Below are 230,686 nucleotides of genomic sequence, written 5' to 3'. Positions count from 1 at the left end.
GCACTAAGGGGACAGTGGCAGAGAGTACAGTATGCGCCTTCAATCTCAGTTAAGCTGTCTTTTATAAAAGCGAGCAGCTTACCCTGTTTGGCATTTGGGCAGGTGGCACATACGGCAGCCCTTTGTTTCGCTGTGTTTTCGGTTACTTCACTCTTGTCGAGATAGTTCTTCCATCCCGAGAGAATAGTTTTTGGGCTTAAGGGCATATAACAGCATCAAAGAAATATTTTTAAGAGTTTATGCTTTTAGTAATCTTTTTTCTATAAATTTGACACATTATAAACCATTCAAATTAATTATACGCCATGAAAAAAATCATTTCGTTACTGGCTCTGTTTTTGAGTCTGGGCGCATTAGCGCAAAATTTTCCAGGAGAAAAAGTTGAACTTCTTAATGGAAAAACCCTTAAGGTATTACCTAAAGCCGAAGATTCTCAAAAGTATGGCTTCGAGGACTTTTATACTGATGCCGATCTTAAGAATATTTACAAAAAGGAAGGATACGTTACACCTTACAATGAACTTGTAGGAAAAGAATTTAAATTGATTTCTTATGAACCATTATGGGTAGGTCCTGATAAAAAATATTTGCGTTATAAATTTCTTCTGGAAAATTCAGAAACCGGCCAGATATATTTTAAATATGATCCGGAAGTTAGCTTTAAGTTCCCTTTTGAAGTAGTAGGCGGTCTTGATTATCCCGAAGGTTTTTTTTGCGAGAAAATAAAAAAAGATGGTACAGCTACGTATTACACTACGCCATTTGAAGATGGAATCCAGATAGTAAAGAATCCAGGCTCACAAGTGCTGGTGGTTACGATAAATTTACCAACTACAGAAACTTCTATTCCAGTCGCCGGTTGGAAAGGATTAACAATCGTTTTTGATAGTGGAGCTACTATATCTTTGCCTAACGAAAAACTGAAAGCATCGCTTAATTCGTATGGAAAGGCTGTTTTAACAGCAAGCCCAATACTCCAAAAACCAACGGATTTAAAGCTTTTAACCCAGCACAAGATAAAATCTGTAAAACTAAATAAGTTTGAAAAGGTTGTAAACGAAGGAGGTATCCTGAAAGAATATTTTAAGTGTCTGCAAAAGATGTAGATTCAAAGAGTTTTCTATTATAAAGCTCCCCGCAATAGCGGGGAGCTTTGTTTTTAAAAATTAGCAGAATCCCTAACCCTTACATAACTGTTACCTTCAGTAACAATATCCTGAACTGCAACAACCGGAGAGGGGAGGTTCCTGTTGGCCTCGGCTATCTTAAGGGCAAGCTCATCGGTATTGAGGTTTTGCTGGGCAATTTCCCGTGATACGATTCCACCACCTGCAAAGTAATTGGGTGCCGAAGCACCACCGGCCGGGAACGCATTGTTAAATGCCATAAAGTGACGTGCTGCATTGCGATTCATAACGCCTATCAGTTCGCCTTGCTCGGCTTCAAACTGGGTACCGTCGGCACCGGTAAATAGGGTGCCACCTGCGCTATGGCGTTGTCCGCCTATACTAAACAACGCTCCCTTTTCGGCCTTTGGCGGTTTGGTGGATGTTATCTTCTTTACGTTGGCAACACCTGCTGCTACTGCTGCTGCGGCTGCAACCGCACCCAGTGCCGGACCCACAATAGGGATGCCACTCATGGCACTATAGGCCGCCGTTGCCGACTTATATGTATCAATAGTTGCCTGGGCTACTGCCATTGCTTTTCCTGCTGCACTTTCCTTACCCATAATGGCAGCAAGATTGCCAAAGGTTTGGTTGGCAAGGTTCAGTTTGGCGTCAGTAGCCGCTTTATTAATGTTGGCTTTGTTCTTTTCTGTTTTTTCTGTCTCGGCTTCCGAGAGCGCATTGTATTCCTGCTCGGATATAAGTTTATTATCCAGTAATGCCTTTAGTCTAAGCCCTTCATCAATATGGCGCTGGTCTTCTATTTTTAACTGTTCCTGATACCTTCCTTCGGCAGCAGCCATATCATTTTCATAGGCGGTGGCCTTTTCATCGGCTTCTTTGGCAATAGCTGTTCTTTGGGCATCCTGTTTTTGCTTGTCGGTTTCGGCAATGGCAGCGTCGTGCGTTTTCCTCAGGTTGTCAAGCTCTGACTGGTATTCTTGTTCGCTTAGCAACCCGTTGCTTTTTTTGGCGACAAGAAATTTGGTTTCTGCTTCAAGTGTAGCATCTATGCGTTCTTTTTCTTTAGCATACACCGCATCCGACATGAGTTCACCTTCTTTAATCAGCGTCTGGTTTTTTTGCCTGTAAGCTTCGATTTCTCTCTCTGCTGTTTTTACAGCCGTTTTAGCCTGAACTTCGGTAAGATCCCTTGTAATTTCTGCATTGGCAAGATCAAGCCTACGCTTGTCATTTGCCGTTTTTTCAGAGGCATTATATTCAGCAAGGGCAATTTTTCGTTTTCTTTTGGCAACCTCTTCGGCAAGTGCCAGTTCATCCATTGAGGCTTTTCCTTTTATGCCCTGATTGGTTATCAGTAGTTGCAGTTCGAGTCGTTGGCCTTCAATAGCATCCTGTATTTGTTTTGCTTTTTTCTTTTCGCGTTCGTCCCTCTGTCTCTCAGCATCCTGATGAATTTTTTCAAGTTCCTGTGTGTGCTTTTGGGTTATGCCCTTTTCTTCATCATATATTTTAGAGCGTTCCAGTTGTGCCTTTTTGAGTGTTTGAAGCTCTTCGTCACTTATGTTCTTTCGTTTTGCCAGTTCGGCGGCATAGGCTGCACCTTTTAATGTGAGGTTTTTAAGTTCTTCCTGTGTCAGGTTTTTACCGATGGCTATTTGTTGTACCGCCTGGTTATATAGTTCCTCTGCCTGTTTTTTACGTTGGTCATAGTTCTGTTTTTCAAGGGAAGTTGCTTTATCCAGAAGTGCAATCCTTTCCTCTTCCGATTTGGTTTGATCCTTCACTTTGTCCATCAGGTTTTCTATGCTGGCGACGGCTTCCTGGTTTTTTATTTCCTGCAGTTCTATTTCCTTATTCAGTTCCTGCTGCGCTTTTTTCAGTTCTATTGCAGCCCCGGCAGCCTCTGCAGCCCCTGTAGTAATACTGCTGAAGAAACTGCCCGCATCACCGGTAAACAGGCCAATAAAAGCATTGGCTACACTCTGTACCACGGCCCCAACGGCTGCCATAGCCTGTTCAACCGTTTCTACAATAGGAGTAAAGTCCTTAAAAACGCCTATTACAGCCTGAACCGCGGCCACTATAAGGCCTATGGGATTTGAGGTAAGGGCTTTGCCCATTCCTTTAATACCGTCGGTCATTCCTGCAAAGGAGTCTTTCATTAGCGAACCTACACCACCTGCTTCCTGCGCACGGCTTATGAATCCGCCTAATCCTCCGTTAAAAAGATTTATCTGCTGAAACGATTCGGCTACCTGTTGTTTGTAATCATTAAAAGTAGCCTCTGAAGCGGTAAGTGATTTAGATAACATTTGATGCGTACCGTTGAGGATGCTCAGCTCATTAGCATTTTCCCTGAACTTGTCTGAGCCTTCTTTACCTTTTTTTATAAGCTTATCCTGCTTTTCGGCGAGTTTGTCTATTTCTTTTTCGGTTTTCTGAATGCTTTCCTGAAGAGCCTGGGTGTCTATGTCCAGTTTCGCTATGGTTATGTTCTTTGGCATTAGGTAATGGTAAGGTTTAAAGTATTGCTTATAAGTCTTAATCCCGTAGCTTTATGGGTTACCGTAAGCTGTAGGGTGTATATACCCGGGGTGTTATGTGTTATGGTATATTCGTAATCTGAAACTTTGGTAATAGTGCCGGGGGCTGTAAGGGCAAAGCAGTAGGCCTCACGATTGTATAGGGTAGACAGCCATATGGTAACGGATGTTCCTGCCGGTACTTTTTTTACGGTATGCCCAAAACCAAAGTCAATTTGGGGCGTTAGGGTGTGTATTTGCTGTATCATGGCAGTAAAATGGTATTGTTGCCCGGAATAGTAACCTGAACTGCAGGAGTGGTATAGCCATCGGCAGTAAGTGAGATGGTATAAACCCCCGGTACATTAAAGGCATAGCGTACCCTGCTTACAGTAGGATCTACCGTACGGCCCGAAAGCGGTTCGCCACTGGCTTTGGCAGCATTAAGGGCTATAGCCTGCGGATTACCCTGGGTAGTGAAATATACATCGGCAAAAAAGTTACCCATAACCACCTTGGTCATGGTTATGTTTTTACGGGCATCGGCATCAGGGGAGTAAGACGCTATGCGAAGCAGCTCGCATCTTACGGGTTTCCCCGGTATATAATTGTTTATCTTGTTCATTAAAAAGTAACCGCCCAGCTGCTCGATATAATACAGTTTCCTGAAATCAAAGTTGGCAATATCGCTGTCGTTAAGGTACATTTCTGCAGTAACCAGTTGGGTTTTGTTCAGTAGTGTTCCTATTGCGCCGTAATAATCGGCAATGCTGTCGCTAAAAGACAGCTTCCAGTAATTTTCTGTCCAGTAACTGCTCACATTACTGGTTTCCTGCGTCGTGTTAAAGATGAGCAGCAGTGGTTTCTCGGTTTTTTCGGAACGCATAAAATAGTAACGCTTGTCGAGCGATTTGTAGGTAACAGGTTCCTCGGCATCAGGGTCGTCATCTATTTCCTTTTCCCACAGTTTGTAAATGTTACCATTGCGCCGCAGGTAACCCGACCTGTCTTTTTCGGGGCTGTATACCTTTGATTTTATCATCTCTTTACTATCGGGCAGGTTTACGTTTTGCAGCTTTATGCAGCCATCGTTATGGTCATTTTCTTTGGTGTTGTAGTTGTAGCGAAACCAGTTGTTTTGCGCATAGCTGCCATAGATATAATTTTCAGATACCTTTTTTACCAGCTTACGGCTCAGGTCGATCGGTTCGGGCGATTGGAGTATTTCCTGAAGCGTAAGGAACTCATAATTGCCGCTGTATCTGTCTTTAAAAAGCGTTAGCCCAAAGCGGTAAATCACTTCTGCCAGAAAATCCCTGACGGAAAAATCGGCAAAGGCTCCGGCAAAATCCATTGCGGCAAGGTTAAGGCGGTATATGGTTACCTCCATCTCCGGATTACCGTTAACCACCACATAGCCGTTAGCGTTCTCGTGGCGCATCATCAGGCTGAAGCTCTCGTTTTGTTCGAGCCAGACGGTTAACGATCCTTTATACTCGGTATTAGGAGCCAGATCGTGAATAAAATATTTGTATTCCGAAAGCGTGTTAAGGTAATTATTGTCGGTTCCGGTTACGTTCTTTACGATAAAAACACGGGTTTTTTCCCTGTTGTTGAGCTTGCATTTCAGGTTTATCCTATAGTAGCCTGATTCTTTTGCTGTTAGCCTGTAATGCTGCGGGTCTTCATAAAAATGATCCAGATAGGCAGTATCGTCGGTAGTATAGCGCAAAAGGCAGTTCTTCCATGCATTAAATATATTGGCGCTATTGGCATTCCCAAAAACATTAGCCTTGAAAATTTCCGTGCCGTCGTCCTGAGTGATAATGCCTTTAGGGTAGGTCATCCAAAGGTTTTTAAACTGCTGGGTAAGGAATACCGACCCCGAATAGTCTATCCCGTAGTTTTTAAAGATGCTGTCCCACAGCCAGGCCACATTTACCGAAGGCACCAGGTAATCGATGTCTATTTTGTCGATGGGAAACGGAAATCCCGCCTTCCTGTATCCTGTTTTGCCGTTGTAATCGGCGAGTATGTATCGGCATTTGCCAAACATCGGATGCGAAGGATTCCAGGTGTTCTTTATGGCGTCAAGGTTTTTTATGTGTTCTAGGGGCTCAAGGCCAATGGAAGCAATGTTTTGGTTTTCGATGGCCTTATAAAGGTCAATAATACCGTCGTATACTGCCACCTCAAAGCTGTCGCCACCATCGGTTACCACTGCCCAGCCATTATAAACAAAGCATTCGCCATTATCGCTAAACAGGCTGCATTCGTTTTTTTGGTACGGAATGTCTGAGTTGTTACCTGCCAGTGTGAGATAGCCCATAATACGGATGTTATTGGCGGTTTTAGGCAGTTTGAACTTATTGGTATAATTCGCCTGTCGGTTGTCAAGGCTGTTCAGGTCGTTTACCTGTTTGGTTTGTGCAATGGTCTGATTGCTGTCAAGGTCTACAAGCTGTTTGTTGATGTAGAGGAGCATTCATTTTAAGTTTTCCTGAAATATTGTTGTTAGGTTGCAAAGTCTCAAAGAAGCAGAGTTGCAAAGTTTGAGTAAGAAGGTTTGAGTAGGTTTTCCCTCTTTTAGAGGGGTGGCTGAAAGCCGGGGTGTTTTCTTATCATAAAGGTGAGTATAATTTAACCAATCCACCTACTCCCGATAGCTATCGGGATCCGCCCAGATCTGCGGCATCCGTGTTCAATTTGAGATCCTTCCTTCGTCAGGATGACAGAACGTTTCCAATACTGAAAATCATAAAGAAGGAGTAAGCAACCCGAAACCCAATAACCCCAAACTTAAAGCGTTATTGTATAACGCTGCGGCAACTCAATCTCAAAAGCAAAATTGATGAGCGGTTGCTTAGGGTTTTTCAGGCGTGCCGATGAAGTTTTAAGATTAACCTCTATCCAACTGCGGGAGCTGTTGCGTGCAAAAGGCTGCCCTGTAAACAGATAGATCTTTGGGCTCTCCAAAATACCCTCAACAATGCGGCGGTCGTCTTCGTTAAGCAGTTCGGCAATGATCTTCATGCTGTCCTGACTCTCTTTTCCAAGAGCGATGCTGCGCCCAAAACTGCTGTCCAGATTGTTATTGTCGCTATCCATTTCGCCCAACGATTTGGTACTGCGGTCCAGTGCATAGGTGTTTTCAAACAGCCAGTAGCTGTAACCGCCCAGTGCATTAAGCCACTTTAGGTATACACCACACTTATAAGGCACTTTTTCCACCAAAGCCCATTTAGGTTGTGTAAAACCAAACTTCAGCCTGTTCCTTCCTTCTGCCAAAGGGAGCAGGGTCTCGAGGGTTTCGTCGGTACGCCCGTCCGAGAAGACAAGCCGCGTTACGCTGCCATCCTGAGTAAAGGTCTGGCTAAGGCCGTTGGTTTCATTCATCAGGCTAAAGTTTCGGCGTAGCGAAAGCAGGCTAAAAGGCATGTAAAACGAAAAATCAAACGGATAGCCCTGCCAGTATTTTAAAGGCCATTCGTTGGCATTGTCCTTTCGCGAAGGCGAAAGCAGTAAAAAGCTGCCTTTGGCAAGGCGGGTATATTCGCCATGCTGCTGTGCTCCGGCAAGCCAGGTAATAGGATAGGTGCTTTTAGCCACTGCTCCACCTGTATGGGTAATGCTAATGGTAAGCGAGGCGGTAAGCACTATTCCCTCAGAAAAAGCATAGGTAAAACTATCGGGGCTGCCGGCTTCGGGCGAGGGCGAAAGATTATCTTCAAAATTGCGGGTGTTCAGGGTGGCTGCGGCATAAGGCTGCAGGTTAACATAAAATTTCCCTTCAGGGTTAGGGTAGAGGCGTATGCTGAAAAGCTGTTTGGCTTCCAGGGTTTCTAACAGAAACGGACTGTCTTCCCTCAATATCACATCGGCATAAAGGGCAGGGTTGGTGTCGTCGCTGTAAAAACGGATGATGTCGTTGTTATAGGCCATGCGCAGCCTGTCTTTGTCAATATCGGTTACAAATTTTATCATGCTTGCAGAGTGTTCAGGTAATCGGAAATCTTAGTTGTGAGTTCGTTTAGCTGGCTTTCGCCAATTTTATCGATGATGCTCTGAATGCGTTCGGGCGTTACCACACTGCTGATGAGGTTTACGCCTCCGTGCTGTTCGCGGTTCCAGCCTTCACGGCCTATCTTTCGTGCAATTAGGTAGGCAAGGCTGCTTATGGTTATGTCTTTTTCCAGTCGTGCCGCTATGCCTTTGGCTATAAGCCATTGTTCAATCGCTTCGCTTGGGGGTTGCTTGCCGGGCTTACGGCCAAATTCCAGCTGATCGCCATAGCTTTCCTGAAGGATCCCGGCACCATTCTCACCTGATTGTACTGATAAACGCTCTGCCCATTGACCCGATGCCCGCATGCCGAGTTCGTCATACTTTGCAATTAAATCGCTTTTAAGGGCTTCAAATTCGGCAGACAGTATTTGCATCGTGTTACTCATAGTTTGCCGGTATGCGAAGCTTATAGGTGCAAAGCAGCCCATCCATGTTGGCATCGAGTGCGTCGGTTACGTCAATGTTGTCCCATTGGTTCACTTCAATGCCCGAACAGGCAAGGCTGTTGCCAAGGTTTTTGAATAGGGCAAGCAGGGGTTCAATGTGTTTGGTATATTTTGAAGTTTCTACATCGCCGGCTTCGGCAAAGTAATTTTGGTCAAAATCGCTTTGTTTTACCAAAAAGAACTTGCCTTCATAATTGGCCGCGACTATAAGTGTGCCGCTGTCGTTGTATTCGCTTTTGCGGTTGGTAAATTCGTGCAGCAGGTAAGTAGTGTTTGCTTCTGTAGACCCATCTAATAGGTTCAGTGCAGCTTTTTTGCCGTAATGATACACGAGGTTATTGTCGAAGGCTATGCCTTCGAGGATGCGTACTATGTCTTTCATTTTTTCTTTGTTGTTGATTTGGTTATTTGTTGATGTGTTTATTTGGCTTCACCCAAGCCCTCTCCAAAGGAGAGGGAGGAGCATCACTCATACGGCTCATACTGATGAGAAAATCTGCCCAATCCGCGTTTAAATTCATATTGACTGGGTTTAGGAGAGATTACCATGCTCCGTTGCACTACGCTCGTAATGACAGCAGCGTTGAGAAAAATCCGTGTTCATCTGTACAATCTGTGTCATCTGTGTTCCATTTAAGGAGAGTGCCAGAAAAATTTGTAGCTTTACTTTCTAACCCAAATTCATGAAACAGCTGTTGTTTTTACTGTTTGCTATCGCCCTGTTTTCCTGTAACAGGCAATCTGCTTTGGAAGAAAAGCTTATCAAAAGCAAATGGGTGGTTTTAGAAGGCAAAACCCTAAAAAAGGAAACCGATAACTGGCCTAATGACTATTATGTGTTTGATGCTGATGGGGTACTTAAAAGCATCCTGATGTATTCTGATGAAGAAAATACCATTTTTAACGATGATGGCTCAGTAAGGAATACTCCCCTTTTATGGAACTATAATGCTGAAAAAAAGATACTCACTATAAACGGGCATAAATGTAAAGTGCTTAATGTTGATAGCGATACTGTTTTTATGGTAGAGGGTACTTCTCATCTTATGCTTTACAACATTGATAAGGTATACCCAAAGCTTAAGGGAAACTCTCACCTAAGCCGGTAAAAATCCGTATTCATCTGCCCAAATCCGTCCCGGTAGCTATCGGGATCCGTGTTCCATTGAGTATTGATTGGGATTATTTGAGATTCCTCAATTCAGCTTCGCTGCATTCGGAGTGACAGAGCGGTCAATTAGAAACGGTGACAGAAAACTAAAGACCCAGTGCCTTTTTGTTTGCATCGCTTATTTCCCAAAAGTCCATAATATCAAAGCTTAAAAGAAAAACCTTGATATTGGGGTTGTTCTTTTTTTTAACCGATGTGTACCATTTAAAAGCAGTTTCATTCATTTCTTTAGGAACCATTTTTGTCCATGCAATTATAATATAACCATCATAAGGTTTTACAAACCTGTTAGGGTCTTCTTCGGCGTAGGTCATATAGGTAAACCACCAGTCGGCATCTTCTTCCTTTTTATTAACCTTAGATTTTCCGATGTTTTCAATGTTGTTTATCGTCTGAGAACATAAATAGCCTCTTAGCTTTACGCTTTTACCTTCGGTATTAAAGAAAAATACATCCGGGAACTCGTTCTTTTTGTCTATTTTCATCGCTTTGACCCACGCATCAAAGATGCTGAAAACAGCAATGTCTTTTTTGTCATATTCAAGTCCGCTTTGGTCAAGATATTCGGTGATAGAAGCTATGTTTTCGTATTGGTGTTGCGCTTTGGCTTCCGAAAAGATAAACAGTAGCAAGAAGGTAAGCAGGGCAGGCGTTCTCATATATTTATTGTTAATGTGTAAATATAGAAATTTAGTTGATTAGGTTATTTGTTGATGTTGATTTGAAGCTAAACTCATACAGATGGGAAATCTATGCTAATCCGTGCAATCTGTCCCGATAGCTATCGGGATCCGTGTTCCATTGAGTATTGATTGGGATCAGAAGATAACTCTAAACCACAAACTCCAAACCCGAAACATTAAAAGTTATCTTTGCAAAAAAAATCTACCATGATCGTTATCAACGAAACCACGGCTTTTGCCTTTGACGATATACTCTTCACTTTTGCGCTGGCATCGGAAGCTGCCGAAGTCTTTAACGGACACGAAAAGCTCATTACCGGTATAGGAAAAGTCAATGCTGCTTATCAGCTAACCAAAGCCATTACTGCCAAAAAGCCTAAACTTATCGTCAATCTGGGTTCTGCCGGGAGTGCGCATTTTGCAAAAGGCGAGGTAGTGTGCTGTACAGGTTTCGTGCAACGCGACATGGATGTTCAGGCGCTGGGCTACCAAAAGTATGAAACGCCATTTTCGGGGCTGCCGTCGGTTATCAGTTACGGACTCGAATTACCCGGGCTTAAAACTGCTGTTTGCGGTACGGGCGATAACTTCGAGATGGGCCACACCGCCGCCGATTATACCGTGGTTGATATGGAGGCCTATGCTCTTGCCATGATTGCCATGACCGAGGAAATTCCTTTCCTGTGCCTTAAATACATCTCCGATGGTGCCGATGATAACGCTGCCGACGACTGGACAGAGCTGGTGCATAAAGCAGCAGTTGCCTATGGGGAGATACTTGGGGTTAGTTTGGGTTGATTTGTTGATTCGTGGATTTGGTTATTTGTTTGACCTCACCCCAACCCACTAGCACTGCTTACTCGTCTTGTTAGTCATTCCGCTCGCAATGACACACGTTTCTGAATTCAGCACGAGTAAGCAACTCTGAACCCGAAACCCGTTAACCCGAAACCAATTTCCTATACTCATTCTCCACTTCATTCTGGGCTTTGGTTTGTGCCAAAAGGCTGAATATTTCGCCGTAGGGCTTACGTCCCAGATCGAACGGATATTGCCCAAACTGTTTTCCCAATTGTAATAACGGAAGCGTGTCGCTGTACGGCTTGAGTTTATCGGCACCTGCCATGTCCCATAGGTGACTGTCGGTGCTCAGGGTGGCGAGCAGCTTGTTTTCGGTCGCGATAATGCGCGCAAACTCTTCTGTGACAAATTTACGTACTGCAAAGAAGTCGGTTATAGGGGCTTTCCAAAAGGTCTTTTCGTCAATATCAAAGCAAATCTCGAAAAGCTGAAGCACCCCATTCCAGTCGCTAATCTTTGGCAGCAGCCGTATGCAGTACTTTACATTGGCATAAGGCATGGTGTGGATGTTCATCTGCTTTCCGCCAAAGTTGTTCTTAGGTTTCAGGTGCTCCAGTATCAGGTCATATTCGAGAGTATCCCGCAAGCGGGTGTAGTGTTTTAGGGTGATGTTTTTCATGAGATGTTAGCCCCCTAACCCCCAAAGGGGGAATTACCACTCAGCCGTGATAATGAGGGGATATTAGAAATCTTAAGGGTTGCGTAAGAGTTCCCCCTTTGGGGGTTAGGGGGCTACTCTTACTCTTGCCGAATAATCCTTCCGCAGCGCAAACCAGTACCGCATCATTATGCTGTCCCATTCGTCGGGGGAGCGGCCTATGAGTTCCTTGATGCGGTCTTTGGCGATGATGCCCTTACGGCCGTCCTTGTCAATGTCCTTGAGCTTGACTTGTTCCATTTCTTCAGCGGTGGTCTGGCGCACGTGGTGGTCGTCGCAAATCTCTCCTACCAGCCTGTTGGTTATCATCTCCGCCATTTTTATAGAACACTGGCTCTTAAGGTTGTCAAAGTTGGGTTTTACAAAAACAGTACCCTCACGCATTTCGAGAGGTGATGAGTTATTCACGAAGCCCTTGCATTTCAGGAAGTCGACCACGCCACCGCCCACGCCATCTTCATCGGCAATGATGTTGGATAACGCAATGCCGTGTTTGGACTGTAATATTCGTGCACGGCCTACAACTTCATCAAGGCCCGACTTGGCAATAGCCTCGCGCTTAATGCACACCCACCCATGCCATATCCTGAAAACCGTTTTGTCCTTACCCTTACGGGCCACATCTATGGTCATGTATTTTACGCCATGCGGCGAAAGGTGGGTTGGCGAAAAGTAATCGGCAATGCTGTCGTGGTCTATCAGGGTCGCAGGATCGTCGTCATACTCCCAGTTGCCGAAGTACAGGCGTTCGCGGCTGTTTTTATCCAATCGTAAGAGCGATTGTAGATAACTCGGATGCAGGTGCGGATTGTCCGTAGGCAACGACTGAATGAAACGGCGATAGGGAGCAAGCCTGCCTTCGCGGGTGGTTTTGTAGAACTCCTTGTAGGTCCAGTTCTTTGCAGGGTTACAGCTTCCCAGCATCTTGGGGATGAGGTTGTACTCGTTGAGTTTGTAGCGTATACGGGACTTCACGATTTGCCATGCAGCATAAGCTACCTGGTTGCATTCGTCAATAAAAGCACCTGAGATTTCGAGTGACCCAAGACTGTCAAAATTTGGGTCGGAAGGATAGAGGAACAGGTCTTTGAGGATAATCTGACTGCCATTTTTCCAGTGGATGATATGCTCCGCCGACTTATAATTGAACTGTCCGCCCAGCTTTAGCATCGTTGCCAACTCAAAGAAGGTGTTGAGTGTGGTTTCTTTAAGGGTTTTCAGTTTGCTCCGTCCCATAAGCCAGCGTGTTCCGGGGTATTTCTGGCACATTTCCATGAGCCATAGGCATCCGAGAGCCGATTTTCCGCCACCGGCAGCACCGCCGTAAAGTACCTCTTCGGTAACGTTGTCCTTCAGGAAAAAAATGGCATGTTCCTGCTTAATCAGCAGTTTCATAAGGGTCAAGGCCGGAGCCCAGATTCAGGGAGACGGCTTTTGGGGTATCGTCGTCATCCTCTAAATATTTATCGCTCCACATTTTAGGGTTGCGGTTCTTGAGCCAGAACTGCTGGCTACGGAAGTCGGCCGGAATGTGCTTTTCCACTTCCACGATCTCCACGCGTTCCTTCTCTACGCGTTTGCCGTTATCGTCATAATAGATCTCCTTGCATTTAATGGCCTGTTTGGTCGTGATGATCCTGTCCAGCGTTGCCTGGTATAGCGAAGCCGCCACCTCCATATCCGCAGCCTTTTTGCCACGGGTAATGGCCTCGGCAAAGTCGGGGTAGGAGTTTTTCCAGTTCAGGATGGTCTTACGGCATACGCCAAAGTAAGCCGCCAAATCCCTGTCCTGTACACCGAGCAAACAGAGTTTGTGTGCCTCGGCAGGGTAGGTATCGCGGTATTGTGGCTTAACGCCCTTGCGGGTAGGTTTTTTTAAATGGGGAGAAGCAGGGAGTGCTTCGGGGTTCATTTTTTAGAGAGTGAAGGAAATATTAAAGAAAAAGCCTCATTAATTTGAGGCTTCTTTATTAAAATATGGTGTTACATCTTTTTTTTCAATATAATCAGCAATTTTTTCAATTTCATTTGAGTTGACATAATCGACTAACTTGCTGTCTTTTACGTTTTTCCAAGTTCTGTGGTTCTGAGGGAATTCTTTTTTATTAGGTTCTTCCCCAACTATAAAATACTTCCCCTTTTGTTGATTTTGTTTATAATCCGCTGCTTTTGTAAAAGAGATAAATTTTGTTAAATCATTTTCGAGATTATATAATCTCTTTGAAAAATCAACAGTTTGACCAGCAACAATTGTTCCATTTCGTCCAATAAAACCAACTTCGACAGGAGTGATTAATTCTTCAAAATCTCGTGGGCTAATTAGTGTGTCAATATTTACACGATTTTCAATTTTATCATATAAATCTAATTTTATTGTCTCTTCTAAATGAAATATTCTATGATGAACTTCTTCTTCATCGAATTCAAAAATATATTTTTCAAATATTTTTTTGAAACTAATTTTATCTAATTTGATATCAATTGATTTTATTTCTGAGAATAAGACAAGATTATTTGCATATCTATGCAAATATGACATGTATGATTCATTAATCCAATTAGAAGATTTTTTAGTTGTAATTAATTTAAAGTCATTATCGTCAAAATATTGATTGATGTCTTTACTTAGACTTTTGAAATATGTTTTTAAAATCGAAAAATTTTGATGGGGAATTAAATGTTTAATGACATTTAATTTCGAATTAGAAATCTTAAAATAATCTCTCTCACCATCGGACATAATCAATCCGACACTGACTTTTTCTTTTAAAGCAGGGTTAAGAGGAATATAGATTATGCTGAAAAATGTTTTCATTTGTTTGTTATATTTATCTGAATGAATGATCGGAAAGTTTGCTCGCACTCCTCCAACCATTCTTTAGTGAATAATTCTTTTCTGATATTTTTTTCTAATTCATCTAAATCGACTCCCCATTGTGTTGGGATAAGGTCTAAAACCCCAGTTAAATTTTGCTCACATTCAGAGGTGCAAAGATAAAAATTTTCAACTAAGTTATTAACAGTGTCTGTTAATTTTTGCCCCTTCTTAAACAGAATGTTGGCTAATTCAGTTTTTATAATCGATTCATCTTCAGTAATTATAAATGTTCCATGTTGAATTGAATTTGAATTGAAAATTTCTCCATGGTCAAAGACCCAAAAATAAATTTGATCAGATTTTTCAAAGTCTATAAAAAGGTTTGAATTGTTGAAATTTCTGTCTTCATTTGAAAGCCAAATATCGAATAATGCAATTTTTAAAAAATCCTCTCTGTTTTTAATTTTTTTTCTAAAACCAGACTCTTTAAATAGTAAAGTTGTTGAAGAATCGAGTTCTTTTGAATTTGCACGATATAATGATCCAAAACATAATTTTCTGAAATTAATGGGTTGAAGGACATTTAAATATTTTTTTGGTATATGGTCCTCTATGACATTTATTAGGCAAATCTCAGGAGTTTTGAGGTTCCATATTTCGGCAAATTTAGATCCAATAATTTCATTGCAAAGTTTAGATGGTTGATTGTGTTTGCAAACCCAGTCTTGTACATCATCGCAAGTAACTAATATTGGTCTAGCGCCAGTATCATATACTTTTTCAGCTTCATGTATGGTTTTGCGAATTTCAAGCATCTGACACCTATAAGTATTTCAAATATATAAAACATATCAATATGTTTTAATATTGTAAAAAATATCTTAAATATTAATTTACTTTCTTGTAAATAAAAAGTATTGTGTTAGATTGCCACGTCGTACCTCCTTGCAATGACAGCAGGCACAGGAAAATCAGTGTTCATCCGCTCAATCCGTGTCATCCGTGTTCTATTGATATTTATTGGGATTAATAGAGATTCCTCCTTCGTCGGAATGACAGATCATTAAATAGATTGCCACGCTCCTCCGCCGCGGCGGATCCGCTCGCAATGACAGCACGGTGAATGACAAAACGTATAAAAGCAACCGTGGCAACCCTAAACTCGCAACTCAATAACCCGAAACAGCGCAGCTTACTTCTTCTCCTGGAAGAAATCCATCAGCAAACCTATTGCTATTACCGAGCCGTCTTTAAAGTTGATGTCGCTTTTACCGTCTACGTACTTAAACATGGCCTTAAAGCCTGTTTTGGGTATCTCGGCACCCAGTGTTACCGAGTAGTTGCCCTGTATCTTGTTGTCGGGGTTGCGCACAGTACTCATGTCGTAAAAGGCGGTACCCTCGAAGATGATAGCGTAGTTGTTAAACACCGGAACATAGTAATACCCGTCTACGTGGGGCTGACCCGATGTAAAGGCTTCCACGTTGTTGGAATAGTCATAATAGCCTTTTATCCCTGCCGTGATTACGGGTTTCAGGCGCAAACGGTTGGACTGGGCTGTGGTAAGGTTTATGGCGTTTGGCGTAATCAGGGTTATCGATGCGTCGAGTGCGGCTCTTTTGCTGATGAAATCCTGACTCGACTCATGTCCTGCCTTTATGCTTAGTTGGAACGGAATCTTTTTGCTGTAGTTCTCCCACATCAGGTTAACGGGGTAGAACTTAATGTAGTTTAGCGAATCCTTAAACTCGGTGCTCAGGCGCGTATCCAGGCTCCAGTATATGGGAGTGCCTTTTTGGGAATCGTCGCACTTCAGGAAGTTCTTGCGATTGTAAGCGTTTTGCAGCTTCATCGTTAGGATATAGCTTGTTTTTACGGTGTCCTGCGAAGGCTGCACCCCAAAATCGACCTTGTTCTGGTAGTAGTAAAAGTTGTTCAGTGAGGTCAGGAAACCACTACGGTCGTCGGCGGTAATGGTAAGCTGGTCATTTATCATTTTGTTGAGCACATCGGCTTTAATGACCAGAAGATGCGACGTTGCCATAGTGTCGGGCATATGCAGCAGGTTTACCCGTACATCATTTTCTACCAGCAGTTTTATCTGGTTGTCGTGGTCACGGTTTAAAAAGCGTTCGAGGGTCGACTCGGTAAATCCGCTTACGATAAACCCTATCGAATTCTTTGCCGAGGCTTCGGGTCTTACGCGTAGCGGACAGTCTGATTTCTGATCGCCATACTGAAGCGAAACCTTAGGCTTGTCTTCGGGGTGGTTTATCCAGTGGTCAAAGTCGATGCTTTCGTTTTTATTGATGTCAAGCTGAATGTCGATAGACATTGATGCTTCGCCCACGGTGTTTTTAATCAGGGCAATTTTAGTGGGAGTAACAATATCGGTTTGTGCCAATGCCGGCAAGGGTATGCTTAAGGCAAGTAGCAGGTAAAAAAGGTATTTCATGTTGGATGGTATTAAAGGTAAACAACTCTCTGGTTTTCAATTATCCAGTCAATACAGTCGGCTACAGTAGGCCATTCGTCGGTAGAGTCGGGTGTAAGGTTAATGTTATAATAGGCGAGATAGCTGGTGCTGCCGTCGTTCATGTAGTAGGGCAGGGCGTTTATCTGACCTTTGAGTGTGGAGAGGAAAACGTGCTTCTGAAAATTGTCAAAAGCGGCAAAAGTAGCTGCCTCAGGGTCTTCGGGCAGGTCGGCAATGGTTTTAAGGCTCCTTAAAACCACCGTTTTTATTTGTGTTCTTGTTAGTAATGCCATGGTTAGTTGGATTTTAGATTTATGTCGAAATATTGGTTTGGTATCCTGATAATGAGTTGTAAAGCTATTTATTTTTTAGCAGATTAACCTATAGAATCAGATTACGGTAGTGTAAAATCGGATGAATGGCCGCAAAAGCGGTGTATGGAAAACCCGTGAGGGGTTTAGTTTTCCCATTCGGGAATAATTGGTTTTTTACAGTATGTCAAAGAACAGTTGATTTGTCGATGCGGTTATTTGGTTATTTGTAGCTTCACTCGGAATGGCTCAATCGTGCTGAAATCCGCGATTATCCGCCAAGATCTGCGGTATCTGCGTTCTGTCAGCAATCGTGGTAACCCGAAACCCGAAACCCGAAACTCAATAACCTTTTGAGTCTCCATTCCATATCCTGCGGAGGTTTTGCGAGTAATTAAATGTGTCCTGGCTCGAAAAATCGGCGTGCTGCCGTATCGATTGCTGTGCGGCATGGCGGCAGCGTTCGTCAAAATAATCCCTGAAGAACGTAAGCACTTTCGAAATCGTGAGGCTCTCATAAAACTCGCCATACTGCCCCGAAATAATACGCCTAAACAGGTAGGTCAGGTCGCTCATCTTAAGGGTGTAGAACGTATCGGTAATCTCGGTAGCGCACAGTTCTATCTGGTCTTCGCTCATGGGCTTTCGCAGGGCGAGCAGTTCGTTAAGGTATACCAGCCACCCCATAACGAGCCCTATGGTAAAGTCACGGCTTTTCTCGCGGTGCAGGGTGCCAAGGGTGGGCGCGGTACTGTTCATGGCATCTTCTATGGTTGCGAGCTTCCCGGCGTGGCGCATGCAGTTATTCGGACTGTAAACGGCCAACAATCTTTCGTTTGAAAGCGTCGCTATAGCTGCTTTCGCCTTTGCCGGAAGGTTGTTTTGTGCTTCCATGTGTGGTATTCTCTTCAAAGAAACCTTTCCAGCCGTTTGCCATACTCTGGTGCATTATCGCTATGGCAGTGGCTTCGTCATATTTGGAGAGGGTGCCGAGACTGCTAAGGGCGGCTTGTTCGCTAACAGCGGTTTTGTATTTAAACCCATGCTCGTTTGCCTTGTAGTCTTTCCATATTGCCCATTGCTCACTGAATGTTTTGGTATCGAACGGGTAAACGATTTTTTGTTTTTCTCCCTTACCCTCTTTTCGATTATCAATTACACTTTTATTTTCATATTCACTTTCATTTTCTAAAGGGTTTTTTTGGGTTTTAGTTGGGTTTTTACCAATTGTTTTTGAGGTTTTATTTGGTTTATAATCAGAAGGTTGGTTCTTTTTTGGTCTGCCACCTTTTTTACCGTTTTCAGCTTGTTTTAATTTAAAAGCCTTTCTTTTGTCGCGCTCTTCTTCTATACGTTTATTATAAAGAATACCGTCTTCTTCTATAAATTTATCCGAAATAGATGCCCAAACAGTTTCCCAACCTGAACCCAAAATAAACCCAAGCCTATTTTTAGGAATACCCAAATTAACCCACTGGTAAGCCAGTAGTTTTATAAATGCACCCATTTCTTCAAAGGTCATGTGCATAGTGCCTACAATAAAATCCTGTGCATAAAATGGGAAAGCCGGGTCTTTCATTACACTCTCACCAAATTGTCAATTATTACATTGTTATACGTTCCTTTTGAGCCTGAGATATGAAATTCAAGTTCGGCTACGTCACCGGGCAGCATATCCTTTAGCAAGTCTATTTTTGTGCCCAGGGCAGAGGGGTAAAACATTCTGCCGGTTTCCTGTTCAAAGTGCAGCTGCTGTACCGCAGTGCCCAGTTTTGTTGTTTTTATGTCGCCTATGGCGGTGATTATACCTTTTATTTTGTACATGCTAATTTTATTTAAGATTGAATGATTGAAATATTTAAAGATTCCTCACTCCACTCTTCTCCATGTGAGGCTGAAAGCCGAACGGACGAAGTAATCTCTTCTTATTTCTTCTTTTGTCTTGCCACAAAAGAAGCAAAAAGGCACGGCTGAACTCCTTAGGCTACAAATTGAATATCTCGGCTAAACCATCCGAACTCGGCTTCGCCTCAAACAGCGGATGCTTCTTAACGCCTCAATATCCAATTTGCTTCACGCCACAGAGTTTAATGCCGTAGCTTCAGTCGGGAATGCTTACTCAGCTGTTGCTGCCAACTGAGACTGAGACTGCGACTGCGACTCCGGGCTGTCCTGTTTTACAAAGCAATTCTGAAAACACAGCCTGTTGGCAATGTGGTTAAAGTCGAGCGTGCCTATTTCCTTTTGGGTCAGTTTGGTGTAGACTACAGTGGGTGCAAGGTTGGCAAGTGCGTGAAAGAAGTCGGATGCGTTGCTGTTGTCTTCCAGTTCGCTGATGTTGATGCGGTTTTCGTTCTCTTCGCTAAATAGCTGTTGTAACTGGCCTAAGATCTTTTCGGTATATTCCTGTTGTTTTGATTCCATGGTTTTTGAGTTTTAAGTCCGATGTCGGATGTCTGAAGTCTTGATGAGCTGTGTCATTTGCTACGCCAGTCGGCTAAAGCCTCGAGTCGAATGCATCCGCCGCGGCGGAGGAATTGAGGAATCTTATTACATTCAGTAAATATTCTGAGATTTCTCCACTCCATTGCATTCCGGTCGAAATGACAGAACGTTCCTAACTGAAAACTGCGACTGAATACTGCCTACTGGCCTACGGCCATTACCTCCGTAACTACTAAATTATTGTACTGTATGCCGCTGTTTTTGGAGGTTTTGCCTTCCAGCAGTACATTTACCTGTATCTCGTCGTTTTCTTTATAGCCGTGCAGGTCGTCCATTTTCCTGCCACGGAATTCTACAAAGGCACGCTGCCTGTGGTCGGGCATAATGGTTACTACTTTTTTCTCGTAGCCTGCCGTTGTGCGGTACTCAATGTGTTCGATGGTTCCTTTGATTGTCATTTTGTTTTAGTATTTTGATTGAAGTCTTGATGTTGTGTTCCGGGTTTAGGGTTCCGTGTTCCGAGTTGCTCACTCTGCTCCTATTACTCGTGCTGAGTACTGTTCGCTGCGACTGTTCACTGAATACTGCGCCTGCAAACTGTGTAGTTTCTTCTCTGCCTTGGCAATGTCTTTTTCCTGTTGGGTCCGTTGGTTAAAGACGGTGTAGAAGGGCAGGGTTTTGAGGTTCTCGATGAGGGCTTGCTGTTTGCGGATCTTCTTTAGTAGTTTTTGTTGTTGGTTGATGGTTGTCAGTTGTTGGATTTTAGTGTTGCTATTGGTCTGACAACCGACAACCGATAACTGACAACTATTCTGTAATAGTAAACCTTCTGTCGCGGTTAAAGTGTAATATTGCTTTTTTTTCTTCTTCACTGTGTGTTACTGTTGTAACTGTAACCCTGTTTGGGGTGTTTGAAGTCTTATTTTGTTCGTTTTTAGTGGTATATTCCACTTTTGTTGAACTTTTTTGTGAGGTGGAATGCCCTTGTTCTGCTGAGGTTATGGCATTTAGTTCCACTTTTTCTTTGGGTTGGATGTTGAAGTTGTGCATTTTTTAGTACCTTTGTTGAATATGATGCAAAGTTAAGTGTAATATTCCACATTGCAAAATGTTTAAAGGTTAAATTTTACACTTTAGGTATGCGATTTTATTAACAATGCCCCTAAAGATTTGAATATGGACGGATTAGCGATTAAACAAAAACGCGAAGCACTTGGACTGACCCAAAAAGAATTGGCCGACCTTATCGGTGCAAGCCGCGAAACCATCATTAATTATGAGAAGGGTAAGCCTATCCCGAAATCAAAAAGTGAAATATTAGACAAAGTACTTAATCAGGACAGGGCTAATTTTACTACCGTAAAACACCAGGAACTGGTAAAACTCGCTGACGATTTTGAGAACAAGAACGGCAACAAGTTTATTGAGTTGCCTAACGGACAGTATTATATGCTCATGCCATTGGCAGAGTTCAACGTTCAGGCGGGTTTTTTAAGTACCTATCAGGATGCCGATTTTTTAATGGACCTGAGTCAGCATGGTATTTTGGTCGATAAGCCGGTGCAGGGTCGCTATGTGGCTTTTCGCGTAAATGGCGACAGTATGGACGATGGTTCCAGCAATGCCGTTACCCGAAACAGCATCGTTTCTACCCGCGAGCTGCAACGCCACCACTGGTTGGGCAAGCTGCGCTACCGCGATTTTCCGTACTGGGTTATTTATACTACCCAAAGCAAGATGCCGCTCCTTAAAGAGATCATCGACCATAATGTGGAAGAGGGAACCATTACCTGCCACTCCCTTAACGATAGCCCCGAGTTTACCGACTTCACCCTGCACATGAATGATATTCAGGCGCTGTTCTACGTAATTGATGTAAACAGGACGGTGAGTAAGAAGAGTGTTTATTAGGGGTTGAAATGAACTATTGCAAAAAATGCACTAGTTCGTGTATTAATGTAAATCTGTAAAAAATGAATAACGAAATAATTGTTTTTAAGCCGTCATCTGAAAATAAAGAATTTGAAGTCATTTTAGATGCTGAACATGATACGATATGGGCTTCGGAGCATCAAATTATGGATTTGTTTGGAAAAGCAAGGAGAACTATTGGTGAGCATATTCAAAATATCTATGCAGAAGGAGAACTTAACAAAGAATCAACCTGGCGGGAAAACCGCCAAGTTCAGGTTGAAGGTAAGAGAAGCGTAGAAAGAAGACTTGATTTGTATAATCTAGATGTTATTATTTCAGTAGGGTACAGGGTTAAATCTCCTATAGCTACGGAATTTAGAAAATGGGCTACTCAAAAGTTAAAAGAATATCTGGTAAAAGGATATGTGGTAAATGAAGAGTTGCTAAAAAGTAATGCAGATAAAATAACTGAACTGGAAAGTAAAATAAGTATACTACACCAGAATTTATTTGAAGTTCAAAGTAGACTTACAGATGGATTTCTTTCGATAATTAATCAATATTCCAAATCTTTTGAGCTTTTAAATAAATATGATACAGAGAGCCTTGGTAAAGAAGGTTTGACAGAAGAACTTATATATGTTATTAACTATGACGATGTAAAAGGCGCAATAAAAAAACTAAAAGAAAATTTAGCTGCTAAGGGTGAGGCAGGAGAGTTGTTTGGTAATGAAAAAGATGATTCTTTTAAAGGGATTCTTGGAAGTATTTCCCAAACTGTGTTTGGTCAGCTTGCTTATCCTACGATTGAAGAACAGGCTGCTCAGCTTTTGTACTCAATAATAAAAGGTCATGCTTTTAGTGACGGTAATAAGAGGATAGGTTCTTTTATTTTTGTATGGTTTTTAGAACAAAATAATATTCATCTGACAAAAGAAGGTAAATTAAAGATAAATGATAATGCGCTTGTTGCGATTGCATTAGCTGTTGCTCAAAGTATTCCTGAACAGAGAGAATTAATAATATCACTAATTATAAACCTAGTAAAGAATTAATTGATCTTAAACGCTTTTATCTCCAATTGATGTAAACAGGACGGTGAGTAAGAAGACTGTGTATTAATTTCAGATTTTAGATTTTGTCCGAAGTCGGATGTCCGAAGCTATAATAGTTTTCGGGTAGAGACGTAGCACTGCTACGTCTGTAGGGTGTATTCAAATAATGTATATAAACGCAGCATTTTGCTGCGTTTTTTTATTGGGTGTGAGTGAAGCTTTCAATAACTGACAACCGACAACCATCAACCAATTATTTCCTACAATTGTATATATTTGCACCACAATCAATTAATTTAACTAATGAAAAAGCTATTTTTTGCCTTTTTGGCAATGACACTGTTTGCTTGTAGCAGTGACGACAGTGCTCCTGTTAATCCAGACAATCAAAATCCTGAGAATCCTATACCAACACCGTGTTCAAAAGTTTACAATGGTAATGTAGCGCTTTCTACACAGGCTGAAGTTGATGCTTTCGCAGCGAAGGGATACTGTACAATTAAAGGAAATATAATGATTGGCCCGCGTGTTGAAGCAGTTGGAGAAGGAGAAGATATGGAAATTATTGTTGTTGATAGTGATATTACAAGTATTGCAGGATTCAGTTCTTTCATTAAAATTGAGGGTTCATTAACTATTAGTGAGAATTTGTTGCTTACTTCGATAAATGGTTTAAATAATCTTGAGTCTATTTCAGGATCTCTGTCGATACAGCATAACTCGGCACTCGCCGAATTGACACCTCTAAGCTCACTTAAATATGTTGGTATAAACAATAGTTTTGGAGATTTAGTTATCAGGAATAATGATGCTCTTACTAATCTTCAGGGCTTACAATCTATCGAAGAAGTTGATGACTTTTTTATTGAAAATAATGATCACCTACAAAATTTGAATGGGCTCAATGGACTAAAAAATGTAAATGTAATGTTTGGGCTTGCTAACAATCCAGAATTATCTTCTTTCCAAGGACTTGATAATCTTCAATACGTTAAGTCATTTGTAATTTCAAGTTGCGGTTTCTATAACTTTGATGGTATGGGTAACATAGAAGCTATATCAAGTTTGACATTGAGTTATTTGCCTAATCTTGTGTCTATTGAAGGTCTTCAACCGATAACGGAAATGGATTCTTTTAAGATTACATCATGTGATGCTCTACAGTCGTGCAATGGTGTTCAGAATATAAAAACACTTGGAAATCTTATAATTTCTGGTAACGACTCACTGGCTACATTAAGCCATTTTTCCGGGTTAACCACTTTGAGTACCTCACCTTTTTATAGTGAAAATAAATTTGAAATAAGCAGTAATGATGCTCTTCAGTCATTAGAAGGGTTTCAAAATATAACAATGTTTAAGGCGGAATTGTATGTGTATGGGAATGATGAGCTTAAAGATTTTTGTTCATTAACTTCTTTGTTAAACGAAGGTATTTTTATTCAACCAGCTTATATAGCTGATAATCTTTATAATCCAACAGTAGCAGAAATCGTTGCCGGCAACTGCAGCCAATAAAAAGTTGATTCGTGGATTTGGTTATTTGTTGATTTGATTTTGTCTTAAGTCATAAGTCCGAAGCTATAATAGTTTTTTGGTAGAGACGTAGCACTGCTACGTCTGTAAAGTATATACAAATTGTATAGAAACGCAGCATTTTGCTGCGTTTTTTATTGGGTGAGAGTGAAGCTTCCGACAACCAACAACCAACAACAATCAACCAAATAAAGTAGGGAAAAATCTTATAAAGCTGTTATCGGTATAGATAGACAGTAATTATGATTTCTATTCGACGAACGGTTAAAAAACTCTGTTAAAATGCAGCTTTTTTCTTTCAAAATGTTAAAGTAGGAATAATTCTGTTTAAAAAAACTTAAAGAAGATATATTTGTCAAAAAAAAAAGAAAAAAACTGCTATGAAGAAGATAATGTTGCTGTTATGTTCTTTACTCTCTATTGTTACATTTGCTCAAAACTTTCCGGGTAAGGACGTTCATCTGTTAAAGGGTAAAGAATTGAAAGTGTTGCCGTTAAAAAAATCAGAGATAGGTGTTGGTTACAAAGGATTTTACAGTGATGCCGAAATACATTCGCTCTATAAAAAAGGTTTACGCTATACTGATGCCGCTTCAATTGAAGGTAAAATATTTAAAGTTGTAGACTATAAACCACGTTATACTAACTATGTACTAACGCTTCAAAATCCCGAGACAGGAACCGTATATTTCGATTATCACACCACGGCTAAATGCGATTTTGTTTTTGAAGTGGTTGGAGGTATCGATTTTCCGGATGGGCATTTTTGTAACGGACTCGAAAAAGGAAAAAAATGGATATCTGCCGGCGAAGGCTATGTAGAAGAAACCCGTACCCCTCTTTTAGATGATATCAGCCTGTTTAGGACAGCAGACGGACAGTTTAAACTAAGGGTAGCGGTTTGTACTGATAATTATAAAAATAAAGATGTAAAAGGTCTTATACTACAGTTGGAAAATGGGGTTAAACTTAATTTTCCGGAAGCGGTAATTGACGTGTTTAGAGTAGGGGCAAATACTAACCTTAGTACAAGGCCACGCATAAAAATAGACAATAGTGCACTCGAAATGCTTAAAAAGAGCAAAATAGTGCGTAAGACGATAGGTACTTATACTTCAGATGTAACCGATGGTTATATGATTATGGAATACATTAACTGCCTTGCCGATACAACAATAACGCTCCCGTAAAGGAGCGTTTTTTTTATTATAGTGTTTGTATGGGTATATGCTGTAACTGTTACTGAATGCTATTTTCCTCTGCAAATACTTTTTCCAGCGTTTCTAAAAAAGCTTCTACAGGCTGTGCTCCGCTAATGGCATACTTGCGGTTAAAAGCAAAGAAAGGTACGCCACGCACTCCAACATTTTGTGCCTGCATCAGGTCGGTAGTTACTTCCTGTACATAACCATTGCTGCCCATGGCGTGTGCCAGTTTATCGGTGTCCAGGCCAAGTTCGATGGCTATATCTACAAGGGTAGGGGCATCGTCTATGTTACGGCCTTCGGTAAAGTAAGCGGCAAACAGCTTTTCTTCGGCTTCGGCAGCCTTGCCATGATCTGCCGCAAAATGAATGAATCGGTGTGCGTTAAAGGTGTTTGCCGGTATGGCAGTATCAAAGTTGTATGTTAGTCCTGTCTGGGCGGCCATTTTAGTAACATAAGCGTTCATTTCGGCAGCCTCTTCTACCGGTATGCCTTTGTGCTCGGCAAGCATTTCGTTGATGTTTTTGGAAGGGTCGGTTTGCAGGTCGGGTGAAAGTATAAAGCTTCTCCATACCACCTCTACTTTGTCTTTGTGGACAAATTGCTCCATAGCGGTATCAAAACGTCTTTTGCCGATGTAGCAAAACGGACACATGATATCGCTCCATATTTCTATTTTCATGATACTCTTTTAAAATTATAAATTAATGGAACACAGATGACGCGGATTGGGCAGATTTTCACTGATTTATTTTAGGGCGATGCTTTTTTTTATCATTTGTAAATATCTTCCTTATGAATTCCGGTTCCTTGCCAAAGTTAAGAAGTAATCCCACTTCGCAGTCAGTTCCTTTTAAATAATTTAATAATTGGAATTCAAACTCATCATGGATATCCGCACAGGCTTTTAGTTCTAGTATAACAGTTTTGTTAACGATAATATCTGCAATATAATTGCCTACCTGAGTTCCTTTATAATATACGGTAATTGATTTCTGCGCTTCTACTTCAAAACCTCTTGATTTCAGTTCGATAAAAAAGAGCATTTTGATATACTCTTTCTAAAAAGCCCTAGCCCAGTTCATTGTAAACGTCATAGAATGCTTTTAATATATCTCCTGTAAGTTGTTTATGAAGTATTGAGCTCACTTGCGATTTGTAAGATTTAAGCTAAAATAATAAATTATTCGCAATTATAAAAAATCAGTGAAAATCTGCCCAATCCGTCCCGATAGCTATCGGGATCCGTGTCCAAATAATGAGTGCAGCTTCGAATAAACAAAAATGCCGCCCTGTAGAGGCGGCATTTTGCTTTCGTGTGTTTATATTTTTTCAGGACTGTGTGTGGGCTTATTCGGCTTTAGCTTCTTCAGCCGGGCCTTCGGCAACAACTTCTTCTTTTAAAAGAATTTCTTCCGTCTGGTTGTAAAGCATCTCCACTTCGTCTTCAGTAAGAAAACGAACGTCTTTGTGCGCTACTTCTACAAGGCTTCCTGTGTTAGCATCTTCAATCAGGGCATAGAATTTCTCATTTCCTTTTTTGTCGGCGTTAGCACCCCAAATGTGGAAATATCCTATTGCTTTTACTTTCTTAGAAGTTGATTTTTTACTTTTTTTAGATTTTACTTTTTGAGTTACTGAGTACTGCACCAGTCTTAAATCTGTCCTGTTCATGGTCTTGATAATTATAGTTTACATTTTGGTAACGCAAAATTAACACAGGAAAACTGAATAAACGGGTTTTCAATGTTAAGGATTGCGATAGGGATGAAAACTTAACATTGGATTAATGAGTTTATTCGAGTAACACACCCCTAGCCCCTCTCAAGAGGGGAACTCCTACTCTTGCCCGCCACTCATGCTTTAGGGTTTGAGTGAAGCTGTTCCCCTCTTGAGAGGGGCTAGGGGGGTGTGTTTTTCAATTTCTACAAACTGTAAACCGTTAAGCATAAACTTTTATATTTGCTTTATGGACAAACCTGCACTACGCCTTCATTACAAAAACCTGCGCCAGGCATTATCGCCTGAAGCGATAGAAGATAAAAGCCTTGCTATTGCTAACAGGGTACTTTCGCTTGATATTTGGGATAAAACTTATTTCCACCTGTTCCTGACCATGGAGGAGCAGCGCGAAGTGCATACTGATTTTATCCTGCACCTGCTTGCGGGAAAGGATAAGGAGATTATCGTATCAAGGTCGGATTTTGAGACGCACCGCATGATACACTTTCTGCTTACCGACAACACAAAGCTGGTTAAAAATAAGTTTGGTATTCCTGAACCCGTTGATGGTATAGAGGTGCCGTCTGATAAAATCGATGTGGTCTTTGTTCCGCTACTTGCGTTTGACGAAAAGGGGCAGCGCGTAGGCTACGGAAAAGGTTTTTATGACCGTTTCCTGAGTGAATGCAAAAAAGATGTGATAACAGTAGGCTTGTCTTTTTTTGAGGCAGAAAACGAGCCTATTGATGTTTTTGATACCGATGTACCGTTACATTATTGTGTAACGCCGGAGAAAGTTTATTCGTTTTAGTTTTCAGTCGCAGTCACAGTTTTCAGTAATGAGTGGTCTGCCGACAGAGACTGAATACTGCAAACTCTATTTAGCGAATGCCTTTTTGTTGAATACGATAAGTATACCCACACCTACAGAGATAGCGGCATCGGCAATGTTAAAGATGGCATTGAAGAAATTAAAGTACTCACCACCCCAAATTGGGAACCAATCAGGGAAGGTACCGCTGAACAATGGGAAGTACAGCATATCTACCACTTTACCATGAAACAAAGTGCCATACGGGTGGTCTGAGAACAGCGTAGCTACCTGTCCGTGGCTGTGGTCGAATATTACCCCATAAAATACAGAGTCGATAATGTTTCCGAATGCTCCTGCAAGAATCAGGGCTATCGAAACAATAAGATAGTTTGATTGTCTTTTCTTTACAGCATCATTCAGCCACCAACCTATACCGGCTACAGCCACAATCCTGAAAAGGGTAAGGAATAATTTACCATAAGATCCCGGAATCTTGGCACCCCAGGCCATGCCTTCATTTTCTATAAAGCGTATCCTGAACCACTCAAAAACGGTAACTTCACCCTCAAGCATGAAGTTGGTTTTGATGTAAATTTTTGACAATTGGTCTATTATCAGTACCAGTATGACAATAAGATAGGCTTTCTTTAAAGACATTATTAGAATTTTACCCGCAAAAATAATCGAATTATTGATATGGAAGGTATCTGAATGCGGATTTGGGAAAAGTTTATTTGTGGATTTATAGATTTGGTTGCTGGTTGTCAGTTGCTGGTTGTTGGAAGCTTCACTCAAATGTGTTACTGTTGCTCAATTCGAGTTAAGCTGGTTCCCCTCTTGAGAGTCCCGATAGCTATCGGGAAGAGATGTGTTTTACTATATGTTTTAAAAAAGATGTCAATCTGTTTTTTTGTTGCATACTGCAGTGGATTTGGTCTAAATGTGTTAAAAATCAATGTTTTAACATGTTAAAGGTCTTTTGTGGGAATTAAAGCGTACCTTTGTCCAAACAATTAATGCCAAAATTTACTTTTTATCAGTTTAACTTCTAGCATGGCTATTCTTTTAGAAACTATCTTTTAGTGTAACCTAAACAGAATAGTTATGAGAACTCTCCTTAAAAATATTTTTCTTGCCGAAGACGATACCGATGATGTGTTTTTCTTTAAACTCGCATTAGAGGATATATCTAACGATTGCAAGCTGACTGTTTTTCCAAATGGACAGGAGCTTATAAACAGACTTCAAGAAACCAATGATGCGCCTGATATACTTTTTTTAGATATTAACATGCCGGGACTTAACGGACTTGAAACGCTTGGGCTTGTCAGAGAGCTTTCGGTGTTTGAATCATTTCCTGTTGTAATTTGTTCTACAAGCTCTAATGAGGCTAGTATTCGTAAGGCAAAAGAAAACGGTGCAGGCCGTTATATGATAAAGCCGTCCGACTTTAATAAGCTTCATGATATGATAGAAAGGATGCTGACTTTTGACTGGAAGAGTCATTGTACTTTGAAAGAATCAGAAGAGTTTGTGATTGGTGGGTAATTTCTATATAAAATGAAAAAGACTCCGAAGAGTCTTTGATTTATTTTGTGCTGCCGCAGTTTTCTTCGTAGAGTTCTACAAGGTGCTTAAAGCCATGCTGTTTGAAGTCGTCTTTATCCATCTTTTCAGCCATAGCAGGACAGTCATTACCAAAAGTTATTTCTGTAGCATATTTTATCTGTTTAAAAGCCGCCGATCCGGTATTTATAGTTGGAGCTTTATTCATAAACAGATAGGTGCAGTAATCGTTTTCAGGCTTCCAATAGTAATAGATATAACTCTTTTCGGACATAGCGGATGGAACAACCGAATTGGCAGATGTGGCTTGCCTGCCCGCTGTATAATAATAAAGCCTCACTATGCTTACACTGTTGCCCTGTACCATCATTCTTGCCCACGATTTCTTGTCGGGAGTAGTGAATTCTTTTTTAAATGCTTTTATGTTTGAAGGTTTAAGTGCATAAAAGGTAAGTTCGCCATCATCAACCTTTACAGTAAACTTCTTTACATCGTCAATTGAAAGTTTTTCGGTTGTACCGTCTTTTTCGGTTCTGAATTTCAGTTCCTGATCATTCGCTTCGGGAGTCTCTATCCATCCGGTTCTTTCAGTTCCGCTGTTTAGGGTTACGGTTCCCGGATAAAAATCTGCGGCTATTGCCAAAACAGGGTACAGCAATAATAGAAGTAATAGTTTTTTCATATATAGTATTGGTTAGCAATACAATAGTAGTAAAATAAAATTAATCCTGTTAAATTTTTATCAGTGTTGGATTTTAGATTCTTCATTTCGCTGCGCTGCATTCAGAATGACAGTGAGCCGTAAGTATTCAACGTACCGTTTTGTCATTCTGACGAAGGAAGAATCTAAAAATTATTAGATTTACATATAAAACTAAAAAGATGCACAAAACATTAGGTACACATAATTACTATGTCTATATCCTAACAAATAAAAAGAAAACAGTTCTATATACCGGCTTTACAAATGAATTGAAAAACAGACTGTATTTTCATCAAAATCCCGAAGCTAATTCAAAAGCGTTCACAACTAAATACAGGTGTTATTATCTTGTTTATTTTGAACATTATCAGGATGCCGAAACAGGAATTGACAGGGAAAAGGAAATAAAAGGCTGGACAAGGGCTAAAAAAGATGCATTAATAAATGAATTTAATCCTGAATGGAGGTTTTTGAATGATGAAATCCAGGATTGAGATTTTTAGATTCTTCATTTCGCTGCGCTGCATTCAGAATGACACGTGCTGAAAGGTGTTTCATGTAATGTTTGTCATTCTGAGGTACGAAGGATCTTTATTTGTAGTGTGAGATTCTTCATTTCGCTGCGCTGCATTCAGAATGACACGTGCTGAAAGGTGTTTCATGTAATGTTTGTCATTCTGAGGTACGAAGGATCTTTATTTGTAGTGTGAGATTCTTCACTCCATTACATTCTGTTCAGAATGACACATAACGCTTTGTCATCCTGAGGTACGAAGGATCTCTATTTGTAGTATGAGATTCTTCACTCCATTACATTCCGTTCAGAATGACACATAACGCTTTGTCATCCTGAGGTACGAAGGATCTCTATTTGTAGTATGAGATTCTTCATTTCGCTGCGCTGCATTCAGAATGACACGTGCTGAAAGGTGTTTCACGTAATGTTTGTCATTCTGAGGTACGAAGGATCTCTATTGTAGTGTGAGATTCTTCACTCCATTACATTCATTCCGTTCAGAATGACAAAACGCATCAACTACGGACATCGGACTTCCGGCCTCCAATCCACTTAAAAATAAAAACCGCCCCTGTTGGGGCGGTCAGTATATTATCGTTGCATATTTTTTGCTTCGATGCTCATTGTAGCATGGGGAACCAGTTTCAGGCGTTCTTTGTTGATAAGCTTTCCTGTCACTTTGCAAATGCCGTAGGTTTTGTTCTCAATTCTTATTAGCGCGTTCTTAAGGTCGCGGATGAACTTTTCCTGGCGTATAGCAAGCTGTGAGTTTGCTTCTTTAGACATGGTCTCGCTGCCTTCTTCAAATGCTTTAAACGTAGGTGACGTATCGTCGGTACCGTTGTTAAGGTCATTCATATAGGCACTGCGGATCAGTTCTAAATCAGCTTTAGCTTTCTCAATTTTTTTGGTAATTAATTCCCTAAACTCTGCAAGGTCAGCATCAGAGTATCGTATTTGCTCATCTACCATTGTCAACTATTTTGAAATTAATAATAAGGTCTTTATTTCGTCAAATTCTATTTCCGTACCGTTCGTCACTTCATCTGCAAAAGTAATCGAGTCGGTAAGTGTTTCACTCTTAATGTAATCCTCATTCGCTTTAACGGCATCTTGTAGGATTTTATTGTCTTTCATGGTAACTTTAATCCTGTCGGTAACCTCAAGGCCGCTGTCTTTTCGGATGTTTTGTATCCTGTTTACCAGTTCTCTTGCGATACCTTCGCTCTTAAGTTCCTCAGTAAGTGTAATATCTAAGGCTACAGTAATTCCGCCTGCATTGGCAACCAGCCATCCCGGTATGTCCTGTGAGCTAATCTCAACATCCGCGGTTGTTAAAGTTACACTTTTTCCTGATACTTCAATTTCTATGCCACCCTTGCTATCTATCTCGTTGATCTGCTCCTGAGAGAAGTTTTGTATCTCTTTGGAAATCAACCCCATATCCTTGCCAAAGCGTGGTCCAAGTGCCTTGAAGTTAGGCTTAATCTGCTTCACAAGTACCCCTGATGCATCGTCCATCAGTTCTACTTCTTTCACGTTTACCTCGGCTTTAATAAGCTCTGCAACGGCTTCAATCTCGGCTTTCTGATTTGCGTCAAGTACCGGAATCATTACCCTTTGCAGTGGTTGGCGTACTTTTATCATCTCTTTCTTCCTTAACGAAAGTACAAGCGATGAGATAGTCTGCGCTTTCTGCATTCTGCTTTCTAACGATTTATCAACAAAGTTATCAGCATACTGCGGAAAATCGGCCAAATGTACGCTTTCGAACGCCCCTTCTTGTGAAGCTTGTGTTAAATCTTTGTATAATCTGTCCATGTAGAATGGCGCTATTGGCGCACTCAGTTTGGCAACTGCTACAAGACAGGTATATAGGGTTTGGTAAGCGGCAATTTTATCCTGAGCATATTCACCTTTCCAGAAACGGCGACGGCATAAACGCACATACCAGTTACTGAGGTTTTCCTGAACGAAGTCAGAGATAGCCCTTGCAGCTTTGGTAGGCTCATAATCGGCATAATAGCTGTCTACGTCTTTTATAAGCGTGTTTAGCTCAGATAGTATCCAACGGTCAATTTCAGGTCTTTCGTTAAGCGGAACTTCCGGCTCGCTGTATGAGAAACCATCAATGTTCGCATAAAGCGCAAAGAATGAATAGGTATTGTATAGCGTACCGAAGAATTTACGACGTACTTCGGCAACACCTTCAATGTCAAATTTAAGGTTGTCCCAAGGGTTAGCATTGCTAATCATGTACCAGCGTGTAGCATCCGGTCCGTACTCGGCAAGGGTAGTGAACGGATCAACCGCGTTACCAAGGCGTTTCGACATCTTCTGTCCGTTCTTGTCTAATACAAGTCCGTTAGAAACTACGTTTTTATAAGCTACCTGGTCGAATACTAATGTTCCTATCGCGTGAAGCGTATAGAACCATCCACGGGTCTGGTCAACCCCTTCCGCGATAAAATCGGCAGGGAAAGACTCGTTGTTATCGATAAGCTCTTTGTTTTCAAACGGATAGTGCCATTGTGCATAAGGCATCGCTCCACTGTCAAACCAAACGTCGATAAGGTCGCTTTCGCGTTTCATTGGTTTGCCAGACGGCGAAACAAGGGTAATGGCGTCTACCACATTTTTGTGCAGGTCGATAAGGTCGTAGTTCGCCTCGCTCATGTTGCCCGGCTCAAATCCTTTAAACGGATTCTCGCTCATCAGTCCGGCAGCAATGGCTTTCTCGATACCGTTGTACAGTTCTTCGGCAGAGCCAATGATCATCTCTTCGGTTTTATCCTCAGTCCTCCAGATAGGAAGTGGGATACCCCAGTAACGCGAACGTGAAAGGTTCCAGTCGTTAGCGTTTTTCAGCCAGTTGCCAAAACGGCCTTCACCGGTAGCTTTAGGCTTCCAGTTGATGGTGTCGTTAAGGTCAAACATACGCTCTTTTACATCCGTCATACGGATGAACCAGCTGTCTAGCGGGTAGTATAGTAACGGCTCGTCCGTTCTCCATGAGTGCGGATAGCTGTGCACATACTTCTCTACTTTAAAGGCTTTGTTGTTTTCTTTAAGGTAGATTGATATTTCAACGTCTGCCGAACGCTCAGGGGCAGTTCCGGCATCGTAATATTCGTTTTTAACGTATTTGCCTGCTAACTGTAGCGCATTCCCGTTAGGGTTTTCCAGCGTGTCTACATGGCTTGTAAATTTACCCTGAAGGTCTACAAGCGGAACAAGGTTTCCGTTAGCGTCTTCTACAAGCATTGGCGGAACTTCCGGCTTCGCTTCTTTAGCTACCTTGGCATCATCTGCACCAAAAGTAGGAGCAGTGTGTACGATACCTGTACCGTCTTCGGTAGTTACGAAGTCGCCCGAAATTACACGGAAGGCATTTTCAGGGTTATTTGCAGGCAGTACAAACGGCAACAACTGCTCGTAACGAATGCCTACAAGATCCTTACCTTTGGCTTCTGCCAAAATGGTGTAAGGGATAGTTTTATCACCTGCGTTGTAATTAGCAAAATCTTCTTCGCCTGTAGCCTGAACGTAGTTTTTGCCAAACTGCTTGCCTACAAGGTTTTTAGCCAATACTACATTGATAGGCTCAAATGTATACTGGTTAAAGGTTTTTACCAATACATAGTCGATGTTTGGTCCTACCGTAAGTGCAGTGTTAGATGGAAGCGTCCACGGAGTGGTTGTCCATGCCATGATGTCTACATCACCAAAGCCGGTAAATACTTGTGGAAGTGTATCTGCAATGGTTTTGAACTGTGCTACGATGGTGGTATCGGTTACATCGCGGTAAGCACCCGGTTGGTTAACCTCGTGTGAGCTAAGTCCTGTACCTGCTTTAGGCGAATAGGGCTGTATGGTGTAGCCTTTGTATAGAAGGTCTTTGTCGTAAATTTGTTTTAGTAACCACCATACCGATTCCATGTATTTTGGCTTGTAGGTAACATAAGGGTCTTCCATGTCTACCCAGTAGCCCATTTTTTCGGTAAGGTCATTCCATACGTCGGTGTAGCGCATTACCGTACGCTTACAAGCCTCGTTATATTCTTCAACGGTAATTTTAGTACCGATGTCTTCTTTAGTAATGCCCAGTTCTTTTTCGGTGCCCAGCTCTACCGGAAGGCCGTGGGTATCCCATCCGGCTTTACGTTTTACCTGGTATCCTTTTTGGGTTTGGTAACGGCAAAAAATATCCTTAATGGCACGTGCCATTACGTGGTGAATGCCCGGAAGCCCATTTGCGGAAGGCGGTCCTTCAAAAAATACATATTGCGGTTTTCCCTCGCGGGTGGTAACACTCTTATCAAAAATCTTCTCTTCTTTCCAGAAATTAAGTACCTCGTTCGCCACTGTAGGCAGGTCAAGTCCTTTATATTCAGTAAACTTCTTACTCATTATTGTGCATGCTAAAAAATCGATTTGCGAAAGTAACGATTTTTTCTATGCGACCGACAAAAGAGTTGATTATAGAGAGCAGAATAACGGTTTTGTAAATTTTGTAGGGGGATTATTGATAAATTTCGAAAATAGGGTGTTAGTTGTTTATATTTGTAATTATCAACTAATGAATATCAATAAATGGGAAAAACGGCAACCAATGTTGTAAATCAAATTCAAATTCTACGCGACAGAGGAATGGATTTAGATCTTCCCGAAGAGAAAATAAAAGAGATTTTATTGGATATAGGCTATTACCGACTTGGTTTTTACTGGAATCCATTCGAGAAAAATAAAAATCATGAATTTAGTGAAGGAACAAAATTCTCTGATGCAGTAAAATTATATTACCTTGATGTGGATTTAAGAAATATTCTGTTGAAATATATAAATAGAATTGAAATTAATTTTAGGACAAAGGTCGTTTATTATGTTTCCAATAAATATAAAAACGCTCCAACATGGTTTATAGACCCAAAAATAATGAATACAGATTTCATAAAATCTATAAACGAATATTACAATCCTAAATTCATTAAAAATAATCGAACAATACAATTACATCACCGTAATAATATCAATGATAAGTATGCTCCGGCATGGAAAACATTAGAGTTCTTTACTTTTGGTGCCATATTGAAAATTTTTAAGTCTTTAAATGAAGAGGATGTTAAAAAGAGAATAGCAGGAGAATATAAGGTGCTCAATTTAAATAAATTCATTAATCTCATGGATACTATTGTTTTTGTCAGAAATACGTGTGCTCATGGCGGAGTATTATTTGATTTTCAAATTCCTCAAGGAATTGCGATTTTACCGGGAATCGTATTTAATAATAATAACAGACATTCACTAGATTCTTCAATTAAAATAATTTCTTACATACTAAATTCTGTTTCTGAAAGTAGAAGGTTAGAAATGGAAGAGTTTATCAATGAATTATTTAAAAGTCACTGTGAGAATGAAGTAATAAAGAATATTATAGAAACTAAGATAGGGTACAGATTTGCATAGTTTGTAATAATAAAATTATTTGTATCTTTGCAAAGTAAAAGTGCCCCATTATTCTTTAAGCTTTAATGCTGCACTCTAAAAAAATATTTGTGAACCCGGACTTGCTCCGGGTTTTTATTTTTACAATAACCCTGAAATTAATGTTGAGGTGCTTCCTGCGGGAATTTACTTTTTAAATGTATCGGCGCAGGAAGGTGTACAGCATTTAAAATTTGTGAAGGAGTAACTGAAAGTCAGAGGTCGGAAGTCTGATGTTTGAAATCTGAAATCAAAAATCTACAATATAAACCTCGTTTGCAGTAGCAGGCGGGGTTTGTTTTTGTAAGATAAATTTTCGTAAGAATGTTGGTTGGTTAAGTTCCTTTTTTATATTTGTATAAACCAACAAATCAATTATTTATGAAAAAAACATTACTCTCACTTGTAGCACTTGCTGTTACACAATTTTCCGGCGCTCAAATATTGGAAGATCATTGCTGGGATAGCTTCTCTTCCCTGGGTTTTCATTCATTAGCTGTCAAGAGTGATCATACGTTGTGGGCATGGGGGCATAATGCTTATGGGCAGTTGGGAAATGGGGAAACAACCAATAGTAGTATACCTGTTCAGGTGTCGTCCGAAGGCCAATGGGCTGTTGTTGCAGGAGGTAGTGACCATAGTGTGGCTCTGAAAGCAGATCATACGTTATGGACATGGGGAAGGAACAATAATGGGCAGTTGGGTGATAACACCAATACCGATAATGGTGTGCCTACTCAAATAGGCACGGCAAATGATTGGGAACAAATAGCTGCAGGTGCTTTTCATACCCTTGCTATTAAGGCTAATGGAACACTTTGGGGATGGGGAAACAATTCATATCAGCAGTTAACCGGTACAGGCGCTAGACTGGTACCTACGCAGATAGGCTCGGCTACCGACTGGGTAGAGGTTGCGTGTGGATCTTACTTTACAATTGCCCGAAAAAGCAATGGTACTTTATGGGCTTGGGGCAAAAATGGCGATGGCGAACTGGGTATTGGCTCATCTGGAGGGTCTACTATAGGTGTCCCTACACAAATTGGTACAGATACCAATTGGAACCATGTAGACGCAGGATTTGCATTTGCTGTAGCAAGCAAAAATACTGAAGGAGCAAACTTGTGGGCTTGGGGAAGCAATACTAATGGGCAATTGGGTGATAATACTACGGTAAATAAAAATAGTCCCATACCTGTAGGGGGAGATGTTCATTACGATTCTTTTAGTGTGGGGCTTTTGCATGTAATTGCTGTTAAGAGCGATAACACTTTATGGTCGTGGGGAAGAAATATGTTTGGGGAATTGGGTATAGGTTCGACTACCGATAGCTATACTCCTGTTCAGGTGGGTACCAACGACCAATGGACTCATGTGAGTTGTGGTGCATCTCATACTTTTGCGCAAACTGCTAATGGAGATAGCTTTTTATGGGGCAGAAATCATTACGGGCAGGTAGGTAATACTACTGTTATAGATCAGACAACTCCGTTCTTTTTATCTACGTGTTCAACAATAACAGGCCTTAACGAAAACACCCTCTCTCAAATAACGCTTTACCCTAACCCAACATCATCAATGCTTACTTTGGCGAATACCGAAATGCTAAACATAGAAAACCTTTCGGTTACCGATATGACAGGTAAACTAGTCCTTTCACAAAAAGGAAATAGTCCTGAAATTAATGTTGAAGTTCTTCCTGCGGGAATTTATTTTTTAAATGTATCGTCGAAGGAAGGCGTGCAGCATTTAAAGTTTGTGAAGGAGTAACTGAAAGTCAGAGGTCGGAAGCCCGATGTTTGAAATCTGAAATCAAAAATCTACAATATAAACCCCGTTTGCAGTAGCAGGCGGGGTTTGTTTTGTTAAGGAATAATTTAAAAATATGTTTTTTATAAACTTTCGAAAAATTGTGATGCTGTTGCGCAACCTTTTCGTTTTTTTGAGCATCTTTTAATTAGTTTTGTAACTAAACCAACTTAATCATGAGAAAATTATTTATTTGCTTTTTTGCAGCAATTACGGCTTTAAGCTGTTCTGACGACGACTCTTTTACTATGCCTACCGATCCTAACGAAATAGTTAAGCTTCCGTGTGCTTCATCATCTGTACTTAAACTGGTAACACAGGCTGATGTTAACTATTATGCCGAAAAGGGATATTGCTCTGTGGCAGAGCTTATCATTGGCGGAGAGCTTACGGATGATAATATTACTGATCTTACACCGCTGGCAGGACTTTATAATGTTGAAGGTGATGTTACCATTGAGGCTCCTTATCTGGAAAGTCTTGAAGGGTTGCATAATATACTGAACATAAGGGGTGATTTGACTATTAGTCGTGGCGGAATGAAATCGCTTGATGGTCTTAGGGGTCTTAAAACTCTGGGAGGAGATCTTACAATTGATTATAGTAGCAGTCTTGAAAATATTGCTGCTCTAAACAGCATGGCAACACGTGAAGGTGTTAATATAACTTTGTATAATAATCAGGCTTTAAAAACACTGGGTTTTAACGGTGTAACCACAGCAGGGGCAGTATCAATAAAATATTGCGGAATACAGAATCTTAATAGTTTTCAAAATCTTGTTGCTGCCAATGAGATTACTATAGAGGGGAACGAATTGTTTACGTCTCTAAACGGCTTATCGTCTATAACAAGCCTGAAAAAATTGAGCATAACGCAATGTCCTGAGTTGACTTCTATAGAAGGACTTGAAAACGTTACCAGATTTGAGAACCTTACCATAAGCTATACAACCAAATTTAATTCATTACAGCCATTGCACAATGCTACAAGCATCCGTGTGTTAGATTTAACCGTTAATGAAGCATTAACATCATTGGAGGGACTTAATGGTTTAAAAGAGGCTTCAGAAATCAGATTAGCCACTAATGATATGCTGACATCTATAAGTGCACTTGCTAATCTGGAAACAATAAAATCTCAAGAAGGCGAAGGCAATGCCATGTTGTCTATAATTAATAACAATTCGTTAGTAACTTTAAACGGACTTGAGAATATTACTGATTTTGTTGCACAATTGTATATTGTAGAGAATGATGCTTTGAAAGACTTCTGCGCCGTTCAGGCTATTGTAGACAATGCGGTTTATCCGGAAAGTATAAGTATTAGCGACAATCAATACCAGCCTGATTTTACCCAGCCGGGCGGTTGCAGTATGGATTAGTGCTCTTTACTGTAAATACTACTTTAATATACAACCCCGTTTGCAGTTGCAGGCGGGGTTTGGTTTTGTAATCGAAACTTGCAGATAAATGGAGGTTTTGTATATTCCTTTTTTATATTTGTTATAACCAACAAATCAATTGCTTATGAAAAAGTTGCTTTTATTTTTTTATAGCGGGAATACTTGTGTCCTGTCATCACGATGATAATCCGTTCGATACGCCTCCGGCGTGTTATGGTTCTTCAGATTTTTACTTACATACCCAGGCTGAAGTTGAGGCTTTTGCCGCATTAGGGTATTGCGGTGTTCAAAATCTTGTAATAGGTGGTGGCGAGGGGCAAAATGATATTGTTAGCCTTGAAGCATTGTCAGGACTTTATTTCTCAAGGGGTAACATAGCTATCCAAAATTGTCCGTTACTTACAAGCCTTGAGGGACTTAACAATGTTACTAATACAACAAACCTGTATATAAATAATAATAATGCTCTTACCGATATTTCGGCACTCTCTTCACTTATAGATCTTCGTCGTGAATTATACATTACAGATAATCCTGAACTTACAAGTCTTAATGGGCTTCAGGGTGTAACAAGGGCAGCTGAAATTGGAATATATAATTGCAACAAACTTAAGAATATGTCCGGGCTCAATAACCTAACAAAGGTTGATGGAACTCTTGCAATAGATAACTGTGCTAATCTTGAATCTTTAGAGGGGCTTAACAACCTTAACAGTGTGCATGGCATACGCTTGTTTTTAAATCCTGCACTGGCATCACTTCAGCAGCTTAGTAATTTAAAAACTATTAGTAATATCGATGATAGTTCTGGCTATATAAGTATTTCAGGAAGTGCTCTTACTACACTTGCAGGGCTTGAAGGTATAACCGATGCTGAGGGTTCCCTGAATTTTGAAGATAATTTGGCTTTAAGAGATTTTTGTGCCATTTCAAATCTTATACGCTATAATGGGGTGGCGTTTTACAGCAAGGGGAATTATTATAATCCTTATGTTTCTGATTTTACCAATGGCAATTGCAGTATTCCGTAATATTATTGCCTGTAAGGTGTGAGGATATAATCGAAAAATATAAGACCGTTTGCTATAGCAAACGGTTTTTTTATGCCCTTTTGTTTTTCCGGGTTTAATTTTCGAATCATTCTTTTTTACGAATATTTCTTACTTTTAATAAATAATATTTTGATAATTATGTATATTTTTAATCAAAATAGTGTGTTATATTTTAATTATTAATTAAGCTTCTGTAACATTTGTAAGGTATTTTGTTATCGTTAGTCGATTTATTCCTACAATTACTTTTAAAGTTTCTATCTTGGCATCGCTATTTTAACTAAACCGATTAACTATGATTAAAAAATTATGCTTTGTTCGGTGGTTTTGTTGGCTGATGCTATTCATTACTACCGGCATAAACGCTCAAAATGCTTTGGATTTTGATGGCGTTAACGAATATGTTCAGACTACCTATCAGGGTATGTCGGGCTCTGCCGCCAGAACTATTGAAGCCTGGGTTAAAATCCCTACCGACAATCCCACGACGCAAACAGTGATTGCAGACTGGGGTAATATGGCTGTAAACGGACAAAGGTTTACCTTTAACGTGCTCAACAATAATTTACGTATTGAGATAGGCGGAGGGGGAATTACCTATACAAGCTCGCTTGCCGATAATACCTGGCACCATGTTGCGGTAACGTATGATCCTACACAGGCAACCAATAAGTATACATTGTATGTAGATGGTCTTCCCGGTGCAACAGGTAATATTACTACAGCAACGATAAGTACGGCTGCAGGTCCGGTAAGGATTGGCAGAAGAATTGATAATACAGGTTCTTTTAAAGGCACTATTGATGAGGTTCGTATATGGGATGTGGCAAGAACACAGGCCGAGATTGCGGGCGCCATGAATACTGAATTTTGTGCACTCCCTACAGGATTAAAGGCTTACTATAAGTTTAATAATGGTGTGGCAGGAGGAAATAATGCCGGAGTAAATTTGGTTTTAGACTCTGCTTCGGGAAAAAATGGCATGGCTAATGGTTTTGCCTTTACCGGTAGTACATCAAACTGGGTAACAGGTAAAACACTTACCACAAGTACCCCAACAGCAGTGGCAACCTTAAGTGGTCCTACACTTACGGCAACAGCAGTTGCAGGCGCAACCTACCAGTGGGTAGACTGTAACAATGCCAATACAGCCGTAACAGGTGCTACGGCGGCTACATATACGCCAAGCTACAGCAGTACTTTTGCTGTAAAAATAATGCATGGCGATTGTTTTGCTATTTCAAACTGCATTCCGGTAGTAGTTGCAGGCTGTAATGTTAATCCTTCGGTAACACTTAACGGCACAACGCTTGCAGCGGTACAAACGGGAGCAACCTACCAGTGGATAGACTGTAATAACAGCAATACTGCAATAACAGGCGCTACTGCGGCTGCTTATACTCCCACTGCAGGAGGTAATTATGCAGTTACTGTAACTACGCCCGACACCTGCGTTACAACTACAGCGTGTACTTATGTATGTGCCCTTAGCCCCGCAGTAACCATAAGCGGATCTACACTTACAGCAGTACCTGTGGGTGTTTCGCCATCCGCTACGCTAACGTATCAGTGGGTAGACTGTAATAATGCCAATGCTCCAATTACAGGGGCTACAGGTGCAAACTATACACCTACCATAGACGGTACTTTTGCAGTTATTATTACATCTTCAGACGGTTGTATGGCTATTTCGCCTTGTACAGAGATGATACTGCCGATACTGCCTAACGCACTTAATTTTGACGGAAGTGCGGATTATGTACAAACTACTTATACAGGCCCTCAGGGTGCTGCTGCAAGAACTGTTGAAGCATGGGTAAAAGTGCCTACAACAAATACGTCAACACTAAAATACATTGTAGACTGGGGTACATCTACAGCATCTACAACTGCAGCTAACAAATTTGCGTTAGGAATACTTAACCAAAAATTACAGTTTAGCTTAACTACAAGTACAACTGTAGTGGTTCAGGGTACTACAACCTTAAACGATAATAACTGGCATCATGTGGCAGTAACCTATGATCCTCTTGCAAGTACTAATAAGATACTTCTATATGTTGATGGTGTTCAGGATGGAGCAGGAACGCCTACTACTGCTGTGAATACAGACAGCGGAACAGCCGTAAGAATTGGGTATGGTGTTAATAGTTCAGGTTATTTTAACGGAACTATAGATGAGGTGCGTATTTGGGATGTAACCCGTACCGCAGCAGAGATTTTAGGAGCAAAGGATACAGAATTATGTACTATTCCGTCGTCGTTAAAAGCCTATTATAAGTTTAATAAAGGAGCTCCAAACGGTGTAAATACAGGACAGACTGTTGCTCCTGATTCGGCAGGAAACAATCCGGGTGCATTAAATATGGTAACCGGTGGTTTTGCACTATCAGGAACATCGTCAAACTGGGTGCCGGGTGCACCGTTAACAGGTGCTCCTACAGCTACAGTAACGCTTGCTAGTGGCACGCTTACTGCAAATACAGTTGCCGGTGCAAGCTACCATTGGGTAGATTGTGCTAACGCAAATGCAGTAGTTTCAGGCGCTACAACAGCGGTTTTTACACCTACAGTATCCGGAAACTATGCAGTAGTAATAACAGGATCTAACGGTTGTGCTACAACATCGGCCTGTACTCAGGTAACGGTTGTTCAGGCATGTGTTATAAATAATGCAGTAACCCTAAGCGGAACTACACTTACAGCTACACAAACAGGGGCGACTTACCAGTGGGTAGACTGTGCTACCGATACAAATATTAATGGTGCTACAAATGCTACTTATACCCCTACGGTGTCTGGTAACTATAAAGTAATTATTACCATGGGAGCAGGTTGTACATCAACATCAGCTTGTACTCAGGTTTGTATCGTAAACAATGCGGTAACCCTAAGCGGAACTACACTTACAGCTACGCAAACAGGAGCAACCTACCAGTGGGTAAATTGTACTACTGATACTAATATTAGCGGAGCTACCAATGCTGCTTATACTCCAACAGTATCGGGTAGCTATAAAGTTGTGGTAACTATGGGTGCATGTACCGTTACATCAGCTTGTACTGCGGTAACAGTTTGTAACCTAACGGCATCGGCTACACTTTCAGGAACTACGCTTACTGCCAATGCAGTAACTAATGCAACCTATCAGTGGGTAGATTGTGGTAATGCAAATGCTGCGGTGGCAGGTGCTACAGCACAAACATTTACACCGGCAGTAACGGGTAACTATGCTGTTGTTATTTCCACCCCTGATACCTGTACAGCAACATCTTCATGTACTACCGTTACTATTACGGTTTGTAATCTTGATAACACAGTTACTTTAAGCAACGGAACACTAACGGCTGTTCAGGGAGGTGCAACGTACCAGTGGGTAAATTGCGATACCAACACCAATATCTCTGGCGCTACCGCTGCGTCATATACGCCAACGGCATCGGGTAACTACAAGGTAATTATTACAGCCGGAAGCTGTACAGCAACATCGGCTTGTACTTCGGTAACGGTTTGTAGCGTAAACCCTGCGGTAACACTTACGGGCACTACACTTACGGCTACACAAACAGGCGCAACCTACCAGTGGGTAAATTGTGCTACTGATACTAATATTACAGGAGCTACTGCGGCATCATATACGCCAACGGCATCAGGTAGCTACAAAGTTATCATCACTATGCCAAATTCATGTACGGTGACATCGGCATGTACTCAGGTTTGTATAGTAAACAATGCAGTTACGCTTACGGGCACTACACTTACAGCTACACAAACAGGCGCTACATACCAATGGGTAAACTGTACAACAAATGCTAATATTACAGGCGCTACAGCACAAACATATACACCAACAGTAACAGGCGACTACAAAGTTATTGTTACTATGGGCACCTGTACAGCAACATCAGCTTGTACTCAGGTATGTGTAGTAAACCCAGCAGTAACACTTGCAGGCACAACACTTACAGCAACACAAACAGGGGCTACTTACCAGTGGGTAGATTGTACTACCAATACCAATATAACAGGTGCTACTGCACAAAGTTATACCCCGACGGCTTCGGGTAACTTTAAAGTAGTGGTAACTATGGGTACTTGTACTGTTACATCGGCGTGTACCCAGGTGTGCGTGGTAAACAGTACTGTAACATTAACAGGAGCTACGTTAAGCGTAGGGCAAACAGGAGCTACTTACCAGTGGGTAAACTGTACTACCAATACTAATATTACAGGTGCTACGGCTCAAACATATACAGCTACAGCATCGGGCAGTTATAAAGTTATCATTACAATGACAGGTGGTTGTACGGTTACATCGGCATGTACCTCTGTATGCGTTGTAAACAATGTTGTAACTCTTGGAGGCAACACACTTACTGCTGCTCAGGCAGGAGCTACTTATCAGTGGGTAAACTGTGCTACTAATACTAATATTACAGGTGCTACTGCACAATCGTATACGCCAACTGTAACGGGAGATTATAAAGTAATCATTACCATGGGTACTTGTACGGCAACATCGGCTTGTATGCAGGTATGTATCATTAACCCGGCAGTAACCCAAACAGGTATAACACTTACGGCTGCTCAAACAGGAGCTACCTATCAGTGGATAAACTGTGCTAATGGCAATGCGCCGGTTGCAGGCGCTACAGCAGCAACATTTGTGGCTACGGCAACAGGCAGTTATGCTGTTGTTATTACTATGCCTAACGGATGTACAGCGACATCGGCTTGTACCCCAATAACAATTTGTAATGTTAACCAGGCTGTAACCGTAAACGGAAACACCATTACCGCTACACAAACAGGTGCTACATATCAGTGGGTAAACTGTACTACTAATACTGCTATTACAGGAGAAACATCTCAGTCGTTTACCCCGGCAGTAAGCGGAAACTATAAAGTTGTGATTAGTATGGCTGGTGGTTGTAGTGCAACGTCGGTATGTACATCAATTTGTATCATAGATCCGGCAGTAACCCTTGCAGGAACTACACTAACAGCTACTCAGGCTGGTGCAACCTATCAGTGGGTAGACTGTACTAACAATGCTAATATAGCAGGTGCTACAGCACAAACATATACACCATTAGTGAGTGGTAACTATAAAGTTATAATTACTATGGGAGCAGGTTGTACAGCGACTTCAGCTTGTACTGCTGTAACGGTTTGTAACCTAAGTGGTGAGGTAACACTTAACGGAACCACATTTACGGCAACCCAGGCAGGGGCAACCTATCAGTGGGTAAACTGTGATACTGATATGCCGGTATTGGGCGAAAACGCGCAATCGTTCACGGCAACAATAAGCGGAAATTATAAGGTTATAATCAGCACGCCGGACAACTGTACCATTACATCGGCATGTCAGTTTGTAAATCCATGTAATGTAACTGCGGGAGTGAATAACAATGGTGGTGTACTAATGGCTGTTGCGGTTCCGGGTGCAAGCTATCAGTGGATAAACTGTGATAACGGCAATATGCCAATTGAAGGAGAAACAGCAATGAATTATCAGCCAACGATGAGTGGTAACTATGCCCTTATGGTAACGGTGGGTGAATGTTCAGATACTTCAGATTGCCAATATGTACTTGTATGTAACCTAAGCGGTGAGGTAACCCTTGCCGGAACTACGCTTACAGCTACTCAGGCAGATGCTTCTTACCAGTGGATGAACTGTGATACAGATCTTCCTGTTATTGGAGCCAATGAGCAATCGTTTACTCCGTTGACAAGCGGTAATTATAAAGTTGTTATCAGCACCCCGGACAACTGTACTATAACATCAGAATGCCAGCAGGTATGTATTATAGATGCTACTGTGATAAACAATGGCTGGACGCTTACAGCAGCACAGCAGGGTGCAACCTACCAGTGGATTAACTGTGCAGATAATTCAGTGATAGAAGGTGAAACATCGGCTACATATGTACCAACAGTTACAGGAAATTATGCAGTACAGATATCGTTTTCTAACGGATGTACGGTAACTTCAGCTTGTGAAGGAATTGAAGTAGAAGAGCTTTCTGCCGGATCATTTGATTTTGCACATGCTATTTCGGTATATCCTAATCCAACTAACGATAGGGTAACTATCGATATGGGTGAGCCTTACGATAATGTCGCTACGACAATTATAAATATTGCCGGCCAGGTGGTAGCAACACAGGGGGTAAACAACTCTCAAACCTTTACTGTCGACCTAAGTTCGGTGGCAAGAGGAGTTTACTTCCTTAATGTTCAAACAGCTTCAGGCCAGTCGGCTGTACTTAAGGTTATTAAGAATTAACGTTTTTTTTTAGAATGTTATTTTAGCTGGAAGACCCCGTCAGTAATGGCGGGGTTTTCGTTTTTAATGCGTAATCTGTGCAAAATATGGAGCATAAAGTGCAGCAACTCCCTAAAACTATTTTGTACTTTTGTTTTTAAGAGATTTTAATGGTGAGAAAGTGTTGAGTCTAATTACTTAATACTAACATCTAACATCTCAATACTAACATCTAACATCTCAATACTGATTATGCCTGTTATAGCAAAATTTATAGTAGCCAACGAAGAGAACGCTTATAAAGTATCTGAAATGGCTAATGCCTATTATACTACCTCAAAACAAAAGGACACCGCGAAGGAGAATACTGTTTCGGCTTTTTTGAACAAAGCCAATTCGTTTACTACCGAATGGCTGATGACCTTTGATGTAACGGGTGAAGATGAAGACAGGGTAGAAGAGCCACTGGCATTGCTGGTGCTTATATCAGCAAACCTGCCTAAAGAAGCAGATGGGGGCAAGCCGCTGTATATAGAACGCACCATTCCGTCCGGTAATGATGAAGGTAACCAAAAGCTGCTTAACCGCGCTTTTGAGATTGCTGCACAGCGTAAGCACGACGTTGTATGGGCCGAGGTAAAACCTGCCGATACTGCACTGGCAAACTTTTACAAAGATCTTGGCTTCAGAGAAAGCGGTAAACGTGATGAAGCACTACTGTTCAAGAAAGCATTATAACTAAAAGCTCCGTTTTACAACTGGGCTTTTTAATTACAATATCCCGGGACTTTGGGATAAAAATCGCTTTTTTACGTTTCGGTGAAGTTAAGTATTCTTATAGTTCGTAAATTGCATTTCATCGATAAAAAGTATGTTTTTGGCGATTTTTTTAACATTTACAATTGTTTGTTCTATATTTAGAAACCCCCGCAATAATTAATTGTAATCTTCAAACCCCCAAATTGTATGAGCACAGGCTCCTGCTTTCTTGTTGATGATGATGCGGACGACCGTGAAATTTTTGCCATGGCACTTAAAAAAGCGCATGCCAGTTATGTGTGCGATATGGCAAAAAATGGTGCAGATGCAATTAAAGCCATGCAGGAATCTGATATAGTGCCCGGTTACATTTTTGTAGACCTTAATATGCCAATGATATCAGGAAAGGAATGTGTGGAGGCATTTAAAAAAATTTACCGTTTGGCAGATGTACCTGTTATTGTTTATACCACGTCTTCGCATCCTAAAGATGTAGAGGATATTAAAAATGCCGGGGCAGACCATTACCTCGTTAAACCCAACAGTTTTTCAGCCCTCGTAGGTATTCTCGAAGAACTGCTTACCAAAAAAGAACTTCCGTTTTATATTGATGCAAATAACTGACCGCTAAATTTTCATTAGCATGTATTGGCTTTTAGCAATTTGATTATCTTTACCTTACCTAAAAATACCAAATACACAGCCAATGCAAAATCCTAATCTTTCAGATGCAGGCGCTTCTTTGCACAACAACTTTTGCCGGACAGATTTTGATACATCACTTCTTACCGATACACCTGTGCCCATTTATACCTGCGGGCTAGATGGTATAATAACCTATTTTAACAAGGCTGCAGCCGACCTGTGGGGGCGCGAACCCGAAACCGGGATCGAAAAATGGGGTGGTGCCTATAAAATTTATATGGCTAATGGCGATGCTTTTATCCGTGGATTTAATCCTATTGATAAAGCCATGCAAACCGGAGTGGTTGAGAAACCCATAGAGTTTGTACTCGAACGTGCTGAAGGCACTCTCTTTAATGTTTTGGTGCATATCACGCTTCTATATAATGAAAAGGGAATAGTTCAGGGCGCATCGGTAATGCTTATTGATGTCACAGAAAAAAGAAAAGCAGATTCGCCTAGTTATAATGCAATCATAGAAAATGTAGAACGAAATAGAAAACTGATACGCAGTACTGAAGACCGCTACCAAAAGATGATAGATGAGGTTGAGGATTATGCTATTCTCATGCTCGATAGGGAAGGGTATGTACTTAACTGGAACAGGGGAGCTAAAAAGATAAAGGGTTATGCTGCCGAAGAAATACTAGGAAAACATTTTAGTGTTTTTTACCTGCATGACGACAGGGAAAAACAACTACCGGAAACCCTGTTAAAGTATGCGCAAGCCAACGGTCGTGCCACCAATGAGGGATGGAGACTGCGAAAGGACGGAACAAAATTTTGGGCCTCGGTTGTAATCACAGTGCTTCATGACGATTATAATAATTTAATAGGCTTTTGTAAAGTAACCCGCGACCTTACCGAACGCAAGTTTGCCGAAGACCGCCTTCGCCATAATGCCCGCGATATAGAGTTTCGTAACAAACAGCTCGAAGAATATGCTTATATCGCCTCGCATGATCTTCAGGAACCGCTTCGCAAGATACAGGTGTTTAGCGAAATGCTTATGGAGAATATAGACGATAAAGCATCTGTTATACGCTACATGGATAAGATAAATTCCAGTGCAGGCAGAATGACCACGCTGATAAAAGACGTACTTAAATATTCTCAGCTTTCAAGTACCGATGGGCTTTTTGAAGTGGCAGATCTTAATGAGATACTTGAAAATGTAGTTCTTGATTTCGACCTGCTTATCGAACAGAAAAATGTGAAGCTAACCATAGGTAAACTTCCCGTGCTAAAAGGGATTCCTATTCAGTTGCACCAATTGTTCTCTAATTTACTAAGCAATGCCATAAAGTTTGGCGGCAGCAGTCCGGAAATTAGTATAACCGCCCATCCAATTACAATAGATGACAGGGTTGACTCAGCCTTTTTTAAAAATGGTGTTCCCTATATAAAAATTCTTTTTAATGATAAGGGACAAGGCTTTGAGCAGGAATATGCCGATATGATTTTTAAAATGTTTAAACGTCTCGACAATACACCGGGAACAGGTATAGGACTGGCGCTATGTAAAAAAATTGCAGAAAATCATAACGGAGACATCAGTGCCAAAAGTGAACCGGGTGCAGGTACTACATTTAGTGTTTTTCTTCCGCTCATTTAGGTTTGCAGGGTTATTGGGTTTTGGGTTCAGAGTTGCCACGATTACTCAAAACTTTGTGGCTTGGTAACTCTGAAACTTTGCCACTGTTTCCTAACTTTGTAAAAACACTATTCTTTCCCAATGAAAAAACATCTTTTATTATTTTTTGCGCTGATAACTTTCGCATTCGCAAAAGCGCAGAATTATAAAACAGTTACTTATTTTGCCAATGATACCCTGAAACTCGAAATGGATGTTTTTGTGCCAAAAGGCAAAAGCAAAGAAAAACTTCCGTTAGTAGTACATGTACATGGCGGTGGTTTTTCGGGAGGGGAAAGAAGTTCTGACCGTGACTTTACCAAAAAAGCCGCAGAGCAGGGATTTGTAGCGGCTAATATTACCTATACGCTGTACATGAAAGGCAAAAGCTTTAGCTGCGACGGCAAACTTCCGGAAAAGATAAAAGCGATTCAGATTGCTGCCAACCAACTGCAGCAGGCGGTAATTTACTTCCTGAAAAATGAAAGCACCTATAATATTGATCCTGCCAAAGTATTTATTTCGGGCAGTAGTGCCGGTGCCGAAACGGTGTTGCATGCTGCTTTTTTGGATAGTAAAATGATGAGTATGTATAGTGAAAGTCTTCCTGCCAATTTTAAATATGCCGGAGTAATATCGGGCGCAGGTGCTATTATGGATTTAAACCTGATTACGCCAAAGAATCTGGTTCCGGTACTGTTCTTTCACGGTAGTTGCGATACGATAGTACCTTATGCTACGGCAGCGCATCATTACTGTCCGCCTAACTCACCGGGATGGCTGATGCTGTTTGGATCATATTCTATTTACAACCATATCATCGGGCTGAAAGGCAATACCAAACTGGTTACCTATTGTGGTGGTGGCCACGAATACAGTGCAGAGCTTTTTCATAACGACCCGCTACAGATTATCGATTTTATGAAAGGTGCACTTAAAAACGAAAAACAGCAATCGCATACTATTGTAGCTACAGGCAAAGAATGCCAGAAGTATGCAGAGTATGAGTTTTGTAAGTAGGCGTCGCTGTTATTGGTTATTGATTTTAGGGTTCAGCGTTTCCATTCATAATTTATAGCCGTAGGGTTGTGTAATTACAAATGCATACGCCGCAGATTGGACGTAAGACAAAAGTTAAGCCCCGAGTTAAGCTTAAAATCAACAAATCACCGTATCACCAAATCAACTTAAAACTGATAACTCTGCGACAGGTGGAATATTGCATCGCCCTGGTATACTATGGCGCCGTCATTAGCATTGATTATGTAACCTCCGTTAGGTGCCTTTACTTTGTGCTCAAATTTGCCAAACGGGTCGGTTATTACCGCAATAACTTCGCCTTTATGAACAAAGTCTCCCGCTTTTATCTTGCTTTGAAAAAGTCCTGAATGGCGCGCCCTTACCCATGATGATTTGTCGATATAAACCGTGTCGTTGTTAGCTACGGGGCCTTTTTTGTGTGGATTCAGCATATCGAAATGCTGAAGGAAGCGTTTAATGCCCTGAATGCCCTCGTGGGTAATATCATGGTTAATGTCGAGCGATTTTCCACCTTCAAACAGCAGCATTTTTACACCCATCTTATCGCAGGCACTACGAAACGAGCCGGGGATGTGTTTAGAGTATAGCGTAAACGGTGCATTAAAAACATCGGACAACTCTTTTAGCTCGGCGTTGTTAGGTACAATGCGAATTTGCGGAGCGTTAAAACGGCTGGCGCCACCGGCATGAAAATCGATGCAGTAATCTACATTTGGGATTACTTCTTCGAGGATATAGTAAGCAAACCTGCTGGCAAGCGAACCTTTTTTGCTGCCCGGAAAAACACGGTTAAGATCGCGCCCATCGGGAAACTCGCGGCTTTGGTTTACAAAACCAAAAATATTGATGACAGGTATGCAAATGATGGTGCCCCGCTTGGGTTTGTTTAGTTTCCTTACAATGGTTTGGCGAACTATCTCTATGCCATTTATCTCGTCGCCATGAAGTCCGGCACTAAACAGTATCGTAGGCCCCGGGATTTTAGAACGCTCTACAATTATGGGAATCTTGAGTTTTGTCATGGTATGCAGGCGGGCAATTTCCATGGTTATGGTTTTGCTTTCGCCGGGTAAAACTTCTTCGCCAAGTATTGTAAGAGTGCTGTTTATTGCCATAGGTATTTTAGGAAAGTATAAAAATAGGTTTTTTTAGTTTACAGTTGGCGGTTTACAGTTTACAGTTTTGAAGTCGGAGACAGGGAAGTCCGAAGTTTTGTGAATAATGAGTTTGAGTGAAGCTTCTTCGGACCTCGGACTTTCCTGCCTCCGACAAACAACAATTAACACAATACTCACATTCTTCTTACGTTAAAAGTAACCCATTTGTTGTTAACTTTGCAGTATGCGCACGCCTCTCGAACTCCAGATACAAACCCTTCCCGACAATCCAGGTGTTTATCAGTATTTTGATAAAGACGATAAACTGTTGTATGTAGGTAAGGCTAAGAATCTTAAAAAGAGAGTGATGTCTTATTTTAATAAGATTCACGATAGCGGCAGGACCAATGTACTGGTTAAAAAGATAGTATCGGTTAAACACATTGTAGTACCTACCGAGAGTGAGGCATTATTGCTTGAAAATAACCTTATTAAAAAACTGCAGCCACGGTACAATATCCTGCTTAAGGATGATAAGACCTATCCGTGGATATGCATTAAGCGTGAGCCTTTTGCCCGTGTATTTTCTACCCGTAAAGTAATTAAGGACGGGTCGGAATATTTTGGTCCGTATACCAGTTTTAAAACGGTGCATACGCTTCTTGATCTTATTAAAGAACTGTATCCGCTGCGTACCTGCAACTACGACCTTAGCGAGGCTAATATCCGTTCGGGAAAATTTAAAGTGTGCCTGGAATATCATATAGGCAACTGTAAAGGCCCATGTGAAGGGCATGAACCATTAAGTGTATATCAGGAACATGTAGATGCCATCCGCCAGATCCTTAAAGGTAATTTTAAGGAATCGCTTAAGGATTTTAAAAAGCTTATGCAGGAACTGGCAATGGATATGCGCTTTGAGGAAGCTCAAAAGATCAAGGAAAAAATTGAAGTGCTTGAAAATTATCAGGCACGAAGTACGGTCTTCAATCCTAAAATATCCAATCTCGATGTGTTCAGTATTGTGTCTGACGAAAGCATGGCCTATGTGAACTTTATACAGGTGTCGCATGGGGCAATCATTCGCAGCCATACCATGGAAATAAAGAAAAAACTTGATGAGCCGGATGAAGAATTGCTGGAGCTTGCTGTGGTAGAGCTGCGTGAGCGTTTTCATTTAATGTCAAAAGAGATACTGGTTCCGTTTCCTATAAGCCTTGGCGAGAATATTACGGTTACCGTGCCTAAGCTTGGCGACAAAAAACAGATATTGGATTTGTCGGAAAGAAATGCACGTTTCTTCAGGATGGATCAGCTAAAGCAAATTAAGATCGTAGACCCTGACCGCCATACCAACCGTATTATGGCGCAAATGAAAAAAGACCTTCGCCTGCCTGTTGAGCCACGCCATATAGAATGTTTTGATAACTCTAATATTCAGGGAACCAATCCGGTTTCGGCCTGTGTGGTGTTTAAGGATGGCAAGCCAAGTAAAAAAGATTATCGTCATTTTAATATAAAAACCGTAGAAGGTCCTAACGACTTTGCCAGTATGGAAGAGGTGGTGTACCGCCGCTACCGCAGGTTGCTCGATGAAAACGAGCCATTGCCACAGCTTATCATCATTGATGGTGGTAAGGGGCAATTGTCGTCGGCATTAAAAAGCTTGGATGACTTGGGGTTACGCGGTAAAATTACTATCTTGGGCATTGCAAAAAGGCTTGAGGAAATTTTCTATCCAGGCGATTCGATACCGCTTTATCTCGATAAAAAATCGGAAACCCTGAAGATAATCCAGCAGTTGCGTAATGAAGCGCACCGTTTTGGAATCACTTTCCATCGTGATAAACGTAGCAAGAGTGCACTGCAAACATCGGTAGAAACCATACCGGGCATTGGTGAAAAGACTATGGTAACGCTTATAACGCATTTTAAGTCGGTGAAGCGAATGGTAGCTTCCTCCGAAGAAGAGATAGCTAAAGTTGTTGGTCCAGCCAAAGCAAAAAAAATTGTAGAATTTTATAAAGAAAAGAATAAGTAACCCATGAAAAAACTGATTCTCCTGTTATTATCGTTATCGATTTTCGGTACTGTATGGGCTCAGGAGAAAACAGCAAAGCCCAAAGTAGGTGTTGTACTAAGTGGGGGCGGAGCCAAAGGCCTTGCACATATTGGGGTACTAAAGGTTCTTGAAGAGGCAGGCGTAGAGATATCTTATATTGGTGGTACCAGCATGGGTGCCATTGTGGGCGGACTTTATGCTTCGGGATATTCGGCAAAACAGCTTGACTCTATTTTTACCACCCTTGATGCCGATGCCATGCTGGGCGACTTTACGCCAAGGGATTCCAAAAACTTTTTTGAGAAACGCAATGACGAAATATATGCGCTTACATTGCCGTTTGATAATTTCAGAATAGGCTTTCCGCGCGCTTTCTCTAAAGGGCTTTATAACTACAATACTATAGCCCGGCTGACCAATAATGTACGTCATCTCCGTGATTTTAATAAGCTCCCTATTCCGTTTGTGTGTATCGCGACCGATATTGAAACCGGTAAAGAGGTAGTATTGCGCGAAGGTGTGCTTCCTGATGCCATATTGGCCAGTGCCGCATTTCCGTCGTTATATACTCCTGTTGAAATAGGCGAAAGACTGCTGATAGATGGCGGTGTGACCAATAACTACCCCATTGAAGAGGTAAAGGCTATGGGTGCCGATGTTGTAATAGGCGTAGATGTACAAGATCCTTTAAAGACACGCGAGCAGATAAACGGGGCTACCGGTGTATTATTGCAGATAAACAACTACCAGATGATCCAGAAGATGGAAGCCAAACGGAAGGAAACGGATATTTATATTAAGCCGGATATTTTAGGCTTTACCGTTATCTCATTTGACGAAGGACGAACCATTATTGATAAGGGAGAAGAGGCAGCGCGAAAAATTATGGATACTTTAAAAGCGTTGGGTGTAGGGCATTCTATAGAAAGGCCAAAAGTTGAGATTAAAGATTCGCTTTGTGTCGATCAGGTAAGGATTAGCGGACTGCATAAGTTTACGCGTTCCTATGTTTTGGGTAAGCTTAATTTTAAGCCCGGCAGTAAAATAAGTTATAAGGATCTTGATCAGGGTATTACAAGCCTTAATGCTACGCAAAACTTTACATCTATAACGTATAATTTTCAGGAAGAAAATGGGGCAGATACTTTTAGGCTTGCTCTTACCGAAAGCCCTATCAGTAGCTTTATAAAATTCGGACTGCATTATGACGGGCTTTATAAAAGTGCTGTATTGGTAAATTATACCCACAAGAACCTGCTTTTACGAAATGATGTATTGTCAGTAGATGCTATTTTGGGAGATAATTTCCGGTACAATTTTGATTACTATATAGATAATGGTTTTCATATCAGTTACGGGCTTCATTCTTATTTGAGTACTTTTAATAAAAACGTAAGGCAGGTAAGTGACGGAGGTTTTAAATTGCTTGGAGTGGACGCTGTGAATATAGATTTTACTGACTGGACCAATCAGGTGTATTTGCAAACCATATTTGCACATCGCTTCCTAATAGGAGGTGGGCTTGAATATAAGCATATCAAAGTGCAGTCTGAAACGATAGACATAGAGCCTGTTTTTGATAACAGTGATTATCTTTCGGCTTACGGATATGTGAAATTTGATTCGTATGATGATAAATATTTCCCAAAAGAAGGATGGTTCTTTTCAGGAGAAGGTAAGTCGTACCTGGTATCGTCTGATTACACCGGAGGGTTTGATCAGTTCAGCATCATAAAAGGAGAACTCTCTACAGTAAAAAGAATTTATAAAGGACTTACTATAGAAGCGCAGTCAGAAATGGGCTTTGCTTTGGGTAATGAAAGTGTTCCTACATTTGATTTTATACTTGGGGGGTATGGTTACCAGATGACGAATAACTTCCGTCATTTTTATGGCTACGATTTTTTTAGCATGTCGGGCAATAGTTATATCAAAGGTGCCCTGACCCTTGATTGGGAATTTTACAAAAGATATCATCTTAATTTTGCGGGTAACTTTGCCAACGTAGGGACAAATCTTCTTGATGAAGGTGATATGTTCTCGCTGCCATCTTATACCGGTTATGCTTTTGGCGTAGGTATGGAAACAATCATAGGCCCCATAGAAATTAAACACAGCTGGAGCCCAGAAACTACAGACCATTATACGTGGGTGAGTGTTGGATTCTGGTTCTAGTGAGTTCGGTGTTTTGTGTTCTGGGTTCAGCGTGCAATAGCGCTGATGTTATCTTTTTCCTATTATTTTTCTGCTTTATTTGGGTGCAGGGCGGCAACGCTAAACTCTAAACCCATAACCCTAAACTGCGAAAAAGTTTCTTTTTCGACCTTTTTTCGTTAAAAAGTTCATAATTTTTATAAAAAGCCTATATTTGGCGTTGTAAAAAAATAAAACAAACATATGTCTATCTGGAGAGTTAAACCCGTTTCTGCTTTTGAGGCAGATATGAAAAAAAGTGAGCTAAAGCGAGTGCTTGGCAAATGGAGCTTAACAGCCATAGGTATCGGTGCTATTATTGGCGGAGGTATCTTTGTACTAACTGGTACAGGAGCTTATTATCATGCAGGTCCTGCATTGGCAATTTCGTTTATTATTGCGGGTATTGCCTGTGTATTTGCAGCACTTTGCTACTCAGAATTTTCATCAATCCTTCCTGTAGAGGGTTCTGCCTATGCTTATGCTTATGGTACTATTGGTGAAATTTTTGCATGGATAATAGGCTGGGGGTTAATACTCGAATATGCCATGGGCTCCATGACGGTAGCTGTATCGTGGTCGGGGTATTTTAACAAGCTCCTCAAGATGTTTCATATACATTTGCCGGACTATCTGACAACAGACCCTGCAAGTTATACAGGAGAAGGCTTTTCTATGAATCTTCCTGCTTTCCTGATTGTTCTTTTGGTAATTTCAATACTTGTGAGAGGAACTTCAGGGGCGGCTAAAGCCAATAACTTTATCGTGCTTTTAAAAGTATCTGCGGTTATTTTTGTAATCGTGGCAGGTTTATTCTTTATCAATACGGCTAACTGGTCTCCGTTTATTCCTGATGCAGTACAGATTATCGAAAAAGAAACTACTCACGAAGCTTATGGTTATGCGGGGATTGTTTCGGGAGCAGCGGCTATTTTCTTTGCCTATGTAGGTTTTGATGCTGTTTCTACACAGGCAGGAGAGGCAATCAATCCTAAAAAAGACGTTCCTTTTGCAATTATAGCATCTCTGTTAGTATGTACCGTGCTTTATATATTGGTATCGCTTGTGCTTACAGGTATGATGAATTATCAGGACTTTAATCCGCTTGGAAAATATCCTGAAGCTATTAAGGCTCCTGTTGCCTATGCATTTGATATAGCGGGGCAGGCATGGGCAGGTTATATTATTACTATTGCTGCTACGGTAGGTCTTATCTCTGTATTGATGGTAATGATCATGGGACAATCAAGGATCTTCCTTGGAATGTCTAAAGACGGACTTATTCCGGGAGTGTTTTCTAAGATTCACCCAATTTCCGGTACTCCTAAAAGAAACCTTATGATTCTTGGAGGGTTTATCTCTGTAGTTGCAGCCTTTACTCCAATTAGCAAACTGGCGGATATGACAAGTTTCGGAACCCTGTTTGCTTTTACAATGGTTTGTATCGCAGTATGGATACTTAGAATTAAACAACCTCACTTAGAGCGTACTTTTAAAGTGCCTGCACTTCCTGTAATTGCAATCTGTGGTATTGCGATTAACACCTACCTTATGATAAATCTTAGTGTTGATGCACAATTATTGTCATTGTCATGGTTAGTAGTAGGAGTGCTTGTTTATTTCTCATACGGTAAACGTAATAGTAAGCTTGGGAAAACACCTGTTGAAGGTGCCGATGAATAAAAGACACCAAACAAAAACCAAATACATTTTTGCTGAATCCCAACGGTTGCCGTTGGGATTTTTTTATCCTCACCCCAACCCTCTCCAAAGGAGAGGGAGCAACTTCACTCTTGGAGAAAGTTTTTTATGCAGAGTAAGCAGGTATGAGTGTTCCCCTATTTAGAGGGACTATGGGTATGTTAACTGTATACTGCGACTGAAAACTGAACACTTCTTCTCAATAATTCATTTTTTCGCAAAAACTCAACCATAAAATTAAATTTTTACGATATTTGTGGTATGAATGTACAATGGCAGGGATTGCTTAGTTATTTAAAGTTCCTCATCAAGAGAAATCCTGAATGAGGCATGCTCTATTTGGGTTAAATCATTCATAAATAAAACAATAACTATATTATGCCGATATATCATAAATTGGGGGATTTTCCTCAAAAGCGACATGTACAGTTCGAAAAACCGGATGGCGGGCTTTATTATGAGCAGCTGTTTGGTACTGAAGGTTTCCACGGACACTCTTCATTACTGTACCATGTGCACAGGCCTACACAGGTAAAAGAGATTGTTAAGTCATACTCTGTAGCGCCTAAAATTGCAATAGACAAAAACATAAAATCACTGTTGTTTAAAGGTTTTGAACTAAAACCTGAAGACGATTTTCTTGACAGCCGCAAGCCGATGCTGGTAAATAGTGACTGTGTTATAGGTCTTGCTGCACCACGCAAATCACTTCGTGAGTATTTCTATAAAAATGCCGATGCTGATGAAATGATCTTCATCCACAAAGGAACAGGAACGCTTCGTACTTTTATGGGTAACATCCCTTTTGAGTATGGCGATTACCTTATCATTCCGCGTGGTATGATCTATCAGATCGATTTTGATACCGAAGATAACCGTTTGTTTTATGTAGAGTCGCATGCTCCGTTCTATACGCCTAAGCGTTATAAAAATGAAAGCGGACAGCACTTAGAGCATTCGCCTTTCTGTGAAAGGGATTTTAAACTTCCTGAAACGCTTGAAACGTATGATGAGAAAGGTGATTTCCTTATCAAGATCAAAAAGGAAAACATGATTCATGAGGTAGTTTATGCTACACACCCGTTTGACGTAATTGGGTGGGATGGTTATAACTTCCCTTACGGATTTAGTATCCATAACTTTGAGCCTATTACCGGAAGGGTACACCTTCCGCCACCTATACACCAGACGTTTGAAACTTCTACATTTGTAGTATGCTCGTTCTGTCCTAGGTTGTATGACTATCACCCTAAATCTATCCCTGCACCTTACAATCACAGTAATATTGACAGTGATGAGGTATTGTACTATGTAGATGGCGACTTTATGAGTCGTAACAACATAGAGCAGGGACACATTACGCTGCACCCTAAAGGAATTCCTCACGGACCTGCACCGGGAGCAATGGAGCGTAGTATAGGCAAAACAGAAACTGAAGAGCTTGCGGTAATGGTAGATACCTTCCGTCCGCTAATGGTTACTGAAATTGCTATGGGCCTTGACGATGGCAAGTACTATAAATCGTGGGTTGAGTAGTGATTCTCACCCCAACCCCTCTCCAAAGGAGAGGGGAGCAAAGAATAAACAAAAACTAATTTTCTTTCGCTGAGGCGAAAAACAAATAAAAGAATATCATGAGTGAAATAAAAAACGTAGAATACGGACTGGAGAAAATATTTGAAGGTGCACAGGACTTCCTTCCGTTAATGGGTACTGATTATGTAGAATTTATCGTGGGTAACGCTAAACAGGCGGCTCATTACTATAAAACAGCTTTTGGATACCAGTCTTTGGCGTATGCCGGACTTGAAACAGGTCTTAAAGACAGAGCGTCTTACGTTCTTGTTCAGGATAAGATCCGTATTGTATTAACTACGCCGCTTACGGCTGATTCGCCACTTAACGATCATATTGTAAAACATGGCGATGGTGTAAAAGTGGTGGCGCTTTGGGTAGAGGATGCAAGAAAATCTTTTGAAGAGACTACCAAACGTGGTGCTAAAGTATTTATGGAGCCAACTGTTGAGAAAGACGAGTTTGGTGAAGTAGTGCGTGCAGGTATCTATACCTATGGTGAGACAGTTCACATGTTTGTAGAGCGTAAAAACTATAACGGTGTGTTCTTGCCTGGTTACAGAGAGTGGAAATCAGACTACAACCCTGCGCCAACAGGTCTTAAATATGTAGACCACATGGTGGGTAATGTGGGATGGAACGAGATGAACACATGGGTTAAGTGGTATGAAGATGTAATGGGGTTTGTAAACTTCCTTTCGTTTGACGACAAACAAATTACGACTGAGTACTCTGCACTTATGAGTAAAGTAATGAGTAACGGTAACGGCCGTATCAAATTCCCTATCAATGAGCCTGCTGAAGGAAAGAAAAAATCTCAGATTGAGGAATATCTTGATTTTTACGGAGGTCCTGGTGTTCAGCACATCGCTATCGCTACGGATGATATCTTGAAAACTGTAGCAGATCTTAAGTCGCGTGGAGTGGAATTCCTTTCTGCACCGCCTCAGGCTTATTATGATGCTGTACCGGCTCGTCTTGGTGCTCATAAGGATGCATTTAAAGAAGATATTAAAGAGATTCAGAAGCTGGGTATCATGGTTGATGCCGATGAAGAAGGTTATTTACTTCAGATATTCACTAAGCCGGTTGAAGACCGTCCGACACTTTTCTACGAAATAATCCAGAGAATGGGAGCAAGAGGTTTTGGTGCAGGTAACTTTAAGGCGCTGTTTGAATCAATTGAGCGTGAGCAGGAATTGAGAGGAACATTGTAAGAATATCAAAATTTTGCAGATAATATAATTTTGAACCGCCAAAGGACTGGTTTTTTGCTAAATATGTGTTAAAGTGAAATTTTAACAAATAAAAATGCAGGAAAAGTTAATACCTTTGCACTCGCAAAAAAGGAGGTATTCATAGGCTTCCTTTCAGCAAGGTAAATTTTTCATAATTTATAGTTTTTTGGTTGGTTAATAGCATAAAAACCCGGTCATTGTTTGACTGGGTTTTTTTGTTTTAGTATTTTTGGAACAGAAATTGCATTTATTGGTTCTAAACTCCAACAAAAAAATAAATATGAAGAAATTGATTGCATTTTTCTTGCTTTTTAGTGCTTCTAATGCGATTTCGCAAAGTTCCTTTGGTGTAGGTGAATACTTTAAGTTCAGGATACATTATGGTGTCGTGAATGCAGGGTATGCCACGCTGGAGGTAAAAGACGCTATACGCGAGAACAAAAAAGTGTACCATGTTGTAGGGAAAGGTTATACAACCGGAATGACGAAATTCTTCTTTAAGGTAGAAGACCTGTATGAAAGTTATTTTGACAAAGCTACAGGGAAGCCGTATCAGTATGTCAGAAAAATTGATGAAGGCGGATATACTAAAAATCAGGAAGGTTTTTTTAATCAGGACAACAACACGGTACTTGTAAAGGATTATAAGAACAAGAAACAGAAAACCATATCGGTTACCGAAAATGTTCAGGATATTGTTTCTACTTTTTATTACCTGAGGAACCATCCCAAGGTAGATAAGATGAAGGTGGGCGAATCGGTTATGGTAGATATGTTTTTTGACGATGAAGTAGTAAAATTTAAGCTCAAATTCATTGGCAGGGAGGATATAAAGACTAATTTTGGAACCATTTCTACAATGATATTCAGGCCACTGGTACAGTCTGGCCGTGTTTTTAAAGAAGAAGAAAGTTTAACAGTCTGGATTTCAGACGACGACAACAAGATTCCGCTACGTATAAAGGCAAGCCTTGCAGTAGGTTCGCTAAAGGCAGATCTTGATGAATATAAAGGATTAGCACACACGCTTAAAGTAAAAGCAAAATAATTACAATGGAGATTACGACCCCAATACAGGAAAAGATTGAACAGCTCAATGAGAAATTTGCAGCGATAAACCAAAAGACTGAAACTCATCTTGAAGGCCTTCTTTGGGCTAAGCCTATAACGTATTGGGACTATATACAAACGGATGCCCTGCTTAACCTGCAGATACAAAGAACCACATTGCCGGATGAAATGGTATTTATTATGTACCACCAGGTAAATGAGCTTTTGTTTAAAATGATACTTTGGGAAATAGAGCAGCTTTGCCACAACGAAGCGCCTGCAACCCCTTTCTTTACAGAAAGGTTAATGCGTATCAGCCGTTATTTTGATATGCTTACCACATCGTTTGACATTATGGGCGACGGTATGGAGGTAGAGCAGTATATGAAATTCCGTAACACGCTTACACCTGCGAGTGGTTTCCAGAGTGCGCAATACAGACTTATTGAGTTTGCATCTACCGATCTGATAAACCTTATCGACTACCGTTTCCGTGCAACGATAGACCGTAACACACCTTATGAGCATGCTTTTGAGCACCTGTATTGGCAGGCAGCCGGGAAAGACCATAAAACGGGTGAAAAGTCGTATCTTATCAATGCATTTGAGAAGAAGTATAAAGACGAATTCCTTCGCTGGATGGAAGAATACAATACCACGAATATCTGGCAGAAATTTAAGCAGTTACCTGCTGAAAGCCAGGCCGACCCTATGCTGGTTAAAGCAATGCGCCACTATGACTATACAGTAAATGTTACCTGGGTTATGGGGCACCTTAATGCAGCAAAAAAATACATTGAAAGCCAGGATGGTCCTCAGGAGGCTACCGGAGGCAGCGACTGGAAAAAATACATGCACCCTAAATACCAGAGAAGGATATTTTTCCCTGAGCTATGGTCTGAAGAAGAGCTTAGAACCTGGGGTGAAAATGTATAACCAAAAGAAAACACACTACACACATTGAAGTATTTAACCGTCATACTATTACTGTTTACCTTAATAGCCTGTAAAAAGGACGAGGAAACAGCTAAGCCTAAGCAGGCTGCCGTGAAAAAGGATCCTATTATAAAAGAATTTGGCTTTACGCTAAATGATTTTAAAGTGGTAAATGATACCATTGAAAATGGTGATACCTTTGGCAAGCTGTTAGGCGATGAAGGTTATGATGCTGCTCAGGTGCACAAGGTTACCGAGGCTATAAAAGATTCGTTTGATCTTAGGGATATCAGGGTAGGTAAGGCTTTTACCCTTCTTAAGGATAAAAAAGCGCCTAATGCGCTTCAGGTTTTTGTGTATCAGCCCGATGTTACAAGTTATTATGTTATAGACCTTCGGGATAGTATTGCTAAAGCCTACAAAAAGGTAAGGCCTATGACTATTAAGCGAAGGGTAATAGTAGCGGAGATTGAAGGCTCGCTTGCCGAAACACTTAAAAATGCAGGAGCTTCGCCGGCATTGTCACATGAACTTTCGGAGATTTATGCATGGTCTATCGACTTCTTTAAAATTCAGAAAGGCGATAAGTTTGCTGTTGCTGTAAACGAAAAATACATAGACGGCACGCAATATGCCGGACTCCAGAATATTGAATCATCTTATTTTGAATATAAAGGAAAACGTATTTATGCTTTTCCATTTAAAAGGGATCCTAACTCTAAGAAAGTTGATTTTTATGACGAGGAAGGAAAGGTGCTAAAAAGCATGTTCCTGAAAGCGCCACTTAAATTCAGCCGTATCAGTTCGAGGTTCTCGCCAAGGCGTTTCCACCCGGTACAGGGTCGCTGGAAAGCCCATAACGGAACCGACTATGCTGCACCTCACGGGACACCTATTATGACCACAGCAAATGGTGTTGTAGAACGTACGGGATATACTGCCGGTAACGGTAACTTTGTTAAAGTAAAACATAATGGAACGTATGCTACCCAATACCTGCACATGAGTAAGATATTGGTTAGGACGGGTCAAAGGGTATCGCAGGGCGATATCATTGGAAAAGTGGGTAGCACAGGACTGGCTACAGGTCCTCACGTATGTTACCGTTTCTGGAAGAACGGAGTGCAGGTAGATGCGCTTCGTATGAAACTGCCAAGCTCTGAGCCTATGAGTGCTAAAGATAAGCCGCGTTTTGAGGCTTATATGACGCCGCTTAAAAAAGAGCTGGATAGTCTGTCAGACATCAAATTCTCTAAATAAATTCACATTACAATGGCACTAGAAAACATCAATCCTTCCGGTACAGCCGCCTGGCAGGAGCTGATGCAACACTTTGCGGAGATGCAGCACGCATCGATGAAAGATATGTTTGCGTCAGATAAAGAAAGGACAGCGAAGTTCAACATTCAGTGGAACGATTTTATAGTTGACTATTCTAAGAATATCATAAACGAAAAAACATTACAGTTGCTTCAGGATTTGGCACAACAGGCAAATCTTAAAGGTGCTGTAGAAGCATATTTTGGCGGAGATGCCATAAACCGTACCGAGGGCAGGGCAGTGTTGCATACGGCACTTCGCGCTCCTTCATCTGCTGATATTAAAGTGGATGGTGTAAATGTTCTGCCGGAGGTATATGCGGTTAAAAACAAGATAAAACAGTTTTGCGATGTTATAATTAACGGAGGTAAAACCGGATATACAGGTAAAGCCTTTACCGATGTGGTAAACATAGGTATTGGAGGATCTGATCTTGGTCCTGCAATGGTGGTGGAATCACTTAAATTCTACAAGAACCAGCTTAACGTAAGGTTCATCTCTAACGTAGACGGTGACCACGTAATGGAAAGCCTTAAAGGGCTTAACCCGGAAACTACATTATTTGTAATTGCCTCTAAAACATTCACTACTCAGGAAACGCTTTCGAATGCTGAAACCGTAAGGGCTTGGTTCCTGCAATCAGCAAAGCAGGAAGATGTAGCGAAGCATTTTGTTGCTGTATCTACTAACATTCAGAAAGTAACTGAGTTTGGTATTGCTGAAGATAACATTTTCCCTATGTGGGATTGGGTTGGCGGACGCTTCTCATTGTGGAGTGCAGTAGGACTTACTATTGCCCTTGCAGTAGGTTTTGATAACTTTGACAAGTTGCTTAAAGGAGCTAACGAAATGGACGAGCACTTCCGTACCACTCCTCATGATAAAAACATTCCGGTGGTACTGGCGTTGCTAAGTATTTGGTACAACAATTTCTTTGGTGCCGAAAGCGAAGCGCTTATCCCTTACACGCAATACCTTCAAAAACTGGCTCCATACCTGCAACAGGGTATCATGGAGAGTAACGGTAAGAGCATAGGGCGTGATGGTAAAGCGGTAAACTACCAAACGGGAACTATAATTTGGGGTGAGCCGGGAACCAACTCTCAGCACGCTTTCTTCCAGCTGATACACCAGGGAACAAAACTTATCCCGACAGACTTTATCGGATTCATTCAGCCGCTTCACGGTAATAAAGATCACCATGATAAACTGATGTCTAACTTTTTTGCACAAACCGAAGCCTTACTTAACGGTAAAACTGAGGCGCAGGTTCAGGCAGAGTTTGACAAAGCAGGCGTAGCGGCAGATAAGGCAGATTACCTTCGTCCGTTTAAGGTATTTGCGGGCAACAAGCCTACAAACACGCTGCTTATTAAAAAACTTACTCCGGAAACACTGGGTTCGCTTATTGCGTTATATGAACACAAGATATTTGTTCAGGGTGTTATCTGGAATATTTTCAGTTATGATCAATGGGGTGTTGAGCTTGGAAAACAGCTTGCCAACTCTATTCTTGATGAAATAAACTCAGGAACTGTTAAAACACACGACAGCTCTACAACTTTATTATTAGAGAAGTTTTTAGGGAAATAGTTGTCTATTAACGGTTGTCAGTTGACAGATATAATAAGCCCCGGAGAATAATCTTCGGGGTTTTTTATTGCCTCGCCTCAATCTGTTAAAGAAAACAAAATCCCCAGTAATGGGTATGGTTGATTGTTGTATAGTGTATTAAATTTGCCATGTGTGTATTTAAAGCGGGTAGGGTTTTTATAAGCCCGCCTGTTTAAATCATACTTAAACCAACTTAAACCAAAAAGTATGAAAAAAATTATCTTATGCTCAGGGCTACTTGCAGCTTTAGTTTTTACGGGGTGTTCGAGTGATGATAGCAATTCCGGAAACACCAATGATGATTTTTACACTATTGTAAACAAAGGCACCGGTGGTGTTACCGCTGTAATCGATCTTAATGACACTACGCCACTTGAAGTGGCTCAGGCAGTGCCGTCGGTTTCAGGTCAGCAATATCCTGCAAATACTCCTGCAGTATTTTTTATGAACGACAAAGTTTTGCTTTCTACGGTTAATGAAAATACTTTTATCGTAAAAGAAAATGGCCGTAAAGTAGGGGGAACCATTTCAGTAAATGAGGCAGCTAATGGGTATGCGATCATAACATTTATGCCCTATAAGACTTTTGCTGATAATGCAAACGTTGAGATTAATCTTACTACAGGTATACAGGATGATGGCGGGCAGCCGCTATATCAGGAAATGAGCTATGAGTATACTACTTATTCTGTACCTTCAACATCATTAGGTGATGCTACAGGTTTTGAAAACGGGGCTGATGGTATGGTTTTCATTGGTGATGGAAACATAGTTTCTGCTTCTCTGGGCTGTCTTAGTCCGTTTGCAGGTTCTTCATTTGCTGCTATTACAAGCGGAGATGCTCTGGTGTCGGCTAACAACGCTATTGGAGGAACATCAAGTGCAATGATATTAGGTCCATTCGATTCTAATTCAGCTTCATCATTAAGTTTTAACTACAACTTCCTTTCTGCTGAATTCCTTGAGTATGTAGGCAGTGAGTTTGACGACTCGTTTATGGCAGTTGTTGTAGGGCAGAATGGTGCTCATGTAGAGTTTGTTACCAGTGTAAACACTATTGGCGAGAATGTTACCCAGTGCGAAGGTTTCCCGGGTATGCCGGATGATGGTGATGACTATGCCGGATTTACAGGCTGGACAAGTAAAACTATTAATTTTGGAAGTCTTACAGGTCCGGTATATGTAATATTCATGACTACCGACGTGTCGGATGATATCTACTCAACTGTTGTAGGTATTGATGCAGTATCGCTAAACTAAGAAATCCATTGTAAATAAATTTCATATTTATTAAACCCCAAAGAGTAAACTTTGGGGTTTTGTTTTTACTTGGCTGGTGTAATTGCTGCGGGCTTCTCTTTTTTCTTCCAGGTAAAGAGTACCAGCATAAACATTACAAAGCATACTATTGTGGCAATATTCATTTGTATTATAAAACCATGGATGGATGCCGAAGCTACTACAGAGTTTGTGCGTTGTATCGCAAAAGTCAGAATAAAGGAGAAGATGAGGCAGAATAATAAAAATATCCAAAACCCGCCATACTGATCGAAGTTTTGAAAAACCAACAGATGCCACACTGCCCAGAATATTCCGGAAATAAGGCTTTTTAAGATGAAGTTTAGTGAAGAAAGACTGTCAATAAGATAGCCTCTCCATGCATACTCCTCCATTATGTTGTAAATGAGTGCTAACGAACAGAAAATAATTGCCCATACATGTTTGTTTACTCCGTGGTTGTTTTCAATTCCGTATACCGAATAACACCCTAATAATATAACCGGAAAAAGGATGCTTTTTAGTTTATGGTTACCTAAGAGAGTAGCAGTCTGTTTTATATTTGTAAACCTGTAAAACAATAAAGCTGTAATAAGGGTTATCAGTCCGTGATTGTAGTTAAATGAAAAAGGAATTGAGGTTATCTTTTCCAGTATAAGGTTTAAAAGATTTGGCAGTTTGCGAATAAGGTAAGTCCCAATAAGGACTATGCTGTAAAAAAGAAAAATCTGTAACCAATTGATTTTTTTAATGTTGGTGTTTATTTTCATGCTTTATGAACTGAGTTTTGGTCTGTGTGAAAATTAAAAATATTAAAATCTGATGGTTTTTCTGCGCATGTAAGAAAATACATGGCTTAAAATAACATTTTTTTTCCGGTTATAATAATTTATATCACGGTGTAACCCCTTTAGTCTTGGTGTGTTAGCGGTGTTAATTGGTTCTTAGACAGGTTCTAAACAAACGTTAACACTAAATTAACAGGGTTTTTTAAGTCGGTTTTTATACGTAATTGGTTATATTTGCCTTTCCAAAACAAAAACTTAACTATGTATCAAGGTGTTTTAGACCTGCATTCGTATTGGGCTTATGCAGTATTAGTATTCTTGCTTTTAGCAATTATTAATGCATTTGTGGCTTTGTCGTCAAAAAGGGCATTCCTGCCAAAAGACAGACAAATATCGATGCTGGCTTTAATATTTACACACGTTCAGTTTGTAATTGGTTTGGTGCTGTTGTTTGTGTCTGCCAAAATGGATGTTGCCAAACAGTTGGGCATGGGAGAGGTAATGAAAAATGCCGAACTTAGAAAAGTGCTTGTAGAGCACCCTTTTATCAATTTGATAGCAATTGTTCTCATAACGATAGGGTGGTCTAAACACAAAAGGACAGAAGACAGCACTGCTAAATTTAGAAAAATTGCGATTTTTTATGCTATAGGATTGATACTGCTTTTAAGCAGGATTCCGTGGGATCAGTGGTTAAGTTAACCGCATAATGAAGCCTCGATGAGGCTTTTTGTGTCTTATGGCATGCTTATTGTTAAACATAAAACCGAAAAATTATAATTATTATGAAGAATAAAATTATCGTTTTTAGTGTGTCATTATTGTTGCTAATAATAACGGGCTTTACAACAGGAAGTACAGAGACAGCTTCCAAAACTAAAAAGATTGAAAAGATTACTGCAATTAAGGTTGCCGATACTACTGAAACAGTAGAAGCTAAACCTGCAGAACCTAAACTGACGCTCTACAAACAAAATGTTCTTGCTACTTATTATGCTGATAAGTTTAATGGCAGGAAAACAACCAGTGGTGAACGTTTCCATAACAAGAAATACACTGCTGCACACATGAAACTCCCATTCGGGACAATGGTGCGCGTTACCAATGAAGTCAACGGGAAATATGTTGATGTTAAGGTAAACGATCGTGGACCATACAGCAAAAAGCTTGAGATTGACCTTACCAAGACTGCTTTTATGGAAATCGCATCTAAAAAAGGATGTGGCAGCTTTAAAGTAAAAATGGAAATCATAGAGCCGGCTGAATAATGCGCAGATACATCATTTTATTATTTATTATAACACTTACAGCCCTTACGGGCTGTTCGTCGTCTAAAGGGGCTTTTACTTCTTATGATAAGAAGGCAAAAGCAAGTTACTATGCCGATAAGTTTAACGGAAAGAAAACAGCCAGCGGAGAACGTTTTAGCAACAGCAAAATGACTGCGGCGCACAGAAAGCTTCCGTTTGGCACGAAAGTAAAGGTTACGAACGTAGATAACGGTAAGTGGGTAATAGTCGTTGTAAACGATCGTGGACCCTTCTCAGGAGGGTTTGATATAGATCTTTCTAAAAAGGCTTATAACAAAATTGCAGGTAAAACCCGAAAGGGGCATATGTATGTATCGATAGAGGTTGCTAAGTAGCCGGATGTCCGAAGTTCGATGTTTAGATCTTTCGACTAATTCGAAACAAAATACCCACGCATTGCGTGGGTATTTTGTTTATAGAGATGAGTGAAGTGGACTAATAATCCGATAATCTAACTCTCTAATAATCTAAAAAGTATAGCTCAGTCCTACACCAAGCATTTGCTTTAGCTGAATTCTTGGCCCTTCAGTTACCTGAACACCATCTTTCTCTACCTTGTTCTTAATATCATCATCATAAATCATGTGCATGCCCACATTTGCCTTTACATATTGGTTTACAGTGAGGTCAAGCTGCATTTGCCAGTCAACATCTATATTACCAAAGTTGTTGATATAATCGGTATAAAAGGTAAAACGGTTATCGAGCATGATATTGGTAAATATCTGGTGCTTATACTGGTTGGTAATTAATATACCTACCTCGGTGCGTACATTCTTTCCGTGTGTCAATAAGTTTCCATCGGCATCATAGGTTGCAGCCGGTACTCCAAAAGCACCCTGATCGGCAAGCCTGTTGTCGGTTACAATCGTTGTTTTCGCAGTAAGCGGCGACATATACAGGTTAAAGCCTAAATCTTTACGGATATACTCCGAACCTATACCCAAAAAGATATATGCAGGAGAGAATGGCCCCGAGATTTCTTCGGTTGTGTTAGGGTAGTTATAACCGTTGGCAAACTGTGTCTTAAAGTTGTATTTAGCGCCATAATACCAATTAGAAACCGTATCGGTACGGTAACCAAAGGTAGAGTTAAGCTCTATCTGGTCATCAGTTTTACGGGTACCCTGGCCTTCCTGTCTGTTAAGCCCGTATTTCAGGATAAGCTCATTATTCCAGTTCAGGTATTTTTTTGAATATTTTCTAATGAAATGCCCTTTGGCAATACCCGCAACAGAGTTGTTACCTCCCACATTCCAGTTCACAAAGGCTACCTGATTAAGGTCGAGGCCTATGGTGTTGGTTCGCTCCCAGTTGGTTATCGTGTCAGGAAGGGTAGTAGTTACTAGTACTTGTGCTTTAGTAGTCGGGCTAAATAGGATGCATAATAGTGCAATTACGCAGGCTTTTAATCTCATTCTGAACAGTTTTATTGGAAAATTCGGTGCAAAAGTCGTCATTTTTTCAGTAAGCTGAAAAAATATCTTTAAGGCTTTTAACGTCAATTCCGCATAAATGTTGCAATTGGGCCACAGTTCCCTGTTCAATAAAGGTGTCAGGTACTCCTAAAACCCTTATTTTTAAGGAGTATCCCTGCTTTGCTGCAAAAGCACAAATACTACTTCCAAAACCTCCGCTAATGCATCCATCCTCAATGGTAATAACCTCTTCGTGCTGGTTAAAGATCTCATGCAGCAATTGGATGTCAAGAGGTTTTATAAAACCAAAGTCGTAATGCGAGAAAAGCGAGGCATTATCGCTTTGTTCAAGTGCTTTTGTTACATTATTGCCAATGGTTCCGGTAGAAAGTATGGCTACTTTAGTACCTCCTTTTAGCAGATTGGCTTTGCCTATCTCTATTTTCCCGAAGGGTTTTTGCCAGTCAGTGCTTTCTCCACGTCCGCGTGGGTAACGAATAGCAATAGGATGCTCAAGCCCCAGCTGCGCGGTATAAAGTATATTTCGCAACTCGCTTTCATTAAGCGGAGCGTAAACAGTCAAATTAGGAATACACCTCAGGTAGGCAATGTCAAAAACGCCATGATGAGTAGCTCCATCTTCGCCTACGAGTCCCGCTCTGTCAAGACAAAAAATAACCGGAAGGTTTTGCAGTGCAACATCGTGTATCAGCTGGTCGTAAGCCCTTTGCAGGAAGGTTGAGTAAATATTGCAATACACTATCATGCCCTGTGTTGCCATACCGGCAGCAAGGGTTACAGCGTGTTGTTCGGCAATGCCTACATCAAAAGCGCGGTCAGGGAAAGCTTCCATCATAAATTTCATGGAGCTGCCCGATGGCATGGCAGGCGTTATGCCTATTATCTTTTCGTTTTGTTGCGCCAGTTCTACCAGTGTTAGCCCAAATACATCCTGATATTTAGGAGGAAGGTTATCGTCGGCAATAGCCAGAAGTTCGCCTGTAAGGCGGTCAAACTTACCCGGAGCGTGGTATTTTACCTGATCTTCCTCGGCCTGTTTCAGTCCTTTGCCTTTGGTAGTGATGATATGCAGGAAACGAGGGCCTTTTTTATGTTTAAGACTTTCAAGTTCTTTTAGTAATACAGGCAGGTCGTGTCCATCTATGGGGCCGCTGTAGTCAAAGTTCAGCGACTTGATCATGTTATTATCACGCGGATTGGTACCCTCTTTTACCTGAGTAAGGTAGTTTTTGAGTGCCCCTACACTCGGATCAATACCAATAGCATTGTCGTTGAGTATCACCAGTAAGTTGGCGTCGGTCACACCTGCATGGTTCAGGCCTTCAAAAGCCATTCCCGATGCTATGGAAGCATCGCCTATTACTGCAATATGGTTTTTCTCGGTTTCGCCTTTTAGTTTAGAGGCAATAGCCATACCCAGTGCCGCCGATATAGAGGTACTGCTATGGCCTGTGCCAAAGGTATCATACTCGCTTTCGCTGCGTTTTGGGAAACCACTTATGCCATCCAGTTGGCGGTTGGTATCAAATTTATCCCTGCGGCCTGTAAGCAGTTTATGTCCGTAAGCCTGATGGCCTACATCCCATACCAAAAGATCATCAGGGGTGTTAAATACATAATGCAGTGCAATGGTAAGCTCGGTTACACCAAGGCTTGCACCGAGATGGCCCTCTTTGGCCGAAACGATATCAATAATAAACCTGCGCAGTTCTTCTGCGAGTTGCGGAAGCTGTTCCGGGCTGAGTTTTCTCAGGTCGGCCGGATCGTTAATGCTGTTTAAGAAAGTATCTGCCATTGCTTGTAATGAATAGCAAATTTACGATTATTGTTGATTTGGTTATTCGTTGATTTGTTTATTTGTCGGATACGGTATAAATAACCCAATAACCGTATGAACAAATGCTGTATTTTTGTGGCATGGAGAATATTTTTACTCACGAGTATTTTATGAAGAAGGCGCTTATTGAGGCGCAGGATGCATTTGATAAAGGCGAAATACCCGTAGGTGCCCTGGTTGTGGTAGATAACAGGGTTATTGCAAAATCGCATAACCTTACCGAACTGCTTGTAGATGTTACGGCCCATGCCGAGATGCAGGCCATTACAGCGGCAGCAAATTTTATTGGAGGTAAGTACCTTACAGGTTGTACGCTTTATGTAACACTTGAGCCCTGCCAGATGTGTGCCGGGGCTTTATACTGGAGCCAGATAAGCACAGTAGTTTTTGGTGCCGAAGATACACACAGGGGCTACAGAATAATGGGTGGAAAGCTGCACCCAAAGACTGAAGTTGTAACCGGTATTATGGCAGAAGAATGTGGACAGCTGGTGAAAGATTTTTTTAAGAAACGAAGAAAATAAAGGCGTATCAATTAAGATTCGCCTTTGCTTTTTCATAAAGTTGGGAATTGTTATTTTGGGAAAACAAATATTACCACGGCTCTCCATCCCCAGTCGGCTTTAGAACCATCAGGGGCAGCAAGATTAAAGCGCGGTCCTATTGCCAGCGATACTTTTTGCCCGCCAAGGCTTGTCATACCACTCACAATGGGGCTTAGCCATATCGTAGTATCGCTCGATTCCCAGTTTTGAGTAAGTTCCATATTGGCACCAAGGCCTGCGCCGCTTTTCCAGTTGTAGGTTACAAAAGGCTGTAAGAACATCTGGTTTACATCCGGCCTGTCATCATCGCCAGCCACACTCCATATCTGGTTAATCAGGGCACCATAAGTCCATCCGTTCGATTGCTTCAGGGCAACAGCCGTTGGCCCCACACCAAATTTCTTAGTAGTCAGAAAATCATCGGTTCCTGTCGGAATTAATAATGCAGGACCCACACCCCAGGTAAAGCTGCTTTGTTTGGGGCTAAAAAAACCACTTACCACGGCATCTCCCAGTCCGTTTTCTTTAGCTCCGGGGGCCGTAACGTTGTATTGCGTTACTATAGGCAGTACCATACGGGTTATCAGGTTGTATTTTTCGCTGATGCTTAGAGGCAGTACCGGCTGGAAATTCATGGTGTTTCGTGTTCCGTTATTAGGCCCGATACCATAATCGGTATTGTTCTGAAAAGGAACACTGATAAGGCTTGCTATTGGGTTAGAAAGTTTTTTAGCCAGTTCTTCTGCCTGTGCCTGATCTGAGGTTTGGGCATTGGCTACTGAAAATAAAGCAAGGCCTAATAATGCAACTAATGGTAGTTTTAATTTCATAAAAAGCTGATTAAGTGTTGGTTTATAACTTAAAGGCAATCATTGAATTGATATGGTTTTTTTATAAAGTATTGAAAATATGATGTTTAAATTGTTGTGTCAATATATCCATTGAAGGCGAACCATAAAACTGTTGGTATAACCGGTTAGGTTGTCTTTTTTAAGCTGGCCAAGACCATAGCCTGTAGCAATGCGCCAATGATGTGTTGCCCACCAGTTAAGACCCAGGTATAATTTATTAAGCGTGCCTCCTTCTATATTTTTATCATCCATATCCAGTTTTGAGATTCGTGCCACCAGTTCCCATGAACCGCCTTTATGGTCGGGCATGATTCGGCGGGCAGAGGCTACTTTTTTATCATAAATACGTTGAACTCCTTTAAATACATAGCTTGTAGTAAGGTAGTAACCGCTAAACTGAACGTTGGGTGCACTCAAAACGTCACACCAGGAGTTAACGTACTCTGCAAGGAACGACCATTTTTGTACGGAAAGTAACGATTCAAAACCTATATTCCATGTTTGTTTTGCGGCTATATTTCCGGTATCTACATAATAATCGCTAACGTTTGATTCGTCTTTTCCCTTATACCTGAAAACGTTTCCTTCGGTTTCGGTATTTCTAAATGATGCCCCAAGATGTAAAAAGTTAGTGTCATCTCTAAAATAGGGCAATCCGGTAATTCTGGCGGTATAGGTGTTGGCACTTTCGTTAAAAGATTGCCCGTCTACCCACCAGTTGTTGTACCATCCAGCGGCAAAGCTCATTCTCCTGTCAAAAGCATAGTTCATGTACATGATTCCGATATTCCTGGAGGCAAAAAACGGATTAAGTATTCTCTCTGTATGCGGAAGGTTGGCGGCATCGCCCACCATTTCGTACACAAAGGTTTCTTTAATTTTCCCAAAGCGTACTTTTCCTAATGCGTCACTTATGGGCACTTCAAGGTAGGCATCGGTAATGCCAAATGCATTTTCTTCAGGAGTTCGGTCAAAGCCCTTGTACTCCACACTAAAAAAATAACGGAAAGGGAGTTTTGTTTTAATAGTTCCACCAATATTCATACGTGCCGAACGGAGTTCGACTTCGTCATTTTGCTTTCCCACCTGGGTTTTACTGTCACTATCCTGTACAAAGCCGGTATAATCAAGAATTGGGGCGAACCCCAGTTTATACGAAAAGTATTTCCCGTCATAATTAGTCCAGTTCAGCCATCCTTTTGGTACATCGGGCATATCAAAAGTGCCTGTTTTTCCCCGGGTTCCTAAAACCTGGGTTTGCGTAGAGTCTACGGGTTCGTTAAACTGTGCAAAACAGCTAAAGCTTAAGAATAAAAGTAATAGGGGGTAGATTTTCCTGAGCATGAGGGGTTGTTTAAAATAAAGGAAATTGCCTTTTAATAGTAGAAAATTGTGTTTTTAGTACAGCTGTCTTTTTTTAAGTAAATCAGTATTACAATCTGATTTCCTTATTTAAATTTCCTGCTAACACCAATGCCTATGAGGTAGCTGTCGTAGGCATTCCACCTAAAATCGTAGCAGGCGGTAAGGCTAAGTTCCCAGCCTTTACTGATTTCGGTACCCCATTCGTAGCCAACGCGATTCAGGAAAAGGGTTTCTTCTTTGGCAATTTCGGCACCTGCTCCAAAAAGGAAACTACTATGTTTTGTAGCTTTATAGATCCCAACTGCTGCGGGAGCTATGGGTGAGCTACGCTCGAGGGTTTTATCTTCTCCCGAGAGGTTAGCTTCTACATAAAAATCTTCAACTATAAAATCGGTATGCAGCCCAATGGCCCATCTGTCTGATAGCCAGTAATCATCATCCAGAGACCATGCTGGCAGCGAAAGCCATTTTGGTTTGGCTCCGTCGCTTCTTGCTCCCTGTGAGATATTATTATGACTTAAGGATAATGAGATTCTGTGCGTTCCTTTTTCGCTTTCTTCGTGGGCTTCTTCCTGGGCAAAAGTTTGCCAGCCCACCATCAGAAATAGAATTATAGTTAATCTCTTCATTATAATTAATATAAAAATCCCGGAATACAAGTGCATTCCGGGATGTTATAAAACTAAATCTTAATTTGTTGATGCTTTGAGTGCAGCTTCTACCGCTTTGTTCATGTCAAGCGAGGCCGATCCCTGACGTACCGGGAACTCCTGGAAGGTTGCCATAAGATCCTGAATGTAACCAATAGCCGGTTGTATTACCCATGATTTTTTCATGATCTGGTGGAAACCTATTTCACCATCGTATACCTCAAATGGGTCTTTTCTTAGGTTGAATAGCATAGGCATACTGTGTTTTACAAGGTCGTCGTTGTATTTGCCTGTTGGTTTTGTAGCAAACAGCATTTTCCATGCACCTACCCGTACACCAGATAATGAGCTTTCGTACCAGTAGTAGTACACATTACGTGCCGGTGTTTTGGTTTTGCCAGACCAGTAGTCAAGACTGTTAAAACCATCAAGGTGAACTTTATAAGTCATGTCTCCGGCTTTGTATCCTTTTGCCAGTTTTTCTTTTACATCTTTTTCTCCTACAGCAGCCATAATAGTTGGCAATACATCTTCGAGCGAAGTGATTCCGTTACGGTATTCTCCGGCAGGAATAGTATTTGGCCAGCAAATTAGGAACGGTACGCGAACGCCACCTTCCCAGGTTGTCATTTTTTCTCCGCGGAACATTGTAGTACCCGCATCTGGCCACGTAGATTGCTCAGGACCGTTATCGCTGGTATAAATTACTATAGTGTTGTCTTCAATACCCAGTTCTTTAAGGTAATCTAATAATTGCCCTACCTGCATGTCGTGTTCTATAAGTCCTGAGCCAAATTTGTCCATGTCTTCACTTATAGGCGTTGCAAGGTTTTTATGCTCGTCTTTTAAATGCGTATATACGTGCATCCTGCTGCTGTTATGCCATAGCAGGAAAGGCTTATTAGCATCTTTAGCATCTTTCATGAATTTTTTAGAACGTTTAACGCAGGTGTCATCAAACGACTTCATTGCTTCAATACTTAGAGAGCCAAGGTCTTTAACGGTTTGTTTACCTACTTTCCCAAAGCGCGGATCTGTTGTGCCATCGTCTTTGGTACTGGCAAAAGATTCAATAATACCCCTTGGGCCATATTTGTTTTTAAATGCTTCACCTTTAGGATAATCTTCCTGCTGTGGTTCTTCCAGTACGTTAAGATGGTAAAGGATGCCGTAAAAACGGTCAAATCCGTGTACTGTTGGTAAATGCTCATTACGGTCGCCAAGGTGGTTTTTACCAATCTGGCAGGTCATGTATCCCATTGGTTTAAGCAGTTCTGCAAGTGTAGGGTCTTCTTTTTTAAGACCTACCGGGTTACCAGGCTGCCCTACAGTGGTTAGACCTGTCCTTATAGGTAATTGTCCCGTAATCAGGGCAGCCCTACCTGCTGTACAGCTCGGCTGAGCATAACTGTCGGTAAAAAGCAATCCCTTTTTAGCAATACGGTCAATGTTAGGCGTAGGGTATTGCATACCCAGTGAGTAGCAGCTTAATGAATTCTGGGCCACGTCATCTACCATAATGATAACGATGTTAGGCTTTTTAGGGTCTTTGCTTTGTGCATTGGTAAAGCCATAGCTCAAGAGGCACAAAGCAGACAGAAAGAGGTTTGTTTTTTTCATAATTGTGGTTTATTACCCTTATAATCTAAGGAGTGGTTTGTAATGTTTAAAAATTGTTGTTTTTTATTTATCTCCCGGATAGATTACTTTCCAGTCTTTTTTCATGTCTATGATAAGCCAGCCTTTTTGGGCAGCTTCATCCCAACCTTTGTCAAAACCTCCTATATGCGATTTACGGTCGTATGCCCATTCCCTTACCGAATCAGTATGGTGAATGTATACTTCAAGGTTCTTTAAAGGGTTTGAGGCGGCGTATTGAAGCATTTGCAGGTCGCCGTCAGAGTTACCTACGGCAATTACAGGCTTGCGGCCTATGAATTTATTTATGGCAACAGGCTTGCCTTCTTTGTCGTCGTTAAATTCAAGTTCGGGCAATCGGGTTATGGTAGGGTTTCCTTTAGTGTTTTCAAATTGTTCTTTAAAGGTGCTGCCAATAATCTGGTCTTTAGGAATGCCATAGGTATCTTCTGCCCAGGCACGCATAAACTCGATGCCTCCTCCTGATACTATAAATACCTTAAACTGGTTTGCCTTTAGGTAGTTGATAAGCTCCAGCATGGGCTGAAACACCAGTTGATTATACGGTTTGTTCTTGGTTGGGTGTTTGGCAGTTGCCATCCAGTCTTTAACAGTTTTTTCAAATACGTCGGTAGGCATTCCGGCATGCGTGGTCATTAGCAGCTCAAAAAGGCCTTTTTTGCCCTCTTTCATCAGTTCAGGCATATTGTTATCCAATACGGCTTTGTAGGGCTGCTTGTTTTTCCAGTCCGGATGTTCAGGCGCCATTGCCTTGATCCTGTCCATTACAAACAATAACTGAAAATAAGCGGGCTGTTCGCTCCATAGGGTACCGTCGTTATCAAAAGTCGCAATGCGATCGGCTACCGGAATAAAATTTGCACTGCCTTCGGTGGTAACATCCTTCACATAGTCAATAATGGCCTGTTTGTTCTTACCGTCATTCCATGAAGCTAATGGATTTTCGGCCACTGCTTCTGTTTTCGTGGTTTGGGTTTCTTTTACCGTTTCTTTTTTGCAGGATGGCGTAGCAACAAACAGCAATGAAAGCAATGCTGTTTTAGCCAGAAGGGTAGATTTGTTTTTCATACAGATTTAGTTGATTGCTGATTGAAATTCAATCTGTTGGTTCTACACAAAGTTATGCCCGAAGCGTTTTATAAGACCTGTCCTGAAGTGGTTTTGATGTTGCAAATTAGAAATGCAACAAAAAAAAGCCCTGAAAATGGCGTTTCAGGGCTTTAAAAAGCAAAATAAGTTGTTTGCTTTTTGATTGATGATGATTTCTTGTTTTTGTTTATAAGGGTTTGTATGTTGCTAAAATCACTCCGCTTTTAAAGGTTTTAGTGTCAGTTAATTCAAGGTTTAAAGGCTTTTTTATCCCGTTAAAAATAGGAGTGCCCGAGGCAATTACAACAGGATCTGTCATAATCCGGTAAGTGTCAATAAGCCCTGCATCAGCAAATTGTGACACTATAGAGCCGCTACCCAATACAGTCATGTCTTTGCCTGGCTGTGATTTTAGCTGATGTATTTTTTCTATAATATCTCCGCTTATCACTTTAGTGTTCATCCATTTCGGGTCTTCAATAGTGTTGGAGAATACAATCTTTTCGGCATTGTTCATTCCTTTGGCCACTTCCGGGTAGGCTTCTGCTGCCATTGGGGTAGGCCACCACGAGGCCATCATTTCATACGTTACACGTCCAAAAAGCAAAATAGTATCTTCTTTCATGGCATTTGCAGAGTATTGAGCCTCTTCTTCGCCATGGCGATGCCAACTGATGTCGTTATCCTCGCCTTTGTAAAATCCGTTAAGCGTAATGAAATTAAAAATGTTCAGCGTTCTCATAACCATTGATTTATAATCTCAAAGTTACAGAAAGAAATGTTTTGCAGGTGGTGTGCAATTGACATTAAAAGGGGGTAAACAGGACAAATAAAAAAACCGCCTAAAGGCGGTTATATTAGTTTAAAAATTGTTTTCTGAATTCTACAGGGGTAAGTCCTACTTCTTTCTTAAACAGTCGGGAGAAGTAAGGAGGGTTTTCAAAACCTAAAAAATAGGCTGTTTCAGATATTGTGTTTTCTGATGCCTGCAGCATATTCTTGGCTTCGCTTATTAAAAAGATATGAATTAACTCAATAGCCGTTTTTCCGGTTTCCTGACGTAATAGGTCACTAAGGTAGCGGGGAGAAGTATTCAGCAGGTCGGCCATGGCTTTTACGCTTGGGAGGCCTTTAGTTTTCAGCAAACCGTTTTCAGAATATGAATACAGTGCCTCGTTAAACTTAGAAACCGTAGTACCCGAAAGCTGCGCCCTGTTAATGAACTGCCTTTTGTAAAAACGTTGCGAGTATTTAAGGATAGAATCGAGATGCGTTAGCATAATATCACGGCTGTATTCATCCTCGTTGTTATTGTATTCTGTCACCATTTTAGAGAACAGGTCCCACATTATGGCTTCTTCACGAGCTGATAGGTGCAGTGCCTCATTAGCTTCATAATCAAAATAACCGTATTTTTTTATTTCCGAGTGAAGGCTGTGTCCGTTAAGGTAATCTTCGTGAATGAAGATGATAAAACCGTTTTCTTCAAGCTCTACATTATCCATTTTCATGATCTGACGCGGTTTTATAAATGACATCGAACCATTTTCATGGTCATATTTTGTCCTGCCATAAACAATAACTCCCGATTTCATTTTCTTGAACATTATCATATAAAAGTCGCCTGTAAATTCTTCATTGCTCATATTACAGGTGTCTACTTTTGCACATTCAACAAGGTGTATCAATGGGTTTTCGGGAGGTGCAAAACCATTAAAGCAGGTATAGTCACTAAGCGTTTTAAAATGTTGCATACTTTAAAGTTATTAAGCAAAGCACCTGCCATTTTTAGAGACAGATGCTTATGTAAAGGTAATGAAAATAAGGCTGTTATTTACCGTGTGCAGCGGTGGCAACATCGGCATATTGTTCCCATTCTGCAAAACGTTGAGCATATACCTGTTGAGTAGTTGGCAGTCCAACTTTACCAAGGAAATAACGAAGTGGCGGATTTTTTTCGTCAACAAGTTTCAGGATCGCCGGAGCGGTAGCTTCCGGGATTCCGAAGGCGTCATCGGTAAGACCATCATTAAATGCTTTTTTAACACCATCATAGGCCTCTATTGACTCACTATGGAATGATGATGATCCTGCCCAGTCGGTAGCAAAACCATTTGGTTCTACAAGAGTCACGTTTATACCAAAACCTTTTACTTCCTGAGCAAGTGTTTCGCTAAGCCCCTCAACAGCAAATTTAGATGCATTGTATATTCCAAGTACCGGCAGCGTAAATATGCCCAGAACGCTGGATAACTGTATAATGTGCCCGTGTCCCTGTTTTCTCATTATTGGCAATGCAGCCTGAGTTACCCATAATAGGCCGAACACATTGGTTTCAAATTGTTGACGCACTTCCTGTTCGCTGGCTTCTTCAACTGCGCCAAAAAGCCCATATCCGGCATTATTGATAACTACATCCAGACTGCCAAAGTGATTTGCCGCCTTATTAATGGCATCAAAAGCTTCACTTCTGTTATCTACGTTTAATTGAAGCGGTAGTATGGCATCGCCATATTTAGCTTTAAGATCATTAAGTGCTTCAATATTTCTTGCCGTTGCAGCAACTTTATCACCTCGTTCAAGAAAAGCTTCTGCCCAGATACGCCCAAATCCTCTTGATGCGCCTGTTATAAAAATTGTTTTAGACATTGTATTGTATCGTTTACTATTAATGATACAAAGTTATGCCTGCTGTAGCTGTCGGGTCTTATACAAAATGTTGTATTGATGATACAAAAAGACAGTAACATAATAATATATATTGTGATTGTAAGAATCTTTATGTTTAAGATTTATTTAATATTTGAATATTTGTAAAAAATTTTATCTTTACCGTTTTAACGGCAATTTTTCAAATTTAATATGCTGGAATAGTGTTTTTTACGATGCAAATTCTTACGAAAATGAATTGTGTTAAAATTAGAAAACTTAACATAGATAATGTAGGGTTTAAGCTTGTAAGATTGTTTCAGTTAAATAATGATTACCCCGAAAAAAACTGATAACCTGTACAAATGACGCAGATGAAAAAAATTACTTTACTTATGCTTTGCCTGTTCCTTGCAGGCCTGGCAACAACCCAGGGCAATGACCTTGGGGTAAAAACACCCTCTTTTGGCGGGGCGTGGCTTATTGTAGGATCAACCGAGGCAGTACGTACTACCGATCATGATGCTATTATCGTAAAAAAAGAAGCTGTTCTTAATTACAAGAAAATGAAAGTGACTGTTAGGAATACAGCACTTACTATTACTAAGATGAATGTAGTTTACAGTAATGGTGAAGAGGAAACTATCAACATACCTCTTGAGATTCCTAAGAACGGAGAAAGCCAGACCGTGGATGTAAACAGTGGTATAAGAACCATTAAACGTATCGATTTTTGGTATGATAAGGAAGATTTTACCACCAGTAAAGCTGAAGTGACCATATTTGGAAGAAAATAAGATTTATGAAAGCGCAGGAAACTGCGCTTTTTTTATGAACAGAATAAATTTGTAAAGTTCTGGTTTATAGTGCCGTTATTAATTGATTTGCATAGTTCAAACAATTCAATTATTAATGATTGTTAAAAAAAACATAAATATTTTTTATTTAATATTCAAATATTTATATCTTTATGAAAGGTCTTTGGGGGAAGACTTATTCAATTGGTTACTCTGTGGTAAGGATTTGGTTTGTTTAGGCAGATTAAATCCTTTCCAGGGAAATCATTAAAACTGAATTATACTTCTCTTCCAGGCTTTATATCCGCCAAAAAACCCCCTCATTGGCTTACGGTTAAATTTTATTTTCAAAAAGAAATTTGGTTAAGCCAAGAATGAGGAAAGGTGTTTTCATAGCAATTTGCTGTTTTATTTCTCTTATGCTGCATGCGCAGGATGGAGGCTACTGGCCCTCTACGGGTGTACGCCGTGCAGGCTGGCATGAGCTTGGTGCCGTATATGCAATCCATACTTCCGATCATAATACGATAAAGTTAAAACGGAAAGATGCCAACTTTAAGAAACTTAAGGTTGTTGTGAGGAACTATCCGCTTACCATTACTGAGATGAGGGTTTTTTACGATTCCGGTGAGATGGAAATACTCGATTGCCCTTTGCCAATAAGTAAGAATGGGGAAAGCAAAACCCTTGAAATACCAATAGGGAAGCGAAATATAAGCAGTATCAGCTTTTGGTATGATTCCAAAGAATTTAAAAGAGGAAAGGCAGAAGTTACTGTTTTTGCCATGCGATAAATGAAAGGCGCCGATTGGCGCTTTTTTTATGTTTTTTAGGGGTATTAATTTGTAACTTTAGAATGCAATAAACTCATTACTAAAACATTAAATCGTAAGTTATGAAAAAAAGTATCTTTGTTTTTATTTGTATCTTTTTCATTGGAACAGTAAGCGCACAAAGAGTAGCCAGACCCAGAGGAGGCTCTATGGGAAACTGGAGGGTGCTGGGGACAACCCACGCAAGGCATACCGCCGACCATGATGCGATCGTGGTGCAGGGACCGTATGATAATTTCAGGAAAATTAAATTTACGGTTCGTGATGCACCTCTAAATATTCGCAAAATGATAGTTACATTTGATGGAGGTGGTGTTCAAAATATCGAAGTCAGGTATGAGATTCCTAAGAACGGAGAAAGTAGGGAAATTGACCTGAGGGGAGGAACGAAGAGTATCCGGAGAATTGATTTTTGGTATGATACCCGGGGAATTTTAAACGGTACGGCAGATGTTACGGTTTACGGGAAGAAATAAAAACAGAAGAGCACCAATTGGTGTTCTTCTGTTTTTATTTCTTTGCCGGGACATTCCATTCGCCCTTTCGTATTATCTCAATGATCTTCTTCTTATCTACTTCCTTTTTTGTGTAAAAGGAAATTACGGCATCATACCCATCCGAAGCAGCTTTTTCGCTCTTATTGAAAAGGTATAGCTTTGTTGATGGTTTCTCTTTGTCGGAGGTTTTAAGAGCACCAAAGAACTGTTTTTTGCTAAAAGGCGTCGTGGCAGCCGAACCGGTTGCAATAGCTATCTTTTTACCGGTAAAGTCAAAATTACCTCTTGAATCTTTATAATAATTATTCAAAAAGGCAGCCTCATCGTTATTTAATAACGGGTTATCGTCAAGTCCGCAACGCTCCGGCTTCTGAGCAAATGTGAGTGATGTAAAAAGTAAAAGCAGTAAGGTAAAGTGTTTCATGGTTGTTTAGCTTAACGAACCCCAAAAGCCGGCGGCAAGCCTGCCTATGATGTTCCTTTTTTTCTCTTTGGTCATGGGTTCATCCACCCAGTGGGTAATCACGGCATCATACCCGCCGGATTGTATTTTTTCCATCTCGGTAAGCGGGATAGGGGTAGAGGCTACCGGCATTCCCGTTTGTTCAAGACGTTGTTTAATGTCTTTAAAGTAATCGGTCTTAGACTCAAATTTAAGCCCGTCGGCACCGTTTACGATCAATACTTTTTTTCCTTTAAAATCGAAGCCTTCATTTTCATCTTCCCCAAACCAGGCGTTAAGAAAAGCCGCTTCATCATCAGTAAGAGCCGGGTTGTTGTCCAGTCCGCAATTGTCCAGGTTATGGCCATAAAAGTTTGCAGAGGCTAACAACAGCAGCAATCGGATATAATTCTTCATGGGCGGTTGTGTTTTTGTATAGCTATATAACGGGGAAGATGGTGGTTTAGTATGTTTTCCTTTTGTCTTGCCACAAAAGGAACAAAAAGGCACGGCAGAACTCCTTAGGCTAAAAATTATTGCATTCAGCTAAACCAATGCGGAGCTTCACTCAGTCTCATAGGGGATTTGTTTTAGGGCTCTATGCGCGTTTCTAAAATTGCGGTATTGTCAGATATTTTTTGCCATTTCTGATTAAATCGCAGTTCAGATATATAACTATATAGCGATTTTAATCCGGATGTTCCTATCATTCCGTAGTCACTGATGAATTTAGTTTTGCCATTATCATAGGTAATTTTTAGATAGCCTGTTCTTGCACAGGTGTGGGATACACTGTAATGATCTTTTAAGTTTTTAAAGTCTATATAATTAAGGAAATAGGTGAGGTTTTTATATGTTAAAGAGTCAATATTTCCTTTAAAAGTGCCTTTTATCTCCTTGGTGTCGTTGTTGTTTATATTATACATTTCTGCTAATAATGTTGCAGATCTGTCTTTGTTTATGATAAGACGATAGATGGGACATTGTCCAAAACAAGGTCCAGATTCGAATTCAATTTTTTCTATGTGATTATCTTTAGGGTTAGCATTGTATTCTGTAAAGCCGTTGTATCGATACACAATTTTATTTTTTACAGTGCCATCATTTTCTATTTGTATTTCAAAAGGAAAATTTTTAATCATTGGATTTTTTGGGATATAGTAATAAACATTAATAACAGGTTCATTATTAATATTGGTAATTTCGGGTATAGAGGTTATATAATAGCTTAATTGTGCTTCGATTATTTTATCGGGTACTGATCCATTATTCATAACAACAATCCAGTGCGGATTATAACGTGTTCCTTTAAATGCTGTTGATGTCACTGGCCATCCTCCCATAATTAATAAATCAGTGTAGCCATTATTGTCAAAATCTTCTTTATAGAAAGTTTTGTTTATCCCTTTTTTTGTTGCTAGGACCTTTATACGATCTTCAGTATCATCTTCTCCAAGTCCTATTTCCTGAATGGGTACAATTTTGAAGTTGATATAATTACTGTCTATATCTGTTATGTATTCCTTTATCTCTGTATCGGTTCTGAGGCTGTCTATTTTTGAAGGGATTATTTTTGCTTTTACAAACCTTTCCTGTTTTATAATGGTTTCTTTTTTACAGGAAGTTAAGGCTATTAGTAGTATTAAGGCAAAATATCTCATAGTTTTAGGTAATTGGTTGTGTAAGTATAAACTTAAAATATGAGATTTTTAGTATAAATAACAATAAAAAAACCGCCCACGGTATTCCGGGGCGGTTTGTTGTTATTCTGATGCGATAGCGTCTCCTTTGCTATCAAAAAAGTGGTATTCTAAATACGTGTAAGCGTCACGTGGTATTATCTTAACCCATTTTTTATGCTCCAAAAACCATTTTGTGCGTATTGATGGGAAACCTTTAGTAAGGTAAGCGGCCACAAACGGGTGTGCGTTAAGCACGATCTTTTTGTGGGTCCTCATAATTCTTTCCAGGTCGGCCGTTATGCGGTCAATAACCAATATAGGGGCTTCAATTTCGCCGTTAACCTTGTTAGGGTCTGCTTCTTTGGTCTTAATATTAACTTCAGGCCTTACCCTTTGCCTTGTAATCTGGATCAGTCCAAATTTACTAGGTGGCAGGATCTTGTGTTTTGCTTTATCGTCGCTCATTTCTTCGCGAAGGAAATCATAGAGTTTCTTCCTGTTGTCAGGATTACCCATATCTATGAAATCGACTACTATAATCCCTCCCATATCCCTTAATCGTAGCTGTCTCGCAATCTCTGCGGCGGCTATAAGGTTTACTTCAAGGGCGGTATCTTCCTGGCTTAACGCCTTGTTAGAGCGGTTTCCGCTGTTCACGTCTATAACGTGCAGGGCTTCGGTGTGTTCTATAATAAGATAGGCACCTTTGCTCATGGATACCGTTTTACCGAAAGAGGTTTTAATCTGCCTTTCTATGTTGTATTTTTCAAACAGTGGCAGCTCTTTGCTTTGGTAGTGTTTTACGATATTCGCTTTTTGAGGAGCTATCTCCTGCAGATAGTCCTTTGTTTGGTAATACAGGTCCTCATCATCCACATAAATACCCGTAAAGGTATCATTAAATACGTCGCGAAGGATGGATGAAGCTTTGTTTACTTCTCCCAGTACTTTGCTTGGGTGATGGGCGCTAGGCAGTCGTTTGCACATTCCTGTCCATTTGTCCAGCAGGTTTTGCAGGTCTCTGTCCAGTTCGGCTACTTTTTTGCCTTCTGCTACCGTTCTCACTATTACGCCAAATCCTTTTGGACGGATAGACTGCACGAGTCTTTTTAGGCGGTCTTTTTCTTCTTTAGATTCTATTTTCTGTGAAATAGATATCCTGTCTGAAAAGGGAACCAAAACAACATATCTTCCTGCCAGTGAAAGCTCAGAGCTTATACGCGGTCCTTTGGTAGATATGGGTTCCTTAACCACCTGAACGAGTATTGACTGGTTGGCACTAAGCACGTCGCCTATGGCGCCATCTTTGTCAATCTCAGGTTCAAAAGGAAAGTTTTTCAGTGAGTAATCTTTTACTTTACCTGCGCTTACAAGTTTTATGAATTTCAGCATCGAGGCCAGGTTCGGACCCAAATCGTGGTAATGTAAAAAGGCATCTTTTTCAAAGCCTACATTTACAAAGGCGGCATTAAGGCCGGCCACGGGCTTGCGAATCTTGGCGATGAAGATGTCACCAACATTAAACTGGTTTTTGTCTTCGCGCTCGCTGTGTAATTCAATTAGTTTTCCATCTTTTAATAAGGCAAAATCTACTGCGTCAGAACCAGATCGAATAATTAATTCTTTGTTCACACTGTACATTTTTATCCGCTTTGCAGTTATGAGTTTTGTGTTCTGAGTTCAGCGTTAACCCTGAACCCGAAACCCTGAACCCGACAACCGTGTGCAGATGGATTAAACATTAATTTACAGGTATTTTTGTACCCATAGGATTAGAGTTATTAGTCTCAGTCTCAGTATTCAGTGCACTTTGCGGCTAAATCTAAAGTCCGAAATCTAAAGTCTAAAATCCTTTTTTTCAATGAACTTAAAAATTCTTTTAAAACAAGAAAAAGTAGTTTAGAACTACTTTTTCTTTTTGTGACGGTTAGCTCTCGCTCTCTTCTTACGTTTGTGCGTTGCTACCTTATGTCTTTTTCTTTTTTTACCACTTGGCATAATTGAAAAGGATTTGGTGGTTAATAATTAGTTTACTTTAGCCTCAGTATTTGTTTTTACTCCGTCAACAAAAATCTTTGCAGGTTTGAATGCCGGGATGTTGTGAGCAGGAATCTTAATGGTAGTGTTTTTTGAAATGTTTCTACCTGTTTTTTCAGCGCGCGTTTTGATGATGAAACTTCCAAAACCTCTTAGGTATACATTATCACCAGTCTCAAGAGAGTTTTTTACTTCTTCCATAAAAGACTCAACTGTTGCCTGTACATCACCTTTCTCAAGACCAAGTTTCTCTGAAATTTTCGCTACGATGTCTGCTTTCGTCATTTTCTTTCTAATTTATGATTGTGTATTTTTTTGAGAGTGCAAATATAACAATTAAAAAAACAATAATTCAAGGTTAATCTATTAAAATTTAATAACATAAACTTTTACATTTGTTGACCCGTTCATAATTATGGAATTTTCTAAGCCTTTAATTCATTGGTATTTACAAAACAAACGCGATTTGCCATGGCGAAAAATGCCTGGCGCATACCCCGTTTGGCTATCCGAAATAATGCTTCAGCAAACGCGTGTAGCACAGGGATTACCCTATTTTTTACGTTTTATGGAAGCTTTTCCAACCGTGCACGACATGGCTGCAGCACCCGAAGAACAGGTGTTAAAGCTATGGCAGGGACTGGGATATTATTCCCGTGCCCGTAATTTGCATGCTACGGCAAAGCTGGTAGCCTTCGAAATGAATGGTAATTTCCCTGACAGCTATGCCGGACTCTTAAAGTTAAAAGGGGTTGGAGACTATACGGCTGCTGCGATAGCCTCTATAAGTTATGGTGAGGCTGTCCCCGTGGTTGATGGTAATGTGTACAGGGTTTTGTCCAGAGTTTTTGGTATAGATACCGATATCTCATCGGGGGGTGCTAAAAAACAATTTACTGAATTGGCGGCTTCACTAATGCCTAAAGGGCAGGCTTCAGAATTCAATCAGGCGATGATGGAATTTGGGGCGTTGCAATGTGTGCCCAAGAGTCCTGATTGTGGAAAGTGCATATTTAATAAAGACTGCGTTGCCTTCACGACCGGACGTGTTGCCGAACTGCCGGTTAAACTCAAAAAGACAAAAGTAACCAACCGTTTCTTTAATTATTTAGTGCTAAAAGACAACCGTGGCTTTAGTATGTTGCAGAAACGCACGGCAAAAGGGATATGGCATAACCTGTATGAGTTCCCGCTTATAGAAACTGAAACTGCCGTTTCGGAGGATAAAGCCCTAAGTCTTATAAGGGATTATAAAGGTTTTGGCTTTGCGCCAAAAGATATTACACTTATTGCCGATACCGTTGTGCATAAGCTTTCGCACCAGCACCTGCATATTCGGTTTTGGAAAATATCAGTTGATTTTGAGGTTGTTGACGCAATTTCTGAGAATGCGTTAAAGGCATATCCGTTTCCTGTTGTTATCCATAATTTTATAGAGAAATATTGGAGTGAGCATTAAAAGTGGTATATTTGATTTAACTAATCAGTAGAAAACAATGAACGGTACGTTAAATAAAGTGATGCTGATAGGGCATTTGGGTGACGATGTAAAGCTTCATTATTTTGAAGGAGGAAACTGCATTGGGCGTTTTCCGCTTGCTACCAATGAGATTTACATCAACAAGCAAACCAATGAAAAAATTACTTCTACAGAGTGGCATAACCTCGTGGTGCGCAACAAGGCAGCCGAGATTTGCGAAAAGTATCTTACCAAAGGGGATAAGATATATGTAGAGGGACGCATTAAATCCCGCCAATGGCAGGGTGAAGATGGACAGACGAAATATACAACCGAAATACAGGTAACGGAGTTTACCTTCCTTACCACTAAAAAAGAGCTGGATCAGAAGCAGCAGCAAAGTTTTTCTTCGCAGACAGCAAACGAACCCGCAAAACCGAATTATGATGTAAATGTGCCGGCTCCTAATGACGACCTGCCATTTTAATGTTTAACGAATACCCATTGTTTTGGACCCCGACCCCTCGAGTTACACCTCATTAGACCTTAGCCTTATATATGGCGTGGCAGGAATCATCTTCCTCCTTATTTGTTCTGCGTTCATATCCGGCACCGAAGTCGCTGTCTTTTCGCTTTCACCGGAAGATGTTGAAAAGATGAACAAAGACAATCCTAAACGTGGCAGCCTTATTGTTTCGCTTCTCGAAAAGCCTAAAAAGCTGCTGGCCACAATTCTTATTACCAATACCTTTATCAATATTGCTGTCATTATACTTTTCTTCAGGATAAGCGGAGTCCTTTTTAGTGGTATCAGCATTGCGTGGCTAAGTTTTACAGTACAGGTACTTGTTATCATGTCTTTAGTACTCCTTTTTGCCGAAGTAGTGCCAAAGGTTTATGCCGGAAGGAACAATGTTAAATTTGCCAACAGGATATGTTATGTGCTGTTTGGACTTAATAAATTGCTTTCTCCGCTTAGCATACCCATGCGCGAACTGATGATTAAATTCCAGAAAAAGGTTGGTGCACAGGGCAACGGGCTTTCTGTTGACAGGCTTTCACAGGCGCTGGAACTTACCGATTATGGCGACGCAACAGTTGAGGAACAAAAGATACTGGAAGGTATTGTTACCTTTGGGAATACAGATGTTAAGCAGGTAATGAGTCCGCGTATTGATATTTTTGCCCTTAATATTGAGGCATCGTTTACCGAGGTGCTTCCAAAGATAGTGGATAAAGGATTTTCGCGTATTCCTGTTTATCGTGATAATGTAGACCAGATTGAAGGGGTGTTGTTTATTAAAGATCTTATTCCGCATATCGATAATGATAATTTCGAATGGCAGTCTATCATAAGAGAACCTTTCTTTGTACCCGAGAACAAAAAGCTCGATAACCTCCTTAAGGAATTCCAGAACATGAAAAATCACCTTGCCATAGTAGTTGATGAGTACGGAGGTACATCAGGACTAATTTCACTGGAGGATATCCTTGAAGAAATTGTAGGTGATATCAGCGATGAGTTTGATGATGAGGATATTATTTATACCCGCATCGATGATCATAATTATCTGTTTGACGGGAAAATATCACTGAAAGATTTTTACAGGATAACCGATATTGAAGAAGAAGAATTTGAAGAAGCCAAAGGCGAAGCAGAGACGTTAGCCGGCTTTCTTTTAGAGGTATGGGGTAATTTTCCGAAAAAAGGTCAAAAAATTAGCTTTAATGGCAATATCTTTACCGTCGAATCAGTTGATAAGAGAAGGATAAAACAAATTAAGGTTACACTTAAATGAATACAATACAAAGATTGACAGGCTTTTTAAGTATGATGGCTATTGCTGTTATGGCGGTTAGTTGCGGTGGAGAAACCCTTCCTAAACCGGAGGCATACCTAAGGCTTGATTACCCAATGGGCAAATATGTGGCGCTGGATCAGCCATGTCCTTATACTTTTGGATACAACTCAATGGCACAATTAAAGCCTGGTAAAGACTGTAGCAGCCTTGAAATTCATTACCCAAAAATGAAGGCTACCATTTATCTTAACTACAAACCGGTAAACGGTAATCTGGAAGAGCTTTTAAGAGATGCGCAAACACTTACCTACAAACAGGTTGTAAAGGCCGATGATATTCGTGAGCAGCCCTATATTAATCCGGAAAAAAAATCCTACGGAATGTTTTATGAAGTAGGAGGTAACGCAGCAACTAATGCACAGTTTTATGTAACCGACAGCTTGCATCATTTCCTTGCCGGATCAGTATATTTTTACGCAAAACCTAATTTCGATTCTATAATGCCGGCGGCAAGCTACCTTCGTGACGACATGAGGAATATTATGGAAACGGTTAAGTGGAAATAAAATAGTTTACAGTCGCAGTCACAGTTTGCAGTGTCAGTACTAGTATTGATTTTTCTTTACAGTTTTCAGGGATTTATTGTACATCCGAATTTTTCAGGATGATTCATCATATAATTTATGATTTTGCCGGTTTCAATTGTTTTGGCAGTGAGTTCCAGATATTTTTCTTCTGTGATGTATTCACATCGCAATGCGAATTCTAGCCAAACATTTGTTTCTGAATTTTCGGCATCACTATCTGTGAGTTTGCTTATAAAGTGATTTACATATCTCCTTTTTCTGTATGCTTCTGCGATGTTAGCACATACGCTTCTTGAAGAGCGTCTTATTTGATCTGTTAGAGAGTATTTTTCATCTTTTGGAAATGATTTGGAAAGCATATATATGTCCATTGATAGCTCGAATGCTTTTTTATAGGTGAGTAATTCTCTAAAGTCCATTATAACATTTTTATTTTTCGAATATACTGAAAACTGCGACTGTGACTGCGAACTTTTTAAAACTCAAACTTCAATTGTACTGCAACGGGTTTCTTAACGCCTGATTCCTCAGTATTCAGGTTATTGAGCGAAATACCCAGTAAACGCACCGAATCCTTTGGTTTTTCCTGATACAGTAATTCTTTAACCGTTTCGATTATAAGGCTCTTGTCAGATATAAAATAGGGAAGTGTTTTACTGCGTGTCTGTACGGTAAAATCGCTGTATTTTATTTTAAGAGTAACGGTTTTGCCTGCAATTTTCTTTTTCTTTAGCCTGCGTTCCAGCTCATCGGCAATAAGCGTCAGCTTTTCGAGCATGAATACTTCCGATACCAGGTTCTCAAAAAAAGTGTGTTCCGTTCCAACTGATTTTACAGTCCTGTCGGGCTTAACCTGTCCGTTGTGTATTCCGCGTACTACATAGTAATAATACGCCCCTGATTTTCCAAAATGCTCCGTAAGGTACTCAATAGATTTTTGCTTTAAATCGGCTCCGGTAAAAATGCCCAGTTGGTACATCTTTTCTTCGGTCACCTTGCCTACGCCATAAAACTTACCAATAGCAAGGTTTTCAAGAAATTCCAGTACCTCGTCAGGGTTTACGGTTTTTTGGCCGTTAGGCTTGTTGTAATCGCTCGCAACCTTAGCAATGAATTTATTAATTGATATCCCTGCCGATGCCGTAAGTCCTGTCTTTTCGAGTATCTTTTGGCGGATCTCCTTAGCGATCATTGTGGCGCTGGGATTACCTTTTTTGTTTACGGTAACGTCAAGATAGGCTTCATCGAGAGAAAGAGGTTCTACAAGGTCGGTATATTCATGAAAGATCTCACGTATTTGTTGTGATACCTGACGATAACGGTCAAATCGTGGCCTGACGAAAATAAGGTGCGGACATTTCTTTTTTGCCAAAAATCCACTCATGGCACTGCGAACGCCAAATTTTCTTGCCTCATAGCTTGCCGCCGATACAACACCGCGGCTTTCGCCTCCGCCTACAGCAATGGCTTTACCCCGCAGTTCCGGATTATCCAGTTGCTCTACCGAGGCATAAAAGGCATCCATGTCTACATGAATGATCTTTCGTTGAAGGATGGGTTCTTCGGGGGTTTCCATGTTGTAAAGTTACGATTTACTACTATATTTTTAAGTGCTGATTTGTAGTTGATGCCATAAAAATGGCTTTACATGCTGTTTAGAGCGTGTTTTTGTTATTTTTGGAAATATTTTTTGTAATTTCATATACCGGAAACAAGAAAACAAATCAACTATGCCAAAAACCGCTATACTTTTAGGTGGAAGCGGGGCTGTAGGTAGTGAACTCCTCCAATTACTGCTGGCAGATAGCCGCTACGAAAAAATAAAACTTTTTGCCCGTTCATCAGTAAAAAACAACAATCCAAAAATCGAAGAACATCTTATCAATCTTTTTGACCTTAGTGCCTATGCTGATGTTTTTAAGGGAGATGAGGTATATTGCTGTATTGGTACTACTAAAGCTAAAACTCCTGATAAGAAAACCTATCGCGATATCGATTTTGGAATTCCTGTTGCTGCTGCAAAGTTGGCTGCGGATAATCACATAGGTACTTATATTGTGGTTTCGGCAATTGGCGCCGATGCCGACAGTAGTATCTTTTATAACCGCACAAAAGGAGAAATGCAGGAAGCTGTTTTGTCGGAACATATTACCAAAGTACATTTGCTGCAGCCTTCGCTTATTCTTGCCGAAAGGAAAGAGAACCGCATTGCTGAAAAGATTGCCGAGGGTTTTATGTGGGTACTCAATCCGTTGCTCTTTGGCGGAGCGGCTAAGTACAGGAGTATTAAGGCAGCAACCATTGCCAGAGCCATGCTTTGGCTTGCCAATAACAATTATACACAAACGGTTATAACCTCGGATAAGATTGAGGACTTGGGAAGCAAATAGTTTTTACACGCTTAACGGTTCAGATAGATTTGGTGCTGATTCGGTTTACTGAAAACTATTTCAGAGGAGGAAAGAAAAACGTCCACGGTCTCTTTTTAAAATAGCTCCATACCGAAGCGGCTACCTGGCGCATCTCGGAGATAGGGATATTCCTTGAACGGAATGCGAGTCCCATAGAAAGGCCAAAGCTTACCAGGAAGTTTACTGCCCCAATAATACCGATGCCAAAAATACCCCAGAACAGCAATTCATCCGAGACTTCCCAATTAGCGCCATAAAGACCCAGTGCGAGATTTCCGCTGGCAAAAGTAATGTGTCTTATATCAATGTTAAGTCCCAGGAAAATACCAATAGCACCTGTACTTCCCATAAATATACCAAACCAGAAGTTAGAAACTATGCCAGCCCATTTCTTTTCGTACATTTTGGCCAGCTTTTCGGTACGCACACGCCCAAGACTCATTTTAAGTAAGGGATGTTCCTGTATACGGTAATAAATATGCTGGTACTTATCGCGATTAGCAACCGCTCCGGCAATGATTCCGGATAGGAAGAGGAAACCACCTGCAATGGCAGCATGAAATATTGATAGTGAATCAATAGGATTCAGGTCGTGTATAAGATGGTACCATTTAGTAAGTGCAAGGTTATAATCAAAAGCAATGTCTATAAGCCAGATGCCCAGCAAAGCTACCGGAAATGCTACAAATACGTTGCCGACAAAGGCAATGAACTGCGAACGGAATACACGTGCAAACAATTCGGCGAAGGCCTTGTGTTTTTCGGCATCAGGCATATGGTCGTTCTTTCTACCCGCTTCAAGGGCGCTAATCAATGCCGATGCTGTCATGGCCGGCTGTTTGGTAGCCAACGTAAAGCCTAACAGGTAAATGGTAATGAAGCCCAACGAATAGTTCATGCTGTAAAAAAAGGCCTGTCCGAAAGCACTGGTGTCCATTTTGGAAAGAAAAACCTTGATGATACAGAGAATGGCTACTATAAACCCACCTCCTGAAGCTGCCCAAAGCATCCTGAAATATTCTTTACGGCCTTTGGTAATGTAATGTTCGCCGGTGCGGGCTGTGTGTTGTGTAACTTCATACGAAAGCAATTGTGTACTTTCGTTAATCAGTTTCCTTATGTTGTTTTTGTCGCAGTTATAGCTGATAAGGTCTTTAGCAAGCTCAATGGTGTGTTTCTTAGCTTCTTCAGGAGCATCTATGGCTAATAATGGTAAAAGTGTCTGTAAGCGCTCAAGTTGCTGCCTGATACGAAGCAACGTTTGATTGACGTGTAGTGATATGCCAAATTTTTCACTATTTTTAAAAGCAGTCTTTACATAGTCGGAACATTGCTGTTGTAGTAGCACCAGTTGTTTGTAATCCAGATCGTCGGAGGTTACATAATCTCTTTTTTTGTCTAGCAGTTTTTCCCTTACATCGCCAAATTCCCTCTGAAAAGCAAGAAAAGGGCTCTCGAGATTCTCATATTCGGGAACCATTTTAATAACTTCATGTTCGAGTGCACGTCCTGCTATACGGTGAATGTTTACTTCTATGGCAAAAATCAGTTCGGTTAGCTGATCTTTGCTTTCGTCGTAAATTGGTTTGAATTGAAGCAGGTCAAAAAGTTGTTCAATCTGCTGAGGCGGAATCTTGTCGATCCATACAGGGTCTGTTTTTACAAAAAACACCTGGTTAAGAATGTATTCCAGTGTGTTTTTTTCCGGTTGCTCAGGGATAAGTTTTGCAAACAATCTCCTTTTTACTTCGAACAAAAAGTCGGCATTAGATATTATGCCTGCATCGGTAAGTATATTGCTGAATTTCTTGTCTTTTATAAGTCCTTTTATATACTGCGAAAGTTCTTCGCGGTATTTGGCATTTTCCTTAAGTTCATGTAAAAGTTCACCTAAATCAACCGAATGTACAAGTTTTGGTTTTTTAGGACGGATGATGTTTACAAGCTGTGCCAGCAGGTCGGTTTCTTCCGCCTTATATTCCCAAAGGTTATGCTCATCAAAATTCGTTTTGAAGAAATTGGCTAGATTATTCTTAGGTTTATCTTTAGTTTTTCTGAACTTCATAGGTTTTATGGGGACTGAAGCGTAAAAATACAAATCATAAACCGGAAAACCTTACACATAGAAAGGTTTTAGTATTTGGTTAAGAGGTTTGGCAAAGTTTCTTCAATTTTGAAGCAAAGATGAGCTTGTAAATTCCCTACCTTAGCTATTATTTCCAAAGAACATGATTGAGATTGAACGTAAATTTCTGGTGCTGTCCGACGCTTATAAAAATGAGGCTGTTAATCAGAAACGAATAGCACAGGGCTATCTGAATTCTAATCCCGAACGAACGGTGCGCGTGCGTACCAAAGGCGATCAGGGTTTTCTGACCGTTAAAGGCGCAAGTAATGAAAGCGGTACAAGCCGTTTTGAATGGGAGAAAGAAATTCCTGCCGATGAGGCTCAGCTCCTGCTTACCTTATGTGAAAGCGGCAGTATTGATAAGATACGCTACGAAGTAAAAGTGGGCAAGCATACTTTTGAAGTGGATGAATTCTTTGGGGCTAATGCCGGACTGGTAATCGCTGAAGTTGAACTGAATGATGAAAATGAAAGTTTTGAGAAACCACAATGGCTGGGAGAGGAAGTAACAGGAAATACACATTATTACAATGCTTTTCTGAGCAATAATCCGTATAGTACATGGAAGAAGTAATATACGACCTGATAATTATAGGTGGAGGACCCATTGGCATGGCCTGCGGTATTGAAGCACAGCGCAAGGGGCTCAATTATATTATTATTGAAAAAGGTGCACTGGTAAACAGCCTGTTCAATTACCCGTTGTATATGACTTTTTTCTCAACTGCCGAAAGGCTCGAGATAGGCGGTGTTCCCTTTAGCTGTATAGCTCCCAAACCGGGCAGGCAGGAGGCATTGGAGTATTATCGCAATATTCAGCGTCATTTTAACCTGAATATTAATCTTTTTGAGAAAGTTGATCGCGTAGATAAGTCCAATGGTGTTTTTTCGCTTAAGACTACTAAAGCAGATTATACTTCAAAAAATGTAGTTATAGCCACCGGCTTTTATGACATCCCGATGTATATGGAGGTTCCGGGAGAGAATCTTCCGCATGTGCGCCATTATTACAAAGAAGCCCACGAATATGCTTTTCGCAAAGTAGTAGTGGTGGGAGCCAATAACTCATCGGTAGATGCGGCACTGGAATGTTACCGCAAGGGGGCCGATGTTACCATGGTTATCCGTAAGGGTGAAATAAACGACAGGGTTAAATATTGGGTTAAGCCCGATGTCGAAAACCGTATTGCCGAAGGCAGCATCAAAGCTCATTTTTATTCGGAGATAATCGAGATTAACGAGAAGGAAGTAATTATCAATTCGCCGGATGGTGAAATACTGGTTGAAGCCGACTTTGTATTGGCGTTAACCGGCTATCGTCCTGATCTTGAATTTTTAAAAGCTGCGGGAGTTGAAATATCAGAAGGTATTAACCGTACGCCAAACTATAATCCTGAAACTATGGAGACTAATGTGAAGGGTTTGTATCTTGCAGGGGTTGTATGCGGTGGGCTTGAAACCCATAAGTGGTTTATAGAGAACAGCCGTGTGCATGCCAGAATGATTGTGGGGGATATTCTTTCTAAATAATACTCTTATTTGTCATTGCGAGGAGAGACGACGAAGCAATCTGAAAGAGATTGCCACGCTTCATTGCATTACGCTCGCAATGACAAAAAACACTATGAGTTAAAACAGACTCAGCTGTTCGCCTTTAGTACCATCAAAATGGTGCAATGCTAATGCGGGAAATTCTTTTTTGTCAAAATATTTCTTTCGGGCTATCTTAAAACTGGTATGTATCATTTCGGCAATATTCCCTTCGCCAACCTGACGTTTTAAAACCTGTTTTTCTCCTAATTTGCCACCATGCATTTCACTTATCTGGTGCAGTACTTTATCTTTCCTGTCGGGATAATGAGCCTCGAGCCAGTCAATAAAAACAGGTTCAACGGTGTCGTTAAGGCGAACCAGTGTGTAGCCAAAGCTTTGTGCGCCCAGTTCGGCTATGGTTTTTACAATTGGCAGTATTTCAGGAGTGTTGAGTCCCGGAATCATTGGGGCAACCATAACATGGGTAGGGATACCTTCTTTAGACAGTGTTTCGAGAGCTTTAAGTTTTGTGTTTACCGATGAGGTTCTTGGTTCCAGTACACGTCTTAAGTCTTCGTTTATGGTTGGGATGCTTAACGATACGGTTACAAGGTTTTTCTCGGCAAGCTTTGTTAGTATGTCTATATCGCGTGTTACCAGTGCGTTTTTAGTGAGTACATGTACCGGATGTCTGTAATCCAGACATACCTGAAGCAGTTTACGGGTAATCTCAAGCTTTCTCTCTATAGGCTGATAACAATCGGTATTGCCCGACATAAGTATGGGTTCCGGCTTATAACCTCTTTTTTTAAAGAATTGCTCCAGTAGCTGGGGTGCATTCTTTTTTACCATGATAACACGCTCAAAATCTACTCCGGCACTATAGCCCCAGTATTCATGAGTAGGGCGGGCAAAACAATAAGCGCAGCCATGTTCGCAACCCTGATAGGGATTCATGGAATAGGCCATGGGCAGGTCAGGGCTTTTTACGGCATTGACTATTGTTTTGGGAAACACTTCCAGAATTTTAGTTTTGGCTATCTGCTCTTCATAATCATCCTGATAGATGGATGTTTCGTAGCGGTTCTTAATAAAATGGTTATGAATATTAGTAACCGCGCCCTGTCCTTTAATTTTTTCCTTTTCCATCTTTCCCTGTTTTAGCCAGCAGAAAATTAGTGAAAGCACATTTCTTTTTGTGTTAAAAGAGGGTAGAGGTTATCAACAAAAACGGGAATGCCAGTAAACAAAGGGCTTTAAAAACAAAACCTCTTAACAGGAGTTAAAAGGTTTCGTTGTTTAGTTTAAGATGCCTTTGCTATATCAAGAGATTGCAATTTTTTCTTCTGGCAGGCTATATCAGCCTGTAGTGCTACTACCGCCTCTTCCTGATTTTTTACTTTTTCGATATAGTCCGATATCTGATGTCTTTCGAGCCTGGATTTAAGCTTTTCAAATTCGGCATCAGAATATTCTATGCTTGATTTTTCTTTTAGAAGATTAATGTACTCTGTATAAGTTACATCTGTTTGAGGGAATGCTTTATGTGACCAGGCTTCATATGCGTGTACAAGTGCCACAAATTCAGCCTGAAGTTCCATGTCTTTTTCCTTGTTTCTTTCCAGTCGCATAAGTATGCGTTTTCTGGCCAGTGCCGAGCCGGGGAAAAGATTTTTATCTATGAGAAAAAAGATTACAGTAATTAATAAGCCAAACATTATGAAAAGGGTATGCATGGGAATTTAGGGGTTAAATTATTCAAAAAATTTTCCTAACAAGATGTTAAAGCATTGCTAATCTAACGCATAAGTTTTGAACTAACATTGTGTTTATCAAACATTAACATGTTAAATTCGATGAAATGCATCATAATTCCGATTTAACAAATAAATCCCTGTAAAATAATTTACCCTTTCTCTGATTGCTATCGCATAAGCGAAAAATGTCCCTTATATTCCTTTCCGTCTTTTTTGGTTATAATAAACCAATAGTCACTTGCAGGTAGTTGGTAGCCATTAAAAGTACCATCCCAACCGGGGCTGTTGCCTCTAAATGAACTTACGATCTTTCCGTAGCGATCCATTATCGTTATGCTGGTTTCCGAAGTAAACCATGCATACTTTACCTGCCAATTATCATGAATGCCATCGCCGTTAGGAGAAAAGAACTTTGGGTACATCAATAGTACAGCTTCTGCCTTATCCTGTCCGCAACCACTTTTGTCTCTTACCATAACGGTGTACTCTCCCGGTTTAAGATTTTCAAACACAGGTTCATCCTGATAAGTATTACTATCAATAGAATATTCGTAATTACCTGTTGTAGCCATTATCACGGTAATAGAGTTGGTGCTGTCAGTCCATTCTGTTGTTTCCAGTTTTAATATCTGTGGCTTTTGCGATTCGGTAACCGTAAAGCTGTGAGTTGTTTCACATATCGTAGCACCTGTAGTTTTAGAAACGGTAAGTATATATATTCCGGCTTTGTTTATGCTTTTCTGATATGTTCCGCTTTCCGTTTTTCCATTGTAGGTCCATGTATAGCTGTCAAAACCTTTTGGAGCACTGATTACAACATAACTGTTTTCGCAGAAGCTATAATTGTCATCCATGTCGAGAACCGGAGCGGGAGTAACATTTAGAGTAAAAGATGTTATGTCATAACAAGCACCGCTATTTCTGCTTATACGTGCATAAATTGTTTGCGGGTTTAAAGTGTTGGTATAAGTTGCTGGCAGAATATTGCTGGCAGACATTGCATCTTCCTGCGAAGTGTAATACGTTACCGTAAACTGATCGGCAGGCTGGTTGCCCAGTATGGTTGAATCTTGCTCGGCAAGGTTAAAAGCAGCATAGCCTTCGGCACTACCGCATGAATGCATGTCGGGTGCTTCTCCGGCTACGGGTGTCCCGAACACACTAATTTGCTTTGAGTAATATCGGGACAGGCTTTTTCTTTTTGCCTTAAGTTTCACAGTATAAGTGCCGGGAATACTATAGGTATGGGTTGTGTTGGCATTGGTCGAGTAGTTGCCATCTCCAAAATCCCATTCTATCTCTTCAGGATCTAAAGTGCTAACAGCCTGAAAAGCTACAGATGTATCTGTACAGTCGTTTTCAGTATTTATATCTAAAAGATAGTACGGTGAAGTAAGAAAGTTGGGTAGCCCTACAAATGTTTCCTTTCCGCCCAGGTCAATTGTATTAAGTAAAAAAGTACACCCTGTGCCAATTACATTAGGTTTTTTAATGACTGATAAGGTTCCGGACAGGTATTTGTCTACCAGATAAATCTTAGAATCCGGAGCAAGTTTAATTGAACTTGCAACATCTATTGTCCCTACCTGAATTTGTGAAGCAGACACATCGGCTGCATTTACCTGGTATTGTAAAATAAGGCCATCGGTTGTAGCATACAGTAATTTGCTGTTAGGGGAGAACTCCACGCCATAGCATTTAGCAGGTGTTTTTAGTGTTACAGGGTTTGATACAATACCTGTTGTGTTGTCAAAATCAAATAGTTCGATAGCAAAAAGGCTGCTGGCAGATGCCAGTTTTTTTCCATTGGGAGAAATGCTCATCCAGCCGGCATAGTGGCCGGAATTTTCTGCTCCGTCAATTACAAGTCCGGTATTACTTATTACCGGAGTAGTGTTTACACCTGCACTGGTAACTTTAAAGCTGTAAAAAGCATTGCCACCCCACTGGTGAGTGGTTATCCAGATGTCATTTCCGTTTGCGTGATATGAAGCCGTGATCTTTTCGGTTACGGGGGTAACCAGGAGTACATTAGCGTTAACTACATCTCCTTTGCCATTGTCAGCTTGCATATCTACTTCAGAATAGCGTAGCCCATCGGGTCCACCGGCATCATCGGCAGTAAAAATGTAATATCTTGTTTGTGATCCGGGTTTGGGAACAATTACAGCAGCCTGAGTAGTAGACTTATCGCCTAAAAGACCATTTCCGTTTGGCATTTTAAAATTATACCTGTTCCATACGCTAATACCATCTGTGTAGAAAAGTATGTTGCCATTATTGTCAGATATCGAAGCGCTTCCCTCCATAGTACTCATTGTACTGCTGGTTATTGCTTCAGGGGTTCCTGTGCTGAAATTAAGGCCTGCATTTCGGCCAAAGTACCAATTGTTGTCCTGCTGTGCGTTAGCGTTTAAAAATAATAGAACGAAAACGCATAGCCATAAGTGTGCTTGTCTCATTATTTAATTATCATACAGCTAAGCCTATTGCTTAGCCATCGGGTTTCCTTAACATTCTCTTACTGTTATGGAACATAGTACCTAACTTAACATTGACGTCTAAATAGAAATACTACAACTCCTTTTGGATAATTGGTTGAAATGACTCTTGTTGTAAAACTCTTGTTTAACAACTAAAAGCAGGGTTTATAGGGCTCACTTACGAACCATTTCATCTTTTGGATTGGAAGATATTATGCGGCCGTAGCTTGTTAAAGCCTTAAAAAACGGTTAATGGATGGTGGGAAATGTTAAATTTTAGTATGTAAGGTGTTGGAAGCCATACTAATAATTAAGCGAGGCAAAAATATCTAAAAAACAAATACCGACCGTAAACTTTAACATTGAATTTTGAATTTTTTTTGCATTTCGTCGATTTAAGCGATGTTTTTATCGGTTTTTTTTAATAAAAATGCGATTCTTACGAAAACGGTGTAGTTGTTGCTTCTTAAAATATTTAAAAAATAGCTATTTGTAAGCTAATGGTTACGGTTTAGGATGAAAATGTACCTTTTGTAGGGGTCATGTAAAGGAGAATAGTATTGTTAAATAAAAAAACCGGTCTTAGTAATTTACTAAAACCGGCTGTATGAGATATTACACAAAACTAAAACTTAAACACAATATCCCATGAATGCTAAATCCTAAAAATTAATTAAAATCACTTTTAGATAAGACGTGAAAAAGATAAAAGGTTGCGTACTGTTAGTCTAAAATGCTTTTTGAATTAGAATTTACATATTATGACTGAGTATTTAAAAGAAAAAACCACCGTTGTTATGTAGCCCGGCGGTTTTTTTACAGAAAGAAACTTCACACAGATAGTAAACATTTTAAAGTGTGAATACCCTACCTTAAAAAGAAACTCCCCGTTATTTAGTGGAATAACGGGGAGCAAACATAAAACAAACAATTAATCTAAAAATAATCCGGAAGCCCGGACTATACTATTAACGCCATCCTCCTCCAAGGGCTTTATATAAGTTTATCAGGGCAAGTTGCTGGCGGTATTTTGTATCTACAAGGCTTAGTTCGCTGTTAAGGGCATTGCTTTTAGCTACAAGAACTTCAAGATAGTTTACCATTCCGTACTCTAATAGCTCATCTGAATAATCGGCTGCTTTGCCAAGCGCATCTACCTGTTTTGTTCGAATGGTAATTTTTTTGGTTTCATTGTCATAGTTGGCAAGCGCATCGCTCACCTCTTTACTTGCGGTTATAAGCGCTTTTTCAAAATTTATAAGCGCCTGTTCGTTTTGTGCTTTTGCAATTTCATAACGGGTACGTATTTGTCTTCCGTTCCATAAAGGCTGTGTTAAGCCGGTAACGATATTGGCGAAAAGCGAATTGGTATTAATCCAGTCTTTAAGCTCAATACTTTGTAAACCACCTGTAGCAGTAATTTTAAACTGAGGGTAAAAATTGCTTCGTGCCACATTAGTAAGCTCAAACGCATTGATAAAACCATACTCGGCTGCCACAACATCAGGGCGGTTTCGTAACAGTTGGGTAGAAACGCCTACCTGTAATGCAGGGCTAAGTGTTTGGGCTTCAAGCTGACCGCGCTCAATGTTTTTAGCAGGTTCGCCAAGCAATATGCTCAGTGAATTCTCTGTAAGGACAATATTGTTTTTAAGATCCTGAATGATAAGTTCAGTATCATATTGTTGCGCTTCGGTTTGCTTCACGCCAACTTCATTAACGGTACCACCATCTTTAAGGGCTTTCACCGCCTCAACACTCTGAATTCTGTTCTTTAAAGTTTCTTCCGCTATCTTCAATTGCTCATCCAGAGCCATAAGCTGATAGTAGTATGATGCAATAGAGGTAATAACCTGTGTTTTTACAACCTGATTAGCTGCAATGGTTTGCATGTATGAAGCACTGAAGGCACGCTTGTTGCTGCGAATTTTGCCCCATACATCAGCTTCCCAGGCAAAGGTTCCGGTAAGCTGGTACTGGTCTAGATTGGTCGATCCCCCGGTTTGGCTCACAATACGGCCTATCTGGCTGTTTTTACTCTGTTCAATATGCGTCCAGTCGGCACCAAGGCTTAGCGTGGGAAAATAACCGGCTTTACCCTGTTTCATGTTGGCTTCTGCTGCCACTACGTTCTGGATTGCAAACCTGATATCATAGTTGTTTTGTAAACCTTTTTTAATATGTCCCTGTAGGATTGGGTCGGTAAACATCTTGTCCCATGAAATATCGGCCATGCTAATTGTGTCCTGAGATACTATTTCTGACCTGTACAGGTTTTCGGCCTTCATTTCCGGCCTCTTGTATTCTTTGGCGGCAAAACACCCCTGAAGGAGAATGCCGCTAAGAACCAGTGCTGCTATTTTATATGTTGATCTTATGAATTTCATAACTAATGCTATTAATTAAGCTTCTGTATTTTCAGCAAGCTGATTATCTTCCGGAAGTGGTTTTGATGATATTTTTTCCTGTAGTGACTGGAATATTACGAACAGAATTGGAATTACAAATACTCCAAACACTGTACCTATAAGCATACCACCTACAGCACCCATACCTATCGACCTGTTTCCTACGGCTCCTACACCATTGGCAAGAGCAAGAGGCATCAAACCAAGGATAAATGCAAACGATGTCATCAGGATAGGTCGTAAACGTGCTTTGGCACCATCGATGGCTGCATCAACCAGACTTAGTCCGTGGTGGCGTCGCTGGACGGCAAACTCAACGATAAGAATGGCATTTTTGGCGAGGAGTCCTATAAGCATGATAAGTGCTACCTGGAAGTAAATGTTGTTCTCTAATCCGGCAAGCTTAACAAAACCAATGGCTCCGGCAATACCCACAGGAAGCGATAATAATACGGCTAATGGAAGTATATAGCTTTCATACTGGGCACTTAACAGGAAGTATACGAATATCAAACTCAATAAGAACACGCCAGCTGCCTGGTTACCGGCAATGATTTCTTCGCGTGTCATACCCGAGAATTCGTAGGTATATGTTTTTGGTAAATGTTGTGCAGCAACTTCCTGAACGGCTTTAATTGCGTCTCCCGAACTGTAACCCGGTTTCGACTTACCGTTTACGTTTACTGCCTTAAGCATGTTGAAACGTGCTACCGCCTCAGGGCCATAAATCTTTTTAAAGTCTACAAACTGGCTTATTGCTACCATTTGGTTATTGGCATTGCGAACATAGATCTTATCGATAGATTTTTCATCGGCTCTTTGTTCCGGCTCTGCCTGTATCATTACACGGTATTGTTTACCAAATTTGTTGAAGTCGGTAGTATATAAACCTCCATAATAACCTTGCATGGTATTAAAGATATCGCTTACAGACACTCCTGCATCTTTAGCTCTTTCCACATTAATATCCATTTGGTATTGAGGGAAGCCCGGGTTAAAGTTGGTTATGGCATACTGTATCTCCGGACGCTTCATTAATTCGCCCAGGAATTCATTACTTACCTTACTTACTGTAGCCCAGTCATCATCACCGGTATCCTGAATCTTAAGCTCAAAACCATCGGCAGTACCAAAGCCCTGTACACTCGGAGGTGTAAAGAATAGTACTTTGGCATCTTTAAAGCCTGCTGTTCGTCCGAATAATTCACCTACTATAGCATCAACTGTTTGGTTAGGTTCGGTACGTTCTTTCCAGTCTTTCAGTTTGATGATACAGAATGCATACGAACCTCCGTTTACCCTGTTTAACAGGGAGAAACCAACAACGCTCATCCTTGCTTCAACAAGTGGCATAGAGGTAAGTATCGAGTCAAGCTGGTTTACGGCAAGCTGTGTTTTTTCAAGCGTTGTTCCCGGTGGAAGTGTTATATCTGCCATGATGATACCACGGTCTTCATTAGGAATAAATCCCGAAGGCGTAGTAGTAAACAGGAAGTAAGTGATACCACAGAACACAACCAGTATAATTGCAGTAACCCATTTTCTTTTTGCAAGTCGTCGCAACGAACCTACATATTTGTTGTTCATGGCGTCAAAACCTGAGTTGAAGGCATCAAAGAAACGCTGTTTCAGGTTCTTTTTGTGTCCATGATGGTCGTCATGTGGTTTCAGGAAAAGGGCACAAAGTGCAGGGCTCAGTGTTAATGCATTTACCGCCGAAATAAGGATGGATACGGCAAGTGTTATGGCAAACTGCTTATAGAATACCCCCGATGGTCCGTTAAGGAATGATACAGGGATAAATACTGCCGCCATTACAAGGGTAATCGAGATGATCGCACCCTGAATTTCGCTCATGGCAGAAAGGGTTGCTTTTTTAGCATCTTTTTCGCCTTCATCCAGTTTGGCGTGCACTGCCTCGACGACGACAATGGCGTCATCGACCACAATACCAATAGCAAGGATCATCGCGAATAGCGTAAGCATGTTTATCGAGAACCCAAATAAACTCAGGAAGAAGAACGTACCAATAATAGCCACCGGTACAGCAATTGCAGGAATTAAGGTAGACCTGAAATCCTGAAGGAACAGGAATACCACAATAAATACCAGTATAAAAGCTTCTATAAGGGTAGAGATTACCTTATGGATAGAAGCATCAAGGAATATTTTAGTATCAAAAGGCACTACGTAATCAAGGCCTTCGGGGAAGTTTTTCTTAGAGCTTTCCAGGATCAGGTTTACCTCGTCAATAATATCATTTGCGTTAGAACCTGATGTCTGGAATACACCAATTGCCACACCATTCTGGCCCATCGCAAAGTTTTTCTGCCCGTAGTTAAAGGCGCCAAGCTCAATTTTGGCTACGTCACCAAGGCGTACAAAGTTTCCGTTTCCGGTCGCTTTTACTACGATATTCTCATAGTCCTGCTCTTTGCTTAAACGTCCTTTGTACTTGATTACATATTCGTAAACGCCATCTGCATTCTCACCGAATTTACCGGGTGCAGCCTCAACGTTTTGCTCCTGTAATGCAGCCTGAATGTCTTTTGGTGCAAGGTTGAATGATGCCATTTTTTCAGGATCGATCCAGATACGCATTGAATAATCTTTTGCACCAAATACGTTTACCTGTCCTACACCTTTTACACGCTGTAATTTTGGTACAAGGTTAATCTTGGCGTAGTTCTGAACAAATGTTCCGTCATATTCCGGGTTTTTAGAGTATAAAGCAAGGAACATAAGGGCGCTCGTCTGGCTCTTAAGAGTGGTAACTCCGGTTTGAATAACGGCTTGGGGTAATTTACTGGTAGCTCTCGATACCCTGTTTTGTACGTTTACCGCAGCAATATCCGGGTTAACACCCAGTTCAAAGAATACACTGATGTTTGCCGAACCGTCGTTTGCAGCACTCGAAGTCATATAGGTCATACCTTCAACACCGTTGATTTCTTCCTCAAGAGGAATCACAACACTGTTAAGTACCGTTTCAGCATTCGCACCGGTATAGGTGGCTGTTACCTGAACGGTAGGAGGGGCAATTTCCGGGTACTGCTCCACAGGCAATGAAAGCAGCCCCAGAACCCCTAAAATGGTTATCAGGATCGAAATTACGGTACTCAGTACCGGCCTTTCTATAAAAGTTTTTAGCATTAGATATTATTTTTTGGTAGTGTTTTGTGTAGATGCTTCTTTTGCTACGTCAGCGTTTTCCTGAGTGGTTGCCGCTGCAGCTTCGTCTTTTACCGGTTGAGGAATAATAGCCATACCGTCTTTAAGTTTAGATGTGCCTTCTACAACAATAACTTCTCCCGGTTCTACACCGCTTTCTATAATAAAGTTCAGGCCAGATGTTGTTTTTACCTGTACAATTTTAGATTTTACCGTATTGTCTTTGTTTACAACATATATCATTTGTTTACCCTGCATGTCAAATACTGCATTTTGAGGGACTTCAATTGCATTTTTAATGTTTAGGGGAAGTAATACAGTTCCTTTGCCACCACTTCTTAAAACGGCTTGAGGGTTGTTGAATTCAGCTCTGAACTGGCTTGTACCTGTTGCAGCATTGGCAAGGCCCGAAGCAGCTGTAAGCTTTCCTTTTTCCTCATAAGTGCTGTCATCAACAAGGCGAAGGCTAACCGCAGGAGCATTTTTAATTTTTTCCTGAAGCGTAGCCCCTTTAAACTCGCGGCTGAAGTTGATCATTTGTTTTTCATTCATCGCAAAGTAAGCACGCATTACTCTCGTGTCAGACACCGTAGTCAGCGGAAGCTCACTGGTTGCACTTGCAAGCGTACCTTCTTTGTATGGAAGCGTACCAATTACACCATCTACCGGAGAAGTAATTGTTCCGTAATTGATATTTGCAGTTACAGCGCTGTAAGAAGCTTTTGCCTGGGCAAGTTTGGCTTTAGCTGTTTCAAGCTGAACATTAGAGATGATTTTTCGGTCTACAAGCGGTTTCAGCCTGTCTACCTCTACCTGTGCAGCAGCAACATTAGCTTTTGCAGCAGCAGCATCTTCGTTAAGGGTTTGTGTTTCCAGTTTAAAAAGCAACTGGCCTTTGCGAACCTGCTGGCCTTCGTCAACATATATTTTTTGGATGAAACCGCTTACTTTCGGGCGTATTTCAACATTTTGCTGACCTTCAAGGTTTGCTGTATATTCTTCAAAAACTGTAGCGTCCTGTTGGGTTACTGTCTGAACCGGAAAAGGCATTGGTCCTGCTGCGGGAGCCTGTTCCTGTTTCTTGCCGCATGATGCAATTATCACTAGGGCGGAAACTGCGCCTAATAAAGATCTCTTTTTCATTTTGTGTACTTGGATTATTGTTCGTTTTTTGGATTGAGTTTATTTTTCTGATTCTTTTTCTATCTTTTTAAAATCATCGATACTTTTTAAAATGAGCCTTTCCATTTCCGTAAGGTGCTCATTGTAAATCTTCACCATTTCTATTTCAGCTCTCGATTTTGGGCACGAAGATTTATCCCGGTAATTAGCCATTTTTTCAATGATCTCTTTTTCTAAAGCTATCATTTTCAGGTAATTGTTAAATCGGTCGCTAAATGGGGTTGGCTTATAGTATTTCTTTCTGTCACCGGGCTGTGTAAAGTAGGTTATCTTGCCCAGTTTGAGAAGAAGATTCAGGTTTGTAGATACCGAGCTCTTACTTGCTCCCATGCGTTCTACCAGCTGGTCGAAAGTAACGTTGCTGCTTTTGGAATCGAGAATTAAATTCCCAAGAATTCTGGCTCCAAGGGGTGGTAAATGATGAGTGGTCTCAAAGAACACACCAAACAACTCCACCAATTCCTCGCGTTCTTTTGTTAAATCTGACATCTAATTTAAATTTTTTTTTGCAAATGTACTAATTAGTTCGTTTAGTTCGGTAATTACCGAACTAAATAATTTTTAAAGAAAAGTTAAATTATTGATATTCAGTTTTAGGGAATTACAACTTTAACATTTTTGTCAAATGAAAAAGCCGCTCTTGTCAGGAGCGGCTTTTTGGCTATGAAAAATTAAAAACTATTCTATTTCAGATACCCTTAGGGTGTTTACCATACCTTTGTCTACAACCGGCATAGCAGCAAGGTTGATTAGGAAATCACCTTTTTCTACAAATCCTTTTTCTTTAGCGATTTGGTTAACATCTTCTACGGTTTCATCAGTGCTTGAGAATTTGTCGTAGTAAAATGCGTTAACACCCCAAAGAAGGTTAAGTTGCGTTAGTATGGTTTTGTTTGAAGTGAACACTAAAATATGCGCGCTTGGTCTCCATGCAGAGATCTGGAATGCAGTATATCCACTGTTTGTAAGCGTACAGATACCTTTAGCTTTAATAACGTTAGCCATTGAAGCAGCGTGGTAACATATTGTTTTAGTGATAAAACGTTTTGTTCTTACCTGTGGAGAGTTTTGCGGTACAGTGATAAGTGGAGAATCTTCAACAGCTTCAATAATCTGTGTCATTTTCTCAATTACCTGAACCGGGTAGTTACCTACCGATGTTTCTCCTGATAGCATCACTGCATCAGCACCATCCATTACCGAGTTAGCAACGTCGTTAACTTCAGCACGGGTAGGAGTAAGGCTGGTAATCATGGTTTCCATCATCTGTGTAGCCACAATTACAGGTATACGTGCAGTTTTAGCGCGGTTGATAAGTTTCTTCTGGATAAGCGGAACTTCCTGAGCCGGAATTTCAACACCCAGGTCACCACGGGCAACCATAAGTCCGTCACAGAATGCAACGATCTTGTCGATATTCTCAACACCTTCAGGTTTCTCGATCTTAGCAATGATCGGAATTTTATGTGCAGAATGCTCTGCGATAAGATCCTGAAGCTCTTCAAGGTCTTTTGGTGTACGCACAAATGAAAGTGCAATCCAGTCTACCTGCTCTTTGATAGCGAAGATAGCATCACGGATATCTTTTTGAGTAAGCGCCGGAAGCGATACTTTTGTATTAGGAAGGTTTACACCTTTTTTAGATTTTAAAGGGCCACCTTGTATAACGATTGTTTTAACCTCGTCGCGACGGTTTGTTTCAAGAACCTCAAACATAAGCTTACCATCATCAAGAAGGATACGCTCACCCGGATTTACATCGTTAGGGAATTCTTTGTAGTTCATATATACCCTGTCAGCAGTACCCGGTACATCTTCTGCAGTCTGGAAAGTAATGATGTCACCCCTGTTTACGATTACATCTTCTTTCATTACCCCAACACGTAGTTTAGGGCCTTGTAAATCGGCTAATATAGATGTATTGTAGCCAAACTCGTCATTCAGGCTTCTAATCATGTCTATACGCTCTTTAACATCGGTATAGTCAGCATGTGAGAAGTTAATTCGGAATACGTTTACACCTGCATCGATCATATCTTTCAGTACTTCCCTTGTACTGCATGCAGGTCCTAATGTGGCTACAATTTTAGTTTTTTTTCTTGTCGGCATTCTTTTTAAAAAATTAAATTGTTCTTAGATTTCAGTTTTTTGTGGTCAATAACATAGGCTGTGGCAATTTGTTTAATGCCGAGCAGTTTTTCGGCCACCTCGTCTGCTTCAAAAGAAGAAGGCATATTTTCAATTTTGAGCACATAATCTACTGTTTTGAGTTCGGGCATCAAAAAGACGCTGGTCTCAACCTGCAGTTCTGTGTCTTCAAATAAAGAAGTGGTGGTGTTGCTCTGTGTTCCGGTAATCCTGTTCCTGTTCTGGATCAGGTTCCAGGCACTGTCATTGCCGGGGTCTTCAAAGATAAATCTCGAAAAACAGCTTTCCCCTTCGTTAATGGTCACCCATATATCGTTTGGGCTCTTTTCAAGTAGTATAGATAATTCCCTGTTTATAAAATAAGCCAGCCTGTGGTCTTCAAGGGAAGAATGTATGGCAATCAATCCATAATCGACCGTAACAAAATCGTCAATCAATAATTTGTGAATAGCCATAGTGATACTCAAAAATAAGCCAGTAAATATACAATTTAATGTTAAGAAAAAGCAGGCTGTTGGATTAACTTTCTGTCATTTTCTTCACGAAAACGTTTTAGTTTCCTAATAACTTGGCTTATTTTTTGTTAATTTTTTCCTGAAATGCAAAATATGCACGTTGCGATGCTTTCTCTTCTGCTTTCTTTTTAGAGGTGGCTCTGGCGCGGGCTATAATCTTTCCGTCAATCTTTAGTTTAACGGCAAAATGCTTTTGTCCTTCGGTGCCGTTATCTTCATAAATCTCATACTGAAAGGTCTTTTTCTCCTTTTGGCACCACTCAATAACAAGGCTTTTATAGCTTATTACCTTGCCTTCAAGTTTAGGGATGTCTACATAAGGAGCAATTACTTTCTTATGGATGAATTTTTCGCAGTAATTAAATCCGCGATCCAGATAAATAGCGCCAATAAAGGCTTCAAAAAGGTTTCCGTGAATATTTTCACCAAAATGCTGTGCCGATACTTTGCTTTCTACCCATTTTATAAGGTTAAGGTCGCGGCCAAGTTCATTAAGATGTTCGCGGCTCACAATTTTAGATCGCATTTTGGTAAGGTAGCCCTCATCTCCAGTTGGAACCTCGTTAAAAAGATGGGCAGCAATAACCGATCCCAGCATGGCATCGCCTAAAAACTCTAGTCTTTCGTAGTTTATCGGGTGGCCGTTTTCGTCCTGTTTATTGGAAGAACGATGGGTAAAAGCCCTGCGGTAGTGGGTAAGGTCTACCGGCTGAAAGCCTAATATTTTATTGAGTTCATCAAAAAAAATCCCGTCTTCCGGAGAAAGACGGGTATTTTTATTGAATATTTTTTTAATGATACCCATAGTATAGTATTACAGGTCTAATTTTTTAACCAATACACAAGCATTGTGTCCGCCAAACCCGAAAGTGTTGCTCATAACCACTTTCATGTCTCTTTTTTGAGCTTTGTTGAAAGTGAAGTTAAGCTTAGGGTCTATGTTCTCATCATCCGTAAAGTGGTTGATGGTTGGAGGAACAATTCCGTGTTTGATAGAAAGTATCGAAGCTATTGTCTCTATAGCACCTGCAGCACCCAAAAGGTGGCCTGTCATAGATTTAGTAGAGTTCAGGTTAAGTGTATAAGCGTGTTCGCCAAACACTTCCATAATAGCTTTAGATTCTGCGATATCACCAAGAGGGGTAGATGTTCCGTGCATGTTAACACCGTCTACATCTTCAGGCTTAAGGCCTGCATCCCTAAGGCAGTTAAGCATTACATTACGTGCGCCAAGCCCTTCAGGGTGCGGAGCAGTAATGTGGTGAGCATCGGCGCTCATTCCGCCTCCGCCTACTTCGCAGTATATTTTAGCACCCCTTGCCACAGCGTGTTCATATTCTTCAAGAATAAGAGCTCCGGCGCCTTCACCAAGTACAAAACCTTCACGGTCTTTATCCATTGGTCTTGAAGCGGTTTTAGGGTCGTCATTTCTGGTTGAAAGAGCATGCATTGCGTTAAAACCGCCCATTCCGGCGATTGTTACAGCAGCTTCACTACCTCCTGTAACCATAACGTCGGCATGGCCAAGGCGGATGTAGTTAAAAGCATCGATCAATGCATTTGTAGATGATGCACAGGCAGAAACCGTAGTAAAGTTAGGTCCTCTAAGGCCGTATTTAATAGAGATGTGGCCACCTGCAATATCAGCAATCATTTTAGGGATAAAGAAAGGATTGAATTTAGGTACTCCCGGTCCTTTGGCCCAGTTGATCACTTCCTCCTGGAAAGTTTCAAGGCCACCAATACCTGAACCCCAAATTACACCTGCTCTGTCTTTATCTAAAGTGTCAAAGTCAAAGTTAGCGTCTTTAACAGCTTCATCCGTAGCAACAAGGGCATACTGGGCATATTTGTCCATTTTCCTTGCTTCTTTACGGTCTATAAAATCTTCAACGTTGAAATTTTTTACCTCACAGGCAAATTTAGTCTTGAAGTTAGTCGTGTCAAAATAAGTAATAGGGGCTGCTCCGCTAACACCGTTTATTAGGCCGTTCCAGTATTCTTCAACGTTATTTCCTATTGGTGTAAGTGCACCCAGTCCTGTTACTACAACTCTTCTTAATTTCATAAGGTCAATTTTATAGTTTCAAATTTAAAGAACAATACCCATGTACTCTATATCATAAGGTTAGAAAACATGGGCATTGATGATATTTTTTTATGAAAACACCCTGTCTTTAAGAGGTTCTCATGTTTTCGTGTGTGTTTGGCCTTAAATAGTTCAATAAATAATAACATCCATGTAATCAATCACTACATGGATGTTTAATATTTATTATTTTTTTGCCTCTTCGATGTAAGAAATAGCCTGACCAACAGTAGAAATGTTTTCAGCCTGATCGTCTGGAATCTGGATGTCAAATTCTTTTTCAAACTCCATGATAAGCTCAACAGTGTCTAGAGAATCCGCTCCCAGATCATTTGTGAAGCTAGCTTCTGTTACAACTTCGTTTTCGTCAACACCTAATTTGTCTACGATAATCGCCTTTACTCTTGATGCAATGTCTGACATAATCTTTAATTTTAGAATTTAAATTGAATGGCAAAAATAAAAAACTTTATTTTAAAACCGCATCTTCGCTAAAAAATGTCGCACTAAATTAGAAAATTAATTTTAGAAATAGGTCAAAACGCCGTTATTTTGCAGGATATTAATGTGGTTATCACGTTGTAAAAATCTTTCCAGAAAATGAAAAAAATCATCCTTTTTGCTTCAGGTGGAGGCTCTAACGCAGAGCAGATAATGCAGTATTTCGACGAAAAAAAGCAATTTGAGGTGTCGGCGGTGCTCACAAACAATCAAAATGCCGGTGTAATTGACAGGGCAAAAAGCTATAATGTTCCGGTTCATGTCTTTGCTAAAGAGGAGCTGAACAATGGTAAAGTGCTTGAGATTGTAAATGAAATTAAGCCCGATCTTATCGTTTTGGCCGGATTTTTACTTAAGTTTCCTTCAGATATTATTGCTGCTTACCCTGATAAAGTGATAAATATCCACCCGGCACTATTGCCAAAATATGGTGGAAAAGGAATGTATGGTATTAACGTGCATCGTGCTGTTCTCGAAAATAAGGAGAAAGAAAGCGGTATAACCATACATTATGTAAACGATAATTATGATGAGGGTAATATTATTTATCAGCATACAGTAGTTGTAGAACATTGTACTACTCCGGAAGAAGTAGGCGAGCATGTACTCGCACTTGAGCATGAGTATTTTCCGAGGGTAATTGAAGGGATTTTAAATAAGCAATAATGAGGTGCTTATTAGTTCTTGCAGCGATGCTGCTTTTTAGCTGTAAAAAGGAAAAAATAAGCATGCGCATGCCTGAATCTCATAAGGTGGAAAAATGCGATACTGATTTTAATGTTTTCTTTGAAAAATTTTCAGCAGATAGTGTCTTTCAAAAACAGCACACCAAATTTCCCTTAAAAGATGTTAGTTGGAGTGAAAGCTATCCTGATCCTGAAACCGATGTTAGATATCTTGAGTCGAAAGATTGTTATTATTATGATTTCAGAAAAGATAAAGAGGCTTACAAGAAAGAGACTGATGCATATAATGTTGTAACTGAAAAGCGTAATGATACTATTTGTTATAAATGGGATGGTGTAGATAATGGAATATCTATGGAATTTAAGTTTGTAATGATTGATAATTGCTGGTATATGGTAGAGATGGTAGATATGTCAAATTAACTGAGTGTTTCTGTTGTCTAACTATCCAATAATCTAACTAATCTAAAATGAGTCACACCGTACATATATATACAGATGGCGCTGCCAAAGGAAATCCGGGTCCGGGAGGCTATGGCGTGGTCATGGAGCAGGTGGGGACCAGCTACCGCAAGGAATTTTATGAAGGCTTCCGCCTGACGACCAATAACCGTATGGAGTTACTTGCTGTAATAGTAGGTCTTGAAAAACTCTCAAAGCCCAATACTGCCGTGCTTGTAGTTTCTGATTCTAAATATGTGGTAGACTCGGTAACTAAAGGCTGGGTTTTTGGCTGGGAGAAAAAAGGCTATAAGGATAAAAAGAATCCCGACCTGTGGAAGCGCTTCCTTAAAATATACCGCCAGCATAAGGTAGACTTCAAATGGATAAAAGGGCACAACAACCATCCGCAAAACGAACGCTGCGATCAGTTGGCCGTTATGGCATCCACGCAGCCACAACTAAATGTGGACGCGTATTATGAGGATGAAGGACAGAAGCTATTATGATTTCTTAGTGTAATACGTTTTTTGTTTTTCTGCTGATAACTCAATTTTTCCTGTACTGTTCAGTTTTCCTTGTTTGTAGGTAAGGATATTGGTTACAGTGTCACTTACTTTATTGATGCAATCATCATAACGTGCAGAATCGCAGGAATATATTCTGTAATCTTTACCTATCCTAAAATATTCATTGCATTCGTAGCAGGGGTCTGACCCACAAAGCCCGATTACAACAGATTTAGAATCTATTATTTTTCCGCTAAGCGTATGTGTGGTAATTCTGGGTAACAGGCAGTCGGCAATATCAAAGCTGATTGTGGTTATGTATTTTCCGTTTGACGGTATTTTGCCATATATAAGTGTACTGTCATTAAGCATCTTCATGTTTGAATCGTCGATGCTGCATGGCTCGATATCAAGAGGTAGTCTGACTTCGGGGAATTTATCCAAGAACATTTGAAACTCGTCATTTGCCTGTTGTATTTCGATATTATTTTCTGAAGCGATTTCCGCTTCATTTGATTTTTCTTTTTGGCAGCTTATGAATAAAATGAGTAATAACAACAGCTTTATGTTTTTCATTTTAATTATTGAAGAGTTATGGCGCAAATATATTTAAGTTATAACGGCCTGACAAATGTTGTTGTAGTTTATTTCTTTTTCTAACCCATTGATTTCCTATATGTAACCATAATTTAATTTGATAATCAAAATCTTGTATGTATTGAAGATATAAATTATCTTTGCATCCTCAATTTCATTATCTTTTATGAACAAATTACTGATTGTAGGCTCGGTAGCTTTTGATGCTATAGAATCGCCTTTTGGCAAAACCGGAAAAATACTTGGTGGAGCCGGTATGTATATAGGTTTTTCAGCATCATTTTTTAAAGTTAAATCGGCCGTAGTGTCAGTAGTTGGTGAGGACTTCCCACAGGAATACCTTGATCTTTTTACGGAAAGGAATATTGATATTTCTGCACTTGAAGTGGTTAAAGGTGGTAAAACCTTCTTTTGGAGCGGTCGCTACCACAACGATCTTAACTCACGCGATACCCTTGTTACAGAACTAAACACCCTTGCTGATTTTAAACCGGTAGTTCCTGAAAACTTTAAGGATGCCGAAGTGGTTATGCTGGGTAACCTGCACCCTTTGGTACAGATAAGTGTTCTTGACCAGATGACGGTTAAGCCTAAACTGGTTGTTCTTGATACAATGAACTTCTGGATGGACTGTGCACTGCCTGAACTTAAGGAAGTTATTAAGCGTGTAGATGTAATTACAGTAAATGATGAAGAGGCAAGACAGCTTACTGGTGAATATTCACTTGTGAAGGCTGCGGCTAAGATACAAGAGATGGGGCCTAAGTTTGTTGTGATCAAAAAAGGGGAGCATGGTGCTTTACTTTTCAATGATAAGCAAATATTCTTTGCGCCGGCACTTCCGTTAGAAGAGGTGTTTGATCCAACAGGAGCCGGTGATACATTTGCCGGAGGTTTTGCGGGGTACATTGCGCAAAGCGAGAACATTTCGTTTGAGAATATGAAAAATGCAATTATATATGGTTCTAACATGGCTTCTTTCTGTGTAGAGAAGTTCGGGCCGGAGCGAATGATAAACCTCACTAAAGAGGAGGTGCTGGATCGCCTGCAACAATTCAGGGCGCTGACGCAGTTTGATATCGCGCTTGAAAACGAATAAAGAAAACTTAAGCCCAATTGCGGGCTTTTTTTAATAGGAAATACAACAACAACACACAACACACTATTATGAGTGACGCTTTAAAACATGAATGCGGTATTGCGCTGTTAAGATTATTAAAGCCATTAGAATACTACAAAGAGAAGTACGGAACTGCTTTTTACGGGATACAGAAAATGTACCTGCTTATGGAAAAGCAGCATAACCGCGGACAGGACGGTGCGGGTTTTGCGAGTATTAAACTTGATGTTGAGCCGGGTCAGCGTTACATTAGCCGCGTAAGATCTAACCAACAGCAGCCTATACAGGATGTGTTTAAGCAAATCAATGAGCGTATCAACGAAGAGCTTACGGCACACCCTGAATATAATGATAGCGTAGCGGCACAAAAAGAGAACCTGCCATATATAGGAGAAGTTTTCTTAGGTCACGTTCGTTACGGAACTTTCGGAAAAAACAGTATTGAGAGTGTTCACCCGTTTCTTCGCCAGAATAACTGGATGCACCGTAACCTTATTGTTGCCGGTAACTTTAACATGACTAATGTTAAGCAGCTTTTTGACAGCCTTGTAGAACTTGGTCAGCACCCTAAAGAGCTTGCCGATACGGTGACGGTAATGGAAAAGATAGGTCATTTTCTTGATGGTGAGGTTGCCGATCTTTATCAGGATTGTAAAAACGAAGGTTATACAAAACAAGAGGCTTCGGCTATTATATCTGAAAGATTAAACATTGCTAAGATACTTAAACGTGCTTCTAAGCAGTGGGATGGTGGTTATGCAATGGCAGGCCTTATAGGTCACGGTGATAGTTTTGTGTTCCGTGATCCTGCAGGTATCCGTCCGGCTTACTACTATCAGGATGATGAGATTGCTGTTGTAGCTTCTGAAAGACCTGTTATCCAGACGGTATTCAACGTTCCGTTTGATGCAGTTAAAGAGCTTGAACCGGGTCATGCTATCATCGTTAAGAAAAGCGGTAAGGTATCTGTAGAGGAAATTATCCCTGCATTACCTAAAAAAGCTTGTTCATTTGAAAGGATCTACTTCTCAAGAGGTAGTGATGCTGAGATCTATCAGGAGCGTAAAGACCTTGGTAAACTTGTATTGCCACAGGTGCTTGAAGCTATTGAAGATGATACCGACAATACCGTGTTCTCATTTATTCCTAATACTGCTGAAACATCGTTCTATGGAATGGTAGAGGCAGCTCAGGATTTCCTTAACCAACGTAAGAATAAACATATCCTGGAGCACAGGAATACACTTACTGAAGCGACACTTGAAGAGCTTCTTAAGGTTAAGATCCGTACTGAAAAGATTGCTATTAAAGACGCTAAGCTGCGTACCTTTATTACTGAAGATAGCAGCCGTGACGACTTAGTGGCTCACGTATATGATGTTACCTATGGTGTTATTAAACCACAGGATAACCTTGTTATTATTGATGACTCTATTGTTAGGGGAACTACTCTTAAAAAGAGTATCCTGAAAATGATGGACAGGCTTTCGCCAAAACGTATCGTTGTGGTGTCGTCTGCGCCACAAATCAGGTATCCTGACTGCTATGGTATCGATATGGCTAAGCTTGAAGGTCTTGTTGCTTTCCAGGCGGCACATGAGCTGTTGAAAGAAAGAGGCATGGCTCATATTGTTGATGAAGTTTACCAAAAATGTAAAGCACAGGAGAATCTTCCGGATACACAAGTGGTTAACTATGTAACGGAGTTCTATGCGCCATTTACAGATCAGGAAATCTCTGATAAGATTGCTGAAATGCTAAGTTCTGAAGGTATTAATGCTGAAGTGAAAATTATCTTCCAGAGTGTCGAGAACCTGCATAAAGCGTGCCCTAAAAACCTTGGTGACTGGTACTTTACGGGAGACTATCCTACACCGGGTGGTAACCGTGTTGTAAACAGGGCTTTCATCAATTTCTACGAAGGAAACGACGCAAGAGCATATTAAAAAATACGCGTTAACGAGTTTTAATGCCGTTAATCGTAAAATATTGTGAGGAATAATTCTACAGTATACATTTGCGCCTGAAAATAGTATTAGTAAATTAATTTTTACGGTATTTTTGGGGGCAAAGAAAGGGAAAGCAATATTGCTTTCCCTTTCTTATTTTATAGACGTAGTGTTTTTGATGCTTCCAACTGCTTAATATTCTATTAGTTAAAAAGTAAATGTTAAAAAATGCAGTTTGTCGGGAATGATGGTATTTTGTCGATTTTGTGTGCAGTTGGTCTAAAACAGTTGTGTGAGTTTTAATTATATTCTATGTTTACAATAGAAAATAGCATTAGTAAATTAATTTTTACGGTATTTTTGGGGGCAAAAAAAGGGAAAACAGCAATGTTTTCCCTTTTTTATTTCACGTGTGTTATTATTTAAATAGTAAATAATTTTAAGCATAAAAAAAAACGGATGCAAACTGCATCCGTTCCTTATAGACTATATTGAAGTCTTATTTTTCAAGAGCGTAACGTCTTGCAACTTCTTCCCAGTTTACTACATTAAAGAAAGCCTCGATATAATCAGGTCTTCTGTTTTGGTAGTTTAGGTAGTATGCGTGTTCCCATACATCAAGACCAAGGATTGGAGTGCCTCCGCATCCTACTTCCGGCATAAGTGGGTTGTCCTGGTTAGGAGTAGCGCAAATATCAAGTTTACCACCTTTTTGTACACAAAGCCAAGCCCATCCTGAACCAAACTGTGTAGTTGCAGCTTTAGCAAATTTAGCTTTGAACTCAGCGAAAGAACCAAAAGCAGCATCGATAGCAGTTTCTAGTTCTCCTGTTGGCTCTCCACCTCCCTTAGGAGAAAGGATAGTCCAGAAAAGGTTGTGGTTGTAATAACCTCCACCATTATTTCTTACCGCTGCGTTAGAAGCGTCAAGGTTTATTAATATGTTTTCTATGGTTTTGCCTTCTAGATCTGTTCCGGCAATAGCAGCATTCAGGTTTGTTGTATATGCATTGTGATGTTTAGTATGGTGTATTTCCATAGTTCTGGCATCAATATGTGGCTCCAGGGCATCATATGCATAAGGAAGTTTAGGTAATTCAAAAGCCATAATTTCCGTATTTTAAAAGATTAGTATTAATTTTAAATCCAAATTTACAGTATTTAAGGTTTACAATAAATAAGATTTTGTTATAATTTAAAACTTTAAACCATAAACAACTCATTATAAGTGCATAAAACTGCTTTTTCCATATATAATGCCTCAGCCGGTTCGGGTAAGACCTATACCCTTGTAAAAGAGTATTTGCGTATACTTTTACAAAGCCCTACCGATGATGCCTACCGAAAGATTTTGGCTATAACCTTTACGAATAAGGCGGTTGCCGAGATGAAAGGCCGTATCATTATGAATCTTTCCGATTTCTCTAAAGATGAACCTGGGTTGAGGGCAGAAGCATTAATGAAGGATTTGTCGGCAGAAACTGGTTTATCTGTTGCGACGATTAAAGATAAGTCAAGGTCTATAATTAAGAATATTATCCATAATTATGCTTCTTTCGATATTTCCACAATTGACAGATTTACCCATAAAGTGATACGTGCATTTGCGCATGATCTTAACCTTTCTGTGTCATTCGATGTCTCCCTGGAAACGGATATTCTTTTGCAGGAAGCTGTTGATGCCATTATTGCCAAAGCAGGAGAGAATGATGTACTTACATCTTTATTGGTAGATTTCTCTCTTGATAAAACCGATAATGATAAAAGCTGGGATGTTACCCATGAGCTTTTTGAGACCGGTAAGCTGTTAATAGATGAAAATAATCGCAATGAACTCAATCAGTTTAAGGATAAAACTATCGAGGAGTTTATATATATTAAGGAGAAGCTCAGGCAGTCAGTTGAGAAATATGATGAGGAAAATGTAGCTATAGCTAACGAGATGTTTGCCCTGCTTGAAAGCCGGGGGGTAGATTTAAAATCATTTTCAAGGGGTACTTTTCCTAACCATATTGGATATATAAGGGATGGCGTGCTGCAAAGCACCCATAAAAAATTTTATGAGTTTGACGATATACAGATAAACAAAACAGCCAAAGACCGTGAAATTATTGAAAGTATAATTCCGGAACTGCTTGGGCTGTTACAAAAGGCCTATAAGAATTATGAGAAACGTAATTTTTATCAGGCTTTCTTAAAGAATATTACACCGCTTTCACTACTTAATTCTATTGGGCAGGAACTGGAACGTATACAGAAGGAGCAGAATGTGCTTTCGATATCGGAGTTCAATGCTATTATTCACAATGAAATTCAAAACCAGCCTGCTCCTTTTATATATGAGCGACTGGGTGAGCGTTACCGCCACTTTTTTATTGATGAGTTTCAGGACACCTCACAAATGCAATGGAACAACCTTGTTCCGCTGATTGATAATGCGCTCTCGTCAGAAGACCTGATGGGCGATCGTGGCTCGCTAATGGTAGTGGGTGATCCTAAACAATCTATTTATCGTTGGCGCGGAGGTAAGGCAGAGCAGTTTATTGAACTGAATAAAGAGCACAATCCTTTCTCAAATCCGGATAAGGAGATACTGAATCTTGGAACCAATTTCAGGAGTTACTCACAGGTTATCGACTTTAATAATGAGTTTTTTAAAGTACTCTCGGGCGAATTTGAAAATGAAGATTATAAAGCTATGTATGTTGCCAGCGGGCAGGAAACCAATGCAAAAGAGGGTGGCTATGTAAATATTTCTTTTATACCCGAAATTCAGCAGGATGCCAATGAGGAAACTGATAAAGATACACTGTATCTTGAAGCTACTTTAAGTGCTATCAGAAAAGCTTTAGCTAATGGCTTTAACTACAGGGATATTGTATTGCTTACGCGAAAGCGAACTCCAGGGGTGCTTTTGGCAAATTATCTTACAGAACAAAATATACCTATACTATCATCTGAAACATTGCTTATAGAGAATGCAACAGAGGTTAAACTTATCGTTAACCTGCTTCGTTATCTTAAAAGCAATGAGAATATTGAGGCTAAAGCACACTTTTTATATTTTGCGGCAAGCAATCAGGGTGATATTGCCATTCACGATTTTATTGCCGAAGGTATGGCACAGCCTACCGAAGAACATCTGGAGAGCTGGCTTGGACTTCATGCTATAAATATATCGTTTAGGGACTGTCGCAAGCGTTCGTTGTATGAAGCAGTGGAAACGATAATAGGTGCTTTCCTGAAAAAGAAAAGCAATCAGAGTTATGTACAGTACTTTCTGGACCTGGTGCTGGAAAGGGATATGCGTACCCAGTCGGGGATTGCTGATTTTCTGGATTATTGGGATAAGAATGGTTCTAAGTTTAGCATACCATCGCCGGAAGGCAACGATGCGGTACGGATTATGACTATCCACAAGTCTAAAGGGCTTGAGTTTCCTGTTGTTATTTTTCCGTTTGCTGAAGAAGATTACAGCCGATCTCCACGAAGTAAAGTGTGGCTGGAACTGGATGATACTACATTTGAGTTTCAAAAAGCACTTGTAGACAGCAATAAGAGTGTGGCTGAATATGGTGAAAAAGCATCGGAACTATATTTTGTCAAATCGCAGGAAGAGTTACTGGATAATATCAATATATTATATGTGGCGCTTACCCGTGCTGAGGAACAGTTGTATATAATATCTGCCAGGAATTTTACTAGCAAAGGAGAACTGACTAATAATATGTCGTCGTACTTTATTAAATACCTGATGCAGAAACAAAAGTTTGATGCTAATGTTACGGAATATGAATTTGGTAATGCAGTAAGGCTTTCTCCTGAAGAAAAAGAAGAATCGCAGCAGCAGAATATTAAGGTGGTTGGTGAAAGATTCAGTCCCCGGGGCGTAAAGATCGCCCAGCGCGAATCGCTTATGTGGGGGTCAGACCGGCTTAAGGCAATTGAATTTGGTAATGTAATGCATGAAATTTTCTCTTTTATAAGAACGGAACATGATATACCGATAGCTTTGGTAAAGGCGGTTGAGGATGGGTTAATCGTAAAAAGTCAGCAGGAGGAGGTGGAGAAAACACTCAGGGCTGTAATATTCCATCCTGAGTTGAGGGAATTTTTCGCGGAAGATAACATTATATATAATGAGCAGAGTATTATCCGTCAGGATGTGCAAACCATAAAGCCTGATAGGGTAGCGATAAAAGGAACTTCTGCTTTGCTTCTGGATTATAAGACAGGAGCGCATCAGTCTAAATACGAAATGCAGCTCGCTTCTTACCAACTGGCATTGGAAGAAATGGGGCTCGCAGTAATTAAAAAAGCACTCGTATATATAGGTGATGATATAAATGTGGTAAATTTGACGTGATTTTTTGAGAAAACAATAATCTATAAACTTAAACGACATAAAAATGTACGGAAAGATCAAAGAGCATTTAACAGCTGAACTGGAAACCATAAAAGAAAATGGTCTTTATAAGAAGGAGAGAATTATTGCTTCACCACAGGGAGCAGAGATAACTTTAGATTCAGGACAGAAGGTGCTGAACTTTTGTGCAAATAACTACCTGGGGCTTTCGTCGCATCCTGAGGTAATACAGGCGGCTAAAGATGCGCTTGATACCCATGGTTTCGGAATGTCATCAGTTCGTTTTATCTGCGGTACTCAGGATATTCACAAAGAACTTGAAAAAGCAGTAGCCGATTTTTACGGTACAGAAGATACTATATTATATGCAGCCGCTTTTGATGCTAATGGGGGTGTTTTCGAACCATTATTAGGAGAAGAGGATTGTATTATTTCTGATAGCTTAAACCATGCTTCTATTATTGATGGAGTTCGCTTATGTAAAGCGGCACGTTACCGATATGAAAACAATAATATGGAAGAACTGGAACAGCAGCTTATTAAGGCTACTGAGGCAGGGCACCGTTTTAAACTTATCGTGACTGATGGTGTGTTTTCTATGGACGGCCTTGTAGCGCCTCTTGATAAGATATGTGATCTTGCTGATAAATATGATGCCATGGTAATGGTAGACGAGTGTCATGCTGCAGGCTTTATAGGAGCGACTGGTAAAGGTACACTTGAAGCTAAAGGCGTAATGGGCAGGGTTGATATTATTACCGGTACTTTTGGTAAAGCCCTTGGCGGTGCCATGGGTGGGTATACTACAGCTAAAAAAGAGATAATTGAAATACTAAGACAACGTTCAAGACCGTATTTATTCTCGAATTCTCTGGCTCCATCAATCGTTGGTGCTTCGCTAAAGGTTTTTGAACTGCTTAAAAAAGACACTACGCTTAGGGATAAGCTGGAATGGAATACAAATTATTTTAAAGAAGGAATGAAAAATGCAGGTTTTGACATCATCGATGGTGACTCTGCAATCGTTCCTGTAATGCTTTATGATGCAAAATTGTCGCAAATCATGGCGGATGAACTGCTGAAAAAGGGTATTTATGTAACAGGATTCTTCTTTCCGGTGGTTCCAAAGGGCAAAGCGAGGATAAGAGTTCAGCTTTCTGCGGCTCATTCTAAGGAGCATTTGGATCATGCAATAGCTTCATTTTCAGAGGTTGGGAAATCGTTAACTATAATTTAACGACTTTTTAGCCCTTAACGTAGGATAAATTTTAATAAAACGTTTTGCTGTTCAATTTTAACAGAGTAAATTTGTCTACATATAACCTTTGTAATTAAATAAAGTATGAAACATCTTAACAAACTGTTCGTTGCTGCACTTATGGCACTGAGCTTGAATGCACAGGCGCAGGACGAAGACAACCCATGGTCAATTGGCTTTGGTGTTAATGCGGTTACTACCCGTTTTGGCGCGAGCGCTGATTTCACAGACAATTTTAATAAGTATTTTAAAGTTTCAGAGTGGAATATTCTTCCGTCTGTTTCTTACATCAATGTGTCAAGACACATCGGAAACAATTTCTCAGTTGGTTTAACGGGATCAGTTAATAAAATTGATAAATTATATCTTGATGAGGCAGCTACAACACACATCATTACAGCTGTGCCTGTTGATGATCTTACTTACTACGGAGCTGATGCTATCGTTAAGTATAGCATCTTACCAAAAAGTTGGTTTAACCCATTCGTTCACATTGGTGGAGGTTATACTTGGTTAGATGAGCAAGGTAATGGTACTGTTAATGGAGGTGTTGGTATCAACTTCTGGTTTACTGAAAATGTAGGTCTTACTGTACAGTCTACTTACAAACATTCATTTGAAAACCAAGCTGAGGCTAACGTTCCTAGACACATCCAACACTTTGCAGGTCTTACTTTCAAATTTGGTGGTAAAGACACTGATAAAGACGGTATCTATGATAAAGATGATGCTTGTCCTGAAGTTGCTGGTCTAAAAGAATTCCAAGGATGTCCTGATACTGACGGTGACGGTATTCCTGATAAAGATGATTCTTGTCCAGATGTTGCTGGTCTTAAAGAATTCAACGGATGTCCTGATACAGATGGTGACGGTATCGCTGATAGAGAGGATGCTTGTCCTGAAGTTGCTGGTCCTGCTAGCTTAAAAGGATGTCCTGATACAGACGGTGACGGTATCGCTGATAAAGACGATAAATGTCCGGATGTTAAAGGTCCAAGAGAAAACGGTGGTTGTCCATGGCCAGATACTGATGGTGATGGTGTACTAGATAAAGATGATCTTTGTCCTAACGTAAAAGGTACAGCTGCTAACAAAGGATGTCCTGAAGTAACAGAAGAAGTTGTTAAAAAACTGAACGATTACGGTAAAACTATCCTATTCAACAGTGGTAAATCTTCATTCAAAGATGAGACTATTCCGGTACTAGAGGCTATGAACGCTATCTTCAAAGAATACCCTCATGCTAAATTTATCCTTGAAGGTCACACTGACAGCGACGGTAGCAACGCACTTAACCAGACTCTATCTGAAAACAGAGCTGCTGCAGTTAAAACTTGGTTAGTAGAGCACGGTATCGCTGCAGACAGATTGAAATCAGTTGGTTTCGGTGAAACTAAACCAATCGCTTCTAACAAAACTGCTAAAGGTAAAGCGCAAAACAGAAGGGTAGAAGTTAAACTTATCAAAGAATAAGGATAACCTCCCAAAATAAATACAGGAAACGCTCCCATATCGGGAGCGTTTTTTTATTTTTATACCATGGCAGATGTAACTTTTCTCGATAAGCTAAGTACCCAATTAATACAGGATTATGATAATAACCTTCCCGATGTGGTCGTTGTATTGCCTAATAAAAGAGCAAGGATCTTTTTGTTGGAAGCTTTAAAAAAGCAGCTTTCGCAAACTGTGTTTGCACCAAAAATCATCAGTATTGAAGATTTTGTGCAGGACGTTGCCGGAATACGCTCTATTGATACTATCGGGCTGCTTTTTGAATTCCATACCGTTTATCTCGGGCTTACACCTAAAGAAAAGCAACAGCCATTTGAAACCTTTGCTAACTGGGCAAAGACATTATTACAGGATTTTAATGAGATAGACCGCTATCTTCTGGATCCCAAACATGTGCTTAGTTATCTTGAAAATATTCAGGAAATTGAGCATTGGGCGGTAGATGTGGACAAGCGCACGACCATGATCGAGAATTATCTTGAATTCTGGAAGTTGTTGCCGTCTTATTATAATGCTCTTTATGCGCATCTTTTAGAAAAAGGTTCGGGATATCAGGGTCTCATCTATCGTGAAGCGGTAAAGAATATCCACCATTTTTCGAATTCGTTTACCAAAGGGCAGATGGTTTTTGCGGGCTTTAACGCACTTAATGCTGCCGAGGAAAAAATAATTCAGCACTTAATGTCACTTGGTCAGGCTAAGGTGTATTGGGATATTGATTATGTTTTTCTGAATGATCCCTACCATGATGCGGGTTTGTTTATCAGGCGCTTTAAGAAAGAATGGAAACAATATGCACTACAGCCGTTTGAATGGATTACAAACGAATTTAGTGAGCCAAAGAACATTCATATCATTGGTACGCCAAAAACCGTTGGCCAGGCCAAAATTGCCGGTGAACTTGTTGAGCAGTTCCAGAAAGAAGGCTACAGCCTTGATAAGACGGCATTGGTCTTGGGTGAGGAGAGTATGCTTATTCCGCTATTATACAGCTTACCAAAAAGTGTAGGTGCGCTGAATATTACTATGGGCTACAGCAGCAAGAACAATCCTGCGCAGCTGCTTTTGCAGAAGTTATTTAAGCTGCATACCAATGCTATTAACCGTAGCGAAAAAAGCTATACACTGTATTACCGTGAGGTGATGGATGTGCTTACACATCCGTTGGTTGAGCCTTATTCCGGAGCTAAAGAGCTTATTGAGCTTATCAACAGTAATAACTTTACCTTCTTTTCGCATTCCAAACTATATGAATTGCATGCCAGTGCATCGCCTTTCTTCAGGTTATTGTTTGACCGTTGGGATGGCAATGTGGGAGATATATTAAAGAGGTTGTCGGATATATTGGTGACTCTTAAAGGTTTTATGAGTAATGATGAAGAAGAGGATAAGATTACCAAGGCTTTTTTGTACTCTATTTTTAAGGTAATCAATAAGCTTATAAATTACTACGAGGAACACCCTCAGATGGATAGTATAGCGGTGCTTTATACCATATACAAACAGGTTATTGACCTTGCTGAAGTGTCTTTTGAAGGAGAGCCACTTTCCGGTCTTCAGATAATGGGGGTGCTTGAAAGCCGTGTGCTTGATTTTGAGAATGTGGTTATTACCTCTATGAATGAGGGAAAATTCCCGGCAGGTAAAACCCAAAACTCATTTATACCGTATGACGTAAAGCGTGAATTGGGACTACCTACCTACAAAGAGAAAGATGCTATTTACAGCTTTCACTTTTACCACCTGCTTATGCGGGCTAAAAACATTTACCTGCTTTACAATACCGAAAGTGAAGGGCTGGATGCCGGAGAACGAAGCCGTTTCCTGACCCAGCTTGAAATAGAGAAACAGCCCAAACATAATCTTGTTTCGCAAATCTATAATGCTGTTTTGCCGCCTAAGGCTTATGAACCGATGGTAATTCCTAAAACCCAGAAGGTAATGGATCGTCTGAGGGAAATTGCAACAGGGAAAGGTTTTTCGCCATCGGCGCTTACCGGATATATCCGTAACCCGATGCAGTTCTATTACCAGAGAGTGTTGAGTATAAGAGAAGTTGAGGAAGTAGAAGAAAGCGTTGCGCTAAACACATTAGGAACCATTATTCATGGTTCTTTGGAAGTGTTGTATACACCTTATATTGGTAAATTTTTGGAGGTTCAGGATATAGATGCTATGACTACGCTGGCTGATGGTGTCGTATTAGACAATTTCAAAAAAGAATATAAAGAGGGGGAAATTAAAAAAGGACGTAACCTCTTGGCGTTTGAAGTTGCCAAACGTAATGTTCACAACTTTCTGAAATTAGAAAAGAAACTACTTTTAGATGGAGATGCAGTAAAAATATTGGCTCTCGAAAAAGAAGAAAAACGTCTTTTAGAAGATGAACGTCTGCCTTATCCGGTAATGATCTCGGGTAATATTGACCGTATTGAAGAACGTAACGGACGCATTCGTATTACGGATTACAAAACCGGAAAAGTTGAAAAGAACAATCTGGTGCTTAAAACCTGGGAAGGCCTTACGGAAGATATCAAGAACGAAAAGATCATACAGTTGCTTACTTATGCGTTTATGTATGAACCTCATGGCGAGGACAAGGAAACCGAAGCCGGTATCATTTCATTCAAGAACATGAAAAGCGGCTTTATGAATTTTGCTTTTAAAGATGGTTTCGATAAATCGGCACCGGTGCAGGATATAATAGATAGCGATGTTTTGGCTGAGTTCAAAACGCAGTTGGTAACCCTTATCAATGAGATACTGAATGCGGATATTCCGTTTGAAGAGAAGATAGTTTAAGGTCTGAGGTGGGATGTCCGATCTTCATTGTGGGAGCAGAAGTTATACCACAGAGCTTCACTAAGTCGGCACAGAGTATCACTGAGTTTTAGATTTGAAAGCGCTCTGAGAATTCTGCCGTTGGTAGAAAAGACTCTGTGTGCTTTCAAATCTAAAAGTCTTTGTGTATCTCTCGGTTTTCTCCGGGAGTCTCTGTGTAATTGCTTTTTAGCAACGCTTAAAAAACTCCAGTGTTTCTTTCAGTAGCTCTTTTCGGTTTTCTATGTGGCTCATGTGGCCATAAGGATACGTTACCAGTTTTACATCAGTTCCCTCTACCTGATCGGCGTGTTCGGTGTAAATAAGGCTTTGGTCGTGTTTGCCAAGCACCAGCAGGATGGGATAAGGTGCAAAGTGTAGTATTACCTCGCGGTCTTTGCGTATTTTCATGCCCTCTAAGGCAGCAACTATTCCCTGCAAAGGTGTTTTTACGGCCTGTTCGCGCAAATGCTCAATATCGTCAGCTAAACGCTCGCGTAGCTCTTCGTCAAAAAGATTGGCAATGCTCATGCGCACAAAGGCTGTAGCGTTTTGCTTAACGGCTTTGATAGCACGGTCACGATTCACTTTACGTTCGTCGCTATCGGCACGGGAAGTAGAGTTTTGCAATACTATACCTTTCATCATGTCGGGATACAGTTCGGCAAATGCCAATGCCACATAGCCTCCCATCGAGTGTCCCATAAAAATCGCCTTGCGGATGCGCAGCTCATGCAGTATGGCATAAACCGCATCGGCCATGTCCTCCATGGTGTGTACATAGCCCAGGCATTCTGTGTCGCCATGACCCAAAAGGTCGATAGTAATAACCCTGTACTTCTTAGAATACTCAGCTACAAAAAAATCCCACATGCTACTATTCTCCAGAAAACCATGAAGCAGTACTATAGCAGTGCCTTTTCCGGTTTCGGAATAGGCAAGGTTGATGTTTTTGTAAGTTAGAAGTTTCAAGTTTAATGTTTAAAGTTGCTCACTCAATCGGCATAAGTGTTCCCTGTCATTGCGAGGAGGTACGACGAAGCAATCTGTTTTTTAGATTGCCGCACTCCTCCGTGGCGGCGGATGCGTTCGCAATGACGGACACAAGAATAATGTGAGGTGCAAAAATACAGCTTACATATTAATTATTATACTAACAAAAACAAAAAAAACGGCTCACAATCGTAAGCCGTTTTTGTATTTATATGTTGTTTGAATTTAGATTGCCACACTCCGCTGCGCTACGTTCGCAATGACAGTGCGATATGTAGAGAATGGGTAAGCAACCCGAAACCCGAAACTCAATAACCCGAAACTACTGGTTCATTAATGTTTCAATCTCCTCTGCTTCAATAGGGATATTGCGCATCAGGTTGAAAGGCTCGCCAGATTCCTGGATCACTACGTTGTCCTCAAGACGTATACCAAAACCTTCTGCAGGGATATAGATACCCGGCTCTACGGTAAATACCATATTGGCTTTCATTGCCTCAACAAGCAGTCCGTAATCGTGGGTGTCAAGGCCAAGGTGGTGCGATGTACCGTGCATAAAATATTTTTTGTATGCCGGCCATGCAGGATCTTCGTTCTGAACATCGGCTTTGTCGATAAGGCCAAGGCCAAGAAGCTCAGAAGTCATTACTTTACCAACTTCTATATGGTATTGCTTCCAAAGCGTACCCGGAACAAGCATTTTTGTAGCCTCATTCTTTACACGAAGTACAGCATCGTATACTTCGCGCTGCCTTTTGGTATAACGTCCGTTAACCGGAATCGTACGGCTAAGGTCGCTTGAGTAGTTAGCATATTCGGCAGCCACGTCAAGAAGGATAAGGTCGCCGTCTTTACATTGCTGGTTGTTCTCGATATAGTGAAGTACGTTTGCGTTGTTACCTGAAGCTATAATAGGCGTATAGGCAAACCCTTTAGAGCGGTTGCGCACGAACTCATGGATAAGCTCTGCTTCGATCTCATACTCCATAACACCCGGCTTAACGAAACCAAGCAGTCGGCGGAAGCCTTTCTCGGTAATGTTGCATGCATTCTGCATAAGGTCAAGCTCTTGGCTTTCTTTTACAGAGCGAAGCCTTTGCAGTATTGGGTTGCTTTTGGCAACCTGGTGTGCAGGGTATTTCTCTTTCCACCATTTGATGAAACGGTCTTCGCGTGTCTGTGTCTGCACCGATGAACGGTAATGCTCATTTGTATTGATATACATCGTATCACAGTAGGTCATTACTTCGAAAAGCGTTTTTTCGAAATCCTGAACCCACATTATGTTTTTGATGCCCGAAACTTCGGTAGCACGCTCTTTAGTCAGTTTTTCACCTTCCCAGATAGCGATATGCTCGTTAGTCTCACGAAGGAAAAGTATCTCGCGCAGGTGCTCATACGGAGCATCCGGACAAAGCAAAAGAATGCTTTCTTCCTGGTCAGCCCCTGTAAGATATAATATATCGCGGTGCTGCTGGAAAGGCATGGTGCTATCAGCACTTATAGGGTAAATGTCGTTAGAGTTGAATACCGCAACGCTTTTAGGTTTCATCTCGGCCATAAATTTTTTACGGTTCTTGATGTACAGGTTACGGTCTATCTGATGGTATTTCATGATAGTGCAGTTTTATTATTTGATTTTCAAAAATACTAAGTTTATACCGAAATATTGTTAATTTCGGCTCGTTGATTTCTTTAAAATAATAGGTATGATTAAAGTGTTCAGATTTGTCGTTGTGATGTTTGTTTTTTCAGGATGTTTTAGCTGTAAAAAACAGGTGTCTGATAAACCGGGGATGAGCGATAATGAAGCAAATCAAATAATAAAGGAATTCGATGATAGTCTTCCGGATCCTCCAAGAAAACCTGTTGAAGAAGTAGGGGAAGTTATTTTTGGAGCAGATACATTCAAAGTTATCGAAGAAGAAACGGATAAGATTTCTATGGTCTCGCAATTTATCTATGATGATAACGGGAAAGATATGGTGACAACTAAGTACAGAGAAAAAATTTTCCATTTGATTAATAAGAATACGCAGGATACCATCACTATAAATAAAGAAATATTCAGAGAGTACAACACTAATGGCGACTTTGCTCAGCTTCTTTTACAATCGGCAGTGATGGACGCGTCATCCAAACAGGGAAATATTCCTTTAATGATCAGTCTTTGCAAGCCTGATACGGATGTCTGTGATAATTATGGAATTACAATAGTAAATGGTAAAGCTGTAATTGAAGAAGTTGATTTAGGAGAAATGGCGGAGTAGCTTACTCCACCCATTTATAATACCTCGCTCCAATCAAATTCGGGATATCTTTTTCTATCCTGTCCAGTACCCATTCGCCGGATGGTGCTAAAAGGCTTGCTTTCTGCTCTTTTTTATGGAGTTTCAGGTAAGTGTCAAAACCTATTTCCTGACTTTCGGCAAGGGTTTCAAAAAGCTGTGCGTTTTGTGCTGCAGTTTTCCAGCCTTGCTGAAGCGTTCCTTCAAAAACCTTCGATTTCGATCCGCTGCCGTACGCAAGGAAACCGAATTTCTTTCCGGTGATATCTGTATCAGCTTTGGAGAAATGACTTAAAGCGGATAATAACCCCATGAATACGGAACCCGTATATAGGTTGCCAATGGCGGATGATGCCGGTTCGGCAGGTTGCAGTTTCCGGTTTACAAAAGTTTTGTATTCTTCTGATTTTGCTATTTCTTTCAGTCGATTCTGGTAATCGGCAGCGTCTTCATTACCGTTTAGCAAGGGAATATTGGCATCAAGCGCAAAGATCTCGGCAAACATCCTGCGGCCCTGAAAGGCATAGGGCAGGTGCATAATGATGCTTTCCCAGGTATCGTATAGCGAACCTCTAGTATTGGTTGCATCTTTAAAGCGGTAATATGCTTCGCGGGTACGGTCGGTATAGCACTGGTTGGAATACTGTCCGTCAAAAACCGGCTGGTCTTTGTGAATTTCTATTTCAGCTTCCAGATTGCCAAACCACGGTTCGTTTTCCTCATGGTTGGTAATATTCCTCTTTGATAAAGTTCTGTACGGCTTAAAGAAGTCGAAAACCCCTTTGGTGCTCACGGCCCATTCGTTGCCTATAGCGATGATGCGTGGATTTGCAGTCACCAGCATAGCCAGTGCTCCCGCACCCTGAGTATACTCTCCGGTAGATTCAAGGTCATATCTGGCAATGTCGGTGGTGATTACTATGGCTTTTTTAGTCGGATTCAGCCTGATGTAATCCAGGCAGTTATGAAGGGCATCTATTCCGCCAATGCAGGCAAATGTAAAATCGACCGTATCGCAATTGCTGAAAGTATTCTCGCCAAACTTTTGTTCCATAAGCGTTGTCAGGAACGACCCTATAGGCTTGCTACTGTCAATGCCGCTTTCGGTTCCTACATAAATTCGGGCTATCTCCGCCGGATTGATACTGTTCTGCGTGATAAGCTTTGTGAGTGCGTTTGCTGCAAATACCACTGCATCCTGATGTGCATCGGGCAGTGTCATTTTTAGCAGGCCAAGGCCCTTTTCAAGTTTATCGGGGTCAATATTTCTTGCGTTAGCAAGGGTTTTTATAGGCAGGTGCAGTTTTGCGACATCAAAAGCTATCGCATCAATTCCAGTATTCATGTTTGTGTTTTTTGGAAACGTAAAGTTAAGCAGGTATCGTTGTATGAATATCCTAAAAATAGTTTTGAACGCCATTTTTATCAAATTATGAGAAAAAAGGGTGTAAATTTCTTAATTAGACAATTTCTAAATAAAGGAGTAATGCCTATTTTTGCGAAGCATTACATACAAATCAATACGCAATGAAATTTTATTCGCTTTTGGCTGCTTTTTTCCTTTTCGCTTTTACTGCTGCTCAGGATAAGCAAGGCTACCAGATATTCAATAAAGAAGGTAAATCCGTGACCTATAAAAAGATGCTGAATGCAACAGGAGATGCCGAAGTGGTATTCTTTGGAGAACTTCACGATAATTCGCTGATACATTGGCTGCAGCTGGAACTGACGAAAGATCTTGGTGAAAAACACAACCTTTTGCTTGGTGCCGAAATGATAGAGGCTGATAACCAAAAGCAACTGGATCAGTACCTGAAAGGAGAGATTGATCAAAAGGTTTTTGACAGTACGGCACGCCTTTGGCCTAACCATAAAACCGATTATAAACCATTGGTAGATTATGCAAAGGAGAAGCACTTCCCATTTATCGCTACCAATGTGCCACGCCGTTATGCAAGACAGGTAAATAAACAAGGTCTGGAGTCTTTAAACAGCCTTCCGGCAGAAGAAAAAAAATGGATAGCGCCACTGCCTATTGAATATGATGCTAATCTTCCTGGCTATATTGGTATGATGAAGATGATGGGTGACCATGCTACGCCAAATATGCCTAAGGCTCAGGCAATAAAAGATGCTACTATGGGATATTTTATTGCTGAAAACCTGAAGCCGGACACTGTATTCATTCACTATAACGGAACGTATCACAGTAATAATTTTGAGGGAATTAACTGGTACCTTAAAAAAACAAAACCTCAGGTGAAAATCATAACAATAGCCGCTGTGTCGCAAAAGGATGTCTCAAAACTGGATAAAGAAAGCCTTAATCTGGCTGATTTTATTATTGTTGTTGATGAAGACATGACGAAAACGCAATAGTTATAATTGTTTTAGAAATATAGTATTCTGATTTATATTGCAGATTTATAGCGGTTTTAGGAATTTAAAATTCCTAAAACCGCTTTTTTATTGCAAATACTTTATGAAAACTACCACTTTATACTGATTATAAATAAGCAATAAGGGTTGTGATGAATAGTATTTATGCCTTATTTTTGTTTGATTTTTTAAAAACCTTATCTTTTTAAACATACACTATGGCAAAATCTGCATTTTTGAAGTCTTCCATCGCCAAGAAATACTGGATGGCTTTAACAGGTTTATTTCTCTGCCTGTTCCTTACAGGACATTTACTGGGTAACCTTCAATTATTGTCTACTAGTAAAGATGCTGCACTGCACTTTAATCAGTACGCATTATTCATGACAACCAACCCGGCAGTAAAAATTTTATCTTACTTAACTTACATCTCTATCATTTTCCATGCTATCGATGGTATTGTGCTTACAGTGCAGAACCGCAAAGCAAGACCTGTTAGATATGTAATGAACAAACCAGGTAAAAACACTATCTGGGCGTCAAGAAACATGGCGGTTCTGGGGACTATTATCCTTGTGTTTATTGTTACGCACATGGTTAGTTTCTGGGCAAGAATGCACTTTGATAAAGCAATGCCGCTTCAGACTATCAGCATCAATGCAGGTGGTATGCCTCAGGAATTCTATGTAACTACTGATGGTGGTTATATTCCTAAAATGCAGGTAGATCAGGGTCAGATTAAAATTGAGAACAGAACTGAATTTTATGATGCAGGTGCTAATGTGAAAATTAAAGAGGGTTATAAAGATCTTTACAAGATTACTGTTGCTTTCTTCAAGCAGCCTCAGTACGGATTGCTTTATACAATTCTATATGTAATCTCTATGGTAGTTTTAGGATTCCACCTTTACCACGGTTTTGGTAGTGCATTCCAGTCTTTGGGTGCTAACAATCCTAAATACAACGGATTCATTAAATCATTTGGGTATGCATTTGCAATAATAGTTCCGCTATTGTTTGCTGTTATCCCTGTATATATTCACTTTTTTATAAAATAATCAACATCAGTAACTATGTTAGATTCTAAGATACCCGAAGGGCATATATCCAAAAAATGGACAGATTATAAAGACCATTTAAAACTGGTTGCCCCAAACAACAGACCAAAGATTGATGTAATTGTTGTAGGTACAGGCCTTGCAGGAGCTTCTGCTGCTGCTTCCCTTGGTGAGATGGGATACAATGTTAAAGCATTTGCTTTCCAGGATTCTCCACGCCGTGCGCACTCTATTGCTGCTCAGGGAGGTATTAATGCCGCAAAAAACTATCAGAATGATGGTGATAGTGTTTACAGATTATTTTATGATACTATAAAAGGTGGTGACTACAGAGCGCGTGAAGCAAACGTTCACCGTCTTGCTGAAGTTTCAGGTAACATTATTGACCAGTGTGTGGCTCAGGGTGTTCCTTTTGCACGTGACTACGGCGGAATGCTAGACAACCGTTCGTTTGGTGGTACTCAGGTACAGCGTACTTTCTATGCTGCAGGACAAACAGGTCAGCAGTTATTGTTAGGTGCTTACTCTGCACTTTCAAGACAAATAGGTCTTGGCCGTGTTGAAATGTACAACCGTCACGAAATGCTTGATATCGTTAAGATTGATGGCAAAGCACGTGGTATTATTGCACGTAACCTTATTACAGGAGAAATTGAAAGACATTCAGCGCACGCTGTAATCATCGCTTCGGGTGGTTATGGTAATGTATACTTCCTTTCTACAAATGCAATGGGAAGTAACGTAACTGCTGCATGGAAAATACATAAAAAAGGAGCGTACTTTGCAAACCCTTGCTACGTACAGATTCACCCAACATGTATCCCAGTTCACGGAACAAACCAGTCTAAGCTTACGCTTATGTCTGAGTCGCTTCGTAACTCAGGACGTATCTGGGTTCCTAAGAAAATTGAAGATGCTCAGGCTATCCGTGCCGGTAAACTAAAACCGACTCAGATTGCTGAAGAGGATAGAGATTACTTCCTTGAAAGAAGATATCCTGCGTTTGGTAACCTTGTGCCTCGTGACGTTGCGTCTAGGGCTGCAAAAGAGCGTTGTGATGCAGGTTTTGGTATCGAGGCTAATGATACTAACGAAGGTGTTTACCTTGATTTCTCTTCTGAGATCATCAGTAAAGGTAAACAGGCTGCTTATGCTGCCGGTAACCACCATCCTTCTGACGAAGAAGTTATCAAACTTGGTAAAGCTTGGTTAGAAGAGAAATACGGTAACCTTTTCCAGATGTACCAACAGATTACTGATGAGAATCCGTATGAAACCCCAATGAAGATCTATCCTGCGGTACATTATACCATGGGTGGTGTTTGGGTTGATTATAACCTTCAGAGTACAATTCCTGGCTGTTTCGTAGCGGGTGAGGCTAACTTCTCTGATCACGGTGCTAACCGTCTTGGAGCTTCTGCTTTGATGCAGGGTCTTGCTGATGGGTATTTTGTACTTCCTTATACAGTATCAGATTACCTTGCAAATGATATCCGTACAGGTAAGATCTCTACAGATCTTCCTGAGTTCGTTGAGGCTGAGAATGCTGTTAAAGCACAAATTGATGGTTTCCTTAACAACAACGGTACTAAATCGGTAGATCATTTCCACAAACGCCTTGGTAACATCATGTGGAACAAAGTAGGTATGGGTCGTAACGAACAGGGTCTTAAAGAAGCTGTTGCTGAGATCGATGCACTAAGAGCCGAGTTCTACAAAGATGTGTATGTTCCGGGTTCTGCAAATGAACTTAACCCTGAGTTAGAGAAAGCTATCCGTGTAGCTGACTTTATGGAACTTGGTCAGCTTATGGCTATGGACGCACTTCAGCGTAACGAGTCATGTGGTGGTCACTTCAGGGAAGAATATCAGGACAGCGAGGGTGAAACCCTTCGTGATGACGTTAACTTTAATTTCGTAGGTGCCTGGGAATATGGCGGCAGCGATATTAATAACGAAAAGCTTCATAAAGAAGTTCTTAACTACGAGTATATTAAAATTGCCGCAAGGAACTACAAATAAAATTCAACAGAGATGGGTTCTAATAAAAATATAAATATAAACCTTAAAATCTGGCGTCAGAAAGATGCTAAATCTAAAGGACAAATAGAAACTTACAAACTTGATAATGTTTCTACTGCGAGTTCATTCCTTGAAATGCTTGATCAGCTTAACGAGCAGCTTATTAACGAAAGGAAAGAGCCTGTGGCGTTTGACCACGATTGCCGTGAAGGTATTTGTGGTATGTGTTCGCTTTACATTAACGGACAAGCTCACGGACCTGCAAGTAAAGTAACTACTTGTCAGCTTCACATGAGATCTTTTAAAGATGGTGATACTATTTATGTTGAGCCATGGAGATCTAAAGCTTTCCCGGTAATAAAAGACCTTATTGTTGATCGTTCTGCTTTTGACAGAATTCAGCAGGCAGGTGGTTTCGTTTCTGTGAACACTTCAGGACGTACTATCGATGCTAATGCTACTCCGGTGCCTAAACATGATGCTGACAGATCTTTCGAGGCTGCTGCATGTATCGGTTGTGGTGCTTGTGTTGCAAGCTGTAAAAATGGTTCTGCTATGTTGTTTGTTGGAGCAAAAGTATCTCAGTATGCATTGCTTCCGCAAGGTAAAGTTGAGGCAACTCAGCGTGTACTTAACATGGTAAGACAAATGGACGAAGAAGGATTCGGTAACTGTACTAATACAGGTGCTTGTGAAGTTGAGTGTCCTAAAGGAATCTCTCTTGAGAACATTGCACGTATGAACAGGGAATACCTTTTCGCAAGCGTTAAATAATCTACAAGATTAGTTATATAGAAAATGCCTCGCTGAAAAGCGGGGCATTTTTATTATGATACGTGCTAAATGTTATTAATCTATGCTGATGTTTCCGCTTGTTTGGCGACATTTTCAAGGAAAGCTACAAAATTGTCTTCGTGGGCTACTTCAAGTTTTTTACGGATACGGTAGCGGGCATTTTCAACACCTCTCAGCGAAATATTTAGTAAAGGTGATATCTCCTTATTGGTAAGATTCATTTTTACGAACGCACAAAGCCTTAATTCCCTTTTGGTAAGTGTAGGATTCAGCTTCTTCAGTTCTTCGAAAAAGTTATGATGCACCTTCTCAAAATTCACGTCAAATACTTCCAGATATTCTTCGCCTATTTTATGGGTATTCAGCTTTTGGAATATCTGTAATAGTTTTTTGCGTGAATCGTCATTTTTAACGTAATCCTTAAGTTCTTTAAGGTCGGTGGTTATCTCGTTGAAAATATCTTTCTTTTTAATGAGAAGCATAGTGTAATTAGCCAGTTCCTTACTGTTGTTAAGTACTTCTTCCTGCAGGTGAATACGGTCTTTATTGATCTGCTCTTTATCACGCTGTAATTTCAATTGTTCAAGTTCCAGCTCAAGCATTTTTTTAGCTTTTAAAGCCTCTGTTTTTGTTTTTTCGTGGTCACGTTCGATTTTTCGTTTAACATACCGCACAATGGCTATAATTAGCAATGCGGCTATGATAACATACAATGCATAGGCCAGATTTGTTTGATACCATTTAGGAAGGATAGTGAAATAGTAGGTGGTTTCCTTACCTAAAAGACCTGCTGTGTTTCGGCTGCGGACTTTAAAAGTGTAATTGCCCGGCCTAAGGTGTGTGTATTCTTTGTAAGCAATGTTTTGCCATGCCGACCAGTTGTTGTCTACATTTTCAAGCTTATAGCTGTACTGTATCTCCGTTCCGTGCGTCATTTTTGGAGAAGCAAACTCAAAACGCAGGATGTCCGTTTGGTTGGGTAGTATTTCGGGATTGTCTTTATTGTTGTCAAGAGGAAGCAGGTTTAACTGCTGGTCTCTGGAAAATGATACCTGGGTAATGCTTGTGTTTATGCCCGGGCTGAGTCCAGGATTAGAAACTGTGTACATAAACAAGCCATTGGTTGTGCCAAACAGAATGTTGTTTCCTGCAAGAGGGGCTATGCTCTCCATTCCACGATTAAAGCTGCCTTTGAGGTTAAGGAAAAGATCTTTATGAAGCTCCGGTTTCTTTTCAGCTGTATAAAAGTAGCCGGCTTCATCATCCTGTACAAACCAGGTTTTATTGCCGGACTGCATAAGCTTTCTGGTGTTCTTAGCAGGGTCAAGTATAGCGTTTAATCTTGCGTGAGGAGTGAAGCGATTGTGCTTATTATCAAATCGGTAGATGCCGGTATTGGTAGTAAAAACGACCTCGTTGTTCCAACGTGTAACATTTACATTGAATGCTGACTCGAGTCCGTTTTTGTTTGTGTAATGGTCTACAGAGCTTATACGGGTATAGGATGGATTAATCCTAATTCTAAAGACACCCTTGTAACCGTGACATACCCAATAGGTATAAGGTTCGTCGGCGGGAAGTATATCTCTTGCCGATTCGTCAAATCCACTCAGTTTTTCGTGCAACAACCATTCTCCGTCACTTTTTTCAAGCAGATAGAGACCATTGTAATGAGAAGCAAGGTAAAAGTGGGGTTTACTTTTAATTGGGGTTACTTTCCAGAAGCCTGAAACCGTACCGATTTTTATGGCATTATCGCCTTCAATCCTGAAAAGGCCATTGTCGTGGCTCACTATGATGTCGCCTTCCAATTGTTGCAGCGACCATGCCTGGCCGTGTAGATTATTGATTTTTTTAAAGTCATGGGTGGTTGAAGGTGTCTTGCTGTTGAAGTAAGAATAATACACGCCCTGGTTGGTAGCAAGGTACAGACTGTTACTATATGTAAGAGCATCATAAACAGAGGCTTTGTTGAATAGGTAGGTGTATGGCGAAGTAAAGTCGATGTACGCAAGGCCATTGTTTTCAAGCACCCAAATATTGCCATCTGCTGCTGTATACATTTTATGAATAACAGCATCCTGAAGATCCTGTAAAACAGCAGGGCTGGGGATGGTAAATCCTTTGCTGTCGGTCATTATGATTTTGTTGCTCAGGGTTCCTATAAAAAGATCGCCATTAGCATATTTTATAGCAGAAGATACAATGTCGCGCCTGTTGGTGTCAAATACATTATTCAAAAGCTGTAAAACACCTGTTGATGGATTTCCTTCATAGATGTTTCCCTGCTTGGTTATGGCTAAAACATTTCCGGGAGTATTTCCCGGTAATAGGGATACAATTTCCTCATTGTTGTATTGTTTTGCCTCGAAAGCCATTTTAGGCTCAATTCCTCCCGATTCAAGTTTTAGGATGCCGTAATTGGAGTCCTGCATATAATAATCTTTACCAATAAGGTTTGAATAAATGAAAGAAGTATTTGCCGGGATATGGGTTGCGATTTTATTGGTAATAATGATCAGCTCGTTAAACGAACGGCATATTGCTCGGTCGTCTACAGCTTTAATGTCCCAAATATTCTCAATGTTTTTGCCTTCAAGCTGAAGTTCTTCAATGAGTGATTTGTAAACAAATTTTCCATTCCTGTTTTTTTGTAAAGTACCAATCTCATTGTAACCCCCGGCATAAATGACGGCTTTTTTGTCTATTTCAAGGCTACGGACAGATGAGTTGTTTGGCAGGTTGAGCTTTTGCCAGTGTTCACCATCAAAAATTACAACCCCGTCATTATTGCCGAAAAATATGGTTCCTGACTTGTCTTCGGTCATACACCAGAATTGGGGATCGGCATTAAAATCGGTTCTGCTATACTGGGTTATTTTTCCGGAGAGTTTTTGGTGGTCAGACGAGTTGTTTTGTGCTGATAAGCAATAATGCAATAAAAGAAGTGAGAAAATATAGATAAAGTTTTTTTTCATGCTGTTTGTTAAATCTTTTTTAAGCCGGTGTTAATACGAAAAATACCGCAAACGATGTAATTAACATTCGGTTTGTCAAAATTGAGGGGCTATTATAGTACAAAACTACTCATTTTTTTTAATGTATAAATTTTTGTTATACAAATAATTATAAAAAAAAGGTAGGTGTTTGAGAGTACGTTTTTGGCTAATGGTGTACGCAAAGTGTATAGCCTTTTTTAAATGTTAAAAGGCATAATTATAATTTGGCTTCACTAAAATTTGAGTCGAAAACGATTTCGGCTATGCTAAATTTGCTGTTTTCTTAATTTGGTTCATTAAGAATTGCTAAATAGGCATAACCTGATGGTTTTCATTGCTTTAAAATTAACCCTAACCCAAACAAAATCTTATGCGATTTAAAAACTACTTAATCTTATTGTTCCTGTGTTTTTCGGCAGCGACTTTTGCTCAGGTAAAAGGAACTGTTGTTGATGCAGGTACAGGTATGACCCTGCCGGGAGTAAATATTCTGGTAAAAGGATCTACCACTAATGCTTCTACCGACATGGATGGTAATTTTGCCATTAATGCCCAGGTAGGAGATGTTTTAGTGTTCACTTACATTGGATATGCAAGCCAGGAAGTTACTGCATCATCATCAATGAAAGTACAACTTAAAGAAGATGCCCAACTATTACAGGAAGTCGTGGTAGTAGGTTATGGTGCGCAACAGAAAAAAGACATTACCGGTGCAGTAGGTGTTGTTGACGGTAAAAAATTTGAAAACCGTGTAAACAATCAGGTGTCAAGTTTATTACAGGGACAAACTGCAGGTGTACAGGTAACATCTAACACAGGTAAGCCAGGAGGTGGTTTTAGTGTAAGGGTACGTGGTACTTCATCAATCACTGCGGGTAGTGACCCTATTTATGTAATTGATGGTGTAATCACTTCGGATACACGTGCTATGAATCCTGCTGATATTGAAACGATATCAATCCTTAAAGATGCTTCTTCGGCGGCTATCTATGGTTCTCAGGGTAGTAATGGTGTTGTTATTATTACCACTAAACAGGGTAAGAGTGAGAAGCCAACACTTACTTATGAAACGTATACAGGTTTCCAGACAGTATGGAAAAAACTTAATGTGCTTAATGCTGAGCAATATAAAGAATTACAAGCTGAAAGAGGCTTAGGGACTTCTCCAGGTTTCTGGGATGATCCAAGATATCAGTACAATACGAATTGGCAGGATGAAATTTTCAGAACCGGAGTTTCAAACAGCCATCAGGTATCATTTTCAGGAAAAAGCAACAAGACTTCATACTATGTGTCTGGTGGTGTTGTAAACCAGGAAGGTGCTGTAAGAAGTGCCGAAATGAACAGAAAAACGTTTAAAGTAAACCTAACTCAGGAAGTTACAGACTGGTTAAAAATAGGTACTAGTATTAACTACGTAGATTATACTGATGTTGATGTGAATGACAGTAATGGAGTTGGAAGCGGAGGAGTTCTTCTTGGAGTGCTTAATACGCCACAAAACATTGGTATCTACAATGAAGACGGTTCATTTACAAGTAACCCTTTCCAAAACTGGGAAAACCCATATTCAAATACTGATGGAGCACAAAGACAATACAGACTTCAGCGTGTATTTGGTAACGTATATGGTGAGTTTAAAATTCTTAAAGGACTTACATTCAGGTCTGCTCTTAACGTAGATCATAATAATACGGCTTATGATTATTTCCTTGACCCGTACAGAACCAGTTACGGTAGGGCTATGAAAGGTATCAGCCGCTACAATACAAGCCGTTATAACTATTACATGTATGAGAATACATTAAACTACAAGCTTAATGTAAAAAAACATGCTATAGAGGCTGTTGCAGGTACTGTTTACCAAAAATCATTATGGGAAAGCGCTGATATTGAAAGAAGAGGATTTGCAGGTGATGGTGTTCCTACTCCAAATGCGGGGGCAACAATTAATACTGCTACAGCAAGTAAAGCAGAAAAGTACAATTCGTCTTTTATTTCAAGAATCAATTACTCTTTTGATGATAAATACCTGTTCACTGCTAACTTCAGGGCAGATGCTTCAAGTGGATTTGGACCAAACCATAAATGGGGTTATTTTCCATCGTTTTCTGCGGGATGGAGAATTTCTAATGAGGAATTCCTTAAAAATGTTACAGCGATCAATGACCTTAAGCTAAGAGCAGGTTGGGGTAAAGTTGGTAATGACAACATTGGTAATTATACATGGTATCAAAGAATTACACCGGGATCAAACTATCCAATTGGAGGTGCTGCACAGCCTGGTAATTACCCGGCATCAATACAAAATAGCGATCTTAGATGGGAAGCCTCAGAGCAGATAAATTTTGGTATTGACTTAGCACTTTTCAATAATAGGATAAAATTTAGCGTTGATGCCTATAAAAAAACAAGTGACGACTTACTTTTGGGTGTACTTCTACCAAGAACAACAGGTGTTAATGATGTTACAATGAATGCCGGTGCTCTTGAGAATAAAGGGATGGAGTTTCAGTTAAGTACTGTAAACTTTGATGGCGAAGACTTTAAATGGTCTACCGATTTCAATATTTCTTTCAACAGAAATGAGGTGACTAATTTGCTTGGTCAAAAATATAACTATGGAAGTATAGCTTCCAGAGGTGATGCAATACTAGTGCAGGAAGGACATGCGCTTGGTGAGTTCTTCGGTTACCAATGGGGAGGAGTAGATCCTGCTACAGGTAATGTATACTACATAGGTGCCGACGGTGAGCCAACTTTTGATCCGACTGAAGAGGATAAAAAAATAATTGGTAATGCAAATCCTGATTTTATTTATGGTTTCACAAATAACTTCAGCTACAAAAACTTTAGCCTGAATATTTTCTTCCAGGGATCTCAGGGTAACGACATGCTGAATGCTTCACGTTTTGATACTGAAAGTATGATGGATTCAAGAAATCAAAGTACTGCAGTGCTTAACAGATGGCAAAACGTGGGAGATATAACTAATGTGCCAAGAGTTGAGACAAATGGGTTAACAAAGAATTCTGAAATTTCTACTCATTATGTTGAAGATGGTTCTTATCTGAGACTTAAAGCACTTACATTGGGTTATGATTTCTCGAAGAGCGTTCTTGACAAGATTGGTATCAGTTCATTAAGATTGTATGCAACAGGAGAAAACCTTTTAACTTTTACTAATTACTCAGGTTTTGACCCGGAAGTTAACTTTGGAGGAAACAGTAACACGACAATTGGAATTGACTACGGTACATATCCGCAAACAAGAAACATTATATTCGGTATCAGGGCTTCACTATAAATAAATGATTATGAAAATTCTAAATAAAAAATCAATTTCAGTTTTATTGCTTGCAGGTTTGATGCTTGCATCATGTGATGAAAATCTGGATACGGTGCCAATCTCTGAAGGAGTGGCACAAAACTCTTACCAGACAGGTGATCAGCTTGAAGCGGCACTTACTGGCGTGTATGAGTCTTTTCAGGGTAACGACTATTATGTATGGGATCATGTTTTGTTCTCAGACGTTCGTTCTGATAATAACTATGCAGGAGGGGATAATGCACAAATATTCCAGCTTGATGCCATAAACGTAGAACCTACAAATGACAGGATCTATAATGCATGGTCTGCGATTTACAATGCAATTTTAAAAGCTAATATTGTTATCGAACAGGCACCTAACGTGCAACGTTTGCTAACTGAGGAAAGAAGAGAGCAAATTATTGGTGAGGCTTATTTTTTAAGATCATACCACTATTTTACACTTGCAAGATTATTTGGAGGTGTGCCATTGATTCTTGAAAGCACCAAATCGGGAGATCCTTCTGTAGTTCGTGTTTTCAGGGCTACAGAGGAAGAAACCTATGCTCAGATTATTGCTGACCTTAAACTTGCAGCCGAAAAACTTCCGAATGATTACGGAACTGATTCTTCTGTAAATAAAGCACGTGCTACTAAAGGTGCTGCTTATGCATTACTTGCAAAGGCTTATGCACAACAACCTATGCCGGAATGGGGTCAGGTGGTAAACTATGCTGACCTTGTAATAAACAGCCCTGCAGGATACCAGCTTTTAGGTAGCTATGCTGATCTTTTTGATGGTGCTCATTACAATAATTCGGAGTCAATCATTGAGATACAATATTTAGGAGGTAACGAAGGTTCATGGGCTCCGCAAATGCACCTTCCTCCATCTAAGAGTGGTGATACATGGAGAAAATTCGTAACACCTTCGCATGACCTTGTTGATGCGTATGATGCTGAAGGCGATGTAGTACGTAAAGATGCAAATATCCTTTTTGAAGATGCACCTTGGGCAGATGAGTACTGGGGTAACGCAGTAGGAAGTTCAATTCCTTTTAACTACAAATGGAAAAATGCTATGGGATGGGCAAGTTCAGACCATGTTTATCTTTTACGTTTAGCGGATATTATCCTTCTAAAAGCTGAAGCGCTTAACAATCAGGGACAGTCAGGAGCTGCTGCTGATCTTGTTGACCAGATCAGGTTAAGAGCAAATATCGGGGTTCTTGCTGCAAACGTGAGAGCTTCTCAGGATTTGATGAAAACAGCAATCCTTAACGAAAGAAGACTTGAGCTTGCTCAGGAAGCACACCGTTGGGATGACCTTGTAAGAAACAATGTTGCTGTACAAACCATGAACGCTGTTGATGATGTAGATCTAAGAACTGGTAACTCTGTAAACTACAACATGCAGGATTATGAGATTTTCCTTCCTATTCCTCAAAGAGAGCTAAACAGAAATCCTAACCTTGTTCAAACTACAGGTTATAATTAATATATCGCAATAGACTGCTATGAAGAAATCGTTTGTTTATATAGGTTTGGCTGCTTTGTTTTTTTCCTGTTCAGGAAGTGAAGACAGTTCGGGCAATCCCGGGCCTCCGGTAACACCTGTTGAGTCAGGGAATGTTGTTGGAACGGCCAATGTGTGGGTTACCAATGGCGAACAGACCAAGCTTTTGAGCAAACAATCTTCAGGAGCATCTATTTATGATACTAATGCCACCACAGATCCTTCAATCTCTGTTGATTTCTCTCAGCAGTATCAGGAGATTGAAGGCTTTGGTGCTGCATTAACAGGTTCTTCGGCCATTGTTATCAATGGGATGAATGCAACTCAAAAAGACGCCCTGCTAAAAGACCTTTTCAGTACAACCGAAGGTATAGGACTTAGTTATCTGCGTCTCACTATTGGAGCTTCAGATTTTTCGTCTGCAAACTTTAGTTATGATGATATGCCGGCAGGCAGTACTGATGCCAGCCTTGCTAACTTTTCGATAGCTCCGGATGAAACTGATGTTGTTCCGGTAATGCAATCAATACTGGCTTATGCGTCAAACATTAAAATTATGGGTAGCCCGTGGAGTGCTCCGGCATGGATGAAAACCAGCCAAAGCATGAACGGTGGTAGCCTTAAACCGGAATGGTATGATGCTTACGGCAATTATTTTGTGAAATACATTAATGCCTATGCTGCACACGGTATTACCATTGATGCGATTACGCCGCAAAATGAGCCATTGCACGAAATAAATACCTATCCAACAATGAAAATGACTGCCGTAGAGCAGGCCGATTTCATAAAAAGCAGTCTTGGCCCTAAACTTCAGGCAGCCGGACTTACAACCAAAATTATAGCCTACGATCATAATTTCGACAGGACAGATTATCCATTAAGTATTTTAGGTGATGCTCAGGCGGCACAATATGTAGATGGTTCTGCTTTTCATGCTTATGCAGGTGAAGCCGGTGCCATGAATGTGGTACATGCTGCCTTTCCTAATAAGAACCTCTATTTTACCGAGGTATCGGGAGGAGGATGGAGCACCAATTTTGCTGAAAACCTGAAATGGAGTATTGGTAATATATTTATAGGTACTACACGTAACTGGTCAAAGAATGTATTGCTTTGGAACCTTGCACTTAACAGCAATTCAGGTCCTACTAACGGAGGATGTATAGATTGTCGTGGTGTTGTTACTGTTACTGCTAACGGATCAGTAACCAAAAATGTTGAATATTATGCGCTTGCGCATTTTTCAAAATTTGTAAAGCCGGGAGCAAAAAGGGTAAACTCTACCAATTTTGATAATTCACTTGGTTTACAAAATGTAGCCTTTGTTAATGCTGACGAATCAAAAGTGCTGGTGGTACTTAACACGTCGCAAACGGCACGAAAATTTGCAGTAAAGATTGATGATAAAAAAATCGTTTACTCGCTGGAGCCACAAGCTGTGGCAACTATCGTCTGGCAATAGCCCGGCACTAAAAAATTGAAACATAATTAAAATTTTGGTATAGTCTACACTGTATCATAGGATTATCATGCATATAAAAAAGAAAAATTTACTATCAGGATTTGTGATTGTTATGGCTGTTGCAGCTATGGTAACAGGCTGTGGTTCTGCAAAGAACGGAAAGTCTGAAACCTCAGGATTATGGATAACCATGCCTGATAAATCGGCCCTGCTGCAAAAAGAGGCAGTAACGGTAACGAGCCAGCCAAAAAATGAAAACATACAGCTAACCATAAATACTGGTAAAACTTTCCAGGAAATGGACGGCTTCGGATATACCCTTAGTGGAGGAAGCGTACTGCACATCAGTAAAATGAGTGCGCCGGCAAGAGCAAAACTATTACAGCATATATATGGTACAGGACCTGATGATCTGGGTGTAAGCTACATCAGGATAAGCATCGGAGCATCAGATCTTGATGAGCTGCTTTTCTCTTATAACGATCTTCCTGCAGGACAGACCGATGTGAATATGGAGAAATTCGATTTGGGTTACGATAAAAAATACCTTATACCTGTATTGCAGGATATACTTAAAATAAATCCTTCAATCAAAATATTAGGTTCGCCATGGTCGCCTCCGGTTTGGATGAAAACTAACGGAGACACACGCGGGGGAAGCCTTAAGCCTGAATACTACACGGCTTATGCTAAATACTTTGTAAAGTATGTTCAGGAGATGAAGAAAAACGGAATCATCATCGATGCTATTACAGTACAGAATGAGCCACTTCATCCGGGTAATAACCCAAGCCTTTTAATGTTGGCTGAAGACCAGAAGGTTTTTGTGCGCGACCACTTAGGTCCTGAATTTAAAAAGAACGGTATTACAACCAAGATCATAATTTACGATCATAATGCCGACAGGCCGGATTATCCTATTACAATATTAAATGATAAAGAGGCTGCAAAATATATTGATGGGTCTGCGTTTCACCTTTATGGGGGTAAGATAGAAGCTGTATCATCGGTACACGAAGCACACCCAGACAAGAATCTGTATTTTACAGAGCAATGGGTAGGAGCGCCGGGTAATTTTGCAAATGAGCTAAACTGGCATATCGAAAACCTTATTATCGGTGCGCCTAACAACTGGTGTAAAACCGTGTTGGAATGGAATCTTGCGGCAGACGAAAAACAGGAACCTCACACTGACAGGGGTGGATGCGTTGGATGCCTTGGTGCGGTAACCATCACAGGTGATACAGTAACTCCCGAGCCGGCTTATTACATAATTGCACATGCGTCTAAGTTTGTGCGTCCGGGTTCGGTAAGAGTGCTGTCGAATGTTATTGAAGGTCTGCCAAATGTGGCTTACAAAACACCGTCAGGAAATACGGTTGCCATTATTCAAAATACATCAAAAGAAGTAAAGACTATTGATGTGAATGCCGGCAAAAAGAATACTACTATTACGCTTAAGGCCGGTGCTGTTGCGACACTGGTAATGTAAAAGCATATAAATACCATAATCCGGGATTAAATTGACAGTTACTTTCCAAAAAACATCTGTTCTGAATTTTAGTAAAATCCCGGTTATGGTTTTCAAAAGTTATTGATTTTACTTCAATAAATTGTTTAGAGTTGTGGTTAGTTAAAGCCGTGTTGCAAGCACGGCTTTCTCTTTTTTTTGTATTTTTATGACTTAATAATCTGTCATGAAAATCTCTCTGATACAAACTTCTCTTACCTGGGAAGACGCCAATGCCAATCGTTCTAATTTTGAAAAACTGATAAGCAGCATTAATGAACCGACGGATATTATCCTGCTGCCCGAGATGTTCTCAACGGGGTTTACCATGAAGCCTGAAACGGTTGCTGAAACTATGGACGGCGAAACGGTAGGATGGATGAAAACCATAGCGACGTGTAAAGACTGTGCCATAGCAGGGAGTGTGGTTATAGAAGAAAATGGAAACTATTATAACCGCTTTTTGTTTGTAATGCCTGATGGCAAAATAAAGCAGTATGATAAGCGTCACCTGTTTTCGCTGGCAGGTGAGGATAAAGCGTACACGAAAGGGATTGACAGGCTTGTTATAGATTACCGTGGCTGGAAGATTTGTCCGTTGGTGTGCTACGACCTCCGTTTTCCTGTTTTCTCCCGTAATACCGAAGATTTTGACCTCTTGTTGTATGTTGCTAATTGGCCTTCGCCACGTGTGCTTGCATGGGACACGCTTTTACGTGCCCGATCAATAGAGAATATGTGCTATGTTGCCGGAGTAAACAGGATAGGGCAGGATAATAACGGACACAATTATCCCGGGCACTCACAGGTATTTGACTGTTTAGGAGCAAGTCTTACTGTTTCCTCTGAATCAGAGGGAGTAATAACTATTGAGCTTGATAAACAAACAATGCTCGAAACCCGAAACAAGTTTGGCTTCTTAAACGACAGGGATAGCTTTATCCTCCAAGATTAAAGGTTTCCTCAGGATCCCAGTTGGCCCGTACGTCAATTTCTTTGGGCATATAGATCATCTCCTCAGGCTGAAGTTTTAACAGGTAGTTCCCTGTGTCCCATTCTTTATTCTTATTGTCGTCATAATATACCCTTAGCGTATATTTGTCAGGCAATACATTATCGAAACTTATCTTGGTTTCTCCTTCAGAATAATAAAAGGCCTCTATATCTCCTTTTGCGTTAAGTACTTCCAGCATAAGTGGGAAACGTTTGGCATTGGCTAACGTTATGCGCAGGTTTCCATAATCGGCATATGTTCTGGTAGGTAGTGTATAGGATAAGGTGTCATTCTCCTTTTCGTAAAAATCCTTTAAAGCACCCGGCATCAGGGTTATGTTGTATTTCTGGCTTTCTTCTTTAGGGAAGTCAAATGAGAGTTCCTGTTTCATTTCGTCATAAGCCATAGTGTATTTCATGGCAACAGAGTCCTTGTTGATGAGCTTTATTTTTGTACTGTCTATCGTAACGATAGGGGTTACAGATGAAAGTGTAAACTTCTCTCTGAAATGCAGGCCTCCTTTTTGTACGGCATCTATTTTCAATGAGTCAGCGGCTTTGAGTTCCTTGAACTTTACATTAAATTTTTTGATAGAATCTTTATAAGTAACCGAAACTTTTAATGAGTCGGCAGTTAGCTTTCGTGGTAACCATACCTGTAGTGAATCCTTGTCCTTTACTTTGGTTGCTATAGAAGGTATGTCTTCAGTATCAGTACCATTACGCACTTTTATTTTGATGTTTTTATAATCTTTTCCTTCATAACCGGCATATAATTTATGCGAAGTGGCCTGTACAGGTTTCAGAGCTTTAAATGGCCTTATTTCCTGAAAGAGTTCCAGTTCATAAATAGTGTCGTTAGGTACATCGATGGTCTGGTTAAGGAAACCAATCTTATCCGACTTAGGGTCAAACTTGTAATTGTTGTTAGCGTCTTTTAACGCAACAATATGGTATCTGCCCTGTTTCAGGTTTTGGAGTGAGAACTGAACCGTACTATCAAGGGTGTTGGTAACATATCTTGGTCGTTGCTTGTAGATGGTTGAATCATTAAAAGTTGAATCAGCCTCATAAAGCATTATGTTTACAAAGTTGTCGGTTTTGTTGGAGTAAGCATCTTTTATCCTGCCGTTTAGGGTAAGCGAATCTATGTAAGTACCTGTAGAAAATATAAATTTGAACTGTGAATATGGATTGCCCTCATTATTGTCGGTGATACTCTGCCCGAAGTTAAAGCTGTAGGTCGTATTCTCCTTAAGGGTATCTTTTATCTTTATGTTTATGAATTTGCTTGCACTCCCTGCCGGAGTAATAACAGGGGTGTACTCCATAGGAGGAGAAATTATAAGCTGCTTGTTTACATCTTTTATTTTGATGTATTCGTTAAAGTCTATGCGTATCTCAGTACCTTTAAACTGGGTGCTCATGTTTTTTGGCGAACTGCCAATAATGTATGGAGGGATGGTGTCTTTTGCTCCGCCGGTAATGCTGCCTCTTTTGGCGCAAGACGTGAATATCAGCGAAGTAAAAAGTATATAGAGAAAAATCCTGTATTTCAGCATATCGTTTTCTTTGACTGCACAAAATAACGATTATATTCCCTGTAAACGAAATGTTTTTAAAAAATGTTATAGCCCCTCTCCGAAGAGAGGAGCCGGGTTTGGGTTTAGCTATGTGCGTAGGCCATGGTTATGATGCTTACTTTGGCTCCGGGTATCCTGAGCAGGGCTTTGCCACAGGCTTCAAGGGTAGCTCCGGTAGTAATAACATCGTCTACAAGTAAAAAGTGCTTGCCGTTATCGGAATCAGTAGGTGTGACATCAAACGATTCGTTGATGATCTCGGCGCGGGCAGCAAGGTTTTTCTTAGTTTGGGTTTTGGTATAGTGCGTTCGCAACAATATGTCTTCATTGTAATTTTTTCCCAGTCCTTCAGCAAGGGCTTTGCCAAAACCTTCCACCTGGTTGTAACCTCTTTCACGAAGCCTTTTTTTATGCAGCGGTACAGGTACAACCTCGGTAACGTCTTTAAGGGCTTCAATTTCCTTAAGGTCGTGTACGTACCATTGGCCCATCATTGAGCCGATTTCTTCTTTTCCGCGGTATTTCAGGTTATGGATAAGTCCCTGAACAATACCCTCTTTGTGAAAGTAAACTACGGACGAAGCATGTTCCACAGGAGTCTGCCACGGAATTTTTTGGCAGTTTCGTTGTTGTCGTCAAGATGATGCTGGGTAAACGGCATATCGTGCCGGCAGTGGGTGCACACAAGGTGCTCGCTTTCAAGAAGCGTGGTTCCGCAGCCTGAACAGGGTTTTGGAAAGAGTAGATTAAGTAAAGTTTTTATCATAGGTGGGTGTGATTTAGGTAGGGTAAATATATATAATCAGCAACTTATTTCCTATATGTTGTGTGGATTTATAATTTAATTTGTTAAAACCCTTATGATGTAAGAATATTAATTCAAAATTTTAACAAATTGTAAAAGAGTCTTTTTTATATTTATAAGCTTCTGTATATACAATCCCTTTTTATATTTTTGCAACACTATGGCAAAACAAGAAGATCTATTTAAAAATGTTATTTCGCACGCAAAGGAGTACGGATTTATTTTTCCGTCAAGCGAAATATACGACGGCCTTAGCGCAGTGTATGATTATGCGCAGAATGGTGCCGAACTGAAAAAGAATATCAGGGAATACTGGTGGAAATCGATGGTGCAGATGCATGAGAACATTGTGGGTATTGATGCCGCAATCTTCATGCACCCAACTACATGGAAAGCATCGGGGCACGTTGATGCCTTCAACGACCCGCTGATCGATAACAAAGATTCCAAAAAAAGATACAGGGCCGATGTGCTTATCGAGGATTATGCCGAGAAGATAAACCAGAAAGCCCAAAAAGAAATCGAAAAAGCAAGAGTTCGTTTTGGCGATGCCTTTAACGAGCAGGAATTCATCACTACTAATGCGCGTGTGGTAGAATACCTTGCTAAAAAGAAAGAGATACTTGAGCGTATGGCGCGTTCGCTGGAAACTGAGAACCTTGCCGACGTAAAAGCGCTTATCGAAGAGCTTGAGATCGCTGATCCTGAAACCGGTTCTAAAAACTGGACAGAGGTACGTCAGTTCAACCTTATGTTTGGTACCAAACTTGGTGCTGAAGCATCTAACGCTATGGACCTTTACCTTCGTCCGGAAACGGCACAGGGTATATTCGTAAACTTCCTGAACGTACAGAAAACAGGTCGTATGAAAGTGCCTTTCGGTATCGCACAAACAGGTAAGGCGTTCCGTAATGAGATTGTTGCAAGGCAGTTTATCTTCCGTATGCGTGAGTTCGAACAAATGGAAATGCAGTTCTTCGTTCGCCCGGGTGAAGAGATGAAATACTACGAGTACTGGAAAGAAACAAGACTGAAATGGCACCTGTCGTTAGGGCTTGGTAAAGAAAATTACCGTTTCCATGACCATGAGAAGCTGGCACACTATGCTAATGCTGCTGCCGATATCGAGTTCAACTTCCCATTCGGCTTTAAAGAGCTTGAAGGTATTCACTCAAGAACGGATTTTGACCTTAAAGCACACGAGCAGTTCTCTGGTAAAAAACTACAGTACTTTGATCCTGAGCTTAACGAAAACTACACGCCATACGTAGTAGAAACGTCTGTAGGTCTTGACAGGATGTTCCTTGCGGTATTCTCTAATTCACTAAAAGAAGAAACTCTTGAAGACGGTTCTACACGTACTGTACTTGCGCTTCCGGCTGTATTAGCGCCTACTAAGGCTGCAGTACTTCCGTTGGTTAAGAAAGATGGGCTTCCAGATGTTGCAAGAGAGATCATTGAAGACCTTAAGTGGGACTTCAATGTGTCTTATGACGAGAAAGATGCAGTAGGCCGCCGTTACAGAAGACAGGATGCCCTGGGTACTCCGTTCTGTATCACAGTAGATCACCAGACTTTAGAAGACCAAACTGTAACTATCCGTCACCGCGACAGCATGCAGCAGGACAGGGTTAAGATATCTGAATTGAGAGGTATAATCAACGAAGCGGTTTCAGTAAGAAACTGGCTGATGAAAATGAAATAAGAATTGAAAGCTGTCTGAAAGGGCAGCTTTTTTTATGGTGTTAGGTCATTGCGAGGAACGAAGCAATCTAAGATTGCCACGCTTCATTGCATTACGCTCGCAATGACACAATATTCGATATAATATTTAGATATGACGCAACATATAGTTCCAAGAGATAAATGGGATGACAAAGCAATTGAGAATCTTCAAAATTGCTCTTTTGATGAAGTAAGAGATAAAGTACCGGCCTTGCTAGAATGGTTGCAAGATATGAATTGGCCGGTTGCAGGAGGTATCTTCGATTTTTTACTGCCTCATGTCAATGAAATTGAGGATGAGATTATAAAAATATTCAGGACTGATGATGGAATGTGGAAATACTGGATACTTGGTTTAATAGATAATTATCAGGGGAAGGTTAATGAAAGAATAGTAAATGAAATTGTAAGGGTCTATAATGAGCCCACTCCTGATGAAATTGATTGCGGCGTTCATGAAGATGTTCAAGAAATGATTGAAAAGTTCAGACAGAAAGGGATTCTTTAAATTAAATATCATTTTTAGTTTTAACTCATTGCTATACTGTAATAAAATATGTTTTTCGTGTCTTTGTTTTTTGTAATTTAGAGGTAAGTTGCTGCAAGTAAATTAATTACAACCAACCATAAAAATTATAATCATGAAAAACACCTTTACACTATTGACGTTTTTTTTATTCCTGGGATTCTCTTCTCAGGTGAGTGCGCAAAACTGGGTTACTATTGCCGAGAAAACCGTAAGCTTTAAAGCTGAAAAGGATGTTGTCACGCCAAGGGGAGATGCCAAAAGCGTAGACAAGATCAGGATTAAATGTGTGCAGGGTACTGTTAAGCTCAAAAAGGTATATGTGGAAATGAGCGATGGTACTAAAAAAGAATATGATGCCAAAGCGGTAGGTGTGCTTACTAAAGGCATGACATCATTGGCATGGGATTTACCCGGTAAAAGCGGCAGTGCTAAAGTGAAAAAAATAGAACTTCAATACGATTCCGTTGGGAATATGCTGTTGACCGATAAAGCGAAGGTTGAAGTGCAGGGGCGAACCTCGAAGTAAGACTAAAGAGCCGTTATAAAAAAGCTCCCTGCGATAGCAGGGAGCTTTTGTGTTTTATTAAAGGTCTGCAAGTTGCGACTGAGAAATTACTCTCCTTCTGAAAGTGCATTCCATCCCCTTGCTTTAAGCGGGATCTGCGTGTTGGCACGGGTAACAAGGTTAATGCCGGCACTTTCTTCCGTCATGTGGCCGATAACCGTAAAGTTAGGGTTGCCTTTTATCTTGTCGTAGTCGGCTTGTTTGATTGTGAATAACAATTCGTAATCTTCACCGCCATTAAGCGCGACTGTAGTGATGTCAATGTTGAATTCTTCACATACATTGATAAGTTGTGGATCAACAGGAATCTTCTCTTCGTATAAGCTTGCGCCAAGTCCTGAATTCTTGCAAAGGTGAATAATCTCTGAGGATAGTCCGTCAGAAACATCGATCATGCTCGTAGGCTGCAATTCAAGCGCTTTTAAGATCGCTTTAATATCCTTACGGGCTTCCGGCTTCAGCTGGCGTTCGATAAGGTAATTATAAGGATCTAAATCGGGTTGGTTGTTCGGGTTTACCTGGAACACCTGTTTTTCGCGTTCCAATACCTGAAGACCCATATAGGCAGCACCCACATCACCTGTTACAATAAGCAGGTCAGTACTGGTAGCACCGGCGCGATATGTAATATCTTCCGCTTCTGCTTCACCAATGGCAGTAATGCTTAATATCATCCCTTTTTGTGATGAGGTTGTGTCACCGCCTACAATATCCACACCATACACTTTTGCAGCGTGTTTGATACCGTCGTACAATTCGTCAAGCGCTTCCACCGGGAAACGGTTGGAAACCGCGATTGATACGGTGATCTGGGTAGGGGTAGCGTTCATGGCACAGATATCCGAAACATTAACCACAACAGCTTTATAACCCAAATGCTTTAATGGCATATAGGCAAGGTCGAAGTGTACGCCTTCAATCAGCAGGTCGGTAGAGACCACCACTTTTTTATCTTTAAAATCAAGCACAGCGCCATCATCGCCTATGCCTTTAAGGGTAGAGGGTAGAGATGTTTCGATATCGCGTGTAAGGTGTCCTATAAGGCCGAATTCGCCCAGTGCCGAAAGACTGGTGCGCTGCTGGTTTTTATCTTCTATCATTTCTTTTGAGTTGCAAAGTTGAAAGTTGCAAAGTTACAATATAGTCGTAAAGTTTTAAAGTCGAAAGTTGTAAAGTCAGCAGCACCCCTCCCGATAGCTATCGGGACTCTCCAAAGGAGAGGAGAGTAGAAAGCGTTAATCTATCTCAGGGATAACCGAATCACTCCAGTAATCAACGATCTCCTGTAGGGTTTCTTTGAGTTGTTTCATGTCGCTTGTTTTGTGAAAGTAGCCTTGTATGGCACGCTTAAAGGCTTCTTCAACCGTATAACCATTGCCTACCGTAGTGAAGAATATAAAAGGCACGGTCTTTTCGGTAAGTTCGGGGTCTTTAAGTATTTCGTCGCGGAGTTCAAAGCCATTCATTCGTGGCATATTGATGTCGGAAATCACCATAAAAGGTTTGATGTGTTCCTGTTGCAGAAAGGGGATAACCTGAGTACTGTCTCCCAAGAGGATTATTTCGTTGGGAATTTGTAGCGACTTAAGTATATCTTCAAATATAAGCCTGTCATCCTCATCATCGTCAATGATTATTATAGGTCCGTCTTTTTTCATGATAATTGTAATTGAATGGCAAAAGTATTGCGTTCAAATACACTATGCACTGAGATTAATCTTTCTATAACAAACATTAGCCTTTCTGTAACAAAAAACCTCCGTAAAAGGAGGTTTTTTGTTATGATGGGTCTTTATCAGGAACTTTTGCAGCTTTCCAGTATTCAATAATTTTCTTAATGACATCTTTATAGTCGTCGTAATTACTGAGTTTTGTGAAAAATCCCTGTGCTGCTTTCTTATATGCTGTTTTTATGGTGTCAGGGTCGCTGGCAGTACTAAAAAAAATATAAGGTACTGTTTTGTCGCTTAGGTTTGGGTCGGCCAATACCTCGTCCCTAAGTTCGTAACCGCTCATTTTAGGCATATTAATGTCAGAGAAAATAAGGAATGGGGCAATCTCGGGTCTTTGTAAAAATTCCATTACCAATGTACTGTCAGGAAGTATTATTACCTCATTTTCATATCCCAGATCCTCAATTACTTCTTTCAGGATATCGCCATCATCTCTGTCATCTTCAATAATAATAATCTGTCCGTCTTTCTTCATTTAAAATGTTTTTTATCGGGCTAATATATAGATTTAAACCTTAAAATTTTGTTAGAATAATTCTATAAAACGATTCTGTTGGTTCTTAAAGGCTAATTGGGAGGGTTAATAATAAATAAAAACCCGGTACAAACGCACTGGGTTTCTAATATCTCAATTCTCAATACTGAGTTCTAATCATTTAGTTTCAATACCGCCATGAAAGCTTCCTGCGGAATCTCTACGTTACCTACCTGACGCATACGTTTTTTACCTTTCTTCTGTTTTTCAAGAAGTTTACGTTTACGGGAGATATCACCACCATAACATTTTGCTGTAACGTCTTTACGTAGTGCCTTAACGGTTTCACGCGAAATTACTTTTACCCCAATTGCAGCCTGGATAGGGATGTCAAACTGCTGGCGCGGAATAAGTTCTTTCAGTTTCTCACACATCTTTTTACCGATGTTGTAAGCGTTATCCTCGTGGATAAGTGCCGAAAGTGCATCTACCGGCTGACCGTTCAACAATACGTCAAGGCGTACAAGTTTTGACGTACGCATCCCGATAGGAGAGTAGTCAAACGATGCATAACCTTTAGATACTGTTTTAAGCCTGTCGTAGAAATCGAATACGATCTCTGCAAGTGGCATATCAAAGTTAAGCTCAACACGTTCTGTAGTAAGGTAAGTCTGATTCGTGATCAATCCGCGTTTCTCAATACAAAGGCTCATTACGTTACCTACGAAGTCAGCTTTGGTAATGATGGTTGCTTTAATATAGGGCTCTTCTACGTGGCTCAGTTTAGATGGCTCCGGAAGGTCGCTCGGGTTGTTAACGATAATTGGTTTTTCAGGGTCTTTTTTAGTGTACGCAAGGTACGATACGTTGGGAACCGTAGTAATTACCGTCATATCAAACTCACGCTCTAAACGCTCCTGAATGATCTCCATGTGCAGCATTCCTAAGAATCCGCATCGGAAACCAAAACCAAGTGCTGCCGAGCTTTCTGCTGCAAATACAAGAGAAGCATCATTCAGCTGCAGTTTCTCCATAGAGTTACGAAGCTCTTCATAATCTTCAGTATCTACCGGATAGATACCAGCAAATACCATTGGTTTTACATCTTCAAAACCACTTACCATGTTTGAGGTAGGGTTTTTGGCATCGGTAAGCGTGTCACCTACTTTTACCTCTTTGGCTTCTTTAATTCCCGAGATGAGGTAACCTACGTCACCTGCACTTACAACCTGTTTCGGAACCTGGTTCAGTTTTAGCGTACCGATCTCATCGGCAAAATATTCGTTGCCGGTAGCCATAAATTTAATTTTCTGGCCTTTGTTGATGGTTCCGTTAATAACCCTGAATATAACCTCAATTCCACGAAATGGGTTGTATACCGAGTCAAATATCAATGCCTGAAGTGGTTCGTTTGGATCGCCTTTAGGAGCCGGGATACGCTCAATGATAGCAGCAAGTATATCTTCTACCCCAAGGCCGGTCTTACCCGAAGCAGGGATAATGTCTTCCAGTTTACATCCTAAAAGGTCTACGATATCATCGCTTACCTCTTCAGGATTAGCACTTGGAAGGTCAATTTTATTTAGTACCGGAATAATTTCCAGGTCGTTTTCTAAAGCAAGGTAAAGGTTAGAGATTGTTTGCGCCTGAATACTTTGTGCAGCATCAACAATTAGAAGGGCGCCTTCACAGGCAGCAATAGAACGCGATACCTCATACGAGAAATCCACGTGGCCCGGAGTATCAATAAGGTTAAGGATATATTCCTCTCCCTTGTAGGTATATTCCATCTGTATGGCGTGGCTCTTGATCGTGATACCTCTTTCTCTTTCAAGATCCATGTTGTCAAGCAGCTGTGCCTGCTGTTCACGTTTGGTTACTGTTTGCGTAGCATCAAGAAGCCTGTCTGCCAGGGTACTCTTACCGTGGTCGATATGGGCAATAATGCAAAAATTCCTAATATGCTTCATCTTCGTCTGTTATCAGTTTTTGTTAGGGCGTGTCCCTTCGGGCTGCTATAGTTTAGCCTGCTCCTATCCCTCACGCATATTACCTGTAAAGGTAGCAAATTTAATCGGCAAATATAGTTTAAACTTAGCGAGTTGCAAACGGATAGTGGTAAATAAAAAAACAGCATTCGGTTGGGGGCTTCCGTATGCTGTTTTATACTTTTTAGTAATGGTAATTTACCGAATAAGTTATGTCGAAATTCAGGTTTCTGATTGGGGGGATTCAGAATCTGATCGTTTAAATAATTCTTTAAAACTACGGTGCAAAGCAACGATAAAAAATAATACAAAAACAGGTTTCAATGTTATTTTTTTTAAAATCTGAAAAAACGTAATTACAACGTTGTAGTTGTGTGTTTTTGTGTAGTAGTTTACTGAAAATGTGTTGTTTGTAGATCATTTCTGAATCGGAAAAAGATTACATCGGATTCGATAAAATGCGTATTTCTCCGTTTAACGGTAAATTTTATGAAAATTTTGAGATGTCAAATTTTTAATTTTAAAATGAATATAAATGAAAAGTGCATGAAGAAAACTCCATGCACTAATCATAACCAATCAACCAATCTAAAAATTATTATTACCATTTGCTTCCCACCTTGTTCATTGGTGGTGAAATGATATAACCAATCTTAACACTACAAAGGTACAATGGTTAATGTGTTGATAATGAGTTTTATTATATTTTTATTCTATGCGCGCATATAAAAATATTATAGCCTTTTATTTCTTACAAAAAAGGCACATGACCAACGGAACATGTGCCCAAATAAGCAGTAAGTAGTGGTCAAATATCGTTGTTGTATGCCAATCGGGGGCTTTGGTCTATAGTTATAGGCTTTTATAAATACTGCTCTTTTTAAATCGGAATGAGCAAGTGGTTAATGCTTATGTTCTTATATACGTATGCAGGAGTATATTGGTTTTGAAAGAAGTCATATAAATATTGTAATTTTGCACAAAATGAAGAAGATGGTAAAGATTGGCAATATAGAACTGCCCGAATTTCCGCTATTGCTGGCTCCTATGGAGGACGTGAGTGATCCGCCTTTCCGCAGGTTGTGTAAAACGCATGGTGCTGACCTTATGTATAGTGAGTTTATTTCCTCTGAGGGATTGATACGTGATGCTATGAAGAGCCGCCAGAAGCTGGATATTTTTGATTACGAACGCCCTGTGGGAATACAGATATTTGGTGGAGATGAGGAGGCAATGGCGCTTTCGGCAAAAATTGTTGAGACCGTAAACCCGGATATTGTTGATATAAATTTTGGCTGCCCTGTAAAAAAGGTGGTGTGCAAAGGTGCCGGTGCTGGTGTACTGAAAGATATCGACCTGATGGTGCGTCTTACCAAAGCCGTTGTAAACAGTACATCACTGCCGGTAACGGTAAAAACCCGTTTGGGCTGGGATGAGGATTCTATAAATATTGATGAGGTTGCTGAGCGACTTCAGGATGTGGGTATCAAGGCGCTTACCATTCATGGGCGTACCCGTGCGCAGATGTATAAAGGGGAAGCCGACTGGTCGCATATTGCACGCGTAAAGAACAATCAGCGCATCAATATCCCAATCTTTGGTAATGGTGATATCGATAGTCCTGAAAAAGCGCTGAAATATAAAAATGAATATGGTATCGATGGTATCATGATTGGCCGTGCGGCTATCGGGTATCCGTGGATATTTAACGAGATAAAACATTTCTTCAATACTGGTGAGCACTTGCCTATGCCAACGCTCGAAGACCGTGTTGAAGCTGCACGTAACCACTTAATGTGGGCTATTGAATGGAAAGGTGAAAGAGTAGGGGTGTTTGAAACACGTCGTCATTATACCAATTACTTTAAAGGTATTCCAAACTTTAAGGAATACCGACAAAAAATGGTTACCTATGATGCCGCAGCCGATGTATATGCAGTGCTTGATGAAGTGTTGGATGTATTTGGGTCGGTAGTTTAGTTGATGGTTGACAGTTGTCTGATAAAATAATAAAGGTAAAAAGGGGTTTGTAGTCAACGATTACGAACCCCTTTTTTATGGATGGTGTGCAGCTTCCGGCAACTATCAACCGACAACCAACAATCAATTATTCCTCGTCGAGCTGATCCAGTACAGATTTTACCTGCTTCAGGTGTTTGCCGTAATACCAACGAGGTATAAATTCGGCCATGAAAAGCGAAAACAGGATTAATCCGGCTAATAATGCAATACCTGTAATTCCAGCTGCTTTTTTGTCAAGAAAATTACTGATGGTATTCTGGTTTTTTGTTACTGTGCCTGCCAGTACACCAAACGAAAATCCCAGAAAGAACATAATGTAGGTAAGTGCTTTGTAAAGCTCTATATTTAGTTTCAGCTCATAAAAAAACCAAAGCAGGTTTTTACGACTATCAAATGTCATGTCATACGATTTTTTATAGAACACAAAGAACTTATAAAAATAGTAGGTCATAAATCCTATCATTATTGCATAGAAAGGAATAAATAGTGCAATAAGCTTATCTGAAAAATCGAATATCATAGGAGCGAAACCTACAAGCACGAGCATGAAAGCCTGCATGAAAAAGTCTGCTTTCATTTTTTTGCGTACTCTGTCAATAGGTGTTTGTGCTTCTTTAAGTGTCTCTATGGTGTTTGGGACACGAACGTTGTCTGTAGGTTCGTTATTCCATTGTTGTTGTAATTCGTTAAAATTCATAACCCTGTTTTTTAATGATTTCCTGTAACTTGTCTTTTGTTCGGTTTAGTTTTACGCGGGCATTTACTTCAGTAATACCCAAATTCTGGCTAATTTCCTTGTGCGACTGTCCTTCGAGAAAAAGAAATATCAATGCCTTCTCTACCGGATTGAGCAGCTGTACAGCTTTGTAAAAATAGTCCAGTTGTGTTTCGCGGTGCATTTCATCGTTGTCGTCTTTAAGATCCATTTTGTCATGCATCCGGGTATTGTCGGGCTTTCTCTTTTCTTTTTTGAAGAACGTTAGCGCGCTGTTTACGGCCACCCGGTACATCCAGGTTGATATCTGACTTTCGCCCCTAAAGGTGCCGTATGATTTCCAGAGTTGCAATACGATTTCCTGAAACAGGTCTTCCCTGTCTTCGGGTTCGTCCATGTACATTCTCGAAACCTTATGGATAAGACCCTTGTGCTTTTCGATCAGCGCTAAGAATTCCTTTTCGTTGGTTTTCAAATCTGTTGGTTTTGGTTGGTTTGCTTTTATTTTACGGGAGTTACTTTATAACCCTGTTGTTTCAGTAATTCAATTACTCCATTTTTGCCGTATAAATGTCCTGCGCCTACCGCAAAGAAAGTACTTTCTTTTTTTGCAATTGCAGGTATTTTTTTAACCCATGCCTGGTTTCTTTCCGTTAACATCAGGTTTTCGGCTGTAGTGTTCATAAAACGCCTGTCTGTTATGGTTCTGTAGAGTTCCGGCAGGTTCTCTTCTTTGTGAAAACGCGCCAGGTTATCCATTATCTGTGCGTAGTCCGATTTTAGTTTAATCTGGTTTAGTATTTCGGCAAGGGTGTATGATTTTTCCATGACAACAATCTGGCTGTCTATGGTTTCGAGTCCGCCTATGGTTTTGTGCTGCGCCTGTGCCATCGTAACAAATTCGCCTTCAAAAAACTTTATTTTGGTGGGAGGGCATTTCATTGCATTTGCTATGGCAATGCTCATCAGTCCTGAGGGAGAAACATAATTGGCCTGCTCGAGTGTTATGCCCATTTGTGAAGTAAGGATTTCGTTTGCTTCTTTTCTTTCAGCTTCATTAAGTCTGCTTGAGAGAGTAATTTCGCTTCTCATCATTTTTTGCATGGACTCCATTTCTTTGGGATCGGTAGAGTTTACCTCAAGTACAAGGTTAGAAGTACTGTTAAAAGCATTGCTTACTTTTTCCTTGATCTGAAAGTCTTCTTCGCAAAGTACGTGAATGGTACCAAACAGGTACGAAGGTTTTTCAATTCCTTTGCCTTCAATTTTCCATAGCATGGAGTTGTTGTCATTAGCTTGTTGAGCATTACCAAATAATGTTGATGCTACTGCTGCGATTAAAAAGATTGCTTTTTTCATGTTTTTCGTTTTTTGATTGTGATTTATAACAAGTATGTAAAGCAATCGTTCATTCGTTACAAAAAAAAGAGGAAAATAATTTCAGTAAAATAAAAAGCCCTGTAAATACAGGGCTTTCGGGGTATAGTATTTTATAGTTACACTTCGACTTTTTTCCATTTTCCGCGTCTGAAAAGTATAAAGCTGATTATCGTCATAAAGGTTTCGGCTATCGGGATGGCCCAGAATACACCTGTTGGCCCCCAGTTGAAATGCTTTGCGAGTATGTAGGCTAATGGTATCTGGATGATCCAGAAACCGAAAAAGTTTACCCATGTAGGGGTTTTGGTATCTCCGGCTCCGTTAAAGGCATTCAATAATACCATGCCTATGCCGTAAAAGATATATCCGGCACTTAATATCCTTATTGCTTCTACAGCGATATCGTGTACCTGTGCGTTGTTGGTAAAGAACCACATCATCGGGTCGGCAGCCAACAGGCATATCACCATAATGATTGCCATGTAGGTTACGCTGAATTTTGCGGTGACAAATACCGAACGTTCTGCCCTGTCTACCAGTTTGGCACCAAGATTCTGACCTACCAGCGTGGCAGCCGCACCACTCATTCCCCATGCGGGAAGCATAAAGAACATCATGATACGTATAGCACTCTGGTATCCGGCAGAGCCTTCGTCACCACCTGATGTGGCTACCAGCTCTGCAAGAAATATCCAGCTGCATGATGCTATTACAAATTGTAATACTCCCGGTGCTGCAATTTTTACCAGTGATTTTATCTGTTCCCAATCCGGCAGGAAATAAGAAGCAGCAACTTTAAGGATGCCTTTGCCATTAAACAGGTTGTATAGCTGGTATAGTACACCAATGCTTCGTCCTATGGTTGTGGCTATTGCTGCCCCGGTCAGCCCCATAGCAGGAACCAAAATGGCACAAAGTATAATGTTACATAAGTTGGCAATCCAAAGGCTTCTCATCGCGATGGCTGCATTACCGGCACCACGAAAAATACCATTGAAAAGGAAAAGCAGCATGATTATGAAACTTCCACCCATCATGATACGCATAAAAGGCGTTCCAAAGATGGCTGATTCTTCAGATGATCCCATCAGGATTAAAATATCGGTAGCATAAATCAGCCCAAAAATGGCTAAAACAACGTTTACGGCTACGGCTATGATTATGGCCTGCATACCGGCCTTTGAGGCAGAAACAGGGTCTTTTTCGCCTATTCGTCGGGCAACAACTGCAGTGGCAGCCATACTCATACCTATAGCGATAGAATAAACTACAGAAAGTACCGATTCGGTTAAGCCTACCGTTTGTACAGCAAAACTGCTGTTTTCTAAATGACCTACGAAATAAAGATCTACCAGTGCGAAGACCGATTCCATAGCCATTTCCAGCATCATCGGAATAGCAAGCAGGATAACCGCGCGGCGGATGCTACCTTGTGTAAAGTCTATATTTTCTCCCTTAAGGGATTGTTTGAGCAGTGCAAAAAAGCGTGATAATGCACTGGTGTGTTGAATGTCCTGTGTCATTGGTTTGATTTGATAAGATTGATGAAATAGCGAACGTGGGCATTACGTAATGCCGTAAAAAATTTATGTGCGGAGGTGGCAATCCCTAGCGGATAGGGATAACAAAATTTTCATAGTTCGTAAAGAATTGACGGCAAAGAAAATGAATTTCTGCAAAAAGAAAAAGTTATTGTGTTATTTTTTAGATAATTAATAACTATTTAAATAATTAAGCTGATTCCATAAGCTTTTTGCTTACACGGGCTGCGGCTATGCGGGAAGCAAAAACACCAAGGATAAAAATCGTAAGTAATACGATTACAATATTCATAACACTGAATTCAACCGGATATGCCATGGTATTGGTAATCATAAGAAGGCTGAATTGCTTTTGGACAAATATTACACCTGCGCCAAGCAGTATTCCAAAAGTTGCACCCAGTGTAGTGATAAAGATCCCTTGATAAAAAAAAATATTGCGAAGTGCTTTTACTTCGGCACCAAGGCTGTAAAGTGTTCTGATGTTTTCTTTTTTATCGAGTATCAGCATGATAAGTGCTCCTGCAAGACAGAACAAGGTAAGTACCACTACTAACGAGCAGAAAAGGTAGGTCACCAGATTCTCGGCATTCAGCATCTTGTAAAGCGAGTCGTTTAGCTGTTCCCTGTTCTTTAATATCACCTTATTACCAAATAGCTTTTCAATGTCTTTACGCATATCGGCTTCATTGGTTCCGGGCATCAGTTTAAATTCTATCGAAGTATACTGATTGCGTTTAAACTGAAGCATTTCTTGTGCAAGAGCGACGTCTACAAAAACATATTTGCTGTCCTGTTCGTCGTTGATGTTGTAAACGCCTGTAGGGATGAGTACGGTCTTATTAAAAGCATCTTCCGGATTCTGAATGGCACCTTTGCCCGCTTTGGGTACAAATACCTCGAAATCCCTGTTGAATTCGCCAATGAACATTGAAAATTTGTTCATGATGTTTGCTCCAACCACTGCCTGTCCGGTATAAGGCTTAAGCCATTGTCCGTAAGGAACGCTCTTTTTAATAGGGGTTACGGTTGTAAAAAGGCTGTCTACGCCCTTCATGTAAGCCACCTGTTCTTTCCCGTCAAAATAAAAGAGTACTCTTTCTTCGGCTATTTTGCTGTATGCAGCAATGTTTTTAAACTGGTGAAGTGTTGCTTCCTGCTCAGGAGTCATTAAGAATGATTTTCCTGTTGCAGGAGTAAGCTTCAGGTCGGGATCGGTAGTGTTTGTAAAAGAAAGACTGAAATCCTTTAGTCCGCTAAAAACTGAAAGGATAATAAAAAGAGCTGCCGTACTTACTACAATACCCGTTGCTGCAATACCCGTAATAATGTTAATGGCAGTGCTCTTGCTTCGGCTTATGGTGTACCTACGGGCTATGTAAAACGGAAAGCTCAAATTATGATTCCGGAATTATGATTTTTTACGTCTGTCTAAAAGCTCAGGATTTGTAATAGGATTGTTTTCTCCTTTAAGCTCATTGTCAATTTTTTCTATCTGATCCAGAGAGTCGTCTATGTAAAATACCAGGTTAGGTACTTTGCGCAACTGAAGCCTTACACGTTGTGCAAGATCGTGTTTAATAAGCGGTGCATTAGAGCGTACTGCTGCAAGTATTTCGCCACCACGCTCCGAAGGGAATACGCTAAGGTATACTTTAGCTATAGAAAGGTCGGTAGTAACCGCAACTTTAGATATAGAGATGATAAGATTAGTGATGCCGTTTTTACGTATCTCACCCTGTAATATATCTACAAGGTCATTCTGTAAGAGGGCGCCTATCTTTTTTTGTCTGTTTGTTTCCATCTTGCAAAAGTACTTAATTTTCTTAGAAGTTGCAGAGTCTCAAAGATACAGAGTTGTAAAGTTTAAATGATTACCCAAAGTTTTATATTTGCTCCCACAAACAACAAACGAAATAGTATGAGAAAAATTGAACATATAGGTATCGCCGTAAACAGCCTTGAGGTTTCGAATCAGCTTTTTGAGAAACTTTTCGGCGCGCCGGCATACAAAATGGAAGAAGTGGCAAGCGAAGGGGTAAAAACCTCTTTCTTTATGAACGGACCTAACAAAATAGAGCTTTTAGAAGCGACAACTCCGGATAGCCCAATTGCTAAATTCCTTGAGAAAAAAGGGGAGGGTATCCACCATATCGCTTTTGATGTGGAAGATATCGTTGCTGAAATCGCCCGATTAAAAGCAGAGGGTTTTACCGTGCTTAACGAAATACCTAAAAAAGGGGCAGATAATAAACTGGTAGCATTCCTGCATCCAAAAGGTACGAACGGCGTGCTGATTGAGCTTTGCCAGGAAATAATTTAAGGTTGCAAAAACTTCATTATCAGTCAGTATTTGTGGTTGAGGTGTTGGTGATGTAATAATCCTTTAAAATTATTTGCATTGCATGAAAATTAATAGTAATATTGCAACCTCAAAACCGGTCCTATAGCTCAGTTGGTTAGAGCACCTGACTCATAATCAGGTGGTCCCTGGTTCGAGCCCAGGTGGGACCACTGGTTTTACAAAACCCTTCACAGCAATGTGGAGGGTTTTTTGTTTGTATTATCCTGTTATATTCTCGGTTTTAGGCTTCCGATATTACTAAATGAACAAATTTCACATCTTTTCAGAAAAATAATTAAAGAAAAATATTGTATAATCAATTAATTATTACATTTTTGCGGCATTAATTTATTTTTATGAAATCAGGAGTTGTAAAATTCTTCAACGAAGAAAAAGGATTTGGATTTATTGTACCGGAAGATGGTTCAGCTGATGTGTTTGTTCACATTTCAGGTGTAGTAGGACAAATCAGTGAAAAAGATGCTGTTGAATACGAAGTAGAAGATGGCAGAAAAGGCCCTACGGCCGTTAATGTTAAAGTAGTAGGCTAATTCAGCCCGGAGGATTTTTACTCCGGCTTCCCTATAACTTACCAGCACAGAGTCCCTTGCCACGGCAAGGGACTTTTTTTATTTTTACACCATGCAAAACCGTATTCTCCAAAAAGTTGATGTATCCCGGGTTAAAATGCTAAGGGAATTAAGTATTGAAACTTTTGTGCATACTTATGCCCAATTCAATACCGAAGAAGATATGCAGCATTATATCGCAACCGAATTTTCTGAGGAAAAACTATTACAGAGTATCACAAGCGCTTCTTCTGCGTTTTATTTTGCCATGGAGGAGAATGAGGCTATTGGCTATATAAAAGTGAATTATGCGCCCTCACAAACGGATATTAACGATCCTCAAAGTCTTGAACTGGAGCGGATTTATGTTAGTGCTCAACATCAGGGTAAAAGAGCAGGGCAGTTTCTGCTTGATGCAGCCCGTGATATTGCTTTAAAGAACAGTTTCGAATATTTATGGCTGGGTGTATGGGATAAGAATACAAATGCACAAAAGTTCTATGCTAAAAATGGTTTTGTGGCCTTTGGTACCCATGGTTTTATGTTGGGCAATGATGTACAGCGTGATATTCTATTGAAATTAAAACTATAGATGTAAAAAAATAGGCTTTTTAAGCCTATTTTGATGAATCTGAGTTAAGCGTTTTTGATACAAGTTCAAAATTCGCTTTCATATAATTTCTTGATTTTGATCCTATTTTGTATTCCTGAGTGGTTTCAGTTGTGATGAGTTTTATTTTTGAAATACCTACTGTCTGTAGTTTTTTAAAGTTCTTTTCGTTTTCTTCAAAGTGGCTGTTTTTTTTACTAAGTGCAAAAGCTGCTTTGTATTCTTCCTGATTGCAATCAGTGTCTGATATCTGGAAACATTCTATCTCGCTATTGTCTTCAAGTACAAGTATAAGGTTGTTGGCTGATTGCCTAATGCATCCGATAGTATTATTGTGATGGTAAATGTTCAGGTCTATAAAGTAGGTTTTAATGTCGTTATTCCCTACATGATGGCTTTGATAACCAGCAGAGAAAAACACCAGTCCTCTGTTAGCAACGCTATCTTCAACTTCAGCTTTTTTACCCTTATAGCTTTTTGTTAGAATCACCCGTGAACCTGTTTTAGTATCGTTTGTGTTTACGGCAAGAGTTTGTGCTGTTGCAGTAACTGAAGAAAGCAGCAGCAAAAAGATAATTTGTCTAAGTTTCATTGGTTTCAGTTGGTTTAATTATGACAAATATAATTGTTTGTCGCAACTGAATTTAATTTAGAGGGAAATAAATATTAAAAGTGGCTCCCTCTCCGGGTTTTGATGACGCATTTAAAATAGCCTTATGGTTTTCTGCAATTTTCATGCATATAGCCAGTCCGATCCCTGTGCCTTCATATTCTGTTTTGCCGTGCAGGCGCTGGAAAACTTCAAATATACGTGATGCATACTGTGGGTTAAAGCCAATGCCGTTATCGGTTACTGAAATGTGCAGATAATTAATGTTACTGTTAGCGTTAACATTGTCAATAGTGGTTCCGGCTACGGTTTCGGATAATATGGTTATCTCGGGCGGAATGCCATCACGGGAGAATTTAAGCGCATTAGATACCAGATTGTTGAATAGCTGCCTGATCTGGAACGGAATAGCGGTAATTGTAGGCATTAGGCCAATGGATATTACTCCGTCCTTTTCATTTATGGCATCAGCAAAGTCTGAAGCAATTTCCCTTAGCATGGTATTGAGGTCAACGTCTTCAAAAGTTTTTTCCGTAGCATTAGAACGCGAATAGGTAAGCAGATCCTGGATTAGTTTTGTCATCCTTCCTGCTGCGAGCTGCATACGGGTAAAGTTTCGTTTGCCTGATTCTGATAGGTTTTCAAACTCATTAGCCATAATAATACCTCCAAAAGTATGGATTTTTCGTAATGGCTCCTGTAAGTCATGACTTGATATATAGGCGAATGAGGACAGTTCTTTATTAGTGCTTCGCAGTTCCTGATTGGCAATCTTAAGTTCGTTAGTGCGTTCAGAAACAAGTGTTTCCAGAGATTCTGATAAAAGTCTGAACTTCTCTTCGCTTTTTCGTAATGCTTCTTCAGCTTCTTTTCGCTCTGTAATATCTATCATTACCTTAGTGGCGCCTATGGTTTTGCCATTTTCGTCAAATAGGGGCTGAGGGTGCACAATAACATGGCGGCGGTCGCCATTGCTGCGGTACATGTATATTTCAGTTTCTATAGAGCGACTTTCCTTGAAAGCCATTGCCATAGGGCTGTTATCGTGGGAAATAGGTGTGCCATCAAGGGCAGAGAGCTTATATGATCCACACCAACGGTCGATGCCGGGTTCGGGCTTACGTGCCCAAAGGGTTTCGGCAGCTTTATTGTATAGGTCGATATAACCATTTTCGTCAATGGTGTACATGGCAATTGGCAGCGTTTCAATGAGTTGTGCATAACGTCTATTAGCTGCCTTTTCCACTTCACGGGCTTTGACACGCGGAGTGACGTCATTAACCGTACACATAATACCGTTTATCGATCCGTCTGTTTCATACAGAGGAGCGTATTCATAATCAAGGTAGTACAGGTTTCTGCCATCATGCGAATCTACATAGGCGGGTGACTCTGAAGCGCGGTGTGGAATACCGGTTTTCATAACCTCTCTGAGTAACTCGGGATAGTCCTGTTCCAGCAATTCAGGGAAAACTTCCAGGATACTACGGCCTACAACTTCGTGGAACTCCTTGCGCCACAGTTTTTTAAGCATTACCTGATTTGCTATATCAATAATTAGATTTTCGCCTTTAAGGATAGTGATCGCTATGGGCGACTGCATTACTATGTTTCTGAATTCCTGCTTTTTAACCGTTAATTCTTTCTTTGTGTTCACGATGTCCGTCACTTCAGTGCAGATAACAATAATGCCTGATACGTTGTTATCTTCCTCGTAAAGAGGCTGGTAAACAAAGTTGAAATAACACATTACCTTATGTCCGTTGCGCATTAGGTAAACGCCGAGTTCATCGCCCACATAAGGAACACCGGAGGCATAAACTTCCTTCATTATCTCTTCGATAGCCTGTCCCTGTATTTCCGGAAGAGCTTCAAATAATGGCCTGTCGATGAAGTCTTTTGCCTCACGATCAACGAGTTGCAGGTAAAGAGGATTGGCCATTTCTACCATCAATTGAGGGCCTTTCAGGATGAGTATACCTATGGGAGCCTGTTTAAAGTAGTTGCCCATTTTGGCTTTAGCTGACTCATTTTCAGTGCTTTTGTCGGAATACAACTGATTAATCCCTTCGATGCCACGGGTAAGTTCGCTATGGTGGGTTAAAACAGGGTTATCTTTTTGATTGTCAGTATTTTGAGTAGTATTGGCTTTAAGTTCATAAAGCTCGAGTTGCAGCAGATAGTTTTCCGTCTTAAGGTCCAGTATTTCAATGGTTTTTAGTGCTTCGGGAGTATTGCCTTCGTCGTATAACTTTATCGCTTTGGCTGCTGTGTCTATAATGCTAAGCCTTATGTTTTCAAGACTTTCGGGGACTTCTGTTTGTGAAAATGTATAATCCGTAAGGATGACTTTTGCGCCATTTCCGGACACATAATCCTTAACAGATTGTACTAATCTGCCGGTTAAATTACGGGGTGTAGCAAAGTTCATTTCGTTGCGGGTATTCATATAGTAAGAATTCTTTTGGGTAAAAGAGGTGCATCCGCTAAGGTAGCTTATTTGGTTGTTAAGTATTGATTAAAAATGTTATTTTGTAACGAAATATGCAAAATCTCATAACCAGTACACAGTTGTTAATTTTACGCTTTTTGTTGTCAAAACGCCATTTTCGTGCGTAAAATTAAAGGTAGTCAAAATATTGAAAAACAGTCAAATAAAATTTAATATTACTTTTGCCGACTCTAAAAAGAAAAACGGTTTTACAAAACCTCCAAAACACATTTTTTGACCAAAAAATAACCCCGGAAAGTGATTTCCGGGGTCATTCGATATTCAAAAATTAAAGACGTCTTTTTATGCTGTTTTCAGCTGTGCCGCTTTTCTGTTTCGGCTAATCAAAACCAAAGTGGTAACCGAACCCGTTAATGCCATAGCAACACCTACCAAGTTTGGCGAAGCATAGCTATAACCCATAACCAACGGTAATCCGCCCAGGAAGGCTCCAAGTGCGTTCCCTGTATTAAAACTGGCTTGTAATGATGCCGAAGCAATCATCTCTGAACCTTTAGCAGCCTGAATGATAAGCATCTGTACGGGTGCGACTACCGCAAACGACAAGGCTCCTGTAACAAATACCAGTATTAGCGATATAATCTGGTTGCCGGAGAACAGGTATACGGCCAACAGGTTTGTTGCCATGATAAGCAATACCGAAAGTACCGTAGTGGCAGGTGAGAAGCGGTCGGCGAGGCGGCCCCCGACGAAATTACCTACTACCATTCCCAGTCCGGCGAGGATAAGGATGTAAGGGACATTCTCGGCAGAGAAGCCTGATATTTCGGTAAGTAGCGGGGCAATATAACTGATCCAGCAGAACAATCCGCCCGTACCTATGGCAACGATAAATATGATGAGCCATGCATCGACCTTTGTGAAGAACTGCAGCTGTGTTTTAATGCTGTCTATTCTTTTGGATTCGAGCTTTGGCATGAGCAGCAGCAGGGTAATTACGGTAATGAGCCCTATAATGGTAACCACTACAAAGGTATAACGCCAGCTGTAGTTGTGGCCTATATACGTTCCCAACGGCACCCCAACCACGTTAGCGATGGTAAGCCCCGAGAACATAATAGCGATAGAACGTGCTTCTTTACCGGCATCGGCGAGGCGAGAGGCCACTACAGCACCTACACCAAAGAAGGCCCCATGCGGCAACCCCGAAAGGAAACGTGACGCAAACAGCAGGTTGTAACCCGGTGCAATTATCGATAACGCGTTGAACACTGTTAGCATAATGGCCATAGCCAGCAGCATTTTTTTAGGAGGAAAGTTGCGCCCGGCAATAACCAGTAGCGGTGCGCCAATAACCACACCCAGGGCATAGGCAGAGATAAGGTGGCCCGCCTGCGGTATGCTGATATTAAGGTCGTGTGCGATATCGGGCAGCAGGCCCATCATAACGAACTCTGTGATGCCTATGGTAAGGCCGCCCAGAGCGAGCGGTAGCAAACTTAGTTTCATGGCACAAAGGTACTACATCTTTTTAGTGTAATAACAAAAATTACAGTTAGAATTGTATTACGAAAAGGTTATTGTTGATAAGTTGGGAGTATTTAGTTGTTAATAGAAAACTCAATAATATTATTTATAAGTCCTGTAAGGAGTGTTGATTTATCTCCTGATTCCCATGCTAATTCCAATGTCTTTGCAATAGCTAAAGGATTCTTTTCAAGGTCAGGAGCATTTCCGTATATAGCTGCTGCTTTATCTCTGTGTTTTATCCAATTAGCACCTAGCTCTTCCTTGATTGTATCTGTTAAGTTTGTTTTCCAGCAGAATAGATTATTTTTAGATATAATGGATTCCGGAAGCTCATTTTCATCGGAATATCCTTGTATGCTTAAGATTGATTTGTTCTCTTTTTTATGTTGTGGTACTTCGTGATCTTTTGTTTTGTTTGTGTCAGCATCAAAAATAACATAAGTCGGAATTTTTAAGAGATTTGCTATTGCAAGAGGCTTTATTAGATTATTTTTCCCATTTACTGGTACTATATGGCAACCGTTTTTCCTAAAGTCAAAGATTTTTCCTGTAAGCAATAAATATGAAGTAAGATAGGCTACGTCTTCTATGCCTTCGACTAAGATTAATTTTCTACAGAAGAACATTTCATTTACAATAGGATTTAGAGATGGATAAAGTTTTGCAATCATCCCTGATTCTTTAATGTGTTTCTCTCCAATTGATTCTAAAGTTTCTGTTAGTGAAGTGTAGGATAAAGAATTGATTAATGTATGGCTAGGGTTTCCATTGTCTCTAACAATTCTTATTTTGTCAAAACTATCACCAGGAATGAATAAAGGACTGTGAGTACATATTAAAATTTGCGAATTCTTTTCGGCTAAATCTATAAGTGTTTCTGCTAAATATCTTGCTTGAGGGGGATGTTGATACAATTCAGGTTCTTCGATTCCCATTATTAATGTTGGACTATTTTCATCCTCAATCTGTGATAGTTCTTGTAATAATGCTAACATATATGAACGCTGTAATCCATGTCCGAATCTTGATAAATCTCCTTCAAATCCTCTTTCTCCTAACTTAAGATATGCGAAAGGCTCCTCAATTTTTACTGATTTTTCAGGGTCTTGTTTCCATAATATCTGTGCAGTTAAATTCGGATGAGCCCAAGAAGATAATCTGTTTTGTAAAGAATCAGATATATCTTTCAATACAACTTGTTCTTGATCGAGTAAATTTTGATATTGCTGTTTTGCCATAATACGTAAATGGGTTACTTGATCATTGAAATTTACTTTTGAACGCACAGTTCTTGCAAGTAACTGTCCAAGTGCAGATGTTTTTGATTCTTCACTTTCTTCTGTAACATCTTTAACTGCTGGTACAAAAACCCATTGTATATGAGGTGATAGTCTATTAGTTCCTTTTGTGGCTCCATAGAATTGATCCTCGCTTGGAATCAGGCTACATAAATCAGGTCGATTGGCTTCATATTCTTGAAGTTTGTTTATCATATCAGCTTTAGTTGTAGCAACGTCTAAGTCGGGATACTTTGCTTGAAATTTGTTATAAATTTCCTTTAAATCAGAAACTTTAGCACCACTTTTATCCGCTTCAAAAAACTCTGCGAACTCGATAACACCTAATCTATTGCCATATTGTTTTACTTCAGCTCTTTGAGTTTCGGCGTCGTATTTTCCTATAGTAGTGATAATTAGTTTTTCTTGTCTTACATAATTTGCTAAATCCTGTTGGGCTTGTTCTGATAAATCAATAAATGTTACTGTGATTTTAATGTCTACAGATGTGTCTTTGTGATGAAAATCGCTTTCTGTTAGCTTACTTAAATCAGTTTTACTGTCTTTATATTGTCTGAAGAAAATATTTAAGGCATTAAAAACTGTAGATTTCCCAGCTCCATTTGGCCCTACAAAGCAAGAATAATCATCTAAATTTATAGTTTGATCTTTAAAGGATCTGAAGTTTTCTATTTTTATACTTTCAATTTTCATATCTTTCTGATTTACAGTAAAAATATGATTTTCTGATTATATGATAGTAAGTAAAAACACCTATTTTTAAGAAAATACCTACCCCAACTTCACTTCCTTCACCGGGCTAAAAATTCCGGTACTTCCGTCAAGGCGGCGTAAAATGGTAATGCGGTCGCACAGCCATTCGGCCTGGTAGTCAAAAGGCGTCAGGTCTTCAAGGCGGTCAAAGTCGGCCGTAGCAATGTTGCGCGCAATGGTAACGTGTGGGTGTATCACCTTTTTGGCGCGTGGCCTTTTGTCCAGTATGCTGGTCTGGCGGTAGCTGCGCTTTGCCTCGGGCTTGGGGTCAAGCAGCGCTACAATATTGTTTATAGGTTCGGGGTCTTCTATCTTCAGGCACAGCGTACGCGAAACACCTCCGTGTTTCAGCACTTCGTGGCCGTCCAGCTTTATGGTAAAAGGCTGCTGTGCGGCAGCAGCTTTTTTTACAAGCTTCAGCACCTGTGTATCGGTAGTGGCTTTGGTCTTAAACAACGACACATGCGCAATACTCTTGCGGTTATAATCTTCCAGGCCTATCATGCCGTGCAATTGTTCCTTTAGCCCGTCTACCGCCTCCTTAATGGCTTCGTCGGGAGAGAGCAGCACGAAGTACTCGTACACATTCTCGTTAAAAAGGGTTAATTGCGCGTTGTTCTTTTTGGCCATGTTTGATTGTTGTGTTGCAAAAATAGAGAATTTGTTTAAGGTTTAATGTTTTAATGTTGAAAGTTACCACTGTTGAGAGTTAACCACAAGGAACACTAAGTAAACATACACAAGGTTCACAAAGCTTTGTGCGCTTAGTGTTACCTTAGTGACCTTTGTGGTTAATCCCATAGACGTATGAGTAAGCAACTTTAAACCTTAAACTTTGAACAAATCAACCTAAAGCGTATGTTCCGCGATTACATTCCATTGTTCGCCGTTGTGCTGTAGCAGGTAGAACTTATCGGCACGGAAGGTAGCACTGTATTTTTTGTGCTGGTACACGTCCATGGCGCGGGCATACTGCTCGGGCGTAAGGTCGCGAAAGGCAATGGTCATGTGCGGGTGAAAGTTGCGTTCGGTATACGGTATGCTAATGTCGGGGTAGGAGTGCTCAAAGGCATTCAGTATTGATTTTTGCAGGCGTTCCAAACCGGGTGTCATTATGGGTTTTACATAAATAACAGGGTTGTCCTTATTGGGGAAACTGCCGAAGTCTTCCAGTTCTACTATAAAGGATTCTGCCATTGGGCGTATGCCGTCAAACCATTTAAGGAGGTTGTTGTGTTCGCGCGTCTCAAGCTTAAAAGGTGCCTTCAGCGTGATGTGAGGCATGGTGCGCAGGGCACGGCTGCTGTTGTAATTGGCGGCAAAATCATTTTTAAAATCCGTTACCTCTCCGGCTACGGTTTCATGCGGTATAAGGGCTATAAAGTATAAATTCTGATCAGGCATATTCGTGTGTGTTGTATTACAAATATAAGCCTTATGGATGGGCAATTTTGGTGGTATTATGTTATTTGTTTTGGTTTTATGTGCTTTTTAACGATTTTTTTAACAAAGTTCTCAATCGTATATTTTTTTGTTATATATTTCCTAGAGAATTGGTAGAGATATAAATTTCACTAAAAATATTGAAATTGTGGAATATCGAATTTTTCTGTCTTTTTGTAGTTTGTAAATTGATTTATGTCTTACATTTGCAGTAAATATTTGATTTTTACAAAAAAAACGGTGTTTTTGAAAGAAAAATAAAACAAATTTGATAATTCAGGCGATATGCCTTTAAGATAAAAAAGTGATAGGCAAGATTTAGTAGTTTATGTTTTTATTACTTTTAAATGCGGCTTCGGCCGCATTTTTATTTACAGCAAAAAAAAGGAGGCCCTGTTAAGGGCCTCCTCCGGTTTAGGTATTGAAGGTTTTATTGAACTATGATCGCTTTCTGATCTATTAGTTCGCCGTCTTCTTTCATGACAACAATATATTGTCCTGCAGCGTAACGGCCTAAATTAATATTCCATACACCATTTTGGGTTTCAGGAGTGTATTTCTCAAGAAGTACACCCATCAGGCTGTAAATTTCAAGAGATCTTACCTGTGCTTTTTCGTTAGCAAAAGTATAGGTTAGTCCTGTTGCATCCCTTGTAGGGTTAGGAGATACCGTCAGTCTGTTTTCAAGGATTGTTTCGTCAGATATCTCACGAGATTTCAGCCTGCAGTCAGGGAAATCGAATTTCTGTGTTGTTTTACACAGATCACCTTTTTCATTTACTGCTGAAAGGGTAATTTCAAGCGAACCTCCTACGAACCAACCAGGAATGAACTGTACTGTAAATCCTGCTCCTCCCGGTGGTACTGAAACTGCACCCGGAACAAATGTTCCGCTTCCGGCAGGGCCACTCAGGTTCACTGTTATTGGTGTTCCGTAAGGGTTGTCGATATAGATATCTATAACATAGAAACAGAATTCTTTGTATTCAGCTTTGATAGATTTGATGTCATACCTTACATCACATTTACAGTGGTTCATGGTTACGTTCATCTCGTCTGTCGTTTTCTTACATGTACCATTGTCAAGAGACATCTGGTATGTGCCTGATTGCGAAACAGTGTAGTTAGGAACAGAGCCACTTCCGGCAACATCAACGCTGTAGTCTCTTATCCATTCCCATCCAGCAAATATAGCTCCCGGTGCAGGACCAAGGATTTCAAACGGACTGTTTTCTTCTTTTTCGCTACAGAATTCATAACAGCCTGTAGGGAATATCCAGAAGTAAACTTCAGGATCTTTAGGTACGTCAAACTGATATGTTGCAGTACATCCTCCAGGGTTTGTAAATGTAAGCAGGTAAGGACCTCCTTCTGTTACCACAACGCTTTGTCCGCTCATACCATTGCTCCAGTTGTAAGTACCAGCTCCTGAGGCAACACCGTCAAGCTGTACCTGGTAAGGATTGCAGCTGATGATATGCCAGTTAGCATATATACCTGTTGGAGCAGCATAGGTTGTAACCTGGTAGTTGGCAGAACCAACACAGTAACCTGAACTACCGTCAGATACTCTTACTTCAACAGTAAAGGTTGCCGTAGCAGGGCTTGTTATGTATGAAGTGTAGTTAAGGATTGGCGATGAGCTCCATGTTGTAAGTGCAGTACCGTTTCTTAACCATCTGTACTGAAGAGTTCCTGCTCCGGCATAACCAGATAGCTGGAATGATTCTCCTGCACAAACTGAATCTGGGCCTGTAATAATAGGATCCGGACTCATAATGTATGCTGCATTAGTACCCTGAAGCTGCTTAGTACAACCGTTAGTGTTGTTAAGCATTACCCAGTAATTTCCGGAAGTTGGTGGAGAATATGTTGGTATTGTGGTTGTTGCCATAACAACATTTTCTTTCATCCATGTATACGAAGAAACCGGAGTTCCTGTATTGTTAAATGTAATTGTTATTGGACTTCCCTCACAATTAGGAGAGTCTGATGACAATGTACCGGCTAGTCCGTTAGGAGCTACGGTAACGGTATGAGTGTCAGTTAATGTACAAAGTCCTAAAACTGAAACCGAAACTGATACTGTATAAGTACCCGGTGTTGAATATACCTTGTATGGTGATGGCATACCGCTGAAAGTTCCGTCGCCAAAGTTCCAGCTGTAAGATATGCCCGATGCAGCGGCAATATTAGTAGTAAAGTTAAATGCTGAGTCGCTACATGCACTTGTTGGTCCTGAAATAACAACAGGAGCAATTACAGGAAGTGACTTAGGTGTGAAGGCAGAACATGTTTGGAATCCTGCTCTTGATAACTCTATACCAAAGTTATAGTTGCCACCCGGTATTGTAACGGTGTACTGTGTTGCACTGGCAGGTACAGAGTATGGCGTTCCGTTTACATAGAACGTTTTGCCTGTTGCCGGTGTAGGAGGATAGTACTGAGACTGGTCGTATAGCGTAACATCATACATTCCCGGTGTTGAACTACATTGTACCTGATACAGTACTTTAGGAATAAATGGTATGATCATGCTTTTGTAAGTAGGTATTACACATGTACCTCCACCAACAGCATTGTATGTTGAGTAGTAAATAATAGTGTGGTTACCTGCTTTTAGATAATCTATATTCGCCGTTGTAGAAGTTGAACTTAACAAGTTAGCTTCTGGCCCTACTGACCATGAAGTTGCCAGCGGTGCCGGGCTCGCACTTGCAGTTGCCGATACCTGAGTACATGAAGTTTGTGTAGCATTTACAGTTATCGATGGTGTAGGTGATACAGTACAGTTAGCACATCCGTTAAGGACTTTTACTGTATTAGTATACGATCCACATCCATTACTGTTAGCAACATACACTGTATATACACCAAAAGCTGATACCGTATAGCTGCTTGATGTTTGTCCGGACTGTGCTACGCCGTCTTTATACCACTGGAAAGTTGTTGTTCCAAAGCTTCCGTAATTTACAGTAGCTGTAAGTGTAAATGGTGTTACCGTGTTACAGAATATTACATCCGGAGCCGGAGAAATAAAAGCTACCGGTGTAGGCATAACTGTAATGGTTCTTGTAACAATAATAGGTGTAGAACATCCATTTGCACCTGTAACAGTTGCAGTAATAGTGTAATTAGTATTTGAAGTCTGCAGTGGGAAATAATGTGTTTGCGGAGCACCGTTATAAGGGAAAACGTCATCCGGAGTACCGTCGCCGTAGTTAAGGCTGATGGTTCCTGATGTTAATCCCGGAGTTGAAGAAATTGTAGGTATTAACGGGCTGTTGGCACATATGCTGTTCGGTGCAGTTAGAGTTATTGTAGGCAGGCTGATAAATCCTACGTTTAGCGATGCAGTATAATATGTGTCACATTTTCTAACCCTTACTTTGATTTGTGTACCGGCTGAAGGACTTTGATTCCATTGAATCATTGCCGAAGCGGTATTTTGTCCTGAAATCACACTTCCTGAAGAAGCAGGTGATATTGACCATTCATAAGTGTCTCCTTCTAAATAGCTTGCGTTATAAGGGCCAGATATTGAGTTTGGACAAATGTTTGAAACCTGTGATCCTGAGATGGTAAGAGGAGTAGCAGTGTGAGGTACTACCGTTTTGCTTACAGTACCGGATGGACAATGAGGATCAGTTGCGTTTTCTCTTCTTACAGAAACAGTATAGCTGCTAAAACCAGGGTTGAAAGTAACGGTTACTGCATTGCCATAGTTAGATCCGCTAAAAGTACCATTAGTAACCGACCATACAAGAACAGTACCCGGCTCAGTATTAACCATGCTGTATTCTACTGGAGTAGAAGGACATATTTTTGCAGGTCCTACAATAGCTGCCGCATTTGGAGTTACAGGTATTTTGTCTACTCGTATAATAAACGGTTGATCAGGAGGACAGAAGTTAGTTCCTGTTACGTCAAGGCTGTAGTTTCCAACCATGGTAAATACATGGCTAAAGCTATTTCCTGTTCCGCTTACCGTTGTGTTGTTAGGACGTTTTAGAGTCCATGTACCGCTAAATCCTGCGTTTAAGGTATAAGTATTGTTACTGTTTTGGCATACTGCCTGAGGTCCTGTAATAACACCCATTGGTCTTACATAGATGTTATATTCTGCAGTTCCACCGCAGCCTAACATTGTGTTCGTATAAGTGCATCTCAGGGTAATGTTTCCGGTGCTGCCTGTTGTTAAGATCACTTCATTACGTTGGTCGGTATCCATAACCCAGGCACCTGTACCATTATTATCTACTGACCAAACAAAGTCTGTTGTAGGCCATTGCGGTAATTTATACCTGTACTGACTGCCTTCACATACCACAGCGTCGCCCACAATTGTGCCTACACTTTTTACAACAGGAACTTTTATTGTTACTGATGAACATGGTGAATGACAAGCGCTGGCATCAAACATTACATAACCAAAACCGCTATCGTCAACATTATCCCAAACAACATCTATAGATTGTCCGTAAGGCATTGGGCTTAATATTGTTCCGCCAAATACTTTCCAGTCAAACTGGCTACAATCTTGTGCTACACTGTCCGGGATGCTGTAGGTGTCTGTTGCATTTTCGCAAACCACAGAATTACAGCTTATTTCGAATGCTTTAACGTCATGTACGTGAATTATTTTTGTAATAGTTGCTGTACAGTTACAAGAGTTGGTAATCGTTAAGGTTACTTTGTAATCCCCACCCTGATTATAGGTGTGTGAGGGTTCAAAAGCAGAAGAGTATGTGTTATCCCCAAAGTCCCAATAATATGAAACTATTTCTGATCCGCCTCCGTCATTTGAAAGATTTGTAAAATAAATTTCTTCAAGTGCACAGGCATAATAATCGTAGTCTTGTTCGCTATATGGGAATACAGTGAACTGTGCATAAGGTCCTTCAATAATTTCAATACAGACCTGCTCTGTTTTTGGACCGTTAGGTGTGGTAATGGTTGCTGAAACCGATCCCGATCCTGCATTACCCCAGGCGACTACACATGAAGTGTTGTTTGATCCCTGAATTGTACCTCCCGGTGCCGACCAAGCTACTGGCCAGGAAGGGTTAGATCCTGTAAGGGTGTAAACTACTGTGCTTAGTTCGCACACTTTTACACAACCGCCAGTGCCAATGTCTTCCTGAAAACCTTTACGGTCATCTGGTTTGTAGGTTTGACATCCCGATTCGCTGTTCCAGGTGAGACTGATGTTCTGTGCCTGGAGGGGAACGGTAAATAAAAGAAATAGAAAACATGCTAGAATTGGCAATTGCCGAATTCTACTACGCGAAAGGTAATTTTTCATTGATAGTAGGTTTTTTTAGTTGTTAAACAGTGTTAAAGCTAACTAAATGTTTACCTATAAAAATGTTAAAAAAATGATAATATTAACGTTTTAAAATACTTATTGTTCGGAATCGGTTAATTTTAAAGGTGTTTTCTATGTTTAACATTTTAATAAAAAAATGTTATTTATTTAACAATGTAGTTGAATTCTGAGTTTTTTTAAAACATTTTGTTTTATTTTAATTAGATGCCCATGATTGTTTTGTAGTGTTAATGTTTTGCAGTTGTTTAGCATTTTACCGGGTAAATATTTTTAATTTTAAGACAAGTTTTTTGGTTTTATAAATAAACAAATGATTAGAAATTACCCATTTAACATCATTAAAAATAAATTTCCACTTTGGATAAAGCGAGTATTGCTTTTTCTGACAGGAATGTTTTTGCTGGTCATAATGCTCTATGTAGCGTTGGGTGTATATATAAATAACAATAAAACCGAACTTCAGGCCAGACTTCTTAAGGAGTTGAATGGGGGAATTTCCGGAACACTTAAGGTGAAAAGCATGGATCCTACTTTTTTTACCGGATTTCCTCATGTCTCATTAAAATTAAAACAGGTAATTCTTCGTGACAGTCTTTATGCGGTACATCAAAGGACATTTCTTAAGGCGGGAGAGCTGGATGTAAAGGTTAATCTTATGGCGCTGTTGCGAGGTGCTATAGATATCCGGAAAATGAGTATCCGCAATGCAGCGATTGACTTGTATATTGATGCTTCGGGCTATAGTAATAGTGCTGTGTTTAAGAAGAAAAAGAATGCCGATTCAAAAGATAGATCTGAAGGGAGTTTTCCTGAACTGCGCAGCCTTATTCTTGATAATGTTACCTTAGGTATTGAGGATATCAAAAACGGCAAAAGCTATAGCTTTACCGTACATGAACTTGATGCTGAAATTGATTATACTTTTTCCGGTTGGGAAGCTGAAGCCAATCTCGATGCCCGTGCCCATAGTATGGCATTTAATACAGTGCATGGGAGTTTTATAAAAGAGAAAACCTTAGAAGGTAAGTTTGACCTGATATATGATGAGGATGAGGGTTTTATAACTGCACTTCCTAACACGCTGGAAATAGGAGGTGATACTTTTGTGATAGGGGCTAAAATAAGGGTGGGCAGTGAAAAGGCTGATTTTACTTTTAATATCAGTAATGAAAGTATACTTTGGAGCAGAGCATCTCATTTGCTGTCTCCTAACATATCAAGTAAGCTGGATATGTTTGCAATCGATGAGCCTATTGCTGTAACATGTGATCTTATAGGAGACTTTAATGCTGAGGGAGATCCCTCTATACTTGTAAAAGCAGAAGTAAGAGATAATGTATTGCATACTCCCGGGGGGAATGTAACTGATTGTAATTTCAGCGGTGTATTTACCAATCATCATGTAAGAGGAAAAGGGCTTAGTGATGCCAATTCGGCTATAAAGCTTTATAATTTTAAGGGTTATTACAACGGATTGCCTGTAAATATGAAGAAGACATTCATCCTTAATCTTGAAAAACCTATTGTCGTTGGTGATTTCTCGTCGCAGTTCGAAATGACGAAGCTCAAAGGGGTTGTAGATGAAGATTTACTGGCTTTTGCATCGGGTACTGCAGAAATGAATGTTGATTTTAAGGCCGATATCGTGAATTTTATGATAGCGCGTCCCTACATAAAAGGTAAGATAAATGTGAAAGATGCAGATATTACCTACGTGCCCCGAAAGATGAAATTTAAAGATGTTTCAGTACTGCTCGATTTCACCAGTGAAGATCTTACTATAAGTACCATTTCGCTTACAACAGCAAAAAGCACCATAAATATGGATGGGTATATTAAAAACTTTATGAATTTGTATTATACCGATCCGCAAAAGATAATCCTTCATTGGAATGTGAAAAGCCCCAGCCTGAACGTGGCTGAATTTATGCACTTTTTAGGGAGCAGGGGTAAGGCTAAAGCTGCTATCCGGAAGACCGATAAAGGTAATTTTACGAAAGAGATGAACGAGTTTTTTGAGAAAACAAATGTAGATATTCACCTGAATGTAGATAAATTGTATTACAATAAGTTTTTGGCAACTGCTGTAAAAGCGAATGTGTTTTTAACAGACAACGGTATCTTGCTAAAAGATTCAGGACTCAATCATGCGGGAGGTACATTACAGCTAAGCGGTAGTATGGTGCAACAGGGCAATCGTAATAAATATAAGGTTCAGGCGAATGTGAATAATGTTGATGTGAACAGGTTTTTTCATGCCTTTAATAATTTTGGATTGGAAACGCTTAAGGCAGATAATCTGAGGGGCAGATTTTCTTCTGATGTAAATATAACCGGTAGCGTTACCAATGCCGGAGAACTGGTGCCCAAAACAATATTCGGAACGGTTTCTTTTGGGTTAAAAAATGGTAAGCTGCTTAATTTTGATCCCGTACGGAAAGTAGGCAAGTTTGCCTTTCCGCTGCGCGACATGAATACGATTGAATTCGCAAACCTGAAGGGCAGTTTTGATGTTGCCGGAGAAAAGATAACCGTTAAGCCTATGCAAATTAATTCAAGTGTGCTTAATATGGATGTGCAGGGAGTTTATTCTTTGGGTAAAGGTACTGAGTTGTATGTTGATGTTCCTTTGCGAAATCCTAAAAATGATGAAGGTATTACCGATAAAAAAGAGCTGGCCAAACGACGTAACCGTGGTATTGTAGTGCATCTTAAAGCGGAAGATGGTGATGATGGCAAAGTAGGAATTAAGCTTGTTGGGAAAAATGCCGATGGTAAAAAGTAAATGCCTGCTGGTGGCAGGCATTGTGTGTTTTTATCCGTGTATCGTTTCCGATTTTCCGTAGCTTTGTATTAGTTCGCCTTCAAATTCCAGCCATTCGGCCCAGCGTTTTTCTACGTCAACATCTTCGGCGTATTTTCGGGCGAAGCCCAAAAACGTAGTGTAGTGTGTTGCTTCCGATACCATCAGGTCATAATAGAATTTCGCCAGCTCTTTGTCGGTAATGTTTTGTGAAAGCACTTTAAAGCGCTCACAGCTTCTCGCTTCGATCATGGCTGCAAACAAAAGGCGGTCTATAAAGGATGTGTTTCGGCTGGCATTTTTCTTCATGAATTTTGCAAGCTGATTTACATAGTCGTCACGCTTTTCTCTCCCCAGTGTATAGCCACGTTGTTTGATGATATCAATAACCTGATTAAAATGATCCATTTCTTCCATGGCAATTTCCGCCATTTTTTGAATCAGTTCGATATGTTCAGGGTTATTGGTAATGATGTATAATGCATTAGCTGCCGCTTTCTGTTCGCACCAGGCATGATCAGTAAGGATGTCTTCCAGGTTCGATTCGGCTATATTCGCCCAACGGGGATCGGTCAAAAGTTTAAGTCCAAGCATGATATTGATTTGAAATGCAAAAATAGGAAATTAGATATTTGGATTGTTAGATTATTCGATCCTTCAAAAAATCCAAGAATCAATTCTTCTCATTCAGGTACTTCCAATACCTCCTTGGCACATGCTGAATGTGCAGTTTCATATTCTTTCGGGCAGGGATGTTGGTGCTGTTAAAGTAGTCTTTCCATAATATAGAAGCCAGCTCTTCTTTATCATCAGTCAGTTCAGCGGGGAGTGCTACTTTCCTGGTGTCGATTTCAGATACGAACTCATACGTTATCTCCTGAACCGTGTGCAGGTCGTAAAATAAACCGTATTTGCGTTTAATATCATATATTATCCATTGCTGGTCGGCATAGCGGTTCCTGAAAAAAGAAGCGATGAGGGGCAATACATTAAAATCAGGTTCAACGGGGCAATAATAAATGCCATCGGCAATTTTCTGGAAACGGATAAAAGCCTTCATGCGGTGTTTTTCGCGGTTTACTTTTTTATCCATTTTTGAAACTGCCATCACATAAGGATTGCCAAAGTTGGTTTCGGCACCTTCTGGATTATCAAAGATATAACGGGCAAAATCAAAGAGATCCTGAAACGTCTGGGGGTCTTCAGATAAATATGCTTTGTAAAAGCGCGTGCGCCATTCCGGCGAAAGCTTTTTTTTCAGGCCTTCCCATACGCGTTTGGCTTTGGCTTCATCATTAATTATTTCTAAAGCCTCATCCAGCATTGAGGGTTGGTAATATTTATCCCATACCAACTGAACGGCTTTTTCTTTCCGGTCGTAAGACTCGAAAATTGCGGTAAGAAGCCCTTCAAAAGAGCCGTCGAAGGTGTAGGTGATCATAATTTTTCTTTTTTATTCTTTTCTTTTGCCTTGACGCAAAAGAAACAAAAAGTCAAGCCTCATTATTTGTATTTGAAAATCTACGTCAGGATTTTCCCTCCCGACCCCAGCCGCTCGCACTATCGTGCTCGTCTCGGGGGTCAGTCCCCTTCTCCCAACGCTAAATCCTTCCTTGATTTTTTGCATTACAAATAATAGGGCGTGTGGTGCATTTAGAATTTAAAATACATCATTTAAAATAATGAAAGCTGATTCTGCGCTACTTTCAAATATTTACTGTTGCTGTCTGCAAGTATAATACTCTTTAGATGAGGTGCGTCGGGCTCGTTTAGTATGATTGGGCTGTCGGCACAACGTATAAAATGTTTTGCCCTGTTGTAGGCAATGCCTATTTTCTGTAGTTGGTCGCTGCGCAACTTTCCAAACTTGCGTGCCTGTACAATCTTGTTGGCTGATTGAACACCTATTCCGGGTACCCGCAATATCATGCGATAGTCGGCAGTATTAATGTCTATGGGGAACTGGTCGAGATTGCGCAAAGCCCAACTCAGTTTAGGGTCAATATCGGTATCCAGATGCGGATTGTTACTGTTAAGGAGCTCCTTTACATTAAAACCATAAAAGCGCATCAGCCAGTCGGTCTGGTACAACCTGTTTTCACGCAATAGCGGTGGCTGGCTGCCAATCATTGGCATGCGTTCGTCATAGCTAATCGGGATATATCCGGAATAATATACTCTTTTAAGGGAGAAATTTTTGTAGTACTCATCGGCGCTATACATAATTTCCATATCGGTTTCAGGTGTGGCGCCTATCACCATTTGGGTACTTTGGCCGGCAGGAACAAACTTTGGGGTGCTTTTTATTAACCCTGTTTGTTTCTCGTCTTTAAATTGGGTAATCGTATTTTGTATAAAGCCTAAAGGCTTCTTTACATCTTCGTGTGATTTATCAGGAGCAAGAAGCTTCAGTCCGCTCTCGGTAGGCATCTCAAGATTGATGCTCATACGGTCGGCATACAATCCGGCTTCGGTAAGCAGTTCCTGACTGGCTCCCGGAATGGTTTTTAAATGGATATAACCATTAAAACGTTCTTCGGTGCGTAGTTTTTTTACAATACGAACCAAACGTTCCATGGTAAAGTCAGCATTTTTGAAAATACCGGAACTTAGGAACAATCCCTCGATATAATTTCGGCGGTAAAAACTCATGGTAAGCTCTACCACTTCGTCAACGGTAAAGGCAGCACGTTTTACGTCGTTACTTTTTCGCGAAACGCAAAAAGCACAGTCGTAAATGCAATGATTGGTGAGTAGTATCTTTAGTAATGATACACAACGCCCGTCTTCGGTGTAGGTATGGCATATACCGCTACTGCTGCTGTCGCCAATGCCTTTGTTGTCATTCTTACGGGAGCCACCGCTCGAAGAACAGGACACATCATATTTAGCGGCATCAGCAAGTATGTTGAGCTTTTCTCTAATCCTGTCGTACATATTGGGGGTGTTTTGTACAAAAATAAGCAATAACCGTTCCCTCCTAAATCGCAGAAATGTTAAATGTGAGGGGTGTTGAAAAGTTGTTTCAGAGTCTGATGTCCGATGTTTTTGCGTAATAGCTCCCCTCTCCTTTGGAGAGGGGCTGGGGATGAGGATGAAAAAAGCCCCACTTTCGTGAGGCTTGGTATTAGTTTCTTAAAGCGTGCAGCCTGGCTACATATTTGCCTACTACGTCAAACTCAAGGTTAATGATGGTTCCGGGTTTGATAGCGTTAAAGTTGGTATGCTCAAAAGTATAAGGAATGATAGCAACGCTAAACTCGTTCTCTTTTGAATTTACTACCGTAAGGCTAACACCATTTACAGTTATTGAGCCTTTTTCGATGGTAATATTGTTGGCGGCTTTGTCGTATTCAAACGTAAAGTACCAGCTTCCGTTGGCATTCTCAACCGATTTGCATACTCCTGTCTGGTCTACGTGGCCCTGAACAATGTGCCCGTCAAGGCGGTCGCCTAATTTCATGGCGCGTTCAAGATTTACTATTCCGCCTACAGTCCAACCTTTTAGGTTAGTCTTTTCGAGTGTCTCTTTTATGGCTGTAACAGTATAAGTGTCATTGTTTATGGCAACCACGGTAAGGCATACTCCGTCATGGCTTACGCTTTGGTCTATCTTAAGCTCATGGGTAATAGGAGATGTAATGCTTATGTGAATATTGTCGTTGTCTTTTACTATTTCTTTTATTGTTCCCTGGGTTTCTATAATTCCTGTAAACATGCTGTTTATTTTACTAAATTTGTGGCTTCAAAAGTACAACAAAACAGCATCATGACAAAAAAGGCAGAAAATGTAATTGTAGGTATATCAATAGGAGATCTTAACGGGATAGGGCCAGAGGTAATCCTGAAAACCTTTGAAGATAACCGTATGCTTGAGTTTTGCACACCAATTATTTTTGGCAATGTAAAAGTGCTGTCTTTTATTAAAAAAACATTTGAGCTTACGTGTAACCTGCATGGTATCGATAATCTTGATCAAATGGTGATCGGGAAGATAAACGTATTGAATATCTGGAAAGAGAGCGTAAATATCGATTTTGGTAAAAACGATGAAAATGTCGGTAAATATGCTGTTAAGTCGTTTACAGAAGCAGTTGCCGCTTTAAAAAATAAAAAGATCGATGTGCTGGTAACGGCACCTATCAATAAGTACAATATACAGTCGGAAGATTTTAAGTTTCCGGGCCATACGGATTATCTTGATCAGGAACTGGATGGAGATGCGCTTATGCTGATGGTTCAGGATAAGCTTCGTGTAGGTTTGCTGACAGATCATATTCCGGTAAATGAAGTTTCGGCTCATCTTACAGAAGAGCTTATCCGCAAAAAACTACTAACGGTTAATCATTCACTTAAGCAGGATTTTGCGGTTAATAAACCTAAAATTGCTGTGCTTGGCGTAAATCCGCACAGTGGCGATAATGGTGTTATTGGTAAAGAGGATGATCAGGTAGTAAAGCCGGCGCTTAAAAAACTCTTTGAAGAAGGGGTGCTGGTTTTTGGGCCATTCTCTGCAGATAGCTTTTTTGGTAGTGGGCAATATGAAAAGTATGATGCCGTAGTTGCGTCATACCACGATCAGGGGCTGATTCCTTTTAAAACACTTGCGTTTGGTGGCGGTGTAAATTACACGGCAGGCCTTGAAGCTGTTAGAACATCGCCGGATCACGGTACGGCTTATGATATTGCCGGAAAGGGTATTGCCGATTTTAATTCGTTTAAAGAAGCCTTATATATGGCATTGGATATTTTTCATTCAAGGCAGCAGTATGAGGAAATGACAAAAAATCCTTTAAAAATCAAGGAAAAGCAGTTGTAAACAAAAAAATGTTGATAACCGTTTTGGAATTGCGATAATTTTATATCTTTGCACGCTCAAAACTGTTGTAACGAAATGAGTTGCGGTGTTTTAGACCGTAAATATTGAGTTTAACGAAATAAAAAACCAACTGGAATGAAAGTGAATAAAGAATTTTTGATTCCGTTTGTGGGATTGAAACAGGGAAAGCACCAGTTTGAGTTTGAGATAAATAAAGAGTTCTTTGATGACTTTGGTTTTGATGAGTATAACGACGTCAATGTCAAAGTGAATTTAGTTTTGGAGAAAAAAATCACAATGCTGGAGCTTAGCTTTAAGCATAAAGGAACGGTAAACGTGCCTTGTGATATCACTAATGAGGATTTTGATTTGCCAATAAAAGGTAAGTTAAAGCTTGTGGTGAAGTTTGGAGATGAGTATAACAACGATCACGATGAGATACTAATTCTTCCGCACGGTGAGTATCAGGTAGATGTATCACAGTACATTTATGAGATGATCGTGCTGTCGGTTCCTTCAAAGCGCATACATCCAGGAGTAAAGGACGGTACCGTCGCCGCCGATATATTAGACAAACTGAACGAGCTTGCCCCGAAAGTGGAAGCGAAGAAAGAAGAAACAAAAGAAAATACAGATCCCCGTTGGGACGAATTAAAAAAACTATTAACGGATAAATAATATAGTAAAATGGCACATCCTAAAAGAAAGACCTCGAAAACAAGAAGAGACAAGAGAAGAACGCACTATAAAGCGTCTGTACCTCAAATCGCTACATGTCCTGTGACAGGAGAAGCACATTTATACCACAGAGCTTACTGGCATGAAGGTAAAATGTACTACAGAGGCCAGGTTGTAATAGACAAAGCAGAAGCTGTAGCTTAATTGCAGTAAAAAATAGGGTAAAAACTCTCACGCCGTGAGAGTTTTTTTATTACATGCCAATTTTTTTAATTTAAAGGAGGCTGATTACAAGTCAATTTGCAATTTTTTTGTAATTTCCACCGCTTTTTCAAATTCCTCAACCTGAGTTGAAATAATTGACCTATGAGTAAACTAACAGCCGCCATTACAGCAGTAGGGGGATATGTTCCGGATTTTGTGTTATCAAACAAAGTTTTGGAAACAATGGTAGATACCAACGATGAGTGGATTACTACCCGTACTGGTATTAAAGAAAGGCGCATTCTTAAAGATAAAGATAAAGGAACATCTTTTTTAGCTATCAAAGCTGCCGAAGACCTGATACAAAAATCAGGTGTTAATCCAGCAGAGATTGACATGGTGCTTTTAGCAACCACAACACCGGATATGCCGGTAGCTGCAACAGCAGTTTATGTTGCAACACAAATTGGAGCAGTTAATGCTTTTGCCTACGATCTTCAGGCAGCATGCTCCAGCTTCTTATACGGTATGAGTACCGCTGCAGCCTACGTACAATCAGGCAGATACAAAAAAGTATTGCTTATAGGTGCAGATAAAATGTCTTCAATTATAGATTATACTGACAGAGCAACTTGTATTATCTTTGGTGATGGTGCAGGTGCTGCATTGTTTGAGCCTAACGAAGAAGGCCTTGGTCTTCAGGATGAGGTTTTAAGGAGTGACGGTATTGGTCGTGAATTCCTTAAGATAGAAGCAGGTGGTTCGCTACTTCCTCCGTCGCATGAAACTATCGATAACGGTCAGCACTATGTGCACCAGGATGGTAAGACAGTATTTAAGTATGCTGTTTCTAACATGGCTGATGTGAGCGAAAGAATCATGCAGAGAAATGACCTTGGGCATGATGATGTAAACTGGCTTATAGCGCACCAGGCTAACAGAAGAATTATTGATGCTACTGCTTCAAGAATGAATCTGGATGAGTCTAAAGTGCTTATAAATATCGAAAAATACGGAAATACAACCTCGGCTACACTACCTTTGTTGTTAAATGATTTCGAACACCTTTTTAAAAAGGGAGATAATCTTATCTTTGCTTCCTTTGGAGGAGGCTTTACATGGGGTTCGATTTACCTTAAATGGGCTTACGACAAAAAATAGAAACAAAACAAACTATACAAAATAACGGAAATTATGGACATTAGAGAGATTCAAAACCTAATCAAGTTTGTAGCAAAATCCGGAGCTACAGAAGTTAAGTTGGAGATGGATGATTTTAAAATCACCATAAAAACAACTGAAGCCGGCGCTGCTGAAGCTACAACTTATGTTCAGCACGTACCAATGGCACAGCCAGTACAACAGGCTATTGCTCCTGTGGCTGCTCCTGCTGCTGCACCGCAAGCTCCTGCTGCCGCTGCTCCTGCTGCTGATGATAACTCAAAATATATTACTATCAAATCGCCAATTATTGGTACCCTTTACAGAAAACCTTCACCGGACAAACCTGTGTTTGTTGAAGTAGGAACTACAATCTCTAAAGGTGATGTTGTGTGTGTTATCGAGGCTATGAAACTATTCAACGAAATCGAGTCTGAGGTATCTGGTAAAATCGTTAAGGTTTTAGTTGATGATGCTTCTCCGGTAGAGTTCGATCAGCCATTATTCTTAGTAGATCCGTCTTAATATTATTTTGAATGATGAATTTATAATGTCTTTATCAGGCATTAATGAATTTGTAATTTAAAATTTAACATTTAAAGTAATCAAACAGGATGTTTAAAAAAGTATTAATTGCAAACAGGGGAGAGATTGCACTTCGTGTAATCAGAACCTGCAGGGAGATGGGGATTAAAACCGTTGCGGTTTACTCAACTGCTGATGCGGAAAGCCTTCACGTAAAATTTGCTGATGAAGCAGTTTGTATCGGGCCACCGCCAAGCAACCTGTCTTACCTTAAGATATCTAATATCATAGCTGCTGCAGAAATTACTAATGCAGATGCTATTCACCCGGGTTACGGGTTCCTTTCTGAAAATGCTAAGTTTTCAAAAATATGTGGTGAGCACGGGATCAAATTTATTGGTGCTTCGCCCGACATGATTGATAAAATGGGAGACAAAGCTACGGCTAAAGCTACCATGAAAGCTGCAGGTGTACCTTGTGTACCGGGTTCAGACGGTCTTCTGGAATCGTATGAGCATGCTGAAAAACTTGCAAAAGAATTTGGTTACCCTGTAATGCTTAAAGCTACTGCTGGTGGTGGTGGTAAAGGTATGAGGGCAGTATGGAAACAGGACGAGCTTTTAAAAGCTTGGGAAAGCGCTAAACAGGAAGCAGCAGCTTCGTTTGGTAATGATGGTATGTATATGGAGAAACTTATCGAAGAACCTCGTCACATCGAGATTCAGGTTGTAGGTGATTCATTCGGTAAAGCATGTCACCTTTCTGAAAGAGACTGTTCTGTACAAAGACGTCACCAAAAACTAACTGAAGAAACACCTTCTCCGTTCATGACTGACGAACTTCGTGATGCTATGGGTAAAGCTGCTGTTAAAGCTGCTGAATTCATTAAATACGAAGGTGCAGGTACAGTTGAGTTCCTTGTTGATAAGCACAGGAATTTCTACTTCATGGAGATGAATACACGTATTCAGGTAGAGCACCCAATTACTGAGCAGGTAATTGATTACGATCTTATCCGTGAGCAAATACTTGTTGCAGCAGGTGTGCCTATCTCTGGTAAAAACTACCTTCCGCAACTTCACTCTATCGAGTGTCGTATCAATGCTGAAGACCCGTATAATGATTTCCGTCCGTCTCCGGGCAAGATCACTACCCTTCACATGCCGGGTGGTCACGGTGTAAGACTTGATACTCACGTATACTCAGGTTATACAATTCCGCCAAACTATGATTCAATGATCGCTAAACTGATAACTACTGCCCAAACAAGGGAAGAGGCTATCAACAAAATGAAGCGTGCCCTTGATGAGTTTGTAATTGAAGGCATTAAAACTACGATTCCTTTCCACAGACAATTGATGGATGAGCCGGATTATGTAGCTGGTAATTATACTACAAAATTCATGGAATCTTTTAAAATGAAAGATCCTGCATAAATAAAAAAGAAGCCCTGTTTTATAAGCAGGGCTTTTTTATTTTATATTAGTGCCTGAAAAAAATGGCACAAAACTTGTCATGCCAATAAAAACCTATTTAAAAAATTATAATTATGTTCAAGACTCTTATTTCAGCAGCTAAAGCTATGCTTAGCGTAGTTGCTTTATTACTTGCATTTACATTAAATGCATCTGCACAGGACCGTTCAGCAAATGCGGCCCAAAGAATGACTGACAACATGAAGGCAGAGCTGTCTCTAACGGATGCTCAGTATGCTAAAGTGTTAGACATTAATAAAGATTTCACTGCAAAATCTGCTGAAGCAAGAAAAGCTTCTACTGATAAAGCAGCAGTTGGTAAATCAGTAGTAAGCCTTAATGAAGAAAGAGAAAAGCAGCTTAAAGCAGTACTTACTGAAGAGCAGTACAAAAATTATCTTTTAAAGAAAGATGAGAAAAAGAAAATGGCAAGACAGCGTTTTGACGGACAGGCAAAACCTATGAGAACAGCTCAACCGGTGGAATTGAGAAAAGAATAATAAGAGCCTCGTTTAACGAGGCTTTTTTGCATACTATTCCTTTCGTTTTTCTGTTATATTTGTAACCTCGGCTTTGCCGTTTTTCATTAACCAAATAATAAAACCAATGATTAAAAAACTTACTTCAGCTGTGAGGAATATTTTAACAGCAGCTGCTTTATTGCTTGCGGTAACAACAACAGTAATGGCTCAGGAAAAAGATGTTATTACTGAGGCCGCTAAAACATCGGCAAACCAAATGAAATCGCAACTTACCTTAAATGATAATCAGTATACACAGGTTGTAGAGGTAAATAAGTATTACCTGAAAAGAGTGAAAGACTGTAAAGCTTCGGCCGAATCTACACAGGCAAAAGCAAAAAAGATGCAGGCGATTAATGAAGAAAGAGATACGAAACTTAAATCAGTGCTTACAGTAACTCAGTATAAAAAATATGCTGCTGTAAGGGCAGAGAATGTTAAGAAGCTTAAAGAAGCTGCAAATATTTAAAAAGCATAGCCCCGGTAAGGGGCTTTTTTTATGGATTTTTCCCTTTGCGTGTAGGGTTTTTGCTTTTACAGCTGTTATATATTACCACGACAACCTTTTTACAGCTATGGAAACCATATCGCTACTGCAGAAAAGCAGTAAAACACAACATCAAACTTTCGTTATACCAGCTAAAGTTTCGGGGCAAAGTATTACGGTAGATTTTGACGAAGTGAAATCGCTGAAATTTTCAACCGTTATTAGTCTTAAATCGCTGTTATGGGCGCTGATATTCTTTTTATTTTTTCTTGATCTATGCCTGAGAAGAAATCCGGATAACTGGTTTTTTTCGAGTATGGCCGCTATGGCTGTAGGTTTTGTAGTATTATCATTTATTTTTTTAGACAAGCAATATTATATTTCATTATGCATGACCGATGGTACTAAGTTTAAAATAAAGGTGCCTAAAGATAATAAGGGGTTTGCCGAAACATTTGTGATTGAGGCTAATGATAAGATCACAAAAAAATAAATCCCCGTATATTCGGGGATTTATTTTTTAAAATCGTTCTGAAGAAGCTTTCTTCCAAAAATAAATAAGTTTTTTTGGTACGGTGTCCTCTTTTAGGAGGCAACCGCTATCAAATTCAGGATAGGTTTCCATAAACGTTTCAATTTTGGTCCTGTCTACTCTCATGCTCACTAGGCTTCTGTCTACCTGGTCAGGATGTTTTAATCCTGCCGATGCCATTAGTTCCATAGCGCTTTTCACCGTTTCATGCTGAAAGCGGGCTACACGTATGCTTTTTTCTTCAGGAACAAGGCCTTTCACAAGTTTTGGATCCTGAGTGGCAACTCCTGTTGGGCAAGTGTTTTTATGGCATTCCAGCGCCTGTATGCAGCCCAGAGCAAACATCATCCCGCGAGCTGAATTACAAAGATCGGCACCTGTAGCCAGTGTTTTTATAATGTCAAAACCTGTAACTATTTTTCCGCTGCAGATAATCTTAATTTGCTTACGAATACCAAAGCCTACCAATGCATCATGTACAAAAGCCAAAGCGTCTCGTAAAGGCATACCTACGTGGTCGGTATATTCCTGAGGGGCTGCACCTGTTCCACCTTCTGCCCCATCAACGGTAATAAAATCAAGATAGGTTTTGGTTTCTACCATTGCCTTACATATTGAAAGAAACTCCGATTTGTTACCAATGCATATTTTCATGCCTATGGGTTTTCCTCCCGATCCTTTTCGTAATGTCTGTATAAAATCCATTAGCTCAAGAGGTGTGGTAAATGCGGAGTGATAAGGAGGTGAAACAATATCATGTCCTTTGCTCACAATACGGATAGCGGCAATTTCATCGGTTACTTTTTCCTTTGGAAGAATTCCTCCATGTCCCGGTTTTGCACCTTGTGAGAATTTGATCTCAATCATTTTTACTTTATCCAGAACAGCACGTTTGGCATATTCATCATACGAAAATTTACCTTCTCCATCACGGCAGCTAAAATATCCCGTACCGATGTTCCATACAATATCACCTCCGGGCTCAAGATGGTATGGTGAAAGTCCTCCCTCGCCTGTATTGTGGTAGAAGTCTCCCATTTTTGCACCGGTATTAAGTGCTAGTATGGCATTTTTACTTAGTGAACCATAACTCATGGCACTGATGTTGAAAAGACTTGCTTCATAAGGTTGCGTGCATTGTTCTGATCCAATTTTAATTCTTGGATTGTGGTCTATTTCATTAAGAGGTAAGGCTCTTATACTATGATTTATCCATTGGTAGCCTATTTGGTACATGTCCAGCTGGGTGCCAAAAGGGATAGTGTCAGTTTCTTTTTTGCTTCGTTGGTAGATAAGGCTTCTCTCAATCCGGTTAAAAGGTTTACCTTCCAGATCGGTTTCTATGAAATACTGACGCATTTCCGGGCCGATGGATTCTAAAAGGTATCTAAGCCTCCCTACGAGCGGAAAATTTCTTCTGATCGATTTTTTTGACTGATACATGTCGTATAGTCCCATGATGTAAAGGGGTAGGAATATCAGTAAAAGAAAAATGGATTTCCAGTTAATAAAAGTCAGAAGGGTGATAATGGCTATAGATGTGGTACAGAAAACTACAAATACTTTTCTCATACTTGCATGGATTTGTGCTTTCGGATTTAATCAAAAGCGGTTAGTTTGTTGTTTTATTTGAGTAGTGATTCCAACAAAGATAACGAGTATTTTTGCTGGTTTAACTTTTGAAATCGTATAAATAAGGCTATAAAAAATCCCGAAGTATTGCTTCGGGATCTTTCATCAATAGTATAGCTGGATTATTTGATATCAAGCTTTTTAGCTATCGAAGATGGGATTCCGCCTTTGTGAAGCAGGATGGCTGTAGACTTATATTTTACAAAGTTTTTAGTCATGTACATGTATCCTTTGTAATCGTTAGAAGCGCCCCATGAGTTTTTGATGATGTAGTATTCTTTACCACCCTGATCTTTAGCGATGCCAACAATGTGCATACCATGGTCATCTTGAGTTTGGTAGTTGTCAAATGCTTTCTGGCGAAGCTCAGGAGTAATTTCAAGCTCGTCTTTTGGTCCAAGGAACATGCCTTCTTTTTCTTCAGGAGTCATGTCGGCAACGTTTTTAGCCGGGATGTAAGCAACACCATTTTTCCAGCTAAAGCCTTTTTCGCTAACGTCTCCTGCCCATCCTACTGTATAACCGTTTTTAAGAGCGTTGTCAATAACGTCTGTAAGTTCGTTTAGTTTTACGTTGTATACCTGATCAAGCGACCAGTTGTCCGGTACCATAAGAACAAATTTAGAATAGTATGGGTGGTCTGAGAATGAAGATAATTCAACATAGTCATCCGGATTGATTCCGATAACTTCTTTTGCGAATGTTTGCGGAGTATATTTTTTACCTTTCCATTCAAAGTTTTGAGGAACTTCACCAAGATAAGAGTCGATAACGCTTGTGTAAGCTTTAATCCAGTTTGGAGAAAGCTCACCGTTAGGGTTTTTAACTACAGCTTCAAGAACACCCTGGCCCATGGCCTGCATCTCAGCAAATTTGTTTGTAGTGGTTCCGTAGTTTAATCCTGTATAAAGGCTTTGCGGAAGTGCTCCGTACTGACGGTACATGTTGATTACGTCGTGAAGTGCACCACCATCACCAAGAGTGATAGCACCATGCATACGAACGTAGTTCTTCCCTTTTTCAATATACGCATTACGAGCTGTATATATCTGAGATATTTCGATAGGCTGTTTACCCATGCGGATCATTTCTGACTCAAGGAATGAGTTAGCAGAATAACTCCAGCAGGTTCCTGAAGAACCCTGACTTTTTACAGGGGTATTCTCTATATTGATAACATCTGTAAATTTAAAGGCAGCGGCACTGTTAGCGCTCTGGTTGTTTTTTAATGAATTTACAAGGTAGTCCTGTGCTTGTATTGTTTGTAGTCCTGCAAATAGCAATGCAGTAGCAACAAGCGGTTTAACTGAAAAATTGTACATTATTCAAGCAGTTTTTGTTAGGGTTTTTATTATTCGCGCTAAAATACGGAAAATTTATAAAAAAGGTCTTTTTTTTGAAGTTTCTATAAAGTTTCCTTTAGCCATTTAAAGAACTCACGTTGCCAAACCAGCGCATTCTGTGGTTTTAGCACCCAGTGGTTTTCTTCCGGGAAAAGCATAAAACGACTCTTGATGCCTCTTAGTTGTGCTGCCTGAAAAGCCTCCTGTCCTTGTCCTATCGGTACACGGAAATCAATGCCCCCCTGAATTACAAGGATCGGTGTATTCCATTTGTCAACATTGTTGATAGGGTTAAATTGGTTATATGTTTTTTGTGCAGCTGCATTGTTTTTCTCCCAGTACGGTCCGCCACTATCCCAGTTAGTAAAAAATACTTCTTCGGTAGTGCCATACATGCTCTGAAGGTTAAATACACCACAGTGCGATATAAATGTCTTGAATCGGTTGTTGTGGATGCCGGCAAGATAGAATACCGAATATCCACCATAGCTTGCGCCTACGGCTCCAAGTCTCGCTTTGTCTACATAAGGTTCTTTAGCAACATCATCGATAGCTGAAAGGTAATCATCCATAACCTGACCGCCCCAATCTTTACTAATCTGCTCGTTCCATTCCACACCATGCCCCGGCATACCGCGACGGTTAGGTGCTACAACAATGTACCCCTGTGCTGCCATAACCTGGAAGTTCCAGCGGAACGAGTAGAATTGTGTCAGTGCACTTTGAGGCCCTCCCTGGCAATATAAAAGGGTAGGGTATTTCTTTTTAGCATCAAAGTTTGGTGGAAGTACTACCCATACCAGCATCTTTTTGCCGTCGGTGGTAGTAACATAACGCTTTTCGGTTTTGCTAAGGGCAATTCCGGCGTATGCCGCTTCGTTTACTTTAGACAGTTGCGCCCATTTTTTCTTTTTAAGGTCGTAGCTAAATATTTCATTAGCGTGATTCATATCGGCGCGCTCAACAATTATTTTATCACCGCTAAAACCAGTAATGCTGTTGATGTCAAAAACGCCATCGGTAAGTTGTCTTACGGTAATAGCAATTTTTGTCATTCCCGGAAAGTTTACCTCAAACAGCTGTTTTGTACCATCGGTAGCAGCAAGGAAATATATCTTTTTTCCATCCGGACTCCAAGTAAAGCTGTCTACCGTACCATCCCAGTTTGCGGTAAGATTCATGTCAATGCCTTTAAAGCGAACAATGATGTCGTTTTTATCAGCCTCATACCCATCGCGTTTCATTTGTAACCATGTAAGGTCGCCTTGCGGAGAGTAAGCAGGTGCAGTATCATATCCCGGGTTGCCTGGGGTAAGGTTTAAAGTTTTTTTAGTTTCAATATTATATTCATACAAGTCAGTGTTGGTACTTGTAGCATATTCTGTACCCGCTTTTTTCTTGCATACATAAACAATGCTTTTGCCGTCAGGAGACCATGTATAATCTTCTTCGCCACCATGAGGTTTTTGCGGAGAATCGTATGGTTCATTTGGCATAATATCTACAAAAGACGTTTTGTCTTTATCGCCGGGCTTGGTGTAGCCAACATGGTTGTGAGTGCCGTCATTCCATGTGTCCCAGTGGCGGTAATCAAGTCCGTTATATACCTGGGCATTGCTTTTATCCAGTTCAGGGTAAAGGTCTTTTCCAAGAACTTTTTCAACTTTTACTTCTTTAGAGGTAAGCGTCCATTTTCCGTCTGCAGAAAGGTATTTGTCGTTCAATAGTGCAGCATAATCGGTTACTTCGGTCGCAGTACCTCCGATTACAGGAATACTGTAGAATTTTGAAGCCGATTTGTTCTCTTCCATATTGGGAGTTGAAACTTTGTATACTATGCTTTTTCCGTCTTTGGTAATACCCAGTGCGCTCACACGTCCCAGTTTCCAAAGCATTTCCGGAGTCATGACCTGTTGTGCCGAAGCGGTTAATCCCATGATGCTTACTGTTAGTAGAAGTAGTTTTTTCATTGAAAACATTTTTAATAGGGGCTAAAAGTACTCATTTTCTTTGATTATTTTATTTAATGAAAGATGGGTATTTTTTAGGAAGCTTCTGCGATAAGTTTAGTTATTGGTGTTAAATGTTTGTGAAAAATATAAAAGAATGTCCTAAAAATAATAAGGAAAGTCTTTTTTGAAAAAATATGAGTATTTTCACGCACTTAAAACGAATATTTAGTGAAAAGCAACTCTAAACTATTTATAGCTATCCTGGCCGGACTTTTTTTTGGTGTGGCACTGGGCTTGGTTGTATATTATCAATATCCGAAAGAAACAGCAGCCGATTTTGCGAAGAATGTTAAGCTGTTAGGTACTATATTCATCCGTTTGGTACAGATGATTATTGCGCCATTGGTGTTGTCTACCCTTGTGGTGGGTGTTGCCAAGATGGGCGATATGAAGATGGTAGGCCGTGTAGGGGGTAAAGCCATGGCGTGGTTTATTTCCGCTTCTCTTATGTCGCTTTTGCTCGGTATGGTATTGGTAAACTGGCTAAGGCCAGGTGAAAATACTGCTGTAACAATGGCCGATGTTAAGCCTGCTGATGATTTAGTTAGCAATGTACACGCTTTCTCACTAGAGCAGTTTGTTACTCATGTAGTCCCTAAAAGTATTTTTGAGGCCATGGCAACTAATGAGATATTACAGATTGTTATTTTCTCAATATTATTCGGGATTGCTTTGGCATCAATGGGTAAAGTTGCAGAGCCAATTATAAAGTTATTTGACATCATTGCACATGCAATACTAAAAATGGTAAGTTACGTTATGTGGGTAGCTCCATTGGGAGTATTTGGTGCTGTATCGGCAGCGGTAGCAGTTTATGGTGGCGGAATATGGAAATTGTATGCTAACTATCTTGTGGCATTTGCCTTTGGTATACTTTGCCTTTGGGTAATACTGTTGGGTGTAGGATACCTTATATTAGGCAACAGGCTATGGCCTCTTCTTAAAAGACTGGCCGGTCCGTTGCTGGTTGCATTCTCTACTACGAGCAGTGAAGCAGTATTCCCGAAACTTACAGAAGAGCTGGAACGTTTTGGGTGTGACCCTAAGATTGTTTCGTTTACCCTGCCGCTTGGTTATTCTTTTAACCTTGACGGAAGTATGATGTACATGACTTTTGCAAGTTTGTTTATTGCGCAGATCTATGGTATAGATATGCCTCTCGAAAAACAAATACTAATGTTGCTGGTGCTAATGCTTACCAGTAAAGGTATTGCCGGTGTGCCCAGGGCTTCTCTGATAGTAGTAGTAGCTACTTGTGCGATGTTTGGCATTCCTCCCGAAGGTATCGCGCTTATATTGCCTATTGACCATTTTTGCGATATGGGCCGCAGCATGACAAATGTATTGGGCAATGCCCTTGCAACCACGGCAGTAGACAAGTGGGAAGCTAAAAAAGATTAAAGATTATTCATTACCAAAAGACACGAATTATTATGGACAGTTTCCACTGGACACAGCTACTGAACCCTGAGTTTTATATCAACCTGCAAATAGCAGGGGTACCCGTTGGTATCTATGTTGTATTGTTTATTGTTTTTGCCGAAACCGGCCTTTTTGCCGGATTCTTCCTGCCCGGAGACAGTCTTTTGTTTCTTGCAGGTATTTACAGCGGTGAGCTTATGGCTACGCTTTTTTCTATAGAAGGAGATTTTCTTAATGTATTGTTGTTGTCAGTGCTTGTTGCCTGTGCCGGAATCGTAGGAAATACCTTTGGATACTGGTTTGGTGCTAAAAGCGGAACTTACCTTTATCAAAAAGAAGATTCATTTTGGTTCAAGAAAAAATACCTGGTACAATCGCATGAATTTTTTGAAAAACATGGTGGACGTGCTATTATCTTCGCGCGTTTTCTGCCTGTTATCCGTACGTTTGCCCCTATTATCGCGGGTGTTGTTAAGATGGATAAAAAGAAATTCATGTTTTACAACATCATCAGTTCTTTCCTTTGGGCTGTAACGTTGATATTTGCAGGTCACTATCTGTATGGTTTCTGCCGTGACCAGTTTGGTATCGATCTTAAATCGTACATAGAATACATTATTCTTATCATTGTTGCTGTAACTACAGTGCCACTTTTAATCAATGCACTTAAAGGTAAAAAGATTACCGAAGAAGAAGCAAAGGCAGAAGCGACTGATGATGACGATTCTAACATAATACCGCCGGCATAATGTTTAGCTACTGGGAAATCAAGAACTGGTTTACCGATGTAGATTATACCATCGTTGGCAGCGGTATAGTGGGGCTTCATGCCGCACTGCGACTGCGCGAACGTTTCCCTGATGCTAAAATACTTATTATAGAGCGTGGGCCGCTTCCTCAGGGAGCGAGTACCAAAAATGCCGGTTTTGCCTGTTTTGGGAGTCTTTCCGAAATCAATGACGATTTAAAAATACACACAGAGGAAGAAGTACTGGCGCTCATCCAAAAGCGTTGGGCAGGACTTCAGTTGTTACGTAAAAGACTCGGTGATGCGGTTATCGATTTTAAGCCATTTGGCGGATATGAGCTTTTTCTGAAGGACGATACCGCAGGTTATGAAGAATGTCTGCGCCGTATGCCTTTTGTAAACGAAGTACTGAAGCCACTCTTTAAAACCGATGTGTTTGCCAGAGAGGTAGACCGTTTCGATTTTAAAGGCATACATGAATACTTAATCTTCAATCCGTTTGAAGGGCAGATCGATACCGGTAACATGATGCAGGCGTTGCTGAGAGAAGCGGTAGCTAATAATATCCTTATCCTGAACAGCCAGACCGTAACGTCATACCATGAAAAAGCTGATGGGATAGAAGTAGCCCTTGGCGATTTTAGTTTCTTTACTAAAAAGCTACTTTTTGCTACAAACGGTTTTGCCGAAAAGCTAACCAACGGTATGGTAAAACCTGCCCGTACACAGGTACTTATTACCAAGCCTATACCGAACCTTGACATAAAAGGGACTTTCCATATTGACCGTGGGTATTACTACTTTCGTAATATCAACGACAGGATATTGTTTGGAGGGGCACGAAACCTCGACTTTGAAGGTGAGACCACTACTGAATTCGGTAATACTGAACTTATCCAAAACCAACTCGAAAAAGTATTGCGTGAGGTGATCCTTCCCAATACCGACTTTACCATTGCCCACCGCTGGAGCGGAATCATGGGTATGGGTAATCATAAAAAGCCTATTATCGAGCAGTTATCACAGCATACTTATTGCGGCGTTCGCCTTGGTGGTATGGGTGTGGCTATAGGTAGTATGGTGGGTGCTGAGCTAGGGGATTTGGTTTAAAATAATTTATGAATTATATTTGTTTTATGGAAATAGATAAAATTATAGAATTAATAGCATCTCTCTTGGGAGCTATTGCTATTTTAAAAAATGATTTGCTGCCGTCATCATTTTTAAAAAAATCTATTTAGTTCCGACATATTACCCGATGCTAATTTTAATTCACTTCTTAATTGTTTGATAATTAAAGCTTTGTGTCGCTTAGTTGGTGTCAAATTTTTCCCGACTTCTATTCATTTTTCTTTTCTTTGTTTTTTATTTGCTTATTAATCAATAGTTTGTGTTATTGGTTCGAATCTAAAAATCTAAATAATAAATTCTTATATTTTGTTATTCTTTGATTTTGAGATTTTTAATAAAGAGTTCGAATCCTAAAGGGGTCTGGTTCGAATCTTAAATCATAAATTATGTGATTTTTAAAAAGCTTTGTGAAGTGATATAAAAAGTATTTTTTAGCTTTTCTCAATCCTGTAAACCACTCCTTCATCACCATGAAAATCCATAGGCTTCCAATAGGTCATTCCAATCTTTTCTAAAACTTTTACAGAGGCGGTATTGGCTTTCATAGCACGGCCAATGATGGTTTTCATTCCCAAATCGTTTAAGCCATAATCCAGACAGGCCTGTGCGGCTTCAGTGGCATAACCCTGATTCCAGTATTTCCGGAAGAACCTAAAGCCTATATCATATTCATCGGTTTCGGGAGTATATTTTAGTCCGCACCAGCCTAAGAACTCGTTATCTTCTTTCCGGATTACAGCCCAGCGTCCAAAACCATATTTCTCATAATGATCATAACCTTCAAGAAATTTTCTGGCAGCTTCAATATCTGCAAAGGCACCATCGCCCGTATAGCGGATAACTTCGGGGTCGGCATTGAGCAGATAGAAGTTTTCGGCGTCTGCCTGAGTGAGTTGGCGAAAGTTGAGGCGTTGGGTGGCGATAATCATATCCAAATTTACTCTTTTTTCAATTTGTTAATTAATATCACCATTTAGGTTTTCAAACTAATTCGTAATTTCGCTTCCTGTTAACCAATTGTTCTATGTTCAAAAAAATAGCCCGTTTTATTTTTAAGGTACTTTTATGGTTTGTTGCCCTTTCGGTCATTTCGGTTGTTATCTTCCGTTTTGTTCCGGTACCATTCACGCCATTGATGATTACCCGTGCTTTTGAAATGAAAGAAAACGGCAGGGAAATGACTTCAAGCCACGACTGGGTGCCTATTGAGGAGATTTCCAAAAACATGCAAAGGGCGGTTATTGCCAGCGAAGACGACCTGTTTTTAGAACATAATGGCTTTAACTTCGATGCCATGTATAAGGCATACAAAAGCAATAGTAAAGGTAAAAAGCTTAAAGGGGGTAGTACCATCTCACAGCAAACGGCTAAAAACGTTTTCTTATGGCAGGGCAGAAGCTATCTTCGAAAAGGGCTTGAAGCTTATTTTACCATGCTTATCGAACTCCTTTGGAGCAAAGAACGCATTATGGAGGTGTACCTTAACAGTATTGAAATGGGCGATGGTGTTTATGGCGTTCAGGCTGCTGCTAAACATTGGTACCATAAAGACGCTAAAGACCTTACTAAATATGAGGCTGCTGGTATAGCGGCCATTCTTCCTAATCCAAGAAAATTCAGGGCTACACGTTCATCGGCTTATACCGAAAGGCGTAAAGGAAGAATTGTGAAATTAATGCGTTACGTTAAGCTTGATTACGAAAAGTGAGACAAAGCTTAACCATATTCATTGCCTTATTGTGCTTTGCCTCGTCATGGGGACAAAAGCCGGCAGAAATTGGCCTTATTACCGATAACGACCTCTATACTTCACCTATAAACGATCAGTACTATACTGCGGGAATGGAATTCTTTTACCGCTATCTTAGTGACACAGCAAACGATAAGCTGGCTAAAAAGATCTACGATTTCAGGGTAGGACAATATATTTACAATCCACAATCGGTACGTGCCGAAGATATCAATGTAAACGACAGGCCATTTGCGGGCTATCTTTTCGGAGAATTCGGTATTAACTATTACTATACAAACGAAAGCATACTCAAACTGAATGTTCAGGGTGGGGTAGTAGGCCCGGAGTCGGGAGCCGAAGAAGTGCAGCGCGGCCTCCATACAATAGTAGGTTATCCTACAGTTCGCGGATGGCAGCACCAGATAACCACAACCATTGGCGCACAGTTGGGGGCTTATTATTCTCATAAGGTTTTAAAAAACCGCTTTCACGAAAAAGTCGATTTTCATCTCTTAGGTGAACTGAACCTTGGTACTATATGGAATAGTGCCAGTGTAGGCGGAATGATGCGTATAAGCCTTAAAAACAATCTGCATGCCATGTATGATTCGAGCCTGCACAATGCAGTATTGAATAAAAACAAAGAATCATACAAACAGCACCGTGAATTGTTCCTGTACCTGAATCCCAATTTGCAATATATGCAGTATGATGCCACGATTGAAGGCAGCCATTTTAACGATACCAGCCCCGTAACTTTTCCGCTGATACCTTTCCGCTTTAATGCCGAAGTGGGTGTAAAATACCGCTACAACAACTGGAATTATTCCTATTCTTTTAATTACCGTGGTAAAGAGCTTTCCAATAATGTAATTACCGGTTTTTATTACGGATCGATACAGGTTTCGTATTTTCTATGAGAAAGTCTTTGTGTTTTTAACCACCCAGAACACAACGAAGCACTAAGGACACAAAGCTTTGTGTCCCGATAGCTATCGGGATTGTTTAAAAATCTTTGTGAGCTTTGTGGTTAAATTAGAGAAAAACAAAAAAATCTATTACCACATTGCTGCAATAATAGATTTTCAATTTTATACTAAACTATTTAGTTCAAAGTTGTCTTATTGACCACTACTTCTTCACATTAGGGGTAACGCCCATGTTGTAAAGCGTAAATGCCTGAATGTCGCTATACTCGTCTATCATCTGTGCGATAGATTTTCCTGCACCATGCCCTGCCTTAACGCCAATGCGAATCAATACCGGATTGTTACCTGTTTGCTTGTCCTGAAGCTCGGCGGCAAACTTAAAGCTGTGCGCCGGAACCACACGGTCATCATGGTCACCTGTAGTAACAAGTGTTGCAGGATACTGAACTCCTTTTTTAACATTATGTACCGGTGAATAGCCTTTCAGGTAGTTATACATTTCTGGGTTGTCTTCGGCAGTACCGTAATCGTAAGCCCATCCTGCTCCTGCGGTAAACGTATGGTAACGCAGCATATCAAGAACGCCAACTGCCGGTAATGCTACTTTCATAAGGTCCGGGCGTTGTGTCATTGTAGCACCTACAAGCAGTCCACCGTTTGAACCGCCGCTAATCGCAAGGTAGCCTGACGAAGTATACTTGTTTGCGATAAGGTATTCGCCTGCGGCTATAAAATCGTCAAATACATTTTGTTTTTGCTGTTTGGTTCCGGCATCGTGCCATTTTTTACCATATTCTCCGCCTCCACGAAGGTTGGCTACGGCATAAATTCCGCCGTTTTCCATCCATACCGCATTAGAGATGCTGAAACTTGGCGTAAGGCTGATATTGAATCCACCATAGCCGTACAGTATGGTTGGGTTTTTGCCATCAAGCTTAATACCTTTTTTGTGGGTAATGATCATTGGTATCTTAGTGCCGTCTTTAGAAGTATAGAATACCTGTTTCGATTCGTATTCATCACTGTTAAAATCTACTTTTGGTCGTTGGTACAATTCCGATTTTCCTGATTTGGCATCGTATGAATAAATTGTTCCCGGTGTAGTGTAATTGGTGAACGAATAGTACAATGTCTTTTCTTCCTTCTTTCCGCCAAAGCCTCCAGCCGTACCTAATCCCGGCAACGTGATATCGCGAACAAGCTTACCGTTATAGTCATATTGTTTTACTACCGATACGGCATCTTTCATATAAGTTGCAAAAATAAATCCTGAGCCGGTAGATGGCGAAAGTACATTCTCTGTTTCAGGGATAAGGTCTTTCCAGTTCTTCTGTTGCGGATTGGCAGCATCAACAGTTACTACTTTAATGTTTGGCGCATTATAATTGGTAGCAATATACAATGTACTTCCGTTATTGTCTATAATATGGCTGTCAGTGTCAAAGTTGCTTGTAAGGGCTATGAATTTACTGTTAGGTTTGGTCAGGTCTTTAATGTAAAGTTCATTGCCTGAAGTGGCTTCCGATGCCGATACGATAAGGTAATGCATATCCTCGGTTACACCACCGCCTACATAACGTCTTTTAATATCGTGCCCAAAGATTACTTTATCTTCTTTTTGCGGAGTGCCCAGTTTGTGGTAGTACAATTTGTGCTGGTCGGTTTTAGCAGATAGTTCACTACCTGTAGGTTTGTCATAACTTGAGTAGTAAAAACCTTCGCTGCCGTACCATGAGATGCCACTGAATTTTACATCTACTAATGGTTCGCCAATGAGCTTTTTGGTTTTGGTATCCATAACAAATACCTTGCGCCAGTCGCTTCCACCTTCAGAGATGGAATACGCCATCAGGTCACCTTTTTTGGTGAAATTAGTTCCGCCTAACGATGTAGTACCGTCTTTTGACAGGGTATTCGGATCAAGGAAAATTTCTTCCTTGCCATCTTTGCCTTTACGGTATAAAACCGATTGGTTCTGCAATCCGTTATTTCTGTAGTAATAGGTAAAATCGCCTTCTTTAAAAGGGGCGCTTATCCTTTCATAATTCCATAGTTTTTCCAGTCGTGCGCGTATGGCAGCACGAAACGGAATCTGGGCTAAGTAATTAAAGGTAACTTCGTTCTCGGCTTTTACCCAGGCAGCGGTCTCTTCAGAGCGGTCGTCTTCAAGCCAGCGGTAAGGGTCAGGAACTTTGTTTCCAAAATAAGTATCAACAACATCTCCCTTTTTAGTTACGGGATATTTGATAGTGGTTTTGCTATTTTCGTGCATCTGTGCATTTAAAGTCAGGCTGCAGGCTGCGGCCATAATTGTTACTGCTTTTTTCATTTAATTGTGATTGATACACAAAAATAGCAAAATCAGTTTCTTAAGTAGTAAACAAAGGCTTGTATTTTACCCTGTGTTTATACAATAAAATAGCATTTAACACTACTACCAGTAATGCAGTGCCTATGCCCGGAATGTCCAAGAACAGGTGGAATAACAGGATGTTGAGCGATAACGGAATCAGCAACAGCATGGCAAAAGGCACCCATATTTTACAAATAAGAAGGAAACCGATAATGATTTCAAAGATGGCGACCAATGTTAATACATAACCTGTATCTGCAAGAGATGCCATAAAGGCGCCCGCTTCGGGAGAGGGCTGTGGCAACGGAATAAAAGTGTAGATTTTGTTTGCTCCAAAAACAATCAGGATAAGCCCAAGCAATATCCTTACAATTTGAGTAAATTTTGAATTCATAGGCTAAAAGAATTTTAATTTAAAAATAAATTAGAGGCTTCTTTAAAGTTAATGAATTTATTATTAGTAATTTAACAAAAATTGAAGGGTAGAGAAAAACACACCCCCTACCCCCTCTCAAGAGGGGAACTAGCTTCACTCAGACTTTAACAGCAATCGTGGCAGAGCATGAGTGTTCCCCTCTTGAGAGGGGGTAGGGGGTGTGTTAAAGAATTACTGAACTACTACAGGGAATGTAACCTCAGCATCAGTGCTTCCGCCTGCATTAGTGATAATTCCATTGGCAACGCCTTCTGCATCTTTGTTAGGTTCGTGTCTAAGAGTTACCGTCAGGTTACCCGTTGCAGCATTAGCATTCGCAGTGTATTTAAACTTCAGCCCAATCGGTTTACCATTAACGTCAGTATCGTTATAGGTAAAAGTACCAAGACCGGTTTGAGAATAGAATATCTGGTGTTCGTGGCCTTCTTCAAATATCTCTTCGGTAATGTTACCTGCCGGAGTTTCCAGTTCGTTAAGGAAAGTTACGGTTCCGTTATAGGCAGTACCTGTTGCAAAGTTACCAGAAACAGTCACTACCGGGGCATCCGGTCCGTCGCCATCAAGATCACGTGAAGTAAGTACTATTGGTGTTCCTCCTGCTTCAGGTGTAAAGGTTGCTGTAACGGTAGTAATCACTTCTTCTTCATTTACAATTTTAGCTGTATCGTCGCTGCTGCATGAAGAGAAAGAGATAATTGTAATTAGTGCCAAAGCCGAAATTTTCAGATTTTTCATTTTGATAGAATTTATTGATTAATAATTGAATTTTAACTGTAATTGAAAGTTGCGCCCGATATCATCGGTATATAGTCGCTGGCGATTCAGGTAATCACGGTAAGCATGATTGAAAATATTCAGGACTGAAAAGTTGATTGCCAAACCGGTATTGGCTGATGTTTTAAATACCATACCTGTGCTAAAATGAAACAGGCTGTAGCCTTTAGGAGGAGTACTTATGTCAACCAGTGTATCCACAAATTCCCCATTAACAGGAAGCTGAACGGTAAAATTATTGTCGGGATAACGCTTTTGGGAGAAAACCAATTCGTTACGTATTTCTGCAAAAAAGTTATGCCAGTTATCCTGACTGAAGCGGATGCTGTTTACCAGGTTCAAAGGCGGCATTTCTATAAGCGGCATTTCGTTGCTTATGTCCTGTCCGTAAATGTAGGCTCCGTTAAAGGTATGCTGCCAGTGTTTGCTTATTTTCCAGGTGGTATGCAGGTCAAGACCTGCCATCAGCGCATCCGTTTGCTTGTATTGGTACACAGGAAATGCTCCCCTGATGGTATATTCGATTCCGGTAGGTGACTGATAGATAAAGTTGTTTATCATATTCAGGTACGGGGTGGCTTCAAACGTAAAGGTGCCATGTGTTTTAAGCAGGGTAGCCGATAGTTTGTACGATTCCTCTTTCTGGATGCCAAGATTACCCAGTTCGATAGTTCCGGTAGAGTGGTGCAGCCCATCACTAAATAGTTCCGAAGGATTAGGGTTACGCATGGCCAGTCCGGCATTCGCCAAAAGCTGATAGTGGCTGTTTAGCTGCTTGCGGATACCAAGGCTTGCAGAGATGTTATGAAAGGTAAATTCGGGAGCGGTAAGCCATTGTGTTCCTGCATCGGCTACAATAAAATGGTCGTAAACCCCATCATACCTCAGACTTGTCCAACGTGACTTCTGGTAGTATTTTGAAGCTAACATATGAGAGTAATCATAGCGCAATCCGGCCTCTCCTGTAAAGCTGTCGGAGAAGGCATAACTGGCAATCCCATACGCACCTGCATCGGTCTTTTTGTAATTAGGAATAAGCGGACGTATATCCGTATCCGGATCGGCGGTATTGTCCTGATATGAAAAGCTAGCTCCTGCTTTTACGGTAAGCGCATCAATTTCTTTTTTCCAGTCAGCCTGTCCTGATTGCGTAACCAAAGTAAGGTCAAGGGCCGGTTTATCGGTATATTGACCGCGCCTGATATCGTATTCCTTACGGCTGTTATGCTGAAATGCATACTGTACCGAAAGACTCGAATTATCGCTAAATCGCTTGTTGAAATTCAGTTTTGCCAAATGGTGTACCACATCCTGTTTAGGAGCATCAATGTCATACGTAAATGGTTCGATTACGGCGGGCTGCTTACTGTTAATGGCACGCACCAGGTCGGAAATACTACCAATATGCATCGCTTTTGCAATACCTATCTCAGCATCATAAAGACTATAGTAGGCTGAAATATCATAGCTGTCGCCAATGTACTTTATATCACCTGCAAAGTTGTTCTCGCGGTTGCCGGTGTTTGATAGAACATAATCAGGACTCTGCCTGTCGCCAAAGTATTTAAAAGTTCCGGCAGCGTTCCATGCCCAACCCTGTTCAGCACCCTTATGCAGGCTTGAAGATATGCTTCCGCCACGCCCATTGGATGCCGCATTAATAATGGTCTTACCAAGCAAGGTGTCCTTCAATATCGAAACGGGTTCTACCAGTACAAGTCCTCCAATGGCATCACCGCCATATTGCAGAGCATTGGCTCCTTTTATGACCGATATCTTTCCTGCTGCGTTAATATCCAGGTTAGGAGCATGCTCCGTACCCCATTGCTGATCTTCCAGTCGAACGTTGTTAGAGATTACCGGAACCCTGCTGCTGTGCAGACCATTAATTACCGGTTTCACGATAGTATTCCCTGTTTTCAGGCTGTATACCCCGGCTACCTCTTTAAGTGCATCACCTAACGAAGCGTTGCTGTATTTCTCGATGGTTTCCGTTTTAAGACGCTCTTCACGAATCGTGTTTTTAGGAACGGCATTGTTTTCCGTAAGTACGACCTCCTGAAGCTGGGCTGCCTCAGGTTTGAGTTTCACATCTAAGCGCAGATGCTCCTGTACGGTTACAAGGGTATCAATAGTTTTAAATCCGATATAGGAAACTACAATGCGGTGCTGCCCTGACGGAACGTTATGTATCTCATAACTGCCGTCGGTACTGCTTATGGCATGAAGCTGTTCGATATGGATATGTGCCCCATCAAGAGGGGTATTCTTGTTTGTGAATACGTTTCCGCTAATGGTATTTTGGGAATACGCACACAGTGTTCCTGCCATAAATACGGTCAGGAGGATATAGTAAAATCGCATGGTAATGTTATTCAGAAATGAATAATTGAGTATTTGGCTGAATTATACCACAAAGTTCACAAAGTTGAAAATGCACAATCCCGATAGCTATCGGGACACAAAGCTTTGTGAACTTTGTGGAAACCCTTAGTGGTCCTAGTGGTTAAATGCAATACAATTAAATCTTTGAGGGATAATATAACTATACCAGGGGTAGGCGGCCCCCTGTGCGAAAACAAACTTCCGGCAAATGCCGAAGCAGTATTTTCGATGCTGTTAAAGCGATATGGTATTTCCCTGAAAGGAAAATCGAGCCTTAAGCAGAATTGCTGCGGCTGTATAAAGTAGTCAAAATGGAAATCACATACAGAACAATCCTCATCTTCGTGCTCGTGGTGCGCACTGAATTGCTTGCCTTCTTTCTTTAGCTCACTATGCTCATAGGCAGTATGGGTATGGCTAAAGGCATGAAAAGACTGGTAGGCAATAGTGAGCTGCACTAATGCCATCAGGGCCAGGTTAAATATGGCGAACTTTCTTTTCATTACTGCAAATGTATAAAAAGAATTTCATTAATTGCAATAAAGTTGCAATTAGGGTGATTTTAACTGTTGCCTGTCATTTCGACGAAGGAGAAATCTCAATGTTTATGTAGCTTCCGTAAAGTATTGATGGCGTAAATAAGACCAATGGAAGCTTTTCCTGTTTCAAATTGAAAAGTAATTGAGTTATTATTTATTGTTATTATCTTGAAATCGGATAAATCGGGTTTATTAATGTCACCTTTAAAAAGGCCATAGTCAGTACTTTGTATTTCTGTAATAAGAGTCTGTTTACTGTTTCCAATTGATGTTTCAATTATCCTTCGTGTAGTAACAAGTGTTTTAGCAACTTCGCTTTCGATAAGAAAAACAGGCAATTCTTCATTATCTAAATCAAAGCCTTCAGCTTCAGGTGTTGAAATGATTTTTGAATACAGCCATGTTTCCGGATGCATAGCATGTCGTTTAATAGCAGCGATGGTTATGTTGTAGAGAGATTTGTCGGTTTTCATGACAACAAATTTACATGTTAACAGTCATTGCGAGGAGGTACGACGAAGCAATCTAAAAAAGATTGCCACACTTCACAGCGTTCCGCTCGCAATAACATAGAAAACAAAAACCCCCACAATTCTCATTGCAGGGGTTCTATATCAATTTATCTTCTAAGATTATACTAATCCGTTTGCTACAAGATACTCCGCGATTTGAACCGCGTTTGTAGCAGCACCTTTTCTAAGGTTATCGGCAACGATCCACATGTTAAGGGTGTTGTCCTGGCTTTCATCACGACGGATACGGCCTACGAATACATCGTCTTTACCTTCAGCATAAAGCGGCATTGGGTAAGAGAAAGCATCAAGGTCATCCTGAACGGTAATACCTGCTGTGTTCTCAAGGATGTTGCGAACCTCTTTTACATCAAAGTCGTTAGAGAACTCAATATTAACCGACTCGCTGTGTCCGCCCACGGTTGGGATACGTACCGTAGTAGCCGTCACCTTAACTGAATCGTCACCAAGGATCTTCTTGGTTTCTTTTGTCATTTTCATTTCCTCTTTAGTGTAACCGTTTGCTTCAAAAACGTCTATCTGAGGGATTGCATTACGGTGAATAGGGTATTTGTATGCCATTTCACCCTGAATGCCTGCGTATTCGTTCTCTAATTGTTTTACAGCTTTAACGCCTGTTCCTGTTACCGACTGGTATGTAGAAACAACAACGCGCTCAATGTTGTATTTTTTGTGCAGCGGAGCCAGTGCCAGTACCATCTGTATGGTAGAGCAGTTAGGGTTCGCAATGATTTTATCGTCTTTAGTAAGTTCGCTAGCATTGATCTCAGGAACAACCAGTTTTTTGGTTGGGTCCATTCTCCATGCGCTTGAGTTATCAATAACAGTAGTTCCTGCTTCGGCAAATTTTGGAGCCCACTCTTTAGAAGTGTCGCCACCGGCAGAGAAAAGCGCGATTTGCGGCTTCATGCTCACTGCAGTGTCAAGGCTCACCACCTTATACTTATTTCCCTTAAATTCGATTTCCTTACCCACGGACTTCTCAGAAGCCACCGGTATCAGTTCGGTTATTGGAAAATTTCTTTCTGCCAGTACTTTCAGCATTACTTCGCCTACCATTCCGGTAGCGCCTACAACTGCAACTTTCATAATTTTTGAGTGTTATTAATTATAATATTTTCGGCAAAATTAGTTATAAAAGTGTTTCGAAACACAAAAATATAACAAAGAAAAACCGCCCTTTTGAGGCGGTTTTGTTAAACAATAGAATATATAGCGTAGCGGAAACGTCTTTTATAATGAGAATGTTATATTCTCAACTTATTGTTTTGCCTTTAGGGCATCACGTATTTCCATAAGCAGTTTTTCCTCATTGGTAGGTGCCGGTGGTGCAGCCGGAGCTTCAACCTCTTTTTTGCGCATTGCATTCACTCCTTTAATAACAAGGAACAGTACGAAAGCCACAATCAGGAAAGAAAGTACATTCGATATAAAGTTACCGTATTTTACACCGGCTCCCCAGGTAAGGTCTTTAATGTCTTCCAGATTGGCAGCCTTAAGTACCGGAGTCAGTATCAGCGGTGTTATGATATCTTCTACCATTGATTTTACGATGGCGCCAAACGCAGCACCGATAACAACACCGACTGCAAGGTCAAGTACGTTACCTTTTAGGGCAAACTCTTTAAATTCTTTTGCGAATCCCATAAGCTTAGGTTTTTTTGAGGTTTGAAAATTATTTTGGTAGACCTAAGATACAATATTTTTTTATTCTTTATAAAAAACCCTCTTAACGCGTTGTGAAATGCTTGTTAAGATCTCATACGGAATGGTGCTTAAAATAGCTGCCATTTCAACCACCGATGGGCTTTTTCCAAAGATCACAGCCCTGTCGCCTTCTTTGCAGTCTATGCCGGTTACATTTACCATCATCATATCCATCGATATGGTTCCGGTTATCACAGCCTTCTTACCATTAATGGTTACATAGCCTTTCTGGTTGCCCCATGCTCTGGGGATGCCATCAGCATAACCTATAGGAAGTGTAGCGATACGTATAGGTTCACTGGTAATGAACCTTCGGCTGTAGCCAATGCTTTCGCCCGGTTCTATATCTTTTATCTGGAGGATAACGGTTTTAAGCGTGCCTACGGTTTCAAGCTGTTCACGTTCTTTCTCGTCATTACCTACACCATAAAGTCCAATGCCCAAACGTACCATATTATACTGTGCCTGCGGAAAATTGTAAATTCCCGAAGTATTAAGGATATGACGTATGGGTTGTATCTCTAATTCGGTGATAAGCTTAGACGACCAGCGCTCAAAATTATCAATCTGTCCCAAAGTAAAATCACGATACTCCGGTACATCGCTTGACGACAGGTGCGAGAAAATGCTTTTAACCGATACAAGGTTATTGTTCTTCAGTAGGTCAATGAGTTCGTCTAATTGATTTTCCATAAAGCCAAGACGGTGCATACCGGTGTCGAGCTTAATATGAATAGGGTAGTTGGAAAGGTTCTTCTGTTGAGCAACGGCAATAAAAGCCCTTAGCTCTTTGGCAGAATATACTTCAGGTTCCAGGTTGTAGGCGGCCATTGCGGCAAAGGCTGTCCGCTCAGGATTCATAACTATAATCGGAGTGCTGATGCCCGCATTGCGCAATGCGATACCTTCATCGGCAAATGCCACACCCAGGTAATCTACCTTTTGATGGGATAGCGCTTTAGCGATCTCATAGCTGCCACTACCATAACCAAAGGCCTTAACCATAACCATGATTTTGGTTTCGGGTTTCAGGCGGCTTTTGTAAAAGTTGAGGTTGTGAACAATGGCGTTGAGGTTAATTTCCAGTACAGTTTCGTGGGTTTTCTCTTCAAGGAAGACTACAATCTCATCAAAACGGAAGCTACGCGCACCTTTTATTAACACGGTTTCGTTCTCGAATGTATTAGCTTTATAATGCGCAAGGAATTCCTGAGTGGTATTGTATGGAAAAAAGTTAGGGAAATCGGCCAACTCGCGGCTAATGGTTTCGCCTATACCTATTACCTGACTGATGTTATGTCCCGAAAGCAGTTGGGCAACCTTTGCATAAAGCTCTTCGGTTTCGAATCCGCTCTGGAAAACATCCGAAAGGATTATTGTTTTTTTCGTATGCGTTTTATGTTGTTCTAAAAAGTCGAGCGCAATTTTAAGCGACTGGTAGTCGGAACTGAAACTATCGTCAATAATAGTACAGCCGTTAATACCATTCTTTACCTGCAGGCGAAGCTCAACAGGGTATAATCCCGCAAGGCGCTCCCTTATTACGTCATGGCTGTAACCAAGATGCAATAACACCATCATACTGTTGATAGCGTTCTCTACGGATGGCGCATCGGTAAACGGAATTTCAACGTCAAAACTATTGATGCCTTGCGCTACGGTAAGTATTGTTTTGTCAAAGCTTTGGCTGCTGACAATAGTTACATCGGCGCCTTCGGCAAAATCCCAGGTAAAGGTTTTTATGTTTGAATCTAATGTTTTTAGTACATCCTCATTTTTTTGGCAGATGAGAATCTTTACATTACCAAATAGCTTTAATTTTTCCTTTATTTTTTCTTCGCGACTGGCAAAACCTTCATCATGGGCAGTGCCAATGTTTGTTAGTACCCCAATCTCCGGACGGATGATGGGTTCCAGTTTCTCCATCTCTCCCGCAAGGGAAATTCCGGCTTCAAAAATACCAAGGTTATGTTTTTGGTTGATGCCGATAACTGATAGTGGTACTCCTACCTGAGAGTTATAACTCTTGGGGCTACGGATGATATTATAATCAGGACTCAACAGGTAGTTAAGCCATTCTTTTACGATGGTTTTTCCACTGCTTCCTGTAATTGCAATAACAGGAAAATGAAACAACTGCCTGTAGTAAATAGCAAAATCCTGAAGCGCTTTCAGCGTGTTGTCAACAATAAAAAAGTTGGCTTTGCCTTCTGTTCCTTCGGGTATATGCGTTACCACAAAATTGATAACGCCTTTTTTTATCAGTTCGCTGATGTACTGGTGACCATCGCGATTTTGTCCGCCAAGGGCAAAAAAAAGTGTTCCGCTGTTGTTTTGCAACGAACGGCTGTCTATGGAAACATTATCGATTTCCATGTTTTGCTCAATCCCGTTAAATTCGGAATGCAGTGCAGGGATGATATCCTGAATTTTTATGCTCAAGGTATATTATTTTAAATCGTCTTTAGAAGCAGACCTTTCATTGTCGTGAAATTTTGGTTTTGCGGCTTCCTTCATCGCCTCATAATAGGCAGCCCTGCTTAGGGGTTCATATTCTTCGGTTTCACCAAGTAGTACAAGATTGTCGTTGTTTGCCTTACGGAAGCTGTAATGTGCCAGGTTTCCGGTGCGGGTGCATACTGCGTGAACTTTGGTTACATATTCGGCAGTTGCCATAAGAGCGGGCATGGGTCCGAAAGGATTTCCTTTAAAGTCCATATCAAGTCCGGCAACAATAACGCGGATGCCGCTGTTGGCAAGCTCGTTGCAGACTGTTACAATCTCATCATCAAAGAACTGGGCTTCGTCAATACCTACCACTTCGCAGCCCTGCGCCAATAATTTAAGCATGGCCGATGAGGTTACGGGTGTAGACCGGATTTCGTTGGCATCATGCGATACCACCATCTCATCGTGATAGCGGGTTTCTATGGCCGGTTTAAAGATTTCTACCTTTTGTTTAGCGAACTGCGCACGTTTTAGCCTGCGTATCAGTTCCTCGGTCTTACCCGAAAACATCGACCCGCAGATGACTTCTATCCAACCGAATTGTTCTTTATGATTTACTGTATTTTCAAGAAACATTTTGTAATTTTCAGGGTGTAAAACTTAAATGTTTTGTTTTACTTTGTATAAAACAAATTTATTAAAAAACTATTGCGCCACTTCCTATAATTCTAAAAGTTATGAAGAAAAAATTAGAAGCCGAACTGATCAGCATTGCTCACAGGATACTTAAACTGAAGAACAGGGCAGAGCTTGACCAACTGCAGCAGGAGACGCTGAAGCTGTATGAAAAAATCTCCGTACTGCGTTTTGTGGAAGATAATTTTAGCGATGTAAAACCTACTATCGGACATGCATCGGCAGAAGAAGCGCTTGAAGAAATTTACGGACTTGAAGAAGAGCCGAAGGTGCATGCCAATGAAGTAGAAGCTGCAGAAGCCAAGGCTAAAGAAGAAAAAGCTAAAGTAGCAGAAGCTGAGGTAAAAGAAGAACCAAAGACTGAAGAGCCTAAGCCTAAAGAGGTGGAAAAAGAGGCAGAAGGCAAAAAAGAAGAGATAAAAGTTGAAGAATCTGTTGCTGAAGAAACTAAGGCTGAAGAGCCTGTTGCTATTCCTGAACTGGAAACGCCGGCAGAGGTGCTTGAAGAAAGGGAGGAAGCTGTAGTTTCTGTTTTTGAAAAAGAAGAAGACAGTACTCCTGAAGAGGAAGAAAAAGCAGCGGATGCAGAGGTTGAAACCATAGCACCGGATGCCGATACCAAAATAGAGGATTCAGGGCTTAGTTTTAAACTGGCTTTTGAAGAGGAAGAACCTGCAAAACAAAAGGAAATTACTTTTGAAGATTATAAAGACTATGTTGAGCCGGAGTTTGTAAAGAAAGAAGATACTTCAGCTAAAAAGGTAGAAGGCAAAAGTGAAGAGGAGAAAGTTGAAGAGCCTGTAAAAGAAGAAACTAAAGAACCTGAATACAGGGACTGGCGTGATTGGGAGCCTACAAAATCGGAAGAGCCTAAAAAGGAAGAAGTGAAAGAAGCAGAAGGCAAAAGTGAAGAAGTAAAAGTTGAGGAATCGGTAAAAGAAGAGCCAAAAGCTGAACCTGTTGCTGAAGAACCCAAAACCCAAAACGCTGAACTCAAAGCCGAAAGCACCGTTCGTGGTAACATAGCAACACGTTCTGATTTTGAAAGGCCAAAATCGCTTAATGATGCTTTAGGCAAAATGATCTCTTTGGGGCTTAACGATCGCATCGCTTTTGAGAAGAACCTGTTTAGCGGTAGTGCCGACGACCTTAACCGTGTGCTGTCGCAGTTAAATACCATCAACAATTATGATGAGGCCAAAGACTTTATTGATAATCTTGTAAAACCTGACTACAATAACTGGGAAGGGAAAGAAGAGTATGAAGAGCGCTTTATGGCCATTGTTGAGAAAAAATTCGCATAAATGTCTAAATTATATATTGTTCCCACGCCTATAGGCAATCTGGAGGATATGACCTTTCGTGCTATTAAAGTACTAAAAGAAGCCGACCTGATTCTTGCCGAGGATACCCGTACCAGTGCCAAGCTGCTCAAGCATTTTGATATTGGTACGCACATGCACAGCCACCATATGCATAATGAGCATAAAACTGTGGAGGGCATCATTCAGCGTATTCAGGGGGGTGAGGTAATTGCCCTGATATCTGATGCGGGAACGCCTGCTATTTCCGACCCCGGATTTTTGCTGACCCGTGCCTGTGTAGAGAATAATATACCTGTGGAGTGTCTTCCTGGGGCTACCGCTTTTGTGCCGGCACTGGTAAACAGCGGACTGCCCAACGATAAATTTGTTTTTGAAGGTTTCCTGCCCGACAAAAAAGGGAGACAAACCCGTTTCTTAGCACTCGCTGAAGAAACCCGTACCATGATATTTTACGTATCACCACACAAATTGGTAAAAACACTTGCTGAATTCATCCAGTACTTTGGCGAAAGCCGCCCTGTATCTGTTTCGCGTGAATTATCAAAACTGCATGAGGAAACGGTACGCGGTACTGCAAAAGAAGTCCATGCGCATTTTGAAAAAAAAGAGCCTAAAGGCGAGATCGTGGTGATAGTGGGAGGATTTGTGCCGGAGCCTAAAGCGAAGAAGAAGTATAGTGATAGTGAGAGGTAGTTAATATGAAAAAGATATTAATTGCCTTAATCCTATTGCTCAGTGCTTATTATGCTACTGCTCAAGATAGCCTTACCGCAGAACATAAAAAAGTAATTACTGACTTTATAAATTATTTTAAAAATAATGATAGAGAAGAAATTGCATTGTTGGTTTCATATCCTTTAAAGAGAGAGTATCCAATCCCAGAGGTTAAAGACAGAGAAAAATTTCTAAGAAGATTTGATGAAATATTTGACTGCAAACTAATTGCTATGATTGTGAATTCAAATCCTTCAAAAGATTGGTCTGCTGTAGGCTGGAGAGGGATTATGCTTGGTAATGGTAGCGTTTGGATTGATTATGACGGTACGCTGATTGCGGTAAATTATCAGTCAGATGCTGAAGTTAACAAGAAAGCCGAACTGATTGAGTTTGAAAAAGCAAACTTACATTCATCGGTTAAACAAATTCAGTAACCCCATATGCATTCTGCTAACCAAAAAATACAAGATCAGGATTGACGAGATGTCTAATGGTAAATACCGTTATGCGTCATGGAAAATAACTGCCCCAATGATCGATAAGCCGGATATTATAATACAAAATGGTGAATATGTGTCGGAAGGTAGTGGAGGAAACCATCATTACACATTTAAGAACGGTAAATATATTTATGAATGTGGTATTGTACTTATAAGTGAGGATGATAGTGCTCCTGCATATCTGACGATTTATAAAGATGATAAAGAAATTTTAAATGAACCTGCTACGGTATTATAGCCTTAAAATTTATAACAGCTAGTATGGGGTTAAGCCCCAGCGGGGCAATATATTTATAGTAAATTGTCCTGCTGTAATATTAAGCTCCGGAGGAGCGACATATAATATGACGCTCCTCCGGAGCTTAAGGATTAAACTAATTATTATAAATATACCGCTTCTCCGAAGCTAATCGATAATTATTAATGCGCTGGAACCTAAGACCAAAACCCGATTCCCATAAAGTTAAACACCTTGCTGAGGTGCTCAGTATAGATGCTGTTACGGCAGGACTACTGGTGCAGCGTGGTATTGAAACCTATGAGGAAGCTAAAACGTTTTTCCGTCCCATGCTTTCCGATCTGCATGATCCTTTCCTGATGAAGGATATGGATAAGGCTGTAGCGCGTATTGAGCAGGCGATTGAAGCAGGGGAAAACATACTGGTTTTTGGTGATTATGATGTGGATGGTACAACAGCAGTTTCGCTGATGTCGTCGTACCTGCGTTCGTATTATCCTAATGTGGCGACCTATATTCCTGATCGTTATAATGAAGGTTACGGAGTATCGTTTGCAGGTATTGATTTTGCCGATGATAATGGATTCACCCTTATCATTGCACTCGACTGCGGTATCAAATCCATTGATAAGGTGGCTTATGCTAATGAAAAAGGTATTGATTTTATCATTTGCGACCACCACCGTCCCGGCGATGAATTGCCGGATGCTGTTGCGGTGCTCGACCCTAAGCGTGAAGATTGTGAGTATCCGTATGATGAGCTTTGCGGGTGCGGTGTAGGATTTAAACTGATTCAGGCATTATCAGGTAGGAGAGGATTAACGATTCAAAATTTGGTTCCTTACCTTGATCTTGTGGCTACCGCAATCGCTGCGGATATTGTTCCCATAACCGGAGAAAACAGGGTGCTGGCAAAGTTTGGTCTTGATGTTATCAATACGTTTCCAAGACCCGGTATCAAGGCACTTATTCAGAATGTAAAAAAGAAAACGCTTACCATAAGCGATGTGGTGTTTATTATCGCACCGCGCATTAACGCTGCCGGGCGTATTAAACATGGTAACCATGCGGTGGAACTGCTTACGGAATTCAGCCTTGAACAGGCAGAGGAATTTGCTTCGCAGATCGAAGGGCTGAATGCTGACCGTAAAGATCTGGATAAACAAATTACTGCCGAAGCACTTCGTCAGATCGATACAAATAACGACCATGATAAATTTACTACCGTTGTCTATCAGGAAGATTGGCACAAAGGGGTAATTGGTATTGTGGCGTCCCGTCTTATAGAAACGTATTACAGGCCAACACTGGTTTTTACCAAAAGCGGCGACAAACTTGCGGCTTCGGCACGATCGGTTAAGGATTTTGATGTGTACAATGCACTCGAAGCCTGTGCGGAGCATATCGAGCAGTTCGGGGGGCATATGTATGCGGCAGGACTGACGTTGAAAGAAGAACAATATCCTTTATTCAGGCAGAAGTTTGAAGAGGTAGTGCAGCAAACCATCCATCCGGATCTGCTTATTCCTGAAGTTACTATTGATGCTGAAATAGATTTTGCCGATATTACGCCTAAATTCAATAGGCTGTTAAAACAGTTTGAGCCTTTTGGTCCCGGTAATATGTCACCCGTGTTTATGACGCGTAATGTAAAGGATACCGGATATGGTAAAGCGATAGGGGCAGATGAAACACATTTGCGATTGTTTGTAAGGCAGGGGGAAGAAGGTGGCTATGCTGCTATCGGCTTCGGACTTGCTAAAAAAATGGATGTTGCCTGTAAAGGACAGCCTTTTGATGCCGCTTATTCTATTGATGAGAATGAATGGAATGGGGAAGTTAGCATACAGTTGAGGTTAAGGGATATTCGCTGTAAATAAGTCTTTACGGTCATTGCGAACGTATCCGCCGCGGCGGAGAAGGGCGGCAATCTAAATTCAGATTGCTTCGTCATTCTTCCTCGCAATGGACAAAGTAAATTGTTGAAAAAACTTTCTAAAATTCTTTTAATTTATTTAGAACGGTTTTAAATAATCTTTATTTTTGTTTGAAATCAATCGGGTTATGAAAGAAGTAGAACAAATATATTTTAATGAATTTGGTGTTGCCTTCCATTGGAAAAAGAACAATACCGTTTTAAAAGAGAAAGTTCAGATAGTGTTTAAAGAAACGGGTTTTTATCTCTCGTATGAAGAGATAAAGGCTTTTGCAGAATTGATAGAAAATACCTGTGAAGAAGTAGGTTGTGATGCCTGCTCTCATCGTGGGGGATGTCATAAATTTTTATTGAAGACGCCTTTAAAGCAGGTTGATCTTGCAGTATCTAAAAGCGAACTTTTCCAGATAAAAGACCTTGTTGAAGGAACCCTTTTCAATATGGATTTATACGATTACCTAAATACAATATGCAGGAACTAACGCCTGCATATTTTATTTGTATTCTTTAAGTTCTACTTTTTCCCCGTCAAAAACGGCATAGGTAAAATAGCCTATCCAGTCACCTAAATTAATATATTCTGAGTTTTCGCCTACTTTAATTGTCATTGGCAAATGGCGGTGGCCAAAAATAAAATAGTCATAATGTTTGGTTTCCAGTTTTCGTTTGGAGTACAATACCAGCCATTCGTTTTCTTCTCCTAAGAACTTTACATCAGCATCGCCTGATATCAGTTTGTTCTTTACAGAAAGGTATTGCGCCAGCTTTACACCTAAGTCCGGGTGCAACCATCTAAACAGCCATTTAGAGAAAGGGTTGGTAAACACTTTCTTCATGCGTTTATAGCCTTTGTCTCCTGGGCCTAATCCGTCGCCATGTCCTATCAGGAATTTTTTATCGTTAAAAACAAACTCCTGAGGGCGATGTAATACGGGTATGCTTAATTCTTTTTCGAAATAGTCGCTCATCCACAAGTCGTGGTTTCCGGTAAAAAAGTAAATGGTTATACCACTGTCGCGTAGTTCGGCGAGTTTGCCAAGAACTCTGATAAAGCCACGTGGCACTACGGTTTTATATTCAAACCAAAAATCAAAAAGGTCACCCAGAAGAAATAACACATTTGCATCTTTTTTGATTTCATCAAGCCAGGCTACAAATTTTTGTTCTCTGGGGAAACTCTGTTCCGGGGTAGGAGCTCCAAAATGTTGATCTGAAGCAAAGTATATGCGTAGTGTGTTTTCCATGCTAAAAAAAGTCCTGCAAAGATAATATTATTTTGAGAATGAATTAGTTTCATAATAGTAACAGAAAAAAAACTGAAATAATTTTAAATTCGTAACAAAACGGCTGTTTTTTGTTTATTTTAAGAAAAAGTCAAATAATCTTTAATAAAAGATTTAAGTCTTTGCAATATTTTTTTTACTTTTCGGGGCATTAAGCATAAACTACTAATTAATTTATTTTGTCTATGAAAAAAATTACCTTAATTTTTTTCCTGACACTCATTTCTTTTTGCAGCTATGGACAGCTTGCATTAGAAGGTTTTGAGGATACCTGGTCACCAGCTGACGGAGGTACTGCTACTACTGGTTGGTTCCAGTTTCAAAACAGTGTCGGATTAATCGAGAAATGGGCTCAGGGCCCTGCAGGCAATTCCTTATTGCCGCCTTATGATGGTTTAAGAGCAGCTTACCTTCAAAGGGAGAATGTCGCACCGGGTATATTACCCGAGGATTACCTTGTAACACCACAGTTTAACGTGCCTTTGGAGCCTGAATTGCGCTTCTATTCGCGTTTAACAATAGCTGGTGATCAGGGAAGTATTTATAAGGTTTTTATTGTAGACCTTACTACAAACCCGACTGCTAACTTAAATGTTGCGTCGTCTTACACGGAGCTTGAGTCATGGACAGAGCTCGAAATCAATCCGGTTCAGACTGAATACGCTGAAATCGTTGTGCCTTTGCCTGCTGAGTATATTGGCAAGAACGTAAGGATTGCATTTATGATGACAGGGGACAATTTTGACCGATGGTTGGTTGACAATGTTAAGGTTGTGAAAAAGTGTTTAGCGCCAGAAACGCTTGATGTTTTGTCTACTACTTTAACTTCAGCTGAGCTTACATGGGCAAATCCTTCGGGTTCTACTCAATGGGAAATTGAAGTTGTTACTGATGCAGGGATACCTACAGGTACGGGTGTTGCCTACTCAGGCACGCTTCCTTATCATGCAACCACAACGGCTCTTGGTGAGCCATTAGTTGAGGGAGGCTGTTACAAATTCTATGTTCGCTCGGTTTGTGACGGTGGTGGAGTAAGCGGATGGGCAGGAGCATTTTATTTCTGTACAAAAGTTACAGGTTCTAACTGTAGTTTCCCAATCGTAATCAATTCACTTCCTTTTTCTGATCTTGATGATACAGCATCATTTGGAGATGATTATAATGGGAATGCAGGTACTGGTTGTGGTACAAGCAACTGGGAGGATTATCTAAGTGGAAATGATGTTGTATACCAGTATACGGCAACTTTTACAGGAGCTATTAATATAGATCTTTCTGAAAACGGACAGTATTCAGGGATATTTGTTTATAATAATTGCGCTAGTATCGGTGTTTCCTGTCTTGATGGTGGAACAGGAGGGTATGAAGGTAATCCTGTTTCGCTCGATGATTTTCCGGTTGTAGCAGGTGAAGATTATTACTTTGTAATATCGACATCAAGTCAGCCAACAACTCCGTATCAATTAATAATTCAGGCGGTAGCTTGTGATGAGCCTACTAATTTATCAGTTGGTACAACAGGTCTTACGACAGCTTTGCTTTCTTGGGATAACCCATCAGGGGCTACTTCATGGGAAGTTGTTGTGCAGCCTTCAGGCTCAAGCATACCTTCAGGCTCGGGTACAACTGTAACAGATAATAGTGATTATCTTTGGCCAAATTTAACTGCATCTACAGCTTACCAATATTGGGTAAGGGCAGATTGTGGTAATGGTAGTTTCAGTGCATGGGCAGGACCTTATCAGTTCCATACTCAGGTTTGTGATGCAATCTTCCAATGTGAGTTTACTTTCACAATGTGGGATTTGTTTAGCTGGGATACCTGGAATGGAGATAAGATTCTGGTTAAGCAAAATGGTCTTACTATAGCTACTCTTACAGGTCCTGCGGGAGATGGAAATAATTCTGTAGTTACTGTTCCGGTTTGTAATAATTTGCCGGTTCAGCTAGTTTGGCAGGGCGGCGGTAGTAGCTGGGCGGCTTCAGAGATAGGTTTGAGTGTTAAGAACTCATTTAATCAGACAATTTTCACTAAAAACCCAGATACTGCAATAAATAATCCTCAGCTATATGAGGTTGTGGTAGATTGTGATCAGCCATACTGTCTTCCTCCGGAAGATCTTACGGCTACAAATGCTACATTAACAACGGTTGACTTAGGTTGGGCAGGAGATGCAACGGGTAACTGGGATTATTATATAGTTCCTGCAGGTTCTCCGGCGCCAACAGATGCTACACCGGGTACACCTACAACTACCAATCCTACTATTGGAGCAGGTCCGTTAGTAGCTTCTACCGATTACGAATACTATGTAAGAATGCATTGTACTAATTCTTCAACTCCTGTTAGTGGTTGGGCGGGTCCTTATGCTTTCAGTTCTTCGGTATGTGATCCGGTAGAAAAATGTTCATACAATTTTATTCTTAACGCTCCTTGGGACGGATGGGATGATGTTGTGTTAACTGTAAGACAAAATGGTACAAACGTTGCTGTTTTAGGTTCTGATTTTACATCAGGAGACGGAAATACAATGACGGTTCCGGTTGCACTTTGTAACGGAGTGCCTTTTGAGGTGATAATGACAAATGATGGTAACTGGGCCGGACAGGTAGGTCTTGAAATCGTTAATAATTTCGATCAAAGTATATTCTTTAGGGATTTATATGAGGATGGTTCTTCGGGAATGGTCTTATTTACCGATGCGGTAGATTGTTTGCATCCAAAATGTCTTCCTCCAACCGGTCTTGCATCGGCTAATGGAACTATGACAAGTATCGATCTTAGCTGGGATGGTCCTGCTATAGGTAGTTGGGAGTATGTAGTGCTTCCTGCAGGTTCTCCTGCTCCTACAGCAGCAACTCCGGGAACACCTACTACTGCAAATCCAACAGTGGCTGTTCCGCTTGATGCGCCTGCTACTAATTATGACTTCTATGTGAGACTGGTTTGTACAGATGCTACTGACCCTGCAAGTATATGGGCTGGTCCGTTAGCAATACACTCAGAGGTGTGTGATCCTGCTGATAAGTGTGTGTTCCATTTTGAACTGTTAAGTGATGGTGGATATGGTTTTGGAAGTCAGACAATGACTGTTTATCAGGCAGGAGTTCCTGTTGCTGTTCTTGGTCCTGGATTTGACTGGAATGCGCCGAGTCAGGATTCGATGATGGTTGATGTGCCTCTTTGTCCTAACGAAGAAATTCAAATTGTATGGGATAATACAGGTTCATGGGACGATTATGATAAAGGTTTACATGTTTATTCTCCATATATGGAAGATATATATATCAAGCCTTTTGGAGAGGGTGCTCAGGGAGATACTTTGTATACAGGAATGATATCTTGTGATCCTCCTGCATGTTTAAAACCACTTAATCTTAGTGTCTCTGATGTTGCTCTTAACTCTGTAACGCTTGAGTGGGATGAAATGGGAAGTGCCACAAGCTGGGAGGTTTGGGTATTGCCTTATGGCTCTCCTGCGCCAACAGAGCCGGGTACTGTTGTTACAGAAAATCCGGTATCTTGGCCTAACCTTACACCGGGTACTCCATATCAGTTCTATGTAAGAGCAAATTGTGAAGGAGATGGTTACAGTACATGGACAGGTCCATTTGCATTTGTTACTGCAATTGTGAATGACGAATGTGCAGGAGCTATAAATGTACCTGTGAATACAGGAGCTGTATGTTCAACTGTTGTGGCAGGGACTATGAGCGGATCTACTTCGTCGGGTCTTACTCCTAGCTGTTACTGGCAGGAGCCGGAAAATGACGTATGGTACAGTTTTACTGCGACAGGTCCTAACCATGTTGTTACCGTTCAAAATTTAGTAGGAGTAGAGGTTGGTTATGCGCTTTATGAAGGTGGATGTGAAGGTCTTGCTGAAGTGTCTTGTACTGAATATTCATATCAGGATGGAGCTGCGATAGGTGTTCTTAGTGGTTTGACTGCTGGTGAAACATACTATGTTCAGGTGTATGCATCTTACTTCCCTGAGCCGACTGAACCGACTAGTTTTGATATATGTGTTACTTCACCGGCAAGTATTGTTGTAGATACTACAATGGCTGTTGAAGATGTTGTGATGACTTCGCTTGTTGTTGAGAGTTGTGCTACTTTTGAAAATATTACGTGGAGTACTGGTTCTGATTTTGGATCGGCTAATGGTATTGGTCGTTTTGAAAAGGGGCTTTCTACTTTTGGTATTGAAGAAGGTGTTGTTTTAATGACAGGACGTGCTTCGCAGGCGCCTGGACCTAATGTGGGTGATAAATTAGGAGGTTATCCTGATGATCAATGGCCTGGGGATACGCAGTTGTTTGACTATATGACAGATCTTGGTATTGATGTAGGTACTTACAACGATGCTACTTTGTTAGAGTTTGACTTTACACCATTAGCGAATAAATTAAGATTCCCGTTCATTTTTGCTTCAGAAGAATATGGGCAGTATCAATGTTCTTTCTCTGATGCATTTGCGTTCTTCTTAACTCCTCTGGATGAAAATGGTGATCCTGCAGGACCTACTACTAACCTTGCAGTTGTTCCCGGAACAAATGCACCGGTGTCGGTAGTAACAATTAGAGATGGTGCATTTAATGATGGATGTGATTCGGTAAATCCTAATTATTTTGATAATTATTATGGTACTGATTTTGGGGCAGACCTTTCACAGGCTATCGATCCTATGTTTGCACCTATTAACTTCCAGGGGATGACCGTAAGAATGAATGCTGAATCTGATGTTGTTGCCGGACAGAAATACCATATCAAATTGGTTATTGCTGACAGGGGTGACTCAGGTATGGATTCTGCAGTATTCATTGGTGCATTCGATATTGGTAAGCCGGATCTTGGTGTTGACCTTACTATCGAAAATGGTAATGGGGTGTGTAACGGAGATTCTTACACTATAGTAAGTGATCTTGATGCTACGGATTATACCTTTACATGGTATGAGAAACCAATTGGTGCTCCTGATACAAATTATACAGTTATAGAAGGAGAGACTTCGAATGAGCTTACTGTTACCGCTAACGGAGAATACAAACTTGTTGCGTCTTTTGGCGGTCTGTGTGAAGCTAATGATACTGTAGTTATCGAGTTCTATCCTGATGTTGAAGAGGGTACAGGTAATCCTACTCAGTTAGTGGTTTGTGATGCAGATGGATTTGCGACATTTAATCTTTCTGATAACACAGCAAACATACTTGCTGGTCCAAATGGTCCGCTTAACCCTGATGATTATACAATTTCGTATCACCTTACGGCTGAAGATGCTGAGGGAGACCTGAATCCACTTCCGCTTACGGATTATGAAAATGAAGTTCAGGGCTTGCAGGAGATTTATGTGAGAATCGTAACTAAAGACGGTTGTGTTGGTATCAAATCATTCAGCCTGATTGTAGAAGATCGTACTCCTAACTTTACTGTGAATAATGATTTTACAATTTGCGCAGGTACTGCAGGAACAATTACTGTAACACCTGCCGAGCCTGCTAATTATGATCCGGCAACTGTTACTTATGTATGGACTAAAGATGGATTTGCTTATCCGGGTACAACAGCCTCTATTGTTGTTACTGAAGCAGGTTTGTATGAGGTGACTATTGATAATCAGGGATGTCCTGGAGTTGATAGCGTTATTGTTTCTGTAACGCCAAGTCCTGTGGCTGATGATCCTGCCGATGTTGATGTTTGTGGAAAATATGTTCTTCCTGAACTTAGCGCTAACAATAATTACTATACTGGTCCTGGTGGAACAGGTACTATGTTAAGTGCTAATGATGAAATTACATCTACTCAGACAATATATGTGTTTGCATACAGTGAACTTACTCCATCTTGTACATCAGAAAACTCGTTTGTTGTAAATGTAGTTCCTGAGGTATTTGTTAACATTGCTGAAAAATGTGAGGGTAACAATTATATACTTGAGGCTATGTTTGATGATGATAGTATTTATAACGCCGACAATGTAACCTTTGAGTGGACAAACGAAAGTGGTGCTTCTCTTGGAAACGGTGCTACGCTCACTATCGTTGAACAAGGTAAATACTTCCTTACTGCAACTCCGGCCGGACAGGAAATAGCTTGTCCTAAAACGGTAGAAGTACAGGTTGATAGTACTACGTGTGATATTCCGCGAGGTGTTTCTCCTAATGGTGATGGTTACAACGATTCATTCGATCTTTCAACTCTGGATGTTGAAGAACTGAAAATCTTTAACCGTTACGGTCAGGAAGTGTACAGCAAGCGTAATTACACTAACGAATGGATGGGTCAAACCAGCAAAGGCGATGAGTTGCCAACGGGTACCTATTTCTATATGATTAAGCGCTCAAACGGTGAGTCAAAAACCGGATGGGTATATATTAACAGACAAGAATAAAAATTTTTATAAAAAAGGGCAGATTTTTTTCAATACTGATTAAACCTTTTACAATTTGATAAGTCTAATAAACTTGAGTAATCGATTTTTTCAGGGATTGACTTAGATCTGCCCTATTATTTTTTTGAATTAACCAACACACATTACATGAAGAAACTTTACCTGGCAGCATTATTAGCTCTTGGCGGCCTTGCAGACGCTACAGCCCAGCAGGATC

At 40.5% G+C, this 230,686-nt stretch carries 198 protein-coding genes and 1 tRNA gene (1 of these 199 cut by a window edge); 93 read left to right on the top strand and 106 right to left on the bottom strand.

Annotated features, from left to right (window positions below; all coding sequences use genetic code 11):
- Positions 1 to 206 carry the 5' portion of a hypothetical protein gene (locus ACFSR3_RS01870; protein WP_379819463.1) on the bottom strand. The gene continues 55 nt to the left of window position 1, outside the view, so only the first 206 of its 261 coding nucleotides appear in the window; its start codon is at positions 204 to 206; its stop codon lies beyond the left edge, outside the window.
- 99 nt (positions 207 to 305) lie between these two features.
- On the opposite strand from ACFSR3_RS01870, the gene ACFSR3_RS01865 reads away from it, so the two are divergent.
- Positions 306 to 1,106, top strand: a complete 801-nt coding sequence (locus tag ACFSR3_RS01865; RefSeq protein ID WP_379819462.1) for a hypothetical protein — start codon at positions 306 to 308, stop codon at positions 1,104 to 1,106.
- Positions 1,107 to 1,159: 53 nt separating this feature from the next.
- Here ACFSR3_RS01865 and ACFSR3_RS01860 read toward each other — a convergent pair whose 3' ends face one another.
- The 6 genes from ACFSR3_RS01860 to ACFSR3_RS01835 form a co-directional block, all read right to left on the bottom strand.
- The gene (locus ACFSR3_RS01860; RefSeq protein ID WP_379819461.1) at positions 1,160 to 3,637 is read right to left on the bottom strand and encodes a hypothetical protein; all 2,478 of its coding nucleotides are present in this window, start codon (positions 3,635 to 3,637) and stop codon (positions 1,160 to 1,162) included.
- Entirely contained in the window at positions 3,637 to 3,924 is a 288-nt protein-coding gene (locus ACFSR3_RS01855) for a hypothetical protein (protein WP_379819460.1), read from the bottom strand. The genes ACFSR3_RS01860 and ACFSR3_RS01855 overlap by 1 nt, the downstream gene beginning before the upstream one ends.
- Entirely contained in the window at positions 3,921 to 6,140 is a 2,220-nt protein-coding gene (locus tag ACFSR3_RS01850) for a hypothetical protein (RefSeq protein ID WP_379819459.1), read from the bottom strand. The genes ACFSR3_RS01855 and ACFSR3_RS01850 overlap by 4 nt, the downstream gene beginning before the upstream one ends.
- Before the next feature lie 314 nt (positions 6,141 to 6,454).
- Positions 6,455 to 7,639, bottom strand: coding sequence for a hypothetical protein (locus ACFSR3_RS01845; protein ID WP_379819458.1), 1,185 nt, complete (start codon positions 7,637 to 7,639; stop codon positions 6,455 to 6,457).
- Positions 7,636 to 8,106 carry a hypothetical protein gene (locus ACFSR3_RS01840; RefSeq protein ID WP_379819457.1) on the bottom strand — a complete coding sequence of 157 codons (471 nt, stop codon included), beginning with the start codon at positions 8,104 to 8,106 and terminating at the stop codon, positions 7,636 to 7,638. The genes ACFSR3_RS01845 and ACFSR3_RS01840 overlap by 4 nt, the downstream gene beginning before the upstream one ends.
- A complete protein-coding gene (locus tag ACFSR3_RS01835) occupies positions 8,099 to 8,548 on the bottom strand; it encodes a hypothetical protein (RefSeq protein ID WP_379819456.1) in 450 nt (149 codons plus the stop codon). The genes ACFSR3_RS01840 and ACFSR3_RS01835 overlap by 8 nt, the downstream gene beginning before the upstream one ends.
- A 301-nt stretch (positions 8,549 to 8,849) precedes the next feature.
- Here ACFSR3_RS01835 and ACFSR3_RS01830 point away from each other — a divergent pair, with 301 nt between their 5' ends.
- Positions 8,850 to 9,275: a hypothetical protein gene (locus ACFSR3_RS01830; protein WP_379819455.1), complete on the top strand. Its 426-nt coding sequence runs from the start codon at positions 8,850 to 8,852 to the stop codon at positions 9,273 to 9,275.
- A 148-nt stretch (positions 9,276 to 9,423) separates the two neighbouring features.
- Here the strand turns inward: ACFSR3_RS01830 and ACFSR3_RS01825 are convergent, their stop codons facing one another.
- Positions 9,424 to 9,996, bottom strand: coding sequence for a hypothetical protein (locus ACFSR3_RS01825; RefSeq protein ID WP_379819454.1), 573 nt, complete (start codon positions 9,994 to 9,996; stop codon positions 9,424 to 9,426).
- Positions 9,997 to 10,227: 231 nt separating this feature from the next.
- On the opposite strand from ACFSR3_RS01825, the gene ACFSR3_RS01820 reads away from it, so the two are divergent.
- The gene (locus ACFSR3_RS01820; protein WP_379819453.1) at positions 10,228 to 10,818 is read left to right on the top strand and encodes a phosphorylase family protein; all 591 of its coding nucleotides are present in this window, start codon (positions 10,228 to 10,230) and stop codon (positions 10,816 to 10,818) included.
- Between the two features lie 142 nt (positions 10,819 to 10,960).
- Here ACFSR3_RS01820 and ACFSR3_RS01815 read toward each other — a convergent pair whose 3' ends face one another.
- From ACFSR3_RS01815 to ACFSR3_RS01750, 14 genes are all read right to left on the bottom strand, one after another.
- The gene (locus ACFSR3_RS01815) at positions 10,961 to 11,500 is read right to left on the bottom strand and encodes a hypothetical protein (RefSeq protein WP_379819452.1); all 540 of its coding nucleotides are present in this window, start codon (positions 11,498 to 11,500) and stop codon (positions 10,961 to 10,963) included.
- Positions 11,501 to 11,605: 105 nt separating this feature from the next.
- On the bottom strand, positions 11,606 to 12,934 hold the full coding sequence (locus ACFSR3_RS01810; protein WP_379819451.1) for a phage terminase large subunit: 1,329 nt from the start codon (positions 12,932 to 12,934) through the stop codon (positions 11,606 to 11,608).
- Positions 12,918 to 13,451: a hypothetical protein gene (locus tag ACFSR3_RS01805; protein ID WP_379819450.1), complete on the bottom strand. Its 534-nt coding sequence runs from the start codon at positions 13,449 to 13,451 to the stop codon at positions 12,918 to 12,920. The genes ACFSR3_RS01810 and ACFSR3_RS01805 overlap by 17 nt, the downstream gene beginning before the upstream one ends.
- Before the next feature lie 39 nt (positions 13,452 to 13,490).
- Positions 13,491 to 14,354, bottom strand: a complete 864-nt coding sequence (locus ACFSR3_RS01800; RefSeq protein ID WP_379819449.1) for a hypothetical protein — start codon at positions 14,352 to 14,354, stop codon at positions 13,491 to 13,493.
- Positions 14,351 to 15,172: a HipA family kinase gene (locus tag ACFSR3_RS01795; protein WP_379819448.1), complete on the bottom strand. Its 822-nt coding sequence runs from the start codon at positions 15,170 to 15,172 to the stop codon at positions 14,351 to 14,353. The genes ACFSR3_RS01800 and ACFSR3_RS01795 overlap by 4 nt, the downstream gene beginning before the upstream one ends.
- A gap of 377 nt (positions 15,173 to 15,549) precedes the next feature.
- A complete protein-coding gene (locus tag ACFSR3_RS01790) occupies positions 15,550 to 16,812 on the bottom strand; it encodes a hypothetical protein (RefSeq protein WP_379819447.1) in 1,263 nt (420 codons plus the stop codon).
- A gap of 11 nt (positions 16,813 to 16,823) precedes the next feature.
- Positions 16,824 to 17,126, bottom strand: a complete 303-nt coding sequence (locus tag ACFSR3_RS01785; protein WP_379819446.1) for a hypothetical protein — start codon at positions 17,124 to 17,126, stop codon at positions 16,824 to 16,826.
- 360 nt (positions 17,127 to 17,486) lie between these two features.
- Positions 17,487 to 17,942 carry a hypothetical protein gene (locus ACFSR3_RS01780; RefSeq protein WP_379819445.1) on the bottom strand — a complete coding sequence of 152 codons (456 nt, stop codon included), beginning with the start codon at positions 17,940 to 17,942 and terminating at the stop codon, positions 17,487 to 17,489.
- 4 nt (positions 17,943 to 17,946) lie between these two features.
- Positions 17,947 to 18,723, bottom strand: a complete 777-nt coding sequence (locus ACFSR3_RS01775; RefSeq protein WP_379819444.1) for a hypothetical protein — start codon at positions 18,721 to 18,723, stop codon at positions 17,947 to 17,949.
- A complete protein-coding gene (locus ACFSR3_RS01770) occupies positions 18,723 to 18,968 on the bottom strand; it encodes a hypothetical protein (protein ID WP_114757670.1) in 246 nt (81 codons plus the stop codon). Before ACFSR3_RS01770 ends, ACFSR3_RS01775 begins: the two co-directional genes overlap by 1 nt.
- Before the next feature lie 291 nt (positions 18,969 to 19,259).
- Positions 19,260 to 19,568 carry a hypothetical protein gene (locus ACFSR3_RS01765; protein WP_379819443.1) on the bottom strand — a complete coding sequence of 103 codons (309 nt, stop codon included), beginning with the start codon at positions 19,566 to 19,568 and terminating at the stop codon, positions 19,260 to 19,262.
- 221 nt (positions 19,569 to 19,789) lie between these two features.
- A complete protein-coding gene (locus tag ACFSR3_RS01760; RefSeq protein ID WP_379819442.1) occupies positions 19,790 to 20,047 on the bottom strand; it encodes a hypothetical protein in 258 nt (85 codons plus the stop codon).
- A 69-nt stretch (positions 20,048 to 20,116) separates the two neighbouring features.
- Positions 20,117 to 20,461, bottom strand: a complete 345-nt coding sequence (locus ACFSR3_RS01755; protein WP_379819441.1) for a hypothetical protein — start codon at positions 20,459 to 20,461, stop codon at positions 20,117 to 20,119.
- A complete protein-coding gene (locus ACFSR3_RS01750) occupies positions 20,397 to 20,639 on the bottom strand; it encodes a hypothetical protein (protein ID WP_379819440.1) in 243 nt (80 codons plus the stop codon). The genes ACFSR3_RS01755 and ACFSR3_RS01750 overlap by 65 nt, the downstream gene beginning before the upstream one ends.
- Positions 20,640 to 20,765: 126 nt before the next feature.
- Between ACFSR3_RS01750 and ACFSR3_RS01745 the strand changes: the two genes are divergently transcribed.
- From ACFSR3_RS01745 to ACFSR3_RS01730, 4 genes are all read left to right on the top strand, one after another.
- Entirely contained in the window at positions 20,766 to 21,500 is a 735-nt protein-coding gene (locus ACFSR3_RS01745) for a helix-turn-helix domain-containing protein (protein ID WP_114757666.1), read from the top strand.
- A gap of 62 nt (positions 21,501 to 21,562) precedes the next feature.
- A complete protein-coding gene (gene rhuM, locus ACFSR3_RS01740) occupies positions 21,563 to 22,558 on the top strand; it encodes a RhuM family protein (RefSeq protein WP_379819439.1) in 996 nt (331 codons plus the stop codon).
- 333 nt (positions 22,559 to 22,891) lie between these two features.
- Positions 22,892 to 24,076, top strand: a complete 1,185-nt coding sequence (locus ACFSR3_RS01735) for a hypothetical protein (RefSeq protein ID WP_379819438.1) — start codon at positions 22,892 to 22,894, stop codon at positions 24,074 to 24,076.
- A gap of 398 nt (positions 24,077 to 24,474) precedes the next feature.
- On the top strand, positions 24,475 to 25,284 hold the full coding sequence (locus ACFSR3_RS01730) for a hypothetical protein (RefSeq protein WP_379819437.1): 810 nt from the start codon (positions 24,475 to 24,477) through the stop codon (positions 25,282 to 25,284).
- A 49-nt stretch (positions 25,285 to 25,333) separates the two neighbouring features.
- Here ACFSR3_RS01730 and ACFSR3_RS01725 read toward each other — a convergent pair whose 3' ends face one another.
- The 3 genes from ACFSR3_RS01725 to ACFSR3_RS01715 form a co-directional block, all read right to left on the bottom strand.
- Positions 25,334 to 25,981: a DsbA family oxidoreductase gene (locus ACFSR3_RS01725; RefSeq protein WP_379819436.1), complete on the bottom strand. Its 648-nt coding sequence runs from the start codon at positions 25,979 to 25,981 to the stop codon at positions 25,334 to 25,336.
- A 58-nt stretch (positions 25,982 to 26,039) separates the two neighbouring features.
- On the bottom strand, positions 26,040 to 26,345 hold the full coding sequence (locus tag ACFSR3_RS01720) for a GxxExxY protein (protein ID WP_379819435.1): 306 nt from the start codon (positions 26,343 to 26,345) through the stop codon (positions 26,040 to 26,042).
- Between the two features lie 304 nt (positions 26,346 to 26,649).
- Positions 26,650 to 26,973 carry a hypothetical protein gene (locus ACFSR3_RS01715; protein WP_169520991.1) on the bottom strand — a complete coding sequence of 108 codons (324 nt, stop codon included), beginning with the start codon at positions 26,971 to 26,973 and terminating at the stop codon, positions 26,650 to 26,652.
- A 295-nt stretch (positions 26,974 to 27,268) separates the two neighbouring features.
- Between ACFSR3_RS01715 and ACFSR3_RS01710 the strand changes: the two genes are divergently transcribed.
- Positions 27,269 to 27,832, top strand: coding sequence for a 5-formyltetrahydrofolate cyclo-ligase (locus ACFSR3_RS01710; protein ID WP_379819434.1), 564 nt, complete (start codon positions 27,269 to 27,271; stop codon positions 27,830 to 27,832).
- A gap of 66 nt (positions 27,833 to 27,898) precedes the next feature.
- Here ACFSR3_RS01710 and ACFSR3_RS01705 read toward each other — a convergent pair whose 3' ends face one another.
- Positions 27,899 to 28,492, bottom strand: a complete 594-nt coding sequence (locus ACFSR3_RS01705; protein WP_114757659.1) for a lipoprotein signal peptidase — start codon at positions 28,490 to 28,492, stop codon at positions 27,899 to 27,901.
- 447 nt (positions 28,493 to 28,939) lie between these two features.
- On the opposite strand from ACFSR3_RS01705, the gene ACFSR3_RS01700 reads away from it, so the two are divergent.
- Positions 28,940 to 29,383, top strand: a complete 444-nt coding sequence (locus ACFSR3_RS01700; protein WP_379819433.1) for a response regulator — start codon at positions 28,940 to 28,942, stop codon at positions 29,381 to 29,383.
- Between the two features lie 40 nt (positions 29,384 to 29,423).
- Here the strand turns inward: ACFSR3_RS01700 and ACFSR3_RS01695 are convergent, their stop codons facing one another.
- A complete protein-coding gene (locus ACFSR3_RS01695) occupies positions 29,424 to 30,083 on the bottom strand; it encodes a hypothetical protein (protein WP_379819432.1) in 660 nt (219 codons plus the stop codon).
- 200 nt (positions 30,084 to 30,283) lie between these two features.
- On the opposite strand from ACFSR3_RS01695, the gene ACFSR3_RS01690 reads away from it, so the two are divergent.
- Positions 30,284 to 30,598, top strand: a complete 315-nt coding sequence (locus ACFSR3_RS01690; protein WP_379819431.1) for a GIY-YIG nuclease family protein — start codon at positions 30,284 to 30,286, stop codon at positions 30,596 to 30,598.
- Positions 30,599 to 31,212: 614 nt separating this feature from the next.
- Here ACFSR3_RS01690 and ACFSR3_RS01685 read toward each other — a convergent pair.
- Both ACFSR3_RS01685 and ileS read right to left on the bottom strand, forming a co-directional pair.
- A complete protein-coding gene (locus tag ACFSR3_RS01685) occupies positions 31,213 to 31,593 on the bottom strand; it encodes a TraR/DksA family transcriptional regulator (RefSeq protein ID WP_114757747.1) in 381 nt (126 codons plus the stop codon).
- 6 nt (positions 31,594 to 31,599) lie between these two features.
- Positions 31,600 to 35,031 (bottom strand): isoleucine--tRNA ligase, encoded by a 3,432-nt coding sequence (gene ileS, locus ACFSR3_RS01680; RefSeq protein ID WP_379819430.1) that lies wholly within the window; start codon positions 35,029 to 35,031, stop codon positions 31,600 to 31,602.
- A gap of 183 nt (positions 35,032 to 35,214) precedes the next feature.
- Here ileS and ACFSR3_RS01675 point away from each other — a divergent pair, with 183 nt between their 5' ends.
- From ACFSR3_RS01675 to ACFSR3_RS01630, 10 genes are all read left to right on the top strand, one after another.
- Positions 35,215 to 36,087, top strand: coding sequence for an Abi family protein (locus ACFSR3_RS01675; RefSeq protein WP_379819429.1), 873 nt, complete (start codon positions 35,215 to 35,217; stop codon positions 36,085 to 36,087).
- A gap of 85 nt (positions 36,088 to 36,172) precedes the next feature.
- The gene (locus ACFSR3_RS01670; RefSeq protein WP_379819528.1) at positions 36,173 to 36,313 is read left to right on the top strand and encodes a T9SS type A sorting domain-containing protein; all 141 of its coding nucleotides are present in this window, start codon (positions 36,173 to 36,175) and stop codon (positions 36,311 to 36,313) included.
- Between the two features lie 173 nt (positions 36,314 to 36,486).
- A complete protein-coding gene (locus tag ACFSR3_RS01665; protein WP_379819428.1) occupies positions 36,487 to 37,875 on the top strand; it encodes a T9SS type A sorting domain-containing protein in 1,389 nt (462 codons plus the stop codon).
- A 215-nt stretch (positions 37,876 to 38,090) separates the two neighbouring features.
- Positions 38,091 to 39,296: a hypothetical protein gene (locus ACFSR3_RS01660; protein ID WP_379819427.1), complete on the top strand. Its 1,206-nt coding sequence runs from the start codon at positions 38,091 to 38,093 to the stop codon at positions 39,294 to 39,296.
- A gap of 185 nt (positions 39,297 to 39,481) precedes the next feature.
- Positions 39,482 to 40,348, top strand: a complete 867-nt coding sequence (locus ACFSR3_RS01655) for a hypothetical protein (RefSeq protein WP_379819426.1) — start codon at positions 39,482 to 39,484, stop codon at positions 40,346 to 40,348.
- 316 nt (positions 40,349 to 40,664) lie between these two features.
- Positions 40,665 to 46,664: a LamG-like jellyroll fold domain-containing protein gene (locus tag ACFSR3_RS01650; protein ID WP_379819425.1), complete on the top strand. Its 6,000-nt coding sequence runs from the start codon at positions 40,665 to 40,667 to the stop codon at positions 46,662 to 46,664.
- 231 nt (positions 46,665 to 46,895) lie between these two features.
- On the top strand, positions 46,896 to 47,381 hold the full coding sequence (locus tag ACFSR3_RS01645; protein ID WP_379819424.1) for a GNAT family N-acetyltransferase: 486 nt from the start codon (positions 46,896 to 46,898) through the stop codon (positions 47,379 to 47,381).
- A gap of 228 nt (positions 47,382 to 47,609) precedes the next feature.
- Positions 47,610 to 48,026 (top strand): response regulator, encoded by a 417-nt coding sequence (locus tag ACFSR3_RS01640; protein ID WP_379819423.1) that lies wholly within the window; start codon positions 47,610 to 47,612, stop codon positions 48,024 to 48,026.
- Positions 48,027 to 48,108: 82 nt separating this feature from the next.
- Positions 48,109 to 49,701 carry a PAS domain-containing sensor histidine kinase gene (locus tag ACFSR3_RS01635; protein ID WP_379819422.1) on the top strand — a complete coding sequence of 531 codons (1,593 nt, stop codon included), beginning with the start codon at positions 48,109 to 48,111 and terminating at the stop codon, positions 49,699 to 49,701.
- A 120-nt stretch (positions 49,702 to 49,821) separates the two neighbouring features.
- Positions 49,822 to 50,739, top strand: coding sequence for an alpha/beta hydrolase (locus ACFSR3_RS01630; RefSeq protein ID WP_379819421.1), 918 nt, complete (start codon positions 49,822 to 49,824; stop codon positions 50,737 to 50,739).
- Between the two features lie 167 nt (positions 50,740 to 50,906).
- Here ACFSR3_RS01630 and ACFSR3_RS01625 read toward each other — a convergent pair whose 3' ends face one another.
- Positions 50,907 to 51,875, bottom strand: coding sequence for a succinylglutamate desuccinylase/aspartoacylase family protein (locus ACFSR3_RS01625; protein WP_379819420.1), 969 nt, complete (start codon positions 51,873 to 51,875; stop codon positions 50,907 to 50,909).
- A gap of 226 nt (positions 51,876 to 52,101) precedes the next feature.
- Between ACFSR3_RS01625 and uvrC the strand changes: the two genes are divergently transcribed.
- From uvrC to ACFSR3_RS01575, 10 genes are all read left to right on the top strand, one after another.
- On the top strand, positions 52,102 to 53,898 hold the full coding sequence (uvrC, locus tag ACFSR3_RS01620; protein ID WP_379819419.1) for an excinuclease ABC subunit UvrC: 1,797 nt from the start codon (positions 52,102 to 52,104) through the stop codon (positions 53,896 to 53,898).
- 3 nt (positions 53,899 to 53,901) lie between these two features.
- Positions 53,902 to 56,094 (top strand): patatin-like phospholipase family protein, encoded by a 2,193-nt coding sequence (locus ACFSR3_RS01615; protein WP_379819418.1) that lies wholly within the window; start codon positions 53,902 to 53,904, stop codon positions 56,092 to 56,094.
- 222 nt (positions 56,095 to 56,316) lie between these two features.
- Positions 56,317 to 57,795 (top strand): APC family permease, encoded by a 1,479-nt coding sequence (locus ACFSR3_RS01610; protein WP_379819417.1) that lies wholly within the window; start codon positions 56,317 to 56,319, stop codon positions 57,793 to 57,795.
- A 396-nt stretch (positions 57,796 to 58,191) separates the two neighbouring features.
- On the top strand, positions 58,192 to 59,349 hold the full coding sequence (locus ACFSR3_RS01605) for a homogentisate 1,2-dioxygenase (RefSeq protein WP_114757642.1): 1,158 nt from the start codon (positions 58,192 to 58,194) through the stop codon (positions 59,347 to 59,349).
- 98 nt (positions 59,350 to 59,447) lie between these two features.
- Positions 59,448 to 60,605, top strand: coding sequence for a 4-hydroxyphenylpyruvate dioxygenase (hppD, locus tag ACFSR3_RS01600; RefSeq protein WP_379819416.1), 1,158 nt, complete (start codon positions 59,448 to 59,450; stop codon positions 60,603 to 60,605).
- 301 nt (positions 60,606 to 60,906) lie between these two features.
- Positions 60,907 to 61,674, top strand: coding sequence for a DUF3108 domain-containing protein (locus ACFSR3_RS01595; protein WP_379819415.1), 768 nt, complete (start codon positions 60,907 to 60,909; stop codon positions 61,672 to 61,674).
- Between the two features lie 5 nt (positions 61,675 to 61,679).
- Positions 61,680 to 62,612: a tryptophan 2,3-dioxygenase family protein gene (locus tag ACFSR3_RS01590; protein WP_114757639.1), complete on the top strand. Its 933-nt coding sequence runs from the start codon at positions 61,680 to 61,682 to the stop codon at positions 62,610 to 62,612.
- A 24-nt stretch (positions 62,613 to 62,636) separates the two neighbouring features.
- Positions 62,637 to 63,872, top strand: a complete 1,236-nt coding sequence (locus ACFSR3_RS01585) for a peptidoglycan DD-metalloendopeptidase family protein (RefSeq protein ID WP_114757638.1) — start codon at positions 62,637 to 62,639, stop codon at positions 63,870 to 63,872.
- A 12-nt stretch (positions 63,873 to 63,884) separates the two neighbouring features.
- Positions 63,885 to 65,525, top strand: coding sequence for a glucose-6-phosphate isomerase (gene pgi / locus ACFSR3_RS01580; RefSeq protein WP_379819413.1), 1,641 nt, complete (start codon positions 63,885 to 63,887; stop codon positions 65,523 to 65,525).
- A 228-nt stretch (positions 65,526 to 65,753) separates the two neighbouring features.
- On the top strand, positions 65,754 to 66,806 hold the full coding sequence (locus ACFSR3_RS01575; protein WP_114757636.1) for an Ig-like domain-containing protein: 1,053 nt from the start codon (positions 65,754 to 65,756) through the stop codon (positions 66,804 to 66,806).
- A gap of 65 nt (positions 66,807 to 66,871) precedes the next feature.
- Here ACFSR3_RS01575 and ACFSR3_RS01570 read toward each other — a convergent pair whose 3' ends face one another.
- The gene (locus ACFSR3_RS01570; protein ID WP_379819411.1) at positions 66,872 to 67,594 is read right to left on the bottom strand and encodes a CPBP family intramembrane glutamic endopeptidase; all 723 of its coding nucleotides are present in this window, start codon (positions 67,592 to 67,594) and stop codon (positions 66,872 to 66,874) included.
- Positions 67,595 to 67,873: 279 nt separating this feature from the next.
- On the opposite strand from ACFSR3_RS01570, the gene ACFSR3_RS01565 reads away from it, so the two are divergent.
- The 3 genes from ACFSR3_RS01565 to ACFSR3_RS01555 all read left to right on the top strand — a co-directional run bounded on the left by ACFSR3_RS01565 (position 67,874) and on the right by ACFSR3_RS01555 (position 69,257).
- Entirely contained in the window at positions 67,874 to 68,314 is a 441-nt protein-coding gene (locus ACFSR3_RS01565; protein WP_379819410.1) for a hypothetical protein, read from the top strand.
- An 83-nt stretch (positions 68,315 to 68,397) separates the two neighbouring features.
- Positions 68,398 to 68,880, top strand: a complete 483-nt coding sequence (locus ACFSR3_RS01560; protein WP_114757633.1) for a septal ring lytic transglycosylase RlpA family protein — start codon at positions 68,398 to 68,400, stop codon at positions 68,878 to 68,880.
- Positions 68,880 to 69,257 carry a septal ring lytic transglycosylase RlpA family protein gene (locus ACFSR3_RS01555; protein ID WP_379819409.1) on the top strand — a complete coding sequence of 126 codons (378 nt, stop codon included), beginning with the start codon at positions 68,880 to 68,882 and terminating at the stop codon, positions 69,255 to 69,257. Before ACFSR3_RS01560 ends, ACFSR3_RS01555 begins: the two co-directional genes overlap by 1 nt.
- 132 nt (positions 69,258 to 69,389) lie before the next feature.
- On the opposite strand, the gene ACFSR3_RS01550 is transcribed toward ACFSR3_RS01555, so the two are convergent.
- On the bottom strand, positions 69,390 to 70,340 hold the full coding sequence (locus ACFSR3_RS01550) for a DUF3078 domain-containing protein (RefSeq protein WP_114757631.1): 951 nt from the start codon (positions 70,338 to 70,340) through the stop codon (positions 69,390 to 69,392).
- A 46-nt stretch (positions 70,341 to 70,386) separates the two neighbouring features.
- Positions 70,387 to 72,156, bottom strand: coding sequence for a 1-deoxy-D-xylulose-5-phosphate synthase (locus ACFSR3_RS01545; RefSeq protein ID WP_379819408.1), 1,770 nt, complete (start codon positions 72,154 to 72,156; stop codon positions 70,387 to 70,389).
- A 122-nt stretch (positions 72,157 to 72,278) separates the two neighbouring features.
- Between ACFSR3_RS01545 and ACFSR3_RS01540 the strand changes: the two genes are divergently transcribed.
- Positions 72,279 to 72,722: a nucleoside deaminase gene (locus ACFSR3_RS01540; RefSeq protein ID WP_379819407.1), complete on the top strand. Its 444-nt coding sequence runs from the start codon at positions 72,279 to 72,281 to the stop codon at positions 72,720 to 72,722.
- A gap of 50 nt (positions 72,723 to 72,772) precedes the next feature.
- Here the strand turns inward: ACFSR3_RS01540 and ACFSR3_RS01535 are convergent, their stop codons facing one another.
- The 8 genes from ACFSR3_RS01535 to ACFSR3_RS01500 all read right to left on the bottom strand — a co-directional run bounded on the left by ACFSR3_RS01535 (position 72,773) and on the right by ACFSR3_RS01500 (position 81,006).
- Positions 72,773 to 73,573: a hypothetical protein gene (locus ACFSR3_RS01535; protein WP_379819406.1), complete on the bottom strand. Its 801-nt coding sequence runs from the start codon at positions 73,571 to 73,573 to the stop codon at positions 72,773 to 72,775.
- A gap of 99 nt (positions 73,574 to 73,672) precedes the next feature.
- Positions 73,673 to 74,938 (bottom strand): OprO/OprP family phosphate-selective porin, encoded by a 1,266-nt coding sequence (locus ACFSR3_RS01530; protein ID WP_379819405.1) that lies wholly within the window; start codon positions 74,936 to 74,938, stop codon positions 73,673 to 73,675.
- Between the two features lie 104 nt (positions 74,939 to 75,042).
- A complete protein-coding gene (locus ACFSR3_RS01525) occupies positions 75,043 to 75,588 on the bottom strand; it encodes a hypothetical protein (RefSeq protein ID WP_379819404.1) in 546 nt (181 codons plus the stop codon).
- A 60-nt stretch (positions 75,589 to 75,648) separates the two neighbouring features.
- Positions 75,649 to 77,229, bottom strand: a complete 1,581-nt coding sequence (locus ACFSR3_RS01520) for an arylsulfatase (RefSeq protein ID WP_379819403.1) — start codon at positions 77,227 to 77,229, stop codon at positions 75,649 to 75,651.
- A gap of 63 nt (positions 77,230 to 77,292) precedes the next feature.
- Positions 77,293 to 78,336, bottom strand: a complete 1,044-nt coding sequence (locus tag ACFSR3_RS01515; RefSeq protein WP_379819402.1) for an HAD family hydrolase — start codon at positions 78,334 to 78,336, stop codon at positions 77,293 to 77,295.
- Between the two features lie 208 nt (positions 78,337 to 78,544).
- Positions 78,545 to 79,099 carry a dihydrofolate reductase family protein gene (locus tag ACFSR3_RS01510; RefSeq protein WP_379819400.1) on the bottom strand — a complete coding sequence of 185 codons (555 nt, stop codon included), beginning with the start codon at positions 79,097 to 79,099 and terminating at the stop codon, positions 78,545 to 78,547.
- Positions 79,100 to 79,214: 115 nt separating this feature from the next.
- On the bottom strand, positions 79,215 to 80,111 hold the full coding sequence (locus ACFSR3_RS01505; RefSeq protein ID WP_379819399.1) for a helix-turn-helix domain-containing protein: 897 nt from the start codon (positions 80,109 to 80,111) through the stop codon (positions 79,215 to 79,217).
- A 76-nt stretch (positions 80,112 to 80,187) separates the two neighbouring features.
- Positions 80,188 to 81,006 (bottom strand): SDR family NAD(P)-dependent oxidoreductase, encoded by an 819-nt coding sequence (locus ACFSR3_RS01500; RefSeq protein ID WP_379819398.1) that lies wholly within the window; start codon positions 81,004 to 81,006, stop codon positions 80,188 to 80,190.
- A gap of 374 nt (positions 81,007 to 81,380) precedes the next feature.
- On the opposite strand from ACFSR3_RS01500, the gene ACFSR3_RS01495 reads away from it, so the two are divergent.
- The 3 genes from ACFSR3_RS01495 to ACFSR3_RS01485 all read left to right on the top strand — a co-directional run bounded on the left by ACFSR3_RS01495 (position 81,381) and on the right by ACFSR3_RS01485 (position 83,112).
- Positions 81,381 to 81,803, top strand: a complete 423-nt coding sequence (locus ACFSR3_RS01495) for a DUF2541 family protein (protein WP_147278077.1) — start codon at positions 81,381 to 81,383, stop codon at positions 81,801 to 81,803.
- A gap of 374 nt (positions 81,804 to 82,177) precedes the next feature.
- A complete protein-coding gene (locus ACFSR3_RS01490) occupies positions 82,178 to 82,597 on the top strand; it encodes a hypothetical protein (RefSeq protein ID WP_379819397.1) in 420 nt (139 codons plus the stop codon).
- Between the two features lie 101 nt (positions 82,598 to 82,698).
- On the top strand, positions 82,699 to 83,112 hold the full coding sequence (locus tag ACFSR3_RS01485; RefSeq protein ID WP_379819396.1) for a hypothetical protein: 414 nt from the start codon (positions 82,699 to 82,701) through the stop codon (positions 83,110 to 83,112).
- Positions 83,113 to 83,146: 34 nt separating this feature from the next.
- On the opposite strand, the gene ACFSR3_RS01480 is transcribed toward ACFSR3_RS01485, so the two are convergent.
- From ACFSR3_RS01480 to ACFSR3_RS01460, 5 genes are all read right to left on the bottom strand, one after another.
- Positions 83,147 to 83,557, bottom strand: coding sequence for a hypothetical protein (locus ACFSR3_RS01480; protein WP_379819395.1), 411 nt, complete (start codon positions 83,555 to 83,557; stop codon positions 83,147 to 83,149).
- 6 nt (positions 83,558 to 83,563) lie between these two features.
- Complete coding sequence (locus tag ACFSR3_RS01475) at positions 83,564 to 83,992, bottom strand: hypothetical protein (protein WP_379819394.1); 429 nt, start codon at positions 83,990 to 83,992, stop codon at positions 83,564 to 83,566.
- Between the two features lie 173 nt (positions 83,993 to 84,165).
- The gene (locus ACFSR3_RS01470) at positions 84,166 to 85,236 is read right to left on the bottom strand and encodes a DUF6438 domain-containing protein (protein ID WP_379819393.1); all 1,071 of its coding nucleotides are present in this window, start codon (positions 85,234 to 85,236) and stop codon (positions 84,166 to 84,168) included.
- Between the two features lie 102 nt (positions 85,237 to 85,338).
- Positions 85,339 to 86,889, bottom strand: a complete 1,551-nt coding sequence (locus tag ACFSR3_RS01465; RefSeq protein WP_379819392.1) for an Rne/Rng family ribonuclease — start codon at positions 86,887 to 86,889, stop codon at positions 85,339 to 85,341.
- Positions 86,890 to 87,282: 393 nt separating this feature from the next.
- On the bottom strand, positions 87,283 to 87,579 hold the full coding sequence (locus ACFSR3_RS01460; RefSeq protein ID WP_057671073.1) for an HU family DNA-binding protein: 297 nt from the start codon (positions 87,577 to 87,579) through the stop codon (positions 87,283 to 87,285).
- Positions 87,580 to 87,709: 130 nt separating this feature from the next.
- Between ACFSR3_RS01460 and mutY the strand changes: the two genes are divergently transcribed.
- From mutY to gldD, 4 genes are read left to right on the top strand one after another with little or no spacing between them, the layout of a single operon-like run.
- Entirely contained in the window at positions 87,710 to 88,753 is a 1,044-nt protein-coding gene (gene mutY / locus ACFSR3_RS01455) for an A/G-specific adenine glycosylase (protein WP_379819391.1), read from the top strand.
- Between the two features lie 37 nt (positions 88,754 to 88,790).
- Positions 88,791 to 89,240: a single-stranded DNA-binding protein gene (locus tag ACFSR3_RS01450; RefSeq protein ID WP_379819390.1), complete on the top strand. Its 450-nt coding sequence runs from the start codon at positions 88,791 to 88,793 to the stop codon at positions 89,238 to 89,240.
- 22 nt (positions 89,241 to 89,262) lie between these two features.
- Entirely contained in the window at positions 89,263 to 90,552 is a 1,290-nt protein-coding gene (gene gldE / locus ACFSR3_RS01445) for a gliding motility-associated protein GldE (protein ID WP_379819389.1), read from the top strand.
- The gene (gene gldD / locus ACFSR3_RS01440) at positions 90,549 to 91,121 is read left to right on the top strand and encodes a gliding motility lipoprotein GldD (protein ID WP_379819388.1); all 573 of its coding nucleotides are present in this window, start codon (positions 90,549 to 90,551) and stop codon (positions 91,119 to 91,121) included. The genes gldE and gldD overlap by 4 nt, the downstream gene beginning before the upstream one ends.
- 65 nt (positions 91,122 to 91,186) lie before the next feature.
- On the opposite strand, the gene ACFSR3_RS01435 is transcribed toward gldD, so the two are convergent.
- Together ACFSR3_RS01435 and dinB are read right to left on the bottom strand one after the other, a co-directional pair.
- Entirely contained in the window at positions 91,187 to 91,561 is a 375-nt protein-coding gene (locus ACFSR3_RS01435; protein WP_379819387.1) for a four helix bundle protein, read from the bottom strand.
- 56 nt (positions 91,562 to 91,617) lie between these two features.
- Complete coding sequence (gene dinB, locus ACFSR3_RS01430; protein ID WP_379819386.1) at positions 91,618 to 92,718, bottom strand: DNA polymerase IV; 1,101 nt, start codon at positions 92,716 to 92,718, stop codon at positions 91,618 to 91,620.
- A gap of 154 nt (positions 92,719 to 92,872) precedes the next feature.
- Between dinB and ACFSR3_RS01425 the strand changes: the two genes are divergently transcribed.
- Positions 92,873 to 93,532, top strand: a complete 660-nt coding sequence (locus tag ACFSR3_RS01425) for an NAD(P)H-binding protein (protein ID WP_379819385.1) — start codon at positions 92,873 to 92,875, stop codon at positions 93,530 to 93,532.
- A gap of 55 nt (positions 93,533 to 93,587) precedes the next feature.
- Here ACFSR3_RS01425 and ACFSR3_RS01420 read toward each other — a convergent pair whose 3' ends face one another.
- Complete coding sequence (locus ACFSR3_RS01420) at positions 93,588 to 95,618, bottom strand: site-specific recombinase (RefSeq protein ID WP_379819384.1); 2,031 nt, start codon at positions 95,616 to 95,618, stop codon at positions 93,588 to 93,590.
- 163 nt (positions 95,619 to 95,781) lie between these two features.
- Here ACFSR3_RS01420 and ACFSR3_RS01415 point away from each other — a divergent pair, with 163 nt between their 5' ends.
- Both ACFSR3_RS01415 and ACFSR3_RS01410 read left to right on the top strand, forming a co-directional pair.
- Positions 95,782 to 96,255, top strand: coding sequence for a CYTH domain-containing protein (locus ACFSR3_RS01415; protein WP_379819383.1), 474 nt, complete (start codon positions 95,782 to 95,784; stop codon positions 96,253 to 96,255).
- Positions 96,243 to 97,211 carry a YpdA family putative bacillithiol disulfide reductase gene (locus tag ACFSR3_RS01410; RefSeq protein ID WP_379819382.1) on the top strand — a complete coding sequence of 323 codons (969 nt, stop codon included), beginning with the start codon at positions 96,243 to 96,245 and terminating at the stop codon, positions 97,209 to 97,211. The genes ACFSR3_RS01415 and ACFSR3_RS01410 overlap by 13 nt, the downstream gene beginning before the upstream one ends.
- 99 nt (positions 97,212 to 97,310) lie before the next feature.
- Here the strand turns inward: ACFSR3_RS01410 and ACFSR3_RS01405 are convergent, their stop codons facing one another.
- The 12 genes from ACFSR3_RS01405 to ACFSR3_RS01350 all read right to left on the bottom strand — a co-directional run bounded on the left by ACFSR3_RS01405 (position 97,311) and on the right by ACFSR3_RS01350 (position 113,390).
- Positions 97,311 to 98,363, bottom strand: coding sequence for a PA0069 family radical SAM protein (locus ACFSR3_RS01405; RefSeq protein ID WP_114757606.1), 1,053 nt, complete (start codon positions 98,361 to 98,363; stop codon positions 97,311 to 97,313).
- A gap of 155 nt (positions 98,364 to 98,518) precedes the next feature.
- Positions 98,519 to 98,932 (bottom strand): hypothetical protein, encoded by a 414-nt coding sequence (locus ACFSR3_RS01400; RefSeq protein WP_379819381.1) that lies wholly within the window; start codon positions 98,930 to 98,932, stop codon positions 98,519 to 98,521.
- Between the two features lie 206 nt (positions 98,933 to 99,138).
- The gene (locus ACFSR3_RS01395; RefSeq protein ID WP_379819380.1) at positions 99,139 to 101,433 is read right to left on the bottom strand and encodes a T9SS type B sorting domain-containing protein; all 2,295 of its coding nucleotides are present in this window, start codon (positions 101,431 to 101,433) and stop codon (positions 99,139 to 99,141) included.
- A gap of 989 nt (positions 101,434 to 102,422) precedes the next feature.
- Positions 102,423 to 103,841, bottom strand: a complete 1,419-nt coding sequence (locus ACFSR3_RS01390) for an efflux transporter outer membrane subunit (RefSeq protein WP_379819379.1) — start codon at positions 103,839 to 103,841, stop codon at positions 102,423 to 102,425.
- 15 nt (positions 103,842 to 103,856) lie between these two features.
- Positions 103,857 to 107,015, bottom strand: coding sequence for an efflux RND transporter permease subunit (locus tag ACFSR3_RS01385; RefSeq protein ID WP_379819378.1), 3,159 nt, complete (start codon positions 107,013 to 107,015; stop codon positions 103,857 to 103,859).
- A gap of 6 nt (positions 107,016 to 107,021) precedes the next feature.
- Positions 107,022 to 108,176, bottom strand: coding sequence for an efflux RND transporter periplasmic adaptor subunit (locus tag ACFSR3_RS01380; protein WP_379819377.1), 1,155 nt, complete (start codon positions 108,174 to 108,176; stop codon positions 107,022 to 107,024).
- 39 nt (positions 108,177 to 108,215) lie between these two features.
- Positions 108,216 to 108,704, bottom strand: a complete 489-nt coding sequence (locus tag ACFSR3_RS01375) for a GbsR/MarR family transcriptional regulator (protein WP_379819376.1) — start codon at positions 108,702 to 108,704, stop codon at positions 108,216 to 108,218.
- A 189-nt stretch (positions 108,705 to 108,893) separates the two neighbouring features.
- On the bottom strand, positions 108,894 to 110,324 hold the full coding sequence (pyk, locus tag ACFSR3_RS01370; protein WP_379819375.1) for a pyruvate kinase: 1,431 nt from the start codon (positions 110,322 to 110,324) through the stop codon (positions 108,894 to 108,896).
- 5 nt (positions 110,325 to 110,329) lie between these two features.
- Positions 110,330 to 110,818: an IPExxxVDY family protein gene (locus ACFSR3_RS01365; RefSeq protein WP_114757597.1), complete on the bottom strand. Its 489-nt coding sequence runs from the start codon at positions 110,816 to 110,818 to the stop codon at positions 110,330 to 110,332.
- A gap of 118 nt (positions 110,819 to 110,936) precedes the next feature.
- Entirely contained in the window at positions 110,937 to 111,683 is a 747-nt protein-coding gene (gene rnc / locus ACFSR3_RS01360; RefSeq protein ID WP_114757596.1) for a ribonuclease III, read from the bottom strand.
- Between the two features lie 9 nt (positions 111,684 to 111,692).
- Positions 111,693 to 112,946, bottom strand: coding sequence for a beta-ketoacyl-ACP synthase II (gene fabF, locus ACFSR3_RS01355; protein WP_114757595.1), 1,254 nt, complete (start codon positions 112,944 to 112,946; stop codon positions 111,693 to 111,695).
- A 207-nt stretch (positions 112,947 to 113,153) separates the two neighbouring features.
- Positions 113,154 to 113,390: an acyl carrier protein gene (locus ACFSR3_RS01350; RefSeq protein ID WP_019037482.1), complete on the bottom strand. Its 237-nt coding sequence runs from the start codon at positions 113,388 to 113,390 to the stop codon at positions 113,154 to 113,156.
- A 177-nt stretch (positions 113,391 to 113,567) separates the two neighbouring features.
- On the opposite strand from ACFSR3_RS01350, the gene purN reads away from it, so the two are divergent.
- From purN to rnhA, 3 genes are read left to right on the top strand one after another with little or no spacing between them, the layout of a single operon-like run.
- Positions 113,568 to 114,134, top strand: a complete 567-nt coding sequence (gene purN / locus ACFSR3_RS01345) for a phosphoribosylglycinamide formyltransferase (protein ID WP_379819374.1) — start codon at positions 113,568 to 113,570, stop codon at positions 114,132 to 114,134.
- A complete protein-coding gene (locus ACFSR3_RS01340; RefSeq protein WP_114757593.1) occupies positions 114,134 to 114,577 on the top strand; it encodes a DUF4348 domain-containing protein in 444 nt (147 codons plus the stop codon). The genes purN and ACFSR3_RS01340 overlap by 1 nt, the downstream gene beginning before the upstream one ends.
- 47 nt (positions 114,578 to 114,624) lie before the next feature.
- Positions 114,625 to 115,104 (top strand): ribonuclease HI, encoded by a 480-nt coding sequence (gene rnhA / locus ACFSR3_RS01335; protein ID WP_379819373.1) that lies wholly within the window; start codon positions 114,625 to 114,627, stop codon positions 115,102 to 115,104.
- On the opposite strand, the gene ACFSR3_RS01330 is transcribed toward rnhA, so the two are convergent.
- Positions 115,099 to 115,680, bottom strand: a complete 582-nt coding sequence (locus ACFSR3_RS01330) for a hypothetical protein (RefSeq protein WP_379819372.1) — start codon at positions 115,678 to 115,680, stop codon at positions 115,099 to 115,101. The two genes, rnhA and ACFSR3_RS01330, sit on opposite strands and share 6 nt — an antisense overlap.
- A gap of 187 nt (positions 115,681 to 115,867) precedes the next feature.
- On the opposite strand from ACFSR3_RS01330, the gene ACFSR3_RS01325 reads away from it, so the two are divergent.
- Both ACFSR3_RS01325 and ACFSR3_RS01320 read left to right on the top strand, forming a co-directional pair.
- A complete protein-coding gene (locus ACFSR3_RS01325; protein ID WP_114757590.1) occupies positions 115,868 to 116,800 on the top strand; it encodes a PfkB family carbohydrate kinase in 933 nt (310 codons plus the stop codon).
- Between the two features lie 68 nt (positions 116,801 to 116,868).
- Positions 116,869 to 118,767: an amidophosphoribosyltransferase gene (locus ACFSR3_RS01320; protein WP_379819371.1), complete on the top strand. Its 1,899-nt coding sequence runs from the start codon at positions 116,869 to 116,871 to the stop codon at positions 118,765 to 118,767.
- A gap of 502 nt (positions 118,768 to 119,269) precedes the next feature.
- On the opposite strand, the gene ACFSR3_RS01315 is transcribed toward ACFSR3_RS01320, so the two are convergent.
- Positions 119,270 to 119,878, bottom strand: a complete 609-nt coding sequence (locus tag ACFSR3_RS01315; protein WP_114757588.1) for a superoxide dismutase — start codon at positions 119,876 to 119,878, stop codon at positions 119,270 to 119,272.
- A gap of 120 nt (positions 119,879 to 119,998) precedes the next feature.
- Here ACFSR3_RS01315 and ACFSR3_RS01310 point away from each other — a divergent pair, with 120 nt between their 5' ends.
- The 4 genes from ACFSR3_RS01310 to ACFSR3_RS01295 all read left to right on the top strand — a co-directional run bounded on the left by ACFSR3_RS01310 (position 119,999) and on the right by ACFSR3_RS01295 (position 128,708).
- Complete coding sequence (locus ACFSR3_RS01310) at positions 119,999 to 123,136, top strand: UvrD-helicase domain-containing protein (RefSeq protein ID WP_379819370.1); 3,138 nt, start codon at positions 119,999 to 120,001, stop codon at positions 123,134 to 123,136.
- Positions 123,137 to 123,179: 43 nt separating this feature from the next.
- Positions 123,180 to 124,373, top strand: coding sequence for a glycine C-acetyltransferase (gene kbl / locus ACFSR3_RS01305; RefSeq protein ID WP_379819369.1), 1,194 nt, complete (start codon positions 123,180 to 123,182; stop codon positions 124,371 to 124,373).
- 105 nt (positions 124,374 to 124,478) lie between these two features.
- Positions 124,479 to 125,867 carry an OmpA family protein gene (locus tag ACFSR3_RS01300; RefSeq protein WP_379819368.1) on the top strand — a complete coding sequence of 463 codons (1,389 nt, stop codon included), beginning with the start codon at positions 124,479 to 124,481 and terminating at the stop codon, positions 125,865 to 125,867.
- A gap of 66 nt (positions 125,868 to 125,933) precedes the next feature.
- Positions 125,934 to 128,708 (top strand): PD-(D/E)XK nuclease family protein, encoded by a 2,775-nt coding sequence (locus tag ACFSR3_RS01295; protein ID WP_379819367.1) that lies wholly within the window; start codon positions 125,934 to 125,936, stop codon positions 128,706 to 128,708.
- A gap of 207 nt (positions 128,709 to 128,915) precedes the next feature.
- Here ACFSR3_RS01295 and ACFSR3_RS01290 read toward each other — a convergent pair whose 3' ends face one another.
- Positions 128,916 to 129,698 (bottom strand): alpha/beta fold hydrolase, encoded by a 783-nt coding sequence (locus tag ACFSR3_RS01290; protein ID WP_379819366.1) that lies wholly within the window; start codon positions 129,696 to 129,698, stop codon positions 128,916 to 128,918.
- A 343-nt stretch (positions 129,699 to 130,041) separates the two neighbouring features.
- Entirely contained in the window at positions 130,042 to 131,334 is a 1,293-nt protein-coding gene (locus tag ACFSR3_RS01285; protein ID WP_379819365.1) for an aminopeptidase P family protein, read from the bottom strand.
- A 103-nt stretch (positions 131,335 to 131,437) separates the two neighbouring features.
- Here ACFSR3_RS01285 and ACFSR3_RS01280 point away from each other — a divergent pair, with 103 nt between their 5' ends.
- Positions 131,438 to 131,989 carry a hypothetical protein gene (locus ACFSR3_RS01280; protein WP_379819364.1) on the top strand — a complete coding sequence of 184 codons (552 nt, stop codon included), beginning with the start codon at positions 131,438 to 131,440 and terminating at the stop codon, positions 131,987 to 131,989.
- 1 nt (position 131,990) lies between these two features.
- Here the strand turns inward: ACFSR3_RS01280 and ACFSR3_RS01275 are convergent, their stop codons facing one another.
- Positions 131,991 to 133,352 carry a hydroxymethylglutaryl-CoA synthase family protein gene (locus tag ACFSR3_RS01275; RefSeq protein WP_379819363.1) on the bottom strand — a complete coding sequence of 454 codons (1,362 nt, stop codon included), beginning with the start codon at positions 133,350 to 133,352 and terminating at the stop codon, positions 131,991 to 131,993.
- Between the two features lie 182 nt (positions 133,353 to 133,534).
- Between ACFSR3_RS01275 and ACFSR3_RS01270 the strand changes: the two genes are divergently transcribed.
- The 4 genes from ACFSR3_RS01270 (at position 133,535) to ACFSR3_RS01255 (ending at position 138,240) form a co-directional block, all read left to right on the top strand.
- Positions 133,535 to 134,386, top strand: a complete 852-nt coding sequence (locus ACFSR3_RS01270; RefSeq protein ID WP_379819362.1) for a ChaN family lipoprotein — start codon at positions 133,535 to 133,537, stop codon at positions 134,384 to 134,386.
- 218 nt (positions 134,387 to 134,604) lie between these two features.
- Positions 134,605 to 135,444: a succinate dehydrogenase cytochrome b subunit gene (locus tag ACFSR3_RS01265; RefSeq protein ID WP_169521076.1), complete on the top strand. Its 840-nt coding sequence runs from the start codon at positions 134,605 to 134,607 to the stop codon at positions 135,442 to 135,444.
- Positions 135,445 to 135,459: 15 nt separating this feature from the next.
- Positions 135,460 to 137,466: a fumarate reductase/succinate dehydrogenase flavoprotein subunit gene (locus ACFSR3_RS01260; protein ID WP_379819361.1), complete on the top strand. Its 2,007-nt coding sequence runs from the start codon at positions 135,460 to 135,462 to the stop codon at positions 137,464 to 137,466.
- A gap of 12 nt (positions 137,467 to 137,478) precedes the next feature.
- On the top strand, positions 137,479 to 138,240 hold the full coding sequence (locus ACFSR3_RS01255; protein WP_114757578.1) for a succinate dehydrogenase/fumarate reductase iron-sulfur subunit: 762 nt from the start codon (positions 137,479 to 137,481) through the stop codon (positions 138,238 to 138,240).
- Between the two features lie 80 nt (positions 138,241 to 138,320).
- Here ACFSR3_RS01255 and ACFSR3_RS01250 read toward each other — a convergent pair whose 3' ends face one another.
- Positions 138,321 to 141,239 carry a helix-turn-helix and ligand-binding sensor domain-containing protein gene (locus ACFSR3_RS01250; protein WP_379819360.1) on the bottom strand — a complete coding sequence of 973 codons (2,919 nt, stop codon included), beginning with the start codon at positions 141,237 to 141,239 and terminating at the stop codon, positions 138,321 to 138,323.
- A 391-nt stretch (positions 141,240 to 141,630) separates the two neighbouring features.
- Here ACFSR3_RS01250 and ACFSR3_RS01245 point away from each other — a divergent pair, with 391 nt between their 5' ends.
- The 5 genes from ACFSR3_RS01245 (at position 141,631) to ACFSR3_RS01225 (ending at position 150,016) form a co-directional block, all read left to right on the top strand.
- Complete coding sequence (locus tag ACFSR3_RS01245) at positions 141,631 to 144,567, top strand: SusC/RagA family TonB-linked outer membrane protein (RefSeq protein ID WP_379819359.1); 2,937 nt, start codon at positions 141,631 to 141,633, stop codon at positions 144,565 to 144,567.
- Positions 144,568 to 144,577: 10 nt separating this feature from the next.
- Positions 144,578 to 146,068 (top strand): RagB/SusD family nutrient uptake outer membrane protein, encoded by a 1,491-nt coding sequence (locus tag ACFSR3_RS01240; RefSeq protein WP_379819358.1) that lies wholly within the window; start codon positions 144,578 to 144,580, stop codon positions 146,066 to 146,068.
- A gap of 19 nt (positions 146,069 to 146,087) precedes the next feature.
- The gene (locus tag ACFSR3_RS01235; protein ID WP_379819357.1) at positions 146,088 to 147,551 is read left to right on the top strand and encodes a glycoside hydrolase family 30 protein; all 1,464 of its coding nucleotides are present in this window, start codon (positions 146,088 to 146,090) and stop codon (positions 147,549 to 147,551) included.
- 67 nt (positions 147,552 to 147,618) lie between these two features.
- Positions 147,619 to 149,043, top strand: a complete 1,425-nt coding sequence (locus ACFSR3_RS01230) for a glycoside hydrolase family 30 protein (RefSeq protein WP_379819356.1) — start codon at positions 147,619 to 147,621, stop codon at positions 149,041 to 149,043.
- A gap of 205 nt (positions 149,044 to 149,248) precedes the next feature.
- A complete protein-coding gene (locus tag ACFSR3_RS01225) occupies positions 149,249 to 150,016 on the top strand; it encodes an amidohydrolase (RefSeq protein WP_379819355.1) in 768 nt (255 codons plus the stop codon).
- Here the strand turns inward: ACFSR3_RS01225 and ACFSR3_RS01220 are convergent.
- From ACFSR3_RS01220 to ACFSR3_RS01210, 3 genes are all read right to left on the bottom strand, one after another.
- Positions 150,000 to 151,616 carry an Ig-like domain-containing protein gene (locus ACFSR3_RS01220; protein ID WP_379819354.1) on the bottom strand — a complete coding sequence of 539 codons (1,617 nt, stop codon included), beginning with the start codon at positions 151,614 to 151,616 and terminating at the stop codon, positions 150,000 to 150,002. The two genes, ACFSR3_RS01225 and ACFSR3_RS01220, sit on opposite strands and share 17 nt — an antisense overlap.
- Before the next feature lie 104 nt (positions 151,617 to 151,720).
- Positions 151,721 to 152,230 (bottom strand): ComF family protein, encoded by a 510-nt coding sequence (locus tag ACFSR3_RS01215; RefSeq protein ID WP_379819353.1) that lies wholly within the window; start codon positions 152,228 to 152,230, stop codon positions 151,721 to 151,723.
- Positions 152,209 to 152,403 carry a double zinc ribbon domain-containing protein gene (locus tag ACFSR3_RS01210; RefSeq protein ID WP_379819352.1) on the bottom strand — a complete coding sequence of 65 codons (195 nt, stop codon included), beginning with the start codon at positions 152,401 to 152,403 and terminating at the stop codon, positions 152,209 to 152,211. Before ACFSR3_RS01210 ends, ACFSR3_RS01215 begins: the two co-directional genes overlap by 22 nt.
- Before the next feature lie 199 nt (positions 152,404 to 152,602).
- Here ACFSR3_RS01210 and ACFSR3_RS01205 point away from each other — a divergent pair, with 199 nt between their 5' ends.
- The 3 genes from ACFSR3_RS01205 to ACFSR3_RS01195 all read left to right on the top strand — a co-directional run bounded on the left by ACFSR3_RS01205 (position 152,603) and on the right by ACFSR3_RS01195 (position 155,222).
- Positions 152,603 to 154,147, top strand: coding sequence for a glycine--tRNA ligase (locus tag ACFSR3_RS01205; RefSeq protein ID WP_169521087.1), 1,545 nt, complete (start codon positions 152,603 to 152,605; stop codon positions 154,145 to 154,147).
- A 132-nt stretch (positions 154,148 to 154,279) separates the two neighbouring features.
- Positions 154,280 to 154,675, top strand: coding sequence for a DUF5071 domain-containing protein (locus tag ACFSR3_RS01200; protein ID WP_379819351.1), 396 nt, complete (start codon positions 154,280 to 154,282; stop codon positions 154,673 to 154,675).
- Between the two features lie 133 nt (positions 154,676 to 154,808).
- Complete coding sequence (locus tag ACFSR3_RS01195) at positions 154,809 to 155,222, top strand: hypothetical protein (RefSeq protein WP_379819350.1); 414 nt, start codon at positions 154,809 to 154,811, stop codon at positions 155,220 to 155,222.
- An 86-nt stretch (positions 155,223 to 155,308) separates the two neighbouring features.
- Here ACFSR3_RS01195 and thiL read toward each other — a convergent pair whose 3' ends face one another.
- The 4 genes from thiL to lepA form a co-directional block, all read right to left on the bottom strand.
- Positions 155,309 to 156,361 carry a thiamine-phosphate kinase gene (gene thiL, locus ACFSR3_RS01190; protein WP_379819349.1) on the bottom strand — a complete coding sequence of 351 codons (1,053 nt, stop codon included), beginning with the start codon at positions 156,359 to 156,361 and terminating at the stop codon, positions 155,309 to 155,311.
- Between the two features lie 135 nt (positions 156,362 to 156,496).
- Positions 156,497 to 156,919, bottom strand: coding sequence for a response regulator (locus ACFSR3_RS01185; protein WP_379819348.1), 423 nt, complete (start codon positions 156,917 to 156,919; stop codon positions 156,497 to 156,499).
- 121 nt (positions 156,920 to 157,040) lie between these two features.
- Complete coding sequence (locus ACFSR3_RS01180; protein WP_379819347.1) at positions 157,041 to 157,469, bottom strand: response regulator; 429 nt, start codon at positions 157,467 to 157,469, stop codon at positions 157,041 to 157,043.
- A 173-nt stretch (positions 157,470 to 157,642) separates the two neighbouring features.
- Positions 157,643 to 159,439: a translation elongation factor 4 gene (lepA, locus tag ACFSR3_RS01175; RefSeq protein WP_379819346.1), complete on the bottom strand. Its 1,797-nt coding sequence runs from the start codon at positions 159,437 to 159,439 to the stop codon at positions 157,643 to 157,645.
- Between the two features lie 1,011 nt (positions 159,440 to 160,450).
- On the opposite strand from lepA, the gene dusB reads away from it, so the two are divergent.
- Positions 160,451 to 161,437, top strand: coding sequence for a tRNA dihydrouridine synthase DusB (gene dusB, locus ACFSR3_RS01170; RefSeq protein ID WP_379819527.1), 987 nt, complete (start codon positions 160,451 to 160,453; stop codon positions 161,435 to 161,437).
- A gap of 127 nt (positions 161,438 to 161,564) precedes the next feature.
- Here the strand turns inward: dusB and ACFSR3_RS01165 are convergent, their stop codons facing one another.
- The 6 genes from ACFSR3_RS01165 to rbfA all read right to left on the bottom strand — a co-directional run bounded on the left by ACFSR3_RS01165 (position 161,565) and on the right by rbfA (position 166,919).
- On the bottom strand, positions 161,565 to 162,176 hold the full coding sequence (locus tag ACFSR3_RS01165; protein WP_379819345.1) for a hypothetical protein: 612 nt from the start codon (positions 162,174 to 162,176) through the stop codon (positions 161,565 to 161,567).
- Complete coding sequence (locus ACFSR3_RS01160; protein ID WP_379819526.1) at positions 162,166 to 162,597, bottom strand: RNA polymerase sigma factor; 432 nt, start codon at positions 162,595 to 162,597, stop codon at positions 162,166 to 162,168. The genes ACFSR3_RS01165 and ACFSR3_RS01160 overlap by 11 nt, the downstream gene beginning before the upstream one ends.
- A 98-nt stretch (positions 162,598 to 162,695) precedes the next feature.
- On the bottom strand, positions 162,696 to 163,553 hold the full coding sequence (locus tag ACFSR3_RS01155) for a TraB/GumN family protein (protein ID WP_379819344.1): 858 nt from the start codon (positions 163,551 to 163,553) through the stop codon (positions 162,696 to 162,698).
- A gap of 137 nt (positions 163,554 to 163,690) precedes the next feature.
- On the bottom strand, positions 163,691 to 165,097 hold the full coding sequence (locus tag ACFSR3_RS01150; RefSeq protein WP_379819343.1) for an MATE family efflux transporter: 1,407 nt from the start codon (positions 165,095 to 165,097) through the stop codon (positions 163,691 to 163,693).
- A 208-nt stretch (positions 165,098 to 165,305) separates the two neighbouring features.
- The gene (locus tag ACFSR3_RS01145) at positions 165,306 to 166,511 is read right to left on the bottom strand and encodes an ABC transporter permease (protein ID WP_379819342.1); all 1,206 of its coding nucleotides are present in this window, start codon (positions 166,509 to 166,511) and stop codon (positions 165,306 to 165,308) included.
- A 15-nt stretch (positions 166,512 to 166,526) separates the two neighbouring features.
- Positions 166,527 to 166,919, bottom strand: a complete 393-nt coding sequence (gene rbfA / locus ACFSR3_RS01140) for a 30S ribosome-binding factor RbfA (protein WP_114759345.1) — start codon at positions 166,917 to 166,919, stop codon at positions 166,527 to 166,529.
- A 117-nt stretch (positions 166,920 to 167,036) separates the two neighbouring features.
- Between rbfA and mce the strand changes: the two genes are divergently transcribed.
- The 4 genes from mce to ACFSR3_RS01120 all read left to right on the top strand — a co-directional run bounded on the left by mce (position 167,037) and on the right by ACFSR3_RS01120 (position 168,620).
- Positions 167,037 to 167,438: a methylmalonyl-CoA epimerase gene (gene mce, locus ACFSR3_RS01135; protein WP_114759346.1), complete on the top strand. Its 402-nt coding sequence runs from the start codon at positions 167,037 to 167,039 to the stop codon at positions 167,436 to 167,438.
- Between the two features lie 117 nt (positions 167,439 to 167,555).
- Positions 167,556 to 167,629: transfer RNA gene (locus ACFSR3_RS01130), tRNA-Ile, on the top strand.
- 186 nt (positions 167,630 to 167,815) lie between these two features.
- Positions 167,816 to 168,010 (top strand): cold-shock protein, encoded by a 195-nt coding sequence (locus ACFSR3_RS01125; RefSeq protein ID WP_114759347.1) that lies wholly within the window; start codon positions 167,816 to 167,818, stop codon positions 168,008 to 168,010.
- 91 nt (positions 168,011 to 168,101) lie between these two features.
- Entirely contained in the window at positions 168,102 to 168,620 is a 519-nt protein-coding gene (locus ACFSR3_RS01120) for a GNAT family N-acetyltransferase (protein ID WP_379819340.1), read from the top strand.
- Positions 168,621 to 168,645: 25 nt separating this feature from the next.
- Here the strand turns inward: ACFSR3_RS01120 and ACFSR3_RS01115 are convergent, their stop codons facing one another.
- From ACFSR3_RS01115 to ACFSR3_RS01085, 7 genes are all read right to left on the bottom strand, one after another.
- Positions 168,646 to 169,230, bottom strand: a complete 585-nt coding sequence (locus tag ACFSR3_RS01115; RefSeq protein ID WP_114759349.1) for a hypothetical protein — start codon at positions 169,228 to 169,230, stop codon at positions 168,646 to 168,648.
- A gap of 52 nt (positions 169,231 to 169,282) precedes the next feature.
- Positions 169,283 to 171,697: a PAS domain-containing sensor histidine kinase gene (locus tag ACFSR3_RS01110; RefSeq protein WP_379819339.1), complete on the bottom strand. Its 2,415-nt coding sequence runs from the start codon at positions 171,695 to 171,697 to the stop codon at positions 169,283 to 169,285.
- A 345-nt stretch (positions 171,698 to 172,042) separates the two neighbouring features.
- Complete coding sequence (locus ACFSR3_RS01105; protein WP_379819338.1) at positions 172,043 to 173,209, bottom strand: MFS transporter; 1,167 nt, start codon at positions 173,207 to 173,209, stop codon at positions 172,043 to 172,045.
- Between the two features lie 92 nt (positions 173,210 to 173,301).
- Positions 173,302 to 175,221 (bottom strand): ATP-dependent nuclease, encoded by a 1,920-nt coding sequence (locus tag ACFSR3_RS01100; RefSeq protein WP_379819337.1) that lies wholly within the window; start codon positions 175,219 to 175,221, stop codon positions 173,302 to 173,304.
- Between the two features lie 78 nt (positions 175,222 to 175,299).
- Positions 175,300 to 175,851, bottom strand: a complete 552-nt coding sequence (locus tag ACFSR3_RS01095) for a 2'-5' RNA ligase family protein (protein ID WP_379819336.1) — start codon at positions 175,849 to 175,851, stop codon at positions 175,300 to 175,302.
- A 279-nt stretch (positions 175,852 to 176,130) separates the two neighbouring features.
- A complete protein-coding gene (locus tag ACFSR3_RS01090) occupies positions 176,131 to 176,685 on the bottom strand; it encodes a 2'-5' RNA ligase family protein (protein WP_379819335.1) in 555 nt (184 codons plus the stop codon).
- Positions 176,686 to 177,154: 469 nt separating this feature from the next.
- Complete coding sequence (locus ACFSR3_RS01085; protein WP_379819334.1) at positions 177,155 to 182,029, bottom strand: PKD domain-containing protein; 4,875 nt, start codon at positions 182,027 to 182,029, stop codon at positions 177,155 to 177,157.
- 334 nt (positions 182,030 to 182,363) lie between these two features.
- Here ACFSR3_RS01085 and ACFSR3_RS01080 point away from each other — a divergent pair, with 334 nt between their 5' ends.
- A complete protein-coding gene (locus ACFSR3_RS01080; RefSeq protein ID WP_379819333.1) occupies positions 182,364 to 184,838 on the top strand; it encodes an AsmA-like C-terminal region-containing protein in 2,475 nt (824 codons plus the stop codon).
- Between the two features lie 30 nt (positions 184,839 to 184,868).
- Here ACFSR3_RS01080 and miaE read toward each other — a convergent pair whose 3' ends face one another.
- The 4 genes from miaE to ACFSR3_RS01060 form a co-directional block, all read right to left on the bottom strand.
- Positions 184,869 to 185,450, bottom strand: a complete 582-nt coding sequence (gene miaE, locus ACFSR3_RS01075; RefSeq protein ID WP_379819332.1) for a tRNA-(ms[2]io[6]A)-hydroxylase — start codon at positions 185,448 to 185,450, stop codon at positions 184,869 to 184,871.
- 79 nt (positions 185,451 to 185,529) lie between these two features.
- Complete coding sequence (locus tag ACFSR3_RS01070) at positions 185,530 to 186,297, bottom strand: TIGR03915 family putative DNA repair protein (RefSeq protein WP_379819330.1); 768 nt, start codon at positions 186,295 to 186,297, stop codon at positions 185,530 to 185,532.
- Positions 186,298 to 186,530: 233 nt separating this feature from the next.
- Entirely contained in the window at positions 186,531 to 187,793 is a 1,263-nt protein-coding gene (locus ACFSR3_RS01065) for a putative DNA modification/repair radical SAM protein (protein ID WP_379819329.1), read from the bottom strand.
- Between the two features lie 190 nt (positions 187,794 to 187,983).
- Positions 187,984 to 188,574, bottom strand: coding sequence for a riboflavin synthase (locus tag ACFSR3_RS01060; protein ID WP_379819328.1), 591 nt, complete (start codon positions 188,572 to 188,574; stop codon positions 187,984 to 187,986).
- Positions 188,575 to 188,625: 51 nt separating this feature from the next.
- Here ACFSR3_RS01060 and pdxA point away from each other — a divergent pair, with 51 nt between their 5' ends.
- From pdxA to ACFSR3_RS01015, 9 genes are all read left to right on the top strand, one after another.
- Entirely contained in the window at positions 188,626 to 189,675 is a 1,050-nt protein-coding gene (gene pdxA, locus ACFSR3_RS01055; RefSeq protein ID WP_379819327.1) for a 4-hydroxythreonine-4-phosphate dehydrogenase PdxA, read from the top strand.
- A gap of 135 nt (positions 189,676 to 189,810) precedes the next feature.
- Positions 189,811 to 190,353, top strand: a complete 543-nt coding sequence (locus ACFSR3_RS01050; protein WP_114759364.1) for a YceD family protein — start codon at positions 189,811 to 189,813, stop codon at positions 190,351 to 190,353.
- A gap of 9 nt (positions 190,354 to 190,362) precedes the next feature.
- Positions 190,363 to 190,557, top strand: coding sequence for a 50S ribosomal protein L32 (gene rpmF, locus ACFSR3_RS01045; protein ID WP_026993360.1), 195 nt, complete (start codon positions 190,363 to 190,365; stop codon positions 190,555 to 190,557).
- 162 nt (positions 190,558 to 190,719) lie between these two features.
- The gene (locus tag ACFSR3_RS01040; RefSeq protein ID WP_379819326.1) at positions 190,720 to 191,718 is read left to right on the top strand and encodes a beta-ketoacyl-ACP synthase III; all 999 of its coding nucleotides are present in this window, start codon (positions 190,720 to 190,722) and stop codon (positions 191,716 to 191,718) included.
- Positions 191,719 to 191,751: 33 nt separating this feature from the next.
- A complete protein-coding gene (accB, locus tag ACFSR3_RS01035; RefSeq protein WP_114759366.1) occupies positions 191,752 to 192,243 on the top strand; it encodes an acetyl-CoA carboxylase biotin carboxyl carrier protein in 492 nt (163 codons plus the stop codon).
- Positions 192,244 to 192,332: 89 nt separating this feature from the next.
- A complete protein-coding gene (gene accC, locus ACFSR3_RS01030) occupies positions 192,333 to 193,679 on the top strand; it encodes an acetyl-CoA carboxylase biotin carboxylase subunit (protein ID WP_114759367.1) in 1,347 nt (448 codons plus the stop codon).
- Between the two features lie 113 nt (positions 193,680 to 193,792).
- Entirely contained in the window at positions 193,793 to 194,218 is a 426-nt protein-coding gene (locus tag ACFSR3_RS01025) for a hypothetical protein (RefSeq protein WP_379819325.1), read from the top strand.
- 106 nt (positions 194,219 to 194,324) lie between these two features.
- Positions 194,325 to 194,708 (top strand): hypothetical protein, encoded by a 384-nt coding sequence (locus ACFSR3_RS01020; RefSeq protein ID WP_379819324.1) that lies wholly within the window; start codon positions 194,325 to 194,327, stop codon positions 194,706 to 194,708.
- A gap of 106 nt (positions 194,709 to 194,814) precedes the next feature.
- Positions 194,815 to 195,219 carry a hypothetical protein gene (locus ACFSR3_RS01015; protein WP_379819323.1) on the top strand — a complete coding sequence of 135 codons (405 nt, stop codon included), beginning with the start codon at positions 194,815 to 194,817 and terminating at the stop codon, positions 195,217 to 195,219.
- A gap of 27 nt (positions 195,220 to 195,246) precedes the next feature.
- On the opposite strand, the gene ACFSR3_RS01010 is transcribed toward ACFSR3_RS01015, so the two are convergent.
- From ACFSR3_RS01010 to ACFSR3_RS01000, 3 genes are all read right to left on the bottom strand, one after another.
- Positions 195,247 to 196,830: an FMN-binding glutamate synthase family protein gene (locus ACFSR3_RS01010; protein WP_379819322.1), complete on the bottom strand. Its 1,584-nt coding sequence runs from the start codon at positions 196,828 to 196,830 to the stop codon at positions 195,247 to 195,249.
- Between the two features lie 182 nt (positions 196,831 to 197,012).
- Positions 197,013 to 198,212, bottom strand: a complete 1,200-nt coding sequence (locus ACFSR3_RS01005; protein WP_379819321.1) for a C1 family peptidase — start codon at positions 198,210 to 198,212, stop codon at positions 197,013 to 197,015.
- An 83-nt stretch (positions 198,213 to 198,295) separates the two neighbouring features.
- A complete protein-coding gene (locus ACFSR3_RS01000) occupies positions 198,296 to 200,203 on the bottom strand; it encodes a S9 family peptidase (protein WP_379819320.1) in 1,908 nt (635 codons plus the stop codon).
- 210 nt (positions 200,204 to 200,413) lie between these two features.
- Between ACFSR3_RS01000 and ACFSR3_RS00995 the strand changes: the two genes are divergently transcribed.
- Genes ACFSR3_RS00995 through ACFSR3_RS00985 form a run of 3 tightly spaced genes read left to right on the top strand, consistent with a single transcriptional unit; the run spans position 200,414 to position 203,525 of the window.
- Positions 200,414 to 201,646, top strand: coding sequence for a dicarboxylate/amino acid:cation symporter (locus ACFSR3_RS00995; protein ID WP_379819319.1), 1,233 nt, complete (start codon positions 200,414 to 200,416; stop codon positions 201,644 to 201,646).
- 32 nt (positions 201,647 to 201,678) lie between these two features.
- Positions 201,679 to 202,416 (top strand): DedA family protein, encoded by a 738-nt coding sequence (locus tag ACFSR3_RS00990; protein WP_379819318.1) that lies wholly within the window; start codon positions 201,679 to 201,681, stop codon positions 202,414 to 202,416.
- Positions 202,413 to 203,525 carry an NAD(P)/FAD-dependent oxidoreductase gene (locus ACFSR3_RS00985; RefSeq protein WP_379819525.1) on the top strand — a complete coding sequence of 371 codons (1,113 nt, stop codon included), beginning with the start codon at positions 202,413 to 202,415 and terminating at the stop codon, positions 203,523 to 203,525. Before ACFSR3_RS00990 ends, ACFSR3_RS00985 begins: the two co-directional genes overlap by 4 nt.
- A gap of 452 nt (positions 203,526 to 203,977) precedes the next feature.
- On the opposite strand, the gene ACFSR3_RS00980 is transcribed toward ACFSR3_RS00985, so the two are convergent.
- Positions 203,978 to 204,481, bottom strand: coding sequence for a GNAT family N-acetyltransferase (locus ACFSR3_RS00980; RefSeq protein WP_379819317.1), 504 nt, complete (start codon positions 204,479 to 204,481; stop codon positions 203,978 to 203,980).
- An 89-nt stretch (positions 204,482 to 204,570) separates the two neighbouring features.
- On the opposite strand from ACFSR3_RS00980, the gene mtgA reads away from it, so the two are divergent.
- Positions 204,571 to 205,254, top strand: a complete 684-nt coding sequence (gene mtgA / locus ACFSR3_RS00975) for a monofunctional biosynthetic peptidoglycan transglycosylase (protein ID WP_379819316.1) — start codon at positions 204,571 to 204,573, stop codon at positions 205,252 to 205,254.
- Positions 205,251 to 206,198, top strand: coding sequence for a lipid A deacylase LpxR family protein (locus ACFSR3_RS00970; protein WP_379819315.1), 948 nt, complete (start codon positions 205,251 to 205,253; stop codon positions 206,196 to 206,198). The genes mtgA and ACFSR3_RS00970 overlap by 4 nt, the downstream gene beginning before the upstream one ends.
- Positions 206,199 to 206,409: 211 nt before the next feature.
- Here the strand turns inward: ACFSR3_RS00970 and ACFSR3_RS00965 are convergent, their stop codons facing one another.
- The 10 genes from ACFSR3_RS00965 to ACFSR3_RS00920 all read right to left on the bottom strand — a co-directional run bounded on the left by ACFSR3_RS00965 (position 206,410) and on the right by ACFSR3_RS00920 (position 218,018).
- Positions 206,410 to 208,515 carry a prolyl oligopeptidase family serine peptidase gene (locus ACFSR3_RS00965; protein ID WP_379819524.1) on the bottom strand — a complete coding sequence of 702 codons (2,106 nt, stop codon included), beginning with the start codon at positions 208,513 to 208,515 and terminating at the stop codon, positions 206,410 to 206,412.
- Between the two features lie 61 nt (positions 208,516 to 208,576).
- Entirely contained in the window at positions 208,577 to 208,954 is a 378-nt protein-coding gene (locus ACFSR3_RS00960; RefSeq protein ID WP_379819314.1) for a DoxX family membrane protein, read from the bottom strand.
- Between the two features lie 213 nt (positions 208,955 to 209,167).
- Positions 209,168 to 209,731, bottom strand: coding sequence for a type 1 periplasmic binding fold superfamily protein (locus tag ACFSR3_RS00955; protein WP_379819313.1), 564 nt, complete (start codon positions 209,729 to 209,731; stop codon positions 209,168 to 209,170).
- An 18-nt stretch (positions 209,732 to 209,749) separates the two neighbouring features.
- Positions 209,750 to 212,134, bottom strand: a complete 2,385-nt coding sequence (locus tag ACFSR3_RS00950; protein ID WP_379819312.1) for a TonB-dependent receptor — start codon at positions 212,132 to 212,134, stop codon at positions 209,750 to 209,752.
- 56 nt (positions 212,135 to 212,190) lie between these two features.
- Positions 212,191 to 212,658 carry a hypothetical protein gene (locus tag ACFSR3_RS00945; RefSeq protein WP_379819311.1) on the bottom strand — a complete coding sequence of 156 codons (468 nt, stop codon included), beginning with the start codon at positions 212,656 to 212,658 and terminating at the stop codon, positions 212,191 to 212,193.
- Positions 212,659 to 212,753: 95 nt separating this feature from the next.
- The gene (locus ACFSR3_RS00940) at positions 212,754 to 213,167 is read right to left on the bottom strand and encodes a hypothetical protein (protein ID WP_379819310.1); all 414 of its coding nucleotides are present in this window, start codon (positions 213,165 to 213,167) and stop codon (positions 212,754 to 212,756) included.
- Between the two features lie 159 nt (positions 213,168 to 213,326).
- Positions 213,327 to 214,316 carry an aspartate-semialdehyde dehydrogenase gene (locus tag ACFSR3_RS00935; RefSeq protein WP_379819309.1) on the bottom strand — a complete coding sequence of 330 codons (990 nt, stop codon included), beginning with the start codon at positions 214,314 to 214,316 and terminating at the stop codon, positions 213,327 to 213,329.
- A gap of 171 nt (positions 214,317 to 214,487) precedes the next feature.
- Complete coding sequence (gene mscL / locus ACFSR3_RS00930) at positions 214,488 to 214,874, bottom strand: large conductance mechanosensitive channel protein MscL (protein ID WP_114759387.1); 387 nt, start codon at positions 214,872 to 214,874, stop codon at positions 214,488 to 214,490.
- A 60-nt stretch (positions 214,875 to 214,934) separates the two neighbouring features.
- Positions 214,935 to 217,376 carry a bifunctional UDP-N-acetylmuramoyl-tripeptide:D-alanyl-D-alanine ligase/alanine racemase gene (locus ACFSR3_RS00925; protein WP_379819308.1) on the bottom strand — a complete coding sequence of 814 codons (2,442 nt, stop codon included), beginning with the start codon at positions 217,374 to 217,376 and terminating at the stop codon, positions 214,935 to 214,937.
- Positions 217,377 to 217,382: 6 nt separating this feature from the next.
- Positions 217,383 to 218,018, bottom strand: coding sequence for a thymidine kinase (locus tag ACFSR3_RS00920; protein WP_379819307.1), 636 nt, complete (start codon positions 218,016 to 218,018; stop codon positions 217,383 to 217,385).
- Positions 218,019 to 218,119: 101 nt separating this feature from the next.
- Here ACFSR3_RS00920 and ACFSR3_RS00915 point away from each other — a divergent pair, with 101 nt between their 5' ends.
- The 6 genes from ACFSR3_RS00915 to ACFSR3_RS00890 all read left to right on the top strand — a co-directional run bounded on the left by ACFSR3_RS00915 (position 218,120) and on the right by ACFSR3_RS00890 (position 223,276).
- Complete coding sequence (locus ACFSR3_RS00915) at positions 218,120 to 219,382, top strand: hypothetical protein (RefSeq protein WP_379819306.1); 1,263 nt, start codon at positions 218,120 to 218,122, stop codon at positions 219,380 to 219,382.
- On the top strand, positions 219,383 to 220,096 hold the full coding sequence (gene rsmI, locus ACFSR3_RS00910; RefSeq protein WP_379819305.1) for a 16S rRNA (cytidine(1402)-2'-O)-methyltransferase: 714 nt from the start codon (positions 219,383 to 219,385) through the stop codon (positions 220,094 to 220,096). It abuts the gene before it with no gap.
- A gap of 5 nt (positions 220,097 to 220,101) precedes the next feature.
- Positions 220,102 to 220,554 (top strand): hypothetical protein, encoded by a 453-nt coding sequence (locus ACFSR3_RS00905; protein WP_379819304.1) that lies wholly within the window; start codon positions 220,102 to 220,104, stop codon positions 220,552 to 220,554.
- Positions 220,511 to 220,858, top strand: coding sequence for a hypothetical protein (locus ACFSR3_RS00900; RefSeq protein WP_379819303.1), 348 nt, complete (start codon positions 220,511 to 220,513; stop codon positions 220,856 to 220,858). Before ACFSR3_RS00905 ends, ACFSR3_RS00900 begins: the two co-directional genes overlap by 44 nt.
- 185 nt (positions 220,859 to 221,043) lie before the next feature.
- Positions 221,044 to 222,738, top strand: coding sequence for a single-stranded-DNA-specific exonuclease RecJ (recJ, locus tag ACFSR3_RS00895; RefSeq protein WP_379819302.1), 1,695 nt, complete (start codon positions 221,044 to 221,046; stop codon positions 222,736 to 222,738).
- Positions 222,739 to 222,922: 184 nt separating this feature from the next.
- On the top strand, positions 222,923 to 223,276 hold the full coding sequence (locus ACFSR3_RS00890; RefSeq protein ID WP_379819301.1) for a hypothetical protein: 354 nt from the start codon (positions 222,923 to 222,925) through the stop codon (positions 223,274 to 223,276).
- Between the two features lie 12 nt (positions 223,277 to 223,288).
- Here ACFSR3_RS00890 and ACFSR3_RS00885 read toward each other — a convergent pair whose 3' ends face one another.
- Positions 223,289 to 224,038 carry a UDP-2,3-diacylglucosamine diphosphatase gene (locus ACFSR3_RS00885; RefSeq protein ID WP_379819299.1) on the bottom strand — a complete coding sequence of 250 codons (750 nt, stop codon included), beginning with the start codon at positions 224,036 to 224,038 and terminating at the stop codon, positions 223,289 to 223,291.
- A gap of 224 nt (positions 224,039 to 224,262) precedes the next feature.
- On the opposite strand from ACFSR3_RS00885, the gene ACFSR3_RS00880 reads away from it, so the two are divergent.
- Positions 224,263 to 230,469: a choice-of-anchor L domain-containing protein gene (locus ACFSR3_RS00880; protein ID WP_379819298.1), complete on the top strand. Its 6,207-nt coding sequence runs from the start codon at positions 224,263 to 224,265 to the stop codon at positions 230,467 to 230,469.
- The last annotated feature ends 217 nt before the right edge of the window (positions 230,470 to 230,686 follow it).

The sequence above is a fragment of the Flavobacterium suzhouense genome (assembly GCF_042684765.1).
GTDB lineage: Bacteria > Bacteroidota > Bacteroidia > Flavobacteriales > Flavobacteriaceae > Flavobacterium > Flavobacterium suzhouense.
Note: the sequence above shows the minus strand (reverse complement) of the source record. Positions and strands in the feature narration are given on the sequence as shown.

Excerpts from the sequence above, each read along its gene's own strand:
- ACFSR3_RS01775 (WP_379819444.1), bottom strand. The coding sequence starts at position 18,723 with ATGAAAGACCCGGCTTTCCCATTTTATGCACAGGATTTTATTGTAGGC.
- ACFSR3_RS01460 (WP_057671073.1), bottom strand. The coding sequence starts at position 87,579 with ATGACGAAAGCAGACATCGTAGCGAAAATTTCAGAGAAACTTGGTCTT.
- ACFSR3_RS01835 (WP_379819456.1), bottom strand. The coding sequence starts at position 8,548 with ATGAAAGACATAGTACGCATCCTCGAAGGCATAGCCTTCGACAATAAC.
- ACFSR3_RS01080 (WP_379819333.1), top strand. The coding sequence starts at position 182,364 with ATGATTAGAAATTACCCATTTAACATCATTAAAAATAAATTTCCACTT.
- ACFSR3_RS00890 (WP_379819301.1), top strand. The coding sequence starts at position 222,923 with ATGAAAGAAGTAGAACAAATATATTTTAATGAATTTGGTGTTGCCTTC.
- ACFSR3_RS01690 (WP_379819431.1), top strand. The coding sequence starts at position 30,284 with ATGCACAAAACATTAGGTACACATAATTACTATGTCTATATCCTAACA.
- ACFSR3_RS01105 (WP_379819338.1), bottom strand. The coding sequence starts at position 173,209 with ATGAAACTAAGTTTGCTACCGCTCGCTCTGGGCGGCCTTACCATAGGC.
- ACFSR3_RS01785 (WP_379819446.1), bottom strand. The coding sequence starts at position 17,126 with ATGGCATTACTAACAAGAACACAAATAAAAACGGTGGTTTTAAGGAGC.
- ACFSR3_RS01470 (WP_379819393.1), bottom strand. The coding sequence starts at position 85,236 with ATGAGATATTTTGCCTTAATACTACTAATAGCCTTAACTTCCTGTAAA.
- ACFSR3_RS00920 (WP_379819307.1), bottom strand. The coding sequence starts at position 218,018 with ATGTTTCTTGAAAATACAGTAAATCATAAAGAACAATTCGGTTGGATA.
- ACFSR3_RS01565 (WP_379819410.1), top strand. The coding sequence starts at position 67,874 with ATGTATCAAGGTGTTTTAGACCTGCATTCGTATTGGGCTTATGCAGTA.
- ACFSR3_RS01830 (WP_379819455.1), top strand. The coding sequence starts at position 8,850 with ATGAAACAGCTGTTGTTTTTACTGTTTGCTATCGCCCTGTTTTCCTGT.
- ACFSR3_RS01400 (WP_379819381.1), bottom strand. The coding sequence starts at position 98,932 with ATGTTTGGCTTATTAATTACTGTAATCTTTTTTCTCATAGATAAAAAT.
- ACFSR3_RS01705 (WP_114757659.1), bottom strand. The coding sequence starts at position 28,492 with ATGTCTTTAAAGAAAGCCTATCTTATTGTCATACTGGTACTGATAATA.
- rnc (WP_114757596.1), bottom strand. The coding sequence starts at position 111,683 with ATGGGTATCATTAAAAAAATATTCAATAAAAATACCCGTCTTTCTCCG.
- ACFSR3_RS01660 (WP_379819427.1), top strand. The coding sequence starts at position 38,091 with ATGAGAAAATTATTTATTTGCTTTTTTGCAGCAATTACGGCTTTAAGC.
- mutY (WP_379819391.1), top strand. The coding sequence starts at position 87,710 with ATGGAATTTTCTAAGCCTTTAATTCATTGGTATTTACAAAACAAACGC.
- ACFSR3_RS01100 (WP_379819337.1), bottom strand. The coding sequence starts at position 175,221 with ATGAAAATTGAAAGTATAAAAATAGAAAACTTCAGATCCTTTAAAGAT.
- ACFSR3_RS01570 (WP_379819411.1), bottom strand. The coding sequence starts at position 67,594 with ATGAAAATAAACACCAACATTAAAAAAATCAATTGGTTACAGATTTTT.
- ACFSR3_RS00950 (WP_379819312.1), bottom strand. The coding sequence starts at position 212,134 with ATGCGATTTTACTATATCCTCCTGACCGTATTTATGGCAGGAACACTG.
- ACFSR3_RS01125 (WP_114759347.1), top strand. The coding sequence starts at position 167,816 with ATGAAATCAGGAGTTGTAAAATTCTTCAACGAAGAAAAAGGATTTGGA.
- ACFSR3_RS01015 (WP_379819323.1), top strand. The coding sequence starts at position 194,815 with ATGGAAACCATATCGCTACTGCAGAAAAGCAGTAAAACACAACATCAA.
- ACFSR3_RS01330 (WP_379819372.1), bottom strand. The coding sequence starts at position 115,680 with ATGAAAAACATAAAGCTGTTGTTATTACTCATTTTATTCATAAGCTGC.
- ACFSR3_RS01695 (WP_379819432.1), bottom strand. The coding sequence starts at position 30,083 with ATGAAAAAACTATTACTTCTATTATTGCTGTACCCTGTTTTGGCAATA.
- ACFSR3_RS01610 (WP_379819417.1), top strand. The coding sequence starts at position 56,317 with ATGTCTATCTGGAGAGTTAAACCCGTTTCTGCTTTTGAGGCAGATATG.
- mscL (WP_114759387.1), bottom strand. The coding sequence starts at position 214,874 with ATGGGATTCGCAAAAGAATTTAAAGAGTTTGCCCTAAAAGGTAACGTA.
- ACFSR3_RS01480 (WP_379819395.1), bottom strand. The coding sequence starts at position 83,557 with ATGAAACACTTTACCTTACTGCTTTTACTTTTTACATCACTCACATTT.
- ACFSR3_RS01485 (WP_379819396.1), top strand. The coding sequence starts at position 82,699 with ATGAAAAAAAGTATCTTTGTTTTTATTTGTATCTTTTTCATTGGAACA.
- ACFSR3_RS01390 (WP_379819379.1), bottom strand. The coding sequence starts at position 103,841 with ATGAAATTCATAAGATCAACATATAAAATAGCAGCACTGGTTCTTAGC.
- ACFSR3_RS01535 (WP_379819406.1), bottom strand. The coding sequence starts at position 73,573 with ATGAAATTAAAACTACCATTAGTTGCATTATTAGGCCTTGCTTTATTT.
- pyk (WP_379819375.1), bottom strand. The coding sequence starts at position 110,324 with ATGCCGACAAGAAAAAAAACTAAAATTGTAGCCACATTAGGACCTGCA.
- ACFSR3_RS00885 (WP_379819299.1), bottom strand. The coding sequence starts at position 224,038 with ATGGAAAACACACTACGCATATACTTTGCTTCAGATCAACATTTTGGA.
- ACFSR3_RS01395 (WP_379819380.1), bottom strand. The coding sequence starts at position 101,433 with ATGAGACAAGCACACTTATGGCTATGCGTTTTCGTTCTATTATTTTTA.
- ACFSR3_RS01815 (WP_379819452.1), bottom strand. The coding sequence starts at position 11,500 with ATGAAAAACATCACCCTAAAACACTACACCCGCTTGCGGGATACTCTC.
- dinB (WP_379819386.1), bottom strand. The coding sequence starts at position 92,718 with ATGGAAACCCCCGAAGAACCCATCCTTCAACGAAAGATCATTCATGTA.
- ACFSR3_RS01150 (WP_379819343.1), bottom strand. The coding sequence starts at position 165,097 with ATGACACAGGACATTCAACACACCAGTGCATTATCACGCTTTTTTGCA.
- ACFSR3_RS01865 (WP_379819462.1), top strand. The coding sequence starts at position 306 with ATGAAAAAAATCATTTCGTTACTGGCTCTGTTTTTGAGTCTGGGCGCA.
- ACFSR3_RS00965 (WP_379819524.1), bottom strand. The coding sequence starts at position 208,515 with ATGGCCGCAGCCTGCAGCCTGACTTTAAATGCACAGATGCACGAAAAT.
- accB (WP_114759366.1), top strand. The coding sequence starts at position 191,752 with ATGGACATTAGAGAGATTCAAAACCTAATCAAGTTTGTAGCAAAATCC.
- ACFSR3_RS01795 (WP_379819448.1), bottom strand. The coding sequence starts at position 15,172 with ATGCTTGAAATTCGCAAAACCATACATGAAGCTGAAAAAGTATATGAT.
- ACFSR3_RS01260 (WP_379819361.1), top strand. The coding sequence starts at position 135,460 with ATGTTAGATTCTAAGATACCCGAAGGGCATATATCCAAAAAATGGACA.
- ACFSR3_RS01700 (WP_379819433.1), top strand. The coding sequence starts at position 28,940 with ATGAGAACTCTCCTTAAAAATATTTTTCTTGCCGAAGACGATACCGAT.
- recJ (WP_379819302.1), top strand. The coding sequence starts at position 221,044 with ATGCGCTGGAACCTAAGACCAAAACCCGATTCCCATAAAGTTAAACAC.
- ACFSR3_RS01550 (WP_114757631.1), bottom strand. The coding sequence starts at position 70,340 with ATGAGATTAAAAGCCTGCGTAATTGCACTATTATGCATCCTATTTAGC.
- ACFSR3_RS01635 (WP_379819422.1), top strand. The coding sequence starts at position 48,109 with ATGCAAAATCCTAATCTTTCAGATGCAGGCGCTTCTTTGCACAACAAC.
- ACFSR3_RS01685 (WP_114757747.1), bottom strand. The coding sequence starts at position 31,593 with ATGGTAGATGAGCAAATACGATACTCTGATGCTGACCTTGCAGAGTTT.
- ACFSR3_RS01120 (WP_379819340.1), top strand. The coding sequence starts at position 168,102 with ATGCAAAACCGTATTCTCCAAAAAGTTGATGTATCCCGGGTTAAAATG.
- ACFSR3_RS01420 (WP_379819384.1), bottom strand. The coding sequence starts at position 95,618 with ATGAAGTTCAGAAAAACTAAAGATAAACCTAAGAATAATCTAGCCAAT.
- hppD (WP_379819416.1), top strand. The coding sequence starts at position 59,448 with ATGAGTGAAATAAAAAACGTAGAATACGGACTGGAGAAAATATTTGAA.
- ACFSR3_RS01245 (WP_379819359.1), top strand. The coding sequence starts at position 141,631 with ATGCGATTTAAAAACTACTTAATCTTATTGTTCCTGTGTTTTTCGGCA.
- kbl (WP_379819369.1), top strand. The coding sequence starts at position 123,180 with ATGTACGGAAAGATCAAAGAGCATTTAACAGCTGAACTGGAAACCATA.
- ACFSR3_RS01595 (WP_379819415.1), top strand. The coding sequence starts at position 60,907 with ATGAAGAAATTGATTGCATTTTTCTTGCTTTTTAGTGCTTCTAATGCG.
- ACFSR3_RS01645 (WP_379819424.1), top strand. The coding sequence starts at position 46,896 with ATGCCTGTTATAGCAAAATTTATAGTAGCCAACGAAGAGAACGCTTAT.
- gldD (WP_379819388.1), top strand. The coding sequence starts at position 90,549 with ATGAATACAATACAAAGATTGACAGGCTTTTTAAGTATGATGGCTATT.
- ACFSR3_RS01325 (WP_114757590.1), top strand. The coding sequence starts at position 115,868 with ATGAACAAATTACTGATTGTAGGCTCGGTAGCTTTTGATGCTATAGAA.
- ACFSR3_RS01725 (WP_379819436.1), bottom strand. The coding sequence starts at position 25,981 with ATGAAAATAGAAATATGGAGCGATATCATGTGTCCGTTTTGCTACATC.
- ACFSR3_RS01855 (WP_379819460.1), bottom strand. The coding sequence starts at position 3,924 with ATGATACAGCAAATACACACCCTAACGCCCCAAATTGACTTTGGTTTT.
- ACFSR3_RS01315 (WP_114757588.1), bottom strand. The coding sequence starts at position 119,878 with ATGGCTTTTGAATTACCTAAACTTCCTTATGCATATGATGCCCTGGAG.
- ACFSR3_RS01195 (WP_379819350.1), top strand. The coding sequence starts at position 154,809 with ATGAAAAACACCTTTACACTATTGACGTTTTTTTTATTCCTGGGATTC.
- ACFSR3_RS01800 (WP_379819449.1), bottom strand. The coding sequence starts at position 14,354 with ATGAAAACATTTTTCAGCATAATCTATATTCCTCTTAACCCTGCTTTA.
- ACFSR3_RS00990 (WP_379819318.1), top strand. The coding sequence starts at position 201,679 with ATGGACAGTTTCCACTGGACACAGCTACTGAACCCTGAGTTTTATATC.
- ACFSR3_RS01515 (WP_379819402.1), bottom strand. The coding sequence starts at position 78,336 with ATGAAAAACAAATCTACCCTTCTGGCTAAAACAGCATTGCTTTCATTG.
- ACFSR3_RS01790 (WP_379819447.1), bottom strand. The coding sequence starts at position 16,812 with ATGAAATACCTTTTTTACCTGCTACTTGCCTTAAGCATACCCTTGCCG.
- ACFSR3_RS01210 (WP_379819352.1), bottom strand. The coding sequence starts at position 152,403 with ATGATAAAAACTTTACTTAATCTACTCTTTCCAAAACCCTGTTCAGGC.
- pgi (WP_379819413.1), top strand. The coding sequence starts at position 63,885 with ATGGCACTAGAAAACATCAATCCTTCCGGTACAGCCGCCTGGCAGGAG.
- ACFSR3_RS01235 (WP_379819357.1), top strand. The coding sequence starts at position 146,088 with ATGAAGAAATCGTTTGTTTATATAGGTTTGGCTGCTTTGTTTTTTTCC.
- pdxA (WP_379819327.1), top strand. The coding sequence starts at position 188,626 with ATGACAAAAAAGGCAGAAAATGTAATTGTAGGTATATCAATAGGAGAT.
- ACFSR3_RS01230 (WP_379819356.1), top strand. The coding sequence starts at position 147,619 with ATGCATATAAAAAAGAAAAATTTACTATCAGGATTTGTGATTGTTATG.
- lepA (WP_379819346.1), bottom strand. The coding sequence starts at position 159,439 with ATGAAGCATATTAGGAATTTTTGCATTATTGCCCATATCGACCACGGT.
- rpmF (WP_026993360.1), top strand. The coding sequence starts at position 190,363 with ATGGCACATCCTAAAAGAAAGACCTCGAAAACAAGAAGAGACAAGAGA.
- ACFSR3_RS01720 (WP_379819435.1), bottom strand. The coding sequence starts at position 26,345 with ATGCTCTTTTTTATCGAACTGAAATCAAGAGGTTTTGAAGTAGAAGCG.
- ACFSR3_RS01265 (WP_169521076.1), top strand. The coding sequence starts at position 134,605 with ATGGCAAAATCTGCATTTTTGAAGTCTTCCATCGCCAAGAAATACTGG.
- mce (WP_114759346.1), top strand. The coding sequence starts at position 167,037 with ATGAGAAAAATTGAACATATAGGTATCGCCGTAAACAGCCTTGAGGTT.
- ACFSR3_RS01715 (WP_169520991.1), bottom strand. The coding sequence starts at position 26,973 with ATGAACAGGACAGATTTAAGACTGGTGCAGTACTCAGTAACTCAAAAA.
- ileS (WP_379819430.1), bottom strand. The coding sequence starts at position 35,031 with ATGAGTAAGAAGTTTACTGAATATAAAGGACTTGACCTGCCTACAGTG.
- dusB (WP_379819527.1), top strand. The coding sequence starts at position 160,451 with ATGGTAAAGATTGGCAATATAGAACTGCCCGAATTTCCGCTATTGCTG.
- ACFSR3_RS01365 (WP_114757597.1), bottom strand. The coding sequence starts at position 110,818 with ATGGCTATTCACAAATTATTGATTGACGATTTTGTTACGGTCGATTAT.
- ACFSR3_RS01065 (WP_379819329.1), bottom strand. The coding sequence starts at position 187,793 with ATGTACGACAGGATTAGAGAAAAGCTCAACATACTTGCTGATGCCGCT.
- fabF (WP_114757595.1), bottom strand. The coding sequence starts at position 112,946 with ATGAAATTAAGAAGAGTTGTAGTAACAGGACTGGGTGCACTTACACCA.
- mtgA (WP_379819316.1), top strand. The coding sequence starts at position 204,571 with ATGTTCAAAAAAATAGCCCGTTTTATTTTTAAGGTACTTTTATGGTTT.
- ACFSR3_RS01605 (WP_114757642.1), top strand. The coding sequence starts at position 58,192 with ATGCCGATATATCATAAATTGGGGGATTTTCCTCAAAAGCGACATGTA.
- ACFSR3_RS01640 (WP_379819423.1), top strand. The coding sequence starts at position 47,610 with ATGAGCACAGGCTCCTGCTTTCTTGTTGATGATGATGCGGACGACCGT.
- ACFSR3_RS01495 (WP_147278077.1), top strand. The coding sequence starts at position 81,381 with ATGAAAAAAATTACTTTACTTATGCTTTGCCTGTTCCTTGCAGGCCTG.
- ACFSR3_RS01500 (WP_379819398.1), bottom strand. The coding sequence starts at position 81,006 with ATGTCTAAAACAATTTTTATAACAGGCGCATCAAGAGGATTTGGGCGT.
- ACFSR3_RS01780 (WP_379819445.1), bottom strand. The coding sequence starts at position 17,942 with ATGCGCCACGCCGGGAAGCTCGCAACCATAGAAGATGCCATGAACAGT.
- ACFSR3_RS01625 (WP_379819420.1), bottom strand. The coding sequence starts at position 51,875 with ATGGCAATAAACAGCACTCTTACAATACTTGGCGAAGAAGTTTTACCC.
- ACFSR3_RS01115 (WP_114759349.1), bottom strand. The coding sequence starts at position 169,230 with ATGAAACTTAGACAAATTATCTTTTTGCTGCTGCTTTCTTCAGTTACT.
- ACFSR3_RS01555 (WP_379819409.1), top strand. The coding sequence starts at position 68,880 with ATGCGCAGATACATCATTTTATTATTTATTATAACACTTACAGCCCTT.
- uvrC (WP_379819419.1), top strand. The coding sequence starts at position 52,102 with ATGCGCACGCCTCTCGAACTCCAGATACAAACCCTTCCCGACAATCCA.
- ACFSR3_RS01730 (WP_379819437.1), top strand. The coding sequence starts at position 24,475 with ATGAAGAAGATAATGTTGCTGTTATGTTCTTTACTCTCTATTGTTACA.
- ACFSR3_RS01615 (WP_379819418.1), top strand. The coding sequence starts at position 53,902 with ATGAAAAAACTGATTCTCCTGTTATTATCGTTATCGATTTTCGGTACT.
- ACFSR3_RS01040 (WP_379819326.1), top strand. The coding sequence starts at position 190,720 with ATGAGTAAACTAACAGCCGCCATTACAGCAGTAGGGGGATATGTTCCG.
- ACFSR3_RS01530 (WP_379819405.1), bottom strand. The coding sequence starts at position 74,938 with ATGCTCAGGAAAATCTACCCCCTATTACTTTTATTCTTAAGCTTTAGC.
- ACFSR3_RS01155 (WP_379819344.1), bottom strand. The coding sequence starts at position 163,553 with ATGAAAAAAGCAATCTTTTTAATCGCAGCAGTAGCATCAACATTATTT.
- ACFSR3_RS01490 (WP_379819397.1), top strand. The coding sequence starts at position 82,178 with ATGAGGAAAGGTGTTTTCATAGCAATTTGCTGTTTTATTTCTCTTATG.
- thiL (WP_379819349.1), bottom strand. The coding sequence starts at position 156,361 with ATGATAGAAGATAAAAACCAGCAGCGCACCAGTCTTTCGGCACTGGGC.
- miaE (WP_379819332.1), bottom strand. The coding sequence starts at position 185,450 with ATGCTTGGACTTAAACTTTTGACCGATCCCCGTTGGGCGAATATAGCC.
- ACFSR3_RS01845 (WP_379819458.1), bottom strand. The coding sequence starts at position 7,639 with ATGATAAAATTTGTAACCGATATTGACAAAGACAGGCTGCGCATGGCC.
- accC (WP_114759367.1), top strand. The coding sequence starts at position 192,333 with ATGTTTAAAAAAGTATTAATTGCAAACAGGGGAGAGATTGCACTTCGT.
- ACFSR3_RS01750 (WP_379819440.1), bottom strand. The coding sequence starts at position 20,639 with ATGCACAACTTCAACATCCAACCCAAAGAAAAAGTGGAACTAAATGCC.
- ACFSR3_RS01860 (WP_379819461.1), bottom strand. The coding sequence starts at position 3,637 with ATGCCAAAGAACATAACCATAGCGAAACTGGACATAGACACCCAGGCT.
- rbfA (WP_114759345.1), bottom strand. The coding sequence starts at position 166,919 with ATGGAAACAAACAGACAAAAAAAGATAGGCGCCCTCTTACAGAATGAC.
- ACFSR3_RS00945 (WP_379819311.1), bottom strand. The coding sequence starts at position 212,658 with ATGAAAAGAAAGTTCGCCATATTTAACCTGGCCCTGATGGCATTAGTG.
- ACFSR3_RS01805 (WP_379819450.1), bottom strand. The coding sequence starts at position 13,451 with ATGAACCCCGAAGCACTCCCTGCTTCTCCCCATTTAAAAAAACCTACC.
- ACFSR3_RS01220 (WP_379819354.1), bottom strand. The coding sequence starts at position 151,616 with ATGCTGAAATACAGGATTTTTCTCTATATACTTTTTACTTCGCTGATA.
- ACFSR3_RS01275 (WP_379819363.1), bottom strand. The coding sequence starts at position 133,352 with ATGAATACTGGAATTGATGCGATAGCTTTTGATGTCGCAAAACTGCAC.
- ACFSR3_RS01010 (WP_379819322.1), bottom strand. The coding sequence starts at position 196,830 with ATGAGAAAAGTATTTGTAGTTTTCTGTACCACATCTATAGCCATTATC.
- ACFSR3_RS00905 (WP_379819304.1), top strand. The coding sequence starts at position 220,102 with ATGAAAAAGATATTAATTGCCTTAATCCTATTGCTCAGTGCTTATTAT.
- ACFSR3_RS01675 (WP_379819429.1), top strand. The coding sequence starts at position 35,215 with ATGGGAAAAACGGCAACCAATGTTGTAAATCAAATTCAAATTCTACGC.
- ACFSR3_RS01085 (WP_379819334.1), bottom strand. The coding sequence starts at position 182,029 with ATGAAAAATTACCTTTCGCGTAGTAGAATTCGGCAATTGCCAATTCTA.
- ACFSR3_RS01850 (WP_379819459.1), bottom strand. The coding sequence starts at position 6,140 with ATGCTCCTCTACATCAACAAACAGCTTGTAGACCTTGACAGCAATCAG.
- ACFSR3_RS01510 (WP_379819400.1), bottom strand. The coding sequence starts at position 79,099 with ATGAGAACGCTGAACATTTTTAATTTCATTACGCTTAACGGATTTTAC.
- ACFSR3_RS01350 (WP_019037482.1), bottom strand. The coding sequence starts at position 113,390 with ATGTCAGACATTGCATCAAGAGTAAAGGCGATTATCGTAGACAAATTA.
- ACFSR3_RS01185 (WP_379819348.1), bottom strand. The coding sequence starts at position 156,919 with ATGAAAAAAGACGGACCTATAATAATCATTGACGATGATGAGGATGAC.
- ACFSR3_RS01770 (WP_114757670.1), bottom strand. The coding sequence starts at position 18,968 with ATGTACAAAATAAAAGGTATAATCACCGCCATAGGCGACATAAAAACA.
- ACFSR3_RS01735 (WP_379819438.1), top strand. The coding sequence starts at position 22,892 with ATGACACTGTTTGCTTGTAGCAGTGACGACAGTGCTCCTGTTAATCCA.
- ACFSR3_RS01060 (WP_379819328.1), bottom strand. The coding sequence starts at position 188,574 with ATGTTTACAGGAATTATAGAAACCCAGGGAACAATAAAAGAAATAGTA.
- ACFSR3_RS01070 (WP_379819330.1), bottom strand. The coding sequence starts at position 186,297 with ATGATCACCTACACCTTCGACGGCTCTTTTGAAGGGCTTCTTACCGCA.
- ACFSR3_RS01520 (WP_379819403.1), bottom strand. The coding sequence starts at position 77,229 with ATGAAAAAAACAAACCTCTTTCTGTCTGCTTTGTGCCTCTTGAGCTAT.
- ACFSR3_RS01000 (WP_379819320.1), bottom strand. The coding sequence starts at position 200,203 with ATGAAAAAACTACTTCTACTAACAGTAAGCATCATGGGATTAACCGCT.
- ACFSR3_RS01050 (WP_114759364.1), top strand. The coding sequence starts at position 189,811 with ATGAAAGTGAATAAAGAATTTTTGATTCCGTTTGTGGGATTGAAACAG.
- ACFSR3_RS01825 (WP_379819454.1), bottom strand. The coding sequence starts at position 9,996 with ATGAGAACGCCTGCCCTGCTTACCTTCTTGCTACTGTTTATCTTTTCG.
- ACFSR3_RS01760 (WP_379819442.1), bottom strand. The coding sequence starts at position 20,047 with ATGACAATCAAAGGAACCATCGAACACATTGAGTACCGCACAACGGCA.
- ACFSR3_RS01240 (WP_379819358.1), top strand. The coding sequence starts at position 144,578 with ATGAAAATTCTAAATAAAAAATCAATTTCAGTTTTATTGCTTGCAGGT.
- ACFSR3_RS01630 (WP_379819421.1), top strand. The coding sequence starts at position 49,822 with ATGAAAAAACATCTTTTATTATTTTTTGCGCTGATAACTTTCGCATTC.
- ACFSR3_RS01505 (WP_379819399.1), bottom strand. The coding sequence starts at position 80,111 with ATGCAACATTTTAAAACGCTTAGTGACTATACCTGCTTTAATGGTTTT.
- ACFSR3_RS01180 (WP_379819347.1), bottom strand. The coding sequence starts at position 157,469 with ATGAAGAAAGACGGACAGATTATTATTATTGAAGATGACAGAGATGAT.
- ACFSR3_RS01540 (WP_379819407.1), top strand. The coding sequence starts at position 72,279 with ATGGAGAATATTTTTACTCACGAGTATTTTATGAAGAAGGCGCTTATT.
- ACFSR3_RS01005 (WP_379819321.1), bottom strand. The coding sequence starts at position 198,212 with ATGTACAATTTTTCAGTTAAACCGCTTGTTGCTACTGCATTGCTATTT.
- ACFSR3_RS00955 (WP_379819313.1), bottom strand. The coding sequence starts at position 209,731 with ATGAAAAATCTGAAAATTTCGGCTTTGGCACTAATTACAATTATCTCT.
- ACFSR3_RS01300 (WP_379819368.1), top strand. The coding sequence starts at position 124,479 with ATGAAACATCTTAACAAACTGTTCGTTGCTGCACTTATGGCACTGAGC.
- ACFSR3_RS01710 (WP_379819434.1), top strand. The coding sequence starts at position 27,269 with ATGGACAAACCTGCACTACGCCTTCATTACAAAAACCTGCGCCAGGCA.
- ACFSR3_RS00915 (WP_379819306.1), top strand. The coding sequence starts at position 218,120 with ATGAAGAAAAAATTAGAAGCCGAACTGATCAGCATTGCTCACAGGATA.
- ACFSR3_RS01200 (WP_379819351.1), top strand. The coding sequence starts at position 154,280 with ATGACGCAACATATAGTTCCAAGAGATAAATGGGATGACAAAGCAATT.
- ACFSR3_RS01320 (WP_379819371.1), top strand. The coding sequence starts at position 116,869 with ATGAGTGACGCTTTAAAACATGAATGCGGTATTGCGCTGTTAAGATTA.
- ACFSR3_RS01765 (WP_379819443.1), bottom strand. The coding sequence starts at position 19,568 with ATGGAATCAAAACAACAGGAATATACCGAAAAGATCTTAGGCCAGTTA.
- ACFSR3_RS01575 (WP_114757636.1), top strand. The coding sequence starts at position 65,754 with ATGAAAAAAATTATCTTATGCTCAGGGCTACTTGCAGCTTTAGTTTTT.
- ACFSR3_RS01435 (WP_379819387.1), bottom strand. The coding sequence starts at position 91,561 with ATGGACTTTAGAGAATTACTCACCTATAAAAAAGCATTCGAGCTATCA.
- ACFSR3_RS01425 (WP_379819385.1), top strand. The coding sequence starts at position 92,873 with ATGCCAAAAACCGCTATACTTTTAGGTGGAAGCGGGGCTGTAGGTAGT.
- ACFSR3_RS01475 (WP_379819394.1), bottom strand. The coding sequence starts at position 83,992 with ATGAAGAATTATATCCGATTGCTGCTGTTGTTAGCCTCTGCAAACTTT.
- ACFSR3_RS01545 (WP_379819408.1), bottom strand. The coding sequence starts at position 72,156 with ATGGCAGATACTTTCTTAAACAGCATTAACGATCCGGCCGACCTGAGA.
- ACFSR3_RS01820 (WP_379819453.1), top strand. The coding sequence starts at position 10,228 with ATGATCGTTATCAACGAAACCACGGCTTTTGCCTTTGACGATATACTC.
- ACFSR3_RS01225 (WP_379819355.1), top strand. The coding sequence starts at position 149,249 with ATGAAAATCTCTCTGATACAAACTTCTCTTACCTGGGAAGACGCCAAT.
- ACFSR3_RS01270 (WP_379819362.1), top strand. The coding sequence starts at position 133,535 with ATGAAATTTTATTCGCTTTTGGCTGCTTTTTTCCTTTTCGCTTTTACT.
- rnhA (WP_379819373.1), top strand. The coding sequence starts at position 114,625 with ATGAGTCACACCGTACATATATATACAGATGGCGCTGCCAAAGGAAAT.
- purN (WP_379819374.1), top strand. The coding sequence starts at position 113,568 with ATGAAAAAAATCATCCTTTTTGCTTCAGGTGGAGGCTCTAACGCAGAG.
- ACFSR3_RS00880 (WP_379819298.1), top strand. The coding sequence starts at position 224,263 with ATGAAAAAAATTACCTTAATTTTTTTCCTGACACTCATTTCTTTTTGC.
- ACFSR3_RS01650 (WP_379819425.1), top strand. The coding sequence starts at position 40,665 with ATGATTAAAAAATTATGCTTTGTTCGGTGGTTTTGTTGGCTGATGCTA.
- ACFSR3_RS01525 (WP_379819404.1), bottom strand. The coding sequence starts at position 75,588 with ATGAAGAGATTAACTATAATTCTATTTCTGATGGTGGGCTGGCAAACT.
- ACFSR3_RS01380 (WP_379819377.1), bottom strand. The coding sequence starts at position 108,176 with ATGAAAAAGAGATCTTTATTAGGCGCAGTTTCCGCCCTAGTGATAATT.
- ACFSR3_RS00940 (WP_379819310.1), bottom strand. The coding sequence starts at position 213,167 with ATGAAAACCGACAAATCTCTCTACAACATAACCATCGCTGCTATTAAA.
- ACFSR3_RS01840 (WP_379819457.1), bottom strand. The coding sequence starts at position 8,106 with ATGAGTAACACGATGCAAATACTGTCTGCCGAATTTGAAGCCCTTAAA.
- ACFSR3_RS01160 (WP_379819526.1), bottom strand. The coding sequence starts at position 162,597 with ATGTACATGGACGAACCCGAAGACAGGGAAGACCTGTTTCAGGAAATC.
- ACFSR3_RS01590 (WP_114757639.1), top strand. The coding sequence starts at position 61,680 with ATGGAGATTACGACCCCAATACAGGAAAAGATTGAACAGCTCAATGAG.
- ACFSR3_RS01560 (WP_114757633.1), top strand. The coding sequence starts at position 68,398 with ATGAAGAATAAAATTATCGTTTTTAGTGTGTCATTATTGTTGCTAATA.
- ACFSR3_RS01810 (WP_379819451.1), bottom strand. The coding sequence starts at position 12,934 with ATGAAACTGCTGATTAAGCAGGAACATGCCATTTTTTTCCTGAAGGAC.
- ACFSR3_RS01020 (WP_379819324.1), top strand. The coding sequence starts at position 194,325 with ATGATTAAAAAACTTACTTCAGCTGTGAGGAATATTTTAACAGCAGCT.
- ACFSR3_RS00960 (WP_379819314.1), bottom strand. The coding sequence starts at position 208,954 with ATGAATTCAAAATTTACTCAAATTGTAAGGATATTGCTTGGGCTTATC.
- ACFSR3_RS01110 (WP_379819339.1), bottom strand. The coding sequence starts at position 171,697 with ATGAATACCCGCAACGAAATGAACTTTGCTACACCCCGTAATTTAACC.
- ACFSR3_RS01450 (WP_379819390.1), top strand. The coding sequence starts at position 88,791 with ATGAACGGTACGTTAAATAAAGTGATGCTGATAGGGCATTTGGGTGAC.
- ACFSR3_RS00935 (WP_379819309.1), bottom strand. The coding sequence starts at position 214,316 with ATGAAAGTTGCAGTTGTAGGCGCTACCGGAATGGTAGGCGAAGTAATG.
- ACFSR3_RS01745 (WP_114757666.1), top strand. The coding sequence starts at position 20,766 with ATGGACGGATTAGCGATTAAACAAAAACGCGAAGCACTTGGACTGACC.
- ACFSR3_RS01410 (WP_379819382.1), top strand. The coding sequence starts at position 96,243 with ATGGAAGAAGTAATATACGACCTGATAATTATAGGTGGAGGACCCATT.
- ACFSR3_RS01375 (WP_379819376.1), bottom strand. The coding sequence starts at position 108,704 with ATGTCAGATTTAACAAAAGAACGCGAGGAATTGGTGGAGTTGTTTGGT.
- ACFSR3_RS01340 (WP_114757593.1), top strand. The coding sequence starts at position 114,134 with ATGAGGTGCTTATTAGTTCTTGCAGCGATGCTGCTTTTTAGCTGTAAA.
- ACFSR3_RS01665 (WP_379819428.1), top strand. The coding sequence starts at position 36,487 with ATGAAAAAAACATTACTCTCACTTGTAGCACTTGCTGTTACACAATTT.
- ACFSR3_RS01205 (WP_169521087.1), top strand. The coding sequence starts at position 152,603 with ATGGCAAAACAAGAAGATCTATTTAAAAATGTTATTTCGCACGCAAAG.
- ACFSR3_RS01025 (WP_379819325.1), top strand. The coding sequence starts at position 193,793 with ATGTTCAAGACTCTTATTTCAGCAGCTAAAGCTATGCTTAGCGTAGTT.
- ACFSR3_RS01255 (WP_114757578.1), top strand. The coding sequence starts at position 137,479 with ATGGGTTCTAATAAAAATATAAATATAAACCTTAAAATCTGGCGTCAG.
- rhuM (WP_379819439.1), top strand. The coding sequence starts at position 21,563 with ATGAATAACGAAATAATTGTTTTTAAGCCGTCATCTGAAAATAAAGAA.
- ACFSR3_RS01165 (WP_379819345.1), bottom strand. The coding sequence starts at position 162,176 with ATGAATTTTAACGAATTACAACAACAATGGAATAACGAACCTACAGAC.
- rsmI (WP_379819305.1), top strand. The coding sequence starts at position 219,383 with ATGTCTAAATTATATATTGTTCCCACGCCTATAGGCAATCTGGAGGAT.
- ACFSR3_RS01405 (WP_114757606.1), bottom strand. The coding sequence starts at position 98,363 with ATGGAAAAGGAAAAAATTAAAGGACAGGGCGCGGTTACTAATATTCAT.
- ACFSR3_RS01415 (WP_379819383.1), top strand. The coding sequence starts at position 95,782 with ATGATTGAGATTGAACGTAAATTTCTGGTGCTGTCCGACGCTTATAAA.
- ACFSR3_RS01385 (WP_379819378.1), bottom strand. The coding sequence starts at position 107,015 with ATGCTAAAAACTTTTATAGAAAGGCCGGTACTGAGTACCGTAATTTCG.
- ACFSR3_RS01295 (WP_379819367.1), top strand. The coding sequence starts at position 125,934 with ATGGCAGATGTAACTTTTCTCGATAAGCTAAGTACCCAATTAATACAG.
- ACFSR3_RS01285 (WP_379819365.1), bottom strand. The coding sequence starts at position 131,334 with ATGAAATACCATCAGATAGACCGTAACCTGTACATCAAGAACCGTAAA.
- ACFSR3_RS01250 (WP_379819360.1), bottom strand. The coding sequence starts at position 141,239 with ATGAAAAAAAACTTTATCTATATTTTCTCACTTCTTTTATTGCATTAT.
- ACFSR3_RS01090 (WP_379819335.1), bottom strand. The coding sequence starts at position 176,685 with ATGCCTGATCAGAATTTATACTTTATAGCCCTTATACCGCATGAAACC.